This window comes from Streptomyces ortus (assembly GCF_026341275.1).
GTDB lineage: Bacteria > Actinomycetota > Actinomycetes > Streptomycetales > Streptomycetaceae > Streptomyces > Streptomyces ortus.
In genome coordinates this window covers 7,171,265-7,401,950 of the sequence record NZ_JAIFZO010000002.1, presented here as the reverse complement: position 1 = coordinate 7,401,950, position 230,686 = coordinate 7,171,265, and the positions used below count along the sequence as shown (strand labels likewise).

The following is a 230,686-nucleotide window of genomic DNA, read 5'->3' as shown; positions in this document are numbered from 1 at the left end:
TAGTCGTTGTACGACTGCCAGAACGGCGAGGTCAGCAGGGGCAGGATCACCCCGACCTTGCCGCTCCCGCCGCCCTTGCCGCCGCCGGAGTCGACGGTGTCCTTGGTGCTGCCGCATGCCGTGAGCGCGAGGGCGGCGCAGACGGCCGCGGCCGTCGCACCCATCGCTCGCGAGGCGTTTCGCCCGTTCCTGTACCGCACAGTTCTGCCGGCCATCTATCGGCTCCTCATTGAGCGTCATCAAGCGTGATCCAGCGTGATCGAGCAGGTGCCACGCATATTTATCAGACCACTTCGCTCCGACAACACCCCTGGGCCGCGATTTTCACTGTTTTCGCGCGTAGTGGTCCGACCACCTGAGTCGTTAGACTGCGGCGCACCCGGCGACAGGAGGACATGGCGTGGACGAGAGCCTGCCCGAGGCGGCGAGGGCGGCCCCGGCCGCGGCCCCCTCTCCGGCCCCCCAGAAGGGGACCGTGACGCAGCGCGCCATCGACCGGATCAAGGCGATGATCGGCGAGGGCCGGCTGGAGCCGGGCGCGCGGCTGCCGACCGAGCGCGAGCTGGCCGCGCAGCTCGGCATCTCGCGCAGCTCGATGCGCGAGGCGATCCGGGCGCTCACGGTGCTGGGCGTACTGGAGGCCCGGCACGGGTCCGGCATCTACGTCACGCAGTTGGAGGCCGGGGATCTGCTGGAGACCTTCGGCGTGGTCGCGGACCTGTCCCGCGGCCCCCGGCTGGTCGAACTCCTCGAAGTGCGGCGGGTCCTGGAGTCGACGGCGACGGCGCTGGCCGCCGCGCGGATCACCGCGGACCAGCTCGCCGAGGTGGAGAAGCACCTGACCGCCATGAACGCCACGGACGATCCGGAGGTGATCCTCTCCCACGACCTTGCGTTCCACCGGGTCATCGCGGGGGCCGCGGGCAACGAGACGATGGCGGCCATCCTGGACGGGCTGTCCTCGCGGACGTTCCGGGCGCGGGTGTGGCGGGGGTATCAGGAGGAGGGCGCGTTCGAGCGGACGCGGCGGGAGCACGCGGCGATCCACCGGGCGCTGGTCGCCCATGATCCGGAGGCGGCGCGGGCCGCGGCGGCGGCGCATGTGGGCGAGGTCGAGCAGTGGCTCCGGAGCCAGCTCCAGCCGTAGGCCGAGGTGGGGGCGGGCCGGCCGGGATGATGAAGCGCGCGCAGGTCGGTGGAGCCGTTCGCGCAGTTCCCCGCGCCCCCGAAAACGAAAGGCCGGCCCGCGCGGTTCCCCCGCGCCCCTGGGAACCGGGGCGCGGGGAACTGAGCAGGTGAGCACCGGCGTGTTCGTCGCCGAGGTGGAACCTCAGGCGCGCGTCAGGCGCAGCGTCACCAGCTCGAACGGCCGGAGCCGCAGCGTGAGGCGGTTGCCGTCGCGGTCGGGGGCCGTGGCGTCCGGGAGCGGACGCTCCAGGAGGTCCGTCACCGTGACCGACCCGACCTCGAAGCCCGCCGTGAGTGTCGCCCGACTGCGCCCGCCCCTCGACTCGTGGAAGCGGACGACGACGTCACCGCTGCCGTCGTCGGCCAGCTTCAGCGCCGTCACCACGACCGCGTCCTGCGCCACGGTCACCAGCGGCGCGACCTCCGAGGCCCCGCCGGCCACCTTCCGCTGGGGCAGGTTGATCCGCCAGCCCTCGCGCACCGCGTCCCCGATTCCGGCCCCCGGCACCAGCGCGTGCCGGAAGCGATGCACGCCCTGGTCGGTCTCCGGGTCGGGGAAGCGCGGGGCCCGCAGCAGCGACACCCGGACCGTGGTGGTCGTACCGCCGTCGCCCCGCACCGTACGCGTCACGTCATGGCCGTACGTCGAGTCGTTGACGACGGCGACTCCCCAGCCGGGCTCCTCCAGGTGGACGAACCGGTGGTTGCAGGCCTCGAACTTGGCGGCCTCCCACGACGTGTTGGTGTGCGTCGGCCGGAAGAAGTGCCCGAACTGCGTCTCGGACGCGTACCGCTCGGCGTGCACGTCGAGCGGGAAGGCCAGCTTCAGGAACTTCTCCGTCTCGTGCCAGTCGACCTCGGTGTCGAGGTCGAGCCGCCACTCCCCCGGCGCGAGCGACAGCACCTGGGTGACCTTCGAGTCCCCGAAGCTCCGTACGATCCGGACCGAGACCCCGTCGTCCCCGGGGACCACCTCGTCGGCGTCGACCAGGTCGGTGACCGTGTTCCGGTAGAACTCGTCGACGTCCCAGGCGTCCCACATGTTCGGGAAGTCCGGGTGGATCTGCAGCAGGTTGGCCGCCTCGCCGGGTGCGAGGGTCTCGCGGTCCGCGGCGAGGTCGAACGCGGAGACCACGAGTCCGCGCTCGTCGATCTCGATCCGCAGACATCCGTTGTCGAGGACGAAGCCGCCGTCCGTGCGCGGCACGAGGGTGCACTCGCCGCCGACGGCCGGCGTCCGCGCGCCACCGGCGGGCACGCCGTCGCGGGTGTGCGGCGCCGAGTTGAAGGCGAGGGTGGTCGTCCCCTCCCCGGCCAGCGCGCGCTGCGCGGCGCCGATGATCCCGTTCAGTTCCTGGGCGACCGCCTCATAGGTCCTACGGGCCTCGCGGTGCACCCAGGCGATGGACGACCCGGGCAGGATGTCGTGGAACTGGTGCAGCAGGACCGTCTTCCAGAGCCGGTCGAGCTCCTCGTACGGGTAGGTGAACTTCGTCCGGACCGCCGCCGTCGCCGCCCACAGCTCGGCCTCGCGCAGCAGGTGCTCGCTGCGGCGGTTGCCCTGCTTGGTCTTCGCCTGGCTGGTGAGGGTGGCGCGGTGCAGCTCCAGGTACAGCTCGCCGACCCACACCGGGGCGTTCGGGTACTCGGCCTCCGCCTTCTCGAAGAACTTCTCCGGGGCCTCCCAGACCACGGTCGCCGAGCCTTCGAGGTCCCGCAGACGGGCCGCCTTGGCGACCATCTCCCGGGTCGTGCCGCCGCCCCCGTCACCCCAGCCGGTGGGCGCGAGGGAGTGCCGGGCGACACCTTTGTCCTTGAAGTTGTTCGCCGCGTGGGCGATCTCGCTGCCCTTCATCGAGCAGTTGTACGTGTCGACGGGCGGGAAGTGCGTGAAGATCCGCGTGCCGTCGATGCCCTCCCACTGGAAGGTGTGGTGCGGGAACTTGTTGGTCTGCGACCAGGAGATCTTCTGCGTGAGCAGCCACTTGGAGCCGGCGGCCTTGATGATCTGGGGCAGTCCGGCGGCGAAGCCGAAGGTGTCGGGCAGCCAGGCCTCGTCGTTGTCGACACCGAACTCGTCGATGAAGAACCGCTTGCCGTGGACGAACTGGCGGGCCATGGCCTCCGAGCCGGGCATGTTGGTGTCGGACTCGACCCACATGCCGCCGGCGGGCACGAACCGGCCGTCGGCGACCGCCTTCTTCACCCGGGTCCACACCTCGGGCCGGTGCTCCTTCACCCAGGCCCACTGCTGGGCCTGGGACATGGCGAAGACGAAGTCGGGCTCGTCCTCCAGGAGGGCGGTCATGTTCGACGTGGTCCTGGCGACCTTGCGGACGGTCTCGCGCAGCGGCCACAGCCACGCCGAGTCGATGTGCGCGTGGCCGACCGCGCTGATGCGGTGGGCGGAGGGGACCGCCGGAGCCGCCAGCACCTCCGCCAGCCGGGAGCGGGCCTCGGCGGCCGTGGCGCCCACGTTCTGCAGGTCGACGGCGTCGAGGGCCTTCTCCACGGCGCGCAGGATGTCCCAGCGGCGCGCGGACTCGACCGGCAGCTCGGCCATCAGTTCGCCGAGGACCTCCAGGTCGATGACGAGCTGCCACACCGTCTCGTCGAGGACGGCGAGGTCCATCCGCGCCAGTTTGTACTGCGGTTCGCCGCCGGCCGTCTCCTTGTCACCGAGCTGTGTCGGCAGGAAGGGGTGGTAGTCGAGGATGACGGGGTTCGAGGCGGCCTCGATGTGCAGGCGCACCTCCTCGCCGCCGGCGACGGGCGCCCCGATCCGTACCCACTGGTTGCGCGGGTTGAGGCCCTTCACGGGGGTTCCGTCGGGCCGGTAGACGAGGCCCTCGCACTGGAAGCCGGGCATGTTCTCGTCGAAGCCGAGGTCGAGGATCGCCTCGACGGTCTTCCCGGCCCACTCCTCGGGCACGGTGCCCGTGACGCGGAACCAGCTGGTGCCCCAGGGAGCACCCCACCTGTCGCCGACCGCCACCGGAGACGGCGTGGCCGCCAGCCCCTCCTCGACGGGCACCGGCTCGCCGGGCGCGTTCCACACCGCCACTTCCAGCGGCAGGGATTCGGCGTACACGGCGGGTCGTATGCGCTCGTCGAGCACGCGCTTGAGGCGGGCTTCGACCAGGCCGCGGTCGTCATGCATGTGGGGTGCTCCGTAACTCCGTTGTGCGGGTTGTCGCTGTTACCGGTGGTACCGGTGGTCGGCGGTCACCAGGTGTGGGTCAGGGTCGCGGGGGCCGACGCGGTGTAAAGCTCCCCAACGGCCCGCAATTCGAACCTCGCCGCCGTCTCGCCTCCTTCGGCTGTCAGTCCTCCAACGAAGAAGGCCTGCTGAGCGGTTCCGCCGAGGAAGCGCCGGGTGCCGTCGGGCAGGACCCGGTGCAGCGTGTAATGGCGTACGCCCCCGCCGGTGGCCGCGCGCCAGGCGAGGCGCAGATCGCCGCCCGACGCACCCGTGACACTCGCGTCGACGGGGGTGCCGGGCGCCTGGGCGTCACCATCGCGTACGGCGAGGCCCCCGAGCCGCCACTTCACCGCGCCACCGTCCCCGGCGGCGGTGAGCCGGACCCCGAGGGCGTGCACCGTGGCGTCCGCCGGCAGCCCGGTCAGCCGTACGGTCGACGTCTCCCAGCCCTCACCGACGGTGACCGGGACGTACGTGTACGCGTACGGCTGCCCGGGGCCCGGCGGTTCGGCGGTGGCGACGGCCAGTTCGACACCCACGTCCCCCGAGTCGGTCCGGTGGGTCAGTTCGACGACCGTGTCGGCGCCGAGCGGCAGGCGGGTCGCGTAGAGGTCGAGGGTGGTGGGCGCGACCAGGGTGCCCTCGACCGGGACGCTGCTGCCACCCCGCCAGGCGTCCGCGAAGTCGAAGGTGACGGCGGGACGCTGCCCCGTCGTACGGGTGACCCAGCGCCGGGACGGCAGCCGGTCCTGGAGACCGAGATGGTTCCACTGCGCTGTCGACGTCACCCGGCCGTCCTCGTACCAGCGCAGTCCGTGCCCGGTGTTGAACGTGCTCGCGAACGGCAGTGCGGTGACCGTCGAGCGGTCGGCGACAAAGACGGCGGGTGCCCGCCAGGTGTCGGCGGTGTCGGGGCGGGCCGGATCGAGCGAACGACCGCTCCAGAAGCGGTCGTCGGCGGCGTGGAAGTCGCCGGGGGTGCGGGTGGCGGGCAGGTGGTTGCGGGTCCACTCCGGCCGGTAGAAGCCCACCGATACGACATGCGCCGAACCGCCGGGGACCATGGCGTCCCAGCTCACGGACCGGTTCCAGCCGTTGGCCTCGACATCGACGCCCGCCCACAGCTCGTAGCGGTCGCGGCCCATCTGCTGGGCGTTCGTCCCGGAGGAGGCGAGGCTGCTCGCCGACCAGCGGAAGTCGAGGAACATGGTGTCGGCGGCCTGGTAGAAGACCCTGTTCTGGTTGTTGAGGGCGCCCTGCCAGCTCACCGAGCCGCTCACGGTCATGGAGTCGTACCAGGTGACGCGCAGCCCCTTCGCCGTGCTGAGCGACTTCAGCTCGGTGAGGAAGCCGAGCATGTCGGTGGCGAGCGCCGCGTTCCCGCCGCCCGTCTCGGCGTTGACGAACCAGCCGTCGAAGCCGTACGCCTCGGCGACCGCGACGAGCTGGGCGGCCAGGGGGTAGTGCCCCGCCGCGTCCTTCTGCACCAGGTCGCGGGTCCACCGCAGCTGGCCGCCGTACGCGGCGGGCGGCAGGAACACATTGCCGAGGACGGGGACACCGTGCCGGTGGGCGGCGTCCACGATCGGCGCGTTCGGCGCGAGGATCAGGCCCTCGCCGGAGGAGCCGCCCCAGAAGACCAGCTCGTCGACGTAGCTCCAGTGGGTGAGCGCGTAGTAGTCGGCGGTGGCCCCGCCCTGTGAGGGGTTGCTCGCGGTGGGGCCGAAGGAGACCAGCGACTGGATACGGGCCTGTCCCGCGCGGGCCGTCGTGTTCACCGGCGTCGGGGTGAACCGTTCGGCGAGCGGCACGGACGCCGTGTTGAAGGCGAGGTCGGCGTCGGTCTCGGCGCTCCACGCCTTCAGGCTGCGCCAGGTGATGCCCGCGCCCGGTGAACCGGAGGGGAAGGAGTCCGGGTACCAGTAGGAGGCGTACGGCTGGGAGGCCGGGGCGGCGGCCTCGGCGGCGGGACCGGCGGCGGCCGGGCCCGCCGGGAGCAGGGCGGCGGCCGTCCCGGTGCCGGCGACGAGCAGCACGGTGCGTCTGGTGGGGTTCACGGGCAAGTGCCTCCTGGTGGGAGTTCTTGTTTCCTGTGGGGGGTCACGGAGGGGGTCACGGAACCTGTGCGGGAGTGACGACCTCGGTGATGCCTCGTGCGGTGAGGTGCTCCGCGTCGTGCGCGCGGGAGGCGAGGACGGTGGCCGGTCGGGCGCCGTCGGCGGTGAGCCGGAAGAACGCCTCGAACACCGGGCCGCCCGGCGCGCAGACGGAACGGCCGGCGGGGTCGTCGGGGACGACGAGCGCGGTGGTACGGGCCTTGGGCGGGTCCGGGTTCTCGCGGGCCGAGCGGGCGGCGCGGGCCAGCGCCCGCGCACTGTCCTTGGGACTGCGGTCGTTGCGCAGCAACCCGAGCCCGTACTCCAGTTCGGGGAAGTCGGTGAGGTCGCGGGACACGTCGTGGGAGCACCACCAGGTGATGCCCCACAGGTCCGGGCAGTCCAGGGCGTTCGCGACGGTCGCCTCGGTGAAGGCGGCGGCGTGCTCGGCGGGCACCAGCGGAGCCGGTGCGCCGACCTCCTGGAGCCAGACCGGGCGGGCCGGATCGTCGGCCCATGCCTTGCTCAGTTCGATCAGATAGGCGGCGTGGTGTTCGGTCGCGACGCCGGTACGTCCGTGCCGCTGGGCCGTGCCGTTGAAGACCCACGAGTGCACGGCGGTGACCGCGCCGCGCCGGGCGGCCTGGGCCGGGGTGAACGGCATGTCGTCCTGGTACCAGGTGGCGTCGTACTCCGCGTGCAGGTGCAGCCCGCCCGGGGCGCCCTTCTCGCACGCCGTGAGCATCCGCTCCAGCCAGGCGTCGATCGCCTCGGGCCCCGCCCGGTCGGGGTCGGGGTGCGGGCCCGCCGAGAACTGGTTGACCTCGTTGCCGACGGTCATCCCGATGAAGTTGGGCCGGTCGGCGAGGGCGGCGGCGAGGGTCCGCAGGTACTCGGCCTGCCCTTCGACGACCTCCGGGTCGGTGAAGAGGTTGCGCCGGTGCCAGGTCTGCGTCCAGGCGGGCAGGAAGTCGAAACTCGACAGGTGACCCTGCAGTCCGTCCACGTTGACGTCCAGGCCCCGCTCGGCCGCCGCGTCCGCCAGCGCCACGAGCTGTTCCACCGCACGCGGCCGGATCAGCGAGCGGTTCGGCTGGAAGTAGGGCCAGATCGGGAAGACCCGTATGTGGTCGAGACCGAGTGCGGCGATCGAGTCGAGGTCGGCGCGTACGGAGTCGAGGTCGAAGTCCAGCCAGTGATGGAACCACCCTTCACTCGGTGTGTAGTTGACGCCGAAGCGCACGGCAGAAGACATCCGGGTGTCCTAGTCCTGTTTCTGTGGTGCGTACGTACGTGGGGGGGTACGAGCTGCTCGCCAAGGAGAGGGGCGGCCGGCCCCCGCCCCGCAGGGGCGCGGGGAACTGCGCGACCACGCCCGGGGTTCACCCCTTCACCGCCCCCTCCCCCACCCCGCGGAAGAAGTACCGCTGGAGGCAGGCGAAGAGGGCGATCAGCGGCGCCACGGCGATGATCGTGCCCGCCGCGACCAGCCGTTCGTCGTTGGCGAAGGTGCCGTGCAGATAGTTGAGCCCGATGGTCAGGGTGAACTTGTCCGGGTCGCTGAGGACGATGAGCGGCCACAGGAAGTCGTCCCAGGCGCCCATGAAGGCGAAGATCGCGACGACGGCGAGCGTGCCCTTCACCGAGGGCAGCGCGATCCGCAGGAACCGCTGCCAGGTGTTCGCGCCGTCGACGAAGGCCGCCTCCTCGATCTCGTACGGCAGGTTGAGGAAGGCGTTGCGCATCAGAAGGACGTTCATCGCGCCGATGCAGCCGGGCAGGACGACCCCGATGAGGGTGTTGTTCAGGCCCAGTTCACGCATGGTCGTGAACTGGGCGATGATGATGCCCTCCACGGGCACGAGCATCGCGAGGATGAACACGAGCGTGGCGACCCTGCGGCCCCGGTAGCGCAGCCGGGCCAGCGCGTAGCCCGCGAGCGCCGCGCCGACGCAGTTCGTGACGACGTTGGCGGCGGCGACCTTCAGCGAGTTGAGGGCGTAGTCCCACACGGGGATGGTCTGCGCGACCCGGTCGTAGTTGTGCAGGGTCGGTTCGCCGGGCAGGAACTTGGGCGGCGAGCTGAAGATGTCCTCGGTCGGTCCCTTCAGCGAGGTGGAGAGCTGCCACAGGAACGGCCCGACGGTCAGCGCCAGCACGGCGAGCAACAACGCGTACCGCAGGGCGAGTTCCCACACCCGTACGTGTTTGCCGTGCTCGTCGGTGACGCGCTTGCGGCGACGCCGGCGGTCGCGCGGGTCCGCGTCCACCGCGGCCGGCACCTCGCGGCCCTGGTCGGTCTCGGCGACACTCACGCGTCCTCCTTCCGGTCGGCGCGCAGCACGAGCAGCATCAGCGCGACGGTGACGACGAAGACGACGACGGAGATGGCGGAGGCGTAGCCGACCCGGCCGGTGAGGCCGGTGCCGGTGCGCTGGACGAGCATCACCAGCGTGGTGTCCTCGCCCGCGGGGCCGCCGTCGGGCCCCGCCATCAGGTACACCTCGGAGAACACCTTGAAGGCGGCGACCGAGGAGAGCGCGCCGACCAGCACCATCGTGGAGCGGACGGCGGGCACGGTGACGGTGAGGAAGCGGCGGATCGCGCCCGCGCCGTCCACGGCCGCTGCCTCGTGCAGCTCGCGCGGCACGTTGGCGAAGGCGGCCAGGTAAATGATCATGTAGTAGCCGAGGCCCTTCCAGACCGTGACGGTCATGGCGCTCAGCAGGAGCAGCCACTGGTCGCTCAGGAAGCCGATCCTGCCGACGCCGACCGCCTCCAGCAGCGAGTTCACCAGGCCGCGTTCGTCCAGCAGCCACACCCAGATGAGGCCGACCACGACGATGGAGGCGACGACCGGGGTGTAGAAGGCCGACCGGAAGAAGGCGATGCCGGGGATGTTCTTCTGGACCAGCAGCGCGAGCAGCAGGGGCAGCAGGACGAGCGCGGGGACGACCCCGAGGACGTACAGCGTGCTGTTGCGCAGGCCGATCCAGAACATCTCGTCGTGCAGCAGTTCCCGGAAGTTGGCCAGGCCCACGAACTCGCCGGGGATCAGGGTCCGGCGGTCGGTGAAGGCGTTGACCACGGTCGAGACGAACGGATAGAGGATGAAGATGCCCACGACCAGCAGTCCCGGGGCGGCGAACAGCCAGGGGCTGGTGGGCAGTTGCCGCCGCACCCGGGCGACGGCCGCGACGGAACGTGCGCCGCCGTCGTTGCCGTCGCCGTCGCCGGTGGGAAGGGTCACGACCGACGCCCTGCCGGCGGAGACCTTGCCGGGGGAAGCCGTACCGGAGGAACTCGGCATGTCGGTCAGCCCTGCTGCTGGAGCAGGCGGTCACACGCCTTGACAGCGTTGTCGAGGGCTTCCTCGGGGCTCACCTTGCCCTGCAGCGCCTTGGCGACGTTGTTGCGCAGCTCGGTCTTCATCTGCTCGCTGAACAGCACCGGCGTGTAGTTGACGGCGTTCTTCAGGGACTTGGCGGCGGCGATCCGCACCCGCGTCTCGTCGGTGCCGTCCTCCTCGGTGAAGTACGGGTCGTCGAGCGAACCGGCGGTGCTCGGGAAGATCGCGACCTTCTTGGCGAACGACATCTGGTTCTGCGCGTCGGTGACGAAGTGCGCGAAGGCGACGGCGGCGGGCTTCTGCTTCGTCCGCGCGTTCACCATCACCCCCATCACGTACATGTTGACCTTGCCGGTGCTGGTGATCTGGTCGGTGATGCCGATGTTCTTGTAGAGGTTCGGCGCCTGCTTCTTGAAGTTGCCGAGGTCCAGCGCGCTGCCCGGGTTCATGGCGACGGCCCCGGTGAGGAACTTCTTCCCGGACGACTCGGGGGTGGCGGTCAGCGCCTGCGAGTCCAGTGCCTTGGCGTCGTACAACTCCTTGTACTTGGTGAGCAGTTCCACGCCCTTGGTGTCATTGAAGGCGAAGGCCGTGCCCTCCTTGTTCATCAGCTCGACGCCGTAGCGGCCGAAGTCCTCGATGGTGGGCACGTTCGCCAGGGTCGCGACCTTGCCGTCACTCTTGTCCGCCAGCTCCAGCGCGTCGTCGAAGAGTTCGCCGTACGTCTTCGGAGGCTTCGAGGCGTCCAGGCCGGCCTCCTTGAACAGCGACTTGTTGTAGAAGAGCGGGCCGGTGTTCAGGTACCACGGGAAGGCGTACGTGCCCTCCATGCCCGGTATCTCGTGGCTGGCCCACGCACCCGGCAGGTACTCCTTCTTGTACTTCGCGGCGGCCTTGTCGAGGTCGAGCGCGAGGCCCGCCTTGGCGAGCGGGGCGACGAGGTCCGGCGAGACGTTCACGACGTCGGGCAGGGTGCCGCCGGCCGCGTCGGCGCTGATCTTGTCGGCGTAGCCCTCGGCGGGCTGGTCGACCCACTTCACGTTCGTGCCGGGGTATTTCTTCTCGAAGTCGGCGACCAGGCCCTCGAAGTACGGCTTGAAGTTGGCGCGCAGGTTCCAGGTCTGGAAGGTGATGTCGCCCTCGACCTTGCCGGAGGCGTCCGTGGAACCGCTGTCGTCACCCCCGGAGCCGCAGGCGCTGAGCGGCAGGACCAGGGCGACGACAGCGGCGGCGAGTGCTCTGCGAGGCATGCGCACGGTGACCGGGCTCCTTTGCGACGGTGGAGGTCTGGGGTGACGGGCAGACCTTGCATCCATCCCGGTGGGGAAGTCAATGGATTCCGCCGCGCTAAATTCATTAGTTCGACATATGTGCAGGTCAGCGGTGCGCAGCCCACCTCTTGCCACCGATCACTAATGCGCTTTAGAGTGCTCGGACTCAAGCGCTTTAGTACTGGGCACCGTTGAGCACGTTTTCAGTGAAATGGGGAGCAGTTGCCAGCCAAGCGGTCTCCCGCGCGCCGGCCGACGATGAAGGACATCGCGCAGCGTGCCGGGGTCTCCGAGAGCGCGGTCTCCTTCGCGCTCAACGACCGGCCCGGGGTCTCCGAGATCACCCGGGACCGGGTGCGCCGGGTCGCCGAACAACTGGGCTGGCGGCCCAGTACGGCGGCGCGTCAGCTGTCCGGCGAGGGCACGGCGACGGTCGGCCTCGTCCTGGCGAGGCCCGCGGACACGCTCGGCGTGGACTCGTTCTTCCTGCAGCTCATCTCGGGCATCCAGGAGGTGCTGGCCGAGCGGCACCTCGGGCTGCTCTTCCAGGTGGTCGAGGACGTCGACGACGAGTGCGCGGTGTACCGGCGCTGGTGGGCCGAGCACCGCGTGGACGGGGTGCTGGTCGTCGACCCGCGGACCGACGACGCGCGACCCGGCCTGCTCGACGAGCTGGGTCTGCCCGCGGTGGTCATCGGCGGGGCGCCGGACGCGCGGCACCCCGGTCAGTCCACGGTCTGGGCGGACGACGCCGGGGCCATGGCGGCCGTCGTGGGGCGGCTGTACGAGCTGGGGCACCGGCGGATCGTGCACATCGCGGGGCTGCCGGGTCTCGCGCACACGGAGCGGCGGATCCGTACGCTGCGCGCCGAGGCGGACCGGCGCGGGCTCACCGAGGTGCGCTCGGTGACCACGGACTACTCCGACGCGGAGGGTGCGGCTGTCACGCGGCGCGTCCTGGAGGGCGGCGTACTGAAGGGCGGGTCGCCGCCGACGGCGCTGGTCTACGACAACGACGTGATGGCCGTCGCGGGGGTCGCCGCCGCGACGGAGCTGGGCTTCTCGGTGCCGGGTGACGTGTCGGTCGTGGCCTGGGAGGACTCGGCGCTGTGCCGCATGGTCAAGCCGTGGCTGTCGGCGCTGTCCCGGGACACGGTGTCCTTCGGGCGGACGGCGGCGGTGGAGTTGACGGCGCTGTTGGACGGGGGGCCTGCGCGGGCGGTGGGGGTGCCGGTGCCGGGGTTGATCGAACGGGACAGTACGGGGCCCTGCGGGCCCTGCGGGGCTTGAGTGGGGAGGGGGCGGGGGGTGGGTGTGTTTGTTGGGTGCGGGTCTGCCGTGGCTGAGCGCGCCGTTCCCCGCGCCCCTTTGGGGGTTGGGGTGCGGGGCGGTTCATTCGTGCGGGTCTGCCGTAGCTGAGCGCGCCGTGCCCCGCGCCCCTTGGGAGGGGGTGGCGGGCCCGTACCGAGGTCGGCAGCGCCGGTGGTGCGCGCGCCGAAGGGCAGATCACTCGGACAGAGGCAGTGAGCCGGCGCGGTTCCGCGTCATTCGGCGGTCAATCGCCATACGGCGGGCCGTCGCTGATCCGGCGGGTACTGGACGAGCCGCCCGTCACCGCTCACCGCCACGGCCATCTGCGTGATCGCGTTGGTGAGCCGGTAGCCGCCGCCCACCCGCTCCAACTGCCAGCGCTGCAGAGTGTTGCCGGCGTCGCAGGTCTGCTCGGACACCTCGATGCCCGGCTGGAGTGGCACGTTGAGTGTGAGCTCGCCGCCCCGCACCTCCAGACAGCCGTTCGCGGCGCGCAAGGTCACGTAACCGTCCGGGGTACGTCCGACCTCGGCGGTGAGACTCTTCGCCCCCGAGCGGAAGGTGTACGTGCCGTTCGCGACTCGCTCCACCCCACCACCGGCGACAAGACGTGTACCGCGCCGCGAGCAACAGGAGCGCCGCCACGAGACCGATCGGCCGGGACCACCATGGACGTGCGTTCCTGCCAGGACACGCACTCTCGACGTCCGTACGCACGGGCACCTCCCATTCATCGGAGGTGTGATGATTGGGCCGCCTGCAGAGCATGTCAATGGGGTGCCGGCGGGGCCCAGTCAGGCCAGTCGTCGGATGACCTGCCAGTCCATGCGTACGGCCGGGGCCACGCGGCGCCAAAAGTCCAAGAAGACCGCGGCGATTGTCCAAGCGCTTCCGGACCCGGCGGCCCTCGACGGGAGGACCCGTGCCGGGGCACAGTGCTTCCGTACCTGCGCCAGTGGGACCATGCCCTTGCCCCGAGGAGCCACCGTGACCAGCTGGGCCGGCCGGACCGCCACCGAGATCGCCGCCGCCGTCCGCGAGAAGCGGGTCACGCCGCGCGAGGTGGTGGCCGAGCACCTCGCGCGGATCGAGCTGCTCGACGCGCGCGTGGGCGCCTTCCGCCACGTACGCGCGGCGTCCGCGCTCACCGAGGCGGACGAGGTGGCGTCCCGGGCGGAGCTGGCCGGCCTGCCCCTGGCGGGCGTACCGGTGGCGGTCAAGGACAACCTGGCCGTACGCGGCGAGTCCACCCGCAACGGCAGCGCGGCGAGTCCGGACACCCCCGCGGCGGAGGACCACCCCACGGTGGCCAGGCTGCGAGCGGCGGGAGCCGTCGTGGTGGGTCTGACGAACGTCCCCGAGCTCTGTGTCTTCGGCACCACGGAGGGCGTGTACGGCACGGCCCGCAACCCGTGGGACACCACCCGCACCGCGGGCGGCTCCTCCGGCGGCAGCGCGGCGGCGGTCGCCGCCGGCCTGGTGCCCCTGGCGCTCGGCAACGACGGCATGGGCTCGTTGCGGATCCCCGCCGCCAACTGCGGCCTGATCGGCCTGAAGCCGGGCCCTGGCGTGATTCCGGCGGGCATCGGTCACGGCGACTGGTTCGGCATGTCCGAGAACGGACCACTGGCGACGACGGTCGAGGACACCCGGCTGATGTTCTCGGTCCTGGCCGCCACGGACGCCGTACACACCGAGGAGCCCACCGCCCTCTCGGTCGCCGTCTCCGTCCGCAGCCCCCTCGCGGGCGTCGCCGTCACCCGGCCCCACTCGGCCGCGGCCCGCGAGGCGGCCCGTTTGCTCGCCGGGGCTGGGCACCGGGTGCGTCGTGCGGACCCGCCGTATCCGGTGTGGCTGAGTACGACCTCGCTGGCGCACTGGACGGCCGGCACCGCGGTGGACGCGGAGGGGCTGGATCCGCGCCGCCTGGCACCCCGGACGCGAGCGCACGCGGCACTGGGGCGCCGGTTCGTGGACTCGGTACGAACCGGGGTGCGCCGACAGCAGCTGCGCGAACGGCTCGCCCCCTTCTTCGAGGAGCACGATGTCCTGCTCACGCCCGCGCTGGCCCGGCGGGGCCCCGCGGCGGCCGACTGGCACAAGCGGGGGTGGTTGCGAAACCTCCTGGTCAACACGTACTGCTCACCGCTGACACCACCGTGGAACCTCACGGGATGGCCGGCGATGGTGGTCCCGTTCGGGATGCTCCCGTCGGGCGTACCGGGGGCGGTCCAACTGGTGGGACGACCGGGAACCGAGGGGGTCCTCCTACACATCGCCGAGGAGCTGGAGGGATTGCGCCCCTGGACGCGGACAGCTCCGCTGGGGGCGAGGGTTACGGGGTGAGGGTTGTTGATAGGGCGCGGGCCGACCAGGGCTGGCCGCGCAGTTCCCCGCGCCCCCAAAAAACAGGACAACTGGACGCCCGCTCAAACGCACCCCGTACGCACCCTCCCGGCGCCCTCCATACTCAACGCACTCTCAAAGAAATCGGTGCATGACGTGGAGGGCGACTCTGCCGTGGGCCGGATGGGTGAAGGCGGCCGGAATCGTGCCCACGATCTCGAAGCCCAGAGAGACCCACAACTTGACGGCAGGGTTGGTCTCCACCACCGCGTTGAAGACCATCGCCCGATAACCGTCGGCCTCGGCCATCTGCAGGACGTGCTCGGCCAACGCCCTGCCGACGCCCCGACCTGTCCGGTCCGGGTCGACCATGAAACCCGCGTTGGCGACATCGGCGGCGGGACCGCCGTAATTGGGGGTGACGTAGGCGGAGCCCAGCACACCACCCGAGACCTCGTCCTCGGCGACGAACACGCGCTTGCCCGGCGCCATCCACAGGGCGCGGGCGTCCTCCTCGGAGGTCTCCGGGTCCCAGGCGTAGGTCTCCCCGGCGGCAACGATGCGGTGCCAGAAAGGCCAGATCCGCGGCCAGTCGTCCGCCACGGCGTCTCTGATCAGCATGAACCCGAGTGTGACACGCCCCCCGAACCCGACCGCGCCCCCTCCACCCCACCGGCCCGCACCCGCGAACACCGCGGGAGCGGGCCGTGCCGGTACGTCGAAGCCCGTCGCATAGGGCTCCTGCAATCGACCGAACTCTTCGATTCTTGGGGCAGTACACCCGGAAGGCGACGGGCTCGACGTACCGGCACGGCCCCGACCCACCCACTGCCCGCGGGCGGATCGGACCCGGCGACGATCAGTCCACGCTGGGCAGGATGTGCGGCTCGGCCAGGTCGTCCTCGTAGCCCGCCAGCCGGATGGGCGCGGACCTGGCCCACACGTCCAGGCTGCCGAGCTTCTCCGCCCGGTCCGTGACCTCTGTCCACTCCTTGAGACCTGGGTCGGGATTCGTCGTCTTCGGTGTCACCGCGCACTCCTTATGTGTCGGGTCACCCTCGGGACGCACAGGACCACTCCGCTGTCGGCCACCTGCGTCCACTCGGGTCTGAGCTAAGCACTTCGGACGCGGTGGCGCCGGTCAACTCACCTGAGAGCAGGCCGTGGTGACTGGCTTGTCCCGGGACGGACCGTGGGTGTGGGTGGGACCCGAACAGGCTGTCCGTCCCGCACAGAGTAACCAAATGAGCGGCCCTCCGCTCGATGGGGCTGAAAACAAGGTGTAACCATCTGGAGTCATCCGTGGTCATCTGGTTATCCACAGGCGCCGACGCACTCACCCACCCCTGTGCCAACATGATCAGCGCCCCACTGTCCATGTGAAGGAGCCCGACATGGCCGCCCAGCAGGTACGCGGTGTCATCGCCCCCGGCAAGAACGAGCCGGTGCAGATCCGGACGATCCTCATCCCCGACCCGGGTCCCGGCGAGGCCGTGGTGAAGATCCAGGCCTGCGGGGTCTGCCACACCGACCTGCACTACAAGCAGGGCGGCATCAGCGACGACTACCCCTTCCTCCTCGGCCACGAAGCGGCGGGCATCGTCGAGTCCGTCGGCGACGGCGTCACCGACGTCGCCCCCGGCGACTTCGTCGTCCTCAACTGGCGAGCGGTGTGCGGCCAGTGCCGCGCCTGCCTCCGCGGTCGCCCCTGGTACTGCTTCGACACGCACAACGCCAAGCAGAAGATGACCCTGGAGGACGGCACCGAGCTCTCCCCCGCCCTGGGCATCGGCGCCTTCGCCGAGAAGACCCTCGTCGCGGCCGGCCAGTGCACCAAGGTCGACCCGTCCGTGTCCCCGGCGGTCGCCGGCCTGCTCGGCTGCGGCGTGATGGCCGGCATCGGAGCGGCCATCAACACGGGCAACGTCGGCCGCGGCGACTCCGTCGCCGTCATCGGCTGCGGCGGCGTGGGCGACGCGGCGATCGCCGGGGCGAACCTCGCGGGCGCCGCGAAGATCATCGCCGTCGACATCGACGACCGGAAGCTGGAGAAGGCCCGCACGATGGGCGCCACCCACACCGTCAACTCGAAGGAGACGGACCCCGTCGAGGCGATCCGCGAGCTGACCGGCGGCTTCGGAGCGGACGTCGTCATCGAGGCGGTCGGCCGCCCGGAGACGTACAAGCAGGCGTTCTACGCCCGCGACCTCGCGGGCACGGTGGTCCTGGTAGGCGTCCCCACACCGGAGATGAAGCTCGAACTGCCCCTGCTGGACGTCTTCGGCCGCGGCGGCAGCCTGAAGTCCTCCTGGTACGGCGACTGCCTGCCCTCCCGGGACTTCCCGATGCTGATCGACCTCCACCAGCAGGGCCGCCTGGACCTCGCGGCCTTCGTCACGGAGACCATCACGCTCGACGACGTCGAGCAGGCCTTCGACCGCATGCACGGCGGCGACGTCCTGCGATCGGTGGTGGAGCTGTGACCACCGCACGCATCGAGCACCTGGTCACCTCCGGCACGTTCAGCCTGGACGGCGGCACCTGGGACGTCGACAACAACGTATGGATCGTGGGCGACGACACCGAGGCGGTCGTCATCGACGCGGCGCACGACGCGGACGCCATCGCGGACGCACTCGGCACCCGCACCCTGCGCGCGATCATCTGCACCCACGCGCACAACGACCACATCGACGCCGCACCGGCCCTGGCGGCCCGCACCGGCGCACCGATCCTGCTCCACCCCGACGACCTCCCGCTCTGGAAGCAGACGCACCCGGACCGCCTCCCGGACGGTGAGCTGTCCGACGGCGAGCGGCTGGCCGTGGCGGGCGTGGAGCTGACCGTCCTGCACACGCCGGGCCACGCCCCGGGGGCCGTGTGCCTGTACGCCCCGGAGCTGGGCACCGTCTTCACCGGCGACACGCTCTTCCAGGGCGGCCCCGGCGCGACGGGCCGGTCCTTCTCCCACTTCCCGACGATCGTGGAGTCGATCAGGACCCGCCTGCTCGACCTGCCCGCCGAGACGGTGGTCCGCACCGGCCACGGCGACACGACGACGGTCGGCGCCGAGGCCCCGAACCTCCAGGAGTGGATCGACAGGGGCCACTGATTGAGGCGGCGGGCTTCCGGACAGGCGTGCAGTTCAGTTCCCGTTGGCCCGGTTGAAATCTGGCCATGATCTGCTGGCGCGAGACGACGACCTTTCTCGCCTCGCCCGCAGGGAGGATTGGCGGATGGAGTTGCGCGGAGTCGAAGAGCTGATGGATCTGCTGCACGCCTGCCGAGGAGCCCGGGGCGCCGCCTGCCTCGGCGGTAGGGCGCTGCCGGTCGATCTGCACGATCACGCCCTGCAGACCGCCGCGCTGCTGCGCCGGAGCCGCCCGGCCGACAAGGAACTGCAGGTGGCCGGGCTGGTACATGTCGTCGGCCACCTGCTGCGGCCGGGCAGCCCCGCGGGCCGGGCCGACCTCGCGGCCGACACGGTCGGACCGCTGCTGGGCGAGCGGGTCTCCAGCCTCGTACGCCGCCACCTCCACCGGGAGGACCGGCCGTACGGGCCGCCCCCGTACGGGCCGCCTCCGGTCGGTCCGGTGCAGGACGCCGGGATCACGGAGGACGCGCTGCTCCTGCGCCAGGCCGACGAGTCGGCCCGTACCGTCGGCCTGGACGCCGGTGTGCTGGAGGACTGGCGCACGCTACTGGACCTCGTATCGGCCAATCACGCCCGCCTGGGCGCAACCGACTGACCCCTGCCCGACAGGCGGTGTTGGCCGCCGCCCCCTATTGGCTGACGACCCGTCATGAGACCGTACGCGGATGACATCGCCACCGCCGCCGCCATCGCCACGGCCGTCACCCTCACCGTCGCCATCCTCATGCGGATTCGAGGGCACGGCAGCCATCGTCACCGGCGCCTCGCGCGGCATCGGGCTGGCCGTCGCCGAGGCGTTCGTGGCGGCGGGCGCCCGGGTGTGTGTCACGGCACGGGACGCCGACGGGCTGACCCGGGCCACCGCGCGCCTGGGCGACGCCGTGGGCCTGGCCGGCAACGTCGCCGACCCGGCCCACCTGCGCCGGCTGACCGAGCTGGCGATGGACGAGTACGGCCGTATCGACGTGGTGGTGAACAACGCCGCGACCAATCAGCCGTACGGCCCGCTCATGGACGCCGACCCGGACCGGTGGCGCGAAGCGTTCACAGTCAACGTCGAGGCCCCGCTGCGGCTGACGCAGCACGCGTGGCGGGCCTGGATGCGCGCACACGGCGGTTCGGTGGTCAACATCTGCACCGAGGGGGCGACCCACGTCGGCCCCGGCCTCGGCGCCTACGCCACCAGCAAGGCGGCCCTGCTCCGCCTGACCCAGCAACTGGCGGGCGAACTCGCCCCGGCCGTCCGGGTCAACTCGGTCTCCCCCGGCCTCGTACGCACGGAGATGGCCCGCTTCGTCTGGGACAGCCCGGACCAGGAACCGGCCGCCGGACTCCCCCTCGGCCGCATCGGCGAACCGGAGGACATAGCCGCGGCCGTGCTGTGGCTGACCTCGGACGCGGCGGAGTGGATCACCGGCACGGACCTACTGGTGGACGGCGGCACGAGGGTCCGCCGCGCGTACTCCCCGCAGCAGGGGGCACCCCTCCAGGGGCACGGGGAACGGCGCGGCGGACTCGCGGACTACCACTTGCCCGGCGCGTAATCCTTCAGGAAGACCCCGAACAGGTCCTCCCCCTGCTCCCCGCGCACGATCGGGTCGTACACCCGCGCCGCCCCGTCGATGAGATCGAGCGGCGCGTGGAACCCCGCGTCGGCCAGCCGCATCTTGTCCGGATGCGGCCGCTCGTCCGTGATCCATCCCGTGTCGACGGCGGTCATCAGGATGCCGTCCTTCTCGAACATCTCCTGTGCGCTGGTGCGGGTGAGCATGTTGAGCGCGGCCTTGGCCATGTTGGTGTGCGGATGCCCGGCGCCCTTGTAACCGCGGTTGAAGACACCCTCCATCGCGGACACGTTCACGATGTACGTCCGTCCGGCCTCGGCCGCCGCCATCGCCCCCCGCAACCGGCTGATGAGGATGAACGGCGCGGTGGAGTTGCAGAGCTGGACCTCCAGCAGCTCGATCGGGGTGACCTCCTCGACCGCCTGGATCCAGCTGTTGGTGTCGTGCAGGTCGGGCACGAGCCCGCCCGCGTCGATGGCCGTACCGGCGGCGATCCGCTCCAGTGAGGCGGAGCCGGAGATCAGCGCGAGGTCGGTCACGTCCTGCGCGGTCAGCGCACCGCCCCCGGCCACGGGAAGCGCGGACACGGCCCCGGAGCCGAACGTCCCGATGACCTCGGCGGGCGGCAGTTCCCCGGCGGGCAGCGGTCCCGCTTCGGCGGCGAGCAGTTCGCTGTAGGCGCCCGGCGAGCGGCGTACCGTCTGGGCGGCGTTGTTGATCAGGATGTCGAGCGGCCCCGCGGCGGCGACCGAGTCGGCGAGCGCCACGACCTGGGCGGGGTCGCGCAGGTCGATGCCGACGATCTTGAGCCGGCCGATCCACTCGTCGCTGTCGGGCATGGCCTTGAACCGGCGGATCGCGTCGTTCGGGAAGCGCGTGGTGATCGTGGTGTGCGCGCCGTCGCGCAGCAGCCGCAGCGCGATGTACATGCCGATCTTGGCGCGTCCGCCGGTGAGCAGCGCGCGCTTGCCGGTCAGGTCGGTGCGGGCGTCGCGACGGGCACGGTTCTCGGCGGCGCACTTCTGGCAGAGCTGGTGGTAGAAGTAGTCGACCTCGGTGTAGCGGACCTTGCAGGTGTAGCAGGAGCGCGGGCGCTGGAGTATCCCCGCGATGGCGCCGGCCTCGGTGACGGACGACGGCAGGACGCCCTCGGTCTCGTCGTCGATGCGCTGGGCGGAGCCGGTGGCGGTGGCCTCGGTGACCGCCTTGTCGTGGGCGGTCTTGGCGGCCCTGCGGTCCTGGCGGCGGCGCTGCTTGACCGTGCGGTAGATCCCCGCGGTGGCGCGGCGCACGGCGATCGCGTCGGGGTGGTCGACGTCGATCTTGTCCAGCTCGTCGAGCACGGCGAGGCAGACGGCCAGCCGCTCCGGGTCGATACCCGGACCGTGCTCGCTCTCTGCACCCTGGTCGGTTCCGGGACCGTACGAACCGTCCGGGGCCTGTGCCGTGTCCACGGCGGGGGCCGCCTGGCTGTCGTCTGTCACCGTCATCGCCGTTGCCGTTCCTCGGGTTCTCGCGCGGCGCTCCGACCGCGCTCGCTCACGAAGGCGGAATTTTACAAAGCACAGGGCAAAGGCACCAAACCCGCGATGATCACCGCTCTCCCGCGGCGCTCTCCCGCAAGCCCGCCGGACATGTCTCAGGACACACAGGCGGCGTTCAGTTCCGCCACCTCCACCGTCAGCGACTTGGCCAGCAGGTCGAGGTCGGGGACGGCCTCCGCGTCGGCGACGAGTCCGTAGTGGACGCGTCCGCGGAACGTCGACACCGCGACCGCGAGGGCCTGGCCGCGGGCCAGCGGGGCGAGCGGGTACACCTCGGTCAGCGGGCAGCCGCCGAGCGTCATGCCCAGGCTGGGCAGCGGCACGCTGGTGACCAGGATGTCGAAGAGGAGCCGGGCCGCCCGGCCGACGACGGGCATGCCGAGCCGGTGGCCGATGGGCGGGACATGGTCGGCGAGCAGGGCGACGGCGCCCGCGCCCCGGTTCGGGCCCGCGTCCTTGTTGTGGTTCATGGCCGTCCGCACGGTGGCGAGCCGTGCGAGCGGGTCGGGGTCGTCGACGGGGAGCCGCATCAGATACCCGGAGAGCCGGTTGCCCTGCGGGTGCGCGGTGCGCGGGCGGCGTCGGGAGACGGGGATCAGGGCCCGGGGCGACACCCCGTCGCTGCCGTCGCCGCGCTCGTCGAGCCAGCGGCGCAGGGCGCCCGCGACGACGGCGATGAGGACGTCGTTGACGGTGCCGCCCACGCTCTTGCGGATCGTGTGGATCTCGTCGAGTTCCACGGCGACGCCCGCGATCCGGCGGGTGCCGGTGGGCTGGGAGACGAGGGCGGCGGAGGACCGTACGTCCAGGGTGGCGCGCGCGACGGAGGCGCCGATGTCGAGGGCTCGGCCCACGTCGGAGAGCGCGCCGCGGACCAGTCCCGGCAGCTTCGTCACCGCGGGGACGAGGCCGGAGAGGAGGCCGCGCGCGGGCTCCTCGGGGCGGGGGCGGGGCGCCGGCATGTCCATGGGGTCGAGGACGGCCGCCGCGAGCGCCAGGGCCCGCAGCCCGTCGGCCAGCGCGTGGTGGAACTTGAACAGCACCGCGAAGGAGGTGCCGTCCACGCCGGGCAGCACGTGGGCCTCCCACGGTGGCCTGTCGCGCTCCAGGGGCCGCTGCATGAGCGCGCCGGCGGCGGCGTGGAAGTCGGCGACGGGAGCGTGCAGCCGGACGTGGTCGAGCGGTTCGAAGTCGGGGGCGGCCTCCCGTGCGGCGCCGCCGAAGGCGAGCGGCCGGCGCGGTTCGAACCCCGACGCCTTCCGGAGGTCGAGCCCTTTCCGGAGGTCGAGCCCCTGCCGCAGGTCGAGCGGCTGCCAGAGGTCGCGGATCCGCATGCGCAGGCCGGGTACGCCGGCCGCGCGGGCCGCGAGCAGTTCGGCCGCGTGCCGGCCCGCGGCGGGCGAGTTGGCCGCGAAGATGCCCAGCGCGCCGAGGTGCATGGGGTGGGCGCGCGATTCGATGTTCCAGAAGGCCAGGTCGAGGGGTGCGAGGAGGTCGGAGTCCGCGGGCCTTGGATTCAATGGCTTGACTCTCGCGTGGACGACGGGTGAGTCAGCAGTCAATCCCGGCCGGACGATTACGGTCAAGTACGATCAAGCTACGCTCAGTTAACAGCAGATTAAGTCCCGCTCCCGCCGTCACCAGCGAACAGGAGCGGGACTGATGTGACGTAGGGGGCGTCCCGGGGTGGGCGACGTCACCCCGCCGCGCGCTACGGCACCTGCTGGCCCTTGCCGAGGGCTATCACGCCGTCCTTGGAGACCGTGTAGAGCTCCCGGTCCCGTTCCGGATTGACGCCTATGGTCGCGCCCGGCGGTACCTGCACGTTCTTGTCGAGGACCGCGCCGCGCACGACCGCGCCGCGCCCGATGTGCACGTTGTCGTGGAGGATCGACCCCTGGACGACGGCTCCCGGGTCGACCAGGACCCCCGGGGAGAGCACCGAGCGTGTGACCTGCCCCCGGATGAGACAGCCCGCGCTGATGATCGACTCGCTCGCGATGCCGCCCGCGTTGAACCGGGCCGGCGACATGTGCCCCGAGCTGGTGTAGATGGGCCAGCTGCGGTTGAAGAGGTTGAAGGCGGGCCGCTCGGCGATCAGGTCCATATGGGCGTCGTAGTACGCGTCCAGGGTGCCCACGTCACGCCAGTAGCCCTGGTCACGGGTGGTCTCGCCGGGCACGTGGTTGTCGCTGAAGTCGTAGAGCCCGGCCTCGCCGCGGTCGGTGAGCTGAGGGAGGATCGAACCGCCCATGTCGTGCACGGAATTCGCGTCCTCGGCGTCCCGTTGCAGCGCCTCTATCAGGGCCTTGGTGGTGAAGATGTAGTTGCCCATCGAGGCGAAGACGCACTCGGGGTCGTCCTGCAGGCCGGGCGGGTCCGCGGGCTTCTCCAGGAAGCGCTCCACCGTCTGCCCGTCCGTGCCCGGCGTGATCACCCCGAAGGACGACGACTCGGCCCGCGGGACGCGGATACCGGCCACGGTCACCCCCGCCCCGCTGTCGATGTGCTGGGCGAGCATCTGGCGCGGGTCCATGCGGTAGACGTGGTCGGCGCCGAACACCGCCACGTACTCGGGCTGCTCGTCGTACACGAGATTCAGGGACTGCAGGATCGCGTCGGCGCTGCCCAGGTACCAGCGCGGGCCGAGGCGCTGCTGCGCCGGGACGGGCGTCACGTAGTTGCCCAGCAGGCTCGACATCCGCCAGGTCGTGGTGACGTGCCGGTCAAGCGAGTGCGACTTGTACTGCGTCAGGACGCAGATGCGCAGAATGTCGGCGTTGACGAGGTTCGACAGCACGAAGTCGACAAGACGGTACGTGCCGCCGAACGTGACCGCTGGTTTGGCGCGGTCCGCGGTGAGGGGCATCAGGCGTTTGCCTTCCCCGCCCGCCAGCACGATCCCGAGCACCGAAGGTCCACCACGACGCATGGCCGCTCCCCTAACCCTCATTGATCCGTGCCTGCCGTCGGGCAGGCCGGACTACGCCTTTTTGAGGATCTCCTCGTAGAGCCGGACCGTCCGCCGGGCGACGGCGTCCCAGCCGAACTCCCCCACCGCGCGGTGCCGTCCGGCCTCGCCCATCCGCCGGGCGGCCCCGGCATCCCCGAGGACCGAGTCCAGCGCCTGCGCGAGTCCTGTCTCGAAGTCCTCGTCCACGGACACCAGTACCCCGGTTTCGCCGTCCTCAACGACCTCCGGGATGCCGCCGACCCGGGAGGCGACCACCGGGGTTCCGCAGGCCATCGCCTCCAGGTTGACGATGCCGAGCGGCTCGTAGACCGAGGGACAGACGAACACCGCGGCGTGCGTGAGGAGTTGGATGACCTCGGGGCGGGGCAGCATCTGCGGGATCCAGTGCACTCCCGCCCGCACCCGGCTCAGTTCCTCGAAGAGGACACGGAACTCCTGGTCGATCTCGGGGGTGTCCGGCGCGCCCGCGCAGAGCACGACCTGCGCGGCCGGGTCGATGTCGCGCACCGCGCGCAGCAGATGGGGCACGCCCTTCTGGCGGGTGATGCGGCCCACGAACAGCACGTACGGCCGGGAGGTGTCGAGGCCGAGCCGCTCCAGGACGTCCGTGCCGTGGTCCGGCCGGTAGAGGGTGGTGTCGATGCCGTTGTGCACGATGTGCACCTTGGCCGCGTCCAGGGACGGATAGCAGCCGAGGATGTCCTCGCGCATGGCCGCGGAGACGGCGATCACCCCGTCGGCGGACTCGATGGCGGTGCGCTCGGCCCAGCTGGAGAGGGCGTAACCGCCGCCCAGTTGCTCGGCCTTCCAGGGGCGCAGCGGCTCCAGCGAGTGGGCGGTCATGACGTGCGGGATGCCGTGCTGCAGCTTCGCGAGATGGCCGGCGAGGTTGGCGTACCAGGTGTGCGAGTGGACGAGGTCGCGATCCTCCAGCGCGGCGGCCATGGAGAGGTCCACGGAGAACGTGCGCAGCGCGTCGTTGGCGCCGTCGAGCACGGACCAGGGCCGGTGCCGGACCACCCCGCCGCCGGCGCCCTCGCCCCAGCAGTGCACCCCCAGGTCGGTGAGGGGCCTCAGCTCCCGGGCGAGGAACTCGACATGGACTCCCGCTCCGCCGTACACGTCCGGCGGATACTCCCGGGTCAGCAGTCCCACTCGCACCCGGAACCCCCTGTCTCTGCGGCTTGTTCCCACATGGTCACCCAGATGGGTCGGTTGGGGAAGAGCGCGGCGCCTTCGTGAAGCAGCAGTCGCCGCACACCCCGCCACCTGGTACCCGGTAATAGAGGCAGCAACTGCGCCGCCGGAAAACAGTTCCGGTCCAGTCGCCGGTGTCCCGCAGGTCGGGGTGGCCGAGGAGGTCGGCGGTCAGCGCGCGCACCCGAGCGCGTACGTCCGTACGGCCGTGGGCGGCGGCCCAGCCGTCCAGCAGGCGTGCGGTGCTCGCGAGGGCGGAGGCCGCGTTGCCCCGCAGCAGCCCCGCGGCCACCGGGTGGCGGGCTCGCAGCGCCACCGAGAGGGGTTCCAGGTGGCCGTCGTGCACGAGCCGCCGGATCGTCGCCGCGTCGCCGGGCAGCGCGCGCACCTCCGCCAGCCACAGGTCGTCGGGCGCGCTGCCGTCGGCGTCCCAGCGCAGCAGCGCGGGGTCCAGGTCGGGCACCCGGCCGTAGAGCACGGCCGCGCCCAGGGCCACGGACCACAGCCGGGCGGCGAGCCCCTGCTGCGCCACGGACACTCCGACGCGCGCCTCCGGCGCGGCCAGCAGCCGGACGACCTTGCGGACCCGGAAACCGAGTGGATCGGGCTCGTCGCCGCTGGGAAGCTCATCGGTGACATCGCGCGGCGCGGTCGCGTAGACCTCGGCGAGCGTCGGCAGCGGCGGTCGTCCGGCGCGTACCCGCGGTAGTCCCGTGCGCAGGGCGAAGAAGCCTTCGAGAGCGGCGAGCCGATCGAGGTCCGGATCGAGATTCACGAAGAACAAGTAGACCAAGGGGGCATAACGGCGCCGGAGGGCGGGTTGTACTTCGTGTCACCCGACCTGGGGAGGACTCGGCCCGAGTTGTACTCCATCGGCAGTAGGACCCAATGACTGCTCAGGGACGACGACACGGGACCTCTCACAAGGGATCGTCATCAGTATGGAAGCCGACCGTTCGCCGCACCGGACTCTTCACCCGCCGGAGCGCGTCCGCCACACGCAGAGGAGAGAGGCATGAGCGCACTGGTGCTTTCCGTCGTTCTCTCCCTCGTCTCCGCCGTCGCCTACGCGGGCGGGGCCATCGTGCAGGAACGCGTCGCGGCGACCACGCCCGACCGTACGTACGCCCCCATGCGCCAGCTCGCCTGGTGGGCCGCGGTCGGCCTGAACGCGCTCGGCGGACTGCTGCACGTGGTGGCGCTGGCCTACGGTCCGCTCAGCCTGGTCCAGCCGCTGGGCGCGCTGACCATCGTGTTCGCGCTGCCCATGGCCGCCGTGTTCGTCCGCCGCAGGGCCGGAGCCGCCGCCTGGCGGGGCGCGATCATGGCGACGGTCGGTCTGGCCGGCATCCTGGCCCTGGTCGGCACCGCCGACTCCCAGTCCCTGAACAGCGCCCAGCGCGTCGTGGTGGCCCTGGTCACCGGCGGTGCGGTGGTGGCGCTGATGACGGCGGCCCGCGCCGCGCACCGGCACCCGGCCGTACGCAGCGTGCTGCTCGCGATCGCGGCGGGTGTCGCCTTCGGTATGTCCTCGGTGTTCACGAAGACCGTCGCGGTGGACTGGACGGGCGGCGTCGCGCTCGCCGACCTGCCGAGCCTCGCCGTGATCGGTGTGCTGGCGACCGCCGGAATGCTGCTGTCCCAGGCCTCCTACCGGGGCGCCGGCCTCGCGGCCCCGCTGGCCACGCTGACCGTCGTGAACCCGATCGTGGCCGCCGCGGTGGGGCTGACGATGTTCGGCGAGACGTTCCGCTACGGCGAGACGGGCACCATGCTTGCCCTCGGCTGCGGGGTCGTCGCCGCGGGCGGCCTGATCCTGCTCACCACGGAGCGGATCAGCGGCTCGGAGCGTACGCGGCCGGTCGCGCCGGTTCCCTCGGGTGCCGCGCTTTTTCCTCCCGAGCAGCCCGCCACCGCCACCGTCTCCGCCGAGCGGCTGGTCTCCTCGGGAGCGCGGGACACGGCGTATACGTCGGTGGGTGCACGAGAGGGATCGTTCACGGTGCCTGCGGTGCGCACCGAGTCGCTCACACCGGCGGCACGCACGGATCACGGCGTACGTGAGCAGGCGCGCCCGCCCGGCCGGGAGGGGACGCCGGTGGCGGCCGGGGGGATGCTCGCCGCCGGACGCGAGAGGGCCCTGGCCGCCCCGCCCGGGTCCAACGGGCCCCCGCCGCCCGACGACGACCTGCTGCCGGACGGCCCGGACGGGTTGGTGTGGCCCGAAGGCCTCTCCTACGGCCTTCCGTGCCTGCCCCTGCTGCCCGCCCCGATGATGCTGCGCGCCTGCGTCAAATCCTGACGCCGCCGGCGCGCAGGTACGCGACCGGATCGATGTCGCTGCCGAAACCGGGCCCCGTCCGCACCTCGAAGTGCAGATGCGGGCCCGAACTGTTGCCCGTGGAGCCGGACCGGCCGATGCGCTGGCCGGCACCCACACTCTGCCCGGCCTTCACGGAGATCGCGGACAGATGGGCGTACTGGGTGTAGCGGCCGTCGCCGTGCCTGACCACCACCTGGTAGCCGAAAGAGCCGCCCCATCCCGCCGTCACCACGCTGCCGGCCCCGACCGACTTCACGGACGTGCCGGTCGGCACCGGGAAGTCGACGCCCGTGTGGTAGCCCTTGGACCAGGAGGAACCCGCGGCGTGGTACGGAGTCCCGGTGCCGGCGCTCACCGGGGCGGTGAGGGTGTGGGTGGCGGAGTGGGTCTTCTTCTCCGCCTTCTCCCCGGCCCTCTCTGCCTTCTCCGCCTTTTCCGCCTTTTCCGCCTTCTCCTTCTTGGCCTTGTCGTCCTTCTTCTGCTTCTGGTCCTTCGTCCGTGTCTTGCCGGACGTCGACGGGCTGCCGTTCGAACCGGGCGCCTTGCCGTGCAGGCTCAGCCGCTGGCCGGGCACGATCAGGTCCGGGTCGCCGCCGACGGTCTTGCGGTTGGCTTCGTACAACTGCCGCCAGCCGCCGGGTATCTTCCGGGTGCCCGCGATCTCGGAGAGCGTGTCGCCGTGCACGACCGTGTACATCTCGGCGGTCCCCGCCCGGGACTGGGGCGTGGTCTGCGGCTGTACGTCGGCCTTGCGCTTGGTGGTCTGCGTGGAGGCGCCCGAGGGACTGATGTCGGGGTCGCCGCCACCGCGGGTGAGGCCCGCCCGCTGCGAGCAGGTGGGCCAGGCGCCCGGCCCCTGGCTGTCCAGGACCTTCTCGGCGACGGCGATCTGCTGGTCCTTGGTGGCGAGGTCGGCGCGGGCCGCGTAGGCCCGGCCGCCGTAGGCCTCCCAGGTGGACCGGCTGAACTGGAGCCCGCCGTAGTAGCCGTTGCCCGTGTTGATGTGCCAGTTGCTGGTGGACTCGCAGGCGGCGACCTTGTTCCAGGTGTCCACGTCGGCCGCGTTCGCGACGCCGGTCCCGATGAGCGGTATCGCCATTCCGGCACCGCCCACCGTGACAGTGAGTGACGCGCGGTTGATCCTGTTGGGCTGATACCGGCGGTGCCGGCCGCGTACGGCCATGAAGGTGCCCCCTCAACAAGCGTCAGGAGCGGCAAAAGTAAACGCTGCTAACAGGCCATGACAAGAGGGCAATCAGCCTCCCTGTCCCGCCAAGTGACCAGGAATGCGCCTTCGTTCGCGACGGTCGGCACCCATGCCGGTGGCACGTACGCGGGTGAAGTTCGCCGGGAGGGTGAGGCGAGGGCGCCTCATCTGCGTACACATCGTCGGCAAGGCAGGATGTGCGGTCGGAGAACCGGCAAGTCAGGATGGTCGGTGGGTCAATACTGGCGGGCAGGACCGGCACCACTGATTCAGGATCTTAGGAGCCAAACCGTATGAGCAACTCAGCGCAGATCGGCGTCACGGGACTCGCGGTGATGGGGCGCAATCTCGCCCGCAACTTCGCGCGGAACGGATACGCCGTCGCCCTGCACAACCGCACGGCGGCGCGCACGCACGCGCTGGTGGAGGAGTTCGGCAGTGAGGGCGACTTCATCGCGACGGAGACGGCCAAGGAGTTCGTGGCCGCGCTGGAGCGGCCCCGCCGCCTGGTGATCATGGTGAAGGCCGGTGAGCCGACCGACGCGGTGATCCAGGAGTTCGCCCCGCTCCTGGAGCCCGGCGACATGATCATCGATGGCGGCAACGCCCACTTCGCGGACACCCGGCGCCGGGAGCGCGAGCTGCGCGAGCAGGGCATCCACTTCGTCGGTGCGGGCATCTCCGGCGGCGAGGAGGGCGCGCTCAACGGCCCCAGCATCATGCCGGGCGGTCCGGTCGAGTCGTACGAGTCGCTGGGCCCGATGCTGGAGAAGATCTCCGCGAAGGCCGAGGACGGCTCGCCGTGTGTCACCCACGTCGGTCCCGACGGCGCCGGTCACTTCGTGAAGATGGTGCACAACGGCATCGAGTACGCCGACATGCAGCTGATCGGCGAGGCGTACCAGCTGCTGCGTGACGTGGCGGGCTACTCCCCCGCGCAGATCGCCGACATCTTCCGCACCTGGAACACCGGCCGGCTCGACTCGTACCTGATCGAGATCACCGCCGAGGTGCTGTCGCACGTGGACGCGGCGACGGGCAAGCCGTTCGTGGACGTGGTCCAGGACCAGGCCGAGCAGAAGGGCACGGGCCGCTGGACCGTGCAGATCGCCCTCGACCTGGGCGTTCCGGTGTCGGGTATCGCCGAGGCGGTCTTCGCCCGGTCGCTGTCGGGCCACAGCGCGCTGCGCGAGGCCTCCCGCGGCCTCGCCGGGCCTTCGGCCACCGCGCTGAGCGAGTCCGAAGCGGCGGCCTTCGCCGACCAGGTGGAGCAGGCGCTGTACGCGTCGAAGATCGTTTCCTACACGCAGGGCTTCCACGAGGTCTCGGCCGGCAGTGCCGAGTACGACTGGAACATCGACCTGGGCGCGGTCGCCTCGATCTGGCGCGGGGGCTGCATCATCCGGGCGGCGTTCCTGGACCGGATCCGGGCCGCGTACGACGCCCGCGCGGATCTGCCGAGCCTGCTCTCCGACGACACGTTCGCGCAGGAGATCGCGGCGGCGCAGGACGACTGGCGCGCGGTGCTCGTCTCCGCGGTGCGGCAGGGGGTGCCGACGCCGGGGTTCGCTGCGGCGCTCGCCTACTACGACGCGCTGCGTGCGGAGCGGCTGCCCGCGGCGCTCACCCAGGGGCAGCGGGACTTCTTCGGGGCGCACACCTACCGGCGGACCGACCGGGAGGGCTCGTTCCACACGCTGTGGGGCGGGGACCGGTCCGAGGTCTCCGGCTGAGGGGCTGAGAGGCCGAAAAGCGGCGGGCGGGTCGGTGTGGAGATGTCCACACGACCCGCCCGCCGCTTGTTCGAGGCGTCGTCCGCCTCAGCCCAACGGGTCCGGCCGGGGTTCCGGCGTCGGGGTCGGGTCCGGCCCGGGAGCCGGGCGCGGGGGCGGTGCCGGCACCGGGCGGGGCGTCGGGGTCGGCACCGGGCCCGGTGCGGGCTCCGGTTCCGGGAAGGGCTGCGGCCGGTCCGGGCCGGGGGCTGGGCCCGGACCGGGCGTGGGATCCGGATGTACGGGATCGGGGAACGGTTGCGTCATCATGTCCTCCAGCCAGAGGGAACGTCGGCTCTGGACTTGTCCCCCGCCTACCCGGCTCCCGCGCACCCACTCACCCGGTCGCGGTCCGAACGGGGCCATGTGGCCCCTTCCCTGCCGGGGGGGGGCGGGGAACTACGGGCCCAGCCCCCACGCACCCGCGCCATGAGTACCGCCTCCCCGGCGACGGGTCGCTCAGAACCGGCCGGGGTGGGCCTCAAGCCACTCCTTCGCCGCGCTCAGCAGCGCGGGGTCGGCGGTCGGCGCCTCGTCCGGGTGCCGCTCGGCCCACTTCACGACGTACGGGCACAGGGGCGCGACCGGCACGCCCTCGCGCGCGGAGATCGCGTACAGCTCCCGGGCGAGGGAGCCCGCGATGCCCTTGCCCTCGTGGGCGGGCTCCACGGTGGTGTGCACCGGGACCAGCGCGCGGCCGGGGCTTTCGAGGACGAAGTACGCGATGCGCCCCGCCACTTCGTCCCCGGAGTACGCCTCCAGGAGGCCGCGGCCCCGGTCGTCGCGGATGGTGATCTCACTCATGGACTCTCCTCGTGGGTACGGTGAGGCTGCGGAGGCGGTACGGGTGAGGGTCAGGCCGGGACGGACCGCGGGCTCCGCTCCTGGTCCGAGCCCGGTACCGGCTCGGACGGGTCCGTACCGAGTGCCACGATCCGATTGTCGCCGTCCACGTGCACGACGCGCGGCCTCAGCGCACGCGCCTCGGCGTCGGAGACCTGCGCGTAACTGATGAGGATCACCAGATCGCCGGGGTGCACGAGGTGGGCCGCGGCGCCGTTGATGCCGATGACCCCCGACCCGCGCTCCCCCTCGATGACGTACGTCTCCAGCCGGGCGCCGTTCGTGATGTCGACGATGTGCACCAGCTCGCCGGGCAGCAGGTCGGCGGCGTCGAGGAGATCGGCGTCGACGGTGACGGAGCCGACGTAGTGCAGGTCGGCCTGGGTGACGGTGGCACGGTGGATCTTGGACTTGAACATGGTACGAAGCATGAGGAAACTCCCGATTCGGCTGCTCCCTGCCTGGCCTGCAGGTCAAGGGCGTCGTCCGGAGGGTACATCGATCGACGTACGGGAACAGCCGTCGCGGTCGCTGGACCAACTGGAGCTACGACCGGGTCGCCCTCATGTCGGTGCGCCTTGCCGAGGTGAGCGGCCGGCGATCCGCCGCGACACGGTCCGGGTGCTGCGGGGCATCTCCGCGCACCGCACGGCCCTGGTCGAGGCCGCCGAACGGCTGCCGTCCTTCGACCGGCCCGCCCTGGTCGTCCCGGCCGAGAAGGACCGCGTGATGCCCGCCGACCACGGGCACCGCTTGCCCGCGGCCCTGCCCCAGGGCCGGCTGGTGGAGGTCCCGGACAGCTACTCCCTGCTGCCGCTGGACCAGCCCGCCGCCCTGACGCGGGCCATCCGGGCGTTCACCCGGGCCTGACCGGCTCAGCCGGTGTGCGGGCAGTTGCCCCGGTACTCCTCGATGGTGGCGCTCGCCGCGGGCAGCGGGCACAGGAACTGTTCGTAGCGGGTGTCGTTGTCGATGAACCGCTTCAGCCAGGAGAGGCTGTACTTCGCGACCGTGGTGTTCGACGAGGTCGGGGCGGAGTGCGTGGCGCCGTTCAGCTCCAGGTACGCGCGGTTCAGGGCGGACGGCAGGCTGGTGTAGAAGGGTTCGGCGTGCGAGGAGACCGGCGCGACCGTGTCACCGTCCGCTCCGACGATCAGGGTGGGCGTCTGGACCTCAGGCCAGGTCTTGTCCGTGTTCCACGGTGTGAGCGGGACCGCGGCCTGCAACGACGGCCGGTCCTTGGCCGCTTCGAGCGAGCCGCCACCGCCCATGGAGTGCCCCATGACGCCGAGCCGGGTGCTGTCGATCCGGGTACGGACGCTGCTGCTCTGCGTCAAGTAGTCGAGTGCAGCGAGCAGTTGGTCGCCGCGGGCGGCCGGCTGGTCGAGGGTGCTGAGGGTGTCGATGGTGATCACGACGAAGCCCTGGGAGGCCAGTCTGGGTCCCAGCCACGACACCGCCGACTGCGAAGCGGTGAACCCGGGCGCGATGGCCACCGCTCCGAACGTGCCGTCGCTGGTACTGGTCGGGTAGTACACGGTCCCGCCGCCGAAACCGCTGGTCCGGGCCACGGTCGTCTGCGAGACGGCGTACGAGCCTCGCGCGGCCTCGATGCTGGCGGTGGTCGGCGCCGGGCCGCGCTCGTAGGGGTTGGCCGCGGCGGCGTCCGCGACACCGGTGAAGGAGGTGGTGAGACCGGCGAGTACGGCGGCCGTGGCCAGCAGCGCACCGAGCCGACCACGCGGTCGGCGGGGGCGCGCCGCGCTCTCCGGAGCCGGCGCGGATGCGGACATGGATGTGGGGGATGCTTGCACGATCGGTCCTTTCACCAGGTTCCGTGGGTGACACGGGAGCGGTGACTCCGGTGGTGCGGCCTGCTCAGGGCTGGTCGAGCCCCGGCCTGCCCGTCCGTAGGGTCACCTCACGGAAGCAACGAGGTCGTCTCGGATGGCGCGTGGGAACGGTGCACGGTCCTGCGTGCGCAAGGGACCGGAAGGGACGCTTCGCGACCGGGCCGTGGGGACCCGCGCCGCGCGTGGAGCAGCATCACCATAGGACCGCTCCGGCTCCACGCCATCGGTGATATCGCCGGTGTCGTCGACACCTCAGACGCCGTACGCCCGCGCGGAGGGCGGAAGGCGACGAGACCTCGGGACCGGGTGGATCAGCAGGTCAGTTCGCCGGACTCGCCCGGCTCGTTGGCGTCCGTGGACAGGGCGATCTGTTTTACCTTGCCCGTGTAGTCCCCCACCGCTCCGTCCTCGGTCGCTCCGTCGGAGTAGTAGAGCGCGGATGCCCAGGGTTCCGCGTCCTTGCCCAAGCGCTCGGTCAGGTTTTTCATCGTCGCCGTGCGGAAGTTGTTGTTCAGGCAGCCCCCGCCCAGGTACGACCAGTCGGGGTTGGTGCCCTCCGTCGGTTCCGTCGGCGACGCGTCGGACGGGAGCAGGGCGAGGGCCGCCTTGCGTGCCCTGTCCTCGTCGACCGGGGACGCGAAGACGACGTCCACGCTGATGAGGTGGTTCTTCAGGGACGCGGCGGACGGCACCGTGGCGCAGACCACCTCGTCCTTCGCCAGGCGGTAGGCCACGGGATCACCGCTCGGCATTCCCGTCTGTGCCGCGCACTCCTTGGACCACGAGACGCGCGGATGGCGTGCGTCCCACCAGGTCAGCGGCGAGGCGATGCCCCGGCCGCCCAGGTCGTCCTCCGGCGCCGCGTCGAGGGTCTGCTCGGGAAGCGGGGCCTCCTTCAGGGGTTTGACGTGCGGGCAGAACTCCGTCCGCAGGAAGTCGGCCATCGCGGCGGCCTGCTCCTCGGTGGCGCCGTTCGCCTCGTCCGCGTACCGGATGCCCCGCCAGGTCCGGTAGCCGACGTCCACGTTGCGGCATGCGTCGACCTGGAGGACCGCCAGTCCCTGGCGGTCCTCCAGGTCGGTCTCCACACCCACCCCGAGGCCGTAGTTGTTGGCGTCGCCGACCTCGCCGAGCCGGTTGACCAGGGCGTCGTCGACACCCGCGGCGGTCAGCGTGTCCTCCAGCGACGCGCCGTCCCCCGCCACCGCGTCCGAGTCGTCGGCCGAATCGTCCGTCGCGTCGTCGGTCGGCGTACTCGGTTCCGTTTCCTTCTCGTCCGCCGGGACGGGCGACGTGCGCGTGGCCGTGGGTCCGGTGTCTCCCCCGCAGCCTCCGACCGCCAGCACGGCGACGACGAGCAGGGCGGTGCCGAGGGCGTGGCGGTAACGGGACATGTGCAACTCCGTGCAAGCGACAGTTGATCAACGTCAGTATGTGATCGCCGCAATCAGTTCACAAGAGGTGAATATCCCTTTCGCGCACCGGTGTCAGGCCCGTGCGCACCTCCGCCCACACCGTCTTCGTGTACGCGTCGTGGACCGTGTGGCCCCAACGGTCCGCGTAGGCCTGGACCAGGAGCAGGCCGCGGCCCGAGGTCCCGTCCCCCGGCTCTGACGTCGCGGGTGCCGGGAGGTGTTCGGGGCGGGTGTCCGTCACCTCGATGTGGAGGTGGCCGTCCGGCAGGAGGCGCAGGGCCAGGCGGACGTCCCGCCCGGGGAGGCTGCCGTGGCGTACCGCGTTCGACGCCAGCTCGGCAGCGACCAGCGCGACGGCCCGCGCCGGGTCGGAGTCGTACGGCAGGCCCGTCCACTCCGTGAACTGCTGGACGGTGAGGTGCCGGGCCAGGCGGGCGCCGCGTTTCGTACCGCTGAGGCACAGGGCCAGTCGGCGGGCGGACGTGTGCGGCGGGGGCGGCGTCGCGTCGGTGAGCTGATCTTGGGTCACCGTCCCAGCGTGGAGCGGCGAACGGTTCGCCGACCAGGGACGACGGCCGTACGTCGCCTTGCCCGTACGGCGTACGCCGTGCTTGTACGGGAGTTGTACGGGTTCGCCGCGTGTCCCGGTCTCCGCGAACCGCGTTGAACATCGACCGGTGCGGAGCGGGACGGAAGGGCGTGGGCTGTGAGGACGGTACGTGCGGCGAAGCCGAAGGAGGAGGGGGCCGAACTGCCCGGGGCCTGGTCGGCGTACGGGGTGCTGTTGCGGCACCTGCGCAAGCGGGCGGGGTGGAACCAGCAGCAGCTCGGCGAGGCGATCGGCTACTCGCTGGAGCAGGTGGCGTCCGTCGAGCAGGGGCGGCGCCCGGCGAAGGTCGCGTTCACCACGGCGGCGGACCGGGCGCTCGACGCGGGTGGCGTCCTGCAGGTGTTGCAGGAGGAGGTCGACCGGGCGAAGCTGCCGAGGTTCTTCCGGAACTTCGCGTTGATCGAGGCGGGCGCGGTGAGCAGGTTCGAGTACGAGCCGTTGCTGATTCCGGGCTTGTTGCAGACGGAGGAGTACGTGCGCGCCGTGTACGCGGGCCACCGGCCGAAGCTGGAGTTGGAGGTCGTCGACAACCACACGGAGGCACGCCTCAACCGGCAGAAGATCCTCACGAGGGCCCCCGCCGTGGACCTGTCGTTCGTCATCGCCGAGACGGCGCTGACCAACTCGGTCGGCGGCGCCGAGGTGATGCGCCGACAACTGCGTCACCTGCTGGCAGTGGGCGAGCTGGAGAACGTACAGCTTCAGGTCATGCCCCCGGCACGGGACTTTCACCTGGGCCTCAACGGGTCCTTCGTCGTGCTGGAGACGGCGGAGAACCAGCGTTTCGGATACGTGGAGTCACAGGGCGTCGGCGTCGTGGTGGCCGAGGCCGGAGCGGCCAGCCACCTCGGTCTGCGCTATGGGATGCTGCGGTCGCAGGCCCTCAACACCGAGCAGTCTGCATGCCTCATCGAACGTCTGGCAGGAGAGACAGCGACATGAGCAGCAGCGAGCGTCTGGCCTGGATCACGAGCAGCTACAGCGGATCGGACGGCGGCAACTGCGTCGAGGTGGCCGTCAGTTCCGACGCCGTGTACGTGCGGGACTCGAAAGTCGTCTCCGGTGGGCCGGAGGTGCACGTCCGCCGGGGCCCGTGGGCCGCGTTCATAGGCGGTTTGGCGCGACCCCTCGTTGACTAGGGTGGCAAGGGTGGCCTTAGACACCGATACCCGTCCCGCCCCCTCCGCCGTACTGCCCCCGGCACTGCGCGCCCCGCTCGGGCTCATCGCGGTTCTCGCCGCCGTCGTCGTCGCCGCGCTCGGCGTCATGTACGCCGGGCACACCGAACCCGGCGCCGTGGACCGGTGGTTCGTCGAGCCGACCGACGACAGCGTGCGGGCGCCGTGGCGGGGCCTCGCGCTCGCCGTCGACTTCCTCGGTGAGCCCGTCGGAGCGGCGGCGCTGATCCTGGCCGCGGTGGCGGGCTGTCTGCTGCGGCGGCGAAATCGCGCTGCCGTGTTCGTCGTTGTCGGCGTCGGCGTCACCGTGGTGGTGGCCACGCTGCTCAAGTCCCTGGTGGAACGCACCATCCACGGTCCCGGCAACCTCTCCTACCCGAGCGGGCACACCGCCTTCCTCACCGCGCTCGCGCTCGTCGTGGCGCTGCTCGCGGTCGGCCGGTTCGGCCTGGGCCGGGCGGGCGGCACCCTGCTCGTGCTCGCCGCGGGGCTCGTGGCCGGCGCCGCCATGGGCTGGGCGCAGGTCGCGCTGGGCGCGCACTATCCGACCGACGTCCTCGGCGGCTGGTGCACGGCGTGGGCGGTGGTGCCGGCGGCGGCGTGGTCGGTCGACCGGGTGGCCGACCGCCGTCGTCCGCACGGTCGGCCGAAGCCCCGTTGACGCCCCGTTGGCGCCCCGTCACGCCAGGCGGCGGAACACCGGCTTCACCGGGCGTCCGGTCAGCCACGGCGTGGCGTCTCCCGCGTCCAGCGCCTTCCGGTACACCGCGCACGCCTGGGCCACCACGTCCACGGTGTGCTCGATGTCGGCGTCGCTGAGCGCGCTGCTCACCACGAACGACGGGGCGAGCACCCCGCCCGCCAGCAGCCGGTGCAGGAACAGCGTGCGGTACTCCTGCGAGGGCTGCCCGTTGTGGTCGAGGGTCGCGAAGACCAGGTTGCTGGCCCGGCCCCGGACGACGACGTGGTCGCCGACGCCCATGCCGGCGGCGGCTTCGCGGACCCCGGCGGCCAGCCGCTCGCCGAGGGCGTGCAGACGCGCGGTGATGCCCTCCTCGATGTAGGTGGCCTGCACGGCCATCGCCGCCGCCAGGGAGTGCGTCTCCGCTCCGTGCGTCGTGGACAGCAGGAACACCCGCTCGCCGGAGTGGCGCAGTCCGCCCCGCTCCATCAGCTCGCGGCGCCCGGCCAGCGCGGAGACGGCGAACCCGTTGCCCAGCGCCTTGCCGAACGTGGATAGGTCGGGGACGACTCCGTACAGGCCCTGCGCGCCCGCCTCGGACCAGCGGAGGCCGGTGATCATCTCGTCGAAGACCAGGACGCAGCCGTGCCGGTCGGCCAGTGCGCGCAGGCCCGCGAGGTAGCCGGGCGGCGGCTCGGTGTGCGTGGCGGGTTCGAGGATCAGGCAGGCGATCTCGTCCCCGAGCCCGCTGAGCAACTCCTCCGTGGCCGCCAGGTCCCCGTACGGGAACGTCACCGTGAGGTCGGTGGTCTCCTGGGGGATGCCCGCCGACATGGGTGTGGTGCCGATGAACCAGTCGTCCGTGGAGAAGAACGGGTGGTCGCCGCAGATGGCCACCCGCCGGCGCCCGGTGACCGCGCGGGCCAGGCGTATCGCCGCGGTGGTGGCGTCCGAGCCGTTCTTCGCGAACTTCACCATCTCGGCGGTCGGCACGGTGGCCAGGAAGCGTTCCGCGGCCTCGGCCTCCACGATGGACGGCCGTACGAAGTTGCTGCCGCGGTCCAGTTCGCGGCGTACCGCCTCGGTCACGCGCGGGTGGGCGTGACCGAGGCTGACCGACCGCAGGCCGGAGCCGTACTCGATGTAGCGGTTGCCGTCCACGTCCCAGACGTGGGCGCCGCGGCCGTGGTCGATGACCGGCGCCAGGTGCTCGGGGTACTGGTCGTCGCCCTTGGCGTACGTGTGCGCGCCCCCGGGGATCACGGCGTGCAGCCGCTCGTTGGCCAGCCGCGACCGGGGCAGGCTGAACTCTTCACTGGTCACGATGACGTCAGCTCTCTCTGCTTCAGAACCTCGGCGAGACTCGGCGCCTCCCGGTCCCGCTGGGACATCGAGGTGGCGGGCAGCGGCCAGGGCACGGCCAGCTCCGGGTCGTCGAAGGCGATCGTCACGTCCTCGGCCGGGTCGTGCGGGCGGTCGATCCGGTAGGAGGTGTCGGCCGTCCCGGTCAGCGCCTGGAAGCCGTGCGCACAGCCCGCCGGGATGTAGAGCGTCTTCTGCGTCTCGCCCGACAGCTCGAAGCAGGCCACGTTGCGGTACGTCGGCGAGTCCGGCCGCAGATCCACGACGACGTCGAAGATCTCCCCGTACGAGCACCGCACGAGCTTGGCCTCGCCCGCTCCGGAGCGCAGGTGCAGGCCGCGCAGGACGCCCCGGACCGAGCGCGACACGCTGTCCTGGAGGAAGGCGTTCGGGTCCAGGCCCACCGAGCGGACCACGTCGGCGTCGAAGGTGCGGCAGAAGAAGCCTCGTTCGTCGGCGTACGGCGTCGGCTCGAAGAGGTACGCGCCGGCGATCGCCGGGACTTCGGTCGCTTTCATGAGGCCTCTCGCAGAGCATGGGCAGGGTGGGCGGCCGGGAAGAGGGCCGCGGTCAACGCGGTGAACTGGTCGTCGAGTTGGCGGGTGGCGAGCAGGTTCCGCTCGGTGAGCGTCCGCCGGACCTCCGGCGCCCTCTCCTCCAACTCGCCGAACTGGCGCAGCAGTTCGTCGGCGTCGACCTCGCGGGCCGGGTGACAGTACGCGTCGAGGCCCATCCGGGCCATCAGTGCCTCGCTCTTCGCCGCGTAGCTGAGCGCGAGGGTCGGTGTGCCGACCTTCAGCGCGCAGATCAGGTTGTGGTAACGGGTCGCCACGACGGTGTCGGCCGCCGCCATCTCCGTCATCAGGTCGGCGAGCGAGGCCGCCTCGGAGGCGGTGACCAGCGGTGAGTCCACCGCTTCGAGGATCGCGGCGACCACCGACGCGTCGCACTCGTCGCCGGTGAGCAGCCTGACCGGTCTGCCGTCCTCGGCCAGCGCGCGGACGAACCGGGTGGTCCCGTCGAGGTAGCGCCGGTGGATGTCCTCGGCCTCGGCCCGGTCGTCGTTGCCGCCGTGGAAGTCCATCACGCCGACGCACACCGTGCCGGACGAACCCTGGGGTGCGCTTGCCCGCGGCGTCGCCAGGGCGAACGCCAGGTCCGGGTAGACCTCGTCGTGTGCCGTGTCCACGCCCATGTCCCGCAGCGCGTCCCGGGAGAGGGCGTCCCGGTACGACCGGTACGCGGCCAGCCGCGCCGAGCGGCGGACCAGGGCCCGGGTCGCCCGGTCCCTGATCGGGGCGGCGCCGACGCCGACCAGCGCGACCCGCGTACCGAAGAGCCGGCCGCTCGCGCAGAGCAGGAACAGCGCGTACGGGAAGCCCCACGGCCGCAGGGGCAGCGTGGCCTCCAGGACGCCCATGCCGGGCACGATCACCACGTCGTGGCGGCGCACCCAGGCCGCGGTGCGGAAGACGTCGACCAGCTTGCCGAGACCCTTGCCCGCGATCGCGCCCAGGCGTGAGGCGGTCCGGTACTCCCCCCGGTACCAGTGCAGGCGGGTCGCGCGGATCCCGTACCGGGCCGCGACGGCCTCGGGCCCCCCGCACAGCGCGTCCACGGCCGCGTCCGGGTGCCGGGTGCGGAGGTAGCCGAGTACGGCCTCCAACGAGCCGTCGTTGCCGAGGTTGCCGGAGCCGAGCAGGCCGAACACCCCGACCCGTACGGCAGTTCCGCCTCCGCTCGTCATGCCCGCTTCCCCTCACGGCCGGCGACGACGGCGTCCACGGAGACGGTGAGCAGGGCCGGGTCGACCGGGGCGCGGTCCTCGACCCGTTCGCCGGTGCCGGGCCGGGCCCGGCTGGTCATCCAGGAGGCGAGGTGGCGGTAGCAGGCGCGCCGGTCGGCCGGGGACAGCGGCGCCCGCCGGATCGCCGAGGCGAAGCCCCACACGTACTCGGCGAGCAGCCGGGGCGTCGGGTGCAGGATTCCTGCCCGGCGCGGGTCGAGGTTGACGCAGCGGGAGCGCTTGGAGGGGTTGGCGCGCTCGGCGCGGGTGGGGTGGTCGCGGCGGAAGTACAGCAGCTCGGGCACCTGGTGGAAGGGGCCGTGCAGGGTGATCTCGGCGACGAAGGTGCGGTCCGCGTGATGGTAGCTGTCGTGCGGCTTGACCCGGCGCAGCATGTCGGCCCGCATCACGCCGTAGAAGTCGTCGCCGCCGGGTTCGAAGAGCAGGCTGCGGAAGCGTTCCGGCGCGTGCGGCGAGTCGGTGGCCAGCCCGTACTCGTAGGGGACCTTGACCTTTCCTTCGCCGTCGATGACCGCCTGGCCGCTGTGCGCGAGGACCACGTCCGGCCGCTCGTCCAGGGCCTGGACGCAGGCCCGCAGCAGGTCACGGGCGTACAGGTCGTCGTGCGAGGCCCACTTGAACAGTTCGCCGCGGCACTCGGTGAACACGTAGTTGTGGTTCGGGGCGGCGCCGATGTTCCGGGGCAGCCGGATGTAACGGATGCGGGAGTCCTTGGCGGCGTACCGGCGGCAGATGTCCTCGGTCCCGTCGGCGGAGGCGTTGTCGGAGATGACCAGCTCGAAGTCCTCGTACGTCTGGCCGAGCAGGGCGTCGAGCGACTCGGCGAGGTACTCCTCGCCGTTGTAGACGGGCAGGCCGATGCTCAGCCTGGGTTGGGCGGTCATGAGGTCCTCACTTCGGGAATGGGGTTGTGATGGCGCTCGCGCAGGGCTGAGCGCAGTTGCAGCCACCAGACGGCCGAGGCGCAGAGCGTCGCGGCGGCGACGCCCCAGGCCGAACCGACCGTGCCGGCCAGGGCGGCCCCGCCGAGGCCGCCGCCGACATAGCAGGCGGAGGCGAAGAGCTGGCAGCGCAGGCTGCGCCGGGCGGCGGCGAGCGCGCGCAGCCCGGCCGCCGCGCCGCTGCCGAGTCCGGCGCCCGCGACGCCCAGCGTGGCGGGCACGATGAGCTGCGAGGCGGAGTCCCAGACGCCGCCGAGCACGAACACGCCCGCGCGGTCCGGCATCAGCAGCAGGGCCGCGCCCCAGAGCAGCGCGGCGGCGGCCTGTCCGCCGCCGAGGAGGAGGCAGAACCGGGCCAGCCGGTGCGGGGCCCGCCGCAGGACGCGGGCCGCCTCCGCGACGGTGACCAGCGAGAGGCCCATGAGGAGGGCGAGGAACGGGCCGAGGAGCAGTTCCGCCCCACGGACCGCGCCCACCGCGCCGACGCCGACGATCACCCCGAGCCCGTACGCCCGCAGTTGGCTGGCGCCGCTGAGGCTGACGTTCTCGACCAGGTAGCGGTAGCCGAGGTCGCGCTGTTCGTGGAGCCAGCCGCGCGCCCGGGTCAGCCGGGGCCGGATGCCGGACTGGAAGCAGCCGTACACGGCGGCGACCGCGGCGGACGCGCCCCAGGCGAGCACGAAGGCGGCCACGGTGTCCGCGCGGGCGGCGATCACCATGGCCGGGACGAGCGCGACGCCCCACACGAGGTCGTTGAGGAACGCCTTGCGTCCGGCGCCCGCGGCGAAGAACGCGAACCGCCAGGCGTCCTGGAGGAGCAGCGCGGGCAGGACGACGCCGAGGGAGACGAACGCCGGTCCCACCCGTCCGCCCAGGCCGAGGCCGACCAGCAGGCACACCGCGCCGAGGGCCGCGCCCACGCCGAGCGCGGCACCCGAGGAGCGGGTCGCCGCCGCGCGCCAGGTGTCCTCCGGTACGCCGCTGAAGCGCACGACGAGAGGGTCGGTGGCGAGGCCTCGGGCCACGTTGAGCACAACGCCGTAGGTCAGCCAGGCCAGGCTGAACACGCCGAACGCGGTCAGTCCCAGCGAGCGTGCGACGTAGATGCCCACCGCGAAGTTGGTCATGCTGGAGGCCGCCTGGTCGGCCAGTCCCCAGGACAGCCGGCCGACGACGCCCCGCCTGGCGGACCGGTGTTCCGCGTCCCGGCCCGTCGGTGCCGGCGTCCTGTCCCCCTCGGTGGCCATCGGCGTCATGCCTTGATCAGCCCGGCGCCGTGCAGGGCGTCGGCCGCGGCGGCGACGGTGTCGAAGGGCAGAGCGGCCCGTTCGGCGACGTCCAGCAGACTGTGGTCGCCGTCGGAGAGGCTGAGCACCCAGAGCATGGCCATCTGCGCCTGTTTGGCGTCGCTGCGGCCACCGAGCGAGTCGTACAGCCCTCGCCTGCCCAGTTGTGGTTCGCCGTAGGGGCTGAGGTTGACGTAGCTGCGGTTGCGGTCGAGCACGGCGAGCGCCTCGCGGCAGACGGCGAGGGTGTCCTCCATCGCCGCCGGGGTGACGAAGTCCGGGTTGTCCCCCGAGGTGTGGTACTCGGGGTAGCCCGCGTACGGGGTCCGGCTGAGCGAGCCCACGCCGAGGTTGAACCCGGGTGAGCAGTACTGCCGCTCGTCGTAGCCGTACGGGCTGAACTCGTTGATCCGGTGCGGACGTTCGGAGGTGGTCAGTACGTGTTGGAGCACACGGTCGATCTCGGCGTCGCCCTGCCTGCTCCGCTTGTAGTTCAACTGGCCCGAGTCGCCCGCGCAGGCCAGCACGAGGCCGTGCTTGACCTGCTCGATCCGCTCGGCGTTGCGGGCCAGCCAGGTGATCGCCCCGACGGTGCCGGGCGCGAAGATGAACCGGTAGGTGTAGTACGGCGTCGTCTCCGCCAGCGCCCGGGCCAGGTGGACCGCCACCGCGACGCCGGCCAGGTTGTCGTTGGCCAGCGACGGGTGGCAGACGTGGCAGGAGACGATCACCTCGTCGGGGACCTGCCCGGGGACGACGTGCTCGGCGTAGGTGAGGTGTCCGTCGGCGAGGGTCGAGTCGATACGGACCTCGTAGTCGCCGTCCGGCAGCCCGTCCAGGGTCTCCTGGGACAGGCAGAAGCCCCACTTCGGTTCGTAGTAACTCGTGCGGTACGGGACCAGGGTCGGCTGGTCCGGCAGGGTGTACAGGTGCTCGCGCAGCTCGGACAGCGGCATGGTCCGCTCCACCGGCACGCTGTAGCCGAGTACGTGCAGGCTGGACGCGGCGAAGTCCACGACGCGGTTGCCCGCGCCGTCGGCTATGTAGGCGTCCCGGATGTTCCACTCCTGCGGGACCGTCCAGTCGAGCACCTGCGTCCCGGTCGGCACCTCGTGCACCCGCAGCGGCACGTACTCGTCGACGATCTCCAGGGTGGCGCGCACCCCGTCCCCCGTGATGCTCCGGCAGAGCGGGTACAGCCGCTCCACCAGCGCGTGCATCTCCTCGCCCGGCGTGCTCATCGGCGCCACCGCAGGGTGTCGTCGACGGAACCGGCCTCGGAGGCCGCGCGCAGCACGGCGAGACGGGTGAAGCGGCGCTCGAAGTCCTCCTTGGTCAGCCCGTGTTTGCGGTAGGCGTCGGCGAGTTCGTGCGCGCCCTGCCGTACCGTCCACTCGCAGTCGAAGCCGGGGATCGCGGTACGGAAGCGGGCGAAGTCCACCCGGTACGAGCGCGGGTCGGCACCGTTCTCGCCGGTGATCCGCACCTTCGAGCCGGCGACCGCCTCGGCGACCTGTTCGGCGATCTCGGCGACGGTGACGTTGTTGACCTCGCTGCCGATGTTGAACGCGCGGTCGTGCACGGCCTCCCGGGGTGCGGTCAGCGCGGCCGTGAAGGCGCGGGCGATGTCGGCGGCGTGCACCAGCGGGCGCCAGGGCGTGCCGTCGGAGAGGACCAGCACCTCGCCGGACAGCAGGGCGTGGCCCACCAGGTTGTTCAGCACGATGTCGGCGCGCAGCCGGGGCGAGTAGCCGAAGGCGGTCGCGTTGCGCATGAACACGGGGCTGAAGTCGTCGTCGGCGAGCGCGTGCAGGTCGTCCTCGACCCGCACCTTGGACTCCGCGTACGGCGTCACGGGGCGCAACGGGGCGTCCTCGGCCACGAGTTCACCGCCGCCGGCCGCGCCGTAGACCGAGCAGGTGGACGCGTACAGGAAGCGCCGCACCCCCGCTTCGCGGGCCAGCCGGGCCAGTCGTACGGAGGCGTGGTGGTTGATGTCGTAGGTGAGGTCGGGCGCCAGCGCTCCCAGCGGGTCGTTGGAGAGCGCGGCCAGGTGGATCACCGCGTCCACCCCGGCGACGTGCTCGGCGGTGACGTCGCGCAGGTCCACCCGGTGCCCCCGCGGGTCGTCGGGCTGCGGGCCGAGGACGCAGTCGGCGAACAGGCCGGCGTCGAGGCCGACGACCTCGTGCCCGGCGGAGCTGAGGACCGGAGCCATCACGGTGCCCAAGTAGCCCTGGTGTCCGGTCAGCAGTACGCGCAAGGTTCATTCCCCCAGTGGTGAAGTGCCCGGGTCACGAGGGCCCAGGTCGAGCGTGAGTTTGTGGACGGCGAACGCCTCGGCGTAGCGGGCGTGGCATTCGATGCCGCGGATGCGTGCGAGGCCGAGGAAGGCCTCCCGGTCGTACCAGGGCCGGTGCCGCTGCGAGGGGTAGTGCTCCTGCAGCAGCCGCACCTTCTGTTCGGCGGTGTCGGGCGTCAGCGGCTGGTACGCCGCCATCCGGCCGAGGTCGCCGTCCCATTTGACGATCTCGTAGCCGAGTACGAGGTGGTCGCGGAACGCGGTGGGCAGCAGTTGCGCGAGGCCCCGGTGGTCCTGGTGGGCGTCGTCGGTGCGCGGGGCGAGGACCAGGTCAGGGTCGGTGCGCGCCCGCAGTTCCTCGACGGCGGCCTTGGCCTCCTCCCACTGCGCGGGCAGCCGGCCGTCGGTCAGTTTGAGCACGGTCAGCCGCAGGTCGGCGCCCGGGCAGAAGGCGGCGAGCGCGGCCTGCTCCTCCTGCTCGCGCTCGCTGCCGCCGCCGGTGAGCACCAGGGCGTCGACGCGCAGGCCCGGCCGGGCGAGGCACATCGTCAGGAGGGTGCCGCCCGCGCCGAGGGCGATGTCGTCGCAGTGCGCGCCCACCGCGACGATCCGGTCGAGGCGTCCGGCCCCGAGCCCGATCACGTGCTGCCCACTGTGGTGCCCACCCGTGCGCCGTCGCGTTCCCAGACGGCCCACGGGCGGTCGCCCCGGGCGTAGGCCTCGTCGAGTGCGGCCTTCTCCTTCACGGTGTCGGTCGGCTTCCAGAAGCCGCGGTGCTGGTGCGCCACCAGCCGTCCCTGCTTGGCCAGTTGGGCGCAGCCGTCGGCGACGAGGTCGCCGCCCTCCGGGATGTGGTCGAAGATCTCCTGGCGGAGCACGAAGTAGCCGCCGTTCTCCCACAGCGGCATGTCACTGACCGCGGTGATGCCTCCCACCAGACCGTCCTCGCCGAGGTCGACGCAGTGGAACGAGGACTGCGGCGGGACCACCATCATCGACGCGCCGGCGTCGCGGCGGGCGAACTGGTCGATCATCCGGGGCAGTGGGGCGTCGGTGAGCACGTCGGCGTAGTTGGCGAGGAACATCTCGTCGCCGCCGAGGTGGTGCCGTACCCGGCGCAGCCGCTCCCCGATGGGTGACTCGATGCCGGTCTGCGCGAACGTGATCGTCCAGTCGGCTATGTCGGTGGACAGCAGCTCGGTCTGTCCCTGGCGCAGGATGAAGTCGTTGGACGTCGTCTCCTCGTAGTTGAGGAAGAAGTTCTTGATGTGGTGCGCGCCGTAGCCGAGGCACAGGATGAACTCCGTGTGCCCGAAGTACGCGTAGTAGCGCATGACGTGCCAGATCAGCGGCCGGGGGCCGACCATCGCCATCGGCTTGGGCGTGTCGTCGGAGGCTCCGTCGCGCATGCGCAGCCCGTAACCGCCGCAGAAAAGAACGACCTTCATGCTGCAATCTCCTTCACGACGCGTCCTCGACGATGCTGAGTTCCGGGATGGGGAAGACCAGCCGGCCGCCCCACTCGTGCACGAAGGACAGCTGCTCGACCAGCTCGGTGCGCAGGTTCCACGGCAGGACGAGCACGTAGTCCGGCTTGTCGGCGGCGATCCGCTCGGGCGCCAGGATCGGGATGCGGGTGCCCGGGGTGAACCTGCCGTGCTTGTACGGGTTGCGGTCGACCGTGTAGGCGAGCAGGTCGGGCCGGATGCCGCAGTGGTTGAGCAGGGTGTTGCCCTTGCCGGGGGCGCCGTAGCCGACGACCGTCTCGCCGCGCTCGGCCGCCCCGATGAGGAACCTGAGGAGGTCCCGGCGCACCTTGGCGACCCGGGCGGAGAACTCGGTGTAGCCGGACAGCTCCTGGAGCCCGGCGGCCTTCTCCCTGGCCAGTACGTCGGCAACCCGCTGCGACGGCTCGCCCGCCACCTCGGCCGGCCGGGCCAGGAGCCGGATGGAGCCGCCGTGCGTGGGCAGCAGCTCGACGTCCACGAGGGCGAGTCCGCCACTGGCCAGGGCCCGGATCGCGGACGCGACCGTGTAGTACTGGAAGTGCTCGTGGTAGATCGTGTCGTACTGGTTGTCCTCGATGAGGGTCAGCAGGTGCTGCACCTCGATGGAGACATGACCGTCGTCGGCGACCAGGGCGCGCAGGCCCTGGGTGAAGCCGACCACGTCGGGGATGTGCGCGTACACGTTGTTGGCGACGACCAGGTCCGCCGGGCCGTGCTCGGCCCGGACGGCGGCGCCCGTCTCCGGGGACAGGAACTCGGTGAGCGTGGGCACGCCCGCGTCCCGGGCGGCGGCGCCGACGTTCACCGACGGTTCGATGCCCAGGCAGCGGATCCCCCGGTCCACCACGTGCTTCAGCAGATAGCCGTCGTTGCTCGCGACCTCGACCACGAAGGCGTCGGGGCCGAGCCCCACCCGCTCCACGGCGTCGTCGACGAACGTCCGCGCATGCTCCACCCAGGAGGTCGAGAAGGAGGAGAAGTACGCGTACTCCTTGAACGTGTCCTCCGGGGTGATCAGCGGAGGGATCTGCGCGAGCCAGCAGTCGGTGCAGACCCGCAGGTGCAGCGGGTACGCGGGCTCCGGTTCGTCCAGTTGTCCCGCGGCGAGGAAGCTCTCGCACGGCGGGGTCGCTCCCAGGTCGACGACGCTTTCGAGCGCCGCCGAGCCGCAGAGTCGGCATCGTGTCATCTACTGCCCCCATCCCGCTCGCGCTGGTCCCCCCGGCGCGAGCCAGTGTTTTCCTCATGTACCGGCGGCGGGTCGTCCCCGCCGCCGGACCGCCCCGCGATCGCGGTGCGGTACCCCTCCACCAGGCGTTCGAGGCCGACGGCCGGGCTGAAGCCCTGCTCGTACCGGCGCCGGGCCGCCCGGCCCATCTCCTGGTTGCGCTCCCGCCCGGCCGTGATGCGGCGCAGGCAGGCGGCGAGCGAGGCGGAGTCGCCGGGCCGGTGCAGCAGCCCGCTCACCCCGTCCTCGACGAGTTCGACGAAGGCGCCGTGACCTGCGGCCACGGTCGGGACCCCGGCCGCCATGGCCTCCACGACGACCAGGCCGAACGCCTCCAGCCAGGTCGAGGGGGCCACCACGGCCACCGAGCGCGCGATGGCCTGCCGGCACTGCGCGGGGTCGTACAGGCCGACGTAACGCACGTCGTCCCGGTCCGCCGCCCAGGCCCTCACCTCGGCCTCCAGCGGCCCCGTGCCGGCGATCATGAGCGGTACGCCGACCCCGCCGCTCGCGGCGATCTCGTCCCACGCGGCCATCAGCAGCCGTACGCCCTTGGCCTCGGCGAGGCGGCCGAGATAGAGCAGGTGCTCGCCGGGACCCGTGCGGCGGGCGTCCGGTTCGGGGACGAAGTTGTGCTTCACCGCGAGGCGTTCGGCGGGCATCCCGGACCGCACCAGGACGTCCCGCTGCGCGGCGGAGATGCAGAAGAACCGCTCCACCCCGGACCACCACCGCCGCCGGTTGACCGACAGGCTGACCGCGAGCGGCACCGTCGCCAGCCGGGAGCCGCGGTAGCAGCCGTGCCGGACGGCGGGCAGCGGCGAGGAGCCGACGCACTCGGTGCACGGTCGGCCGTCCCGCTGGAGGGTGCCGGGCGGACAGACCTGCGTGTAGTTGTGCAGTGTGGCCACGGCGGGCACGCCCGCGTCGGCGCAGGCGGCGAGTACGGCGGGCGACAGGAGCGGGAAGACGTTGTGGATGTGCACCACGTCCGGCCGCTCGGTACGGAGCCGGCCGGCCAGCTCCTTGCGGACCGCCGGGTTCCACGGCACCAGGAGCGGCAGCGCGGCCTTGCCCAGCAGGGACCGGCCGGCGATGTCGTCGCTGCGCCGCTCGAACAGGTCGACCCGGTGACCGGCCGCGCGCAGCAGCTCCGCCTCCTGGTCCACGACGTTGTTCTCCCCGCTCGGCTGTGCCGACTTGTAGCGGTTGTGCACCACGAGGACGCGCATGGTCGAGGTCACCTCCCCTCCTTGGCCCAGCGCGGGACATGCCGTCTGGGAATCACGGGCTGCGACGGCGGCGCGGGCGGTACGGGTACCACCAGCAGCGAGGCGGCCAGCGTCAGATGGAGCAGATACGGCGAGGCGTCGCCGAGTCCCGCCTCGGTGTACGACGCGATCGCGCAGTAGCTGATCAGGAAGATCGCGCAGGCCCTCGGCAGCGAGGGCGGTCGCAGCAGCGCGACCCCGCCCAGCACGGCGAAGACCGCCGCGACGAGGGTGACGCCGATCCAGCCCTGCTCGTGGTAGACGGCCAGCCAGCTGTTGTCGATCGGCAGTCCGCCGAACGACTTGTCGCCCAGGCCCATCCCGAACAGCTTCTCCCCGGTGGTGCGGGGCGCGTCCAGCAGAGCGTCCCAGACCTTGGCCCGGCCGGTGAGGCTGGTGAGGTTCTCCTGGCTCTGGCCGCGCAGGAACCAGGTCCGCAGCGCGGAGGCGAATCCCACGGCGGCCACCACGGTGATGATCACGGCCCAGGTGAAGAAGCGGCGGGCGGCGGCGCTGGTCAGTACGAGCGAGCCGATCGCCAGCACAAGGCCGATGAGCATGCCGATGGTGGCCGTGCGGGTGTGGGTCAGGGCGAGCAGGACCAGCGAGGGCACGATGACGAACGTCGCGCTGGTCCGGTCGGCCCGGCGGCCCAGGACGAGCAGCACGGTGAGTCCGATGATCACCGCGGCGTACTGGCCGATCTGCGGCGGGGTGAGCGGCCACAGGGCGCCGACCAGCCGTCCGCCGTACAGCTCGGGCATGGCCGCGCCGGGTGAGACGAGCAGTCCGGCGGCGACCGACGCGAGCACCGCGAAGTACATCCGGATGTGGTGCCGTACGAAGGTCAGGTCGCCGTCCCACCAGCGGCTGAGGAGCCACAGCGTGCCGACGAAGAGTGCCAGCCGGGCGCAGCGGAACAACGCGCCGAGCCCGGACTCCAGTTGCAGGCTGGAGATCAGGCTCGGCACCAGCAGCAGGGAGAGCAGGAGCAGGAAGGCGCTGGCCCGGATGCGCAGCCGGAGGTTGAGCGCGAGCGCCAGCGTGAACGCGGCGACCAGCGCGCCCATGGTGACCAGTTGGATGAGCGAGCGCGGCAGCGGGACGATGGTCTTCGCCCCGGCGGAGCCGAGCGTGTTCAGGATCAGCAGTCCCCAGACGGCGCCGACGAGCTTCGGTGTGCCGCTTTGCGGGTCCTCGGTCATCTCAGCCACCGGCCTGCGGGTCGAGGGTGCTGCCGGTGTCCTGCCGGTAGGGCGTGTCCTGCCACTGGCCGAAGTCGAGCACCCGGCTGGGGTCGTGGACGACGAACTGCCACGGTCCGACGTACACGTTGTCGTGCCAGCGGTTGTGCTGACTGCGGGTGATCGCCTCGGCCACCTTCTCGCCCTTGTACGGCGACCACTTGGGGTAGGTGCCGTAGTTGGACAGCACCGCCATGCGGTCGCACTTGGCCGTGCACTTGACGACGGACTTGTCCAGCGTGAAGCGGTTGTCGTGGATGTCCACGCGCTGCGTCTTCCACCGGCAGTCGCTGTAGAGCGGGGCCTTGGCGATCGCCGGCCGCACACAGCTGTCGGTGTCCCGCGTCAGCAGGGTGCAGTCGCCGGAGGAGGTGTTGGCGGGGCTGTTGCAGAACCGGTCGGCGTTCTCCCACAGGGTGATGCCGGACCAGTTGTCCTCCAGCACGTTCCCGTAGATCTCGATCTTGTCCGTGCGGGCGTGGACCCGCGGCTCGCCGCCGGACTCGGACAGATAGACGGTCGCGAAGGGGAAGCTGTCGCCGCCCTCGGCATACCGGCGGCCCTCGACCCAGTTGTTGCGCCGGACGGTGTTCTTGCGGATGACCGCGTTGTAGCTGGTCTCGTACATCAGCGCGGCGCCGTCGTTGTCCTCCAGGACGTTGTTCTCGATCCGGAAGTCGTTGTTGTTGGTGTCCGCCCACAGCCCGGCACCACGGTTGTCGTGCACCCAGTTGCCGCGGATGTCGGCGCCGTCGACGGCCCAGAACTTGACGCCTCCGGTGCAGCCGCAGCCCTCCCGCCGCCGCTCCCAGTCCCCGGTGTTGTTGCCGGTGATCTCGTTGCCCTCGATGACCAGGTCCTTGAGGGGGGCGCCCGCCTTGTACGCGTTCATGCCGTACTGGCCGTTGGCGCGCAGACAGCTGGCGCGCACCTGCTGACGGGCTCCGGCCATCAGTCCGGCGCCGGAGTTGCGCTGGATCGTGGCGTGCTCGATCACCCAGCCGTCGGCCGAGTCGTGGTTGACCACGCCCTCGTCGTGCGGCGCGACGAAGTTCTGCACGGTCAGATGGCTGACGGTGACGTCACGGGCGGTGCCGCCGAACGCGTACTGGTTGGTCTTGCGGCCGTCGAGGACCGCGCCCGGCGCGCCGAGGTAGCGGTCGCCCTTCTTGGGGATGACCTGGGCGTAGCGGTTCGCTTCGAGCCTGTGCGTGCCCGGCTTGAGCCAGAACGTGGTCCCCGGCGGGCTGCTCCTGGTCTTGGCGGCCAGGTCACCGCCCTTCGCGGGGTCGACCGTCACCGCGCCCGCGGGTGCCTTCGCCGGTCCGGGCGCGGGTTTGGCGCACACCCCGGCCACGGGCCGGGCGCCGGACGTGGAGGGCGCGGCGGTCGGCTCCGGCGGGGGGTCCGGCGTGCTCGCGCAGCCGGTCGCCAGGAGGGCCAGCGCCACCGCCGGCAACGCCCGCCTGCGCCACTTGAATCGCACGCTTCCTCCCCTCCCTAGTCGCGGAACGCGAGTACGGTCGTGAACCGCCCCGCGCTGTCGGTGAAGCCGGTGCCAACGAGCGTGGTGGCGGGCTCCTTGCGCCCGAAGCCCGCGGAGTACCAGCCGAGCGGCGGGTCGCTCTCGCCGCGGTGCGCCCGCCAGTTCAGCTCGCCGGGCAGATCGAGGACGGCGGTGCGGTTCTCGCCGTCGCACGTCCAGGTGAGTACGGCCCGGTCTCCGGTCAGGTCCGCGGTGATCGCCGGCCCGAGGTGGAAGGCCAGCCGTGCGGCCCTTCGCGGGCCGCGCACCTCGTCGACCACGCGCAACTCCGTGGTGTCGGCGACGAGTTCGACCCGGCGGCGGTGCACCGAGCCCTGGTAGCCGTCATGTTCGGCGCACCAGTGGGACACGCCTCCGTCCGAGGTCCGCGCGCCGGAGGTGTCCGGGTCGAGGACGCGGGTGCGGGCGTGCCGGGTCCACAGGAACGGACCGCCGGAGACGGACTGGTCGGCGCCGTCCAGCTCCAGGGTGTTGTGGCCGAGGGTGGAGCGGAAGTACTGCCGCCACTCGGGCTGCCCGTGGTAGCAGTACGTCCCCGGGTCGGCGAGGACGTCCACCCCGTCGTGCCGGACCTCCACGGACAGCGCGTCCGCGTGGGCGTGTGCGGCGATGGACAGGAAGCCGTGCGGACCGCCGTCGCACCGGGCCCAGATCTTGGCTGGGCCGCGCAGGACGGTGAGCCCGGCGTCGGCGAAGTGGGCCGGGCGGGCGGCCGGGCGGGCCACGGCCGGTGCGGTCCCGTTGTGCGTGGACGGCTCGTCCTCATGGTTCGGCCGCGCCTTGGCGTACGGGCGGATGAGCGCGGCCAGCAGCGGGGTGCGTACGTCGGTGCCGGTCACCGTCGGCCACCAGTCGAGCCGGCCGAACACGGCGTCCCCGGTGGCCAGCAGCGAGGCCCAGCGGTCGGTGCCCGCGCCGTCCACGACCAGACCGTGTCCGTCGTCCGCGTCCCCCTGGCGCGGTGGCCGCAGCCGGTCGTCCACGACGGCGGCCAGCGCGTCGGTCATCCGCAGCAGCACCAGGCGGACCGTCGCGGGGACGGGCACGTCGGCGGCGTCCGCCTCGGCCAGCGCGGCCAGACCGAGTTCCAGGACGAGTCCGTGGTACTCGCTGGCCAGTTCGCGGTTGAGGCCGGAGAGGAAGGTGTTGGCGCGCAGGTGCCGGTCGAGGGACCGCAGCGCGTCGGTCCGCCACCGGGCGGAGGAGGGGAACCAGCCGAACGCGCAGGCCGCGGCGAACTGTCCGGCGGCCTCAGCGACGATGTGGTTGTTCGCCGACGAGCCCCGGCTGGGGAAGGCGGCCAGCCAGCGCTGGTGGTGCCAGATCTGGTTCCGCGCCACCGGGTTGTCCTCGAAGAGAGGGGCCGCGCCCGGCCAGCCGTCGAGGAGCCGGCGGATCCACACCCAGGACAGCAGCCTGATCCCCAGCTCGATCCCGCTGATCCAGTGCACGCCGTGCAGTGGCGGGTTGGCCGCCCACCACGACCGCAGGTGCCCGGCCACGCGCTCGGCGTACCGCTCGTTCCCGGTGATCGCGTAGGCGGCGGCGAGCACGGTGAGGTACTGGTGCCGGGACGGCTCCCAGATCTGCTTGATGTCCCCGGCCGTGTCCTCGCTGCGGTACGGCACGTCGAAGGCGTAGCCCCCCGGGGCGCGGCGCCCGGTCTTCGGGTCGTACCACCAGTCCGGGTCGGCCAGGTCGTCGCGGGCCACCCCGAAGAACTCGGCGTGGCCGTCCATCAGCCGGTCCGCCTCCGCGACGAGGCGTTTGGCGGCATCCGGCGGGATCGCGGCGACGGTCCCGGCGGGCAGTGCCGCGGTGAACCGGGCGCCGGTCACGCTCGGCGCGGCGGGCGGCTCCGCCCGCCACCGCCGTCTGCGTAGCGTGTCGCCCGCCCGGCCCGCCACCTCCAGCGGTCCCATCCGGGACAGTCGCCGCAGGTACCAGCCCGCGGTGGTGCTCACGGTCATCGTGCCCCCGCCAACGTCACGGGGGCGCCGCCTGCCAGGCCGGTCCGCACGGCGAGGGTGGCCGCCGTGGTGGCGACGAGCGACTCCAGCGGCACGGGCATGGGCCCGCCGGTCCGCACGGCCCTGATGAACGCGGCCAGTTCGGCGTTCTGGCCCTTGTCCCGGGCCTTGGGCAGCCGCGAACTGACCCAGCGCTTACGGCCGTACACGGAGGCGCGGACGAAGTCGTCGAGCCGCAGCACCTTGCCGTCCGCGACGAGGTCCAGGGTCTCCTTGGGGAAACCGGCCGCGCCCGTGGTGACGTAACTGATGGTGGCGGTGGACCCGTCGGGGTAGCGCAGCACCACGTTCAGGTCCTCGTTGCCGGGCGCGGCGGTGGCGTACACCGAGACCGGGTCCGCGTCGAGGAGCCAGCTCGCCGTGTCGATGAAGTGGCCGCCCTCACCGGCGAACCTGGAGCCCTCGCTGCCCTGTTGGAGGTACCAGCTGCCGTGCTGCAGGCGGCCCGCGTTGACCAGGTAGCGCAGGCTCGCCGGGCCGGTGCGGGCACCGAACCGCTGCTTGGCCTCCTGGAGCAGCGGGGCGAAGCGGCGGTTGAAGCCCACCTGAAGCCGGTCGTTGCCGGACTCCTCGACCGCCGCGAGCACGTCGGCCAGCTCGTCCTCGGTGAGGGCGAGGGGCTTCTCCACGAACACCGCCTTGCCCGCGAGCAGCGCCCGGCGGGTCAGTTCGGCGTGCGAGCTGTGCCGGGTGACGACGAACACAGCGTCGACGGACTTGTCGTCGAGCACGGCGTCGAGGTCGGTGCTCGCCTCCTTGAAGCCGAACTTCCGCTTCGCGTTGGCGGCGGACAGGGCCGTCGTGGTGACCACCGTGGACAGCTCGACGCCGTCGCGCCCGGCCAGGTGCGGCAGCAGCATCGACGTCGCGTAGTTCCCGGCGCCGGCGAACGCGACCCGCACGGGCGCGTCGGCCGGCCGGGGCGGCGCGGACGGTTTCGCGCCTCGTCGCACCTCGGGCACGGTCACCGAGGGCGCCGGGGCCTGCGCGGCGGCTTCGGCCGGTCCCTCGGCGGGGCCGGGGTAGCGGAAGAGCACGGCGACGGCCTTCAACTCGCCGTCCTTGAGGCGCTGGTACGTCTCGACGGCGTCGTCGAAGTCGGCGAGGTGCGAGATCAGGGGCTCCACGTCGACGCGGTCACGGGCGAGGAGGTCGAGGAAGCACGCCAGGTTGCGGCGCTCGGTCCAGCGCACATAGCCGATCGGGTAGTCGCGTCCCTCCAGCTCGTACGCCGGGTCGTAGCGCCCGGGGCCGTAGCTGCGGGAGAAGCGGACGTCGAGCTCCTTCTCGTAGTACGCGTTCCAGGGCAGGTCGAGGCGGCACTTGCCGATGTCGACGACCCGGCCGCGGTCCCGGCAGAGCCGGGCGGCCAGTTCGACGGGCTGGTTGCTGCCGCCGCCCGCGGCCAGGTACACCTGGTCCACGCCGTGGCCGTCGGTGAGTTCGGCGACGGCCGCCTCCACGGCGGCGGACGCGGGATCGCCGCAGGCCGCGGCGCCCAGGCGTTCGGCGAGTTCGCAGCGCGCCGGGTCGGGGTCGGCCCCGACGACGCGGACGCCCGAGGCGGTGAGGAGCTGGGCCACCAGCTGCCCGATCAGGCCGAGGCCGATGACCAGCGCCACCTCGCCGAGCTGCGGCTCGCCCTGCCGGACGCCCTGCATCGCGATCGACCCGACGGTGCCGAAGGCCGCGTGCCGTGGCGCGAGGCCGTCCGGTACCGGGGTGTAGAGGTTCTTCGGCACCCAGTTCAGCTCGGCGTGCAGCGCGTGCTCGTTGCCGGCGCAGGCCACGAGGTCGCCGACCTTCACGTCGTCGATGCCGGGGCCGACCTGCTCGACGACCCCGCACAGCGAGTAGCCGAGCGGGGTGTACGAGTCGAGCTTGCCCATCACCTTGCGGTAGGTGGCGGGCACCCCGTTGGTGGCCACGCTCTGCATGACCTTGGCCACCTGGTCCGGCCGGGAGCGGGCCTTGCCCACCATCGACATACCGGCCTCGGACACCTTCATGAGCTCGGTGCCGGTGGAGATCAGCGAGAAGGCGCTGCGGACCAGCACCCCGCCGGGCTTGCAGCCCGGCACGGGCACGTCGAGCAGCGCCAGTTCGCCGCTCTTGTAGTTCTGCACAACCTGTTTCACCCGAGCTCCTCTAGATCTCTACGCCGTCAAGCCGTCGTGCCTTGGTGCGGTCATGCCGTCGTGCCGTGGTGCGGTCATGCCGTCGTGCCGTGGTGCGGTCATGCCGTGGTGCGGTGGCCGGTCATGCCGCCTGGCTCCTGCCGGACCCGGAGGTGGCGTCGCGGTACCAGTACTCCAGGGTCAGCACGTGCCACAGGTGCTTGGAGAAGTCCCGCTGTCCCGCGGCGTCCTCGGCGACCATGCGGGCCAGCGCGTCGCGGCGCAGGATCCCGGACTCGACGAGTACGCCGTCGTTCACCACCTCGCGCACCAGCGGTGCCAGGTCCCGGCTCATCCAGGCCCGCAGCGGGGCGCTGAACAGGCCCTTGGGCCGGTAGACGATCTCCCGGGGCAGGATCGAGGTGGCCGCCTCCTTGAGGACGGCCTTGCCCTGCCGTCCGACGATCTTGCGGTCGCCGGGGACCGCGAACGCCGCCCTGACCACCTCGACGTCGACGTACGGCACCCGCACCTCGGTGGAGGCGGCCATGCTGGAGCGGTCGGTGTAGGCGAGGTTCAGGCCCGGCAGGAACATCCGGGCGTCGGTCAGGCACATGCGGTTGACGAAGTCGTCGAGGTCGTTGTCCTCGTAGACGTCCGCGTGCTCGGTCAGCACGTCGTCGACCGTCCCGGCCAGGTCCGGATTGACCAGGGCGAGCAGTTCTTCCTGGTCGTACATGGTGTAGCTGCGCCGGAACGCGGTCTCCTCCGGCAGGTCGGCGAAGGAGAGGAACCGCTTCGCGAAGCGCACGGACCGGTAGCCGCGACGCGAGGTGGCGACCGGCAGGCGGTCCACCGTCGCCGACAGGCCGCGCCGCAGGGGCCGCGGGACGCGCTGGTAGCGCAGCGCGAGCACGTTGGCGAGGTGTTTGCGGTAGCCGGCGAAGAGTTCGTCCGCGCCCATGCCCGAGAGCATCACCTTGACCCCGGCCTCCCGGGCGGCCGAGCAGATCAGGAAGGTGTTGATCGCGGCGGGGTCGCCGATCGGCTCGTCCAGGTGGTGCGTCATCCGCGGCAGCAGGTCGAGCACGTCCGGGGCGATCTCGATCTCGTGCAGGTCGACGCCGAACTGCTCCGCCACCTGCCGGGCGTAGCGCAGGTCGTCCGGCATCGCCTCGAACTTGGCGTCCTCGGCGCGGAATCCGATCGTGTACGCGGAGATGCCGGGCCGGTCGCGGGCCGCGAGTGCGGTCAGATAGCTGGAGTCGAGACCGCCGGAGAGGAAGGTCGCCACGGGGACGTCGGAGAGCAGGTGCTGCCGGGTCGACTCCTCGACGACGGCGGCCAGGTCCGGCAGTTCACCGCTGCGGGCCCGCTCCCGGCCCTCCGAGGCGACGTCCTTGAGGTTCCAGTAGGCGCCGCGTTCGATCCGGCCGTCGGGCCGGCAGCGCAGCCAGCTCCCCGGCGGCAGTTTCTCCGCCTCGCTGAACGCGCAGCGCGAGTCCGGCACCCAGTAGTAGAGGAGCGAGGCCACCAGCGCCGCGTGGTCCACCTCCAGTGATCCGCCGGTCACGGCGGCGAGCGCCTTGAGTTCGGAGGCGAACATCAGGCCCTTGCCGCGCCTGAGCAGGAACAGCGGCTTGATGCCGAGCTGGTCGCGGGCGAGCACCAGTTCCCCGGTCCGTTCGTCGAAGACGGCGAACGCGAACATGCCGCGCAGCCGGGGCAGGCAGTCGGTGCCCCAGCGCCGCCAGGCCTCGAGGAGCACCTCGGTGTCGGAGGTGCCGCGGAAGCGCACCCCGGCGGACTCCAACTCGGTGCGCAGCTGGGGCGCGTTGTACAGCTCGCCGTTGTACGTGAGGGAGAGGCCGTCACGGACCATCGGCTGGGCGCCGGTCTCGGACAGGTCGATGATGGCCAGCCGGCGGTGTCCGAGCTGTACTTCGACGTCACCGACGGTGTGGCCGTAGCGGCCCGCCCCGTCCGGGCCCCGGTGGGCGAGGACGTCGGTGAGCCGGTCGGTCACGGCCTTTCCGTCGGGCCATCGGTACGTGCCTGCGATGCCACACATGTGTTACCTGGCCTCCTGGTCGCTGTACGGGACGCGGGCGGCCGTCATGGAGGGCCGTTCGGTGCGCGGCTGGCCGGTCCCGTGCCGGCGGGCCGGCCGCTCGTGGGCGCCGCGCAGCGCGGTCTGCAGCCCGTCCCACAGCGTGCCGTCGGTACGGTCGCGCGGATCGGGGTCGATGAGCACCACGCCGATCACCGGGATGCGCTGGTCCGCGAGCTGCCGTGCCACGGTGTGCAGCCAGGCGGCGCTGCCGTGTCCGGCCCGCACGACGAGCACGGTCTGGCCGCCGAGGTACTGCAGATCGGTCCACGCCGTGCCGGGCGCGACCGAGCCGACGCCCAGCGTGCGTGCCTGTTTCGGCACGGCCGCGGCGTCCTCGCCCCTGACCACGGTCGGGCCGCCGGGCTCCTGGCGGCTGTTGGCGAGTTCCCGTCCCGGCAGTCCGTCGATGACGACGACCGGTCCCTCCGTCGCCAGTGCTCCGGCGACGTCGAGGGCGATCACGCCGGTGCTGCGCGCACAGCCCAGTTCCAGCAGTGAGACGGGTTCCGCGGAGCCGCGTACGGCGCGGGCCAGGGTCGCGGTGAGCCGTTCGCGGGCGGCCCGGGTGCGCCGGGGCCGCCACAGGCCGGGCGACCAGCGGGGTACGGGGCGCAGTTCCGCGATGACCGAGGCGCCCAGGTTCCCGGCGATCTCCTTGCGGAGTACGGGGCGGTCCGCCACCACCGTGCCGACGGCGGCGATCCCCAGGCCGAGGACGAGCCCGAGGACGAGCCCGATCACGGCGCTGGTGGCGATCGATCGGGGCAGGGACTGCTCGACCGCCCGGGGGGCGTCCACGATCTGGGTGCCGGCGATGACCTTGGGTGTGCCGGTGCGCGCGTCCGCGGCGCGCTGGTCGAAGTCGGCGATCCGTGAGTTGAGCAGGGCCCGGCGGGAGAAGAGGGACTCAAGGCTCGCCGACGCCTGTGGGTCGCTCTCCGGCGAACGGTCGCCGATCGCGTTGTTGACCTCGGTGAGCTCGTCGCGCATCCGGTCACGCTGGTCGAGCAGGGCCTTGGCCTCGGCCTGCGCGGCTTCCCGCATCCTGCGTACATGGTCCGCGACGAAGGCTTCGGCGAGTGCCTTGGCGCGGGCCACCGCCTCCGCGTCGCTCTTGCCGGTCACATCGATCTGGAGCAGGTTGTTGGTCAGGCCGGTCCCCCGGTAGTCCCGCATGAAGTCCTCGGGTTGCTCCGAGGACTTGAGGGCCTGCAGGGCCTTGCCCGCGATCCGGGTGGTGCCCAGCAGGGCGACGTCGGTACGGATCAGCGTTCCGGTGTCGTTCGGCTGGTCGTCCTGGTGCACGACGAGCACCTTGGCCGTCGCGCTCGGCGCCGGCGGCAGCAGGACGGCGACGGCCGCGCCGAGCAGCAGGCCCAGCAGTGCCACGGAGCCCCAGAGGCGGCGGCGCCTGCGCACCGCCACGACCAGCGCGTGCAGGTCGAGCAGCGGAGTGGCGGCCGGCGACTGCCCTGTCGTACTCGTCGTCATGCCGGACCTCCCGTCGTGTTGCCGGGAACCGCGAACGCCAGCGGGGTGCTGTCCGCGGGCCGGTCGGCGGACCCCTTGGAGCGGGCCAGGGACGTACCGGCGACGACGATGCCGACGATCTCGTGCCGGGCGTCCGCGCAGGCCTCGGCGACGGCGGCGAGCTCTCCGGCGGTCCAGCTGCCCGCGCTGAGCACGACGAGGACGCCGGACTCCTTGTCGCGGTCGGGGACCAGCGGCCGGGCCACCGCGACGTCCACCACCCGCAGCAGCGGATCGCCCTTGGCCTCGGCGACGAGCTGGTCGGCGGCCCGGCGGGCGGTCGCGTCGCCGTCCGGGACGACGACGAGCAGCCGCCGGGGGGCGGGCAGTTGGTTGCGCAGGCGTACGCAGACCCGCCGGTAGCGGATGCGCCGGCCGGCCTCGTCGCCGTAGCTCTGCGGGTCCGGGACGTCCCACCGGGTGTCGGTGCCGAGCAGCCGGCGGATCCTGGCCGGCCGGCCGGTGGCCCGCCTGCCGTGCGCGGGCCGTTCCTCGGGTACGTCGACGGTGCCGAGGAGCGTCGAGCCGAGTGCCGCGGCGATCTCGGGTTCGGTGCGCAGCCTGCGGTTCATCCGGGCGGCAGCGAGATGGGCGACGACGGTGATCAGGAACGCCAGCAGCGCCCCGCCGCCGACGAGTTGCACCCGGGTCGGCGGTGCCTCGCCGGTCGGCCGGGCCGCCGGTCCCATGACCACCATGCCGGCCTTGTTGGTCGCCGGGTCGGCGTCGTCCAGTTTCTGCATGGCCTCTTCCAGCGCTGTGCGCAGGTTCGCGAGCGCGGTGCGGGCCTGCACGCTCTCCACGGTCTGGCCCGGATCGGCGGCCTTGGACAGCTCGGTGATCCGGCGGTTGGTCTCCTCGACCTGCTCGCGCAGTGCCTGGGGACCCGTGGCCGCGTCGGAGTCGGTGCTGTCGCCCGCGACGCGCGCGGCGAAGGCGACGAACTGCTGGGCCGACCGGTCGGCGAGCCGCTGGGCGCGCTCCGGCGTGCCGGCCGTGCCCGAGATCCTGATGATGTTCCCGTTCGCGGCGGCGGCGCTCACGTCTTTCCGCAGGTCGCTGCCGCTGACGCCCGGCCAGTGGAGCGAGGCGGCCACGCGGTCGATCACGACCGAGCTGGTCGCGATCTCCGCCTGGGTCAGCAGTTCCCGTTCCTCCCACTGCCCGGGCAGCAGGACCGCCGCCGACGCCGTGTACTTCGGCGGGAACAGCACGGAGGTGCCGTAGCCGACGAGCGCGCCCGCCAGGACGAGGAGGACGAGAAGCCGCCGGCGCCGGCGGAGAATCCGCCCGACCGTGGCCAGGCGTATCGTGTCGTCGCTCAACGGAGCGGCCTCCTCCCTGTGCGGGTGGGACCGCCCGCCGACACCGGGGTGTGGTCGCGGCAGGCAGCGGTGTAGGCGGCGAGCAGTGCCGCTTGCGAGTTCCGCCAGGAGAGCTGTCCGCTGATGCGCTCCTGGCCGATCTTGCCCATCTCGGCGCGCTTCGCCGGGTCGTCCAGCAGCAGCGCGACGAGTTTCGCGAATTCGGCCTCGTCGTTGGCGGGCGCGTAGACGGCGGCGTCACCGGCGGACACGCGCGCCTCACGGAGGTCGAACGAGACGATCGGCCGGCCCATGGCCATGTACTCCAGGACCTTGTTCATGGTCGACACGTCGTTGAGCGGATTGCGCGGGTCGGGTGAGAGGCACACGTCCGCGGTGGACAGACAGCGCACCAGGTCGGCGTCCGGGATGCGCCCGGTGAACTGCACCTGCTCGGTGAGGCCGAGCTGTTTCGACAGCTCCACCATGGCGTCGAAGGCGTCGCCGGAGCCGACGAACACCGCGTGCCAGTCGGTCCGGCCGAGGTCGTCGCGGAGTTTCGCGAGGGCCCGCAGCGCGTAGTCGACGCCGTCCTGGGGGCCCATGACGCCGAGGTAGCACAGCAGATGGGGCTTGCCGCGCTTGAGTTCCGGCTCGGGCGGTACCGGCTGGAACCGGTCGGTCTGCGGTGCGCTGCGCACCACGAAGACGTCTTCCGGCCGCTGACCGCCCCGGCTGACCGCGACGTCCCGGTAGCTCTCGTTCGTGGCGAGCACGATGTCCGCGGCCCGGTAGGTCATCCGTTCCAGCGCGCACACGCCGCGGTAGAGCAGGTCCTTCCCGCGGTCGAACCGGGAGAGGTACAGCTCGGGCACCAGGTCGTGCTGGTCGAAGACGAACCGTGCGCCGCGCCGCTTCATCCACAGCGCGGGCAGGAACAGCAGGTCGGGCGGGTTGCAGGCGTGGACGACGTCGACCGGGCCGACCTTGCGGGCCAGCCGCAGCGTGTGCCAGAGCGCCGTTCCGTACTCCCGCAGATAGCCGGCCGGTCCGCCGGTGGCGGCGCGCAGCGGGTAGCGGTGGATGCGTACCCCGTCGATCACCACCTCAGGCTCGGTGTCCCGTCTGCTGCCCCGTGGGCAGATGACGTGGACCTCCCAGCCCGCGTCGCGCAGCGTCGTGCACTCCTGCCAGACCCGCCGGTCGAAGGGCACCGACAGGTTCTCCACGAGGATCAGCGCGCGCCGGCCTGGCCGGTCGGTGCCGGTCGTGTCGTCGGACGATGTGTTACCAGGCAAGGCCCATGTACCCCGGTTCGGTCCGGCGCGCCTCGGCGTCGGGAAGGTGGATGAGATCGATGAGCACGGGGCCCTCGCCATGGGGCAGTGCCGACAGGACGGCCGGATCCCTGGTGCCGATCAGGCACACATCGGCGTGGTCGAGCACTTCGTCGACGGAGTCCGCGAGGAGGTGCGCGAGGTGCGGCAGCCGGTTCTCGATGTACTCGCGGTTCGCGCCGAGCAGCCGGGACATGCTGACGTTGGCGTCGTAGATCTTCAGGTCGTACCCCTTGCCGAAGAGACGTTCCGCCAGTTCGACGAGCGGGCTCTCGCGGAGGTCGTCGGTGCCGGGTTTGAAGGACAGCCCGAACAGTCCGGCCCGGCGTTTTCCGGTGCGCTCGACCATCTCCACCGCGCGTTGCAGATGGGCGGAGTTGGAGGGCAGCACGTGGGACAGGATGGGCACCGAGACATCGGCCCGCTGGGCCGCGTGGACCAGGCTGCGCAGGTCCTTGGGCAGGCAGGAGCCGCCGAAGGCGAAGCCGGGCCGCAGATAGGCGGAGCTGATGTTCAGCTTGCGGTCGGCCAGGAAGACGTCGATCACCTGGTGCGAGTCCACCCCGAGCGCCTGGCAGACGGCGCCCAGTTCGTTCGCGAAGCCGATCTTGAGACCGTGGAAGGCGTTGTCGGCGTACTTGATCGCCTCGGCGGTCGGGACCGGCACCCGGAACACCTCGCCGGGCAGGCCGTCGTACAGCGCCCGGACCGCGTCGCCGCTCGCCCGGTCGAGTTCGCCGATGACGGTCTTGGGCGGGTCGAAGAAGTCCTTGACGCTGGTGCCCTCGCGCAGGAACTCCGGGTTGACCGCGACCCCGACGTCCACCCCGGCCGTGCCGCCGACGTATTTCTCCAGGATCGGCAGGAGCAGGTTGAGGCAGGTGCCCGGGAGCATGGTGGAGCGGAACACGACGGTGTGCCGTCCGCCCCGCTCGGCGAGCGCGGCGCCGATCTCCTCGGTGACCCGCTCCAGGTAGGTGGTGCACAGGCTGCCGTTGGCCTCCGAGGGCGTGCCCACGCAGACCAGCGAGATCTCGCTGCCCATGATCGCCTCACGGACGTCGTCCGTCGCCCTCAGCGCGCCGGTCCGTACGACGTCGGCGATGAGCTCGCCGATACGTTCCTCCACCACCGGGGCCTTGCCGTCGTTGACCAGGTCGACCTTGACCTGGTTGACGTCCACCCCGATGACCTCGTGCCCCATGCTGGCCAGGCACGCGGCTGATACGCAGCCCACGTAGCCGAGCCCGAAAACGCTGACCTTCATGATCCGTTTCTCCCCCCAGGCAGGCCGTCCCGGCCCGCGTTCCGTGCGCCTGACGGCTTCCTGAGCCGTGGTCCCCCGCGCATCAGTACGCCCCGTGTCCGTAGAGCACCGCGCGTAGCGTCTTCCACAAGATCACCGTGTCCAGGGCGAGCGACCAGTCCTCCACGTACCGCAGGTCGAGGCGGACCGCCTCCTCCCACGGCAGGTCGCTGCGCCCGCTGATCTGCCACAGGCCGGTGAGGCCGGGTTTGACCAGCAGCCGCCGCCGGATGTCCGGGCCGTACGCGGCGGACTCCTCCGGCAGCGGGGGCCGCGGACCGACGAGCGACATCGATCCGGTGAGTACGTTGAACAACTGCGGCAGTTCGTCGATCGAGTACCGGCGCAGCACCGCTCCCACCCGGGTCACCCGGGGGTCCCGGCGGAGCTTGAACAGCAGGCCTGCGCCCTCGTTGCGGTGGACCAGCGCGGTACGGGCCCGGTCGGCGTCGGCGACCATGGTGCGGAACTTGTAGATGGTGAACTCCTGGCCGTCCTTGCCGACTCTGCGCTGGCGGTAGACCACCCCGCCGCGGCTGTCGAGCAGTACGAGCACGGCGGCGAGCACCATGAGCGGCGCGAACACCATCAGCAGGACGGCCGCGCCCAGCCGGTCGACGACTCCTTTGACCGCCCGGCGGCCTCCGGTGAAGGCCGGCATGCTGACCCGCAGCAGCGGGATCCCGAGCACGGCGTCGACGTGCAGCCGGGGGCCGGCCACCTCCATCAGCACGGGGGCCACTACCATCTCGGCGTCGCTGCCTTCGAGGTTCCAGGCCAGGCGCTGCAGGCGGTCCGGTGACCAGTGCGGGTCAGGCGTGACCGCGACGACGCGGTAACCGTCGCGCCGGACGTGGTTGGCGACGTCCGCCAGCCTGCCGACGACGGGCACTCCGTCCAGGTGGTCACCGTCGGGCCCGAAGCCGTCCGTCAGGCACACCCCGTCCACCCGCCAGCCGAGGTGCGGGAGTTTGCGGGCGCGGCTGATCAGGTCGCGCACGGTGTCTGGGCTGCCGGCGGCCAGGACCGGTCGCAGGCAGTGTCCTTCCTTGCGCTGTCTGTGCAGTCTGAGGCGCAGCAGGTAGCGCGCGATCATGGTGACGATGGCGATCGCGGGTATCGCGACGAAGATCCAGAGTTTGATGTTGCGCGAGGTCAGGGCGATTCCGCCGAGGGCCAGTACGACGGCCGCCGTGAACAGCGAGCGTCCGAGTCGGCGGAATTCCTCGGCGCCCTGGCCGAGCACGGCCGGAGCCCACGACCGGCTCACCGCGAGTGCTCCCAGCACCAGGAGTTCGGTGCCGAAGGCGAGGATCACCCATTTCTCGTGCCAGTTGGCCGCGTCCCGGGCCCCGAAGAAATTGCCGATCGACGCCACCACGACGGCGGTGGCCACCGTATCGCTGATGATCACGGTACGGCGGTAGCGCTGTTCCCAGTCGATCGCGGGCCGGCTGATGGTCTCGTTCGCCAGCCGCCCGCGTGCCGACGGAAAAGGGTTGACTAGATCCCCCCGCTGCACAGAACCCCCCAAGGTCCCCAGTAATTCGACGTGTTCGCCTGACACCGCCCCTCCCCCCGGGAGGCCCCCGCCTCCCGCACCGGTCCTCCCCCCGGGAGGCACCGCCCCCCGTGTCGCGCTGTTCCATCCCCTCGGGAGGCCCCCGCCTCCCGCACATGACGAATTCCGCTGTACGAGCGCTATGTGGTCGACGCACCCGGCGGCGGTGGACTCGTAAGTCGCGCCGAGCTCTCACGGTGCGCGGAAGCCCGTCGGAACTTCGGGTGCTCCCCGCACTCGAAGGCTCTTCCCGGGCTCCGGGAATGGATCACTGTCGCGTCGGGCGTCTGGGACGCGACCAATAACTGTCTTGTGGCGCCAAACCTATTGATCATTATTTGTCGCCATGTGTCCGAACTGCTGAAGCACGGTCAATCTAGACCATGAGAACCGGTATGTAGAGGGTATGTGTGCAACTTGCGCTCATCTTTTGAGTCTTGAGAATGTCTTGACGAAAAAGCGTGCCGTGTGACCTGGGGAACGCTTCAAGGTCGGGGCGAGCTATGCGCGTCGACTGGAGCGGTCGACTGGGGCGCACGGTGGGCGTGAGGGCCGCTCACGCGCTCGTGGGACGGTGTGGATCCGGTCGAACTACGAAAGTGCTGGTAGTCGAACCGGGCGGTCCGCTTCGCGGTACCGGGAACGGCGCCCAGGAAGGCGTACACAAGCCGACAGCGCGGATCGGCTCCCGTTCACGGGAGCCGATCCGCGCTGCACGAGCGCCTGCCGCGGGACGTCGCCGACGACACCGATCCGGTCGCCGGCACCGTCCCCGAGGAGCCTTTTCACTTCACACGAAAGGCCTGTAATGGCTCTTACCTACGCCACCGCCTCCCCCGCGAGGGCGGTCCTGCCGTGCCGGGTCGGCTTGTCGAACTGGGTGCGGTACAGCTGCGCGTACCGGCCGCCCGCGGCCAACAGCTCGTCGTGCGTGCCGCGTTCGACGATGTGGCCCGCCTCGACCACCAGGATCAGGTCGGCGGCCCGTACCGTCGACAGCCGGTGGGCGATGACGACGGCGGTGCGCCCCTCCAAAGCTTCGGCGAGGGCCGCCTGGACGGCGGCCTCCGAGGTGTTGTCCAGGTGGGCGGTGGCCTCGTCGAGGACGACCACGCGCTGGCGGGCGAGGAGCAGCCGGGCGATGGTCATGCGCTGGCGTTCACCGCCGGAGAGCCGGTAGCCGCGCTCGCCGACCACCGTGTCCAGGCCGTCGGGCAGGGAGCGGACGAGGTCTTCGAGGCGGGCCCGGCGCAGTACGTCCCACAGTTCGTTCTCGGCGGCGCCGGGCCGGGCGAGGAGGAGGTTGGCGCGGACGGACTCGTGGAAGAGGTGGCCGTCCTGGGTGACCATGCCGAGGGTCGCCCGCATCGACTCGGCGCTCAGGTCGCGGACGTCGACGCCGCCGATGCGTACGGAGCCCTCGTCGGCGTCGTACAGCCGGGGCAGCAGGGCGGCGACGGTGGACTTGCCCGCACCGGACGAGCCGACGAGGGCGACGGTCTGGCCGGGTTCGGCGCGGAAGGAGATGCCGTGCAGGACTTCGGCGCCGCCGCGGGTGTCGAGCGCGGCGACCTCCTCCAGGGAGGCGAGGGACACCTTGTCCGCGGACGGGTAGGCGAAGCGGACGTCGGTGAACTCGACGGAGACCGGCCCCTCGGGCACCTCGCGGGCGTCCGGCTTCTCCTCGATCAGCGGCTTCAGGTCGAGCACCTCGAAGACGCGCTCGAAGCTGACCAGCGCGCTCATGACCTCGACGCGCGCCCCGGCCAGTGAGGTGAGCGGCGCGTACAGGCGGGTCAGCAGCAGGGCCAGCGAGACGACGGCGCCCGGTTCCAGGCTGCCGCGCAGGGCGTACCAGCCGCCGAGGCCGTAGACCAGCGCGAGGGCCAGGGCGGAGACGAGGGTGAGGGCCGTGATGAACACGGTCTGCGCCATGGCCGTGCGCACCCCGATGTCCCGTACGCGGCGGGCCCGTTCGGCGAACTCCTCGGACTCCTGGCCCGGCCGGCCGAAGAGTTTGATCAGGGTGGCGCCGGGTGCGGAGAACCGTTCGGTCATCCGTGTGCCCATCGCCGCGTTGAGGTCGGCCGCCTCGCGCTGGAGTTTCGCCATGCGCCTGCCGACCCGGCGGGCCGGGATCACGAACACCGGGAGCAGTACGAGCGCCAGCAGCGTGATCTGCCAGGACAGGGTGAGCATCACGACGAGTGTGAGGAGCAGGGTCACGACGTTGCCGACCACTCCGGACAGGGTGTTGCTGAAGGCACGCTGGGCGCCGATCACGTCGTTGTTGAGTCGACTGACGAGCGCGCCCGTACGAGTACGTGTGAAGAACGCGACCGGCATGCGCTGCACATGATCGAACACGGCTGTCCGCAGATCGACGATGAGCCCCTCGCCCAGCGTCGCGGAGAACCAGCGGCTCACCAGGCCGAGCGCCGCCTCGGCGAGCGCGATCACCGCGATGAGGAGGGCGAGTCGTACGACTTTGCTCTCGTCGCCGCCGGCCACGATCGCGTCCACCACTCGTCCGGCGAGGACCGGCGTCGCCACGGCGAGCAGCGCCGTCGCCACGCTCAGCACCACGAACCGGCCGATCCGGCGGCGGTGCGGGCGGGCGAATCCGGCGATGCGCCGAAGGGTGGCGCGGGCGAAGGGCCGTCGCTCCCGCTGGGCGTTCATGACGCTGTGCAACTGCGTCCAGGCTGTCGTCTCCATACTCATGGGAACGACCGTAGAACCTCGATCAACCTTGAGGTCAAGGAAATACCGATGACACTCACCGAACCGCAAGCCCCCGTTGTTGTGGCACGGACAGCCCCTTGCGAGGTGACGGTCGAACGGCGCCCCCACAGCCTCCCTCTCCCCAGACGCCTTCCGGTCCGGCAGATCCTCTGTCTGCTCCCGCTCGCCCTCGTGGCCGTGGTCGGGGTCCGGCACCGGTCCGTGCTCGCGGAGGGCTTCGGGTATCTGGCCTCGGCGCGGTGGCCCTGGCTGCTGGCCGCTGCCGCCGCGACCTGTCTGACGTGGGTGGCCGCCGCCGTCACCCGGCAGGGCGCGCTGGTCCAGCGGCTGCCGAGGCGGCGGCTGTTGGCGGCGCAGTTCGCGGCGGGCGCGGCCAACCACCTCCTGCCGACGGGCCTCGGCGCGAGCGCCGTCAATCTGCGCTTCATGACGGTGTGCGGGGTTCCGCCGGCCCGTTCGGCGTCCGCGCTCGCGCTGTATCTGCTGGCGGAGTCCGTCGCGCGGGTCGGTCTGCTGCTGGCCCTGCTGATCGCCTTCCCGGACGCGCTGCGGCTCGGCGGGCTCCTCCCGGACGGCGCGCTGGGCCCGCTGCTGTTCACCGCCGGCGCGCTGGTGCTCGTCGCGGTGACGGTACTGCTGCTCGTACGGCGGGTGCGTACCGCCGTGTCCTCCTTCCTGCGGACCGCGCTGGGCGAGGCCCGGTCGGTGCACACGCGGCCCGTTCGCGCGCTGGCGCTGTGGGGCGGTTCGTTCTCGTTCCCCCTCTGCCAGGCGGCGGGGCTGGCCGCGGTCGGCCGGGCGCTGGGGCTGCCGGTGCCGCCGCTGCACATCGCGGTCGCCTATCTGGCGGCCACGGTCGCGGTCGCGCTGGTGCCCACGCCGGGCGGGATCGGCTCGGTGGAGGCCGCGCTGATCGTGGCGCTGGTCGCGGCGGGCGGACCGGCCGCGACGGCGACGGCGGTGGTGCTCGCCTACCGCATCATCACGGTCTGGCTGCCCCTGCTGCCGGGCGCGCTCACGCTGGGCGCGCTCGTGCGGCTGAAGATGATCTGAGCCGCCCGCCCCGGCGGGCCGCGCGGTACGGTTCGCGGCGGCAGCCGGGCGGCACGGATCGTCCGGTGACTCCTGAGGCGCGTGTGTCGATGTATCCCGGCCAACTTGGCACCCGGCCCGGCAGGGCCCCGCCGTCGGCCGGCCGGGACGGACTGCGGGGCGGGCGCGGCTCCCGCACCGGCCGGACAGGGGTTCAACAGATGGCCGGATGTACCGAGTTGGCTGGGTTGTCCGTGGGAGATGGCCTGACCTGTGCGGCTGCGCCGTGAAGCACCCTCGCGCGTGTAGCAAGATGAGCCAGTCCCGTCGGCCGACGCCGTGTCATGACCGACGGGCCGGCACATCCCGGAATCGAGCAGCAGGTGGCTACCAGGTGACGACACACATGACGGGCGTACGCCCTCTCCCCCGTACGACGGGAGGCAGTTGGTGAACCGAGACCTCACTGCCCACGACTGGATCCTGGCGGGCGTCTGGCTGATCGCCGGGCTCGTGGCGACCGTCCTGCTCCGCCTGCTCCTGCGCTGGCTGGGCAAGCACGCGACCCGTACCCGGTGGACCGGCGACGACGTCCTCGTCGACGCGCTGCGCGCGCTGGTGCCGGTCGCGGCGATCACGGGCGGAGTGGCCGCCGCGGCGGCGGCGCTGCCGCTGACCGGCAAGGTCAACCACACCGTCAACCAGATCCTGACGGTCCTGGTCATGCTCGCCGCCACCATCACCGTCGCCCGTGTCCTCGCCGGTCTGGTGCGGGCCGTCACCCAGTCCCGGTCCGGTGTCGCCGGATCGGCCTCGATCTTCGTCAACATCACCCGGGTCGTCGTCCTGGCCATCGGCTGCCTGGTCGTCCTGCAGACCCTGGGGATATCGATAGCCCCGCTGCTCACGGCCCTCGGCGTGGGCGGTCTCGCGGTGGCGCTGGCCCTCCAGGACACCCTCGCCAACCTCTTCGCGGGGATCCACATCCTCGCCTCGAAGACGATCCAGCCCGGCGACTACATCCGCCTCACCAGCGGGGAGGAGGGGTACGTCGTCGACATCAACTGGCGCAACACCGTCGTACGCAACCTCTCCAACAACCTGGTCATCATCCCGAACGCCCAGCTGTCCAGCACCAACATGACCAACTACAGCCGGCCGGAACAGGAGATGACCCTGACGGTGCAGGTAGGCGTCGGTTACGACAGCGACCTGGAGCACGTGGAGCGTGTCACCTCCGAGATCGTGACCGAGGTCATGACGGAGATCGAGGGTGCGACGCCCGAGCACGAGCCCGCCGTCCGCTTCCACACGTTCGGGGACTCGCGGATCAGCTTCACGGTGATCCTGGGCGTGGGCGAGTTCAGCGACCAGTACCGGATCAAGCACGAGTTCATCAAGCGGCTGCACAAGCGGTACCGCCTCGAAGGCATCCGCATCCCCTCCCCCGCGCGCACGGTCGCCCTCCAGCAGAACGGCGTGGCAATACCCCCGCAACGCGACGGATCCCTGTCCCTCCCGTAGAAGACTCGCTGCGTCGCGCCCACTGACGCGGCGGATACCTCACTACCCCGGGGGGGCCGGACACCGGTGGTCCGGGCACCCCGGGGGCCGGGCACAGTCACAGGAACGGGCGGAGTGGCGACCGGTCAGGCGGAGACCGGTGGAGTGCCGTGCGTGTGGAAGGACTCGATGGTCCTCAGGCCCCACGCCTGACCCTTCTTGCGCTCGTTCTCGGTCCAGGTGATCAGCGGCCAGTCGGGGGCGAGCACCAGCCGGGTGAGCGGGTTGCACAGTTCGACGCGGTTGCCGCCGGGCTCGTACACGTACAGGAAGAAGGTCTGCTGGATGGCGTGCTTGTGCGGGCCCGTCTCGATGAACACCCCGGTGTCCAGGGCGAGATCGGCGGCCCGCAGGATGTCCTCCCGGGTGTCCGTGGCGAACGCGACGTGGTGCAGACGCCCGGTCGAGCCGGTCCAGTCCTCGGTGTGGACGACGTCGTACGACTTGCTGCTGAAGGTCAGCCACTGGGCGGCGATCCGGCCGTCGTCGAGCCGGATCTGCTCGGTGGGGCGGGCGCCGAGCACCTGGTGGACGAAGTCGCCGTTGGCACCGACGTCGGCGGCGAGGAAGTTGACGTGGTCCAGGCGGCGTACGCCCACTCCGTGCCCGGGCTTGGCCTGCGGCTGGTTCTTCAGGCCCGGCTTGAGCCCGTCCGGCGCCTGGTACCACTCGCTCTCCCAGTAGAGGGCGAGTTCGTGGCCGTCGGGGTCGGTGGTGACGTACAGCGGGCCGAGGCCCGGCTCGTCCTCGACCCAGTGGCCGGTGCGGCCGGCGCTCTCGGCCGCCTCGACCCGCCGCCGCAGGGCCTCCTGGCTGGAGGCGCGCAGGGCGGTGCGGCGGATGCCGGACGTGGCGTGTGCGGTCAGGACCAGGCTGTGGTGTTCGTAGTCGTCCCAGGTCCGCAGGTAGACAGAAGTCCCGTCCGCCGAGCGGCCGTTCTCGGTCAGGCCGAGGTACTCGGTGAAGAACCGGACGCTGGCGTCCAGGTCGGGCGTGAGCAGTTCGACGTGCCCGAGGTGGGCGATGTCGCCGAGCGGCGGGGCCATGGGGCCTCCTCAGGTGTGGGGTGCGGCACGGGGGTGGGGTGACGGCTCAGAGGTGTAGTGACGGCTCAGGTGGGCCGGGGGAAGACCGTGCCGTCGAAGATCTTGCGTGCGGTACGGACGACGGCGGTGCGCCGGACGACCGGAAGGGCAGCGGGGAGGGCGCCGGGGAGTGCTTCCGCGAGGGCCGTCTCGATGTCGAGGAAGCCGGTGGGGTGTTCGATACGCGTCCGGTCCCCGTGCTCCGGCACACGTGCCACGCCCTCGCCGACGCCGCCCTCGATACGCAGTCCGGCGGCGACGCTCGCCGCGCCCAGCACCCCGATCGAGGTGTGGCAGCGGACCGGTATGAAGGTGCGCGTCGTGACCGCGCCGCCGTCCGACGGCGGTGCCAGCAGGCTGAGTTTGGGCACGGTGGTGTGCTGGACGTCGCCCAGCCCCATCAGCTTTCCGGCCTCCAGCCTGATCTCCCGGAGCCGTTCGGCCAGTTGCCGGTCCGCCTCCAGGTCGGCGGGTTCCTCGTAGCCGGTGACACCGAGCGAGGAGGCCGCGATCAGTACGGTCGGCATGCCGTTGTTCACGCAGGTCACCGGGGTACCGGCGACGAGGTCACGAGCGCGGCCGGTCGGCAGCAGCGGACCGGTCCCGGGCGGGAACTCGATGACCACCGGTGCGGCCGACCCGGGCACGCCCGAGATCTCCGCGGAGACCTCCGCCGAACCGGAGTAGTCGACCCTGCCGCCCGGAGTGGGGAACCGCGCGACGGCGAGGTCCCCGGTGTTCAGCATGCGGATCCGTACGGAGGTGCGGTCGCCGCCGGGGGCCACCAGGCCCCGCTCGACGGCGAAGGGGCCCACGCCCGCGAGGAGGTTGCCGCAGTTCTGACGGGCACTCACCTCGGCCTTGTCGACGCCGACTTGGAGGAAGAGATAGTCGACGTCCGCCGCCGGATCGTCCGACACGGAGACCACCGCGACCTTGCTGGTCAGGGGATGCGCGCCGCCGAGGCCGTCAATCTGCCGCGGGTCGGGGCTGCCCATGATCCGTAGCAACAGGGCGTCGCGCGGGGCGGGTTCGGCGGGCAGGTCCGCGGCGAGGAAGTAGGCGCCCTTGGAGGTGCCGCCGCGCATGAGCATGCAGCGCACCTCTTCGGTACGGCCCTCCGCGAGGGCTCGCGTACGGGGGCCGGCGGTGCCGGTCACGACCCGGCTCCGTCCCGCTCGGCCGCGCTCTCACGCTCCCGCTCCCGCTCCCGCTCGTACTCGTCGTACGACTGATAGGAGACACCGAGGCGTACGAGGGTCTCGCGCAGGCCGTAGCGGTCGAGGCCGAGTTGGCCCTCCTGGAAGGCGGCGCGGGCCCCGGCCTCCTTGGCCTCGCGGGCCTCGGAGGCCTCGGCGGTTCGGCGGGCCCGCTCGCGCGGTACACACACCACGCCGTCGTCGTCGGCGACGATCACGTCACCGGGACGGATGACCTGGCCGCCGACGACCACCGGTACGTTGACGCTGCCGCCGGTCGCCTTGACCGTGCCCTGCGGGCTGACGGCGGCCGACCAGGCGGGGAAGCCCATCTCGCGCAGCTCCACGGTGTCCCGGATGCCGGCGTCGATGACCAGGCCGCGTACACCGCGTCGCTGGAGCGCGGTGGCGAACAGCTCGCCGAACATGCCGTCGGTGGAGGGCGAGGTGGTCGTGACGACCAGGATGTCGCCCTCGCCGCACTGCTCGACGGCCGCGTGGATCATGAGGTTGTCGCCGGGCCAGGAGAGCACCGTGACCGCGGTGCCCGCGACCCGGGTGTCCTGCTGGATGGGGCGCAGACGCGTGCCCAGCAGGCCGGTGCGGCCCATCACCTCGTGCACGGTGGCGACCCCGTGGGCGGCGAGCGCCTCGACGTCCTTCGCTGCCGCCCTGGGCGGGTCGGTGACGATCACGTTGCTCATGCCAGTTCTCCCGTCACCTGCGGATAGGGCCGCATGTACGCCTCGGCCATGGTCTTGTGGGCCAGGCCCAGATTGGGTCCGGCGTTGCGCTTCAGCTGGACACCGCGACGGACGGCGAGGTCCGTGTAGTAGTCCCACAGGTGCTGCTGGGCGGCGAGGCACTCCATCGCCTTGCGCTTGGTCTCCCAGACCTCGGAGATGTCGAGGAGCACCTGCGGCTTGAAGCCGCACATCTCGGGCTGGTGGGGCTCGAAGAAGAACACCGGCGGGGCGCCGATGATCTCTCCCTCGGCCGGGTAGCCGATGGCCTGCGCGAGGACGCGCGCGTCCAGGGCCATGCGTGCGGCGGCCGGGTGGTCGCCGTTGTAGGGGTCGTCGAGGGGGTGGGTGAGTACGACGTCGGGCTGGGCGGCGCGGTAGACGCCCACCAGGCGGTCGGTCAGTTCCGGGGTGACGGTCAGGGGGTAGTCGCCGGCGTCGAAGAAGACGACCTCGGCGCCGAGCGTGGCGGCTGCGGCCTCGGCCTCACCGCGGCGCATCCCCTTGATCTCCTCCAGCGACCTGCCCGCGCGCCATGCCTTCGCGGACTCGCCGCGCTCGCCGTAGGTCAGGCAGGCGATGGTGACCTTCTCGCCGCGGGCGGCGGCGAGGGCGATGGCGCCTCCCGCCCGCCATACGAAGTCCCCGGCGTGGGCGGTGACGACGAGCGTCGACCGTGGTGGGGTGTCGGGCGCGTTGCCGTGGGTCATTCCCGCGATCTCCTTGCTGGACAGGCCGGTTGACCCACCTCACGGTGTCACGCACGCGTTACGTCATTCACGCAGCGCGTCGATCACACCCGCGAGGTGGGAGCGGACGGCCTCTTCGGCCGCCCGCGGGTCCCGGGCCCTGATCGCGTCGATCATGGCCAGGTGCTCACTCAGGGACTTCTGGGGGCGCCCCGGCCGCAGCGCGAGCTGGAAACGATGGCGCACCAACTGTGCGTTGAGCCGTTCCAGCAGTCCCACGGCCACCTGCTGGCCGCTGAACTGCCTGATGTGGGCGTGCAGTTCGTGGTTGAGGTCGGAGTAGGTCACCGGTTCGCCGTCGGCGACGGCCTTGGACATGGCCTCGCCCAGGGCGGTCAGCTGAGCGAGCTGCTCGTCGCTGGCCTCGACGGCCGCCTTGCCCGCGCACAGTCCTTCCAGGACCATGCGGCACTCGGTGATGGCGACCGCTTCCTCCACGGTCACCACCCGGACACGTGAGCCGCGGTTGCGGATGCGTTCGACCAGGCCTTCCGACTCCAGCTCGATCAGGGCTGCCCGGACGCTGGCCCGTGTCACGTCGAACTGCTCGGCGAGTTCGTTCTCCACGAGGCGTTGGGCCGGGGCCATCTCGCCTTGCAGGATGGCCTGCCGGAGGTGCGTGAGCGCGTGCTGTCTGGCTTGCTCTCCGGTGCTCGGACGGGCTTCCTGCGGCATGTGCGCCCTCCCTGGGTGAGTGCTTGTCGAACGTAAATCCAGTCGACCAACATTGTCAACAATTTTGTTGATGATGTGCCCGCCAATCGCCGGCCCCCAACGGAGAAAGGCCCCGCTGAGGGGCCCTTCCACCACGAAATGCGCTCGCTCGGCCCGTCGGCCGTAGGGGCGCCTGTCGGTGGGTCATCCATCATCCGCGCCCCAGTAGGGGCTGACCGCGCAGTTCCCCGCGCCCCTCAAAAAACGCCCCGCCGCCCTCCACGCCCCCCAGGGGCGCGGGGAACGGCGCAGTCTTTCGCTTTGGGCGCGGCCCGGCGGCCGGCCGTCACGTGGTGAGGGGGAACCCCTCGCTACGCCGCACCCCCCTCCCCGCATCCACCGCGAACACCTCGCACCCCGCACGCCCCGCGGCCCACTCCACGCCCTCCGCCCCCATCGCGAACCCCGCGGTGGCCACCGCGTCCGCCTCCGTCAGCGTCGGCGCCGTCACGGTCAGGCTGAGCAGCCCGGTCGCCGCCAGCCCCGTACGGCCGTCGAGGATGTGATCGCCCCGCTCGTACCGCCCGGACGTGGCGACCGCCCCGTCGGCGATCTCCACCACCGCGCAGACGCGATCGGCCCGCTCGGGATGCCGAATCCCGATCCGCCAGGGCCGCCCCGCCACGACCACGTCACCGCCCGCGTTGAGACAGAACGCCGTCACACCCGACGCCCGCAGCAGCTCCGCGCCCCGCTGGACCGCCCAGCCCTTCACCATGGCGCAGGGGTCCAGCCCCCGCCCGGGCAGCCGCACCTGGAACGCGCCCCCGCTCTCGACCCGGTACCGCTCGCACAGGCCGAGGACCTCGACCAGCTCCGGGCTCAGCCCGTCGTCCGCCACCTCACCCCGGTCCAGCCGGGACACCTCGCTGTCGGGCAGGAAGGGACTGAACCGCGCGTCGACCTCCCGCAGCCAGACGAAGACCCGGTCCGCGGCTCCGGCGGCCTCCCCGCCGGAGCCGCCCCCTTCGATCCGCAGGGAGACCGGCAGCCCCATGATCTGCTCGACCCGGTGCACCACCCCGACCGCGCCCGCACCCGCGCCGGAGCCGGAGTCGGCGCCGCCACGGGCCGTGGACACCGTGGACATCGCGGACGCCACCGCCATCAGCCCTTCGCGTCGAGCGCCGCCTGCAGCGACTCGACGTACCCCTCGCTCGTGATCGTCGCCCCGGACACCGCGTCGATGTCGGCGCTCTGCGCCTGGAGCGTCGACGCGACGAGCTTCGGCACGGCCGCCTCGGTCTGCGGATGGTTCGGCTGCTGGAGCAGCTTCACGGCCGTGATCTTGTCGCCGTCGAGAGTCACCTCGACCTGTACGGGGCCCTTCTCGGTGTTCACCGTCGTGCCCTTGACCACCTGGGCCGAGCCGTCCCCCGAGGAGGACGCGGAAGGTGTCGAGGCGGGCGCCGAGGCCTCGGTGGTCGTCGTCGTGCCGTCCGAGGGGGCGTAGCGCCACACCGGGACCAGGCCCGCGACACTCAGGACCAGGACAGGTATTGCTCGCTTCACGATGTCTCTCTCATCCCGCTGACGATGTCTGTCAGCCCGCCAGGCTGAAGCGCTCGAAGTGGATCTGCGGCTTGGGCACGCCCAGCTCGCGCAGGCTGCCGAGGACCGCGTTCATCATCGGCGGCGGCCCGCACAGGAACACGTCCCGCTCCCCGATGTCCGGCACCAGCCGCGCGAGTTCGCGCGGTGCCAGCTTGTCGGGGCTGACCGGCCCGGACACCAGGTGCAGTTCGGCACCCTTGGCGTGGGCGAGTTCGCGCAGTTCCTCGTAGAGCACCGCGTCACGGTCCGAGCCCACCCGGTAGATGACCACGGCGTGCCCGTGCAGTTCCTCCAGCAGGGCCCGGATCGGGGTGACTCCGACGCCGCCCGCGATGAGTACGGCCTCGGAGCGGGTGCGGTGCATCGCGGTGAAGGCGCCGTAGGGGCCTTCGGCGAAGACCCGCGTGCCCACCTTGAGGTGCCGGAGGGCGGCGGTGCCGTCACCGGCCACCTTGGCGGTGAGCCGCAGGGACCGGCCGTCGGGGGCCGCCGACAGCGAGAACGGGTTGGCCTGCCACCACCGGTCCCTGGTGAGGAACCGCCACAGGAAGAACTGGCCGGCGCGGGCCGGCAGCCGGTCCAGGTCGCGTCCCGTGATGTGGACGGAGACCACGTTGTCCGACTCGGGCACCACGGCCGAGACCCGCAACCGGTGGCGCGTGTTCCGCCACAGCGGCAGGACGACCCGGCCCAGCAGCACCGCGCCGAGCGCCCCGCCCCACAGCACGTACCAGTACACGGTGGCGGCGGACGACGCGGTGAACGTCGTACCGGCCGCGACCTGGTGCGTGAACGCCAGCACCACCGCCACGTACGTGTACAGGTGGATGAAGTGCCATGTCTCGTAGGCGAGCCTGCGGCGGGCGAAGCGGGCCGAGACGCCGCCGATCACGAGGATCAGGCCGAGCGCGACGATCGCGCGGAAGACGCCCTCGACGGTCTGCCCGAGGTCCACCAGCTGGTTCACCGGGTCCATCGAGGACGACCGGGCGTAGCCGAAGGTGATGAACACGGCGTGCCCGAGCAGGGTGACGAGCAGACCGAAGCCGACCCAGCGGTGCCAGGAGGTCAGCCGGTCCATGCCGATCCGGCGGTCGAACCACGGCAGCCGGGCGACCAGCAGCAGCTGGAAGGCCATCAGGAGAGCGCCGTACAGCCCGGCGAGTCTGCCCAGCACGATGAGGGCGTTCGAGGCGAACCCCGCCTGGACGAAGAACACGGTCACCACGACCACGTTCAGGGCCAGCACGCCGTACAGGCCGGCGCGGGCCACCACCTTGGGACGCATCGCCGCGGTCGGCGGCGGAACGGTCGTCTGGACAGTCGTCACGGACGGCAACTCCTAGATCGGGTCCTGGGACTCCGAGCCTGCCTCGGCAACCCTGTCGTTTTACTGTCGATGAACTTTCAAGTGCTTATCGATCCGGTTCCGGGGGCCCTCCCGGCTATGGCGTATTCGGCCACGTGAAGCACTATGGGCGAGTGGAAAAAGTACGACTTCTCGTCGTGGACGACGACCCGCCCATCGCCGACCTGGTCGCGACGGTCGCCCGCTACGAGGGCTGGGAGGCGGTCACCGCGAACTCCGGCGAGGACGCGCTGCGGCGCGCCGCGGAGTTCCACCCGGACATCGTGGTGCTCGACCTGATGCTGCCGGGGCTCGACGGCTTCGCCGTCCTGGACCGCCTGCGCCTGTCCGGGACGATGGTCCCGGTCGTCTTCCTGACCGCCCGGGACGGCGTGGCGGACCGGGTCGCGGGCCTCACCAGGGGCGGCGACGACTACCTCGTCAAACCGTTCGCCGTGGAGGAACTCATGGCCCGGCTGCGCACCGTGCTGCGCCGCAGCGCGGGACCCGCCTTCCAGCGGTCGGTCATGACGGTGGCGGACCTGACGATGGACGAGGACACCCGCGAGGTACGCCGGGGCGAGCGGCTGCTGACACTCACCCCGACCGAGTACGAGGTGCTCCGCTATCTGATGCGCAGATCGCCGACGGTACTGACCAAGGCCCAGATCCTCGACCACGTCTGGGAGTACGGCTTCGGTGGCCGCTCGAACGTGGTGGAGCTGGTCATCAGCCGCCTGCGCCGCAAACTCGACGGCGACACCGACGCGAGCGGCGACGACAAGGGCGAAGAGCCGCAGCTGATCCACACGGTGCGGGGCGTCGGGTACGTCGTCCGGCTGGTCACCGAGTGATCGGCCGGTTTCGCGGCACCTACCGCAGGCTCCGTCTCGGCACCCGGCTCGCGCTCGGGATGGGGGTGCTCTCACTGGTCGTCTTCGGCGTGGTCGGCACCGCCCTGTCCACGTACATGCGGGACTACCTGGAGCGTCAGCTCAACGACCAGATGAAGCTCGTCCAGACCACCCAGGCCAAGGACGCCCAGGCGCACGGCACGGTGGAGCGGCAGCCCTACTACGGCTGGTACACCGCGGTGTACGACGTCTCGGGCGACTCGGCCGTCCTGCGCAGACCGAGTGACGTACCGAAGGACACCGTCCAGCTCACCTCCTTCGCCGAGTCGCTGGCCAGGGCGGGGGCGACGGAGATGTCCCACACCACGCGCATCGAGGACGAGGGCGCGTACCGGCTGCGGGCCTGCAAGATCGGCCAGGACGTCGTCCTGGTCACCGCCGCGCCGCTGGAGGACATCGAGAACACCATGGACCAGCTGGTCACGGTCCAGGTCGTCGCGTTCGCCCTCGCTCTCCTCGGGCTCGTGGTGTTCGGGCGGGCGGTGCTGCGCCGGGGCCTGCAGCCGCTGAGCGACATGGCGCACACGGCCCGCGGCATCACCTCGCACGACTTCACCGACTCGGCCCGGCTGCCGGTCCGCGCCGACCGCGGCAACGGCGGCCCGGAGGTCGAGGAGCTGCGCACCGCCTTCAACACCATGCTGGAACACATCGACGACTCCCTCGCAGTCCGCACGGAGGCGGAACAGCGGCTGCGCCGCTTCGTCGCCGACGCCTCCCACGAGCTGCGTACCCCCCTGATGTCGGTACGCGGTTACGCGGACCTCTTCCAGTACGCGGCGGCCAACGAGCCCGGCGAGCGGGACAGGCACCTGGCCCGGCTGCGCGCCGAGGCCGCCCGGATGGGAGTGCTCCTCGACGATCTGCTGCTGCTCGCCCGGCTCGACGCCGCCGAGGTGGAGGCGCCGCTGCGCCTGGAGGACGCCGATCTCACGGAACTGGTGCGGCAGGCCGCGGACGCCTTCCGGGCCACCCACGCCGACCGTCCGCTGACCGTGGCGGCCGGTTCCGGCCCGGTGCGGCTGCCGCTCGACGTCCTGCGTATCCGGCAGGTCCTCGACAACCTCCTCACCAACGCGGCCGTGCACACCCCGGCCGGTACCGAGGTCCGGGTCGAGGCGTCCGTCGCGGCCGACGCCGCCGTCGTGCGGGTCACCGACTCCGGGCCCGGCATCCCGGCCGCCGACCAGGAGCGCGTCTTCGACCGCTTCTTCCGTATCGACAAGGCCCGCAGCCGGGACCGCGGCGGCAGCGGCCTGGGCCTCGCGGTGGCCCGCTCCCTGGTCCGGGCCCACGGCGGCGCCATCGAGGTGCGGAGCGCACCGGGGGCGACGACGTTCACCATCACCATCCCGTTGCGCCGAAGGACCTGAGCGGCCCCTCGGCCCCGGCGCGCGACAGCCGAACTCATTTCTCCCGGTAGAGCCCCGTAAGAAGCTCGATCACCGCGGCGGCGGCCGGGTGCGGGTCGTCCCGCCACCAGGCGAGCCGGACCGCGATCGGCTCGGCGTCCCGCACCGGCCGGTACACGACCCCCGGCCGCGGGTACTGGTGCGCGGTCGACTCCGCGGTCATCCCCACGCACCGCCCCGTGGAGATCGTCGTCAGCCAGTCGTCGATGTCGTGGGACTCCCGGGTCCGCGGGCGGGCGTCCGGCGGCCACAGTTCCGTCGTGGTGGTCCCGGTCCGCCGGTCGACCAGCAGGGTGCGTCCGGCGAGGTCGGCCGGCCGGACCGAGCGGCGGCGGGCCAGCGGGTCGTCGGCGGCCATGGCACACAGCCGCCGTTCCAGCCCGACGATGGCGGAGTCGAAGCGCCGTTCGGGCAACGGCCGCCGTACGACGCTCAGTTCGCACACCCCCTCGGCCAGTCCGGCGGTCGCGGAGTTGGCGCGGACCAGCTCAAGATCCGTCGCCGGATGTGCGGCGGCCCAGGCGCGCTGGAAAGCCAGGGTGTGGCGGCCCAGCGCGGACCAGGCGTAGCCGATCCGCAGGGAGGACTGTCCCGAGGCGGCCTCCCGGACCAGTCCCTCCACCTCGCCGAGCACCCGCCGGGCGTGCGCCACCACGCGCAGGCCCGTCGCCGTCGGGGTCACCTCCCGGGAGGTGCGCCTCAACAGCCTTACCCCCAGGGCGCGTTCGAGTGAGGCCAGGGTGCGGGACACCGCAGCCTGGGAGACACCGAGGGCGATGGCCGCGTCGGTGAAGCCGCCCTCGTCGACGATCGCGACGAGACAGCGCAACTGCCGCAGTTCCACGTCCATGACTCAAGCGTATAGATGGATCGGCGGATGCATTTTGCGTATGTGCGCGACCGGCCCACCATCGGGCTCATGCACGCATCCTCCGCGCCCTCACCGATGTCCGCGCAGCCCGTGCCCGCCGCCCCTGGGCCGCCGGCACCGGGGCCCGAGGACGGGCGTGCGACCGCGCTGCTCATCCTGCTGGGCAGCGCCCTGTCCAATCAGACCGGGGCGGCGATCGGTTCACTGGCCTTCCCCGTCCTCGGTCCCCTCGGGGTCGTGGCGGTGCGCCAGTACGTGGCCGCGATCGCCCTGTTCGCGGTCGCCAGGCCCCCGCTGCGCTCGTTCACCAGGCACCAGTGGTGGCCGGTCCTGTTGCTGGCCGTGGTGTTCGGGACGATGAACCTGTCCCTCTACACCGCCATCGACCGCATCGGGCTGGGGCTGGCGGTGACCCTGGAGTTCCTCGGCCCGCTCGCCGTCGCGCTGTCCGCCGCCCGCCGGCGGATCGACGCCTGCTGCGCGCTGGTCGCCGCGGCGGGCGTCGTCACCCTGATGCGCCCGCAGCCGTCGGCGGACTATCCCGGCATGGGCCTCGGTCTGCTCGCCGCGCTCTGCTGGGCCTCCTACATCCTGCTCAACCGCACGGTCGGCCGCCGCGTCCCCGGAGCGCAGGGCTCCGCCGCCGCGGCGGCCGTCTCCGCCCTGATGTTCCTGCCGGTCGGGGTCGTCCTCGCGCTGCGGAACCCGCCGACCCCCACCGCCGTGGGGTACGCCGTCGCGGCGGGCGTGCTCGCCTCCGCGGTGCCGTACCTGGCGGACATGGTCACCCTGCGCCGCGTCCCCGCCGCGGCCTTCGGCCTCTTCATGAGCGTCAACCCGGTACTGGCCGGACTGGCCGGCTGGGTCGTCCTGGGCCAGCACCTGGGCGCCGTGGAGTGGGCGGCCGTCGGCGCGGTCGTCGCCGCCAACGCGCTCAGCATCCTCACGGCCCGCCGCTGAACCGGGCGGGCCGCCCCCGCGGCGGCCCGCCCGCGGCGCCCGCCCGTGGCTACTCGACGTGGAACGTGGCGTCCGCCCTGGCCGTCGCCGTGTCGGCCGGCTGCGTGACGAGCAGGTACTCGTAGTGCCGGAGGTAGCTGCCCGCCACGTTGTACGACTCGAAGGAGACGCCCGCCGCGTCGGCCAGACCGGCCCGCCGGTGGAAGCTCGCGTCGCCCTTGAAGGCCGTACTCCCGTCGCTCCTGTCCACCCACACCTCGCCGTTGTCGCGGTGGCGCAGGTAGTAACCGGGGAAGTTCGCCGATTCGAGGGAGACGGTCCCGGTGCCGGCGAGACCCGTCACCACCCGGAACTGCGAGTCGGCGAGGTTGGTGACATTCGGCTCGATCTTCGCCCGGTACTCCCAGTGCCGGATGTACCGGTCGGGGAAGTTGTACGAGGAGAAGCGGACCGGGGTGACTCCGTCGGCCACCGGGATGCCGAAGTTGGGTGTGCCGTCGGCGTTCCAGTACAGCTTCTGGAAACGGGTGCGCCGGTTCGGGTCGTTGAGCGGATCACCGCTGATGTCCTTGTAGTTGCGGTCGTGGTAGACGAGGACGTCGGACGTGCCGTCCTCGGACGTGGTGAAGGTGTTGTGGCCCGGCCCGTACTGGCCGGTGGCCGCGTTGCTGGTGAAGACCGGGGTGGGCGTCTTGGCCCAGGAGGCCGCGTTCATCAGGTCGGCGGAGGCGGAGGCGGTCAGCAGACCGAGGCAGTAGTTGCTGTCGGTGGCGCTCGCCGAGAAGGTCATGAAGACCTTGCCGCCGCGCTGGATGACCGCCGGACCCTCGTTGACGGTGTGGCCGACCTTCTCCCAGGCGTTGGTGGGCCGGGAGATCATGACCGGACTGCCGCTGATGGTCCAGGGGTTGGCCATCCTGGCCAGGTAGATGTTGGTGCCGTCGCCGACCGCCGGGTCGTTCTGCGCCCAGCTCAGATAGCGGGTGCCGCCGACGGTGAAGGTCGTCGCGTCCAGCGAGAAGGTGTCGAGCGGGAGGGCGATACGGCCCTTCTCGGTCCAGGTGCCGGTCAGCGGGTTGGCCGCGGCGGTCTCCAGGACGTACGGCCGGATCTTCCAGATGTCGGTGGTGGCCCCGGCGGCGAAGTAGACGTACCACTTGCCGCCGATGTAATGGATCTCGGGGGCCCAGATGTGCGCGCCCATCTCACCGCCGGCGTGCCTGGTCCAGATAGTCGTCTCGGCGGCCGTGGACAGCCCTTGGAGGGTGGTGGCCCGCCGCATCACGATCCTGTCGTACGCGGGTACGGTCGCGGTGAAGTAGTAGTAGCCGTCGGTGTGTTTGTAGATGTGCGGGTCGGCGCGCTGTTCCGCGACGGGGTTGGTGTAGGTGACTGCGGGCGAGGGGGGTGCGGCGGCCTCCGCGGTGCCGGAGGCCAGTGCGGCCAGGATGACGACCAGGGCCGTCACCACCTCTGCGATCGTGCGTCTCACGGTGTCCCTCCCGAAATGGATTCGCCCCCGCCGCCCCTGCCCGTTCCCGACCACGCATGGGGGCTGCGCCCCCTCCCCCCCCTTTGCGCAGTTCCCCGCGCCCCCAGGGGGGCCTTCTCAGGGGCGCGGGGAACTGTGCAGCGGGGGCGAGGGGCGCAGCCCCATGCAGTGACGGGAAGGGTAGGGGCGGCGGGGGCGAGAAGGCCTACGTCCTGCGACGGGACGTCATCGTGCGTTGGATCAGGATGAACGCGCACAACAGCACACCCGTCGCGATCTTCGTCCACCACGAACTGAGCGTGCCCTCGAACTGGATCAGACTCTTGATCAGGCCCAGCACCAGCACCCCGAACAGCGTGCCCACCACATAGCCGGACCCGCCCGTCAACAACGTCCCGCCGATGACGACCGCGGCGATCGCGTCGAGCTCAAGGCCCGTCGCGTGCAGCGGATCCCCCGACTGGATGTACAGCGTGAACAGAAGCCCCGCCAGCGCGGAGCAGAACCCGCTCATCGTGTACACCGCGATCTTCGTACCGCCCTGCGGAAGCCCCATCAGCAGCGCCGACTGCTCGTTGCCGCCGATGGCGTACACCCGCCGGCCGAAGCGCGTGTAGTGCAGGACGTAGAAGGCCGCGGCCAGTACCACCAGCGAGACGATCGCCCCGACGGACAGGAACCCGCCCCCCACGGACACCTGCGCCTGGGCCATGCTGCTCACCGAGGAGTCGGTGATGGAGATCGACTCCTTGCTGATGACCAGGCACAGGCCACGGAAGAGGAACAGGCCCGCGAGGGTCACGATGAACGGCTGGATCTCGAAGTTCTGGATCACATAGCCCATGAGGTAGCCGCCGAAGGCACCGACGGCCAGCGCCATGGGGATGACGAGCACCAGCGGCAGGCCCTGCTTCTCCACCAGCCAGGCCGTGAACATGGTGGTGAAGCCGATGACCGAGCCGACGGACAGGTCGATGCCGCCGGAGAGGATGACGAAGGTGGCCCCGACGGCCGCGACCAGGAGGTAGCTGTTGTCGATGAACAGGTTCAGGAACACCTGCGTCTCGGCGAACCCGTAGTTCTGGTACCGGCTGAGGCCGATGGCGTACATGATGAGGAAGAGACCGGCCGTCACCAGGACGGGCAGGCGGCGGTCGGCGAGGACGCGTGCGGTCCTGCTCGGCGCACGGCTGTCCGGCGCCGCCGGCTTGTGGGTGGTCGTGGTCATCACGACACCTCCATGGTGCGTACGGTCTCGGGCGTCGTGGCGGCGTCCGCCGGGGCCGCGCCCCGCTCGGCGCTCCGCCTCCCGCCGAAGCGACCGCCGCCGAACACCTTGGCGCGGAACTTCGGGGACTGCATCAGGCAGACGATGATGACGACGGCGGCCTTGAAGACCAGGTTGGTCTGGGTGGGCACGCCGATGGTGTAGATCGTGGTGGTGAGCGTCTGGATGACGAGCGCGCCGACGACCGTGCCGCCGATGGAGAACCGGCCGCCCAGCAGCGACGTACCGCCGATGACCACGGCGAGGATCGCGTCCAGCTCGATCCACAGACCGGCGTTGTTGCCGTCCGCGGCCGAGGTGTTGGAGCTGATCATCAGTCCCGCGATACCGGCGCACAGCGCGCAGAACACGTACACCATGATCTTGATGCGGCGGGAGCGGATGCCGACCAGCCGGCTGGCCTCGGCGTTGCCGCCGACCGACTCGACGAGCAGGCCCAGCGCCGTGCGGCGGGTCAGTGCCACGGTGACGGCGACCACGGCGGCCACCACGAAGATGGAGAAGGGCAGCGTCAGCCAGTAGCCGCCGCCGATCAGCTTGTACGGCTCGCTGTTGACGGTGATGATCTGCCCGTCGGTGATGAGCTGGGCGACCCCGCGGCCGGCGACCATGATGATCAGCGTGGCGATGATCGGCTGGATGCCCATCCGGGCGACCAGGAAGCCGTTCCAGAGGCCGCAGAGGACCGCGGCGGCCAGGCCGATGGCCATCGCGAGCAGCACCCCGGACAGGGCGTCCTGGTCGGCCTGGTCACTGATGTACGAACAGGTCAGCGCGCCGGTGATGGCGACCACCGCGCCGACGGACAGGTCGATGCCGCCGGTCGCGATGACCAGGGTCATGCCGACGGCGACCAGGATGAGGGGCGAGCCGAACAGCACGATCGAGACGAGGCTGCCGTAGAGGTGGCCGTCCGTCATCTTGACCGAGAAGAAGTCCGGTGTGAAGGGCACGTTGACGAGCAGCAGGATGACCAGCACGGCGACCGGCCAGAACAGGTGATGACGGGTCAGTGCCCGCCATCGGGGCGTGGTGGTCACTGGTGCTCTCCGCTCGCGATGGTCTCCAGGATCCGGGTGGGGGTGATCTCGGGCCCGTTGGCCAGCTGGGCCACGAGCTTGCGGTCGCGCAGCACGCCGATGGTGTGGCTGAGCCGCAGGACCTCCTCCAGTTCGGCCGCGATGTACAGCACGGCCATGCCTTCCTCAGAGAGGGAGACCACCAGTTTCTGGATCTCCGCCTTCGCGCCGATGTCGATGCCGCGCGTCGGCTCGTCCAGGATCAGCAGCTTCGGCCGGGTGATCAGCCAGCGGGCCAGCAGCACCTTCTGCTGGTTGCCGCCGCTGAGCTGGCCCACCCTCGCCTCGGGGTTGGCGGGCCGGATGTCCAGGGCCTTGATGTATTTGGCGACGAGTTCGTCGCGCTGGGCGACCGGGATGGGCCGGGTCCAGCCACGGGTGGCCTGCAGTGCGAGGATGATGTTCTCGCGCACGGTCAGGTCGGGTACGAGGCCTTCGGTCTTGCGGTTCTCCGAGCAGAAGGCGACGCCCGCGGCGATCGCGTCGTTCGGGGCGCTCATCGAGACCTGCTTGCCGCCGATGGTCACCTTGCCGGTGTCCGGCTGGTCGGCGCCGAAGAGCAGCCGGGCCAGCTCGGTGCGGCCCGAGCCGAGCAGTCCGGCGAGTCCGATGACCTCGCCCTTCTTGATCTCCAGGTCGAAGGGCGCGATACCGCCGGCCCGGCCGACGCCGTCCGCCGTGAGCAGCGACTCCCCCACGTCGGCGTGGAGTTGGTGGTCGTGCAGCTCCTCCAGCTGGCCGAGCGCCTTGCCGATCATCAGTTGGACGAGGCCGACCTGGTCGAGGTCGCGGACCATGTGCTCGCCGACGAGGGCGCCGTTGCGCAGGACCGTCATCCGGTCGCAGACCTCGTAGATCTGGTCGAGGAAGTGCGAGACGAACAGGATCGCCACGCCCTCGCCCCTCAACCGCCGCATCAGGGCGAAGAGTTCGAGCACCTCGTCGCGGTCGAGGCTGGAGGTCGGCTCGTCGAGGATGAGCACCTTGGTGCCCGACCCCGAGCCGTCGCTGTCACCGGTCCCCACCGACCGTACGATCGCGACCAGTTGCTGCACTGCCAGGGGGTACGAGGACAGCGGGGCCTCGACGTCGATGTCGAGGCCGAGCCGGTCGACCAGTTCGGCGGCCTCGCGGCGCAGCCGCTTCCACTGGATGCGGCCGAAGCGGGTGGGTTCGCGGCCGATGAAGATGTTCTCCGCCACCGACAGGTTGGGGCAGAGGTTGACCTCCTGGTAGACCGTGCTGATCCCGGCCTGCTGGGCCTGCGAGGGGCTGTGGAAGCGTACGGACGTGCCGTTGAGGGTGACGGTGCCGCCGTCCAGGGAGTAGACCCCGGTCAGCACCTTGATGAGGGTGGACTTGCCGGCGCCGTTCTCGCCGAGCAGGGCGTGGATCTCGCCGGGGAAGAGCCGGAAGTCGACACCCGACAGAGCCCGTACCCCCGGAAACTCTTTGACTATGCCCGTCATCTCCAGGACGGGCAGCGGCTCTGCCATGGCAGCGCTCCTCATGGATATTCGTTCAGGCCCGCAGGGAGCCCCCTGGGACGGGGGCTCCCTGGCACCAGGTGCGGGCGGTCGGTGAGTACCTGTCGGTACGCGGGGTGCGGGTCAGTACGTGACGTACGGGTCAGTACGTGACGTACGGGTCAGTACGTGACGTACGGGTCAGTACGTGATGTACGGGTCAGTACTTGCGGGTCGGGAGGGCTTCCTTCGCCTGCTCCTGGAGGAAGTCGCCCTCCTTGGTCTTGATCCGGCGCTCCACCGTCTCGCCGTCGTCGACCTTCTTGACGAGGTCCATCAGCTGGGGGCCGAGCAGCGGGTTGCACTCGACGATGCCGTTGATCTTGCCCTCGGACATCGCGACGAAGCCGTCCTTCACGCCGTCGACCGAGACGATCAGGATGTCCTTGCCGGGCTTCTTGCCGGCCGCCTCGATGGACTGGATGGCGCCCAGGGCCATGTCGTCGTTGTGCGCGTAGAGCACGTTGATGTCCGGGTTGGACTGCAGGAAGGCCGCCATGACCTGCTTGCCGCCGGCCCTGGTGAAGTCGCCGGTCTGGCTGACGACGACCTTCCAGTCGTCCTTGTGCTCGGCGTCCATGATCTCTTTGAAGCCCTTGGCGCGCTCGATCGCGGGCGCGGCGCCGGTGGTGCCCTCCAGCTGCGCGATCTTCACCGGCCCCTTGTGGCCGGCCTTCTCCAGGACCTTCTCCAGCATCTTGGCCGCGCGGCGGCCCTCGTCGATGAAGTCGGAGCCGATGAAGGAGACATACAGGGAGTCGTCGGAGGTCTCGATGGAGCGGTCGGTGAGGATGACCGGGATCTTCGCGGTCTTGGCCTCCTTGAGCACCGCGTCCCAGCCCGTGACGACCACCGGCGAGAAGGCTATGACGTTCACCTTCTGGGCGATGTAGCTGCGGATCGCCGAGATCTGGTTCTCCTGCTTCTGCTGGGCGTCGGAGAACTTCAGGGTGTAACCGGCGTCCTTGGCCGCTTCCTTGACGGACTTGGTGTTGGCGGTGCGCCAGCCGCTCTCGGAGCCGACCTGGGCGAAGCCCAAGGTGATCTTCTTGCCACCGCCGCCACCGCTGGAGTCGGAGGAGCCGGAGGAGCTGTCGTCCTCCTTGGCACAGGCCGCCAGGCCGCCCGCGACCGCCACGCCGACCGCCGCGGTGAGGAAGTTCCTTCTGTTGAGCATGTCTTCTCCTTTGAAGAGCCGGCCCTCAAGGGCCTGCCGGTACTCGTGCTGCTCGCCGGGACACGTCCCACCATGTCCAGCCTGTCGATCATTGTTCGAAATATCGGCCATACAGGGGCGCGTCGGACAGGTGGGGCTTCGGGCGGGTGGAGCTCTGGACGGGTAGGGCTTCAGTCGGGTGGGGCGCCCTGGTCGGAGGTGTACGGAAAGGTGCTGGCGCGGACGACGAGCTGGGGTTCGATGGCGATCCGGAGCGCCCCGGACGGCTCCCTGCCCTCGATCAGGTCCAGGAGCAGGGCGATGCTCCGTTTTCCGACCGCCGCGAAGTCCTGCCGGACGGTGGTGAGCGGCGGCGCGAAGAACTCCGACTCCGGGATGTCGTCGAAGCCCGCCACCGCCACGTCCTGGGGCGTGCGCACCCCCGCTTCCCGCAGGGCCCGCAACACCCCCAGTGCCATCTGGTCGTTGGCGACGAAGACGGCGGTCAGCCCCCGGCCCAGCCAGCCGGCCAGTTCCTGGCCCGCCCGGTAGCCCGACAGCGGACTCCAGTCCCCGCGCAGGATCAACGGCGGTTCCACGTCCGCCAGTTCGAGGGTGGACCGCCAGCCCGCGGCCCGGTCGGCGGCCTCCTGCCAGTCCTCGGGCCCGGCGAGGTGCCAGACCGTACGGTGGCCGGCGGCCAGCAGGTGACGGGTGGCGAGCCGGGCGCCCAGGTGCTGGTCCACGTTCACACTGGGGATGCCCACGCCGGGCCCGCTGCCCACGGTCACCACCGGGAACGGATGGCGGAGTTCCGCGAGGGCCTCGACCGCCGACCGCTGCGGGGCGATGGCGACGACTCCCTCCACCCCGCCCTCGCTGAGATGGTCCAGCGCCTCGGCCAGCTTCTCGACGGTCAGCTTGCGCAGACTGACCGTGGAGACGAGGTAGCCCTCGGCGCGTGCCGCCTCCTCCAGCGCGAAAAGGGTGCTGGCCGGACCGTAGAGCGTGGTGTCCGAGGCGACCACACCCAAGGTCCGGGTGCGGCGGGTGACCAGGGCCCGTGCGGAGGAGTTGCGGCGGTAGCCCATCTCCTCGATCGCGTGCAGCACCTTGGCCCGGGTCTCGTCGCGCACATGGGGGTGGTCCCCCAGCACACGGGAAACGGTCTGATGGGACACGCCCGCCAGCCGCGCGACATCGGCCATGGTGGGCGGCCGAAGCTGGGATTGTGCCATGCCGCACCTCCTTGGCGGTCGTATACCGAGAATTTCCTGTGCCGGACCTGTACCGGACCTGTGCCGGCCCCGGATGTCGGCTCCGGATGTCGGCCGGTGATTGCGGAGGTCATTGTGAGCGCTAACAATTCATGCCGGTCAAGGGGGCGGACAGCAGGAGGCACGTCACGTTTGAGTAACGCGCCGGAAGCGCACGGTTGCGGAGCGGCGTCGCCCGGGCAGATGCGGCGAAGGCATTGACGGGCCACGGTCGCGGCCCTAGATTGCGGCACCGACCCACGAATCGAAACTTCGAACTACGAACGAGATACCGGACGTTGGCGTACGAGTGGGACGTACGTGTTGGGCGTACGTGGCGTACGTGGCGTACGTGGCGTACGTGGCGTACGTGGCGTACGTGGCGTACGTGAGGGGCCGCTCACCCTCCGGATAGGCTCGGAAGGTGAGTCGCAGCAGCGGGCAGCCGGACGACACCCTCGCCGCGGAAGCGCGGGGTCAGCTGTCGCCCCGCGCGGCCCGGACGCTGTGGTGGACGTCGGCCGGCCTGGTGCTCACGGTCCTCGGCACCTCGGTCTCCGTGGCCGGCGCCGACCACGTCGGCCGGCTCCCGGTGGCCGCAGCCCTGGTGGTCGTCCAGGCCGCCGCGCTGCGATGGCAGGCGCGCGCCCCGGTGACCGTACTGGCCGTGAACGCGTCGGCGGGACTCGCGGTGTGGGTGCTCCTGCCCGCGGTGACGTTGACGGGCGCGCTGCTCGCGGCGCAGATCACGTTGTGCGTGCTGTCGGCCACCAGGCCGCGGCGGGTGTCGGTCCTGGCGCTCGCGGCGATGTGCCTGCCGGCGCCGCTGGCCTTCGGGGCGGGCGGCGCTACCGGCCTGGCGGTCTGGCTGCTGACCGTGGTCCTGGCGTGGACCGCGGGACAGTGGCGCAGAGCGCAGCGGGAGCGGACGAGGGCGGAGATGCGCCGGGCCGTGGTGGAGGAACGGGCGCGGATCGCGCGCGAGGTGCACGACGTCGTGGCCCACACCCTGTCGGTGATGGTCATCCAGGCGGGCGCGGCGGACGACGTGTTCGCCGAACGGCCCGAGCAGGCCCGCCAGGCGCTGCGGGTCATCGAGACCGGCGCCCGGTCGGCCCTGGGCGAACTGCGCCTGCTGCTGCGGGCTTTCCGGCCGGACGAGGACGGTTACGCGGACGAGGACGGCTACGCGGACGGCGAGTACGCGGATGACGGTCGAGCGAGTGACGGTCATGCGGATGACGGCTCCGCGGACGGGACTGCGACTGCGACTGCAACCGAGACTGGGAATGGGACTGGGACTGGGACTGGGACTGGGACTGGGAAGCAATGTGGTCCGGGGCCCTGGCTCGCCCGTCTGGAAGAGCTGGTGCAGACCGTGCGGGCCACCGGGATGACGGTGGGTCTGCACCGCGAGGGGGCCACCGCCGGACTGCCCGCGACGGTCGACCAGGCGGCGTACCGGATCGTCCAGGAGTCCCTCACCAACACACTGCGGCACGCGGTGGGCGCGGACGAGGTGAGCGTGCGGGTGACGGCGGAGAGGGACTGTGTGCGGGTGACGGTGATCGACAACGGACGGGCGGCGCCGGGCCTCGCACCCGGGTACGCGGCTGGGGCGGGGCGCGGTCTGGTGGGCATGAAGGAGCGCGTACGGCTCGTGGGCGGCAGCCTGCGGACCGGTCCGCGGCCCGGGGGCGGGTACGAGGTGTCGGCGCGGCTGCCCGTGGACCGTGCGTCATGACGCTGCGCGTGGTGGTGGCCGACGACCAGGCCCTGGTACGTACCGGATTCCGCATGATCATCGACGCGCGGGACGACCTGGAGGTGGCCGGTGAGGCGGCCGACGGCCGGGAGGCGGTACGGCTGACGCGGGAGCTGGCACCCGACGTGGTGCTGATGGACGTACGTATGCCCGTGGTGGACGGAATCGAGGCGACGCGGCAGATCGTGCGGTCCGGCAGTCCGGCCCGCGTCCTCGTGCTGACCACCTGGGACGTCGACGCGCACGTCGTCGACGCCCTGCGGGCGGGAGCGAGCGGCTTCCTGCTGAAGGACATCCGCCCCGGCGAACTCGTCGACGCCATCCGCGTCACCGCGCGCGGGGACGCGCTGCTGGCACCGACCGTGCTGGGCCGGATCCTGGACCGGTTCCTGCGCACCACGCCCGACCCGGCGCCACCGCCTTCCCTGCGTGAGCTCTCCGGCCGCGAGCGGGAGGTTCTCACCCTGATCGGCCAGGCCCTGTCGAACGCGGAGATCGCGGGGCATCTGCGCCTGTCGGAGGCCACCGTCAAGAACCATGTCAGCGCGGTGCTGCGCAAGCTGGGGGTGCGCGACCGCGTGCAGGCCGTGGTCGCGGCCTACGACCACGGCCTAGTACAGCCGCGCCGCCCCTGACCGCCCGTTCTCCTCCTCAGGGATGAGGCCGGGCCGCCATCCCCCCGTGGTCCCAGTGCCCGCCCCTTCCCGCGGCCGATCCGTGAACGGGGCGCCCGGCCCTACCGTCGAGGGGTGATCGAAGATCTGGCCTGCGCCATGTACCTGCTCGCCCACGACGACGTGGCCGAGCGCCCCTACCACCGTGCCCGGACGGAACTGCTGGTCCGCACCGCCGCCCTGATCGACCTCGCCCTGCGGGGCCGGCTGGTGGAGGAGGCCGGGGTGGTCGTCCTGTCCGGAGCCGGCGCGGAACCGACCGGCGCTCCCGTCCTCGACGGTGTGCTGCGCGATGTCGGCACCGGGCACGGCTGGAAGCGTCTCGCGCGCCGCCACCGCAAGCGGACCCTGACGGAGGTGGAGGACCGGCTCCTGGAGACGGGGCTGCTCGCCGTGCGGACTTCCCGCACCCTTCTCGGCAAACGGCGGCTGACCGTGACGCGGCCCGCCGTGACCGAGGAGGTCCGCACCCGTGTGTCCGAGGCGTTGCGCGGGGACACGCCGGTGCGGGAGATCCCCGCCGCGGACGCCGCGCTGCTGGCGCTGGCCTCGGCGGGCGACGTCCGCCCGGTTCTCTCGCGGCAGGACCGCAGGACCCACCGCGACCGTATCGACGCCTGCACGCGGTCTCTCGCCGCCCTGGCTCCCGGTCTGGCGGGAACCGTGCAGGATCTGCCGATGACCATGATCGCCGCACAGGGCGGCATGGGCGGCAGCTGACCCACCGCGCCCACGTCGTCGGACACGGAGCGACGTGGCGCCCACCACGCCACTCCCAGGGGGACAGCCGTGAACGAAACCACCGCCAGGCGGCTGACGGGCCTCACCGGCATCGTCACCGCCGCCGCCTTCATAGTCGAAGTCCCCCTGTACTTCCTCTACTCCGGGCCACCGCCGGACGCGAACGTCCTGGCCAGGCTATTGATCGGAGTTCTCGCACTGGCGTCGTTGATCGTGTTCACGACGCTCTTCCGCGAGCTGGTCAAGGCGGCGGCACCCGCTCACGAGTGGCTCGGCACGGTGGCCTTCGCCGCCGGACTGGTCTACGCGACGGTCACCCTGGTCTCCAGCGGGCTGGAGGCGGGCGCGGTCATCGCCGCCGACCGTCCGGTCGACCCGACCATCGCGGTCAGCGGCACGTACGTCCTCTACGGCACGATCGGCCGCGTCCTGCTCGCGCTCTTCCTCACCGCCGTGGGCCGCGTTCTCACGCTCGCGAGGCTGCTGCCGCGCTGGACCGGCCGCTCGGCCTACTTCCTGGCGGGCCTGAACCTGGTCTTCGTGCCGTCCCTCTTCTTCGGCAACACCCCCTCGCACTTCTACGCGGCGAACGGCTGGGGCACGACCGCCCTGATGGGCGCGCTCTTCAGCTACTGGCTGCTCGCCCTCGGCGTCTCGGCCCACCGCAGCGCCTCCCGACGCGTACCGGCCGCCGCGCCGGGCCCGTATCAGGACAAAAACCGGAAGGCCGCTTCAGATCTGCTCTGAAGCGGCCTTCCGGCTCCGGCCTGCGACTTCGTAAAGTCGGGACGACAGGATTTGAACCTGCGACCCCTTGACCCCCAGTCAAGTGCGCTACCAAGCTGCGCCACGTCCCGATGCGTCTCGCCGCGGCGGACCGCGCGAAGACGCAGGTGAACCTTACCGCACACCGATCGGCGGACGTCCGAGGTCCCGGTCAGGACAGGTCGGGTCGAGGACAGGTCGGGTCGAGGACGGTCAGGTCGAGGACGGTCAGGTCGAGGACGGTCAGGTCGAGGACGGTCAGGTCCGGGCTCGTCGGGTCAGTCGGCGAACAGGCCCCGTGCCTCGGCCCGGGCGTCGAACTCCTCCAGGTGGGCCTGGGCGTCGGGGAGGGCGTCGCACATCGCGTCCAGGAGGACCTGGCCCAGCAGCATGGGGGCGCTCACCGTGTCGAAGACCAGACCCGTGCCCACCGCGGCCGGCAGCAGCAGGTCGCTGTGGGCGGCCACCGGGGCGAACGTGCCGTCGGCGATCGTCACCACGCTCAGCCCGGCGTCCCGGGCGTGGTCGAGCGCGGCCAGGAGCTCCGCCGGGTGACGCGGCAGCGCGAAGCACAGCAGCGCGCTCGCGCCCGCGTGCCGGGCCGCGCCGATCCGGTCGGCGAGCAGCGACCCGCCCTCGTCGAGCAGGCGCACGTCGGGGTGCACCTTCGCGGCGAAGTAGGCGAAGCCGCGCGCCTGGGCCGCCGAGGCGCGCAGCCCGAGCACGGGCAGCGGCCGGGAGGCGGCGAGCAGCCGACCGGCGGCCAGGACCGGCCCCGGGTCGGCCAGCAGGGCCGCGAGCTGGAGCAGGTTGTCGGCCTCGGCCCGGATCGCCCGCTGGTAGGGGTTGGCCGGCCGTGCGTCCACGGCCGGCCCGGCGGGTACGACGTCGCGCAGATGTCTGCGCAGCGCCGGATAGCCGTCGAAGCCGAGGGCGACCGCGAACCGGGTCACCGACGGCTGGCTCACCCCGGCCAGCCGGGCCAGCTCCACGCTCGACAGGAACGGCGCGGCGGCCGTCCGGCGGACCAGGCAGTGGGCGATCCGCCGTTGGGTGGGCGTCAGCCGGCGTCCCTCGAAGAGCTGGTGCAGCCGCGTGGGCGCGAGGGCCCCGAGGGACGCGTCGTCACCGGTGCCCGCGCCCGCCGCCTCCGTGTCGCTCACTCCTGTCCCCGTGCGGTTCAGCCCGCGAGACCGGCCGACGTCAGCCACTCCTTCGCGACGTCGGAGGAGTCCTCCTTGTCGTTGCTGACCTTCTTCATCATGTCCAGCAGGTCCTCGGTGGTGAGCTTGGCCGAGATGGCGTTCAGCGCCGACCTGGCCTTGTCGTTCACCGCGGACTTGTAGACGAGGGGCGTGATGTTCTGCGAGGAGAAGAGGTTCTTCGGGTCCTCCAGGACGACCAGCTTGTCCTCGACGATGGCGGGGTCGGTCGTGTACAGGTTGGCGGCCTGCACCTTGTCGTCCTTGAGCAGCTTCACCAGGGTGCTCTGGGCGCCCGCGTCCAGCGGCTGGAACTTGCCGAACTCGACGCCGTAGACGTCCTTCAGGCCGACCCCGCCCTGCGTACGGGTCTTGAACTCCGAGCCGGCGCCGATGGTCAGGTCCTTCGCGACCGGCTTCAGGTCGGCGAGCGACTTGAGCTTGTACTTGTCGGCGGTCTTGGCGGTGACCGTGACCGAGTCCTTGTCCTCGGCCGCCGCGGAGTCGAGTATCTCGACCGACTTCGGGAGCTTCTCCTTCAGCTCGGCGTTGATCTCCTGCGTGTCGGTGGCGGTGCTCTTCTTGTCGACCGCGGTGGACAGCAGCGCGCCGTTGTACTCGGGGAAGACGGTGATGCCTCCCTTGACGACCTGGTCGTAGTAGACCTCGCGGGCGCCGATGTCGAACTTGCGGGTCACCTTGAGGCCCTTGTCCTCCAGGGCCTGGGCGTAGATCTCGGCGAGCAGCTGGTTCTCGGGGAAGTTGGCCGAGCCGACGACGATCGCCTTGCCGCTTCCCTTGTCGCCGCTGTCGCCCGTCAGCGGATTGTCGTCGCTGTCGTCCCCGCCTCCGCAGGCGGTGAGCGTCAGGGAGAGCGCGGCGACAAGACCGAAGGCGGCGGTACGGTACGTGGCTTTCATGGGTGTTCCCTTTCTCAGGTACGGCTCAGGTCTCGGGTGGTGCTCGGGTGCGGCCTGCCCGCGGTTCGGGTGCGCGCAGGGCCGGTGATTCCGGTGGGTCCGGTGGGTCCGGTGGGTCCGGTGGTTCACGACTTGGCCGCCGCGGGCCGCAGCCCGGGCGAGACGACGGCGCGCCGCAGCGCGGTGAAGAGGGCCTGGACGACGAGCGCCAGGGCCACGACGACGGCGGAGCCGCCGATGACCAGTTGGTAGTCGTTGCGGGAGAGCCCGTCGACGATGTAGCGGCCGAGGCCGCCGAGCCCGGGGTACGCGGCCACGGTCGCCGTGGCCACCACCTGGATGGCGGCGACGCGCAGGCCGAGCAGGATCAGCGGCAGCGCCATCGGCACCTCGACCTTCAGCAGGACCTCCCAGCCGGTCATGCCCATCCCCTTCGCGGCGTCCCGGGCGTCGGGGTCGACACCGCGGACCCCCTCGAAGGTGTTGATGAGGATCGGCGGGACGGCCAGCGCCACCAGGGCGACCAGCACGGGGGCGGTACTGAGTCCGGCGAGGGTCACCACGAGGACGACCAGGCCGAAGGTGGGGATCGCGCGCGCGAGGTTGGCGACGGTGGCGACGGCGAACGCGCCGCGGCCGGTGTGGCCGACCAGCAGGCCGAACGCCAGCCCGATCAGCGTGGCGAAGAGCAGGGACAGACCGCTGTAGGTCAGGTGCTCCGCGAGCCGGTGCGGGATGCCGTCGTCGCCGTGCCACTGCGCGGACGACGTGAGCCATTCGCCGACGAGCCGGATCTGGTTCAGGAGATCGTTCACGCCTTCGCCCCCTTGCCGCGGGCCCACGGGGTGAGCAGCCGCTGCGTCAGGACGAGCAGGGCGTCGGTGACGAGGGCCAGCAGCATGATCAGTACGGTCGCGGTGATGATCGGGGTCGGGAAGTCGAGCTGGAGGCCCCGGGTGATGTAGTAGCCGAGGCCGCCCTGGCCAATCAGCTGTCCCACGGCGACGAGGCTGATGGAGGAGACCGCGGCGACCCGTACACCGGCGACGACGACGGGCACGGCGATCGGCAGTTCCACCTGCACGACGCGGCGGACGCTGCTGAAGCCCATCGCGGTGGCCGCCTGCCGTACCGGATCGGGGACCGAGGCCAGGCCGTCCACGACGTTGGGGATGAGCACCGACAGGGTGTACAGGGTCAGCGGGATCATGACCGTGCGTTCGGTGAGCCCCGTGTAGCGGACGAAGATCATGAACAGGGCCAGCGACGGGATGGAGTACAGCACGTTGGCCGCGGTCAGGGTGGGCGGGTAGACCCACCGGTAGCGGTGGCAGAGCATGCCGAGCGGCACGGAGATGATCAGTCCGAACAGCACCGGCAGGAGGCCCAGCCGCAGATGGACCCCGGTGTAGTGGGCCAGCTCACCGACGTGGTCGCCGATCCACGCCCACCGCACGAGCGGCTCGCCGTCACTCATCGCTCGTCACCGCCCGCGCTGTCCTTCGCCACCGGCCCGTCCTCGCGGCCGGCCTCGGAGCCGGCCTCGGGAGCGCCCAGGGGTCCGTCCGCGTCGGCGTCGCTCTTGGTGAGCTTCGGCGCGGCGGCGGCGGTCGAGTCGGCTCGGCCGACCGATGCGACCGATGCGGCCGGCGTGACCGGTGCAGCCGGCGTGACCGCTTCGGTCGCCGCCGCGCCGTCGGCCGGGGCCGGGGTGCGTGCCCCGGCCGACACGTCGGCGCGGGCCGACGCCCCCGCTATCGCGGCGGACAACTCGTACGCGTCCGCGACCCCCGCGACCGCGCCCCGCGCGTCCACTCCGACCGCGAGGCGGGAGGGGGACAACAGGGCCGCGTCGAGGGCGGCCCGCGCCGAGTCGCCGTCCAGGGCGAACGTGTGGCCGAGCGGGGCGAGCGTCGCGTCCGCCAGCGTGCCGCCGGGGGGCAGGTCGGCGACCGCGGCCCAGCCCAGCGGACGCCGGGCGGCGTCGACGACGAGCGCCCACGGCTCGCCCAGGGACCGCGCGTCGGCGACGGGAGCGGTCACCGCCAGCACCGGTCCCGCACGCAGCGGCAGACCGGACGCCTGGACGAAGGAGAGCCGGCGAATGCCCCGGTCCTGCCCGACGAAGTCCGCCACGAAGTCGTCGGCGGGATGCGCGAGCAACCGCTCCGGGGTGTCGAACTGCGCGAGCCTGCCGCCCGTGCGGAACACCGCGATGTGGTCGCCCAGCTTGATGGCCTCGTCGATGTCATGGGTGACGAAGACGATCGTCTTGTGCAGTTCCTTCTGCAGCCGCAGGAACTCCGCCTGCAGCTCGCCGCGCACGATGGGGTCGACCGCGCTGAACGGCTCGTCCATCAGCAGGACGGGCGGATCCGCGCCCAGCGCCCTGGCCACCCCGACGCGCTGCTGCTGCCCGCCGGAGAGCTGGTACGGATAGCGCTTGGCCATCGTGGCCGGCAGCCCCACCAGTTCCAGCAGCTCGGCGGCGCGCGAGCGGGCCTTCTTCTTGCCCCAGCCGAGCAGCAGCGGCACGGTCGCGACGTTGTCCAGGATGGTCCGGTGCGGAAAGAGCCCGGCGTGCTGGATCACGTAACCGATGCCCCTGCGCAGCTCGGGCGCGGCCACCTCCCGGATGTCCTGGCCGCGCAGGCTGACCGTGCCCGCCGACGGCTCCACCATGCGGTTGACCATGCGGAGCGTCGTGGTCTTGCCGCAGCCCGAGGGGCCGACCAGGACCGTGAGGCCGCCCTCGGCCAGCTCCAGGGACAGTGCGTCCACTGCTGTGGTGCCGTTGGGATAGTTTTTGCTCACCGCGTCGAATCTGATCAAAGCTGCCCCTTACCCGACTGCATATCGTCATGCAGAGTTGTTCGTGACTGAATTACAGTCAATCCCCTTTTGTAAACGGGGCGTTACGTTCGTCCGAAGAAAGCGAGAGGACGCCCGAAATGACCGCTGTTGACCCTGTTCTGTTCACGTTCCTGAACGGTTCCGACATCGAGCGGCTGGAACTCGACGACACCGAGGTGCTTGACGCCGTCGAACAGGGACTCCTCGCCCAGGGTCGCGGCGAGACGGTCATCGAACCACGGGTGCACCTCACCCCCGACCCCGCCTTCAACGGCCACTTCAATGTGCTGCGCGGCTATGTGGCCCCGCTCGGCATGGCCGGAGTCAAGATCGTGGGCGACTACGTCGACAATTACAAATCCGGTCTGCCCTCCGAGATGGCCCTGCTGAACCTCTTCGACCCGCGTACGGGCATGCCGCTGGCCGTGCTGGACGCGACCGCGATCACCGAGATGCGGACCGGCGCCCTCACCGCGCTCGGCGCCCGGCACCTGGCGAAGAGCGACTCCAAGGTGCTCGGTCACATCGGCGCCCGCGCCACCTCGTACTGGAACGTCCGGCTGCTCGACCGCGTCTTCGACCTGGACGAGATCCGCGTCCACTCGCGCCGCCCGGAGAGCCGCGCGGCCTTCGCGAAGCGGCTGGCGGACGACCTCGGCAAGCCCGTGATCGTCACCGACGACTGGAAGTCGTGCGTCGAAGGCGCGGACATCGTCGTGGAGGCCTCCCGGCTGGAGCGGCCCGAACCCCTGCTGAGGACGGAGTGGATCGCGCCGGGCGCGCTCGTCGTCCCGTACGGAACGATGAGCGCGGTCGAGCTCTCGCTCACCGACATCATGGACAAGGTCGTCGTCGACGACTGGGGCCAGTGCCGGTCCGGCCCCTTCGGTGCTCTGCGCGCGCACGTCGAGTCGGGCCGGCTCAGCGAGGCGACCCTGCACGGGGAACTGTGCGAGATCGTGACCGGCGACAAGCCCGGCCGGGAGCGGTCCGACGAGACGATCCTGTTCTGGCACCGCGGTCTGTCCCTGTCCGACATCGCCCTGGGCGCGGCCGTGCTCGCGAAGGCCGGGGAGCGCGGGCTCGGGCAGAAGCTGCGGTTCTCATGACGGGCCCCTACCCCGCGGAATCCGAAGCAGTGATCGAACCGGTGACCGAATCTATGCCCGCAGCGACGACCGAAGCGGCGCTCCGGGCCGCGACCGGGACGATGCCCGAAGCGGTCACCGTCGACGGGCGCTCCCTGTCCTGCGCGGACGTGGCAGCCGTGGCCCTGCGCGGCGCCCGGGTCGTCCTCGCGGACGAGGTGCTCCCCCGGCTGGCACGCGAGCGCGCGGTGGTCGACGACGTGGTGGACCGCCAGGTGCCGACGTACGGACTGACGACGGGACTCGGCAGCCGCTCGTCGTACGCCCTGCCGCGCGACGAACTCGCGCGGTTCAGCGTGCGTACGGTACGCGGCCGGGCCAACGCGGTCGGGGACCCGCTGCCGGTCCCCGTCGTACGCGCCGCCCTGATCGCCCGCGTGAACGGCCTGGCGGCCGGCGGCAGCGGGATCAGCCCGCGGATCCTGCCCCTGCTCGTCGGCATGCTCAACTCCCGCGTCCACCCGCTGGTCCCCGAGGTGGGGTCGATCGGTGCCTCGGACCTGTGCCAGATGGCCCATGTCGGCCTCGTCGTCCTCGGGGAGGGCCGCGCCGAACTCTCCGGGGAGGTGCTGGACGGCGCGACGGCCCTGCGCCGGGCCGGGCTGGCCCCCGCGGAGCTCGGCCCCAAGGACGGCCACGTGCTGTGCAGCGCGAGCCCGCTGGCCGCCGGCCACGGCGCTCTCGTCCTGCGGGAGACGGCCACCGTCCTGGCCCTGGCCCAGGCGGTCACGGCGCTCACCTTCGAGGGCTTCCGGGCGAACACCAGCCCGCTCGACGCCCGGGTGCTGGGCCTGCGTCCCGCCCCCGGCCAGGCCCGGGCGGCGGAGCACCTGCTCGCGCTCCTTTCCGGCGGCGCCCTCACGGACCCCCGGCAGGCCCGCCGGGTCCAGGACCCGATCAGCCTGCGCTGCGCGGCCCAGGTGCACGGAGCGCTGTACGTCTCGCTCGACTTCGCCGGCGCGGCACTGGATCCCGAGCTCAACGGCTGCGGCGACAACCCGGTGGTCCTGGCCGCCACCGACGGCGTACCCGGCGAGATCCTCTCCTCCGGCAACTTCCACACCCCGGCCCTCGCCCTGGCCTTCGACACCGTGGCGCTGGCGCTGGCGCAGACCGCGGCGGTCTCCGCCGAGCGCATGCGGCGGCTGCTCAACCCCGCGCTCAGCGGGCTGCCCGCCAACCTCTCGCCGTACGGCCCGGAGCGCTCGGGCTTCGCGCCGCTGGCGAAGACGGCACAGGCACTGGTCGCCGAGATCCGGCTCCTGTCGGCGCCTGTGAGCACCGACCCCCGGCACGGCGCGGACGGTGTCGAGGACGACTCGACCAACGCCTCACTCGGGGCGCGGCGGCTGTCGACCATGCTCGTCCGGCTGCGGCAGCTGCTCGCCGTGGAGGCCGTGGCCGCCGCACAGGCGGTGGACCTGGCCGCGCCCCCCACCCTCGGCCGGGGCCCCGCCCTCCTGCACCGGGCGATCCGCGCACTGGTGCCGCCCCTGGACGACGACCGGCCCTGCGGCACGGACGTGGACCGGGTGCACGCCGGCGTCCTCGGGTCCGACGAGGTACGGAACGCCCTGCGTGCCCTGACGGAAGAAGCCTCGTGACCCACGTCGACGTACATCAGCATCTGTGGACCGGCTCGTTCGTCGCGGCTCTGCGGGCGCGTACCGAGCCGCCGTTCCTGGACGGCTGGACGCTGCACACCGCCGGTGAGCCGCCCTACGAGGTCTCCCCGGCCGACCACGACGTGGCGGGGCGGTCCGAGCGGGCGGTCGCCGACGGCCTCGGTCTGGCGCTGATCTCGCTGTCCTCCCCGCTGGGTGTGGAGTGGCTGCCCGCCGGCGAGGCCCGGCCCCTGCTCGACGCGTACCACCAGGACGCGGCGGAGCTGCCCCGCCCGTTCGGCGCGTGGGCCGCCGCCGGGGTGCGGGACATCGACGCGAAGGCGACCGCGGACTGTCTGGACCTGGGTTTCGCGGGCCTCCAGCTCCCGGCGAACGCCCTGGCCGACGCGGCGGGTCACGCGCGCTGCGCCCCGCTGCTCGACCTGCTGGCGGACCGGGACCTGCCCCTGTTCATCCACCCGGGCCCGGCCACCGGCCTCGGTCCGCGGCCCGGATGGTGGCCCGCGATGGTGCCGTACGTGCAGCAGATGCACGCGGCGTGGTTCGCGTTCCGGGCGTTCGGCCGGCCGCGTCATCCGCGCCTGCGGGTGTGCTTCGCGCTGCTGGCCGGTCTGGCGCCCCTGCACGGCGAGCGCTTCACGGCCCGCGCCGGGGCCGAGGCACATGGGGAGGCCGACCCGGACGTGTTCGTGGAGACCTCCTCGTACGGCCCGCGCGCGGTCGAATCGGCCGCCCGCGCCCTGGGCACCGCCGCGATCGTCCAGGGCTCGGACCACCCGTACGCCGACCTCCCGCGCACCCCGGGCTTCGGCCTGGGCGAAGCGGCGGCCCACGCCTTCCGCACCGCGAACCCCCGCCGCCTGCTCACGGGCGGGGCCTGAGGCTTCCGCCCAGGCCCCCTTCAGCCTCAGCGCTACCGCGGTGGCGTGGGCGTGTCGTGTGTGCGGTACATCGCCTGGACGTCCAGCTCCAGTTGCACCGTCGGGCCGACCACCGCGATACCCCGCGCGAGCATCGACCGCCAGTTGAGCGTGTAGTCCTCGCGATGCAGCTCCGCCTTCGCGAGCGCCGCGCACCGCAGTTCCTCGCCGTAGCCGCCGTTCACGGTGCCGAGGTACGTCGTGTCCAGCCCCACCGACCGGCTCACGCCGTGCATGGTCAGCGAACCGTGCACGGTCCACTTGCTGCCGCCGCGGTACGCGAACCGCGTGCTGTGGAAGTCGATGTGCGGGAACCGTTCCACGTCCAGGAAGTCCCCGGACCGCAGGTGGTCGTCGCGCGTGCGGTTGCCGGTGGTGATGCTCGACGCGTCGATACGGACGTGCAGCCGGGAGTCGGCCATGTCCTCGGCGATCTGGATGCCGCCGTCGAACCGCTCGAAGCGGCCGTGCACATGGGCCATGCCGACATGCTTGGCGATGAACCGGATCGCCGTGTGGGGCGGGTCGAAGAGCCAGGTGCCCGGCGCCGGCAGCTCCAGCCGCCTGGCGGGCTGCAGTTGGATCTGTTCGCCGGCAGCGGTGGGCCCGGCCACCACGTCGACCGTCTCACGGTGCGGGTGCAGCCCCTCGGCGGCGACCATCAGGCTGTACTGGCCGGGCGGCAGCGCGGCGAGGAAGTAGCCGTACGGGTCGGTGGTGCCCCGGGCCACGACCCGGTGGCTGTCCAGCGCGGTGACCGTCACGTCGGCCGCCCCCATCGGCTGGCCCAGGGGGTCGACGACCTCGCGGCCGAGAGCGCCCGCGCCGGGCGGGAGGGGAAGCGAGATGCCCGTCGCGCCGGTACCGGAGGCCCGCTCCCGCCGTCGGCGCCGGAGCAGTGCGAGGGCCATGGTGATCACCTTTCATCGACTTTCATCGGCTGCGTCGGAGCCCCGGTGGATGAGCCCCGGTGGAACAGCACGCAGCTCATCACCATCCTGGACCCGGACGCGCGAAGGCGGGTGTCTCACTTTGAGACACCCGCCCTGCCGGGGCGACGGCACCACCGCCCTGGTCAGCGCGTCCGGGCCGGGGCCCGGACCGTCACACGGTGACTCCGTCGATCTCGAAGGTCTGCACCGATCCGGCGGCGAACGGCACGCTCAGACTCCTGCCGTTCAGATAGGTGTCCGAGCGGGCGGTGTAGAGGTCGCCGCCGCCGGAGGTGAGCGTGTTCCAGCGCCGTACGAGTCCGCCGGCGCCGCCGGTGACGGCGGAGAAGCGGGACAGGTCGAAGGTGAGCGTCTGCGCGGCACCGGAGTTGACGGCCACGACGACCAGGCGTTTCTGTGCCGCGTCATGGGCGGCGACCGCGTAGCCGACCCCGGTGTCGATGATGGTCGTCCCCGGCCGGATGTGCCGGCTGAACTGGGCCATCACGTAGTACTTGGTCTGCACGGTCGTCGGCTGCAGCGTGCTCTGGTCGTACGCGATCATCGCCCAGCCGGTGGAGGGGTCCATCACCTGCCAGTACACCCAGGCGGTCGGGTGCAGCCAGCGGAAGTCCAGGCAGAGGTTGCTCGCCAGGGTGAGGCCGGTGCCGTCGCCGTCGCCGGTCTCGGAGTTCCAGAGTTTCTTGCCGGCCGTCGTGACGACATCGGTGTAAAGAAGGTCGCGCCGGCCGCCCGACCCCTGGTAGCCGTGCACGTTGACCTGGCCGACCAGCGCCTTCGTCGACGCCCCGAAGGAGTTCCAGGTCGTACGGGCCAGGTCGTAGCTCGTCTCGTCGGACGCGGAGAGCCTGACGCCGGACAGCCCGCGGATGTCCAGCTCGCTGCGCAGGTACGGCAGGACCGCCGCCTGGACGGTGGCGTCCATGTGGCAGCCCTCCTGCGTGCCGGTGGCGGTCCACCAGCTGGACGAGGGCTCGTTGAACGGGTCGACCGATCCGAAGTTCACGCCCCAGTTGTTCTTCGCGTACAGGGCGACGGCGGCCAGGTGGGAGGCGTGCTGGCGGTAGTTCCAGGACTGGAGGTTGTTGCCACCCCCGGACGCGCCGGAGGGGTTGTGGTTGAGGCACATCCACCACATCGGCGAATTGGCGAAGAGTTCGGAGACCGCGCCCCGCTGGGTCGCCTTGACCAGGGCGGCGCGCTGGTTGGCGTCGGCCGTCCAGTCCCAGGCGGAGGACGTGGGGTCCTCGTTGTTCCAGTCCTGCCAGAAGCCCTCGATCTGCTTGAACGCCGGGATGTTGGGCGAGGCGGCCATACTCTGGCCGCCCACGCTGTTCGGGCTGCACGCGCCCAGGTTGTAGCGGGCGATGTTCAGCCCGAGGCCGGGCAGGGTCCTGCCGCCGTACGCCACGGACTTGGTGGTGAAGAAGAGGTCGGCGAAGTCGTCACGTGCGCCGAAGACGTTGGCCCACCAGGCGAGGGAGGTGCCCCAGCCCTCCCACCGCCCGTAGGTGGTGGCGGGGTTGACCGCGATCGTCGCGTCGGCCCGGGCGGTGCCTGTCGCCGGCGCACTGCCCAGCAGCGTGCCGCCCGCCGCCGCGAGCAGTGATCTGCGCTTGATCATGCCCTTGGTCATGAAGTCTCCTGTCAGGCTCATGCCACAACCTGCTTGAAGAATGGGGCGGCCACAAACGGTTGTCGAGACGCATGACAGCGCTTTCTGTTTCGATAGCTTGCGGGAGGGTTGCGAAGGCCGGCGGCCGGCTGCGGACGTTTGCGGACGGCAACGGAAGCCTGCGGCAAGCGATCGTTGTGACGACGGGGGCCAAGCTCTCCGCGCCCGCGCCCACGGGGCACACGCCCATCCCCACCCCCCAGGGGCGCGGGGAACTGCGCGCGGCCAGCGCAGACCTACCCGCGCGGCTCCGCCCATCCCCCGCCGGACAGGGGCGCGAGGAACCGCGCACCCAGCCCCGACTCACCCGCAGAGGTCTGCCCACCTCGCGACCGGCAGGGGCGCGGGGAACTGCTCGGCCAGCCCGGACCCACCCGCACATGCACGGCCGGACACCACCCCTTGTTGCCCCTTAAACAACACCCGGTACCGTGGAGAACGCCGTGACCACCGCAAACGACCCCCACGCCCTCACCCCCCTCCGCCGGGCCCGCGAGCGATTCCTCACAGGACTCCCGCTCCCCGACGACGTACCTGCTGACGTCGCCGCCGCCTGGCGCCGCGCCCGCTTCTTCGGCGTACCGCACGACCTCACGGACCCCGCCGATCCCGCACCTCCGGCGGGTTCCGCCCTGCTGACCGCCGCCCGACCGGTGCTCGAACGGCTGGCGCCCCCGCTCTCCTCCGGGCAGTCGGCCGTGGTCCTCACCGACGAGCGCCTGCGGGTCCTGTGGTCCGGCGGGAACAGCCCGCACGACGAGAGGTACCCCGACCTGTCCGAACAGCAGGTCGGGCACAACAGCGCGGCACTCGCCCTGCGCAGCCGCAGCCGCGCCGAGGTGCACGGCCCCGAGCACTTCCTCGACCTGTGGCAGGACGTGTCCGCCGTCAGCGTTCCGGTGCTGGCGCCGGAGAACGGGCGGGTCCTCGGCACGGTGACCGTCACGTCCGGCCTCTGCGCCGAACGTTCGCCGCACCCCGGGGCCGCCCTCGCCGAAGCCACGGTGGCGGCCGTCGAGGCGGAACTCCTGACCCGGTCGCGCACGGCGGAACGCGTACTGCTCGACGCCTACCAGCGGGCTGCCGCCCGGCCGGGGGCGGCGGTCGTGGCGCTGGACGGGCGCAACCGCCTGCTGACCGAGGCGGCGGCGGGCCTGCTGCCACCGTCGGCGCTGGAAGCGCTGGAAGCGCTGGAAGCACAGGAACGAAGCACAACGGCGAACCGGCCGGACGCACAGACCGGCCAGGACAAGCCACACCCGCCACACGTCCCGCACAGCCCGCGCGGGCCACACAGGTCCCACCTGTCGGAACGGCCGGACCGGCCGGCCGAATGGCGTGAACCGGAGAGGGCGGCCGAGCGAGGCCGCGCCCCCTACCCCCTCGAACTGCCCGACGCAGCCGGCACCGCCTGGATCACGCAGGTGTGCCACGGCGGCGCCGTCATCGGTGTCGTCGCCGTCATCGAACCGCCCGTCGGGCTGCCCGCGCGGCCCGTCGGACCGCCCCGCGTCACGCTCGCCGGGCATTCGGTCCCCTGGCGGCACGCGACGAGCCGCGCGGCGGAACTGGCGAGCACCCGCGAGCCCCTGCTGCTGACCGGCGAGCGGGGCACCGGAAAGACGTTCCTGGCAAGGCAGTTGCTGGCCGCCCGCGGCGAACCGGCCCCGCTGGTCGTGGACGCGGCACAGCGGCCGGCCGCCGACGCGATCCACGGCTGGGCCGGCACGTCGGTCGACGGCCGGTCCGGGACCGCGGCACCGGCCCCGGACCGCCCGCTCCTGCTGCGCCACGCCGAGCAACTCGCACCGGTCGGGGTCGCCGCGCTCAACTCCCTCCTGGACGCCCACCGGCACTCACACCCGCACCCGCCCCTCCTGGTCACGTATACGCCAGGCACTCCCCCGGGCCCCTGCCTCCAGCGGCTGCTGGACAGCCTGGCCGCCCGCTCGGTCGCACTGCCCGCGCTGCGCGAACGCCCGGACGACATCAGGGAGTTGCTGGCGGAACTGACACCGAGGCCCGCGCCGGGCGTACCGCCCCTGACCTGGTCCCTGGACGCGCTGCACGCCCTGGAGCGGCACACGTGGCCCGGCAATGTCACCGAACTCGCCCAGCTCGTCCGGGCGTTGGCCGAACGACGGCGGACCACCGGCCCGGTGCGGCGGGCCGAACTGCCGGACCACGTCCGCGAAAGGCCTCCGGCACGGCCGCTGAGCCCGATGGAGCATGCCGAGCGCACCGCCATCCTGGAGGCGCTGCGCAGCCACGGCGGCAACAAGGCGCGTACGGCGGCGGCCCTGGGCATCGCCCGCGCCACCCTGTACCGAAAGCTGCGCGCCTACCGGAGCTGAACGCCCCGACCGGGACCCCCCACCCATTCTGGTGTCGAGGAGGTCGCGTGCCGTGCCGTCGGCGGGACGCCGGACTGCGGGCGGTCGCCGCCACCCACCCCGAGATGCCGCTCTCCTCCTGCGGGCCGGTGACGGAGACCATGCAGTAGTACGTGCGATCCACGCGGATGTCTCGGCCGGTACGGGACGCGAAGGGCACCGGATGCGGTCCGAGGGCCCATGAAACGTCTCAAAAGGCAAGAACGCAGCTCACGTGATACTTGTCACCCGAATTTTGCGGTAATTCGGGGCCGTCTCCGACCGCACGGGCGGGTGTACCTTTATGAGCGGAAAGCGGAATGACGAGAATGTGGGTTTTCCAAGGGCCCAGCGGTCCTGGTTCACGTTGGTTGACATTGCTTGAGTGTGCGCGGGGACCGAGGCCCGGGAGAGATGCTGAGCGCGATGGAGACAGACCACCAGGAACAGCGGGCCCTTCCGTCGGCCGCGGACGACGAATCCGACGCGCCCGAACCGGTACTCACGTCGGACGGCGCCTCCGTCGACCAGGTACGCGACTATCTGAAGTCGATCAGCCGGGTCCGGCTCCTCACCGCCGCGCAGGAGGTGGATCTCGCCAGACGGATAGAGGCCGGCCTGTTCGCCCAGCGCAAGCTGGACGAGGAGCGCGGTCTGGACCCCCTGTTCCGGCGGGAGCTGACCGCGGTCGCCGAGGACGGTCTGCGGGCGAAGTCCCACCTCACCGAGGCGAACCTCCGACTGGTCGTGTCCATAGCCAAGCGCTACACACGCCGCGGGCTCAACTTCCTGGACCTGATCCAGGAGGGCAACACGGGCCTGATCCGGGCCGTCGAGAAGTTCGACTACGTCAAGGGATTCAAGTTCTCGACCTACGCGACGTGGTGGATCAGACAGGCGATTTCCCGGGCCCTGGCCGATCAGAGCCGCACCATCCGCATTCCGGTCCACGCGGTGGAAGCGATCAACAAAGTGGCCAGACTGCGTCGGGAATTGTTCCAGGAACTGGGCGTCGAACCCACGGTTCAGCAGATCGCGGAGAAATTGGATCTACCCGTTTCGAAGATCATGGAACTCGACACCTACATCAAAGAACCGGTCTCCCTGCATATGCCACTGGGCGAGGAGGGCGGTACCGAACTCGGTGATGTGATCGAGGACAGCGAAAGCGTCTCCCCTTTCGACGCGGTCTCGTTCCGTCTCCTCAGGGACACCATCCAGACCGTCCTGTCCGCCATGACGCCGCGCGAGGCGGGCATCATCACCCTCCGCTACGGGCTGCTGGACGGCCAGGCGAAGACCCTGGAGGAGATCGGCCAGGTCTACGGGGTCACGCGTGAGCGCATCCGGCAGATCGAGTCCAAGACGATGTCGAAGCTCCGCCACCCCTCCCGCTCGCAGGCGCTCCAGGACTACGTGGGCCTGGGCTGAGCCCCGCCCGGCCGGCTCGCGGCGGAGCGGAAAGCCCGCCGCGAGCGAGCGCGCGGTCGGCGTGGTCACGGGTGGACTCGCCCGACGCCTGCCCGGACGGCGGGCCGGGCCAGCGCCAAGTGGTCGCGCAGGGTCGTGCCCTCGTACTCCGTGCGGAAGACGCCGCGCTCCCGCGGCAGCGGTCGAACCGTTCGCCAGACGGCCACGGCCGCCCGCACCCCCTGTTCAACGCCCCCTTCAGGCAGGGCGGATCACGCTGTGGATCGCCGCCTCGCCGGCCCAGTAGATCGACTCCTCGCGGATGGCGGCGCCCGGGCTCGGCGCGTGGATCATCATGCCGTCGCCCGTGGCGATGCCGACGTGTGCGACCTGTCCGCTGAAGAGCACCAGGTCACCGGGGCGGATGTCCGAGACAGGCACCATCGTGCCGGCGGTCGCCTGGTCCTGGACGGAACGCGGGAGCGCGACCCCGGCGACCTTCCAGGCGGCCTGCGTGAGACTGGAGCAGTCGTACGAGCCCGGCCCCATGGAACCCCATACGCACGGCTTGCCGATCTGGGCGCGGGCGAAGTCGACAGCCCTGGCTCCCTGCCCGCCGTACCCCGGGTCGGGCGCGGCAAAAACGGGCGTGCCATAGGCGGGCGTCGTATAGGCGGGAGCGGGGGCGGGAGTTGGCACAGGTGCGGGCACGGGTGCGGGCACGCCGTATCCGGGGTTGGCCGCCTGCTGCATGTCGAGGGCGACCCCCGTGGCGATGGGCGTGCTCGCGTCGACGTACCTGCTCGTGTCGCTCTGCCGGTCACCGGCGTACGGGGCTCCGGTGTACGAGACGCCGGTGTACGGAGCACCGGCGTACTGGTCGACCCCGACCCCCACGTACACGCCGTTTCCGATGCTCTGGTCGGCGGTGACCCCGGCCCCCGTACCGGGTATGCCGGGGTACATGGCCGTACCGGCGTACATGTCCGTGCCCGCGCGCATGTCCGTGCCGATGGCCGACTGCTGCCACGCGTTCACGCCGGGCGCGGCCGGGCGGGGGTGCTGTTCCTGTGCGGCGGGGCCCCACGCACCCTCGATCGCCTGGAAGGGCCGCAGTTCGGCGACGGGTGCGCCGCGCCGGGCCACGTGTCCGGCCAGCAGGTCGCGGGCCTGTCCGAGCTTGCGCTGGTTGCGCTGCTTCGACGTCCGCAGGGTCGCCTGCGACGGTCCGCCGGACGGCCCGGGCAGAGCCTTCTCGGCCGCCTGGCGCTGGGCCGGAACAGCGGGCAACCCGGCGACGGGTCCTGCGGGCAGCGCGGCGACAGGCCCCGCGGTCAGCGCGGCGACAGGTCCGGCGGTCAGCGCGGCGACAGGTCCGGCGGTCAGTTCCGCGACGGGTCCGGCGGCACCTCCCGAGCCGGGGCCCGCGCTCGGACCGGCGGTCAGCTCCAGGGCGGGCTTGTCGGAACCCTCACGCCCTTCGCGTTCCCCGCGCCCCTCACGGCCACCGCCGCCGCCCGGACGGCCGCTCGCGTCGGCGGGCCGGGACCCGGCCGCACCCCGGTCCGGCATCCTGTCGGGCGGCAGCACCGCGGGGAAGACGGGGCCCAGTTGCGAGCGGCCCACGTCGAACCACTTCTTCGCGACGTCCGGCAGCGGGGCGGCGGCATCGGCGGCTCCGCCCTGGCCGCCCCCGCCTCCGGACGCCGGCCTGGCGGTGTCGCGCGTCGCCGCGCTCATCGCCCGGGTCACGTTGTAGTTGCCTGTGGCGTTCTCGACCCGGTCGTAGAGGTTGCTGATCCGCTGCTGTACTTCCTCGCGGGTGGGTTCGTCACCCCGCTGGGTGGGAATGCCTGCGGAGGCGAACTGGTCCACGGGTGCGGGAGCCGCCTTCACGAGGGCGGAGCGGGACGTGCCGGGGAGGTCGGTGCCTCCGGGGCGCTGCGTTCGTTCCGGCGCGATGGGAGACGACTCCTTCCGTGCACCGCCAGCCGGGTCGACTGTCGGGTTCGGGCGGGAAGTTACGAAAAAGCGTGCCCTACGACCTCTGCCCACCGGGCAGTTGGGCCGATTCACCCTGAAAGTCGACTGGACCTCCGGCTCCGGCCGCCACGAAGGCCGGTCGGATTCGGCGGAGACCGCGCGACCCGGCGAGGTTCACCGGAGGGAGTCGTACGGCCCAGCCGTCAACTTAGCCAACTTGTGTGCCTCGCGTGAAGATTGAAGTGCGAAGTGTCCGATATGTAAATGTGACCTTCGTCGTACCCGACGGTGACCTCGGACCTTTCATCACCTCACCGTGACCGTTCCGTCGCTACACGTAAGGATTCAGGAACTCCCCCACGGACAGCGCCCGGTTCACGATGCGCGTGTCGCCCAGCCAGCCGTAGAAGCCCTGTCCGAAGCTCTCGTCGAACTGGGTGGCCCCGAGCACGAAGGGCTTGCCGAGGGTGGCGATGCCTGTGGACGGCTGCGAGGGATTGCGGGCGATCTTCGAGCCGTCCACGTACATCACCGTGCGGCGGCCGTCGTTGACGAGGGCGATGTGCATCCAGCGGCCCACGGGCACCGCGTGGCTCCACGACGTGGGGTCGGCGTCCTGGCGCTGCGGATACACCACGAACTGGAGGAACCGCTCGGGTGACAGGTTGAGGCTGCAGGTGGGTTCCAGCGGGGACCAGCCCGTGGTCTTGCCCGCGTCCCCGTTGCGCCCCTCCCAGCTGAGGATGCCCATCCAGGAGTGGTCGCCCTCGAAGGGCTCGGGCAGCCGGACGAAGGTCTCGATGGTGTAGCCGCGGAGGAACTTCTCGCTGTTCAGGGCGGCTCGGGCGGAGGTCGTCAGGATCGCGCCGCGGTCCGGGCTCTTGCCGCCGTCGAAGCGGAGGCTGGCGTGCGCGGGCTGGCCGGGGTGGTGGTCGGCCGACCAGGTGAGGACGTCGGGCCCGCTCGACGACAGCAGGCTGACGGCGAGGTCGTTCCCGTTGCCGGTGAGGTCGCGTACGACGGCGCCGTCCGCGACGGGCTTGCCCGCCGTGCCGCCCACCGAGGTCCCGGCGGCGTCGAAGCGCCAGTACGCGACCGTGCCGCGCGGCATCACCGCGGAGGCGGGACGCGGCTTCGGCACGGCGACGGGGGCGAAGCCCTTGAAGCGCTCGGCGAAGTCGATCTCCAGGCTGAACCGGTCGGTGTCGCCGGTCAGTTCGATGGTCTCGGCCTCCAGCGGTGACCGCTTCGCGGGGTCGCGGGCGAGGAGCCACGGCGAGAAGGTCTCGACGTCGACGACCCCGCGGGCCAGGTCGAAGCCGTACGTACGGATCATGCCGGCGCCGCCGTAATAGCGGTCCTGGTAGTTGGTGATGTGGATGTGGACATCGTTGTCGGAGTCGTTGCGCAGGACCGTGCGGCCCGGCGGCCAGTAGTGGCCGCCCAACGCCAGGAAGATCTGGTCGTTGCCGCGGATCAGGCCGTCCCACAGGCGCTTTCCGTTGTCCGACAGCTGCGCCTCGCCGTCGTCGTCGGCCCAGGCGATGTCGTGGGTGGTGAGGACGGCGGGCAGCGTGGGGTGCGCGTCGAGGACACCCCTCGCCCACGTCAGGCCCTTGTCCGAGATGCGCCAGTCGAGGGCGAGGACCAGCCAGGACCGGCCCGCGGCCCTGAGCACGTGGTACGTGTTGTAGCCGTCGGGCGAGGCGCCGCGGTAGGTCGGCATGGACTTGTAGCGGGCGGGCCCGAAGGCGGCGAGGTACGCGGAGTCGCCGCGCTGGTCGTCCCCGGAGCTGATGTCGTGGTTGCCGGCCAGGACGCTGTAGGGCACCTTGCCGTGGAGGGTCCGGAAGGTGTCGGCGGCCCGTCCGATCTCGTCCTCGGTGCCGTGCTCGGTAACATCGCCGAGGTGCGTCATGAACGCGATGTTCGCCTCGCCGCGCTCGGCGACCAGATGGCGGAACGCCTCCCGCAGCGGGGCCGGGTCGGTGCTGTCGGCGTCGAAGAGGTACTGGGTGTCGGGCAGGACGGCCAGCACGAAGCGCGGGCTCTCGGGGTCGAAACGACCGCCGTGCCCGGCGGAGGCAGAGACGGAGGCGGAGGCGTGGGCGTCGCCGGGAGCCGTGCCGGCGACGGCCCGCGCGGAGGTCTCGAAGGCGGCGACGCCCGCGCCGGCGACGGGCAGCACTGCCGCGGCTCGCAGCAGCGCGCGTCTGTGCAGGGGGTTCTGAGGCTCTGCCGCGGTCATGGACACTCCGTAGGACAGGACCGGACGGGCCCGGTCGACAGTCCGTACGCTCCTCACCCGCCACAACCGGGCGATGGCGGGAAGTTGAACGTCCGCCGCCCGCCGTCCGGACGTTTGGCGGAGCGACCGTCCGGACGGCACCCGGAATCAGGCTCCGTCAGAGCTCTCCGCTTCCTTGCCGCCGTCCTTGCCGCCGTCCTGGTCGGCTTCCTTGGCGGTATCGGCGGCGTCCTTCTCCGCCATGCCGAGGAAGTGCCGGATCGTCCCGACCGGCATGTCGAGCCCCTCGGACGCGGACTGCTCGTCGCCGAACACCTGCACCGCCTCGGCGACGGCCACGGCCAGCTCCGTCTCCGCCTTGCGGACCTTGATCTCGGCCTTGTCCACGGTGTCGACCACCGCCAACTGACGCCGCTGCTTCTCCTGCAGCCGCTGCTTACGGGACACCGTCTTGTCCATGTTCTGCACAGTCACGCACAAGATCATAAGGCGGGTGAGGACGGAGAGAACGCAGAGGCGGGAGACGACCGACGGAGACATACGAAAAGGGCCCCCGCGGACTTTCGTCCGCGAGGACCCTTCGCATCGTCGGGACGACAGGATTTGAACCTGCGACCCCTTGACCCCCAGGAGTGAGGGTCGGAGGTGTTTTCTGGATATAACAGACTTGATCTGGAAGCGATTTGCGCGTCCGAGGCTCCGCCGTGCGCCATCGCGCGTACCGTGTGGTCCCCAACTGGTCCCCACCCGCATGTCATAGCTCTGCCGCCAGGCCACTCCGTGGAGCGTCCTCGCGACAACGAAGCTGCGAACTGCCCGACCCGCTGCGGCAGTCTGCCCATACGATCCCGTTCCCAAGGCTGGGGCTTCGTTCACGGGCGTGCGTCCAGTCTCATGGCGCTCCATCGCAGAAGAGGAACGAACACCCTGTGAGCATCGCTCGCGCAGAGACGCGGGTCCAGCCTGCCCGCTCTGGTGACCCGAAGCACGTCGGCCCCTACCGGATCGTCGGCCGTCTCGGCGCGGGCGGCATGGGTACCGTTCACGCCGGTCTCGATCCGGCCGGCCTGCGTGTCGCGGTAAAGGTGATTCATCCCGCGCAGGCCGAGGGCCCTGAGTTCCGGGACCGCTTCCGCCGAGAGGTCCAGCTGTCAGCCCGAGTGCAGGGGCCGTGCCTCATACCTCTTCTCGCAGCAGACCCGGATGCCGAGAACCCCTGGCTGGCCACCGCCTACGCCCCAGGGCTCACCCTCGATCAGCATCTCGCCACCCACGGCGCGCTCACCGGCGGCACCCTCTACGCCTTCGCCACCGGCACCGCCCAGGCCCTCGCCGCCATCCACACTGCCGGCGTCGTCCACCGGCACGTGAAACCGCAGAACGCCATCCTCACCCCGGCCGGCCCCCGCGTCCTGGACTTCGGCATCGCTCATGCCGCTGACGGCACCTCGGTAACCCGGAACGGTGTCGTGTGAACCGCCCTGTGTTCGAGAGAGACTCGATTCCTTGATGAGGAAGGAGAGGATGAGACAGGATCAAGTTGGCTGTTGTCGTGCACCGTTCCAATTTTCACGGGAGTGACGCCGGGTGGTGGTACATGTCAGGTGAGCAGATTGCCTGTGAACAGTCGACAGCACCAGGTCGGCACCCGACCACCACACGCATTGAATTCGGCGTCGTCAAGCTGAATGAGCACTGCCCTTAGCTGGGCGTATCTCGGACACCCAACACCGGCACCTCGACTGCCGGACTGATACGGGAGATCCATCCCACGACAGCAGCCAAAGGCGCCACGTGGTTTTACTGATTTCCTTGTTCCGGCTCACCTTTCGTCGGCGGGCCACCCTCCGGTTTAGGACCACTTCGACGGTGCCCTACGGCCTTCTCCGTGCGAGAACAGGGGCGACAGGTACATCGCGCCGGAGCCGGAGAAACTGTTCAGAGGATCTCCGCGGGCGCGGGGTCGACACTATCTGAGCTGGGATTTTACCGGGCCGGGTAGCTGTTTTCATTCAGTTGATTTCTCTCGACCTGACGAAGTAACTCCCGACGACAGCCATGAACAGCAATGGGCACCCTGGGACTTCCTTCCGCATCAACAAGCACCCGCGTGGAACCACTACTGGTCGTTCGATGGCGAATAATGCGCACGTTAGTGCTCCTTTCAGATGGAGAAGCGAATATGTGGAGGGCAGAAAAGTAGGCTGAGAATTTGCTGGATTGTGCGCGCGGATTTTCGAAGTTCAGGTGCCTGGGAGCCCATGCGAATCGGCACCGGGTTCCGTTCGTTTCGGGGGCGGATCTGCCGGCCCGGGCGGACTGCGTCTCATCGCGCCGCATTGCCGCTTGCGGCCCGGGGCGGGTGGCGTCGCGGGTTTACGGGACGGCCGGGGCGCGGGGCGGAAAGTTGCTCGGACTGTCGTCCGGCGAGGGTGATGGCGCTGAGGGTGCGGATGATGGGGGCATCGCTGATGGGCAGGTTGGCTGAGCTGAGGCGGAGGTGCTGCGCGAGGCCGGGGGTGTGGGCGATGCGCTGAAGGAGGGTGTCGGGTTCGGCGTGGTGGCGGGTTGAGCTGTGGGCTGTCGGGCGGATCGGCGTGCTGTGTGTGGTGTCGGGGTGGTGGGGGCCGGCCGGGTGGCAGGGGGGTGGACGTCGACGTGCACGATCGGTGGGGGCGGCGAGGCGGGCGGAAGTTGGGGCGCGGAGGGGGACAGCCCGCATCCGGCGGCGGCGAGGGCGGCGACGAACAGCAGTTGCAGGAGCCTGAACGGGGTGTGCATGGCAGGACCCTCCTCTTGGCGGGCGGGTGCGGGTTGTTCAGGACGTTTCGAGGGTGTCGATGAGGATGTCCAGGGAGTTGAAGAAGCGTTTGGTGGCGTGCCAGATGGCCAGGACGGTGTCGGCTAGTTCGGTGGGGGCGGTGGCGACGATGTACAGGAGGATGATCAGTACGAGCCAGAACAGAAGGCTGCGGGGGCGGCTCAGCACGAACCTTTCTCACTTCTGTCGGCGGTGAGGGGAGTCGTCACGTGGTGCTGTGGCGACGTGGTCGGGCCGTTCGGGGCTTGCTTCCCGGCCCGTGGTCGGCCCGGATACAGCTGGGCCGGGGGCACTGGTGCGGCGGGGTGAGCACCCCGGGCGGGTGGTGTCCGGCAGGGCCGGTCGGCGGTGGAGGTCAGCCCGGCCGGTGGCGGCGCCCGAGTGCCAGAAGTGCGAGGGCGAAGGCTCCTTTGTTGAATCGGGTGTCGTGGAACCGGGTGTGGTTGTGCAGGGTGAGCTGGCGGTCGGCCAGGTCGTTGAGCAGGCGTGTTCCCTGGCCGGGCCCTTGAGTGAGGGCGTGCAGCGTGTGCAGGCCGTACTGCGCCAGTTGTTCGGGGGAGGCGAGGTCGCGGGCCATGTCGAGCAGGATGTCCTGAAGGGCGTCGCGGATGCTGTCGGAGAGTTTCAGGCCGGGGTGGATGTGCCGGACAGTGCCTTCCATGTTGGCGACGGCTTTGCCCACGATGGAGACGTTGGGTGTGGTCTGGATGCCGCGGTGGGTGGAGAAGGTGAGGACTGTGGTAAGGGCGACGCCGAAGTTCAGTTCGGCCAGTGAGGCGTTGGTGATGTGAGGTACGAAGCGTGCGATGTCGGCGGTGAACCCGCCGATGTCGCTCCAGGGGGTGGTGGAGCCCATCCGGATCCAGGACTGGGCGAGTGCCGGCCCGTCGTTGTAGGCCATGCCGATCATCGTGCCGAGCATCCCGGCGCTCATGCTGCGGTCGATGCGGCCGACCATGCCCCAGTCGATGACGTGGACTTTTCCGTCGGGGCTGATCAGCACGTTGCCCGGATGGGGGTCGGCGTGGAAGGTTCGATCGATGAAGAAGCCCTTGAACATGTAGGCGACGAATTCCTTGGCCATCTTCTTGCGCTGCTTGCGGCTCAGTTCGCCTTCTTTGAGCCGGTGGGCGGCCTGTCCATCGGCAAGGCTCTGGACAAGGACGCGCGGAGTGGCGACGAGAGCTTTCGGGACTTTGATTGTTTTGAACTCTTTCGCGGCTTTGCGGGCGTCCTTCATGTTGGCTGCTTCCCGGGTGAAGTCCAGCTCGTCACCCATGGCACGGAAGATGACGTCGAGCATCGCTCCGGTGTCGATGACCTCGTTGAACCGCGGCGCCGCCCGAGCGATTACGCGGCTGGCGCGCCGCAGGACGGTCATGTCGCCGAACACGATTCCGTGGGACCCAGGCCGCTGGATCTTCACGACGCACGGGGTGCCGTCCCTGCGGGTGGCGCGGTAGACCTGTGCGAGGGAGGCGGCGCCCAGCGGCCGGCCAGTCTCGAACGAACTGAACGAGTTGCGCCAGTCGGGGCCGAGTTCTGCTTCCAGCGCCGGCACGAAGGTCGCGAACGGCCGCACGGTGGCCTGATCGGTCAGCAGGGCGAGTTCCTCGCGTACGTAGTCCGGCACGAGGTCCGGTCTGGTCGAGAGGATCTGGCCGATCTTCACATACAGGGGTCCGAGCTGTTCCAGAGCCTGGCGGATCGCCTGGGCCCGCTGCTGTTGGGAGGTGACCTCCGCGGCGTCGCCTGCCTGGAAACGGCGGTGTCCGGTGGCCCGGGACACTTCCTGCATCCCGAGCCTGGCCAGTACTCGAGCCGTGTGTCGCGTGCGGCGCTCAGCCACCCGGACCCGCCTTTCCTCGCTACGGTGAGTCTGCGAGCCGAGGGGATGAACCGTCGTGTTGCGCACGCTCAGCCGACGTGGTGGCTCTTCTCCTTCGCGCGGTCCTGCTTGAGGTACTGGTCGAGTTGCACCACGAGCGCTTCGACCGCGCGGTTGTTGCGCTTGACCAGCTTGCGGGTGCTCTTCTTGCCCTTCTTCCTCTTCTTCCCGGTGAGCGCCCGCCGCGTCATGTCGCGTGAGTCGCGGCCGACGTCGCTCGCCCGGTCCAGGACGTCATCGACCAGGCTTTTCCGCCGTTTGGACATGATGAGGTTTCCCCTCTGTTCTGTGGATGCTGCGAATGGATCCGGCGCCGGCCGACGGGGATGTGCATCAGTCCCGTCACCCGACGGCAGTGCGTTGGCGTCGAACTCTCGGTCTGCGCGGCGGGGGAGCCGCAACCCGTCAACAGCCCTCTGATCCCTGGGATTTGCTCCCCGGCCCCTAGATCGCCTTTCAACCATTCGGCACCCGGCGTTGCGACGGCAACCCCTGCGGCAGGGGGGCGCGTAGCACGCAGGGGGAGCGTGCGTATCCTGCCGTATCACCGGCGCAAAGCCGTTGAGCCAATACAGCGTGGGAACGCCGGCGGCCTGGGGCGCCCCGCGTCGCCCGGCCGAGAGGTGGCCACGCGAAACCGCCCGCCAGGCGGGCACAGAAACAGCCCGACCTGCGCACATCCTATTGAGGACCGGCCCTGCGGACGCTGCTGGCGCACACAGCTCGTGCAACGTCACAGCCCGACTTCGTCGCGGCGTGATGCTGCTTCAGCAGGGGCCGCTGTTACCGCTGCGTCTGCCGAGCCGTCCGCCGGTACGACAAGCAGCGCACGCGCAGGGGTGTGACCAGGACCGATTACGCCGAGTGCCACCAGTACGCCCACAGTCACAGCGCTGACGCGTCCCTACCGGGGCACCCGAAGGAAGCGATCCCGCACAACGGCCCCACGCAGCCATACCGGCGCCTGCGTCCCCTGATGCGCTTGTCCGCAGCGGAAGGAACGTCCGCTCATGCCTCTACTGCACCGACCTCCCACGGCACCCACAGCGTGCCGTTTGCGTCCGCGACACTGCGCTGCACCCTCCGAGACCGAGACCGAGACCGAGACCGGACGCGCACGCATGCTGTGCCCGGCGATGCCCCGAACGGGGACAGGGGGGCACCATGACTGAACTCTCCGCGGCCCACGCCGCCGATCCGGCCACCACGCTCGAGGGGGCACACCTGACCACGCTGGGTGGCCCGCATACCGTGCGCGCCCTGCCGGCCGGACAACTCGCGGCTTTGGCACAGGACATCCGCACGTACTTGATCGAGAAGGTCTGCGCGGCCGGCGGGCACCTGGGACCGAACCTGGGAGTGGTGGAGCTGACCATCGCTTTGCACCGCGTCTTCGACTCGCCCCGTGACGCGATCCTTTTCGACACCGGCCACCAGGCCTACGTCCACAAGATCCTGACCGGCCGTGCCGCCGGTTTCGACCGACTGCGCCAGGCCGGGGGACTGTCCGGCTACCCCTCGCGCGCCGAGTCGGTGCACGACTGGTGCGAGAACTCCCACGCTTCCACATCACTCTCCTACGCCGATGGCCTGGCCAAGGCCAACGAGCTGAACGGGCGCCACAACCTGTCGGTGGTTGCCGTCATCGGCGACGGAGCCATGACCGGCGGCATGGCCTGGGAAGCACTGAACAACATCGGCGCCAGCCAGCGTCCGGTGATTGTCGTCCTCAACGACAATGGCCGCTCCTACGCCCCCACCACCGGAGCCCTCACCCGCCACCTGCACACTCTCAAATACCCCGGTGACCACTCCAACATTACGGACGCCTCGGAGGCGCCGGATCTGTTCACCCAGCTCGGCTTCACCTATCTGGGGCCCGTGGACGGCCATGACACCGGCGCCCTGCAACACGTGCTGGACCATGCGCGTGCCCTGCGCCGTCCGGTGCTCGTCCACGCGGTGACCGTCAAAGGCTGGGGCTTCGGACCGGCCGAGGGTGATGAGGCGGACTGCCTACACGCGGTCGGCACCGTGGACGCCGTCACCGGCAAACCCGCCCCCACCGCAGGACCGCCCGCCGCATCGTGGACCAGCGTCTTCAGCCAGGCCCTACTGGAGCTGGCCGGCGAACGCGAGGACCTGGTCGCCGTCACCGCCTCCATGCTGCGCCCCACCGGCCTGTATCCGATGGCGGTCAAGTACCCCGAGCGGGTCTTCGACGTCGGGATCGCCGAACAGCACGCCGTCACCTCCGCAGCCGGCCTGGCTCTCGGCGGCCTCCATCCCGTCGTCGCCCTCTACTCCACCTTCCTCACCCGCGCCGCGGACCAGGTCCTCATGGACGTGGCCCTGCACCGCCTGCCGGTCACCTTCGTCCTGGACCGGGCCGGCGTCACCGGCCCCGACGGCGCCTCCCATCACGGCATGTGGGATGCCTCCCTGCTCGGCATGGTGCCCGGCCTGCGCCTCGCCGTCCCCCGCGACAGCAGCCAACTGAAGTCGCTGCTGCGCGAAGCCACCGCCCACGAAGCGGGCCCCACCGCCGTCCGCTTCCCCAAAGGGACAGCCGGCCCAGACCTTGAGGCCGTACGCCGCGCGGGCAGCGTGGACATCCTGTCGGAGTCCGGGATCCGCGACGTGCTCCTCATCTCCTACGGGCCGCTCGCGCCGCTGTGCCTGCAGGCGGCCTCCCAGTTGACCGAGCAGGGCATCGGGGTCAGCGTCGCCGACCCGCGCTGGGCCACCCCCGTCGCACCGGAACTGCTCGAGCTGGCCGCCCGGCACCGGCTGGTGGTCACCGTGGAGGACAACTCCCGCACCGGAGGCCTCGGCAGCACCCTCGCCCAGCACCTGCAGGACAACGCCATCACCACCCCCATCCGCACGCTGGGACTGCCCCGCGCCTTCCTCACACACGGACCCCGCGAACAACTGCTGACCGACGCCGGCCTCTCATCCGCGCAAATCGCCTACACGGTGCTGCGCGCCCGCGCCGGAAAACCCCTCGAGCACACCATCACCGACGGGAGCCCACAATGACCGCCGTCGACCTCCCCCAGCCCGCCATGCCCTCCACCCCCACAACGCCGGTGCGCCGCCGCTGTCGGCAAATCCACGTCGCCGATGTCCCAGTAGGCGGCGGCGCACCGGTCTCCGTGCAGTCCATGACCACCACCCCCACCGCGCACGTCGACGCGACGCTGCAGCAGATCGCCGAACTGACCGCGGCCGGCTGCGAGATCGTCCGTGTCGCGGTGCCCTCCCAGGACGACGCCGACGCGCTGCCTGCGATCGCCGCGAAGTCGAAGATCCCCGTCATCGCCGACATCCACTTCCAGCCCCGCTACGTCTTCGCCGCCCTGGACGCCGGCTGCGCCGCGGTGCGCGTCAACCCCGGCAACATCAAGGCCTTCGACGACAAAGTCAAAGAGATCGCCAAAGCCGCCGCAGCGGCCAGGGTGCCGATCCGCATCGGCGTCAACGCCGGAAGCCTGGACCGGCGGCTGCTGGCCAAGTACGGCAAAGCCACCCCCGAGGCGCTGGCCGAGTCCGCCCTGTGGGAGTGCTCCCTGTTCGAGGAGCACGGCTTCACCGACCTGAAAATCTCCGTCAAACACCACGACCCCATGACCATGGTCGCCGCCTACCGCCACCTCGCCGCCGCCTGCGACTACCCCCTGCATCTGGGCGTCACCGAAGCCGGCCCTCCACCCCAGGGCACCATCAAATCCGCCACCGCCTTCGCCATCCTCCTGGCCGAAGGTATCGGCGACACCATCCGCGTCTCCCTGACCGCACCGCCCGTCGAAGAGGTCAAGACCGGCCTGCAGATCCTGCAGTCGCTGGGGCTGCGCGCCCGCCAGCTGGAGATCGTCTCCTGCCCCTCCTGCGGCCGCGCCCAGGTCGACGTCTATGCCCTCACCGAACGTGTCACCGCCGCCCTGGACGGCTTCCCCTACCCGCTGCGCGTCGCGGTCATGGGCTGCGTCGTCAACGGGCCCGGCGAAGCCCGCGAAGCCGACCTCGGAGTCGCCTCCGGCAACGGCAAAGGACAGATCTTCGTCAAGGGCGAGGTCGTCAAGACCGTCCCCGAGTCGAAAATCGTCGACGCCCTGGTCGAGGAAGCGATGCGCCTGGGCGAACAACTCGCCCCCGCCGACGCGGAAGGGGAGACACAAGCATGAGCGTCCAAGCACCGGCCACACTCTTCGACCAGGACGCGGTACGCCGCGCGGTGGACACCGTCCTCACCGACTTCCTGGCCACCCAGACCCACAGCGCACTTGACCGCAGCCTTCCGCAGCAGGCAGCCGAGGCGCTGAGCGGCTTCCTCGGCGCGGGCGGCAAACGCATCCGACCCGTGCTGTGCGTAGCCGGCTGGCAGGCCGCCGGAGGCACCGGCACCCTCGACCCGGCCATCAGGGCCGCCGCGTCACTGGAGATGTTCCACTCCTTCGCCCTCATCCACGACGACATCATCGACGCCTCCGACACCCGCCGCGGCCAACCCACCGTCCACGGTCAGACCAGCACCCACGCCGCCATCCTCATCGGCGACCTCGTCCTCGTATTCGCCGACCAGCTCCTCCACGGTGCCGGACTCACCCCCGCACAGCTTGATGCGGTCCTGCCCATCGCCAACGCCCTGCGTGCTGACACCATCTACGGGCAGTACCTCGACATCTCCCACGCGGGACAGCCCTCCGCCGACCCCGGCCCCGCCCTGACGATCGCGCAATACAACATTGCGAAATACACCATCGAAGGTCCCCTGCTGCTGGGAGCGGCACTCACCGGCGACGGCGACGCCATACGCGCCACGCTGACCGCCTGCGGCATGGCCGTGGGCGAGGCCTTCCAACTCCGCGACGATCTCCTGGGCATCTTCGGCAACCCCACCCACACCGGCAAGCCCTGCCTGGACGACCTACGGGAAGGCAAAACCACCGTCCTGATGGCCCTCGCCCTGCAAAACGCCGACGGACCCCAGCGCCGCGTCCTGCACCACCACGTCGACAACCCGCACCCCATCGATGCCGGCGCAGACCAGATCCGCACCGTCCTCACCGACACCGGCGCCCGAACAACGGTAGAGGAAATGATCACCGAGCGGCGCCAGAGCGCACTGACCGCCCTGGACACCGCCAACCTGCCCACCCACATCACGGCCGTACTGCGCTCTCTGGCCGTCAGCGCCACATCGAGGACCATATGACCATCACACCCCCACCGAAGCCGGCGTCGCAGCCCGGCCGGGTCCTGCTGGCCTCACCCCGCGGCTGGTGCGCCGGCGTGGACCGCGCCGTCCTCGCCGTCGAAAAAGCCCTAGAACAGTACGGGACCCCCATCTACGTCCGGCACGAGATCGTCCACAACAAATACGTCGTGCAAAGCCTGCAGAAGAAGGGCGCCATCTTCGTCGAACAGACCGACGAAGTACCCGAAGGCGCCATCGTCCTGTTCTCCGCTCACGGCGTGGCCCCCACCGTCCACGCCGAAGCCGCCGAACGCCGCCTCGCGACGATCGACGCAACCTGCCCACTGGTCACCAAGGTCCACCGGGAAGCCGTCCGCTACGCAGCGCAGGACTACCACATCCTCCTGATCGGCCACGAAGGACACGAAGAAGTCATCGGCACCAGCGGCGAAGCCCCCGACCACATCACCCTCGTCGACGGCCCCGACAACGTCGCCGACCTCTGCGTACGCGACGAATCAAAAGTCGTCTGGCTCTCCCAGACCACCCTCTCAGTCGACGAAACCATGGAAACCGTCAACGCCCTCAAAAACCGCTTCCCGAACCTGACCTCACCACCCAGCGACGACATCTGCTACGCCACCCAGAACCGCCAGACCGCGGTGAAAAAACTCGCCGAGAACACCGAACTCGTCATCGTCGTCGGCTCCAAGAACTCCTCCAACTCCGTGCGCATGGTCGAAGTGGCCCGCAACGCCGGCGCGCCCGCCGCCCACCTCGTCGACTTCGCCCACGAGATCGACGAGACCTGGCTGGAAGGCGTCACCACCGTCGGCCTGACCTCGGGCGCCTCCGCCCCCGACGTCCTGGTCGACGACGTCCTGGAATGGCTCGCCGAACGCGGCTACAGCGACGTCGAGACCGTGACGACCGCCGATGAATCCATCGCCTTCGCCCTCCCCCACGAACTCCGCCGCAACCTTCGGTAGGCGCCACCGGAGATCCCTCCGGAGCTGGAAGGTTCTCCGACCGGCTGTTCTCTATCCGCTCGGGTGGTCGGCTGGGCCTCGAACAGAGTGCTGGATCAGTTGAGTTGTCGAATGTTCGGGCATGAAGGACGGGCCTCCTGGTAGCTCGCAGATGTCGAGTCCAGTGAGAAGCAAGAGGCCCTGTTGTCGAAGTGTCGCGTGATCGCGGTCGCCCGGCCCAGTCCGTCCACTCCTGGGTGTGACTGTCTCGCCCACAGGTTCGGGAACGCTGCCGACCAACCGGGGCGCCGGCCTCGGTACGGCTCGAACATGAGCGATGCCGAGTGGGTTTTGGTGCGGGGTCTGCTGCCGGTGCCGGGATGGCTGGCCGGGCGGGGCGGCCGACCGGAGGGCTACTGCCACCGGCAGATGATCGACGCGATCCGCTACCTCGTCGGCAACGGCATCAAGTGGCGATCGAAGCCGTCGGACTTCCCGCCCTGGCCGCGCGTGTACGCCTTCTTCGCCCGCCGGCGGGACGCGGGACTCGTCGCCGAATGCACGAGAAAAGTCTGAGAGGCGGTAGTGCCGTCTACGGACCCGCCCCTCTCGCGGAGAGGAACAGGATGCCCGGCCATGCGCCGAACAACAAACTTGCCGCGCTACTCGCCGAAGCTGGGTGGAGTGCCGGCGATCTGGCTCGTTCGGTGCGAGCCCTGGGCGCGGCCCAAGGACTCGCGTTACGTTACGACCGTACTGCGGTGGCCCATTGGCTCACCGGCACTCGGCCTCGTCCTCCCGCCCCTCATCTGATCGCCGCGGCACTATCCGAGCGCATCGGGCGTCTGGTCACGGTCCAGGACGCGGGTTTCGCCCCGGCCCCGCAGGCACCGTCAGCGCCAAGCTCTACGCCGTCTGCGGAAGCTGATCCTGTGCATCATCTGTTGAATCTGTGCCGCACCGAAACCGACCCCGAGCGCCGTTCGTTCTTGGCCAAGACGGCCTACGCCGTGACCACAGCCGCCTCTGCTCTGCCCGACTTCGGCGCACTCCCCGTCGAGGGGCGGAAAGAACCTACCGGCATCCAGGTCGCCACCTGCGACGTCGAAGCTCTGAAGGAGATGACACAGACCTTCGCCACCCTGGCCGACCGCCACGGCGGCGCCCACGTCCGCGCCATGCTCGCCTCCTACCTCGCCGACCAGGTCGGCCGGCTCCTCCACGCCCCCGCCAACGGGGCGCTACACAACGACCTGCTCCGGGGCGCCGGACAGCTCACTCATCTCCTGGCTCTGACAAATGACGACTCCGGCCACCCTGGGTTGGCGCAGCGCTACTTCCGCACCGCCCTCGATCTGGCAACACGGGCCGGTGACGCCCGTCTATACGCGATCACGCTACGCGCACTGAGCGCCCAGGCTCTACGTCTTGGCCATCTACGCCACGCCCTTCAACTTGCCGAAGCCTCGATCTCCGCGTTACCTGCTCACGCAGACCCAGCCCCCCGAGCGTTCCTCTTGGCCCAGCGTGCCTACGCCGGTGCCGCCCACGGTGACCGCCGACGTGCGCCCGCGGATCTGGCCCTCGCCGAAGAACACCACGCCCAAGCCACCGCTGCCACAGGCCCGTTCAACACCTATCCCCGCGCCGGCCTGGACTATCAGCGCGCCCAGACACTGCACGCACTCGGCCTACCCGACCAAGCCCTCGCCGCCCTGCAGTCCTCCGCCCGTCACCGCTCCCCGGACGAACGCAAGCCCGCCGCCCTGACCCATGCCCGCCTGGCTGAGATGCAACTGGACATGGGTCACGTCGACGCCGCCGTCATCCACGGTCACCTCTTCCTGGATCTCTGCCCTTACCTGCATTCCACCCGAATCGACACCGCACTCCAACGCCTCCGTCAACACCTTGCGCGCTACCCCCGTCAACGGCAGGCGGTCACGCTCGCTGAGCGTCTCCGCGACGCCTGTCGTGTGCGCCGGGGATCCTTTCGTACATGACGACAGCTCCTCACCTCCTTGTGTCGCACGGCGACGGGCGACGCCGAGCTTCCGCTGTTCGCTTGCGGACCAGAACATCACAGGGCTGAAAGCAAATGGATCGTTCACATCGCATGAATATGCCATCCTGGCTACATCCATGCGGATGACACTCCGATGACAAAAAGGTCACCATAGGTTCGGCAAGGAAAAACGATAAAGCGTACCCCGCGCGCTCAGATGTCTCACTGCCACTCCCACCACGCCCTGCTCGACAAGAACCGGCCGTTTTCCCCTCGGCGAGGCGGGCCGTCCCATCGTTACAGGCCCGGCGGCCTTCGGGCCGTTCACTGCAGGATATTTCAACGTGTCCCCGCATCCCTTGCTCCGCAGGCTTTCGTTCCCAGCGTCGGAAGAGAGTCTGACTCTGTCGCTACTGCATGCAATGAGTGCCCGACCCTGAATCCGACGTGTTGGAACTGTTCCAGCGGCCGCAGTTCGGCGTGAACAGAGCCTATGGGTACATAAGCGGTGACATAGTCTCGCTCAACAATAATTCCGCTTCTGCCGAAAGGGCTCCTGCGCTGCCGAGTTGAGACGTCGAACACCTCCCTCAACGGCACGGGAGCCCTGCCCGTCGCGCACGCCAACCCCGCGCCGCCCTGTCACCCGATCAGCGGCCACACTGAACACGCCCAAGGGCTGATCACCGCTACGAACTTGCAATGATGACCCTGCGCAAATCGTCCCCATAAGAAGAATCATTTGCGGATTTTACTTTAGTTTCTTGATCCGCGAACCGGGCGACGGTCATGTGCCATTCACGATTTCCGTGAAAGACGGCGCGAAATGCATGTGCATACCGCATGACATCTTCGTACTGTCGGCCGGTGCAGCCGACAGATTGGAGCTGGGCGGGGACCCAGGACTCAGCCTCTACGTAAGCGTCTACGACATTGATGGCCAGGCTCTTGACTCGTTCAATGGCTTCGTCGAGGGTGCAGCGATCTCGTGTCCGAATCGTCGTAACAGCGTTGTGCACACCCCCAACACGTAGGTCTTTCTCCAGTGAAAGCAAATCATTACAGAGGCCGACATAGTCGGAGCAAAGATTCCCCAAGGACTGCACTGAGGGTAAGTTGCGGACATGTTCTTGCAGGTCCACTCGTTCGGCTACCTCCAAGAGATCGACATATACAAGCTCAGTAACGCCGACCCGGCGGCGTTCAAGATATTCTTGCAGAGGCGGTGTGCGACCGCTCAGGTCGTCGGCGACACATGCTAGGGCCTCCCATCCCGAGACCTCCCAGTGGCGGGCGAGCGTGTGCTGCCACATGGTGGAGCGTTGCGGTATGCGAGTCTCGTGCCACAAATTTTCGAGTGCCTGCATCAGCGGACTTGAATTTCCTTTCCCTTCACACATAAACACCTTGACGGCGGATATGCATTGTCGGGCAGATACGGGGTCGTTGCGGCATAGCACGTCATCCATGAGATCGTCATGGATGGCCCCAAGGAGCATCCAGCGGACCAATAGACTGAATGTTTCCAGATCGCAGTTAGGATAATAGTAGGCAGCAAGGAGCTCCATCTGTGAGTTCTCGTAACGCTGGCGGAGCATCCCAGGAAGAAGATCGAATGACTCCGCCCAGGAGTACATACGCCGCCGAGCTTCCGGCAGGTGCGGATTGATGTCACTGACCATCAGGTGAGCGGGCAGTGGGGGGAGGGAAGCGGACATGATGAGCTCCTTTGCATCGTGACTTCGGTCCCGGAGAAACGGGCGAGTAGGTTTCCGCCATGCGGGCCTCTGCCGTGACACCCGAAAGTCCGGGGCACAACAGAAGCTCCGGTTTTGGTGAGCATTACGCAACGGTGCGTGATGCTGCTTTCATTTCCTCGGTGTCGTAAGTACAGAAGAGAGGGAACCTCTAATTCAGAGGCGAGCTTGTTCTGGTCCTGCAGCCGCGTCACTGTCGTGATGGGCTCACAAAGTCTAAAGACCGAATCGACGATCCCTACGGGCATAATGGTCCAGTGCGCGAGTCAGGTGCTCTCGGGTGAAATCTGGCCATAGATCGGCGCAGAAGTACAGTTCAGACTGAGCTGTCTGCCATGTCAGGAAACCCGACAGACGTTTTTCTCCGGAGGTGCGCACCACCAGGTCTGGGTCCGGCTGGCCAGCCGTGAACAGATACTGCCCTATCGCCTCTTCAGAGATCACCGACGATGACCCTGGTTCGGGAGCGTTGGCCAGCCCATCGCACAGACAGCGCACGGCGCGAACAATCTCAGCGCGACCATCATAGGCAAGCGCAATGTTCGCCTGAAGGCCCTCGCTGTGCCGGGTCGACTCCTCAGCCCGGCGAAATGCCTCGGTAACGCTTTTCGGTAGTAGATCCAGGGCGCCCATCGCGCGGACGCGCCACGGGCCGTCCGCAAGGCGTTCAGCCACCTCCTCGTAAACACGGAACAAACCTGCCAGCTCGTCGTCGCTCCGCTTTAGATTCCTCATGGCGAGCAACCACATCGTGACAACCTCCACCCCGGCATCCTCGCACCACGCCAAGACATCGAAGACCTTCAAGATGCCGGCGCGGTGCCCTTCATCGACGCTGAGATAGTGGCCACGCGCCCATCGCCGGTTTCCGTCCAGAATGAAGGCGATGTGCTGCGGAACCGCACGTACCTGGGATGTGGTGTTGTCGACGCCAACGCCCTCGAGGTTCTCCTGTGTCATGAGAATTACCCCTGCCTTCCTTGATTCGGCATCAGTGGAACGGTCGGAACCGAGAATTTAAGTCAGTCTGCTTCTCAGACTCAAACCTGAAATGGTCATGGCGACGTTGTCTCTCGCGCGGCTAAGGGCTGTCCCGTAACTCCCGGTGGATCAGCGTGCGGCGTCAGATGCGGTGCATCGCAAGGCGCCGGGTCGCCCTCATACCGGGTGTATTCGGGCGATCCGGCAACGCCGCGAGGTGCCGTAGCTGTCGTCGTGCGCCCGCCGGGAGTTACGGGACAGCCCTTAGGCACCGCGGAGGTAGTGCGAAGACCGGATGCGATGTGACCAGGTCAGGAAGGAGCGACAGGCCAAGAAACTTTTTCACAGCTCCTAGGGCACCACTTGCACGTTCGCCCGGCAAGGTCTGCTCCGTCACCATGCGTGAATGCGTTGAAAGGCAATTGAGCGCTTTCAGCGTGGTCGCTGATCGGGCGACGGGGCGGCGCGGGGTTGGCGTGCGCAACGGGCAGGGCTCCCGTGCCGTTGAGGGAGGTGTTCGACGTCTCAACTCAGCGACGCAGGAGCCAATGCCGCGAAGTTAGCGGGAAAGCTGCCCACGTCAAGTGGGTTGACGGTATTGGTCGTTGAGCCGGCGGTGCAACGGGACCTCTGGTAGCCAGGAATGAGCTTCTTCGAGCTGGCCACCGATCAGGTGACGGTCCACGAAGCACAACGAGCGAGGCCCCCGAGCGGTTGATCAAGATGTCTGACGTCTCAACCACGCTGCTCGGGGGCCTCGTTGGTCACCTATCCTGCCGCACTCGACCTGCCCCATGCGCTCGTGGAGTGGGTCACGATGCTCATCGTCACCCGGGAGGGTGACCGGCGCTGCAAGCTCCGTCCGTCCCAGCGCGCGATGGTGGCACTGGTGTACCTGCGCGAACACACGACCCTGGCGAAGATCGCTGCCGGGTTCGGGATCAGCGAGTCCACCGCCCGCGCCTACACCGGCGCGGTCATCCACCTGCTCGCCGAACGTGCGCCGGTTCTGCTGAAGGTCCTGCGTGAGGCCGATGCGGACTTCGTCCTGCTGGACGGCACGCTCGCCGAGTGCGACCGGGTCGGAGACGGGCGGGCCGACTACTCGGCCAAGCATCGCCGGCACGGGGTGAACGTGCAGGTGGCACCGATCAGGAAGGTCGGCTGCTGTGGCTGTCACCCGCGTTGCCGGGCCGGCCCCATGACGTGGCTGCGGCCCCCACCCTCCGGATCATCCGCATCTGCGAGCGCCAGGGCGTCCCCATCCTGGCCGACCTCGCCTACCAGGGCGGAAGCCCCTGGATGAGCACCGGCATCAAACGGAGGCCCATGCAGGAACTCACTCCCACCGAGAAGACTCTCAACCGGGCGCTGGCCGCGGCACGCGCACCGGTCGAGCGCGGCGTCGCACGCCTGAAGACCTGGCAGATCTTCCGCAGATCCCGGTGCAGCCCAAACGGACGGGGCAGTTGAGACATCCGAATGACCGCCTACCGCCGTCCGACTCGGCAGCAAGACAGCTCGGAAACGCCGGTTAGCCAAACCGGCGTTTCCGGAGACGATTAATGCACCAACGTCCGCCCCCGAACACAACCACAGATCTAAGTAGTGGCAAAGGCATGTCGTCGCTGCCTGCCGGAAATTTAGCGTGCGTTCTCCGTTCGCGAACAGTGCTGTCCGTCTCTGGACTCTTCCGTAGATCCGTCTAGTGTTCCGTACTCCCCCAGGGATAGCCGCACTTGCCCAATGAACCAATAGCAACTATCGCCAAGGCCGAACCGCATCGCGATAAGGAGACCACAGCGAAACCTGCGACTCCTCACCATCGCGCCGTCTCGCCTGATAGCCAAGCGTTTCTCCTCACCAGCGCCTGGTACTCAACCAGTGACCTCGCCGCCTGCCTGCGAGTGGACGCGTCAACCCTGCGCCGCCGGCGCACAGCCCAGCCACCCCAGGGGCCGCCATTCGTCACGGTCTTGAAACGCCTCGTCACGTACAGCGCCCTCGACGTCGAGGAATGGCTGCGTCACCGACGTACCGTCCCGACCAAGGAATTCGATGGCCGAAAAGACCGACGTTCCAGTCGGTGTCCGACTCTCCACCGATATCGAACACCGCCCTGACCGCCCCACTCCGTATCGGGCCCGCGTCCGATGGACCGATCCGACCAGCAAGCGCCGCCAGTCACTGTCCGAGGGAAAGGACAACGAAGAAGAGGCCCAGGAATGGCTTCAGGCCATCATCGAGGCCGCAGAAGCCGGCCTGAGCCCCTCCCAGGCCACCATGAAGCTCGCCGAATACGGTGACGCGAACACGGACCTCGCCCTGCGCGGCCTCGAGTTGAAAACGCTGGACCCCTACCTGTCGGGATGGCGGATGCGCGTAGTCCCCGCCCTGGGCCACCTCGCAGTGCGGATGATCACCAACGGCGTCGTCGATCGCACCGTCCAGAACTGGATCGCCGACGAGCACAGCCGCTCCACGGTGAAGACCACCATCGCCGTCCTGGTCCGCGTCATGGAGCAGGCACTCCGCGACGGCATCATCAGGGTCAACCCCGCCCGGGTAACCGGCTGGCAGAAGCTCTGCAAACAGGCCGAGGACGAACTCCTGGACCCACGGGCGCTGGCCCTGCCCGGCCGGGAGACCTTAATTGTGCTGGCCGATGCGCTCGTTGCCGCTTCCCACGACCAGTACCGCGGCTGGAAGACGTGGTCATCTTCGCCGCGTGCACCGCCGCACGGATCGGCGAGGTCTCAGGCTGCGCGACGCCACACACTGGGACGACGTGGTCACCAAGCTCGGCTACGAACACCTGCGCCGGCACGACCTCCGGCACACCGGACTGACCTGGTTCGCCGACGCCGGAGTCCGGGTACACGTCCTCCGCAAGATCGACGGCCATGGCTCCCTGACCACCACCCAGCGATACCTGCACCCTGACGTACACAAGATCACGGCCGCCGGAGCGGCGCTCTCCGCACACCTCAGCGCGCTCCGCGCACCACGCTCACTGCCGAGCCCGATCGTCGTAACCCGCTGACGCCGGTCAAGGGCGCCGGTCCCCAACTGGTCCCCAAGAATGATCAAGGGCCGGTTTCGGATATCTCCGAAACCGGCCCTGACCTGCGACTGTCTCCAGTCGGGACGACAGGATTTGAACCTGCGACCCCTTGACCCCCAGTCAAGTGCGCTACCAAGCTGCGCCACGTCCCGATGCGCCTCGTCGCGGTGAACCGCGTGATCGCGCGAACAGAACCTTACCGCACACAGAGGGGTGCCTCGAAGACGGCGAGTGAGGAGGGACAATCGGTGCATGAGCAACACCTCTGGCGATTTCTCCGGCGACTCCTCCGGGGACACTTCCGGCGACCGGCGGGACCGGGACACCGAGGGCCGGGCGCGCAACGCCCGGCCCCGCGACGGACTCGGGCGGCCCCTGCCGTACGGGGCGGACGGCGTGGAGCGGCAGCCCGAGGGGGTGGTGCGCGCCCCCGAGGACACCGTCACCGAGGCCCAGGCGCTGCTGACGGCGGGGAAGCCGTTCCACGCGCACGAGGTCTTCGAGGACGCCTGGAAGTCGGGCCCCGAGGAGGAGCGCGCGTTGTGGCGAGGGCTCGCCCAGCTCGCCGTCGGGCTCACGCACGCGGCCCGGGGGAACGTGACGGGCGGGGCGCGGTTGCTGCGGCGGGGGGCGGGGGCTGTCGAGGAGTGGGGTGCGGGCTCCGGGAGCCCGCGTCCTCACGGGCTCGCCTTGGACGAACTCGCCACCTGGGCGCGTGAGTTGGCGGCTGTCGTGGAGCGGGACGAAGCCGCTGTGGACGCGTCGGCGTGGGCGCCGCGGTTGCGCGGCGGCGGTTCCTGAGCGTTGCATGGACCGTGCGAAAGATTCATGTCATCGGCATCGGTGCGGGCGACCCCGACCACCTGACCCTCCAGGCGGTCAAGGCGCTGCGCGGCACCGAGGTGTTCTTCCTCCTGGACAAGGGTGAGGCGACCTCGGACCTCGTGCGGCTGCGCCGTGACGTTCTCGGCGCGCACCTGCCCGAGGGGACGTACCGGACGGTCGAGGCGCTCGATCCCGAGCGCGACCGTCCGGCTCGGGGCGCGGATTACCGCCCCGCCGTCGGTGCCTGGCGCGGCGCCCGCGCCCGCGTCGTCGAGCGGCTGATCGCGGAGGAGCTGGGCGAGGACGGGACCGGCGCCTTCCTCGTCTGGGGCGACCCCGCCCTGTACGACAGCACGCTGGGTGTCCTGGAGGAGGTCCTGGAGCGGGGCGCCGTGGCCTTCGCGTACGACGTCGTGCCGGGCGTCAGCAGCGTCTCGTGCCTCGCCGCCCGGCACCGCACCGGTCTCAGCCGGGTGGCGCGGCCCGTGCAGATCACCACGGGCCGCCGGCTCGCGGAGGGCCTTCCCGAGGGTGTCGACGACGTGGTCGTGATGCTGGACGCCCACCAGACGTTCCAGCGGTACGCCGGCACCGGCGAGGAGATCGACATCTACTGGGGTGCCTATCTGGGCACCCCGGACGAGATCCTAGTCTCGGGTCCGCTGGCCGAGACGGCGCCCCGCATCGTGGAGGTTCGCGCACAAGCCCGGGAGCGCAAGGGCTGGATCATGGACACGTATCTGCTGCGCAGGCGGCCCCGGGACTCGGCCGAGCGGGACGCCCACGAGCGAGGCGCTCCCGGGCGAGGCGCGCCCGGGCCTGGCTGAACCAGGGCCCTCGCCCTCCCCCGTGGCAGCGGCCCGGCCCGCACCCCCATGCGGACGGGCCCCGCATGCACACCCCACCGGCCGGTGTGAAGCTGACCGGTGTGACGACCATCGACACCGCCGGACCCGCCGCCGGACCCCCCGCGGCCGAAGCGGCCGCCACGCAGCCGCCCGTGCTGGACAAGCGGCGCCGCAACGTCGTCTTCGTGACGATCATGCTCGGCATGCTGCTGGCCGCGCTGGACCAGACGATCGTGGGCACGGCCCTGCCCACGATCGTGTCGGACCTCGGCGGCGCGGAGCACATGTCGTGGGTGGTCACCAGCTATCTGCTCGCGGAGACCGTCGCCACGGTGCTCGTCGGCAAGTTCGGTGACCTGTTCGGCCGCAAGCTCGTTTTCCAGGCGTCGGCGATCATCTTCATCACCGGCTCGTTCCTGTGCGGCCTCTCCTCGAACATGCTCCTGCTGATCTCCTGGCGGGCCATGCAGGGCATCGGCGCGGGCGGTCTGATGGTCACCGCGATGGCCCTGATCGCGGACGTCATCCCGCTGCGGGAGCGCGGCAAGTACCAGGGGGCGATCGGCGCCGTGTTCGGTGTCGCCACCGTGATCGGGCCCCTGCTCGGCGGCCTCTTCACGGACCATCTGACCTGGCGCTGGGCGTTCTACGTCAACGTCCCCATCGCGATCCTCGTCGTGGTGGCCGCGGCCCGCACGATCCCGGTGGTGAAGTCGCCGTCCCGGCCGGTCATCGACTATCTGGGCATCGCCCTGGTGGCGATCGGGGCGAGCGCCCTGATCCTCGCGACCAGTTGGGGCGGTAACGAGTACGCCTGGGGCTCGCCCGTCGTCATCGGCCTCTTCGCGGGCGGTGTCCTCGCCCTGGCCGCCTTCTGCCTGGTGGAGACGCGCGCCGCCGAACCCATGCTGCCGATGCGCCTGTTCGGCAACCCCGTCTTCACGGTCTGCTCGATCCTCAGCTTCATCGTGGGCTTCGCGATGCTCGGCGCGATGACATTCCTGCCGACGTATCTCCAGTACGTGGACGGCGACTCGGCGACGGTCTCCGGTGTCCGTACGCTGCCCATGGTCGTCGGGCTGCTCATCGCGTCGGTCTTCAGCGGCAACGTGATCAGCAAGACCGGCCACTACCGGACCTTTCCCATCATCGGGTCGCTGGTGATGGGCGTCGGGCTCTACCTGCTCTCCCTGATGAACAGCGGCACCAGCACCTGGCTCTCCTCGCTCTACATGTTCGTGCTCGGCGCGGGGATCGGGCTGTGCATGCAGGTCCTCACCATCGCCGTGCAGAACACCGTCGAGTACACCGACCTGGGCACCGCGACGTCCGGCGTCACCTTCTTCCGTACGCTCGGCAGTTCCTTCGGTACCGCCGTCTTCGGCACGATCTACGCCAACACGCTGAAGCCGAACCTGGCGGACGGGGTCGCCGCGGCGGCCCGGGCCGGCGGGACCGATCCCGGGACGCTCACCAAGGCGGCGACCAGCCCGGAGAGACTGCACGAGCTGCCGTCGGCGACCGCCGCGCCTCTCGTCAGGGCGTACGCGGAGACGCTGCAGACCGTCTTCCTGTGGACCGTGCCCGTGGCGGCGCTCGGTTTCCTGGTCTCCCTCTTCCTCAAGCAGGTGCAGTTGCGCGACAGCGCGCGGATGGGGTCCACCGACCTGGGCGAGGGCTTCGCGACCCCGTCCGCGGCCGACAACCGGCAGCGGCTGGAAGCCACGGTCGGGAAGATCCTCGGCGACACCGGGCCCGAGACCCTGCGCCGGATCGTCGTCGGTTCGGACACCCGGCTGGACATCGCGGGGGCCTGGGCCGTGATGCAGGTCGAGCTGTTCACCCGGATGGTCGGTCACGCGGGCCTCTCCCTGATCGCCGCGCGCCGGCACCTGCCGCCCGAGGTCCTGGTGCCGGTCTTCCAGCGCATGGTCGACGAGGGGTACCTGACCCGGGAGGGCACGCTGTTCTCCCACACCGACGCCGGTTCCCGCGAGGCGCGTGTGATCGGCGAGGCGTGGGCCGGGTGGCTGGCCGACCGCGTCGAACAGGACCTCGGCCGGCCGTCGGGCGCGGAGCTCCGGGTCGCCGTCGACACGATCGCCAAGCGGCTGCTGGTCGAGGACCTGACCGACGGCGCGGCGCCGGATCCCCGACCGAAGGTGCCGGCCTCGGCGGAGAGCGACCGCTGAGCTTGTTCTTTATGGTCCGAGTCGGTTTCGTTCAGTGATGCTTGCTGATCGCTTCACGGTTTTGCCCACGTCGTAGTGGGCGGTGGGTCGCCGGTTCTTCGAGCCAGCTGGCCGTCCGGGACCGGGTGTTGAGGGTTTGGGCGCACGGGCCGGACAGAGCAGGTGCGGGCGGAGGTTCCTGAACCCCCGGCGAACTCGGGCCGGGGTGAGCCGGCCGGGCTCGGCCGGTTTCTCCCACGGCCGTCTCAGGTCGGTGGCCGCCTGGCGGAGGAGACGGAGCTGAGTGTGGGCCGCGATGACGATCCAGGTCCAGCGTTCGCCGGCCTCGGGGGTGCGGAGTTTCGGCCGGGTCCAGCCCAGGGTCTGCTTCATCAGTCGGAACGTGTGCTCCAGGTCGAAGCGCCTCAGGAACGTCTGCCAGCGGACATCGACGTCCTCGCCGCTCACGGCGGTGGCCGACGACCACAGCCAGAGGGGCAGCGGGTCCTGGCCCCCGGGCAGGCGGTCGACCTGGAGATGGATCAGCGTGCCTTCGATGACGGGGAGTTCGCCGGTGTGGTCGATCCACGCGGAGCGGGTGGTCAGGCGGGGGTGGATGTGGTCCCAGGCCATCGCGCGGGCAGTGCCGTACCGGTCGGTGACCTGCACGGTTGTCGCGTCGGGCTCGCCCCAGGTCTCCGGCTTGGCGAAGCGGAACTCCCCGCCGTGCTTGGGCGGGTGGCCGCCGCGGGGGTGGGCCAGGTAGTACTCCTCACGGGAGGGCGCCGGGCGGCGCATGACCCGGTCCGTGCGCATCCGCCCGAGGACCTCGACCGGGAGACCGCCGAGGAGGTGGGCCATGCGCGGGGCGTCGTAGCCCGCGTCGAAGACGATGAGGATGTCGCGGTCGCCGACGTGCCAGCGGCCCATCTCGATCAGGTCCGTGACCACCCGGCGGAGCTGGGCGGCGGTGACCTCGGCGACGTCGTCGGCGGGTCCGAGGCGGACGGCGTCCAGGAACTGGCACCAAGACGTCCGGCCCGATTCGAGGGCGGCGACGAAGGAGTACGGCCAGCCGGGGATGAATTGGTCCGAGGACCGGCCGCTGCGGCCGTAGACGTGGCAGAACAGACGATCCGCGCTGGTCGGGGCGTCGGGACGGAGCCAGTTGCTCACGTCGACGGCGAGGACAAGGCGCCCGTCGGCGGCCTGCGGCATGGGCAGGCCAGCCAGTACCTGCCGCAGCCGGGGCACGTCGATGGTCCCGTTGTTCAGCGCGTCGTACATCGCGCCGTGACCCCGCCGGTGCTCGGCCACCAGCGTCAGGTCCACCGGCGTTCTCACCGGTCCGTCCGCGCACAGCAACGCGTCGGTGAGGTCGAACAGTTCGTCCCCGCGTGCGGTCAGGCAGGCGAATAGATCGTCCCGGTAGCGTGACGCCACCAGGAACGGCTCTCCCTCTACATCTTGATGCAGCAAACCCACCCCGCGGCCTTCGCCTGTCCTGCGTCTCTGCGCCGGAGTTCAGCATCAAGCGACGGCCGCCGTGCTGTCGCGCAGTTCCGGTTTTGCGATCAAGTTCGAGGAAGCGTTCGAGCGGTCGAGTCCGCGACCTGGGTATAGAGGCGCTACTCGGCCCGCCACCAGCCCTGTCCGACGTGCCAGTCCCTCACCCAGTGCAGGAAATCGCCCCCCGGTTGATCGGACGGGCGGTCGGAATAGGGTGCGGCGCATCCGTCTCTGAGCCACCACACCCGGCCGCGTTGCGGCCCGGTCACCACCAGCGTCCAGTACTCACCGGGTCTGTCGCTGCCCAGCAGCACCGAGCCGTGCTGGTAGGTCTGGTGCAGCAGAGACGAGTGGCGGGTGTGGTCGTAGTAGTCGTACTCCCACTGCCACTCCTCCTCAAGAGGGAAGGGCTGGCCGGGCACGCGTACGGCGGCGCCATCGAACGGCTCCGGGCTCATCCAGCAGTCCGCTTCCCAGACGGCCCAGCTGTCCGGTTTCTCTCCCAGGGGCAGCAGACCACCTTCGTCAGGCGGACCATCGTCGGTACCGTTCGCGATCTCGGTCACGAAAGTGCGATACGGCTCCGGCAACACCACCCCGTGCCTTCGCTCCCACGCCCGAAGCTCGTCCCTGTCCAAAGGGCGGTGACGGACCTCTGCCGGAAAAGCTTCACGCAGGACGGCTATCGCACCCGAAATCGCATCTTCCACGCCCTACAGGTATCACCCGGCACTGACACTCTGGCCTCGGACCACTGCACGCAGCAGGTTAAAAGACAAGCTGAGAGCGTGTGTCAGATCCCCGGCCGGGCGCGGGTGCTCAGCCCAGGGCCCGGTCCAGGTTGAAGGCCGCGCTGATCAGGGCCAGGTGGGTGAAGGCCTGGGGGAAGTTGCCCTGTTGTTCGCCGGTGTGGCTGATCTCCTCGGCGTACAGGCCGAGGTGGTTGGCGTAGGTGAGCATCTTCTCGAAGGCGAGGCGGGCCTCGTCGAGCCGGCCGGCCCGGGTCAGCGCCTCCACGTACCAGAAGGAGCAGATCGAGAAGGTGCCCTCCTCGCCGCGCAGGCCGTCGGGGCTGACCTTCGGGTCGTAGCGGTAGACCAGCGAGTCGGAGACCAGGTCCTCGGTGAGCGCGTCGAGCGTGGAGAGCCATTTCGGGTCGGTCGGTGAGATGAACTTGGCCAGCGGCATCATCAGCACCGCGGCGTCCAGGACGTCGTCGTCCTCGTGCTGGACGAACGCCTTGCGCGTCGGTGACCAGCAGCGGTCCATGATCCGCCGGTAGATCGTGTCCCGGGCGCCGAGCCAGCGCGGCAGGTCGGCGGGCAGGCCCCGGCGGTTGGCCAGTCTGATCGCCCGCTCGATCGCGACCCAGCACATCAGCCGGGAGTAGAGGAAGTTCTTACGGCCGCCGCGGGTCTCCCAGACCCCCTCGTCGGGCTGGTCCCAGTGGTCGCAGACCCACTCGACCAACGCGCAGATGTCGTCCCACTGGTCGCTGGAGATCGGCTGGGCCCACTTGTCGTAGAGGTAGACCGAGTCGATGAGGGCGCCGTAGATGTCGAGCTGGAGCTGGTCGGCCGCCGCGTTGCCGATCCGGACGGGGGCGGAGCCCTGGTATCCCTCCAGGTGGCCGAGCTCCTGCTCGTGCAGGTCGGTGCGCCCGTCGATGCCGTACATGATCTGCAGCGGGCCCGCGGGGCGGCCGTCGCCGGGGCTGATGTGCCTGGCCGCGAACGCCATGAACGACTTGGCCTCGCTGGTGAACCCCAGCCGCAGGAGGGCGTACACGCAGAAGGCCGCGTCGCGCACCCACACGTACCGGTAGTCCCAGTTCCGTTCGCCGCCGATCTGCTCGGGCAGGCTGGTCGTCGCGGCGGCCACGATCGCGCCGGTCGGCGCGTAGGTGAGCAGTTTGAGGGTCAGCGCGGAGCGGTGCACCATCTCGCGCCACCGGCCGCGGTAGTGGGAGGCGGTCAGCCAGTTCCGCCAGAACGCCACGGTGGCGCCGAACAGGTCCTCCGCCTCGGCGCGCGGGCAGCAGCGGGGCTGTATGTCGCCGCTGACCTGGTCGAGGGCGAACACCGCCGACTCGCCCTCGTGGAGTTTGAAGTCCGCCGTCGCGTCGAGCCCGTCGCACTGGAGGGGTTCGGTGGAGGTCAGGGCGAGCGAGAGGTTCTTGGACTCGAAGACCACCATGCCGTCGTGGATGCGGGCGGTGTGCGGCTGCGCCGCGTAGTCGAAACGGGGTGCCACGCGCGCGTGGAAGGGGACCGAGCCGCGGACGCACAGCACGCGCCGGATCAGCCGGTGCCGGTCCGCCTCCGTCCCGTGCGCGTCGCCGTGCCCGTCACCACGGCCGTCGCCATGTCCCTCACCATGTCCGTCACCGTCGCCGTCGCCGTCGCCGACTACCGGCATGAAGTCCTGGATCTCGCCGACGCCGTCCTCCGTGAAGAAGCGGGTGAGCAGGACATTGGTGTCCGGGAAGTAGAACTGCTTGGTCCTGGCGGGGACGGCGGCGGCCAGTTCGAAGGAGCCGCCCCGGTCCGCGTCGAGGATCGAGGCGAAGACGCTGGGGGCGTCGAAGGAGGGGCAGCAGTACCAGTCGATGGTGCCGTTGATGCCCACCAGGGCGACGCTGCGCAGATCGCCGATGAGGCCGTGATCGGCGATCGGGAGGTAGTGGCCGGATGTCGGTGGGTCCTGCTGCGCGGATGCCTCGGACATTGCCTCAGGGTAGACGCTCCACCGGGGGGATTGTCGGTTTTCTACGGGTCCCCTGCGGCTGGTTCCTACGGGTCCGCCACGGCTGGTCGCGCCCGCGCCGGGCGCTGTTCAGCGCAGGAGCAGTTGCAGGCCGCCCAGGACCGTGGCCGCGATCACCAGGCGTTCGAACAGGCGCTGGTTGATGCGGTCCACCGCCCAGGTGCCGATCAGGGCGCCCGGGAGGACGAACGCCACCAGGGCCGCGTCCAGGAGCAGGGAGTGGCCGTCGATCAGGCCGAGGCCGACACTGAAGGGGACCTTGGAGACGTTGACGATCAGGAAGAAGAAGGCGGAGGTGCCCAGGAAGCCGAGCTTGCGGAAGCCGGCGGAGAGGAGATACATCGACATCACGGGGCCGCCCGCGTTGGCGACCATCGTGGTGAAGCCGCCCAGCACTCCGTAGGAGCGGGCCTTGATCCGGCCGGTCCGGGTGGCCACGGAGTCGGGCCGCTCGTCCGTGTCCGCGGCCCGCCCCTCCCCGGCCCCGGTTCCGGCCTCGGCCCTGCGGCGGCGCCACACGGTGACCCCGGCCATGAACAGCAGGATCGCGCCGATCGACGTACGCACCATCGCGTCGTCGGCCCGGACCAGGAACACCGTGCCGACGACCACGCCCGCCGCGACGGCCGGGAACAGCTTCCACAGGGTCGGCCAGTGCGCGTGCCGCCGGTAGGTGAGCACGGCGAGCACGTCCCCGACGATCAGGATGGGCAGCAGCACCCCCGTGGACGCCCTGGCCGGCAGGACCGCCGCGAAGATCGCGAGGCTGACGGTGTTGGCCCCGCTGACGGCGGTCTTGGAGAAGCCGACGAGCAGAGCCGCGGCGGCGAGGGCGGCGAACTCCCAGCCAGTGATGTGCCAGAGCGTCATCGTGTTCATGCGGGGACCGATGCTATGCCCATCTATCCGGCGCCGTCAGGGGCGTCTCGACAGGTGACCCCCGACAGGTGATCACTGCCACCGCCACCGGCCGCGCGCTCTGGACCGTCTCCCCGCCCCCTGGAAGGATCGCCTCCGATCGCTCTCGGTCGCCCACGTCACCCACGTCACCCACGATCGTCCGTGCCTGTCCCTGATCGCCCCCGCACCTTCGCCGACGCCGATGGAGGACCCATGGCCGACTCCCGCGAGCACGCCCTCACGGGCACCCGGAGCAGCATCACGGCACGCGAGTGGCCACGGCAACGGCCGAGGTACGTGGCGCTGCTGGTCCACGGATACGGCGAGCACATCGGCCGTTACGAGTACGTCGCCGACGTACTGCACGGACATGGCGCGGCGGTCTTCGGCCCCGACCACCTGGGGCACGGCACCTCCGGCGGCGAGCGGGTGCTGATCGAGGACTTCGAGGACGTGGTGAGCGACGTCCACGCCGTGGAGCTGCTGGCCCGGGAGGCGTATCCGGGCGTGCCGGTGGTGCTGATCGGCCACTCGATGGGCGGCCTCATCGCGGCGCGGTACGCCCAGCGGTACGGGGACGGGCTGGCCGCCCTCGTTCTGTCGGGGCCGGTGATCGGGAGCTGGGAGCCGCTCCAGCAACTGCTCGCGCTCGATCCGCTGCCCGAGGTCCCCATCGATCCGACGGCGCTCTCCCGCGATCCGGCGGTCGGACGGGCGTACGCGGCGGATCCCCTCGTCTGGCACGGGCCGTTCAAGCGGCCCACACTGGAGGCCTTCGTCCACGCGCTGGACACCATCTCCAAGAGCGGTGACGTGGGAACTCTCCCGCTGCTGTGGCTGCACGGGGACGACGACCGGATCGTGCCGCCGCGCGCCAGCCGGGCCGGTGTCGAGGAGCTGCGGGGCGCGGAGTGGGAGGAGCGCCTGTACCCGGGCGCTCAGCACGAGGTGTTCAACGAGACGGTCAAGGACGCGGTGCTGGCCGATGTGACACGTTTCGTGGACGGCGTCCTCGCGTGAAACCGCTCCTGCCGGGCAGGCAGGCAGCACACGAGAACTGCGAACGAAAGGGGCACCCGATGGCCGACGCCCTCGAACTGGACGCGCTGTGGGCCGAGTTCCACCGCGTGGTGAACATGACCTCGCAGGAGCTGGCCGCCTGGCTGCGGGTGAACGACGCGTCCGAGGAGGCCGTGGCGCCGCCCGAGCACGCGGGTGCCCCGACCGGCGAGGCCGTGCTGGCCATCCTCCAGAAACGGCGGATCGACCTCACCGAGGACGACCTCGACGTGATGTACGAGGTCGTGGACGCCGTCACCGCGGAGACCGGCTCCGAGCGCGGGGCGCAGTCGGCGTCCGAGGCCGAGGAGACCCGTCGCCGCCACCGGCTGATGACCCTCGGCCACGACCCGAGCAGGCCGCAGGGGTGAGCGTTGCGGCCGGCGCGTTCCCGCAACCCGCAGACCGGGCCGGCCCCTCAGCCCCTCAGCCCCTCAGCCCCTCAGCTCAGGGTCCATCCGCCGTCCACCGGGAGGTCGACGCCGTTGACCGCGGGGTTGCGGAGCAGGAAGTCCACCGCGTCCACGACGTCCCGCATGCGCGCGAGCCGTCCCGTGGGCGTCTGCGCACGGTAGTCCTCCAGCACGTCGGCGGGCCGGTCCGCCCAGAACGGGCTGTCGCCGACGATGCCCGGGTGGACGGCGTTGACCCGGATCGGGGCGAGTTCCCCGGCGAGGGCGCGTACGAGACCCGTGACGCCCGCGTTCACCGTCGCGACCGTCGTGGCGCCGGGGTAGGGCCGTTCCTTGGCCTGTCCGCCGAAGACCACCACGGCGCTCTCCTCGGTCATCCGCGGCAACAGCGTGTGGACGACCTCGGTGTAGCCGACGAGTTTGAGGGTCACCAGGTGCAGCGCGGCCTCGATGTCGTACTCGGTGACGGTGTTGCGGTCGCGTGAGATGGCGGCAAGCACCAGATGGCCGACGCGCTCGACACCGGCCAGCGCAGGCCCGATCTCGCGCGGCCTGGAGAGGTCCAGGGCGATCCCGTGCGCGCCGATCTCCTTGGCCACCGTGTCGGCCCGGTGGGCGTCGCGTCCGGTGAGGACGACCTCGTCACCGCGTTCCGCGCGGGCGCGGGCGATCGCGAGACCGATTCCGGCCGTCCCACCGACGACCACGACATCACTCACGGCTCCTCCTCCAATACGTTCCGGTCCATTACGTCCCAGTCGAGTACGTCCCGGTCCAGTACGTCCCGCAGGTGGTCCCAGTCGCGCGCGAACCGGTAGGAGTGGCGCGACGGCGGCTGCGGTGCCTGCGTCTCCAGCCACCGCACCGGCCCCGTACCGACGTTGCTGAAACCGTGGACGCAACCGGCGCCCGCCCAGGCCGCGTCGCCCACCCCCAGCCGGTACCGCTCGCCGTCGAAGGTGGCGTCGACCGCGCCCTCGACGATCAGGTACGTCTCCTCGAAGGGGTGGTCGTGCGCGCCCGCGACGCCGTCGGCCGCGTACTGGACCATGAACATCGTCGAGGCGACGGCGCCCAGGTCCGCGTCCACCATCGTCTTCACGGTGATCCCGCTGTAGACGAGCAGCGCGGTCCGCATGCTGGCCGATACGGCCAGGAGGTCCTGGGACTGCTTTCCCGGGTCCATCTGTGCGGGCTCGAAGTGGCCGAAGGAGCGGGTGCGCGGATCGCGTACGTCGATCCGTACCGGCTCACGGACGGCAAGGGCGGGCACCGCCTGGGTGTCGTGCCCGTAGCGGGCTCTGGGCACCGGCGCGAGCATGTCCGCCCAGCGCGCGACGGTGTCCCCGCCGCCGCGCCAGGCGTGCGGGACACCCGTGGGCAGCAGCCCGTAGTCACCTTCTTCGAGGAGGTACGAGCCCTCGGACGTATCGAGGATCACGGTCCCCGAGAGCAGGTGGAAGGACTCCTCGTACGAGTGGACGTGGGCCCCGATCGCGCCGTCCGGCGTCAGTTCGCACACTCCGAAGCCCGTGTGTACGGAGCCGTCCTCCTCGCCGACGATCGTGCGTCGGGTGGATCCCACTGCGGAGTACGGCAGTTGAGGCTGGGCAGCGAAGGTGGCGTCCGCCGCCCGCCGGATCACGTGGTGGGTCATGTCCGCTGCTTCCCCCGTGCACCGGCCGCGGCGACGAGGCGGTCGCGGGACTCCTCGACCAGGCGCCGCGCCCGTCCGGCGTCGGCGAGGAGCCTGCCGTCCCGCTTGTGGACGACGCCGTCGACGATGACGGTCTCCACGTTGGAGACGTCCGCGCTCAGTGTCACGGCGGCCACCGGGTCGATGAGCGGCGCGACGTTGAGTGCCGTCGCGTCGATCGCCACGACGTCGGCGCGCTTGCCCGGGGTCAGCGAGCCGGTCCGGTCCTCGATGCCGGCGACGTGCGCGCCGTTGACGGTCGCCATCTCCAGCATCTGACGTGCCGTCAGCATAGTGTTGGGGACGGGGCTGTCGGCCTCCCAGCACGCGGCGTTCACGCGGGCCCGCTCGGCGCCGAAGGCCGCGCGGATCTGGGTGAACATGTCGCCGGGCACGGTGGTGACGACGTCGATGGACAGGGAGGGCCGCAGACCGTACTCGATCGCCTTCGTCACGGGCGGCCAGCCGTGCCCCATCTGGGTCTCCACCTGCGGGGCGACGGAGATCGTGCCGCCGCTGTCGGCGACCATCCGCCACTCCTCCTCGCTGAAGTAGCAGCAGTGCACATAGGTGGTGTCGGGGCCGAGCAGACCGAGGCCGTGGAGTTGTTCGACCATGCCGAAGCGGCCGGCGAGCCGTCCCATGCCGGCGTGCACGGTGAGCGGGATGCCCAGTTCGCGGGCGAGGCGCCATTCGGCCTCGACGACGTCGTTGATGCAGAAGCCGGGGCCGCGGGTGGCGAGGCCCATCGTCAACAGGCCCTCGTCGGAGGGGAAATGCCGCTCGCGCACCCGGCGTACGTCGTCGGCCGGTATCGCGATCTTGCTCTCGTACCAGTAGTCGGCGAGCGAGGTGTTGGCGCTGCCGTACGCGTACTGGGCGCGGATGCCGGTCTCGGTGAGGGCCTGCACCGCCGCGTCGGGGTGTTCGGGGGTGTTGTTGATGTGGGACCAGTCGACGAGGGTCGTGATTCCGGCGTTCAGGCACTCCAGCGAGCCCGCCAGGTTGCCCGCGTACACGTCCTCGGGGCGGTAGACGGGCGCGTAGGTGTCCAGGACCTCGACGAAGTAGTCGTCGAGCGTGGCGTCGGGCGCGCAGCCGCGGATGGACGCTTCCCAGGTGTGCCGGTGGGTGTCGACGAAGCCGGGCAGGACGATGCGGCCCGTCATGTCGAGCACGTCCGCGTCCGCGCCGATGTCGTGTCCGACCGCGGCGATCTTCCCGTCCTCGATCAGGACGTCGGCGCCGGGCAGATCCCCGATGGCGGGGTCCATCGAGAGCACGTGGCCCGAGCGCAGCAGCATTCGGTTGGTCATGGCCCTACTCGCCTCTCTCCATGCCGGGTTCAGTACGCGGTGAGGTCGCGGACCTTCGCCACGACCTTGTCGACGCTCGGGATGACCTCCGCTTCGAGCACGTCGGCGAACGGCAGCGGCACGCACGCGGCGGCGACCCTGCGCACGGGTGCGTCGAGGAGGCCGAAGCCCTCGTCGGCGACGATCGACACGAGCGTGCCGCCCCAGCCGCCCTGGTAGGGGTTCTCCTCGACGGTCACGAGCCGGGAGGTCTTGGCGAGGGAGCCGAGGACGGTCATCGCGTCGAGCGGCACGAGGCAGCGCAGGTCGATGACTTCCGCGTCGATGCCCTCCTCGGCCAGTCGCTCCGCGGCGGTGAGCGCGAGCGGCACCATCGAGGCGAGGGCCACGAGCGTGACGTCGTCGCCCTCGCGCACGACGGCCGCGTGCCCCAGTTCGACCACGTGGTCCGGCGGCGCGGGCGGCCCCTTGGTGGCGAACAGTCCCTTGTGTTCGAAGAACACCACCGGGTCGTCGCTGCGAATGGCGGCGGCCATCATGCCGGTCACGTCGGCGGGCGTGGCCGGAGCCGCGATCTTCAGTCCGGGGACGGTCAGCGCCCAGTTCTCGGTGGCCTGGGAGTGCTGCGCGCCGAAGCCGAGGCCGCCGCCGTTGGCGGTACGCACCACCAGCGGCACGGTCACCTGACCGCCCGTCATGTAGCGGACCTTGGGGATCTCGTTGGCGAGGTAGTCCCAGCAGCAGGCCAGAAAGTCCGAGAACATGATCTCCGCGACGGGCCGCATCCCGGTCATCGCGGCCCCCATCGCCGCCCCGACGATGGCCTGTTCGGAGATCGGCGTGTCCCACACCCGCCCGGGGCCGAACTCCTCGTGCAGTCCGGCCGTCGTCCTGAACACCCCGCCCGCCGCGCCGATGTCCTCCCCCAGGCACACCACCGCCGGGTCGCGCCGCATCTCCCGCGCGATGCCCTCGGCGACGGCCTGCCGGTAGGTGATCACGTCCGCCATCGCGCACCTCCGTCGGCCCATACGTCGGTCAGCGCCTCCCGGGGGTCGGGCGCGGGCGCTTTCTTCGCGGCCTCGACCGCCGCCTGTACGACGGCTTCGGCGCGCGCGTCCGCCGCGGTGACCGTCTCGGCCGGTACCCCGAGTCCGGCGAGCCGGCCGCGTGCCACGTCGAGCGGGTCGTGCTTGAGCCAGCGCTCCACCTCTTCGGCCGGGCGGTAGGTCGCGGGGTCCGCGCGGCTGTGGCCGTAGTGCCGGTAGGTCCGCGCCTCCAGAAGGCCGGGCCCGTCCCCCGCCCGGGCCCGGCCCGCCAGCCGGGCGACCGCCTCCCGTACGGCGACCACGTCGTTGCCGTCGACGGTCTCGCCGGGGATGCCGTAGGCGGGCGCCCGGTCGGCCGCGGGGTTGGCCACGGCGGTGACGTCGGCGATCGGGGTGTATTCCATGTAGAGGTTGTTCTCGCAGACGAACAGCACGGGCAGCTTCCATACGGCGGCCAGGTTGAGCGCCTCGTGGAAGGCGCCGATGTTGGTGGCGCCGTCACCGAAGAAGGCCACGGCGATCTGCCGGGTCCCCCGCAGCCGGGCCGACCAGGCGGCGCCGACCGCCATGGGGAGATGGGCGCCGACGATCGCGTACGAGCCGAGCATGTTGCCCGAGGCCTTGGTGAGGTGCATCGAGCCGCCCTTGGCCCCGCACAGGCCGCTCGCACGGCTCATCAGTTCGGCGAGGCATTCCTCGGGGGTCGCGCCGCGGGCCAGGGCGTGGTGGTGGCCGCGGTAGGTGGCGAACACGTAGTCGTCGTCGCGCAGGGCGGCGCCCGCGCCGACCGCGACGGCCTCGTGCCCGGCGGCGAGGTGGGTGGTGCCCTTGACGAGGCCGGACAGGAACAGGTCGTGGGCGGCCTTCTCCGTGCGCCGGATGACGGCCATCTCCTCGTAGAGGGCGAGGAGTTCGGCGGTTTCCCGACCGTCCGGCGTCCGCGTGGCGCCCGTCATCGCCCGCCCCTGCCCTCGCGGGTGTTCAGATGGGACTGGGACTCGCGGCGGGTGTTCAGCTCGCCGCCGACGGTCCAGTACTTGCGGCCCGCGACGAGCAGTTCCTCGGCCGGGAACTTGGTGATCACCTCGCACCCGTCGGCGGTGACGACGACCTCTTCCTCGATACGGGCCGCCGACCAGCCGTCCGCCGCCGGCCAGTACGTCTCCAGCGCGAACACCATGCCCTCTTCGAGGAGTTCGGGGTGGTCGAGCGAGACCAGCCGGCTGAAGATGGGCTTCTCCCAGATCGACAGGCCCACCCCGTGCCCGTACTGCAGGGCGAACGCGGCGGTCTCGTCGGGGAAGCCGAACTCCTCGGCGCGCGGCCAGACCTCGACGATGTCGGCGGTGGTGGCGCCCGGCCGGACCAGTGCGATCGCCTCGTCCATGTAGGCGCGGCAGCGGACGTACGCGTCGCGCTGCGCGGGTGAGGCGCTGCCGACGGCGAACGTGCGGTAGTAGCAGGTGCGGTAGCCGAGGTGGCTGTGCAGGATGTCGAAGAAGGCGGGATCGCCGGGGCGGATCAGCCGGTCGCTGTAGACGTGCGGGTGCGGTGAACAGCGTTCCCCGGAAATCGCGTTGACGCCTTCGACGTACTCGCTGCCCAGGTCGTAGAGGACTTTGGACACGAGTCCCACGCATTCGTTCTCGCGCACGCCCGGCCGTAGATGGGCGTACAGCTCCTCGTACGCGGCGTCGACCATCGAGCAGGCCTGGGTGAGCAGGGAGATCTCGTCGGGTGTCTTGACCCTGCGGGCCTCCAGGAAGACCTGTTGGCCGTCCACGACGTCGATGCCCTGCTCCTTGAGCGCGTGCAGGACGGGCATCTCGGCGAGGTCCACACCCAACGGCTCGTCCGCCAGCCCGTGTTCGCGTAGTTCGGCGGCCACCTTCGCCGCGACGTCGGCGCCGATTCCGGCGTCCGGGTGGAAGGCGCCACGCAGGGTGGAGATGCCCGCGCGGGCGCCGCTGGGCGGATCGCCCTCCTTCCCGCCGCCGTGGTCGAGCCAGGGGTTGTACAGCTGGTGGTGGCGGGCGGCGGAGCCGAAGTCCCAGACGACGGGTTCGCCGCCGCGGACGAGGAGGGCGAAGCGGATCAGCTTGTCCATCGCCCAGGTACCGATGTGGGTGGCCGACATATAGCGGATGTTGGCGAAGTCGAAGCACAGCAGGGCGCCCAACTCGCTGCGGTTCAGTGCCGTGTGGAGCCGCCGCAGGCGTTCCGTGCGGAGCCGGTCGAGGTCGATGCGCTGTTCCCAGTCGACGGCGTTCGGTCCGTAGGTGCGGATTGCCATGACGACCACCACCCTCATCCGGAGTGAACGACCGTCCGGGGAAAGTGTCAAGGCATACTGAACACGAACCAGACACCCACGGCAGGTTCGTCGCCGTCGTTGCGATAGCGGTGCGGGGTCGTCGACTCGAAGCTGACCGCGTCGCCGGGCCGGATCACGTACTCGTCGAAGCCGAGGGTGAGGACCAGCTCGCCGGCGGTCAGGTAGCCGTACTCGGTCCCGGCATGGCGCATCGGAGCGCCCGTGCCGGAGGAGGCTCCGCCGGGGCGGTAGGTCACGAGCAGGAAGTCGACGTCCACGCCGGGAAGCCGGCCGAGGCGTTCCCACACGACGCCCGAGTCCAGCTCAAGGACTTCGCGTTCACCACCGCTGACCAGGGGTCCGATCCTGCGGCGGGGGTCGGCGGCGAAGGCGGCGAGCGCGTGCAGGGCGGTGCCTTCGCCGGTGGGCGCGCCCACCGGGGCGGGGGTGGGCGTCGGGGCCGGCTCGTCCTCGGCGTCGAAGAGCGACTCGACCGGGATGGCGAGCGCGGTGGTGATCGCGTACAGGGTGCTCACCGAGGGCTGGGTCTTGCCGGTCTCGATCTGCGAGACGAGGCTCGCCGACACCCCGATCTCCCGGGCCAGCGCCCGCAGGCTCATACCTCGCGCCGTACGCGCCCGACGGATGCGGGCGCCGACCGGCGGCACCACGACAGGGGACACGGGCGACTCCTCTCGCAGCGGCGACTCGCGCGGGGCCGTTCACCTCCATTGAACAGTACGGCGTCCGCCCACGCGGCCGGGTTCCCCGACGATGCCTGCCGCACGGCGGGGCGGCACGGAGCGGGTGACGGCTCACGCGCAAGGGCGTCCCGGGTACTCGTCGCCCTCCGGTACGCCCGCCTCGCGCATCCTGCGCAGGACCTCGCCCCGTGTCGGCCCGTCGTCGATGTCCACCGGGCAGTTGGTGTCCCGGTCGAAGACGAGGACGTCCCCAGCGGTGTCCCGGAGCACCCACCTGCGTGGGAAGGCGGACATCCGCCACAGTTGGGCGTACGTCTCCACGCCGTCGGCGCTCGTGCTCATGGTGCGCCTCCTTCGGTCTCCCGGCCGTCGACGTAGGTCGCGACCACGTCGATGTCACCGATGCGCGAGACGTCGACGCTCGTGGGGTCGTCGCCGAGGACGACCAGATCCGCGCTCCTGCCCGGCGTGAGGCTGCCCGCGCGGTCCTCCCAGTGGCAGGCGAAGGCGCCGGCCACGGTGTGGGCGCGCAGCGCCTCCTCGACGGTGATGCCCTCGTCCGGGCCGATGACCTGCCCCGACGCGGAGGCCCGCTCGACCATGAACTGGACCGCCCTGAGCGGCGATCCGTCCGCCACGGGCCGGTCCGAACTGCCGACCAGCGTGATGCCGTGGTCGAGAAAGCCCCGTCCCCGGTACAGCCAGGGTGCCCGCTCCCCGCCCATGACGGCCGCGTAGTCGTCGCCGAAGTACCGCAGGAAGTTCGGCTGCACCACGGCTGTCACACCCAGCCGCGCGAAACGGTCCAGCTGGTCGGGGCGGACGAGGCCCGCGTGCTCTATGCGGTGCCGGGCATCCGGCCGCGGACGCAGGCGCTGCGCCCGTTCCAGCGCGTCGAGGGCCACGTCGGCCGCCCGGTCGCCGATGGCGTGGACGGCCAGCTGCCAGCCCGCGAGATGTCCGTCGACGATCGTGTCCGCGAGCGACTCGGGGTCGTCCTGCAACTGGCCCGCGTGGTCGAGTCCTTCGTAGGGGCTGCTGAGGGCGGCGGTACGGGCCATCATGCCGCCGTCGGTGTAGACCTTCAGCGCGCCCACGGAGAGCCGGTCGCCGCCGAACCCGGTGCGCAGCCCGAGGTCGAGGGCGCGGGGAATGCCGTCGTCGCGGTGCGCGGTGACGGGCCGCAGCCGGTCTGCGGACACCATGAGCTGTACGCGCAGGGGCAGTTGGCCCTGCTCCGCCGCCAGTTGGTAGGCGCCCAGCTCGACGGGGCTGTGCCCGAACAGCGCGCCGCCGATGCCCGCCTCGGCGCAGCCGGTGATGCCCTCGGCCAGGCAGCCACGCGCCGCGTGACCGATGGCGTCGGCCAACTCCCGCTGCGAGTAGGGCAGTCGCAGGGCGCGCGCGGCTCCCATGGCCCCTTCGGCGAGAAAGCCGTCCCCGTCGGCGAGTTCGGCGGGCAGCAGGTCCAGGACGGCCGTGTTGACCATGCAGCCGTGTCCGGAGTCGTGCATCAGGAACACCTTGCGCCCCGCGCTGACCCCGTCCAGTTCGGCGGCGGTCAGATGGCGGCCGAGGCCCCGCTGGTCGTACCCGGCGAGGTCCGTCCAGCCCCCTTCCGGTGTGCGGGCCGCCGCCTCGGCCACCGCGGCCAGTACGTCCTCGACCGACCGGCACGGGGCGATGCTCGGCGTGCCCGCCTTGAGGCCGGCCCAGGCCAGATGGACATGGCTGTCGATGAAGCCGGGCAGCACGGTGGCGCCCTGGAGGTCGACCACCCGACGGGCGGGCAGGGCGGCCACCTCCTCGTCCAGGCCCACGATCCGGCCCCGCCAGATGCCCAGTTCACGGGCGACGGGGCGGTCCGGGTCCATGGTCAGGACGCGGGCGTTGGTGAGTCGCGTGGAGAGCATCGGCGGGCTCAGCCGGCCTGATCCGCCGCCGTCCGCTCCACGAGGCTCTTGGGACGCATGTCCGTCCAGTTGGCCTCGATGTGGTCCAGGCACTCCTGGCGGCCGGCGGGACCGTGCGCGACGGTCCAGCCGGCCGGCACGTCCACGAAGTCGGGCCACAGGCTGTACTGGCCCTCGTCGTTGACGAGCACGGAGTAGGTGCCTTCGGGGTTCTCGAACGGGTTGGTGCTCATGGGATTCCTCCGACTCGCTTGCTACTACTGGGGGTTGACGGGGAGAGACAGAAGGGCAACTAGTCGTCGGCCGCCCCGGTCGCACGGTTCGCCGCGCGGGTGACCAGCGCCCGGAGCGCCCGGAACCAGGTGTCCGCGAGGTCGCGGACCGCCTCCTCGTCCAGGACGGCCTCGGGCCAGGACCAGTGGGCGGCCAGGACGGGGCCGTCGGCGCGGTCCTCGGTGACCACGTTGATGCCGAGGGCGTGTCCTTCGCGCATACCTGGCTCGGGACCGATGTCCGAGACGTCCTCCTCGGGAGCGTACGACCAGTCCGTCGCTTCCGGGATGCCGAAGCGGCCGAGGTAGTTGAACTCGATCGGCGGCGCCTCGAAGCCGGCGAGCACCGGGGCCGTACGGGGGTTGAGGTGGCGGAGCATGCCGTAGCCGACGCCGTTCGCGGGCAGCGGGGCGAGGTGCCGGCGGGTCCGGTCGAGCGCTTCCTCGACGGCGGGGCCGCCCTCCAGTGCCGCGTCCAGGTCGACGGGGCCGGGGTCCAGGAGGACGGGGAAGACGCTGGTGAACCAGCCGACCGTACGGGACAGGTCGACGTCCGCCGCCACTTCCTCCTCGCGGCCGTGGCTCTCCAGGTCGACCAGGACCGGTCCCCCGGCGCCGCTGTCGTGCCGTCGCCGCCAGTCGGCGACGGCGAGTGCGAGGCCGGTGAGCAGGACGTCGTTGACGTTCGCACCGAAGGCGGAGGGCACCGCGGACAGCAGCGGGCCGGTGTGCTCGGCGGGCAGCCGCAGCTCCAGCCGCCGTACGGTGCCGGTCGTGTCGCGGACCGGGTCGAGCGGGCTCTTCAGCGGCAGAGGTGCCGCGCCCTCCAACACGCTTGCCCAGAAGGGCAGTTCGGCCTCCCGGTCCGGGTCCTGGGCCAGCTCGTCGAGCCGGCGCGCCCAGGTACGGAAGGAGGTGTCGACGGGCGGCAGCTCGGCGGGGCGCCCCGCCTCGACGGCCCGCCAGGCGGTCGCCATGTCCGGCAGCAGGATGCGCCAGGAGACACCGTCGGTCACGAGGTGGTGGGCCATCAGGAGCAGCCTGCCGGGTTCGTCGCGCGCGTCGAACCACACCGCCTTCACCATGGCACCCGCGTCGGGGTCGAGCGTCGCGCGGGCGGCGTGCGCGCCGTCCGCGACGGCTGCCCGCAATGCGTCGGGGTCCAGCCCGGTGACGTCGACCCGCTCGATCCAGGACGCGGGATCCACGGAACCGGCGGGCGGCACGGCGATGCTCCAGTCGGCGCCGTAACCGTCCTTACCGCCGTAACCGTCCTCGCCACCGTTGACGCCCTCGCCCCCGCCGGTGCGCACCAGCGTGCCGCGCAGCATCGCGTGCCGGTCGGCGAGTGCCCGGAGTACGGCCGTGAGCTTCGGGCGGTCGAGGGTGGCGGGGGTCCTGACCAGGGCGGACTGGTGGTAGCCCTGGAACGGGCCGCCGAGTTCGCGCAGCCAGTGCATCACCGGGGTGAGCGGCACGATGCCGGTGCCCTCGTCGGCGGGACGGGCGTCGGCCGTGCCGGTCGCGGTCGCCACGTCGGCTAGCCCGGCGGCCGTGCGGTGCCGGAGCACCAGGCGCGGGGTGATCCGCACGTCTGCCGCGCGAGCCCTGCTGACGAGTTGCATCGCCATGATGCTGTCACCGCCGAGGGTGAAGAAGTCGTCGTCGACGCCGACCTCGGCCAGGCCGAGCACGTCGGCGAACACCGCGCACAGGGTCTTCTCCAGCTCGGTCTCGGGTGCGCGCCCGGTGGACAGCGCGGAGAAGTCCGGGGCGGGCAGGGCGGCCCGGTCCAGCTTGCCGTTGGCGAGCTTCGGCAGCCGGTCCAGGAGGACCACGGCGGCCGGGACCATGTGGTCGGGCAGCTGTCCGCCGACGTGGGCGCGCAGCCGTCCGGGGTCGGGCAGCGCGCCGGGCACGGGGACCACGTACGCCACGAGCAGTTTCCGCGCGCCCTCCTGACGAACCGTCACCACGCTTTCCGCGACGTCCCGGTGGGCGGTGAGTACGGACTCGATCTCGCCGGGTTCGATGCGGAAGCCGCGGATCTTGACCTGGTCGTCGGCGCGGCCCAGGTAGTCGAGGTGTCCGTCGGCGGTCCAGCGGGCGAGGTCGCCGGTCCGGTAGAGCCGGGAACCGGGCCCGCCGCCGAACGGGTCGGCGACGAAGCGCTCGGCCGTCAGGGCGGGCCGGCCCAGGTAGCCGCGGGCGAGGCCGCCGCCCGCCAGGTACAGCTCGCCCGTGACACCGGGCGGGACGGGCTGCAGCCGGTCGTCGAGGACGTAGGCGCGGGTCCCCGCGACCGGTCGGCCGACGAGCGGGCGGTCGCTGTCGCGCACCCGGGCCACCAGCGCGTCGACGGTGGACTCGGTGGGCCCGTACAGGTTGAACGCCTCGGTGCCGGTCAGCCGTCCGAGCCGCTGCCACAGGGCGCCCGGCACGGCCTCACCGCCGACGCCGACGACCGCGAGGGGGCTGCTGCCGTCCTCGCGCACGAGTCCGGTCTCGGCCATCTGCGCGAAGAACGACGGGGTGACCTCCAGGAAGTCGAAGCCGTGCTCGACGACGGCGGCGGCGAGGAGGTCCGGGTCGCGGCGGGTCTCGTCGGAGACGACGTGCACGCAGTGCCCGTCCAGGAGCCACAGCTGCGGCTGCCAGGAGGCGTCGAAGGAGAACGCCCAGGCGTGCCCGGCGCGCAGCCGCCGTCGGCCGGTGATCGCCTTCGCGGGCTCGTACAGCGTCTCGCGGTGGCTGTGGAAGAGGTTGCCGACCGTCTCGTGGGTGACGACGACGCCCTTGGGGCGACCCGTGGAGCCGGAGGTGTAGATGACGTACGCCGGGTGGCGCGGGGTCAGGGCCTCGATGCGGTCGGTGTCGGTGAGGTCGGTCGCGGGCTGCGCGGCGAGCAGTTCGGCGGTTGCCTCCGTGTCGAGCTCCAGTACCGGCGGGCCGTCCGCGGGGAGCAGGGGCGCGAGCCGCCGTGTGGTGAGCGTCAGGATCGGGCGGGCGTCGGCGAGCGTGTCGCCCAGGTGGGCGGTCGGTGCGTCCGGGTCGAGCGGCAGGTAGGCGGCGCCCGCCTTGTGCACGGCGAGGACGGCCAGCAGGGTGCGGGCGGTGCGGGGCAGGGCCAGTGCGACGAGCCGTTCCGGTCCGGCGCCCCGGGCGACGAGCAGCCGGGCCAGGCGGTTGGTCTCCGCGTTGAGCTGGGCGAACGTCAGCTCCATTCCGTCGGACGCGACGGCCGGTGCGTCCGGGGAGAGCGCGGCCTGCCGTTCGAAGAGGGCCGGTACGGTGGTCGGTCCGGCGAGCAGGGGCCGGTCGTTCCACTCGGTGAGGATGCGTCGTCGCTCGGCGTCGCCGAGGATGTCGATCCGGCTGATCGGGGTGTCGGGGGCGGCGGCCACGGCCCGCAGCAGTCGCACGAGCCGGGTGGCGATCGCCTCGGCGGTCGCGTGGTCGAAGAGGTCGGTGCTGTACTCCAGCACGCCGTCGACACCGCCGCCGTCACCACCCTCCCCGTCCCGGGCGGCGGCGCGTTCCACGAAGTCGAAGGAGAGGTCGAACTTGGCGCCGGTCGCGCCGGCTTCCTCCCGGCGGGCGTCGAGACCGGTGAGGAAGTCCCTCTCTCCGCCGGCCGCGAGGTACACGACCATGACCTGGAACAGCGGGTGCCGGGACAGCGAGCGGGCGGGGTTGAGCACGTCCACCACCCGCTCGAACGGGACGTCCTGGTGATCGAAGGCGGCCAGGTCGGTCTCCCGGACGCGCGCGAGCAGTTCGCGGAAGACCGGGTCGCCCGAGGTGTCGGTACGCAGGACCAGGGTGTTGAGGAAGAAGCCGACCAGGTCCTCCAGCGCCTCCTCGGAGCGTCCGGCGATCGGGCTGCCGAGCGGGATGTCCGTACCGGCGCCCAGCCTCGTCAGCAGGGCCGCCACGGCAGCTTGGACGATCATGAACATGCTGACGTTGCCGGACCGGGCCAGCTCGCGCAGTCCCGCCGCCAGCGCCGGGTCCAGGGACAGGTCGACCACGCCGCCGCGATAGCTGGCCTCCAGCGGGCGGGGCCGGTCGACGGGCAGTGCCAGCTCCTCGGGCAGCCCCGCCAACGCCTGCTTCCAGTAGGCGAGTTGGCGGGCTGCCAGGCTCTGCGGGTCCTTCTCGTCGCCGAGTACCGCGCGCTGCCACTGGCTGTAGTCGGCGTACTGGACGGGCAGCGGCGCCCACTCGGGCGTACGACCCGCCGCGCGTGCCGCGTAGGCGGCGGCCAGGTCGCGGGTGAGGGGCCGGTCCGACCACTCGTCGCCCGCGATGTGGTGGAGCAGGAGCAGGAGGACGTGCTCGTCCTCGGCGGTGCGGAAGAGGTGCACGCGCAGGGGTGCTTCCCGGTCCAGCTCGAAGCCGTACCCGACGGCTTCGGCGAGCCGTTCCGCCAGCTCCTCCTCGCCGGTCACGGAGGCGGTCCGCACGGCGACCCCGGCCCGCGCCGGGTCCAGGATCAGCTGGTGAGCGCGTCCGTCCTCCTCGGGGAAGACGGTGCGCAGCGGTTCGTGGCGGGCCACCAGATCGTCGACCGCGAGCCGCAGCGCGTCGGCGTCGAGCGCCCCGGAGAGCCGCCAGACCAACGGGATGTTGTACGTGGGACTGGCGCCCTCCACCCGGTACAGGACCCACAGCCGCTGCTGGGCGAAGGAGAGCGGCAGCCGCCGCGGGCGGTCCGCGGGGGCGAGGACGGGCAGCTCGGTGCCGGCCCCGTCGCGGAGCGCCTCGGCCAGTCGGGCGACTGTCGGGGCCTCGAAGACCGTGCGCAGGGAGGCCTCGGCGCCGAGCACGGCCCGGACGCGGGCGGCGAGCCGCATGGCCACGAGGGAGTGACCGCCGAGGGCGAAGAAGTCGTCGTGGACGCCGACCCGTTCCAGCCCGAGGACGTCGGCGAACAGCCCGCAGAGGATCTCCTCGCGCGGGGTACGCGGCAGGGCCCCGACGGCCCCGGCGCCGAAGTCGGGCGCGGGCAGTGCCCTGCGGTCGAGCTTGCCGTTGGGGGTCAACGGCAGGGTGTCCACAACCACGAAGGCCGCGGGGACCATGTGCTCGGGCAGCACGGCGGCGACGTGGCGGCGGAGGACGCCGGGGTCCGGGACCCGGGCTGCGGCGGGGGTCGCGGATCCGGGCGCGTCTGCCGCCGAGAGCTGGGCCGGGGTCGGGACGACGTACGCCACCAAGCGGTCGTCGTGCGGGACGACCACGGCCTGGGTGACGGTGTCGTGGCTGGCGAGGGCGGTCTCGATCTCGCCGAGTTCGATGCGGAAGCCGCGGATCTTGACCTGGTCGTCGGTGCGGCCCAGGTACTCGACCGTGCCGTCGGGCGTCCAGCGGGCGAGGTCGCCCGTGCGGTACATGCGCTCGCCGGGCCCCCCGTACGGGTCGGCGACGAACCGCTCGGCGGTCAGACCGGCCCGGCCGAGGTAGCCGCGGGCCAGCTGGGCACCGGCGAGGTACAGCTCCCCCGCCACCCCCGGCGGCACCGGTCGCAGCGCGGCGTCCAGGACGTACACGCGGGTGTTCCACACCGGCCGTCCGATGGGCACCGAGGTGGCGCCCGGACGCACCTGGACCGCGGTCACGTCGACGGACGCCTCGGTCGGCCCGTACAGGTTGTGCAGTTCGGTGGCGGCGAGCGTCCGGTGGAAGCGGTGCGCGAGCGGGACGGGCAGGGCCTCGCCGCTGCACATCACCCGGCGCAGGCCCGCGCATCCCGCGGCGGCCGGTTCCTCCAGGAACAGCTGGAGCATCGAGGGCACGAAGTGCGCGACGGTGACGTCCTGCCGCCGGATCAGGTCGGCGAGATAGCGGGGGTCCTTGTGCCCGTAGGGCCGGGCGACCACCAGGGCCGCCCCGGTGATCAGCGGCCAGAAGAACTCCCACACGGACACGTCGAAACTGGACGGCGTCTTCTGCAGCACCCGGTCCGCACCGGTCAGCCCGTACGCGTCCTGCATCCACAGCAGCCGGTTGACGATGCCCGACTGCGGTACGACCACACCCTTCGGACGTCCCGTGGAACCGGAGGTGTAGATGACATAGGCGGGACTCGACGGGTCGTACGCGGCGGGAAGCGCGCCGTAGGGGCCCTCGGGCAGGCTGTCGCGGATCACGCACACCGGGCGGGCGTCCGCCAGCATGAACGCGAGGCGCTCCTGGGGGTAGTCGGGGTCCAGGGGCAGATAGGCGCCGCCCGCGCGGTGCACCGCGAGGAGGGCGATCACGAGGTCCGCCGAGCGCGGCAGGGCGACGGCCACTGTGCGCTCCGGGCCGACGCCCTGGCCGGCCAGCACCCGTGCGGTGTGCTCGACGCGTGCGTCCAACTCGGCGTACGTCAGCCGCTGTTCACCAAAGACCAGCGCGAGTGCGTCGGGCGTGCGGGCCGCCTGGGCGCGGAACAGCTCGGGAAGGGTGGTGGGCGCCGTGTCCCGGGCGGTGTCGTTCCAGTCCGCGAGGACGAGCGATCGCTCGTCCGGTGTCAGTACTTCCACCTGGCGCACCGGGCGGTCCGGCGCTTCGGTGACCTGTGCCAGCAGCCGGACCAGGCGTTCGGCGAGGCGTTCCGCCGTCGCCGTGTCGCACAGGTCGGCCGCGTGGTCGAGCAGCAGGACCAGCCGGTCCGCCTCGTCCACGAAGGTGAAGTGCAGGTCGAACTTGGCCCGGCCGGTGTCCATGTCGGACCACTCGGTGGACAGGCCCAGCAGGTCGGGGTCGCCGTCCGGGCGGTGGTGGTAGCCCAGCATCACCTGGAACAGCGGATTGCGGCCCGCCACCCGCGGCGGGTTGACGGCCTCCACGACCCGGTCGAAGGGCAGGTCCTGGTGCTCGAAGGCGGCGAGCGCCGACTCGCGCACTCGGCCCACCAGTTGACGGAACGTCAGGTCGTCGCCGGACAGGTCGGTGCGCAGGACCAGTGTGTTGACGAAGAACCCGACCAGCTCGTCCAGGCCGCTGTCCGTGCGGCCCGCGATGGGCACGCCGAGCGGGATGTCGTCGCCTGCCCCGAGCCGGTGCAGCAGGGTCGCCGTGGCCGCCTGGAGGAGCATGAACATGCTGGTGCCGGTCTCGCCGGACAGCGCGCGCAGGGTCCGGCCGACTCCGGCGGGCACCTCGTGGCGGACCTTGCCGCCGAGTCCGGTGGGTGCGGCGGGCCGCGGCCGGTCCAGGGGCAGCGTCAGCTCCTCGGGAAGGTCACGCAACGCGGCTGTCCAGTAGGCGAGTTGGCCGTCGCCGAGCTGGGCGAGCAGTTGTTCCTGCCACAGGGTGTAGTCGGCGTACTGCACCGGCAGCGGCGCCCAGCCGGGCTCCCCGCCCGCGACCCGCGCCGCGTACGCGGCGTTCAGGTCGGCCAGGAACGGCCGGTCGGACCATTCGTCGGTGGTGATGTGGTGCAGCACTACGGCGACCACGTGATCGGCCGGGCCGACCCTGAACACCTCGCAGCGCAGGGGGAGTTCGCGTCCCAGGTCGAACGGACGCCGCTGCGCCGACTCGATCAGTTCGTCGAGCGCCCGCTCCTCGCAGTCCGTCACGGTGAAGGCGGGCGCGGCCTCGGCGGCCGGGACGATGACCTGGTACGGCTCTCCGTCGTGCTCGTGGAACACCGTGCGCAGCGCCTCGTGCCGCCCCGCCACATCGCTGAGCGCGGTGCGCAGCGCGTCGAGGTCGAGTTCCCCGCGCAGCCGGAAGACCAGCGGGAAGTTGTACGCGACCCCGCTGCCGGTGATCCGTTCGATCAGCCACAGCCGGCGCTGGGCCGGCGAGAGCGGGATGCGGTCGGGGCGTACGGCGGGGGCGACGGCCGGGCGGGCGGGGCGCCCGGTGTCGGCCCGTGCCGCGAGCAGTTCGGGTGTCGGCGCCTCGAAGAGGTCACGGATCGCGAGCTCGGCGCCCAGTTCCGTGCGGGCCCGGCTGATCAGTCGGGTGGCGAGCAGCGAGTGTCCGCCCAGGTCGAAGAAGGCGTCCTCCGCGCCGACTTCGGGCAGTCCCAGCACTTCGGCGAAGAGGCGGCAGAGCACCTCCTCCTGCGGGGTGCGCGGTCCGCGGCCGGTGCCGAGAGCGACCGCGGGCTCGGCGTCGGGCAGGGCGCGTACGTCCAGCTTGCCGTTGTCGTTCATGGGCAGTCGGTCGAGGGTCACGAACGCGGCCGGGACCATGTACTCGGGCAACCGCTGCTTGAGGTCGTCGCGCAGCCGCCGTACCAGGCTGTTCGCGCCGCGGGCGGCGGTGGGCTCGTTGGCGTAGGGCGCTTCGCCGCCGCCGGGGAGGTACAGGCCGGCGGTGCGGCCGGGGGTCTCGCCGGAGCCGGTCGCGGCGGTGAACACGGCGTCGTACGTGCCCGGTTCGCGGGACCAGGTCGTCAGGACGTGGCAGCCGAGCCGCGCGCCGAGGTCGTGCAGCGTCTCGGGGTCCACTCCCCCGGCGGCCCCCACGCGGGCGTCGGGAACGCCGGTGAAGCGCAGCGGGGTGACCGCGCGGACGAGGTCGGCCAGGTCCAGGTCCTCGGTGTAGCCGACCGACGGCACCCGTTCCAGGGCGAGGTCGGCCTCACCGGCGTACAGGACGGCGTCGTACCGGTGGCGGGTCAGCTCGTTGTGGTGGCGGGCGCGCTTGGTGCGCAGGTCGACGCGGTGGCCGAGGGTGGTGAAGTAGTCCGGGTCGACGAGGAGTTCCTTCTCCAGGCGCAGTCCGCGCTCGACGGCCCGCTCAAGTCCCTCCCCCGTGGCGCCCCTGGCCTGCTGGATCTCCGTCTGGAAGGTCCGGGCGAGGCGCAGGTTGCGGACGTCTCCGACGAACAGCGCGCCGCCCGGTGCCAGGAGCCGCATCGCGCCCTCGATCACCGAGGTCAGGTAGTCGATGCTGGGGAAGTACTGGATGACGGAGTTGATGACGATCGTGTCGAAGTACCCGTCGGCGGGCAGGCCGGTCAGGTCGTCGGCGGGCTGGGCGCGCAGGGTGACGCGGGCGGCCAGCTCGGGGTCCTGGGCCAGCTCCTCGCCGATCTTGCGGATGACGGGGGCGGCGAAGTCGGTCGCCCAGTAGGCCTCGGCCTCGGGCGCGAGCTTCGACAGCAGCAGTCCGGAGCCGACACCGATCTCCAGCACGCGGCGCGGGCGCAGCGAGCGGATCCGGGCGACGGTGGCCTCGCGCCACTCCCGCATCTCCTCGAAGGGAATGGGCTGCCCGTCGTACGAGGAGTCCCAGCCGGCGTAGTCCTCGGTGAAGACGGCGGTGCTGATCTCCTCGTACTCGTCGGAGTAGATCTCCTGCCACTCGCCGACCTGTTCGCGTTCGGCGCCGTCGCGGTCGTCGCCGGTGAGCGGGGCCGGGACGACATAGCCGACGAGGCGTTCGTCGCGGACGACCACGGCGGCGTGCGCCACCTGGGGGTGCCGGGAGAGCGCGGTCTCGATCTCGCCCAGCTCCACGCGGTAGCCGCGGATCTTGACCTGGTCGTCGGTGCGGCCGAGGAAGTCGAGGTTGCCGTCGGGGCCACGGCGTACGAGGTCGCCGGTGCGGTACATGCGCTCGCCGGGCTCTCCGAAGGGGTCCGCGACGAACCGTTCGGCGGTCAGTCCCGGCCGCTCCAGATAGCCGCGGGCCAGACCGATGCCCGCGATGTACAGCTCGCCGGGCACGCCCTCGGGCACCGGGCGGAGCCAGGCGTCCAGGATGTGGGCGCGGGTTCCGCGGATCGGACGTCCGACGGTCGGGGTGGCGCTGTCGAGGGTGCCGCCGCCGAGGGTGTTGATGGTGTACTCGGTCGGCCCGTAGAGGTTGTAGCCGTATGTGCCCTCGGTGTCGCGGAGCCGGTTCCACACGGTCTCGGATACGGCCTCGCCGCCGAGCAGCACGAGCGGCGGCCGGTGTCCCGCCAGCAGGCCCTGCTCGATGAGGAGATGGGCGTAGGTGGGCGTCACGTTGACGACGTCGACACGATGGGTCTCGCAGTACGCGACCAAGGCCTCGGCGTCGCGCCGCAGCTCCTCGTCGCAGATGTGCACCTCATGCCCCTCGACGAGCCACAGCAGCTCCTCCCAGGACATGTCGAAGGCGAACGACACGGTGTGCGCGATGCGCAGTCGCCGCCCGCCCGCCGAGGCGATGGCCGGTGCGAAGATCTCCCGCTGGTGGTTGAGCTGCATGTTGGTCAGCCCGCGGTAGGGCGTGACGACACCCTTGGGCCGGCCGGTGGACCCGGAGGTGTAGATGACGTACGCCGGGTGCTCCAGGCTGAAGCGCCGCCGCTCCAAGTCGGCCGGGTGTGCGGCCAGTTCGGCGGTCACCGCCGGGTCGTCGAGGAGGGCGCGCGGGGTGTCGGCCGCCGCCAGCCGTTCCGAAACGGCGGCGTTGGAGAGGAGCAGCGTGGGCCGGGCGTCCTGGAGCATGGCCACGAGCCGGTCGTCCGGGTGGTCCAGCTCCAGGGGCAGGTACGCGGCGCCCGTGCGCAGCACGGCGAAGAGCGCGACGACCATGTCGAGGGAGCGGGGCAGTCCGAGCGCGACGACCCGCTCGGGCGCGGCGCCCCGGTCGAGCAGCAGCCGGGCCATGCGGTTGATACGGGCGTCGAGCTGGGCGTACGTGAGGGTCCGGTCGCCGAAGACGAGGGCGGTGGTGTCGGGGGTGGCCAGTGCCTGGGCCGCCAGCAGGTCGGCGATGGTGTCCTCGGGGTCGGGCACCCGTCCCTCGGCCCGCTCGCGCTCCAACCGCTGCCGCTCGGCCGGCAGTTGCGCGTCGAGTCGTCCGACGGGGGCGTCGAGGTCGTCGGTGAGCCGTGCCAGGAGCAGGGTGAACCGGTCGAGCAGGTCCTGTGCCTGGGGGCGGGCGACGACGTCGGCCCGGTGGGTCAGGGTGACCTGGATGCTGCGGCCCGGGGTGACGACGAGGTTGACGGGATAGTGGGTGGCGTCGACGTTGGCGACGGCGGTGGCTCCGTGGCGCTCGCTCAGTGCGGCGAGCCGCTCCTCGGTGTCGCTGTTGCGCAGCACGAAGAGGGTGTCGAACAGCCTCCGATGTCCGGTCTCGGCCTGCAGCACACCGAGGCCCAGGTACTCGTACGGCATGACGGCCAGCCGCTCGTCCTGGACGCGGCGCAGCAGGGCGAGTACGGGTTCGGCCGGGTCGTAGGCGATACGGGCGGGGACGGTGTTGAGGAACATGCCGATGACGTTCTCGATCTCCGGCACCTCGCTCGGCCTGCCCGCGACGGTGGTGCCGAAGACGACGTCGGTGCGGCCGGTCGTGCTCGCCAGGGTCAGGCCCCAGGCGGCGTTGAGCACGGTGTTGAGGGTCAGTCCGTGGCGGCGGCCGATGTCGCGCAGCCGTGTCCCGATCTCGTCCGGGACGAAGGCGTCGAGGCTCTCCGGGATGTCCGGCTCCAGGCCCTGGTCGGCCGCGGCGAGCAGGGTGGGCTCGTCGAGTCCGGCCAGCGCGGTGCGCCAGGCGGCGGTGGCAACGTCCGCGTCCTGGACCTCCAGCCAGGTCAGGTAGTCGCGGTACGAGCCGGGGGCGGCGAGTCCGGCCGGGTCGCCCCCTGACTCGTACAGGGCGAAGAGCTGGTCGAGGAAGAGCCAGGCGGACCAGCCGTCCCACAGGAGGAGGTGGCGGCCGACGACCAGGCGGTCACCGCGCTCCTCGCCGAGCCGGACGACGAGGATACGGAAGAGCAGGGGGCGGGTCAGGTCGAAGCGGCGGGAGCGTTCGGCGTCCGTCAACTCCCGCAGGCGGGCGTCCTGTTCGGCGGTGGGCAGGCCGGAGAGGTCGACCTCTTCGAGGGGGATCTCGGGGTCGCGGACGATGAACTGGACCGGCTGGCGCAGTCCTTCGCTGGTGAACCCGGCGCGCAGGCTCGGGGTGCGGTCCAGCAGGACCCGTACGGCGGTACGGAGGCGGTCCGTGTCGAGCGGGACGGCGATGTCGAACGACTCGTGGACGGTGTACACGTCCAGCGTGCCGGAGTCGTACGTGGAGTGGAAGAACAGGCCTTCCTGGAGCGGGGCGAGTGGCCAGATGCCGTCCACCGGGCCGGGGCTGAGCCGGTGGACTCGCTCGGTCTCCTCGGCGGTGAGGGCGAAGTCGGAGCGCGGGGCGCGCGTTTCGGCGACCGGGGTGGCCGCCGCGGCCAGGGCGAGCGGGGTGCGGTGCTCGAAGACGTCCCGGGGGTTCAGGTCGAGGCCGGCCCGGCGGGCGCGGCTGGAGACGCCGATCGAGGTGATGCTGTCGCCGCCGAGCATGAAGAAGTCGTCGTCGATGCCGACCTCGTCGAGCTTCAGTACCGCGGCGAAGATGCCGGTGAGCGCGGCCTCCCGCTCGTCGCGGGGTGCGCGCACCTCGGCCCGTACCGCCTGCGGGGCAGGCAGCGCGGCGCGGTCGAGCTTGCCGCTGGGGGTGAGCGGGAGTGCGTCCAGGACGACGTAGGCGCCGGGGACCATGGGGGCGGGCAGGGACGCGGACAGCGCTTCGGCCAGCCGCGCGGGTTCCGGGCGGGCGTCGCGGGCGGGGACCACGTAGGCGACGAGCGCGCTGCCGCCGCTGCCCGTGGAGGTGACGGCGACGGCGGCCTGGGCGACGGACGTCTGCCGGGCCAACGCGGCCTCGATCTCGCCGAGTTCGACGCGGTTGCCGCGGATCTTGACCTGGCGGTCGGTGCGGCCGAGGTACTCCACGACTCCGTCGGCGCGACGACGTACGAGGTCACCGGTGCGGTACATCCGCTCGCCGGGCCCGCCGTACGGGTCGGCGACGAACCGCTCGGCGGTCAGGCCGGGCCTCGCGTGGTAGCCGCGGGCGAGCTGGACGCCCGTCAGGTAGAGCTCTCCCGGTACACCCTCGGGCACCGGGCGCAGGCAGGTGTCCAGGACGCGCAGACCGGTGTTCCACACCGGCCGGCCGATGGGCACGGTGGTGCCGGGCGTGCCGTCGTACGGGTGGTACGTGACGTCGACGGCGGCCTCGGTGGGGCCGTACAGGTTGTGCAGCGGCACCCCGGTGAGGGCGAGCCAGCGGGCCGACGCGGCGCCGGGCAGCGCCTCACCACTGCTGAAGACGCGTCGCAGGGAGGCGGCCCACGCGGGATCGGCGGTGATCTCCTCGGACCGCAGGAACGCTTCGAGCATCGACGGCACGAAGTGCAGGGTGGTGACGCCCTGTGCGCGGATCAGCCCGGCGAGGTAGGCGGGGTCGCGGTGGCCCTCCGGGCGGGCGAGCACGACCGCGGCGCCCTCGCACAGCGCCCAGAAGAACTCCCACACGCTGACGTCGAAACTGGCGGGGGTCTTCTGCAGGACGCGGTCGTCGGCGGTCAGCCCGTACGCGCCCTGCATCCAGGCCAGCCGGTTGACGATCGCGCGATGGGTGACGACGACACCCTTGGGCAGGCCGGTGGAGCCGGAGGTGTAGATCAGGTACGCCGGGTCGTCCGGGCCCGCTTCGACGGCGGCTTCGAGGGGGGTTTCGAGGGCGGTGGCGGCTTCCGGCTGCTCGTCGGCCGGGGCGTCCACCAGGAGGTGGGCGAGGCCCGGCACCTCGGGCAGCCGCTGGGCGGTGCCGGAGGTGGTGACGACCGTCGTCGCGCCGGAGTCGGTGAGCATGTGGGCCACCCGGTCGGCGGGGTAGTCCACGTCGACCGGAAGGTAGGCGGCCCCGGACTTGAGCACGCCGAGCAGGGCGACCATGAGGTCGGCGGAGCGGGGCACGGCCACCGCGACGACGGCACCGGGCCGGGCGCCTCCCATCCGGAGCCGGTACGCCAACTCCGCCGCACGGGAGTCGAGTTCGGCGTACGTGAGGGTGTGGTCCTCGTACACGACCGCCGTGGCACGCGGGGTGCGGGCGGCCTGTGCCTCGAAGGCGGCGGCGAGGGTGGTGTCGGGGACTGCGTGGCGTTCGCCGGCCGGGTGGGCCTGGGACAATTCCGCCGCCGACAGCAGTTCGAGTGCGGCGGCCGGCTGTCCGGGGTCCGCCGCCAGGGCGTGCAGGATGCGGGTGAGGCGGTCGGCGATACGGCGTACGGCCTCGGCGTCGAGCCGCCGGGCGTGGTGCTTCAGCCGCAGGTCGAGACGGCGGCCCGGCTTCACGATCAGGGCGAGCGGGTAGTGGACGGCGTCGTGGAACTCGTGGCCCGTGAGCCGGATCCGGCCGGAGGGGTCGGCGAGGCCGGTGGCGGCCGGGTAGTTCTCGAAGACGACGAGGGTGTCGAACAGCTCGCCGCCGCCCGCGAGTCCGGCGACGCGCTGGATCTCGGCGAGACCGAGGTGCTGGTGGTCGAGGAGCGCGGCCTGCTCGTCCTGGAGCCTTCCGAGGAGGCCGGCGAGGGTGTCCGCGGGCTCCCAGCAAAAGCGGGTGGGGAGGGTGTTGATGAACAGCCCGACCATGGACTCGATGCCCTCGACCTCGGCGTCCCGGCCGGAGACGGTGGTGCCGAACACCACGTCCTGGCGGCCGGTCAGCCGTCCGAGCAGCAGACCCCAGGCGCCCTGGACGACCGTTCCCAGGGTGACGCCCAGCTCACGGGCTCGGGCCGACAACCGGGCGGTGAGCTGCTCGGACAGTTCGACGCGGACCTGCGCGGGCGTGATCGGCGTACCGTCGGCGGGCGTCTCGACGAGCCGGGTGGGCTCCTCGATCCCGGCGAGCGCGCCGCGCCACGTCTCGCGCGCGGCGTCGCGGTCGGCGGCGGCGAGCGTGCGCAGGTAGGTGCGGTACGGGGTGACCTCGGGCAGCGGGTCGGCGTCCTCGCCGTAGCCGGCCAGCAGCTCGCGGTGCAGGACGGGCAGCGACCAGCCGTCGGCGACACTGTGGTGGAACGTGAGCAGGAGCCGGCCACGCTCCCCGTCGAGCCGGACGAACGCGCAGCGCAGCAGGGGCGGGCGGGCCAGGTCGAAGCGGTGGGCGCGCTCCTCGGCGGCGACCGCGTCGACGGTCAGGTGCTCGTCCCGGGACAGGTCCACCTCGCGCCACGGCAGTACCAGCCCGTCAGCGACGATCTGCACGGGGCGCCCGTCGGACAGCGGCCGGAAGCAGGCCCGCAGCGGGGCGTGCCGGTCGAGGACGCGCTGGGCGGCCCGGCGCAGCACCTCGGGGTCGACGGGGCCGGACAGTTCCAGGACCTGCTGGACCACATAGGCGTCGTGGTCGGCGCCGTCGACGAGCGAGTGGAAGTAGAAGCCCTCCTGGAGGGGGCTCAGGGGCAGCAACTCCTGCACCGTGACCGGGTACTCGGCCTGCAGCTCGGCGAGTTCGGCGTCGGTGAGGCGAACGAGGGGGCCCTGCGCGTCGGCGGCCCCCGTATCCGGACCCACACCCGCACCCGTGCCGGTCACGGCCTCGGCGAGCGCCGCGACCGTCCGGTGCCGGAAGACGTCGCGGGAGCTGAGGCGCAGGCCGGCCCGGCGGGCGTGGATGAGCAGTTGGATGGCCGTGATGCTGTCGCCGCCGAGGGCGAAGAAGTCGTCGTCGATGGTCGCCGACCGCAGGCCGAGCACCTCGGCGTAGGCCGCGCACAGCACTTCCTCGCGGGCGTCGCGCGGCGGGCGGCCGGAACTGAGGGCCCCGTAGTCCGGCACCGGGAGCGCGGCGCCGTCGAGCTTGCCGCTGGGGGTGACCGGGAGACGGTCCAGCGGGACGACGGCGGACGGGACCATGTACTCCGGCAGCTGCTCGGACGCGTACGAACGCAGCGCCTTCATCAGGGAGTTCACGTCACGGAAAGGCGCCGGGTGGTTCGCGTGCGGCACGGTCCCGGACGGGCGGTACAACCCGCCGGGCACCTCGGTCGGGCCGTCGCCTGGCACGAAGACCACGTCGAGGCTGCCGTCGTCGGCGACCCCGTTCCAGGTGACGACCGCCCGCCCGCCGTACCGGGTGGCGAGGGCGTGGAGGGCCTCCGGGTCCGGTGCCTCGGCGGGTGACACGGCGCGGCTGCTGTCGTCGAGGGCGGACAACGCGGCCAGGTCCTCGGCGAGGCGTGCGTTGGGCAGACCGGTGACGCGGAGCGGGGTCGTACGCACGGAGAGGAGGGCGTCGAGGGCGCCGCCGTCACCGCCGGCCACGTCTGCCACGTCTGCCCAGGCGATCTCGTCGACCGCGGCCCGGGTGGACGGGGCGGGGCCGTCACCCACGACCAGGTCGGTTGAAAGGGCACCGTCGCTTTCAGCTCGGTCGCGCAGTTCCCCGCGCCCCTCCAGGGCGGGGCGCTTCTGCAGCACCACGTCGTAGCGGTAGCGGGTCAGTTCGTTGTGGTGGTGGCCGTGCTTGATCCGGATGTCGGCGTCGAAGCCGTCGAGAGCCGCGAAGTAGTCGGGGTCGAGGAGGAGTTCGCCCTCCCAGGCGAGCGACCGTTCCACGGCGGCCCGCAGGGCCTGCTTGTCCCCAGGATCGGCCGCGCGGCGTGTCTCCACCGCGGCGCGCAGGACACGTAGCAGCCGGGCGTTGCGCACGTCCCCGATGAACAGCCGTCCCCCCGGGGCCAGCAGCTCGGCGGCGGCGCCGATGACGTCGGTCAGGTAGTCGGCGCCGGGGAAGTACTGGGCGACGGAGTTGAGGACGACCGTGTCGAAGTGGGCGCGGGGAAGCCCGGAGGTGTCGTGGGCGGGCCGGGCGCTCAGACGCACCCGGCCGGCCAGCTCCGGTACCGCGTCGACCTGGGCGCGCAGGGCCCGTACCGCCTCCTCGGAGAGGTCGGTACCCCAGTACTCCTCGCAGTCGGGGGCGAGCCGGGAGAGCAGCAGGCCGCTGCCGACGCCGATCTCCAGCACGCGGCGCGGCGCCAGACCGGCGATGCGGGCGAGGGTCGCCTCGCGCCACTCGCGCATCTCCGCGACGGGGATGGGCAGCCCGTCGTACATGCTGTTCCAGCCGGCGAAGTTCTCCCGGAAGCCCGCCGCCGCGCTGACGGCCGGCCCCGCCGAGCCGTCCCGAGCACCCTCGGATCCCGCCGCCGAGTACAGCAGTTCGTGCAGGTCCTTCCACTCCTGGACCTGTTCGCCGAAGTCGCGGTCGGCGTCCAGCGAGGGGACGACGTAGGCGGCCAGCCTGCGGTCGCCGGGACGGTCCTCGCGGACCAGGACCGCGGCCTGCTCCACGGCCGGGTGGGCGCGCAGCACGGACTCGATCTCGCCGGGCTCGATGCGGAAGCCGCGGATCTTCACCTGCGCGTCGGCGCGGCCGAGGAACTCCAGTCGGCCGTCGGCCTTCCAGCGCACCAGGTCGCCGGTGCGGTACAGACGTTCGCCGGGCGGGCCGAACGGGTCGGCGACGAACCGCTCGGCCGTCAGGTCGGGCCGGCCGAGGTAGCCGCGGGCGAGCCCGGCGCCGCCGAGGTACAGCTCGCCCGGCACACCGGCCGGTACGGGCCGCAGCCGCGCGTCGAGTACGTAGGCACGGGTGCCGGGGTCGGGGACGCCGATGGGCACGATCGTGCCGGCCGGGGTGTCGGGGTCGCACAGGCCGAGGGTGGAGTTGGTGGTCGCCTCGGTGGGGCCGTACGCGTTGAACATCATCCGGCCGCGCGCGTACCGGCCGACCAGTTCGGGCGAGACCCGTTCGGTGCCCGCGAGCAGGGTGGCGGGCGGAAGCTCGACGTCCTCGGGCATCGCGGCGAGCAGGGCCGGCGGGAGGATCATGAAGGTGATGCCGTTGGCGTGGGCGTAGTCGGCGAGCGGTGTGCCGGGCACCCTCAACTCGGCCGGTACGACGACGAGTCGGCCGCCGGAGAGCAGCCCGAGGCACAGGTCCCAGAACGCCACGTCGAAGCTCGGTGAGGCGAACTGGAGGACCCGGCTGTGCGGCCCGATGCCGAACCGTTCGCTCTGCGTGGCGACCAGCTTGGCGACGCCCGCGTGGGACAGCACCACGCCCTTGGGGCGGCCGGTGGAGCCGGAGGTGTAGATGACGTAGGCGGCGTTCCCGACGGAGAGCGTAGGGGCCGGTTCGCTCGGCTGATGGCCCGTCAACTCCCGTACGGTGTCGGGCTCGTCCAGCACCAGGACGTCCATGCCCTCGCACGGGGGGATGTCCGCCGCGACCTCGGCGGTGGTGAGCAGGCAGGCGGGCCGGGCGTCGGCCAGCATGTACGAGATGCGGTCGGCGGGATAGTCGGTGTCCACCGGGAGGTAGGCGGCGCCGGACTTCAGTACGGCGACCTCGGCGACGATCAGCTCGGCCGAGCGGGGCACCGCGAGGGCCACCACGCGTTCGGGTCCGGCGCCTCGCGCGACAAGGGCGTGGGCCAGCCGGTTGGCCCGCTCGTCCAGCTCCGCGTAGGTGAGGCGGATGCCCTCGAAGACCAGCGCGATCTCGTCGGGCCGCCGCCGTACCTGGTCGGCGAACATCTCCGGCCAGGTCCGCGAGGGGATGTCGTGGTCGGTGTCGTTCCACTCCACCAGGACCCGGTGCCGTTCCCCGGCGTCCATCAGGTCCAGTTCGCCGACCGGGGTGTGCGGCCGGGCGATCGCGTCGGCGAGCAGGGTGGCGTAGTGGCCCGCGGTGCGCAGCGCGGTCCCGTCGCGGAACAGGTCCGGCCGGTAGGTGACGCGGAGGTCACCGGCACGGACTTCGAGCGCGAGGTCGAGCGGGCCCTGGGAGCCGGTTGCACCTTGCGTCCCGAACGCCGTGTTGTACAGCAGCCCACCGCCGCGGGTCGGCTCCGGCCTCAACCGGTCGACCAGCGCGCCCGGTTCGACACGGTGCGCCTCGGCCTCCTCGCAGGCCGCACGGAGGCGCCGCACCAGTTCGGCGAACGCGGTCCCGCCGTCGAGAGCCACCCGGACCGGCAGTCCCCCGTACCCGACGGTGATGTCGCGCGCGCCGCCGTAGCGGTGCAGCAGCGCCACGAAGGCGGCCAGGTGGGTGATCTCGTCGGCCGTCGCGTCCAGCGTGCGGCTGATCGTGCGCGGCTCGCCGCCGGGCGTGAGCGGATACGGGAAGTCGACGGGGAGGACCGCCTCCTGCGGGAGGGGGTCGAGCCTGCGGCGCCAGTACGCCGCCACATCACCGTCGTCGACGCCGGACGCACGCGTTTCGAAACCGGACACAGCTGACCGTGCCTCCAGAGGGTGCGGAACCGGCTCAGCCGGAGGACCGCAGGTCATACTAAGGTAAGGATTACCTAACCAAAAGGCCCAGTCTCGGCGGACTCCGTGATCCCCACTACGATTAAGGCCTGCCTAACCTAAGGGAGCTGGCCGTTGGAGACCGCACGGTGACGGGCAAGAGAGTGCGCCCTGTCCTTCTCGTGACACTGCTGGGTACCGTCCTGGCGGTCCTCTGCCTGCTCTCGCTGGCACTCGGCGCGGCCAACATCCCGCCGGACCAGGTGATCCGCGCCCTGTTCGGCGACGCCCCGAGCCGCTTCGTGGACAACGTCGTCTGGTCCGCGCGGATGCCCCGCACCGCGCTCGGGCTCACCGCGGGCGCGGCCCTCGGGCTGGCCGGGGCGCTCATGCAGGCCCTGACCCGCAATCCGCTCGCCGACCCCGGAGTACTGGGGGTCAGCGCGGGAGCGGCCTTCGCCATCGTGCTGGCCGTCGGCGTACTGGGCGTCAACTCGCTGTACGGGTACGTGTGGTTCGCGTTCGCCGGGGCGCTGATCGCCACCGTGGCCGTCTATCTGCTCGGCGGCCTCGGGCGGTCCGGGATGACCCCGGTGAAGCTGGCACTCGCGGGGATCGCCGTCACCTCGATGCTGTGGTCGTTCACGCAGGCCATCGTGCTCACGGACGTGGACGCGCTCAACAAGTACCGTTTCTGGTCGGCGGGTTCGCTCGCGGAGGCGGACAACGGCATGGTGTGGCGGGTCCTGCCCTTCCTCGTCATCGGCGCGGCACTGGCGCTGGCCTGCGCCCCGGCCCTCAACAGCCTGGCCCTCGGCGACGACGTGGCGGCCTCACTCGGCCGGCGCCTCGGCCTGGTCCGGCTGGCGGGCGTCGCGGCCATCACCCTGCTGACGGGGGCCGCGGTCGCGGTCATCGGCCCGGTCGTCTTCCTCGGCCTGGTGGTCCCCCATGTGGCCCGTGTGCTCGCCCAGTCGGCGGGCATCGGCCCCGACCAGCGCTGGCTGCTGCCCCTGTCGGCGGTGCTCGCCCCCATCCTGCTGCTCAGCGCGGACATCCTCGGACGCCTGGTGGCGCGCCCCACCGAGATACAGGCGGGTGTCCTGGTCGCCTTCCTCGGCGGTCCGTTCTTCATCGCCATGGTCCGTCGGCGCAATCTGGCGGAGGTGTGAACGTGCCGCGTACGAAGTCCGTCCCCGCATCCCGTTCCGCCCTCGAGTCCGGTGCCACCGGGGCCCGCTCGGCCGGGGGTGCCCGCCATCACACGTACCGGCTGGCGCTCCCGCCCGTCTCGGGTGTCTTCCGCCCCCGGCTCGTGGCCCTGTGCGTGGTGCTCGCCGCGGGCACCTTCGTCCTGTTCTGCTGGGGCCTGACGACCGGCGACTACCCGATCGGCTTCTCCGACGTCGTACGGGCCCTGGTGGGCTCCGGCGACCCCGGCACCGTCCTCGTGGTGGAGGAACTGCGGCTGCCCCGCGCCCTGGTGGGCCTGCTCGCCGGGATCGCCTTCGGGGTCTCGGGCGCGCTGTTCCAGACCATGACACGCAATCCGCTGGCCAGCCCCGACATGATCGGCCTCACCCAGGGCGCCGGCACCGCCGTCGTCGCGGGCATCGTGCTCGGCTGGGACGGCGGGCTGGGCACCCAGGCACTGGGACTGCTCGGTGCCCTGGTCACCGCCCTGACCGTCTACGCGCTGGCCTGGCGGCGCGGCACCACCGGCTACCGCATCATCCTGGTCGGCATCGGCGTCGCCTGGATCTGCACCAGCGCCACCGACTACCTCGTGGCCAGGGGCGGACGTTTCCAGGCGCAGGCCGCGCTCGGCTGGCTGGTCGGCAACCTCAACGGCCGCACCTGGGGCCAGGTCGGCCCGCTGGCCGTGGCGCTGGCCGTACTGCTGCCGACGGCCCTGCTGCTCGGCCGGCTGCTGCGCACGCTCCAGCTCGGCGACGACGTGGCCACCGGCCTCGGTACGCGCGTCCAGCCCGTACGCCTCGCCGTCCTGCTCACCGGGGTCGGCCTGATCGCCTTCGCCACCGCCTCCGCGGGGCCCGTGGCGTTCGTGGCACTGGCCGCCCCGCAGATCGCCCAACGGCTGGCCGGTACGGCCTGGCCGCCCACCGTCGCCTCGGGACTGACCGGGGCGCTGGTGGTCCTGGGCGGCGACCTGATCGCCCGTACGCTCGTCCCCGGCACGGAACTGCCGGTCGGCATCGTCACCGGTGTGCTCGGCGCGCCGGTCCTGCTCTGGCTGCTCGTCCGCGCCAACCGCGCGGGCTCAGGAGGTTGATCCCATGTCGGCTGAACCCTTGTCGACCCCCGGCCCCGGACCCGTCACCGCCCCGGACCCCGATCTGCGGGCGGAGGGTCTGCGGCTGGCGTACGACCACCGGCTGGTCGTCGACGACCTCGACCTGGCGGTGCCGCCCGGCCGGATCACGGCCATCGTCGGCGCCAACGCCTGCGGGAAGTCCACCCTGTTGCGGGCCCTCGCCCGGCTGCTGGCGCCCAAGGAGGGGGCCGTCCACCTCGACGGCCGGGCGCTGCAGTCCATCCCGAGCAGGGAACTGGCCCAGCGCCTCGGCATCCTGCCGCAGAGCCCGGTCGCGCCCGAGGGGCTGACCGTCGTCGACCTGGTCAACCGCGGGCGCTCGCCGCACCAGACCTGGTGGCGGCAGTGGTCGAAGGCGGACGAGCAGGCCGTGCACCGGGCGCTGGCCGCGACCAATATGACGGACCTCGCCGACCGGCCCGTCGACGAGCTCTCCGGCGGCCAGCGGCAGCGCGCCTGGATCGCCATGGCCGTCGCCCAGGGCACACCCGTCCTGCTGCTCGACGAGCCGACCACGTACCTCGACCTGGCGCACCAGATCGACGTCCTGGACCTGATCACCGACCTCAACCGCCGGGAGAACCGCACGGTCGTGATGGTGCTGCACGACCTCAACCAGGCCTGCCGGTACGCGGACCACGTCGTCGCCATGAAGGCCGGGAAGATCGTCGCCGAGGGCAGCCCGGCCGAGGTCATCACCGCCGAGACCGTCGAGGATGTCTTCGACCTGAGCTGCCGGATCACCCTGGACCCGGTCAGCCACACCCCCCTGGTCATCCCGATGGGCCGCCACCACGGGCCGGCGTCGACATCGGCTCCGGTATCTGCACCGGCACCGGCACCGGCACCGGCGGCTGCACCGGCATCAGCGGCGGTACGGACGGCCGGTCTCGTTCCTGTCAGCCAGGAGCATTCGGGACCAGACTCTTGAGGTAGCCCTCCGTCACCTCTGTTCCCGCAGCCTCCATGTCGGGCGGCTGATCACCCTTCAGTACCGCCATCACCTCTATTCTTCCCTGCTTTTTCCTGGCCACGACGGTCCGAACATTCTGATTGGGTCCGACCGGCAGGGCCAGTTTCCCGTCGTCGGCCAGGAGCGTGGCCAGGTCCGCCAGAAGGTGGGGCTGCCGGTCCAGGGTGGCGGCGGAATCGACCGGCGAATATCCCTCGAAAATGATCTGTTCGAAGACGCCGGGCAGGAAGAGCGGTGCGAGGTTCGTGTACCCGAAGGCACCGAGCACCGTGGGGGACATGCTCACGCTTTTGTCGACCGTGTAGGCGTCCTTGTGCGCGTGCTTGCTGTCCTCCCCCATCGCCTTGTACTCGTAGGGGTGGTTCCCGCACCCGATGACGAGCTTCGTGATGAACGGATCGCCGGTGCTCCGCAGCCGTACACCACCGGCTTTCTCCATCTGCTCGTACATGTCGCCGACGTCGTACTCGATCCCCAGGGACGACCAGAATTCCTCGTCGTCCCCGTCCAGGTAGGACAGCGAGGTCTCATCGGGCTTCATCCCGGCCTTGTCGTACATCGTGCGCGCCAGCCTTGAGACGGCGGCCCGCACCTTCCGACTCAGGGGCTCCCTCTCCCGCTCCCTCCCCTCCTCCTCCCGCTCCTCGTCCTTCGGGGAATGACGCAGGGCTTTCCCCTCCAGCACATTCGCCCTCTTCGCCAGGGGTTCGGCCGTCAACGCGCTCGCGCCGAGGGACCTTTTGCCCAGGACGGTCTCCTCGTGTTCTGTCGGCTTTCTCTCGTCGTCCGATCCCGAATCCCCGTTCACACTGCTCGGCATCTCGCCTCCCGCCGGTGTGTGCCGACCGTGCCGGGCCTGGTCAGTTCTTCTCGCCGACGTTGTTCGTCCGGGGGCCCGAATTGACGGCGGCATGGTCGATCTGGTTGACGATCTGGGTGGGCATGAACAGCGTCCGGAAGGCCTCGGCGCGTCTCGTGTCGCCGTCGCGGGCGATCTCCAGGGCGATCTGCAGGCGTTCGGCCTCGCGCTCCTTGAGCAGGTTGTCGGCCGCCTGGGAGCGCAGGGCCTGTTCCTGCAGCCCGGTCGAGTAGGCGTCCAGGCCCTGCCCTTCGCCGAGGAAGGCGTCGACGGTGATGCCGTCGGTGCGCATGACGTGGTGCTCGGCCGCGGTGATGATGCCGGGCAGGGTGATGGTGCGGCCGTCGGGCGCCGTGTAGTCGCTGGTGTAGGTGGGGTTGACGGCGGGGGCGAGGTCCGTCCCGTCGGGTGTTCCGGTCCGTACGAAGCCGGGATGCGTGTCGCCGGCCAGGTCGCGGGTGGCGGCGATCAGACCGAGGATCTTCTGGCGCACCGGAGTGATCTGGTCCTCGGCGAGGAGACGGGGCAGGAGGGAGTCCATCTCGGCGAGGGGCACCTCCTCGCGGGATTCCCTGTGCCCGCTGAAGAAGGCGACCCGGACGTCGACCAGGTGCAGGACGGCCGCGTACTCCTGGTTCATCTGCCGGAACAGGAAGTTGAGGGTGCGGCTGGTGTTGATGTTCTCGATCGTCCGCTCCACGGCGGACTCCTCGCCCTCCTCCAGCTTCAGGTCCATGCTCGTGTCGACGGACACCTCCCGCCGCGCGGAAGCCCTGGAGGCGTTCTTGCCGACCGCGCTGGTGAGGTTCTTCGCGAACTCCTGGCGCGCCGAGGTGTTGCTGCCCGCCACTCCCCCGCTGACCGAGGCGCTCGCACTGCCCCATCCCCAGGAGCCCTTCGCCGAGGCCGACGCCTGCGCGTTGTACTCGAAGCTCTTGGCCGACTGGCTCTGGTCGGACTGCTCCGCGGTGACGGACTGCTCGAACTCCCGCTCGCTCTCGTCGCTGGTGGAGTCCAGCACCGAGGACGTCGACTGGATGCTCTGCGAGGAGCGCTTGTAGGTGCTCACCCGCATCGTCGTGCGTTCCCCCGGCAGCAGCGTGAACGTCTTGATCACCCGACCGGGACCGTAACGCAGCGGTACGGAGGTCATCCGGTACGTCTCCACAAGCAGCAGACGCGGCCCGGTGTACCGGGCGTCGGGTACGAAGCGGAACGTGAAGGCGCCGCTGCCCGTACGGGTGGCGGTGAGCTGACGGCCCTGGTGCATCTCGGAGATGACGCCGTCCATGTCGATACCGCCCAGCGCCTCACGGAACGCGCCCACCGAGGCGGCGTCCGTCGGCACCTCCAGCAGCGGGAACACCCCGGGTGTCCGGACGCCGAGGTCCCGCAGGTCCAGGAAGGCCTGCCGGATCCGCGCGGACGACAGGAGCGGCGGCATGGTCCGGCAGGACGGGGTGATCCGGTGGGTCACCGGATCCTCGTGGCCCACCACGAAGAGCCGCCGGTTGATGCCACGCGGCCATTGCTCGTTCTCCGCGCTGGCCGGAATCGGCATCGTCCCGCAGAAGAACGCCAGCTGCCACCCGCTCAACGCGTTCTCCAGCGCGGCTCCCATGTCCAGGTGGAAGGACACGGCGTCGACTCCGGCGATGCTCACGCTCACGTGCAGGATCCGTCCGCCGAACCGGGTCAGCTGCTCGACGTCGGTGGTCACCACCGTGCCGGTATTCCAGGACAGCTGTGCGATCGACCGCCGGTCCTCCGTCGACACCTGGCACGACAAGGACATGGCCATCCCGCCCTGCAGGGCGAGCCGGAACTGCCCGGCCGCCACCTCCGCACGGCGTTCCAGCCGGTAGGTCACACCGAAGTCCCGCAGCCACGCCCCGTCCGGCACGGGCAGCTCCAGCACGTGGCTGCCCTCGAAACTGGTCGTCTCCGCGACGGCCCCGGACACGCCCTCCAGCAACCCGGCAAACAGATCCGCCACAGCCAGTCCCCCGCCCCGCCCGCGCGCCGTCCCTGCCGGATCGACACCGTCCCAGGAATATGCTCCTGACACACCGGCACCGGCAAGGATCAGTAACCGCCAACTCGCTGACGCTGCGAGGGCGTTGCGAAAAACATCCGCCGGACCGTTTCACGCGTCCCACCGGCCGCCGCACCCCTGCTGAACACGGACGGGCCCCGCACTCCGCCCGCCTCCGTTCGCCTGCGCCCACGTCACACCCGTGATCCCCGCCCGGACCGCCCTGTCCGGAACCGATCATCGGAGCCGGTCGCAGCGGCGCTTGGGCCGGTCAAGGGTCGAGGCACCCGACCCGCGGGTTTCCCTCTGCGAGAGGATTCCCGATCCATAGAAGCTGCAGAGCCAAAAGAGGCTGCAGAGCCAAACGGAAAGGCTGAGCATGAAGTTGAGGCCATCCATCGGTGATCCCGAGCTGGACGCGGCTCTGGTGGTACGGACCGACTACGGAAACGAGCCCATATGGCGGGCCATCGTGGCAGAGCTGCGGCAGCCGTGGGGCGAGGACGACGAGCGTGAGGCACTCGTGCACATCGTCGACGATCCGGTCTGGTCCGACGCGACAGTGGAAGAGGTACGGGCGGTGGCGCGAACCAGCGACAGAACGGTCTTCCTGGCCGACTCCACAGCCATGAACCACTCACACTTCGCCCTGTTGGCGATCGACCTCGACGTGACCGAGGGGACGGCACCGGGAGAAGACACCTTCCGCCTGGAACCCGCCGCAGTACAGGAAGTCCACATGCAACGCTTCATCGCCAACGTCGGCTTCACCGACTACGTCGAGCAAGCCGCACGGGACTCGGACAACGTCGTGTGGTCCCCGTACTGACGCGTACTTACGCGCGCATCGCCGCGGGTCTTTCCGCGTGAGGGGAGCTGCGGCTCCGCGGCGTGATCACCCAGGCTGACCTCGTGGTCCACGTCGGCGTCTGGTGCTTCCAAGGAGCCCCACGGCGACCGGAGTTCTTGGTGCCGGGCATGATGTCGCGGCTCAACAGAGCTTTGTAGCAAGCGAGTTGTGGTCCGGCTACGGGCCACGACGGAGGAGGCAGCACATGAACGCGAAGGCGGAGGCAGATGGGCCCATGACGCGGGATTCCTGGGCCGTGGTCACCGGATCGACGAGCGGGGACGGCGACCCTCTGGACGTGCTGATCAACAATGCCGGCGGAGGGGTGTTCGCGCCAAGGTGGACGGGGGTCGCTTCCTCCGGCCCGGACGTGCGGGGTGGCGGCGGAGGCGCGATGACGTCGGACGACGTGGTCGGCCTCCGCCGTTCTCACCACGCCTTGCGCTCAGCGGCCTCCTGGGCGACCTTCGAGTCGATGCCGCGGGCTTCCTTGGCGCCCAGCATGGACAGGCCCTGGTGTGCGATGTGGAAGCCGAGATCCTCGCTGATGAGCTTCTGCCACGGCCGGGCAAGGATGGCGTGGGTCATACGCCGTGCGAAGCGCGGTCGCTCCATCATGGCCTCGGCCAGTTCCCACGCCCGCTCAAGGAGCGCGTCACGGGCCAACACCTCATTGACAAGGCCGAGTTCAAGCGCCTTGGGTGCCGGGATCGACTGTCCCGTGTAGACGTAGTAGGCGGCGCGCTTCGTTCCCATGAGCGCCTGCAGGACCAGTCCGAGGCCGTCACCGGGCGCGGTGCCCGCGAGGAAGTGAGGGTCCATCAGGTCCGCGTCCTCGGCAGCCAGCGTGACATCGCACAGCAGGGCGAACTCCGTGTGGACGCCAGGGCCGTTGATCGCCGCGATGGTGGGGATCTCCAGGGAGCTGACAAAGTTCTCGACCAGCTTCGAGGCGTCGTAGAGCTGCTGGTAGATGTACTCCGACCCCTCCTCGTGGAGAGGCTTCTTCCACACTTTGCTGGGACTTCCGGAGAACCACCGGTCACCGGTGCCGGTCAGGATCAGAACCTCGTTCTCCTGATCGTTCCCGATGTCCTGCCAGACCCGGTTCCAGGCGTTGTGAGCCGCCCAGTTGTGGACGTACGTGCCACCGTCCGTGTGCATCCTCACTTCGAGGATGCCATCACGACGTTCCATGGTGAAGAAGTCGCTGTACCTCTTCGAGTACTCCTCCAACGGAATCGGCGGCACATGCCCCGCCCACCTGTCGTTCAGACTCTCCCGCGACATGCGCTTTCCCTTCGGGACGTTCAAGGCATACGAGACGTTCAGAACAGTCGAGGGGGCCCACCTCTTAAAGCAACACTAGCATTACTTTAAGGAGGGCGGGCTGTCGCCGTCGCAGCCGTCCGACGGTTACGGGCAGGTATCCTCGTCGTACACATCCGCACCCGGACACGGAGATCAGACCCACCCATGTCGGAGCAGTCAGAGCCCGCGCCCACAGCGCGGACACGTCCTGGGGGGCGCACCGCGGCGGTCCGGCAACGGATTCTTCGGGCGACGATCGAGCTCGCGGCGCAGCACGGTGTGGAACGCCTGAACTACGAGGAGATCGCCCGCACCGCCGGGGTCAACAGAGTCACGGTCCACCGGAACTGGCCGGACCGGAACCAGCTCCTGCAAGAGGCCCTCGCCGAGTACGCGGCAGACTCCGTCCCCCTTCAGGACACCGGTGACATCTACACGGACCTCACCGACTACCTGTGCTCGATGGCAAGCACAGGAGAGTCCCCGGTCGGACGGGCATTACTGCAGACGGCCATGTACTCGGGCGACGAACCGGTGATCCGTGAGCTGGGACTGCGCCTGCTGGAGCAGCGGCTCTCCTCCTTCCAGTCGCTGCTCGACCGCGCCGTGGAACGGGGGGACCTCCCGCCGGTCGACGCCGCGTTCCTCAACCAGATGCTCTCCGGCCCGGTACACCTGCACCTGACCCGAGCCCGGACACCGTTCACACGCGAAGACGCACAGCGGATAGTCAGGTTCGTCCTCGCGGGAGCACGCGCCACGGCCGACGTTCCCGTACCCGATCACTCGGGCACGGAGCCCACTGCATAGCGGCTGCAACGGCCGCAGCGGGTACCGAGCAGCACACCGGCGTACGTCGGGCGTGCGTGAGCCACTGAGGCGCTGTCACCAGCACGGTGAGAACACGCATCGGTGTACGGCGCGCTCCACCGGCGGTCGCTCCACCGGCGGGCCGGGCGCCGGGGCTCCGAGCCCCTCGCCGAAGTCGATCAGGAGGGCAGCGGGATCGCCGGTCCGGCCGGCCGCACCATCTCGCGGACTCCCACTGGCACGTGCCGCCGGTCATAGAGGAGCGACGTGCGGAGCGGTTCCTGACAGTTCAACGGGACGAAGGTCACGTCGGGGGCGCGTACTGGGAGAGGCTGCGTGGCTGCACACCGGTACCGAGTCCGGTAGCGATCAGGCCAGTGCCGGACGCCGGGCCAGTGGATGATCGCGGTGCATCGCGGCGGCCAGGGTTTCCTCCGCGCGTTGTGTGGCCTCGATCCGCGGGGGCCGCGACGGCAGGACGAATCCACTGGTCAACGCGAGTTGGATCGTCCCCTGCAGTAGTTGCGCGAGAGCGTCTTCGAGTCGGGTCTCCCGGATCTGGAGTCGGACGCGAGGCCGGTCGGTGGCGAATCGTCCCAGCAGGGCGACGAGGTGTGCAGGCGGAACCGCATGAACTCACCGTGCTCATACTCTTTTCAGGTCGAGGGGTCGCAGGGGAATGCGATACGGACACCAAGAGGCCGAGGAGCGACGATATGAGTTTGAGCGGAAAGGTGGCGCTGGTCACGGCTTCCTCACGGGAATCGGTCGTGCCATCGCGGTACGCCTGGGCCTGGACGGTGCGAACGTAGTGGTCAGCTATCACTCGAACAAGGCTGTCGCGCGGGAGGTCGTCAGCGATGTAGAGCGGTTGGGCGGCAGGGCGTTGGCTGTACGGGCCGACCTCGCCACGCCGCAGGACATCACCCGCCTTTTCGAAGAGTCGGTGAGCGAGTTCGGCGGTCTCGATATCGTGGTGAACAGTGCGGGCATGCGGGCATGCGGGCCTTCGGGCCTTCGGGCCTTCGGTGATATCGCCGATTTCCCTTCCGCTGAACTCGATCGACTGCCGGCCGTCAATATCTCAATATCAAGGGCAGCTTCCTTGCCTTGCAGCAGGCGGCGAACCTTGTTCGCGACGGAGGCCGTGTCGTCAATATGTCCACAGGCCACACCAAGCGCCCGGGCCCCCGTGTCGCCGCATACGCCGGCACCAGAGCGGCGGTCGAGTACTTCGGACACGTACCGGCCAAGGAGCGGGGGAGCCGGCAGATCACCGTCAATGCCGTACTTCCGGGCCCGACCGACACCGATGGTCTGTCGCCGGAGTTCCGAGCGAACGCCGAGGAGTTCGTCGCACAGACACCTCCGGGTCGGCTCGGGCGCCCCGGCGACATCACCGATGCCGTCGCCCTTCTCGTGAGTGACGACGCGCGCCGGGTCACGGGCCAGACGATCGCAGCCACGGGCGGCCTAGTTCTGAGGAATCCCCCGAATGCTCGCTCAGAGGGCCAGAGAGACGGGGGCTCGATGCCGAGCAGAAGACGGTCGTGATCCTCCTCGGCGACACAGGGGTTGAGCCCGGCATAGCGCATCCCCGCGGACACGTGAAAGGTCCCGTGACTCCGGTCACGTGGTCGCAATCCGGGCCACTTGGCCGGTGGCGATCCACGCCCGCGTCCGTCCCGCCCGCGTCGGCGTGACGGGGTTCCTGGCTCAGGTCCGTCAGGCCACGGTGGGCTGCGTCTCGGTGGACCGCCGGCGGAGTCGACCGACGGTGCCGGGAGACGGCCCCGCGTGCCACGTCGAAGCCCTGAGAGCCGTCGACGACTGGCTTCCGGCCTTGATCTTGATCAGGCGGGACGTCTCGCGAGGCCGTCGGGTCAGATGGTCGGGGTGTCGTCGACAACCGGCTTGTGGAGCTCGACGACCGGCTTCCACCCCGCGGAGAACTCGATGAAGTCCGCACGCGTGGGGTAGGTGTCGATCGCGCGACGGTCACGCTTCGGACTGTCGCCCCCCTTGCGCCCTCGCGGAATCTGCTCCTCGAAGATATCGACCTTCACGTCGGGAACCTCTTTGAGTGCCTGGCGCCAGATCTGCACGACGTCGGCGCCGAACGCCTGCCGGACCGCGGCGTAAAGAGCCGTGAGGGCTCCCTTGTCGCCACCCGGGACGAAAAGCGCCAGGTCCAGCACGACCCCGGCGGACTGGAGTACCTCGATGGTCCCCGAGCCCTTTTCGTCAGCCAGGTAGATTCCGGCTTCGTCCGCGTCGTCAGGAAGGCAGGAAACCTCTTCCTGGAATACGGTCCTCACCGTGACCGAGCCGCCCTCGAAATCCTCACCGGACCTGGTCAGAAAGGCGGGCACATAGCAACCGGGAATTTTGAGTTCCGCCGTGTCGGCGGAAACGAAGAGCCTGTCTTTCACGCCGAGCTTCGTCACCTCTTCCAGCGAGAGGCGGCGAGCGGCGATCTTCTCCGTGTTCACGATTTCCCTTTCAGGTTGCACTGTCCCTCCGAACGAGGACGTTACCACGAAACACTGAGGTCAACTGCCCAATGTTTGCTGGGTAAATGGCCGGACCGGTCGTCGCAATTCGGCCCGTTGGGCAACACCGAGGAAGCACGGGAGAGCTTATGGTAGATATCGCCCATATCTCCTTGGGGAGGGGCGGTGGGGTGGTCGGGGTAAGGCAGACCATTCGCCGCGCATTGCGTGCGGACGGGGCTCACGCCGGGGCTTGTGTGCGTCGTATGGTCGAACGGTGACCGTACGAGGCAGATGGGGCTGGAGGGACGGCAGGTCCGTACCTATGTCTTGACACTGCTCTCGTTCACTTCTTAGAACGAGAGCAGAAGCATTCCCCCCACCTCAGTGGGCGCGCCCCCGCACAGGGACGCCCTACGGAAGGGAGAGTCGTGGCTCCACCACGTCTGCTCCGCAAATGCCTTCTCGCCGCGCTGCCCGCCGCCCTCGTCGCGGCCGCGTCCGTCGCCCCCACCGCCCACGCGGACCCCACGCCGCGGGCGGCCCAGGCCGTGACGTTCTCCGACACCTTCGACGGCGCCGCGGGATCGGGCGTCGACACGGGCAAGTGGCAGGTCGAGACCGGCGACAACGTCAACAACCACGAGCGGCAGTACTACACGGCCGGGAACAACAACGCGAAGCTCGACGGCCAGGGCCACCTGGTCATCGAGGCCCGCCGCGAGAACCCGGGCAACTACCAGTGCTGGTACGGCACATGCGAGTACACCTCGGCCCGCCTCAACACCTCGGGCAAGTTCACCGCGACGTACGGGCACGTCGAGGCGCGGATGAAGATCCCGCGCGGGCAGGGCATCTGGCCGGCGTTCTGGATGCTCGGCCAGGACATCGGGCAGGTCGGCTGGCCCAACTCCGGTGAGATCGACGTCATGGAGAACGTCGGCTTCGAGCCCGGAACCGTCCACGGCACGCTGCACGGCCCCGGTTACTCCGGCTCCGGCGGCATCGGCGCGGGCTACACACTGCCGGGCGGCCAGGCCTTCGCGGACGCCTTCCACACCTTCGCGGTGGACTGGGCACCGAACAAGATCACCTGGTCCGTGGACGGCACCGTCTACCAGACCCGCACCCCGGCCGACCTGAACGGCAACACCTGGGTGTTCGACAAGCCGTTCTTCCTGATCCTCAACCTCGCGGTGGGCGGCTACTGGCCGGGCGATCCCGACGGTTCGACCAGCTTCCCGCAGCAACTGGTGGTCGACGAGGTGAAGGTGACCACCAGCGACGGCTGACGCAGCCGTCGGAGCCACCCTCTGAAGGGTGGCTGCCCAGGAGCGTTCAAGACCCGAACACGTGCTGCCCGACCGGGAGGTCTTCCCGGCCGGGCACCCGTGCGTGTCAGCTCCCCGGGGCCGGCGCGGGCGCCACCCGCGCGACCCCCTCCACCTCTGCCCCCCGCGCCGTCGGGTCCGTCTGGTCCGTCGGGTCCGGGACGATCGTCGTGCCGGAGCCGGCACCGCCGACCAGGCCGTCGAGCAGGGAGTGCGGGGCGCGCCCGTCCAGTACCCGGGCCACCCCCACCCCGCCCCGGACGGCCCGCAGACAGGCCTCCATCTTGGGTCCCATCCCGCCGTCCAGCCCCGGCAGTACCCGCTCCAGCTCCGCCGCCCCGATCCGGTCGACGACCCGCTCGTCGCGCGGGAAGTCGGCGTACAGGCCCGGCACATCGGTGAGGACGACCAGGACCCGGGTCCCCAGCGCGGCGGCCAGCGCCCCGGCCGCCGTGTCCGCGTTGACGTTGTAGACCTGCCCGTCCTCGCCCCGGCCCACGGAGGAGACCACCGGGATGTGGCCACCCTCCAGCAGGAGGCGTACGACAGCGGTGTTGACGCGCGCCACATCCCCGACCAGGCCGATGTCCACGCGCTCCCCGCCGACCTGGGCGTACCGCTTGACCGCGGTGAGGGTGCGCCCGTCCTCGCCGCTGAGGCCGACCGCGTGCGGCCCGTGCTCGTTCAGCAGTCCGACCAGGTCCTTCTGGACCTTGCCGGACAGCACCATCCGTACGACCTCCATGGTCTCGGGGGTGGTGACCCGCAACCCGCCCAGGAAGTCGGACCGCAGACCCAGCCGGTCCAGGTGGGCGGCGATCTGCGGCCCACCGCCGTGCACCACGACCGGCCGGACGCCCGCCCGGTACAGGGTGAGGACGTCCTGGGCGAAGGCCCGCCGGAGCGTGTCGTCGGTCATCGCGTGACCGCCGTACTTGACGACGACCGTGTGCCCGCGCAGGGGTTCAAGGGCCACGAGCCGCTCGGCGAGGCCGACGGGCGCGGCGATCCGGGTCACCCCGTCGGCCACCGCCGCCCGGGCCACCGCGGCGTCGGCCAGCCCGGCGGCGCTCACGGGCGACCCGTGAGATAGCCGCCCATCGTGCGGAAGTAGTCCGTCGCCGCGTGCTCCGCCCCGTCCTCGGTGCGGACCCGCTTGACGACCAGCCCGCGCAGCCGCCCGTTCCTCGCCTCCGCACCGGCGACGATGACGACCCCGTCGCCCTCGCGGATGAAGATGCGTCCCGGCGTGCCGCCGTAACAGCCCTCCGAGACCGCGGACTCGACGATCCGCAGCCGCTTCCCGCGGTGGTGGGTGAAGGCGTTCGGGTACGGGTCGCACTGGGCCCGTACCAGCCGCTCGATGTCCTCGGCCGGCCAGGTCCAGTCGATCCGGCTGTCCTCCAGGGACCGCTTGTGGAAGAAGCTGGCCCGGCTGCGGTCCTGCGGTATCCACCGGGCGCGGCCCGAAGCGATCAGATCGAGGGACTCGTGCACGACCGGGCCGATCAGGTCGACCGTGCGGTGGAACAGGTCGGCGACGGTGTCGGTCGCGCCGACCGGCACGGCCCGCTGCAACAGGACGTCACCGGCGTCGAGTTCGGCGTTCATCCGGTGCGCGGTGACCCCGACCTCCCGCTCCCCGTTGATCAGCGCCCAGATCAGCGGCGAGAAGCCCGCGTAGGCCGGGAGCAGCGAGTCGTGGATGTTGAGCGTGCCGTGGGGCGGCAGGTCGAAGACCTCCGGTGGCAGTACGGTGCGCCAGTTGTTGGCGACGATCAGGTCCGGCTCCGCCTCCTTGAGTGCGGCGAGGAGCTCGGGGTCGTCGGGCCGGTTGCGCAGCAGCACCGGCACGTCGTGCTTCTCGGCGAGGTCGGCCACCGAGTCGTCCCAGATCTTCTCGTACACGTGGTCGCTCTTGGGGTGGGTCACGGCCATGACCACCTCGTGGTCGGAGTCCAACAGAGCCTGGAGGGTGCGATGCCCCCAGGTCTGGTAGCCGAACATGACGACCCGCATAGTCGATCCTCCCTTAGGACACACCATTGCAAGGTAAGGCTAACCTTATTTAAGATCTGTGGCGCCTAGGGGAAGGAAAAGTTGCGGTGAACGCACTGCACGACGAACCGGACGCCGTCCTTGACGTGCTCGGTATAGGGTTTGGGCCGTCAAATCTCGCACTGGCCATCGCGGTTGAGGAACACAACGCCCAAGCCGCTCCGGAGGACCGGATCCGCGCGGGATTCCTGGAGCGTCAGCCGTCGTTCGGCTGGCACCGGGGCATGCTCATCGAAGACGCCACGATGCAGGTGTCCTTTCTCAAGGACCTGGTCACCATGCGCAACCCGACCAGCGACTTCAGCTTCCTGTGCTTCCTGCGGGAGCGGGGCAGGATGGTGGACTTCCTCAACGCCAAGACGCTGTTCCCGTTGCGGATCGAGTTCCACGAGTACTTCGAGTGGGCGGCGGCGCGGGTGGCGCACCTCGTCCAGTACTCGGACGAGGTCGTGTCCGTCGATCCGGTGACCGGCCCCGACGGCGAGATCCGCTATCTGGACGTCGTCAGCCGCGTACCCGGCGAACCGGGCAGGACCGTCACCCGGCGGGCCAGGAACATCTCGGTGGCCGTCGGCCTGGAGCCGCATCTGCCCCCGGAGACGGCCCTGTCGGACCGCATCTGGCACAACAGCGAGCTCGTGCCGCGCGTCCGTGAGCTGAACGCCTCCGGTGACGGCCGCGCGGTGGGCCGTGTCCTGGTGCTCGGCGCGGGCCAGAGCGGCGCCGAGGCACTCGACTACCTGCACCGCTCCTTCCCCGAGGCCGAGATCTGCGCGATCTTCGCCAAGTACGGGTACACACCCGCCGACGACAGCCCGTTCGCCAACCGGATCTTCGACCCGGAGGCCGTGGACGTCTACTTCCGGTCCACGCCGGAGGTGAAACAGTCCCTGGTCGACTACCACCGCAGCACCAACTACTCGGTGGTCGACATGGACCTCATCGAGTCGCTGTACGCGACGATGTACCGCGAGAAGGTCCAGGGCCGCGAGCGGCTGCAGCTGCGCAACGTGTCCCGCATCCGGGACGTCCGCGGCTTCGACGACCACCTCGAGGTCACCGTCGAGTACCTCCCCACCGGGGAACGGGAGGTGATCTCCGCGGACCTGCTGGTCCACGCGACCGGTTACCGTCCAAGGGACCTCGACAGCCTGCTGGGCAGAACCGCGAAACTCTGCCTGCGGGACGACAAGGACGCCGTGCGCGTCGGGCGCGACCACCGCGTCGAGCTCACCCCCGATGTCTCGGCGGGCATCTATCTGCAGGGCGCGACCGAGCACACGCACGGTCTCACCTCGACCCTGCTGTCCACCACGGCGGTACGGTCCGGCGAGATCCTGGAGTCCCTGATCGCCCACCGCGCGGGCGACCTGGCGGTGACGGCGGCCGGCTGAGAGCCCCACCCGTACGCGGGCGCGGCAGCACGGCCTCGTCCTGCCACGCCCGCCCTGGGCAACGCCTTGGTCAGGAACTTAGAGTAGCCTCACCTAAGTTTCCTTCGTCCGATCCCGGAGGGTCACAGGTGAGTCCTACATATCCGTCAGGACGTGACGTCCTGCGGGAGTCGGTCAGGGAGCAACGCCGGGACGTCGGTCTCGGCGCACTGCTCGCTTCCGGACACCAAGTCGGCGAAGCCCTGGTTCCGGTGCTGATCGGCGTGGTGATCGACCGGGCCGTCACCGGCTCCGACACCGGCGCCCTCCTCCTGTGGCTCGGCGTGCTCGCCGTGGTCTACGTCGGGCTGGCCCTGTCCTTCCGCTTCGGCGCCTGGGCCGGCGACCGGTCCGCGGTCCGGTCCGAACACTCCCTGCGCCTCGCCCTCGTACGACGCGTACTGCACCCCGGCGGTGGCGCGGAGGAGGGCAGGCTGCCCGGAGCGCTCGCCAACATCGCGACCGAGGACGCCAAGCGGGTCGGCGGCGTCAACACGGCCGTGATGTACGGGATCGCGTCCCTGGCCGGCATCCTCACCTGCGCCTTCGTCCTGCTGCGTACGTCGGTGCTGCTCGGTCTGGTCGTCCTGCTCGGCACCCCCGTGCTGCTCTGGCTCGGGCATCTGCTGAGCAAGCCCCTGGAGACCCGCAGCGAGGCCGAGCAGGAGCGGGCGGCACACGCCTCCGCCGTCGCCGCCGACCTGGTGGCCGGCCTGAGGATCCTCAAGGGCATCGGCGGCGAGTCGGCGGCCATCGCCCGCTACCGCACCACCAGCCGCGACTCCCTTGCGGCCACCCTCAAGGCGGCCCGCGCGCAGGCCTTCCAGAGCGGCATGGTGCTCTCCCTGACGGGCTGCCTGATCGCCCTCGTCGCCCTGGTCGGCGGACGGCTGGCCGCCGAAGGCAGCATCAGCCTCGGTCAGTTGGTGTCGGCGGTCGGCCTCGCGCTCTTCCTGGTCGGCCCACTCGAAGTGCTCGCCTGGGTCAACGCCGAACTCGCCCAGGGCCGCGCCTCGGCCGGCCGGGTCGCGGAGGTCCTGGCCACCCCGCGCGGCGTCACCGCCGGCGAGCTGAGCCTGCCCGCACAGGTGCGCGGCGCCCTGCGGCTGACCGGCGTCAGCCACGGCGGACTGCGCGAGGTGGACCTGGACATCGCGCCCGGCGAACTGCTCGGAGTGGTCGCCACGGACCCCGCCCACGCGAGCGATCTGCTGCGCTGCCTGGCCCGGCGGGCCGACCCCGACGCGGGCACGGTGGAACTGGACGGCGTGTCCCTGCGGGACCTGGATCCCGCCGAGATGCGGACGGCCCTGCTGGTCGCCGAGCACGACGCGGACCTCTTCGAAGGCACCGTCCGCGACAACGTGACGGCCGCCGCCCCCGCGTCCGGCGACCCCGGACCCGCCATGACGGCGGCCGGGGTCGTCCAGGTCGCGCAGACCCTGTCCGAGGGCGAGGACACCGCGGTCAGTGAGCGCGGTCGCTCGCTCTCCGGCGGACAGCGCCAACGGGTCGCGCTGGCCCGCGCGTTGGCCGCCGACCGTGCCGTGCTCGTGGTCCACGATCCGACCACGGCGGTCGACGCGGTGACCGAGGCGGGTATCGCGGCCGGTCTGCGCGAGGTCCGCAGGGGCCGCACCACGGTGGTCGTCACCACGAGCCCCGCACTGCTCGCCGTGACCGACCGCGTGGTGCTGCTCGACGGCGGCCGGGTCACCGACACGGCCCCGCACGCCGACCTGATCGCCCGTCATGAGACCTACCGAGCGGCGGTTCTGGCATGACTGACACCGCCACCGGCCTGCGCGAGGACAGCACCGCGGACCGCGAGCCCCAGTGGCAAGGCACGCCACCCCCCGCACGCCGCCAGTTGCTGCCCACCGCGCCCCAGGCCCGTACCCGTGCCGCCGTCCGCGAACTGGTGCGCCCGCACCGGCGCCTGGCCCTCGGCGGGTTCGCTATGATGGTCGCGGCCACCGCCGTCGGCCTGCTGGTCCAGCCGCTGCTCGGCCGCATCGTGGACCTGGTCGCCGAACACCGCCCGCCGGGAAGCATCACCCTCCCGGTCGTCCTCTTGGTGCTGGTCGCCCTCGCACAGGGCGCAACGACCGTGCTGGGACTGGCACTTGTGTCCCGGCTCGGCGAGACCGTCCTCGCGCACCTGCGGGAGCGGTTCGTCGAGAAGGCGCTGCGGCTGCCGCTGGAGCAGGTGGAGAGGGCGGGGGCGGGCGACCTCACCGCGCGCGTCACTCGGGACGTCTCGGTGGTGGGCGAGGCGGTGCGCTCGGCCCTGCCCGAACTGGCCCGCTCCCTGCTGGCCATCGTGCTGACCCTGGCCGCGATGGCAGCGCTGGACTGGCGGTTCTTCCTCGCGGCGCTCATCGCGGTGCCCGTCCAGGCCTCCACGGCCCGCTGGTACGTCCGCAACGCCGTGCCGCTCTACGCCGAGCAGCGGATCGCCACCGGCTCCCAGCAGCAGCAGTTGCTGGACACCATCGCGGGCGCCGGCACCGTACGGGCGTTCCGTCTTGAGGACGAGCACACCGCGCGGGTGGACCGGCGTTCGTCGGCGGCGGTCGAGCTGACCCTGCGCGGCGTACGGCTGGTGCTGAACTTCTACAACCGGCTGCACGTGGCGGAGTACGCCGGACTCGCGGCGGTCCTCGTCACCGGGTTCCTGCTGGTGCGCGCCGGGTCGGTGTCCATCGGTACGGCCACAGCCGCCGCGCTCTACTTCCACAGTCTGTTCTCGCCGGTCAACCAGGCTCTCGTCCTCCTCGACGACGCGCAGTCGGCGACCGCCGCGCTCGCCCGCCTCGTCGGAGTCGCCGACCAGCCCTCCCCCGAGCCGTCGCCGCACGGGCCGTCCCCGTCCGGACCCTCCTCCGAGGCCGAGGCCGAGGCCGCGTCCGCGGACACGGACGCGCACGGCACGGTCACCGTGACGGGCATCCACCACGCCTACGAGCCGGGCCGCCCCGTCCTGCACGGTGTGGACCTCACCCTCCACGCGGGTGAGCGGGTGGCGCTGGTCGGCGTGAGCGGCGCCGGCAAGACCACGCTGGCCAAACTCATCGCGGGCGTCCACCGTCCGACGAGCGGGTCCGTGCACGTGACGGCCGACGACGGCGCTCCCCGGGACGGCCTGCCGGTCGCGCTGGTCACCCAGGAGACGCATGTATTCGCCGGGCCCCTCGCGGACGACCTGCGGCTCGCGCGGGCCGGCGCCACCGACGACGAACTGCGTACGGCACTGGCCGCGGTGGACGCCCTCGACTGGGCCGGGGCCCTGCCCGACGGTCTGGACACGGTCGTCGGCGACGGCGGACACCGGCTCACCTCGGCCCAGGTCCAGCAACTCGCCCTGGCCCGCCTGGTGCTGGCCGATCCCCCGGTGGCCGTACTGGACGAGGCCACCGCCGAGGCGGGCAGCACCGGCGCGCGGCTCCTGGAGCAGGTGGCCGACCGGGCGGTCGAGGGCCGCACGGCGCTGATCGTCGCGCACCGCCTCACCCAGGCCGCCACCGCGGACCGCATCGTCGTCATGGACGGCGGCCGGATCGTGGAGAACGGCACCCACGACGAGCTGTGCGCCGCGGCCGGACCCTACGCCTCCTTGTGGGCGGCGTGGTCCGGCACCCGCGGCACGGCCGAGCGGACCCCCACGCACCACCCCGGCCCGCACAGCGCCACCCGTCACGGCACCACCGGCCAAGACGGCACCACCAGCCCAGACCGCACCACCAGCCCTGACACCACCACCGTGAAGGACCACTGATGCCCGGCTCTTCCAGAGGCGCACGCCTTGTCGCGACGCTCGCCTGCGCGCTCCTCCTGTTCAGCACCGCGGCGGCCTGCGGCTCCGACGACGACTCCGGGTCCGACGCGGCGGGCGCGGACAAGTCCGCCGCCGCGAACAGCGCCTTCCCGGTGACCCTGGCCCACAAGTACGGCGACACCACCGTCAAGTCCGAGCCGAAGCGGATCGTGACGGTCGGGCTGACCGACCAGGACGCCGTCCTCGCCCTCGGCAAGGTGCCCGTCGGCACCACCGAGTGGCTCGGCGGCTACAAGGGCGCCATCGGGCCCTGGGCCACCGGCAAACTGGGCAGCGGGAAGACCCCGACCGTACTGAAGGACACCGGCACCGGCCCGCAGACGGAGAAGATCGCCGCCCTCAAGCCCGATCTGATCCTCGCGGTCTACGGCGGCCTCACGAAGGACCAGTACACGACCCTCTCGAAGTTCGCCCCGGTCGTGGCCCAGCCCAAGCAGTACAACGACTTCGGTGTGCCGTGGCAGCAGCAGACCGAGATCATCGGCAAGGCGCTCGGCCGGGAGTCCGAGGCGAAGGACCTTGTGAAGGGCGTCGAGTCCGAGTTCGCGAGTGCCGCCAAGGACAATCCGAAGTTCGCCGAGTCCACCGGCGTGATGGCGACCCCGTACGAGGGCATCTTCGTCTTCGGCAGCCAGGACTCGCGCTCGCGGGTCCTGACCGACCTCGGTTTCAAACTGCCGACCGACCTCGACAAGGTCATTGGTGACAAGTTCGGCGCCAACATCAGCAAGGAGCGCACCGACCTGCTGAACACCGACGCCGCCGTCTGGATCGTCGGGGACAGGGCGAAGGACGAGGCCAAGCTCCACAAGAACGCCCTCTACGGCGACCTGGACGTGGTGAAGCAGGGCCGTGAGGTCTACGTCGAGGAGACCAGCGACTACGGCAACTCCGTCTCCTTCGTGTCGGTGCTGAGTCTGCCCTACATGCTGGAGCGCCTGGTGCCGCAGCTGGCCGCCGCCGTCGACGGCGACACCGCCACGAAGGTGACCGAACCGACCTCTTGAGAGTGACCTCGCGATTGCCGCGGGGCCCAGCGGACAGAAGGTCCGGGGCCACGGATGATCCGTGGCCCCGGACCACGCTGTGTCGGGCGACACGCTCGCGACACCAGAGGCTGAAAGTATGATCAACCAATGTCTGACATGACCGAAACCACGCCCGGCTGGCTGCCCCACGACGAGCTGGAGCAGGCACGCGCCCGTATGCCGATCCTGTACGTCGAGGCCGTGCCGGTACGCGTCGACGACAGCGGCGAAGTGACCAGCATCGGACTGCTGCTCCGCATGGGATCGGGCGGAGCGGTCAGCCGCGCGCTCGTCTCCGGCCGGGTGCTGCACCACGAACGGGTCAGGGACGCCCTGCTGCGCCACCTTGAGAAGGACCTCGGCCCGGTCGCGCTGCCCCGCATCCCGGCCTCGCTGCAGCCCTTCACCGTCGCCGAGTACTTCCCGACGCTGGGGGACACGCCGTTCCACGACCCCCGCCAGCACGCGGTGTCGCTCGCCTACATCGTGCCGGTGACCGGCGACTGCCGTCCCCGCCAGGACGCGCTCGACCTGGTCTGGTTCAGCCCCCAGGAGGCCTCGTCCCCCATGGTCCTCAACGAGATGCCGGGCGGCCACGGCGCTCTGCTCAAGCAGGCCCTCGCACACATGGGCGCCCTGTCCTGAGGACGGCGCAGGAATCGCTGTTCGGCGGCCCGGCGTCCCCTCAGCCCGTGGGAGCGGACGTCGGCGTGGCAACAGGCGCCGGAGCAGGCGTCGGTGTGGGCGCCGGAGCAGGCGTGGGCGCCGGCGGAGCGATCCCGAACCGCGCGGCGTTCTCCGTCAGCTCACGCCACACCTCGGGCGCCACGGGAATCCCCCGTACGCCCCGCACGGGCGTCCCGGTTCCGGGCGGCCGACGGCAGCGCGAGTTCCCGCGGATGCCCGGGCAGACCGCGGTCGAAGCGGGCGAACGCGCGGCTCGTACACGGATCGAGAATCCGTGCGACGGCAGCCGACGGTACAGCCGGGCCGGAGAAGCTCACCCCTCCTGGAACGCAAGGGGGAACTGCCCGCCGGAGGGCACCCATGCGCGGGTCCACTCCTCGGGTCACGTCACCCGGACGTCCACCGGGAAGGGAAGGACGGTGGAACACCTGTCGGCCGATGACCGGACGGGCAAGGGCTGACCCCAGCCGATCCGCTCCGGGCAGGGAGCCGCACCTATCCGGCGTGCAGTCGCTGGTACTCGCCCACCAGCCGGCTCAACTCCCGCACCATGAAGGCGTAGTAGGCATGCATGTCCCGCAGCCGCGCCTGCTGCGCCTCCGGCATGTCCGCCCCCCGCTCCTGCACGATCCGCGCGAGTTCGAACAGCTGCTGGGTCTGGTCGAGTTGATGCTGCAGGCAGCCGCTCCACGCGTCGTCGCGCCATACGTAACCGGCCTGGCGCACGCCGGGCACCTTGACCCGTTCGACCGTGCCGTTCGTGATGAGCAGGCGGGTCATCTCCGACACCGAGCCCTTGCTGGCCCCCAGGGCCTCCTGCAGCTCGGACATCGTCATGGGGTCCGGGCTGAGCATCAGGACGCCCCCCAGCCGTCCGGCCATCGGCGGCCACCCCATCGCCCGCCCGATCCGCTGCCCGAAGTCCTCGACCAGCAGTTCATCCACCCCCGCCGAGCCCTCGCCCTCCATGGCCGAACCCCCCGCGCGCATGGCCGAAACGTCGTCGGCGGCTGGCGACACCGATCCTCCCGTACGGAAAAAAATGAAAATTCATTCTTGACTGAACTTTCCTGATAGGTCAGATTACCAGCATCCACGCAGGAGTCACCGGCGCGGGACGCTCCCGTATCGGCGCGGGACGCTCCCGTATCAAGGAGTCCAGATGGCAGAACATGATCGCGATCTGATCGTCGTCGGCGCGGGTTCCGCCGGCGCGGTGCTCGCCGCCCGCGCCGCCGCCCGCGGCCGGCGGGTCCTCCTGCTGGAGGCGGGCCCCGACCACCGCTCGGCGCAGCTGCCGGAACCATGGCGCTCGCCCAATCCCGTGGTGGCCCTGATGGACCCCGCGGCCTCGGAACATCTCGTGTGGACGGGTCTGAACTCCTCGCGCACCGAGAAGCAGCAACAGGCCCCGTACTGGCGCGGCCGTGGAACGGGCGGCAGTTCGTCCGTGAACGGTCAGATCGCCATCCGGCCGCCGATGGAGGACTTCGAGGAATGGGTCCGGCTCGGCTGTACCGGCTGGACGCCCGAGGACGTGCTGCCGTACTTCTCGATGCTGGAGGACGACGAGGAGTTCGGGGACCGGCCCTACCACGGCCGCGGCGGACCGACCCCGATCCACAGGATGCCGAAGAGCGCCTGGGGAGGCGTCGACCGGGCCCTGGCCGACTCGGCCCTGGCGGCGGGCCACGGCTGGGCTCCCGACGTCAACGCCCCCGGCGCCACCGGCGTCTCGCCCTACCCGATCAACTCCCGTGACGCGCGCCGCGTCACCGTCAACGACGGCTACCTCGAACCCGCGCGCGAACTGCCCGGCCTCACCGTCCGCGGCGACGCACTCGTGGACTCCGTCGTCTTCGAGAACGACCGCGCGATCGGTGTCCGGGTGGTGATCGACGGGGCGATCGTCACGGAGTACGCGGACGAGGTGATCCTCAGCGCGGGGGTGATCCACTCCCCGGCGATCCTGCTGCGCTCGGGCATCGGCCCCGCCGCCCGGCTGCGGGAGCTGGGCATCGAGGTCCGGCAGGACCTGCCGGTCGGTCTCGGGATGCAGGACCACGCGATGACGGTGCTCTCCCTGCCGTTGCGGGCCGAGGCCGCCATCAAGTCGCCGCACGACCGGCACACCAACGTCTGCGTGCGCTGGTCCAGCGCCTCGGGTACGCACTCCGACGACCTCATGTTCGTCTCGCTCAACCAGAACGTGCTGGCCATGGCCACGGCGAACGCCGAGTCGCACTCCGGCGGTTTCGGTGTCTGGCTGAACCGCACCCACTCGCGCGGCGAACTGACCCTGGTCTCCACCGATCCTTCGGCACACCCGTACGTCGCCCAGCGGATGCTCTCCGACGAGCGTGACCTCGCCCCGATGCGGGAGGGCGTGCGCGCCCTCGTCGAACTGAGCGGCCGTGCCGAGACGGCCGCCGTCCTCGGCGGTTCGGTCGAAGAGGCCAACCGTCCGCTGTTCGAGGCCCTCGCGAACGACGGCGACCTCGACGACCATCTCCTGTCCACCGTCATCGACGCCCAGCACGGCACGAGCACCTGCCGGATGGGGGCTCCCGGAGCCCCCGACACGGTCGTCGACCCGGCGTGCCGGGTGCAGGGTGTCCGGGGTCTGCGGGTCGTGGACGCCTCGATCTTCCCCGCCGTGCCGCGGGCCAACACCAATCTCGCCGCCATCATGACCGGCGAACTCATGGCCGCCCGGCTCGACGCGTGAATCGCACCCTCACCGAGACATCTCGACCCGCCCCGTACCGAAGAAAGACGGCCACCGTCATGGAAACCCTCCAGAACTACATCGGCGGCCGGTGGGAAGAGCCGGCCGGCGAGGACCTCGTCGCCGTGGTCAACCCCGCCACCGAGGAGACGTTCGCGCGGTTCCGCGCGGGCAGCGCCGAGGACGTCGACCGCGCCGTGACCGGGGCGGTCGCGGCCCCAGCGGGTGGGCCACGCGCTCACCGTGGCCCGGCGTGGAACTGATCCACGCCTGGGCCGACACGATCGCCGCGCACGCCGCGGAACTGGCCGAACTGGAATGCCGGGAGATGGGCAAGCCTGTCGGCATCGGGCAGTCCTTCATCGCGGGGGCCGTGGCCGGACTGAAGGCCGCCGCGGACCAGGCACTCACCTACCCGTTCACCGAAACGGTGACCGGTACGAGTCCGGACCCGGATGCAGGGCCTGGTCCGGATGCGGGTGCGGATGCGGATGCAGGTACGGGTGCGGCAGGCGGGCGGACCGACATCGTCCGCCACCCGCTCGGCGTCACCGCCGTGATCACCCCGTGGAACTTCCCCGTCGTCATGGTCCTCGGCGCACTCGGCCCGCTGCTCGCCGCCGGGAACACCGTCGTGGTCAAGCCCTCCGAACGCTCCCCGGTCTCCACGGTCCGGCTGTTCGAACTGGCCGCCACCACCGGGCTGCCCCCGGGCGTACTGAACCTGGTCCTCGGCGACGCCCGCACCGGCGCGGCGCTCACGGAACACGAAGACGTACGGCTCGTCCACTTCACCGGCTCGGTCGGGGCGGGCCGCGCCGTGGGAACGGCGACCGGACGGCGCCTGAGCCGCAGTGTGCTCGAACTCGGCGGCAAGGACCCCGTCGTGATCGACGCCGGAGTCGATCCGGTGGCCACCGCGCAGGCCGTCGCGTTCGGCGCGTTCATCAACACCGGCCAGATCTGCACCTCCATGGAACGGATCTACGTCCATGAGCGGATCGCCGACGAGTTCGTCGAGGCACTCGTCGCCGCCGCGGGGACCTTCGCCGTCGGCGACGGCCTCGACCCCGCCACGATGCTCGGCCCGCTGGTGGACGAACGACAGCGCGACACCGTACGGCTCCACGTCGAGGACGCCGTCCACAAGGGCGCCACCGTCCGCGCGGGCGGGACCGTGCCGGAAGGCACCGGCTACTTCTACCCGGCGACCGTGCTCACCGGGGTCGACGACACCATGCTCGTGATGACCGAGGAGACGTTCGGCCCGGTCGCGCCCGTCACCGTCGTGCCGAGCTTCGAGGAGGGCCTGGCCCGCGCCGCCGCCTCCCGCTACGGCCTCGCCGCCACCGTCTACACCGACGATCCCGGCCACATCGCGGCGGCCTCGCATCTGCCCGTGGGGGTCGTCTGGGTCAACCAGTGGCAGGGCGGCGGCCCCGAGAGGCTGTACGAGCCCGCCCGCGACAGCGGTATGGGAGCCACCGGGGCCCGTGCCGCCTACGACGCGGCGACCCGGCCCGCCGCCGTGCACATCGCCGCCACCGCTCCGGCGGCCGGCCGGTGACCACCGCCAAGGAGGCCGCGGCACGGCACGTCCGTGCCGCGGCGGACGACCTGATCGCCCTCTCCCACCGGATCCACGCCCACCCCGAGCTGGCCTTCGAGGAGTACCTCGCCAGCCGCTGGGTCGCCGACGCCCTCGGCGACGCGGGGTTCGAGGTCGAGCACGGCTACTGCGGGCTGCCGACCGCCGTGCAGGCGACGGTCGGCAGCGGGCCGACGCACATCGCGATCTGCGCGGAGTACGACGCGCTGCCCGACATCGGCCACGCCTGCGGCCACAACGTCATCGCCGCCGCGGCTGTCGGCGCCGGTATCGCACTCGCCCCCTTGGCGGACGAACTCGGCCTGACCGTACGGGTGCTCGGCACCCCCGCCGAGGAAGGCGGCGGCGGCAAGGTGCTGATGCTGGAACAGGGCGCCTTCGACGGCGTGCACGCCGCCATGATGGTCCATCCGGCGGCGGTCGAGATGGCGGCGATGCCCGGCCTGGCCGTCACCCAGTTCGATGTGGCCTACGAAGGCAAGGCGGCCCACGCCGGCGCCTATCCCGAGCTGGGCGTCAACGCGGCGGACGCCATGACCGTCGCCCAGGTGGCCGTCGGGCTGCTGCGCCAGCACACCGGCGCCTCCGACCGCGTCCACGGCATCGTCACCCACGCCGGCTCCGCCGCCAACATCGTCCCCGACGCCAGCCGGGGGCGCTGGATCGTACGCAGCGACGACCTGGACGCGCTGCGGCCGTTGTCCGAGCGGGTGCGCCGCTGCTTCGAGGCGGGCGCGCTGGCCACCGGCTGCGAGCTGTCCACCACACCGGTCGGCCCCGACTACGCCGACCTGCGGCCGGACCGGGACCTGCTGGACCTGTGGGTCGCCAACGCGACGGCACTGGGCCGCTGCTTCCCCGAACTGCCGGCCGGCGTCACCGGCGCCGCCACCGACATGGGGAACGTCTCCCACGTCGTGCCCACCATCCACCCCATGCTCGGCCTCGACTGCGCGCCCGCGGTCAACCACCAGCCGGAGTTCACCGCCGCCTCCCGCACCCAGGCGGCGGACCGGGCCGCACTCGACGGAGCAACGGGCATGGCCTGGACAGCCATCGACGTGGCACGCGCGGCTCAGCGCCCCCGGTAACCCCAGTCGCCCCGCCGAACACCAAGTAGGGGCCGAACGCGCGTCTCCGCGCGTGCTGTTCAGGTGCGCGATCGCCCTGTGGTCCCCCACTGGCCCCCACAGGCCCCCACAGCAACTGCGCCGTGCTGGCGGATCCGCCCGGACGGATTCCCCCTTGATTCGCCGAAAAGATTATGGCGTAGCCCTTTTCCGGCAGTTTCCGTCGCACGCACAATAATCCGCATCTATTCATGTAGATGCAACGAGCAACTGCAGCAGCGGGCTTCAGTCGTAGTTCTCCGCGTGAGTTCGGGGGTATCAGTCTCCTATTGATTGCGCGCGACATGACCGCGCACCATCATGAAGAATCCGGTTGTCCTGCCGACAGGACACCATGGCGACGCCATCGGCTATTCGCCGGATCACGTCATGAAAGGTGGGTGCTGTATGTTCGTCCCCAGTCATTACCGGGAACCACATGTTTCATGGATGGTCGACTTGATGCGTGAGAATCCTCTGGCGCTGATGGCCAGTAACGGAAATCCCGCTGACGGACCCTACGCCACCCACCTTCCCGTCATCATCGACCCCGAATGGGACGACTCGCCCGCTCCGGACCTGGCCGGCCTGCCACTGCTGGGCCACATGAACCGAGCCAATCCGCATTGGGCGGCACTGGAGACCGGCTCGGTGAACCTCTTCACGTTCACCGGTCCGCACGCTTATGTCTCGCCCACTGTCTACGACATCGCACCGGCCGCCCCCACCTGGAACTTCACCTCCGTGCACGTGCATGGAGTGGTGGAGAAATTCGAGACGATCGACGAGACGCTCGGCGTCGTGCAGGCGACGGTGCAGGCCTTCGAGAAGGCATTCGGTGACAACTGGGACATGACCGAATCCCTCACCTACTTTCGCAAGATCGTGCCCGCGGTGGGCGCCTTCCGCATCAGGGTGACCAAGGCGGAGGGCATGTTCAAACTCAGCCAGGAACAACGCCCCGAGATCCGTGAGCGGGTGGAGCAGTCGTTCGCCGGACGCGGTTGCACCCGGCACGCCCGGACGGCCGACCTCATGGGCCGCCTGCCATAACACCGTCTCGCGTGAGACGGGGTCCGCACCCCGTCGTGCCGGGTGTGCGGACCCCGCGAATTCTCCCGCGCCCTGCCTCCCTCGGTCTTCCCTGCCTTCCCTGCTCTCCTCGGCCGTCCCGGGCTTTCCGTCCGATCGGTCAGAAGATCAGGCGAGCGGCACTTGCGGATCCGCTTCCTTTTCCTTCAGCACCTGCTCGGCGGCGGCATCGAGGGTGGCGGTCACCCACTCCCCCAACTCGGTTCCGGCGAGCGCCGCCGCCTTGTGCCACCACTGGAGCCGATGGTCGGGCAGGGCGAGCCGGTGCGTGGTTGCGACAGCGTTCGTCTGCTGCGCGGCGCCCTCGCGTTCGGCCCGGATCGCGTTGCGCAGTTGCTTGGTGTTCCACTTCGTCCGCTCCGCGCGATCGAGCCAGGTCTCCTGGTCGTCGACGGGCAGCGACGCCAGCTCGGCGTGGTGCTGGAAGCTGAGCGCGGGCCGGCGCCGGTGCAGTTCGAACCGTCGGGCGACCCAGGCGTAGTTGCGCAGTGTCTGATACTGCAGCCCGGCCGCGCGGATGCCGCGCTCATAGCGGTCGGCGTACTGGTCCTTGCCGAAGATGAGCCAGTCCCCGAGCCACCAGGACGACGAGTTGACCAACCCGGACAGCTGACGGCCGGCGCGTTCCCACTCCTCGAAGGTGAGGCCCGTGGGTATGTGCAGCCCCACATTCGTGGTGAGCACCTGCTCACGCCGTAATGCCGGACCTCCGCCTCTACGCTGCCTCGGAATCTCCTCTGCGGTCTTGCCGAATGTGTGTGGTGTGGATTCCCTGCACTTCTCGACCTGCTTCGCCATCACGCCTCCGTGTCAACGCGCGGAAAATGCTGATGGGTTCGCGGTGGTTCCCCTTCAAACACTGAGACCGTTCACCCCCGTTGCAGCACCTACATGCCATGCATGGTGACCACCGCTCGAAACACGGGCGACCTGAATGAACCAGTCATTGCACGGTTCCCCGTTGCGGCCGAGACAGCCCACCGTTGCACCCCGAGTAGACCCCGACATCAATACGAGTTCAAGAATCTTGGCGCCATCGGGCACTACTTTGCGGAGTTCTCACGTCCCTTTGGTCCAGTGGTCTAGCCCGCAGTTGGCGTGAACCGAGCAGGTGTGCGAGGCGCCCGGCGGCCCGTTCCACCACCGCCTCCCGACACGGAGGCCCTCGAATCACCTGCATCGACGCTCCCGGACCACGCTTCCCCAGCGACCGGATGCTCCATATCCCAGCAGCTCAGGACGGGTTGGAGGGCCAGCCCCCGACAGCCGCCACCAGGGTGTGCGGGGACGCTCACGCTCTTCACGACATATGCCATATTCAACCGCGCTCCCGCCACCACACCCTCAACAACGCGTGCCACGCAAGGCGCCAAAACAAGCCATGCGCCGGACAGTGGCGCCACCTTGGTGCGCCACCTACACTCTCTCTCCACAACGCTCAGTAGTCACGGGGGAGTTATTGCGCCATGGATGTGGCCCCATCGGAAGCCTGGTCAACCTCACGGAATACGACGTACGGCGGCAATTCGGGCTTAACTCTGGATCGTTTCAGCGGAACAATATTCAAGAGCTTGCGTCGGATCGACCAACGCAAGATGGCGCACGCCTATCTGGAAGGGCTGCTCGTCACGTCGGGTAAGAAGTCGCTGCGCCGACTGGCCACCGCAATCTCACCGGACCCGTCCGCGGTGCAGTCACTGCGGCAGTTCGTCAGCCTCAGCCCCTGGAACTTCGACGAGGTCATGGAAGAACTCACCCGCTGGGTGACCGACCACGATCCCGAACCGATCTGGCCCATAGGCCGGGCCGTCATGCCCAAACGGGGTGACAGATCGGTGGGCGTCCACCGCTATTTCGACCCGTCCTCGGGCCGTACGCTCAACTGCCAGCTGGGACTGGGCTCCTTCCTCCGCGTCGGCACCACCCAGGTGCCCGTCGACTGGTGCCTGCACCTGCCGATGAGTTGGACACAGGACTCGGGACGACGCAGGGACGCCCGCATACCCGACGCCGAGCGGTACCGGCCCATGTGGAGGCACACCCTGCGGCTCGTGGACCGGCTGTCGGCCCGCACGGGATCCACATCCTCCGTGACCCTCGTCGACATGAGCGACGAACCCGACGTGGAGCACCTGCTGTCCGGACTCGCCAAACGTCACCGCGACTTCGTCGTCGCGGTGGCACCGCACCTGCCGGTGCAGCCGGCCGGCGAAACCGCCGGAGGACCGGTGACGGCGAGGGCTCTGGCCTTCGCGCAGACCCCGGAGACCGCGGTCGTCCCCCTGGACAGCGGACGGCAGCGCGTCGCGCACCTCCAGACCACGCTCGTCCACCTGCCCCGCAATTCCCAGGGGCGCTCCCCCGGCCCTCCGTACCGGCTCTTCACCGAAGGAGGACCGGCCCACACATCGGGACGGCTGTGGCTCACCAGCCTCACCCACCACACCCTCTCGGAGGTCTGCCGGGTCGCCGCGCTGCACGCCGGCACGACCGACGTGATCGCGTCGATGGAACGGGACTTCGGCCTGCTGGACTTCGAGGGGCGCTCCTTCCCCGGGTGGTACCACCACACAGCTCTCGTGTCCGCCGCGTACACCTATCAGCGTCTGCATGGGCGCGCCGTCGAGCCGTCGCGCGAGATGGCGGAGAGAGTGCTCTGAGGGACACGGCGCCGCCTACGGCCGCCCACGGCCCGGACGGAAGTGGCCGTCAGGATGACGATACAACGATGCCACCACATGGCACCATAAAGATGCGCCAGTACGCGCCATGTTGGCGCATGCTGGCGCCCCATTGACGGGCCGGACATCGCGTGCCCTTCCTGTGACACCCGTGACCTGCGGGTATCACCGCCAGAACAGGCATCCCCGGCAACCGCACGGCCCCCTTTGACCGGAAGACGACGCCGTGCGGCTGCCGGGGGATGTCCGGCGGACTCGTGCGCATCGAGCGGACTGCCCGTGCTGGCCCCTTTGCCCAGGCGGCGAGTGCCGTTCAAACCTCGTCGGCGCGCCCCGACACCGCCTTGACCGATTCCGCTCGCCGTCGACGCGACACCCCCGTGTCCTCCGTGCTTGACATGACGTTATGGCGCTAACGTGACGCCATGCCATCAGCAGAGAGTCGCGCCGCGCACGCTCAGGCGCCCGTGCCCGGCTCCCGGTCGGCCCCGCGGGAACCCGCGCAGAGGGCACTGACGGTGAGAGCGCACCGGGATGCGCCGGGTCCTCCGGCGCATCCCGCTCACGCTCCGGCATGTCGCACCCTCGGGCCCGTGGGCCATTGCCGTGACCAAGCGTCAATCCGCGTCGTCCGCGCTGCCCTCTTCACCGGATCGGCGGCCACAGACATTCCGAAGGCGGCTCGCCATTCCGACGTTCGACACACCAGCACCTGTCCGCGTGGTGCTCAGCCTGACGCTCGGCCAGGTCCACATAGCCGCGAGTGACCGCACCGACACCACGGTGAGGGTGTATCCGCGCGACAGCGGCGACCAGGACGACGTGCAGGCGGCCGAGGAGCTGTACGTGGAATACGCGGACGGTCGGCTGCTCGTGGAGGTCCCCGAGCCCGGCCGAACCGGAGGCGCTGTCACCGTGGTGATGGCCGTGCCGACGGGATCGAGCCTGCACGGCCGCGGCATGGCGGCGGACTTCCTGGCCGTGGGAGAACTCGGCAACTGCCGGCTCAGCACAGGGATGGGCCGCATCGGGCTCGACCGCACCGGCGGTCTGCACCTCACCTCCTCCCTCGGAGACATCACGGTCGACTGCGCGGCCGGCAGCGTCAAGGCCACGGCCGCCGGGGGTGACGTCCACATGCGGCAGGTCGAAGGCAGCGCCACGATCAGGACAATGGGTGACGGCGCCGCCAGAGTGGGGACGGTGTGCGGTGTCGCCCGCATGCGCACCGAGAAGGGGGAGATCCGGATCAGCCGGGCTCACACCGACGTGGAGGCCCGCACGTTGCAGGGCGGTATCGACATCGGGGAGGTGATCTGCGGATCCGTCGTGGCCGTCACCTCGTTCGGCAACATCCGCATCGGTGTGGCCGAGACGAGCGAGGCCCGCCTGTCCCTCGACTCCGCCGCGGGCACCGCCTACACCTCTCTGCTGCTCCTGGCGGGGGCGCAACAGGCCGACGACATCGTCCATGTCCGTGCGCGGGCCGCGATCGGCGACATCGTGGTGGAACGTTCCCGCTTGGACTGACCCCGAGCGCGGACCGCTCCGGGCTCGTGTCCCTTCCACGTGGCGCCTTGTCCGCGACACTCACCGGCGTCACGCCAACCGTCGGCCCGCAGCCCCGAGAACCGCGTCGCCCCGTCTCCGCGCCAAGCGTCCGACCTGCGCATATACACCCTGGACGAATAAGCCAAGCAGGCGCCATGCGGCGCAACCCGTGTGCCATGATTGGTCCATGGAACTACGGGAGTATGTCGAGGCGCTGCGCGACGAACTGGTCGCAGCGTCCGCGGCAGGGGACTCCGAGACCCGTGCGATCGCCGAGCGACTCGTCGCCCCGCTGGAGCCGGCCGTCCGGCTCACGTTGCTCAAGGTTCTGTCGGCCGCCGCCGACGAGATCAGCCGGGACCTGGCACCCGGCTCGGTGGATCTCCGCCTGCGCGGAATGGAACCCAGTTTCGTGGTGACTCCGCCTTCGAGCGACGAGGGCCTCGTCGAGGCCGGCCCGGACGAGACCGGTGACGCGGCGGGTGACTGGCCGGCCGAAGCGCTCGGTGGCGCCGTGAACGGAACGGCCCGGATCAACTTCCGGCCGCCGCAGGCGATGAAGGACCAGATCGAGGAGGCGGCGTCCCGGCAGGGGATGTCCATCAACGCCTGGATGGTCCGCGCCTCCGCCTCTGCGCTGGCCAACAGCAAGCGAGCGTCCCGCGCCAGGCAGCAGTTCAACGGCTGGGTGCGATAGCCGCCCCGACAGACGCGGACGGCGGTCCGTCGTCGGACGAGCTCGTCGGACGTCACGTCTTCGAACGCGCCATGTCGGGTGGGCCACCAGGCCGCTCACGCAGGAGGTGGGGTCCGGCTCAGTACGGCTCTCATGTCGGCCAGCAGCGCGGCCTCCTCCGCCCTGAGGTAGAAGTGGCCTCCGGGCAGCACCCGGAGCCGGAAGACGCCCTGCGTCATATCGGCCCAGCCGCGCATCTGCTCCGGGGTGACCTCGGGATCGTCGTCGCCGGTGTAGCCGTAGACCGGGCAGTCGAGCGGCGGCCGGTCGCCACCGCGATAGTCGTCGACCAGCCGGTAGTCCGCGCGGATCGCCGGCAGCAGGATCTCCCTCAGATCGGGGTCCTCGAAGACCGGAGCCCGGCTCTCGTCAAACCTGAGGACATCCGCGATGACCTCCTCGTCCGTGCCGACGAACCGGCGCTGGCCCTCCAGCGCGTGCGGCGGACGTCGGCCTGACACGCACAGGGCGGTCGGCGGACAGCCACGCTTCTGGAGGCGCAGCGCCACCTCGTGCGCCACCGACGCACCCATGCTGTGGCCGAACAACACCAGCCGGTGCCGCGCCAGTTCGACCAGGGCGTCGGCTATGTCGTCGGCGAGGGTGTCCAGCCCGGCCGGGAACGGATCACCGAGTCGGTCCTCCCGGCCGGGGTACCGGACGGCGAGCACACCGATGTTCGAGGGCAGGCCCAGCGTCCAGGTGCGGTACGCGTTCGTCCAACCGCCGGCGTGGGGGAAGCAGACGAGCTTCGTCAGGCAGCCGTCGCCGTCCCGGAAGCGGCGTATCCACCGCTCTTCCACCGGACTCCTCATCCCGAAGCCTCCTTTCGGTATACCGAGACACGGAGAGAGTGGAGCGACTCCGTGATCGGAGCCTACGCGCGCACACCTCGGCCAAGGGCGGAATGCGGGCACGCGGGCTCCGGTACGGGGCCGGCCGGTATGACGTCCGGTCCGTTCGCCTCCGCGGTCCGGTCCGGCTAACGGACGTCTCCGCCGATCTCGGCGAAGACGTCCCGCTCGGCGTCCCGCCCCGCACGCCCGGCCACGATCGAGTCGGCGATCTCACCGCTGCGGACAGCGATGTTCGACAGGAGCGAGGAGGTCAGGCCGTGAGTGTGCTCGGTGCCGCCCTGAAGGTAGATGCCGCAGCGCAACTCGGGACCGGTCACGATGCGGTAGTCCCGCTCCACCCGGTAGCGGCCCGCGTCGTCGCGCATGCAGTGGCGGTCCAGATCACCGAGCAGCCGGGTGGGCTCCATCGTGCTGTATCCGGTCGCGCAGACGAGTGCGTCGAAGTCGAGTTCGCGCACCTCCTCGTCGGGGCCCACCTGGAGCGAGACACGGGTCTCGGCGCTGAGGCTCTTCACACCGCTGACCCTCGTCAGATTGAGGAACTCAAGGCGCCGGATACCCCGCACCTCGTCGTCGTAGGACCGGCGGTACAGGTCCCGGATCACCTCGTCGTCGACGACCGAGTAGTTGGTGTTGCGGTGGTACCGCCAGAACGCCTCCCGCGTCTGGTCGGTGCCGAAGTAGTAGTCGTCGACGGCCGCGGGGTCGAAGATCTGGTTGGCGAAGGGGGTGTCGTCCGCGACGGAGTAGCCGTAGGACGGGATGACCGCGTACACCTGGGCGTGCGGGAGCTCGTCGTAGAGGAACCTGGTGATCTCGGCCGCGCTCTGTCCCGCTCCGACCACCGCGACCCGACGCAGTTCGGCGGGGTTCGCCCGGCGGAATTTCTCCAGGAACTCCGAGCTGTGCCACACCCGGTCGTCGCGCTCGGTACCGACGGGCATGCTCGGGACCAGTCCGGTCGAGATCACCACGTTCCGCGCCTCGACGACACGGCCGATCCTGCCGGTGGCGTCCGCCACCTCCAGGCGCAGACGGTCCGCGCGCTCCGGGTCGACGTCCGCCGGCAGCCCGATCGACACCACCTCGGAGCCGTACGCGATGCGATCGGCCACGCGTGCCTGGGCCCACTCAAGGTACTGATGGAACTCCTGGCGCGTCGGGAAGAAGTCCTGGTTGTTGACGAACTGCGTCAGGCGCCCCGATGCGTGCAGATAGGCGATGAAGCTGAAATTCGACGTCGGATTGCGGAACGTGACCAGATCTTTGAGGAAGGATATCTGCATGGTCGCTGACGGCAGCAGCATGTTGCGGTGCCAACCGAATGCGGACTGCCGCTCCAAAAAGAGGGCGCTGACCTCATTTCCCGGATTGTTCGCCCGATATTCCTCCAGGGCTATGGCGAGTGACAGATTCGAAGGGCCGAAACCGATGCCGACAACATCGTAGGTCTCGTGTTCACGATCACTCATAGAAGATTCTCTCCCGCTGGCATGACTGAGCGATGTGTGGGTCGCATCTTCGATCGGCAAATTTCCACTCCTAGAGGAATGCGCGTCCGGGCGGGATTGAATTTCCAGCGGTCGCGCCGCCAACGTAGACCGGCACGGCGAACGGTTTCAAGTACGCCGACCTCAACGCATTCCTGTCCCGTCGGCGGGACACGAATATACGCACTCAAGGGCACCACCGTACTCGGGCAAATGGGCCACGTGAATCCCCCGAGAAAGCGGTACGGGTGAGAGACCCGCGCGAGGGACCGGCCACCGAGTCGGAGGAGAGGTCCGGCGCGATGAGGTACGCGACCCGGTCCGGAGGCCTTCCCGGGCGAACAGCGGCGCGACTCTGCGCGCGGCCGACGGCGATCCGCCACGGACCGGAGCGGTGGCGCTCCTTCAATTCTTCACCGGAACGGCATCCGATTCGGACAGATTTCTGGCGGCCTGCCAGGAAAACGAGAAGATTCCTTGCCCTGCCGCATCACTGGGGCATTGACTTTACTGTCGCCGCGTTATTCCTTTCTCACCGGGAACCGATCGGGAATCGTTCCCGAAATCCTGGAAAGTTTCCAGCGGAGGGAATCAAGTTGCCGCACACATATTCGGAACGGACGGCATCCGGCGAGCGAAAGGTGTCAGCCCGGCGTTACCTCATGTGCCGCCCTTCATATTTCGACGTCACCTACTCGATCAATCCGTGGATGGCCCCGGATCGTCCCACCTCGGCAGAGACGGGACTGGCCCAGTGGAAAGGGCTGTTCGATACGTTCGTGGAACTCGGGCACGACGTGGAACTGATCGAACCGGTACCGGGACTTCCCGACATGGTCTTCGCCGCCAACGGCGCCATCGTCGTGGACGGAAAGGTGCTCGTCGCGCGATTCCGGCATCCCCAGCGCGGGGACGAGTCGGCGGCCTATCTCGAATGGTTCGGACGCGGCGGCTGGTCCGAGGTCCGGCAGGCGAGATACGTCAACGAGGGTGAGGGCGACTTCCTCTGGGCCGGCGGGGAAATGCTGGCCGGCACCGGATTCCGCTCCGAATCCCGGGCCCACGCCGAGGTGCGCGAGTTCTTCGGCTGCCCCGTGACCGGCCTGACCCTCGTCGACCCACGGTTCTACCACCTCGACACGGCACTGGCGGTGCTCGGGGACCGGAAAATCATGTACTACCCGGCGGCCTTCTCCCCGGAGAGCCGGGCGGTACTGGCGGAACGATTCCCCGACGCGATCCTCGCCGAGGAGTCAGATGCCGCCGTGTTCGGCCTCAACGCGCTGTCGGACGGACACAACGTCGTCCTGCCCCGGGCCGCCACCGGCCTCGCCGCGCAGCTGCGCGAGCACGGATACCGTCCCCTCGGCGCCGACCTGACCGAGCTACTGAAAGCCGGCGGCAGCGTCAAGTGCTGCACGCTCGAACTGCGTACGTGAGGCGCGAAGCGGTGTGAACGCGACCGTCGAGTGCGGCTGTCCCGTCAGCGGGACAGCCGCACTCCGGGCGTTGAGCACCTAGAACCGGCGGCCCACCGGCCCCGGTTCACACCCCGGGGCCCGCAGGCCGTGGTGACCGCACCGTGCACCGTGGTCATGCGCTGCAGGACGCCGGCAGACACCGGTCACACCCGCCCACCCTCGACGAGAAACCCGTGGCGCCATGCGGCATCACTCTGTAGCCATCACGCCGCCATCAGCACGACCCCCATCGATGTGGCGCCATCGCGGCGCGAACAATCTTCCGACGTTTCCGCAGTTAGATGCGGTGACCGAAGGGATATCGAGCGGAGGGTGCCATTCCCGCTTGCATGTGGCACCACAATGCTGCCACTATGACGTCATGGACCTCACGCCGCATATCGACGCTCTCCGGCGCGAACTACTGGTGGCCGCGGAAGCCGGCGGGGGAGACGCCCGTGAACTGGCCGAGCGGCTCATCGCTCCCCTGGAGGCGGCGACCCACCTGGCCATGCTCAACGTGCTCTCCGCGGCGATGGACGACATCACGCGTGACCTCGCGCCAGGGTCGGTCGATCTGCGGCTGCGTGGGCTCGACCCCGATTTCGTGGTGACGCGGCCACCGGGTGAGGGCAGCGCCCTCGCGGACATCCCCGAGCACATCGACTCGCCCGTGCCGCCCGCCGACGGCGAGGAAGGCGGCACCGCCCGGGTCAACCTGCGTCTGCCGGCCCACCTCAAGGCCCGGGCCGAAGAAGTGGCCAAGCGCGAGGGACTGTCGGTCAACGCGTGGCTGGTGCGCACCGTCTCGGCCGCGATCTACGGCGGCACCCGGCCGCGTGCGACGGAGAGGACCCACACCGTCGGACAGAGCATGACGGGCTGGGTGCGCTAGCCGCGCCGCCGCCCACTTCGCCCACACCACGTCCCACCAGCGGGGACGCCCCACGAACCCAAGAGGACGGGACGACCATGCCTTCTTTCGACACCCCCGAGCCGATCTCCGCCGTCGCGCATCTGGAGGCCGGCACCATCCAGTTCACCGCGGCCGACCGGACCGACACGGTCGTCGAGGTACGGCCACGCGAGCCCGAGAAGGACCAGGACCTGCGGACCGCCAAGCAGACGGAGGTGACGTACGCGGGCGGGGTGCTGACCGTCAAGACGCCCAAGGCGAACCTGTTCGGCCGCACGGGCACCGTCGACGTGACGGTCGAGCTGCCCACGGACTCGCAGATCGACATCACCGGTGGCGGGGTACAGGCGGTCTGCGAGGGCCTGTTCGGCGAGGTCCGGGTGAACATCTCGGCCGGCGAGGTGCGCCTGGGCACCACCGGACCACTGCGGGCGACCGCGCCGAACGGTTCGATCAGCGTGGACCGGGTCGAGGGCAAGGCCGAGATCACCACCAACACCGGCAACCTGCGCGTCGGCCTCGTCGACGGCCCCGCCGTCCTGAAGAACTCACACGGCACCACGGCCCTCGGCGCGGTGACCGGCGATCTGAAGGCCACCAGCGCCCACGGTGACATCGAGATCCGGCGCGCCGAGGCCTCGGTCACCGCCACCACCGCCAACGGCGCCGTCCGCCTCGGTGAAGTGGCCCGCGGCAGCGTTCAGCTGGAGACCTCCTACGGCGCCATCGAGATCGGCATCCGCGAGGGCACCGCCGCCTGGCTCGACGTCAGCTCGGGTTCCGGTCATGTGCGCAACGCGCTCGACACCACCGACGCCCCACAGGAGACCGACGACACCGTCGAGGTCCTCGCCCGCACCCAGCACGGCAACATCACGGTCCTGCGCGCCACCGCCTGACCACCGTCCCTCGGACCACCCCGTCCCATTCCCTCACCTCACCCTTCGAACGGAGGACACCATGCCAACTCCTGTCATGCCCACGTCCAGGCAAGCCGACGGCCCCGTCTCCTCGGCCGCCGTCTCCGCCATCGGGCTGCGCAAGTCGTACGGCGACAAGGTCGTGCTCGACGGCATCGACCTGCACATCCCGGCCGGCTCGGTCTTCGCCCTGCTCGGCCCGAACGGCGCCGGCAAGACCACCACCGTGCAGATCCTGTCCACCCTCATCACCGCCGACGGCGGCCAGGCCCAGGTCTCGGGTCACGACATCGCCGCCGAACCGCAGGACGTACGGGCCTCGATCGGAGTCACCGGGCAGTTCTCCGCCGTCGACGGCCTGATCACCGGCGAGGAGAACATGCTGCTCATGGCCGACCTGCACCACCTGCCCCGGAGCGAGGGACGCCGCGTCACCGCCGAACTGCTGGAGCGCTTCGACCTCACCGACGCGGCGAAGAAGCCCGCCATCACCTACTCCGGCGGCATGAAGCGCCGCCTGGACATCGCCATGACTCTGGTCGGCAGCCCGCGGATCATCTTCCTCGACGAGCCCACCACCGGCCTCGACCCCCGCTCCCGCCACACCATGTGGCAGATCATCCGCGAACTGGTCACGGGCGGCGTCACCGTCTTCCTCACCACCCAGTACCTGGAGGAGGCCGACCAGCTCGCCGACCGCATCGCCGTCCTCAACAACGGCACGATCGCCGCCCAGGGAACCGCCGAGGAACTCAAGCGCCTCATCCCCGGCGGACACGTCCGCCTCCGCTTCACCGACCCCGGCGCCTACCAGAGCGCCGTGAGCGAACTGCGCGAGGCGACCCGGGACGACGAGGCGCTCGCGCTGCAGATCCCCAGCGACGGCAGCCAGCGCGAGCTGCGCTCCATCCTCGACTGGCTGGACTCCACCGGCATCGAGGCCGACGAACTCACCGTGCACACCCCCGACCTCGACGACGTCTTCTTCGCCCTCACCGGCGGCACCGACAAGGCCCAGGAGGCTGTCCGATGAGCGCTCCCCTCGCCCCCGCCCGCCCGAGCCGCGTCTCCCTCGCTGTGCGCGACTCGTCGACGATGCTGCGCCGCAACCTGCTGCACGCCCGGCGCTACCCCTCCCTCACCCTGAACCTGCTGCTCACCCCGATCCTGCTGCTGCTGCTCTTCGTCTACATCTTCGGGGACGTGATGAGCGCGGGCATCGGCGGTGGGAGTCCCGACCGCTCCGAGTACATCGCGTACATCGTGCCGGGTCTGTTGCTGATGACCGTCGGCAACACCCTGGTCGGCACCGCGGTGTCCGTCTCCAACGACATGACCCAGGGCATCATCGCCCGCTTCCGGACCATGGCGATCCACCGCGGCTCGGTACTCATCGGTCACGTCGTCGGCAGCGTCCTCAAGGCGATCACGACCGTGCTCTTCGTCGGTGTCATCGCGGTGGCCATCGGCTTCCGGTCCAAGGACGCCTCGGCCCTGGAATGGCTCGCGGCATTCGGGCTGCTGGTGCTCTTCGCCCTGGCACTCACCTGGATCGCGGTCGGCATGGGCCTGATCAGCCCGAGCATCGAGGCGGCCAGCAACAACGCCCTGCCGCTGGCCTTCCTCCCGCTCATCTCCAGCACCTTCGTACCGGTCGACGCGATGCCGGGCTGGTTCCGGCCGATCGCCGAGTACCAGCCGTTCACCCCGACCATCGAGACCCTGCGCGGCCTGCTGCTCGGCACCGAGATCGGCCACAACGGCTGGATCGCGATCGCCTGGTGCCTGGCCCTCACCGCCCTCGGCTACTTCTGGTCGAAGTCGGTCTTCAACCGCGCCGCGAAGTAGCCGGGACGACCACCGCGACACGTACCCCGGTTCGTCCGCAGGAGGGCGGCGTACCCCGACACCACGTCGGGGTACGCCGCCCTTCGCGCACCCGCCCACGACGTCCCTCGTCCCCACAGGCTTGCGCTTCCCCGGGACACGCCGCCAACGTAGACCGACACGACGAAGCGAACACCGTGATGGTCGCCGGGCAACCGCCGCCGCTGAGCCACGACGGAGTACACGAAGCCCGGCGGCGCCTGACCGACCGCGTGGTGGACACGCCCGTGGTGCGCAGCGAGGAACTCGAACAGCTGGCCGGAGCCCGGCTGTGGCTGAAGGCGGAGAACCTCCAGCGGGGCGGCTCCTTCAAGATGCGTGGCGTGCTCCTCGCCGTGGAACGGCTGGTGGCGGCCGGCAGCCCCGGTGTGGTGACGCAGTCCACCGGCAACCACGCGCCGGCCGTGGCGCCGGCGGCCGCCCAGTACGGACTCCCGGCCGTCGTGGTACTGCCCACCGACGCCGCGCCGGCCAAGGTGGCACGGATCCGGGCCGCCGGCGCCGAGGTGCTCCAGGCGGGAACCACCCTGGCCGAGCGCGTCACGGTGGTCGACGAACTGACGCGCACCCGCGGTCTCGACGAGATCGACCCCTATCAGAACCCGGACGTGGTGGTCGGCCAGGGCACCACCACCGCCGACCTGCTGCATCAGGTGGACATCGTCGGCGGTCATCTGGACGCGGTGGTCCTGCCGGTGGGGGCGGCAGCGCGCTGGCCGGTGCCTGCCTGGCCACCACAGGCCGGAGCATCGACGTCTACGGCGCCGAGCCCAGCGCCGTCCCCGCTCTGACAGCGGCCCCGCGAGCCGGGAAGCCGGTCACCGTGGACGCCGGGCCCACCCTCGCCGACGGGCTGCGTCCCGACCGCATCGGCCGGCTCCCCTACGATCTGGCCCACGAGGTCGTCGCCGGGGTCTTCACGACCGAGGAAAGCGCATCGCCGAAGCGCTGCGCCTGGTCCTCGTCCACGCCCGCCTGCTCATCGAGCCCGGCGCCGCCACCGCGGTGGCGGGTGCGCTCCGCCTGGCCGCCGAGGGCCGCGCCCAGGACATCGGAGTCCTGGTGTCCGGCGGCAACGTCGACACCGGGCCCGTGGCATCCCTCCTGGACCACCGGCGCGCCTGAACGGGCCGCCGGCCACCTGGCTTCGACGCCTCCCGCACGTCGCGCCCGGGACGAGGCCGACACCACCAACCTCACCAGGAGGGTTCGGGAATGACACCGTCAGGGACGTTCGGCGGGGAGTGGCTCCACCGCTTCCACCCCAACGACGACAGTGAGTACCGCCTCGTCTGCTTCCCTCACGCCGGGGCGGGGCGGGGCGGGGCGCGGCGAGTTACTTCCACGCGCTGTCGGAGGCTCTCTCACCACACCTGGACGTGCTCTGCGTCCAGTACCCGGGACGTCGGGACCGGCGTGCCGATGACGGCCGGGCCTTCGTCTTCTTCGGCCACGGCACGGGTTCCGTCCTGCCTTCGAGGTGGCCCGCCGCTACCAGGACGACACCGGCACCCCGCCGGCCCGGCTGCTCGCCTCCGGTTGTCCCCCGCCCTCCCTGCTGCGCGGCGGGACGGTGCACCGCCGTGACGACGACGGCATCATCGAGGAGTTGCGCGCCGTCGGCGGGACCGATCCCGTCTACCGACGAGCACGGCCAGGAGGTCAACGACCTCATCTCCGGCACCGTCCGGGGCCTCTCCGCCGCCCGGGAAGCCGTGCCCTGCGCGGGCTGAGCCGTCCACCGTCGTACCACGGCAGGGCGGACGCCCCCGGTCGACGGCAGCGACCGGGGGCGTCCGTCGTCCTCATGCGGGGCCCTTCCTACGGCAGGAGCTCGCCTTCCTTCGTCCTTCTGCGCAGTGTCGGCCTGCTGGATCGGGTGAGGTCCTTCCAGGTGTCGCTCAGGCCGGCGACGGTGCGCACCGCGAACAGCGTGCGGATGGGCACCTCCTGATGCAGCTCCGCCCTGATCAGACCGGTCAGCCTGATGGCCCGCAGCGAGTTGCCGCCGTGGTCGAAGAAGTCGTCGTCGATGCCCACCCGGTCCAGGTCGAGAGCGTCGGCGAACGCGTCGGCCAGCACCCGTTCGACGTGATTGCGCGGGGCCCGGTACGTCTCGTCGTCGAACGTGGGGTCCGGCAGTGCCGCCCTGTCCACCCGTCCGTCGGCGCCCAGCGGCAGCCGGTCCAGCGTCACGAACCCCGACGGGACCATGAACTCCGGCAGCCGCCCCGCCGTGAACCGGCGCAGTTCGCCACTGTCGACGGTCCACCCGCCGGCCGGGACCACGTAGGCCGTGAGGCGCCGCTCCCCGGACGGGTCGCTGCCTGCGGCCACCACGGACTGCGCGAGACCGGCGTGTTCGGCCAGCGCGTCCTCGACCTCGGCCGGCTCGACCCGGGCACCGCGGACGTCGACCTGGGTACCGGCCCGTCCCACGTACTCCAGGCGGCCGTCGGTACGCCACCGCGCCCGGTCCCCTGTGCGGTACATGAGCCCGCCGGCCACACCGAACGGGCAGGGCACGAAACGCTCCGCGGTCCGGGCGGGTTGCCCGGGACGCCCACGCGCAACGCCGGGCCCGGCCACGTACAGCTCTCCGGTCACGCCCGCGGGGACCGGCGCCAGCCCCGGTCCCAGTACGTAGAGGGCCGTGTTGTCCGTCGGTCGGCCGAGCGCGCCCGCCGGGTGCGTCGGCTCGTTCCCGGCCAGGCGGTGGGACACGGCGGACCCGGACGACTCCGCCGGGCCGTACCCGATGACGATCGCCGGTCGGGGGCAGGCCTCGCGGAGACGTCTCACGGTGGCCGCGGACACCCGGTCACCCCCCGTCCACACCTCGCACAACTCGGCGAGACACTCGGGGTGTTCCGCCGCGAGGGCCGAGAACAGGCCGACGGGCAGCCGTACCGTGGAGATCCCGTGTGCCGCCCGTGCCTCGGTCAGCGCGTCGGCGTCCAGCTCCCCCGCAGGCGCGACGACCACCCGGCCGCCGTTCAGCAACGGCACCCACAGGTCCAGGGCAAGCGCATGCGAGGTGGGCGGCGCGTGCCACAGCACGGTGCCGCTGCCGCCTGCCCGACGGTTGCGGTCCAGGACGAGCCGCTCCATGTTCCGGTGCGTCACGGCGACCGTCGTGATCGCGCCGGCCGTTTCGGATCCGTACATCACGGCCAGCAGACCGTCCTGACGGACGGGAACCGGAACCTGCGTCGGCGCGCCACCCTCCCGGGCGGCCTCCGACCAGCGGTCGTCGAGGGAGACCGCCGGAAGGCCCAGATCGCGGGAGAGCCGGCCGGCCGTCGCCGTCCCGGCGAGCAGGACGCGCACCGCGGCGTCGGCGACGACCGGCCGGATCCGCTGCGCCGGGAGCGCCGGGTCGACCGGCAGGTAGGCCCCGCCCGCCTTCACCACGGCAAGGAGCGCGACGGCCAGGTCGACCGAGCGGGGCAGCGCCACCGCCACGACCGTCTCGGGTCCGACCTGTCGCCGGCGCAGCGCGTCGGCCAGGCGGCCGGAGCGCTCGTCGAGCTCCCGGTACGAGATCACCGAGTCCCCGGACACCAGTGCCACCTCGTCGGGGGCCCGCTCCACCTGGCGGGCGAACAGCTCCGGGATCGTCAGTCCCGGCAACGGCACCGCCGTGTCGTTCGGTGCCGTGAGCACCAGGTCCCGCGCGTCGCCGCCGACCACGTCGAGCGCGCCGACCGGCAGACGCCCTTCGGAGGCGACCAGGGCGTGGACGTACGCGATCAGCTCCTCGCCGATGAAGCGCAGTTCCGCGCGGGAGTACAGGGCCGCGGGGGCGTCGAGCCGGATGAACAGGTCGCTGTCGGCCCTCCCGTCGGTGTAGACGCCGATCGCCAGTTCCTCGAACGTCCCGGTCGTCCCGCCGAGGAAGTGGGCCGGGCAGTCGGCGAAGCTGAGGTGTTCGGTGAACTCGACGACGTTGACGACGGCACCGAAACTGCCGCGGTCGTTCAGGACGGTGCCGCTCGCGCGCTGGATCTCCGAGTAGTGGCAGGCGGCGTGGTCGAAGATGTCGTACGTCTCGTCGCCGATGGTCTCGGCGATCTCGGTGAAGGTCGCGCCGAGGGGCACCCTCACCCGCACCGGCACGACGTTCACCGCCAGGCCGGGTGTCCGGCCGGCCGCACCGAGCCGGTTGGCGACGGCCAGCGAGAGCAGGAACTCCGGGCGGTCGCAGCGGTGCCTGAGGTAGACAGCCGTGGCCGCGGTGAGCATCGACGACATCCACACGCCCAGGGACTTCGCGGCCTCGGTCCACGCGCCCGCGGCGGCGCGCGGGACGGTCAGTGTCCGGCTCACCATGCCGATGGGTTCGGTCAGTTCCCCCCACCGGTCGGCACTGCAGGCCGGTTCGTCGAGCGCGGAGCGTGTCGTGTCGGAGAGGGGGATCCGTGGCAGCTGCGCGGGCGCGGGAGGGTCGGCCAGGTAGTCGCGCCAGAACGCCATGTCCTCGGCGAACCGGTCGGAGGCCTGGTACTCCGCCGCGTCGGCCGCGAAGGACTCGGCGTCCCACGGGTGCGGCGGTTCGGGTACGTCCTCGCCCCGTGACAGCGCGGTGTACACCTCTGCCAGGCGCCGCGACAGCAGGCCGGCCGCTCCGTAGCCGTCCGACACCAGGTGGTGGTAGATGATCACCACTACCGAGCGAGCCGCCGCGAGCTTCACCACACCCAGCCGGAACAGCAGGTCCCGCTCCAGGTCGAACGGCCGGCGCACCATGTCGGCGAGCGCTCGGCGCGCCGCCGTCTCGGGGTCGCCGTCGGCGCTGACGTCCAGATGGAAAGGCCGCCAGTCCCCCAACTCGCGGGGCACCAGGCGCAGTCCGCCGCCGTCATCGACGAAGGTGACGCGCAGCACCTCCGCCTCGCCCATCACGTGCAGGAACGCGGACTCCATGACCGACACGTCCAGGTCGCCGGCCACGTTCCACATGGTCAGTGCATGGTTGAGGGTGTCGGGAAACATTTCCTGCGCCCGCCACAACCCTTTGTGCGCAGACGACGCACCGAACGAACGCACAGAGATCATCCTTTCAGCAGAGCGGCCGGGAACCGGAGGCGTCCCGTGCATGCCGTGGGGTTCACCGCCGGTCACGACCGGTCATCGACGTCATGAGATGCCCGGCGACCCGTCTGGGGGTCGGGTGTCGCAGGACCAGGCCCGCTCTCAGCTTGAGCCCGGTCGACGCGGCCAGGCCCTTGCTCAGCTGTACCGAGAGCAGTGAGTCGAAGCCGATGTCCTTGAACTCCTGGTCGGGGTCGACGGCTTCGCCGGAGGCGTGCCCGAGCACGACCGCGACCCGGGTGAGGACGTGATCCAGGACGAGTGCCGTCGCCTCGTCGTCGGAAAGCGCGGCCAGCCGGTCCCGCAGGGCGACGGGCTCGTCGTCCACCGCGGGCGTGTGCAGCACGGGCACCTGCGCCCTCACCCCGGCGGGCGAGGAGTTCAGCCAGTGGCGCTGCCGCTGGAAGGCGTACGTCGGCAGGTCCACCCTCTTGCGGGTCCCGAGCAGGGCGTCCCAATCCACCGTCCCGCCCTCGGCGTGGAACCGGGCCAGTGAGCCGAGCACGGCCTCCGCCTCGCCGCGGTCGCGTCGTGCCGAGGACAGGACCACCGCGTCGTCCAGATCTTCGACGATCTCCTGCACGGGGCCGGTGAGCACGGGGTGCGGGCTCATCTCGACGAACACCCGGAAACCGTCGCCCGCCAGCCGCCGGACGGAGGGCTCGAAGAGCACCTTCTCGCGCAGGTTGGTGTACCAGTAGTCACCGTTCAGCGCCGCGGTGTCGGTGATCTCGCCGTACAGGGTCGAGCAGAAGGGCAGGGCCGAGGTGGCCGGGCTCACGTCGGACAGCGCGTCGATCACGCGGTCGCGGACCCGGGTCACATGGGGGGAATGGGAGGCGTAGTCGACCTTGATCCGCTTGGCCTGCACGCCTTCGGCGGTCATCTTCTCGACGAACTCGTCGAGCGCGTCCGGTTCCCCGGACACCACCACGGAGCGGGGGCCGTTGACGACGGCGATTCCGACCCGGTCCCGCCACGGCGCGAGGAGGTCCTCCACCCGGTCCGCCGACTGGGCGACCGACGCCATCCCGCCATGACCGATCAGGTCCACCAGGGCCTTGCTGCGCAGCGCCACGACTCGGGTGGCGTCGCGCAGGGACAGGGCGCCGCACACGTGGGCGGCGGCTATCTCGCCCTGGCTGTGCCCCACCACCGCGGCCGGTTCCACGCCCCAGGAACGCCACAGGGCGGCCGTGGACACCATCACGGAGAACAGGGCCGGCTGAACCACGTCCACCCGGTCCAGCGTCGGTGCCCCGGGGGCGCCGCGCACCACGTCGAGCAGCGACCAGTCGACCCACTCGGCCAGAGCGGCCGCGCACGCGTCGAGGCTGCGCGCGAAGACAGGGAAGGTGTCGTACAGCTGACGCCCCATGCCGGCCCACTGCGACCCCTGTCCGGGGAACACGAAGACCGTCCCACCGCGTTCCGCGGCCGTGCCGCGCACGACCACGGCGGACTCCTGTCCGTCGGCGAGCGACGTCACGCCGCTCAGCAGCTCCTCCCGGTTCCGGCCCAGGACCACCGCGCGGTGCTCGAAGCGGGTCCGGCCGGTCACCAACGACCAAGCGGCGTCGGTGACATCGAGGTCCTCGTCGGCGGCGGCGAAGTCGCGCAGCTTGCGTGCCTGCCGCTCCACGGCCCCCGCGGTCCTGCCGGACAGCACCCACGGCACGAGGCCGCCGACGACACCCTCTTGCCTCTGTTCCTGTTCCTGTTCCTGTTCCGGGGCCTCTTCCAGGACGACGTGCGCGTTGGTGCCGCTGACCCCGAACGACGACACACCGGCCCGCCGCGGACCGTCCGCGCGGGTCCACTCCCGCCCCTCCGCCAGCAGTTCGACCGCGCCGGAGGACCAGTCAACGTGCTGTGAGGGCGTCTGCACGTGCAGTGTCTTCGGGAGCTGCCGATGCCGCACGGCCAGCACGGCCTTGATGATCCCGCCCACCCCGGCGGCGGCCATGGAGTGACCGATGTTCGACTTCAGGGACCCCAGCCACAGCGGCCTGCCCTCGGCACGCCCCTGCCCGTAGGTCGCCAGCAGGGCGCCCGCCTCTATGGGGTCGCCCAGCGTGGTCCCGGTGCCATGGGCCTCGATCAGGTCCACCTCGGAGGCCCGCAGTCCCGCGTTGGCCAGCGCCTTGCGGATCACCTTCTCCTGGGCGAGGCCGTTGGGAGCGGTCAGCCCGTTGCTGGCCCCGTCCTGGTTGACGGCGGAGCCGCGCAGGACGGCCAGTACCGGATGGCCGTTGCGGCGGGCGTCGGAGAGCCGCTCCAGCAGCAGCACCCCCACCCCTTCGGACCAGCCGGTCCCGTCCGCCTGGTCCGCGAAGGACCGGCACCGGCCGTCGGGCGACAGGCCGCGCTGCCGGGAGAACTCCACGAAGAGCGCGGGCGTCGCCATCACCGCCGCCCCGCCCGCCAGGGCGAGCGAGCACTCACCCGAGCGCAGCGACTGCATCGCCAGATGAACGGCCACCAGCGACGACGAGCACGCCGTGTCCACGGTCATCGCCGGGCCCGTCAGGCCGAGCTCGTAGGCCACGCGGCCGGAGGCCACGCTCAGGGCGCTGCCTTGCAGCAGGTAGCCCTCCAGTTCGTTGGCGCCGGCCTCCAGGAAGCGCATGCCGTACTCGGGGGCGCTCACTCCGGAGAAGACACCGATCTCGGCGCCGCGTACGTCGGCGGGGACGATGCCCGCCCGTTCGAAGGCCTCCCACGACGTCTCAAGGAGCAGGCGCTGCTGGGGGTCGATCGCCAGTGCCTCCTTGGGGCTGATGCCGAAGAACCCCGCGTCGAAGGCGGCGGCGTCCGTCAGGAATCCTCCGTGCCGCACGTACGAGCTGCCGAGCGTGTCGGGGTCCGGGTCGTACAGGTCCGGCCATCCCCGGTCCTGCGGGAACTCGTCCACCACGTCCCTGCCGTCGCGAACGACGTCCCACAGCGCCTCGGGCGTGGCCACGCCTCCCGGGTAGCGGCACGCCATGGCGACCACGGCGATCGGCTCGCCGCGGCCGGCCTTGAGGGCCTCGTTCTCCCGTCGCAGGCGGTCGCGTTCCTCCAGCAGCGCGCGGAGGGCCCGTTGGACCCGGTCCCCGCCCTCCGCCGCGCGCTCCGCGGAGTCGTCCATGTCAGTTACCCCTCTCGTCCAGGGCCAGGTCCACGAGTGCGTCCAGGTCCAGGGCGGCCAGTACGTCGGTGCCGGTGTCCGCCGTGCCGGTGTCCTGCTCTTGGCCGGCGGTGGTCGGCGCGGGCGGGTCGGCGAGCGCCAGGACCAGGTCCAGGACGCCGGCGCTGCGGAGTTTCTCGATCGGGACGGTCCGCAGCACCTGTCGGATCTGCGCGTCCTCGGCCGGGCCGTCGTCCCCCGCCGTGCGCAGCAGGCCGAGCAGGTGCCGTCCCAGTTCTCGGGGGGTCGGGTAGCTGAAGACGAGCGTGGGGGCCAGCCGCAGCCCGGTCGACGACGCCAGTCGGTTGCGCAGTTCGACCGCGGTCAGCGAGTCGAAGCCGATGTCCTTGAACGCCTTGTCGAGGTGGACGGTGTCGGGCGTGCTGTGGCCCAGGACCAGCGCGATGTCGGTGCGGACGAGGGTGGCGAGGGTGTCCTCGGCCTCCTCGGGCGACAGGCGGGCCAGGCGATCGCGGAGTGGGGTGGCACCGGTCGCGGTGGCCGCGGCAGCTCTGCGGACGCCGGTGCGCACCAGGCCCCGGAGGACGGCGGGCAGAGTGCCGGTCTCCAGGTGGGGCCGGAGCAGGGCGGGGACGATCCTGGCCGGGACCAGACAGGCGGCGTCCGTGGCCCGGGCCGTCTCGAACAGCGCCATCCCTTCCGCCGCCGTGAGGGGTTTGATGCCGAGGCGGGCCATCCGGCTCAGGTCGACGTCGTCCAGGTGGCCTGTCATGCCGCTGCTGTCCGACCACAGTCCCCAGGCCAGGGAGGTGGCGGGCAGCCCGGCGGCCCGGCGGTGTTCGGCCAGTGCGTCCAGGAAGACGTTGGCCGCGGCGTAGTTGCCCTGGCCCGGCGTGCCCAGGACGCCCGCCGCGGAGGAGAAGAGAACGAATTCGGCGAGGTCCGTGCCGCGGGTCAGCTCGTGCAGGTGCCAGGCGGTGTCGGCCTTGGGGCGGAACACGCGCTCGATCCGCTCCGCCGTCAGGGAGGTGACGGTGCCGTCGTCGAGGAGCCCGGCGGTGTGTACGACGGCGGTCAGCGGGTGTTCCCCGGGGATGGCCGCCAGGAGCGCGGCCAGGGCGTCGCGGTCGGCGGTGTCGCAGGCGGCGATGGTGACCTTCACCCCCATCCCGGTGAGTTCCGCGGCGAGTTCGGGCGCGCCCGGTGCGTCCGGACCGCGCCGGCCGGCCAGCAGCAGATGTCCGGCCCGCCCGGCCGAGGCATACCGGCGGGCGAACAGCGCGCCGAGGGTGCCCGTGCCACCGGTGATGAGGACCGTGCCGCCCGCGGCGGGCTCCGGCATGGTGTCCGCCTCCGTGGCCGGCGGGGTCTCCCGCACGAGCCGGGGGACGTACACCTGCGGGTCGTCGGCGCACAGGGCCACCTGCGGCTCGCCGCTCGCCAGCGCCGCGCGGAAGGACTCGGCGGGGACGGCGTGCTCGTCGGCCAGGTCGATCACGGTGAAGCAGCCGGGGTTCTCGGTCTCGGCGGTGCGGATCAGTCCCCAGACGGCGGCGTCCGCCGGCTCGGGCGAGTCGGTGCCGGGTCGGACGGCGACGGCTCGCCTGGTGACGAACACGAGCCGGCTGTCGGCCAGGCGCTCCTCGGCCAGCCACGCCTGGATCAGGTCGACGGCGTACTGGACGGCCTCTCGGGCGGAGCGGGGGACGTCACCGTCCGCACCGGAGCGCCCCAGGAGGCCGGTGGCGATGACCACGTCTGGAAGGGGATCGGTACCGTCCGCCGCCAGTGACGCCGGCCCCTCATGGCAGTCGGCCGCGGCCCCACCGGGCAGCGAGGCGGCCAGGGCCTCGGGAAGGGCGGCGCCCAGGAACGCCACGCGGTCGGTGGTCCGTGTCTCCTGGACGGCCGCGGGAGTCCACGCCAGGCGGAACAGGTGGCTCTCCCCTCCCGCCGTGACGGCCTTGGCCAACTGCCCGGTGCTGATGGGTCGCATGGCCAGCGACGCCGCTTCGGCGACCGGCTGCCCGGCGGGGTCGGCCAGGCTGATCCGCAGCGTCCCCGCGTCGGCGGGGGCGATCCGCACGCGCAGCGCGCGGGCGCCCACGGCGTGCAGGCGGACGTGCGACCAGGCGAACGGCAGCAGGACCTGCTCCGGGTCCTGCTCGGGGCCGGTGCCGATGATCGGGTGGAGCGCGGCGTCGAAGAGCGCGGGGTGGATGCCGTAGTGGCCGGCACCGGGGGTGTCGTCCGCGGGGAGGGCGACCTCGGCGTACAGGGTGTCGTCGCGGCGCCAGAGGGCCGTCAGGCCCTGGAAGGCGGTGCCGTACTGGTAGCCGCGGTCGGTGAGACGGTCGTAGAAGGTGTCGGTCGGTACGGGAGTGGCGCCGGCCGGCGGCCAGGCCGCCAGGTCCGCCCATGCGGCCGGGTCGGGCGCGGCGGGCGGCTGCGGGGCGAGGGTGCCGGTGGCGTGGCGGGTCCAGGACCGGTCGGGTGTGGCGTCGTCGGGCCGGGAGTGGATGGTGAGGGCTCGGCGACCGTGGTCGTCGGCCGCCTCCACGTGCACCTGCAACTGGAGGCCGCCGGTGGCCGGGAGGGTGAGGGGCGCTTCGAGGGTGAAATCCTCCAGGTCCGCGGTGTCGGTGGCCTGCCCGGCGTGCAGGGCCAGTTCGACGAAGGCGGTGCCGGGCAGCAGGGGCGTGCCGTGGACGGCGTGGTCGGCCAGCCAGGGGTGGCCCCGCAGCGACAGGTGCCCGGTGAAGACGTGGCGGTCGCCGTCCGCGAGGGCGACGGCGGCTCCGAGCAGCCCGTGGTCGGCGGCGTGCAGGCCCAGGGCGCGGGGATCGGCGCTGCCCGTGGTCTGCCGGCTCCAGTAGTGCTGCCGTTGGAAGGGGTAGGTCGGCAGGTCGAGGTGGGTGGGCAGAGTGGCCGGGTAGAAGCGCGACCAGTCGGACGTGGCGTGGGTGTGGACGGTGGCCAGCGAGGTCAGCACGCGCCGCCAGGTGTCGTCGTCGCGGCGCAGGGTGCCGGTGACGGCGACCTCCGCCTTCGTGTGGTTCTCGACGGTCTCCTGGAGGGGGTGGGTGAGCACCGGGTGGGGGCTGACCTCGACGAACAGGGTGTGCCCGTCGTCCAGCAGGGCCCGCGTGGTCGCCTCGAAGGCCACCGGGGTCCGCAGGTTCTCGTACCAGTACGCCGCGCCCATCGCCGTCGTGTCGCTCATCGCGCCCCCGGCGTGGTCGCCCACCGTCGAGTGGAACGCCACCTCGGCCCGGCGCGGGCGCACCGGGGCCAGCAGGTCCAGGAGCCGGTCGTGGAGCGCCTCGACGTGCGGGGTGTGGGAGGCGTAGTCCACCGGGATCCTCCGGGCCCGGATGCCCGCGTCCTCGCAGTGTGCGACGACCTCCGCCAGCGCGTCGGCGTCCCCGGCGACCACGGTGGCCGACGGCCCGTTGACCGCGGCGACGACCACCCGTCCCGCCCATCGGCCGATGGTTTCCTCGGCGTCCGCCACGGCCAAGGGCAGGGAGACCATGCCGCCGTGGCCCGCGATGTCGGTGATGGCCCGGGAGCGCAGGGCCACGATGCGCGCGGAGTCCTGCAGCGACAGCACGCCGGCGATGTGCGCGGCGGCGATCTCCCCCTGGGAATGGCCCACCACGGCGTCGGGAGTGACGCCCAGGTGTTCCCACAGCCGGGCGAGGGAGATCATCATCGCCCACAGCGCCGGCTGCACGACGTCGACCCGGTCCAGGGCGGGGGCGCCCGGTGCCTGGTCGAGCACGTCGAGAAGGTTCCAGCCGGTGTACGGCTCCAGGGCCGCAGCGCACGCGGTGAGGTGCGCGGCGAACACCGGCGAGGTGCGCGTCAGTTCCACGCCCATGCCGGCCCACTGCGAGCCCTGGCCCGGGAACACGAAGACCGTCCGGCCCGGCTGGGCGGCCGCCGTGCCCGTGACCACCAGCCGTGACGGCTCGCCGGCGGCCAGCGCGGCCAGCGCGGCGCGGTAGTCGGCCGGTTCACGGCCGATCACCACCGCCCGGTGCTCGAACAGGGAGCGGTTCGTCGCCAGCGCGTGGCCGATCTCGGCCGGTGTCGCCCCGGGAGTGCGGTCGAGATGCTCCAGCAACCGCCGGGCCTGCTCCGCCAGCGCAGCCGGTGACTTCGCCGACACGGGCCATGGCAGCGCCCCGTCCGTCACCACCGCCGGCTCCGGCGTGCCGTCGACCGGGACGCCCCCGTCCGCACCATCGCCGGCGTCGTCCTGCGGGGCCTGTTCCACGATGAGGTGGGCGTTGGTACCGCTGATGCCGAACGAGGAGACCCCCGCGCGCCGCGGACGTCCGGTGTCGGGCCAGGGGCGTTCCTCGGTGAGCAGTTCCACCGCTCCCGCGCTCCAGTCGACGTGCGGGGTCGGCTCGTCCACGTTCAGTGTGCGGGGGAGCACCCCGTGCCGCAGGGCCATCACCATCTTGATCACACCGGAGACGCCGGCGGCCGCCATGCTGTGGCCGATGTTCGACTTCAGCGAGCCCAGCCACAGCGGCCGGTCCTCGGGCCGGCTCCGGCCGTAGGTGGCGATCAGGGCCTGCGCCTCGATCGGGTCGCCCAGTCTGGTGCCCGTGCCGTGCGCCTCGACCACGTCGACCTCCTGCGGGGTCAGCCGGCCGTTGGCGAGGGCCTGGCGGATGACGCGCTCCTGGGACGGCCCGTTGGGTGCGGTCAGGCCGTTGCTCGCGCCGTCCTGGTTGACCGCCGAGCCGCGTACCACCGCCAGCACCCGATGGCCGTTGCGCCGCGCGTCGGAGAGCCGCTCCAGCAGCAGGATTCCGACGCCCTCGCTCCAGCCCGTGCCGTCCGCGGCAGCCGCGAAGGACTTGATGTGCCCGTCGGGCGCCAGCCCGCGCTGACGGCTGAACTCGGTGAGCACGCCCGGGGTGGACATCACCGCCACACCGCCGGCCACCGCGAGGGTGCACTCCCCCTGACGCAGCGCGTGCGCCGCCTGGTGCAGCGCCACCAGCGAGGACGAGCACGCCGTGTCGATGGTGAGCGCCGGGCCCTCCAGGCCGAGGAAGTAGGCGAGCCGGCCGGAGAGCACGCTGGTCGTCTTGCCGGTCAGCATGAGGCCGTCGAGGCCGTCCGTGGCCTCGTGCAGCAGCGAGCCGTACTCCTGGGGCATGGCACCGACGAAGACACCCGTCCGGCTGCCGTGCACCGATTCCGGGCGTATGCCCGCCCGCTCGAACGCCTCCCAGGCGACCTCCAGCAGCAGCCGCTGCTGCGGGTCCATGGCGAGCGCCTCGCGGGGCGCGATGCCGAAGAAGTCGGCGTCGAACTCGCCCGCGTCGTAGAGGAAGCCGCCCTCGCGGACGTAGCTCTTGCCCCGCTGGTCGGGGTCGGGGTCGTAGAGCCCCTCAAGGTCCCAGCCGCGGTCTGTCGGCAGGCCCGAGATCCCGTGACCGCCGGACATCACCAGCTCCCACAGGTCCGCGGGGGACGCCACGCCGCCGGGAAGGCGGCAGCTCATACCCACGATGGCGACGGGCTCGTCCAGCGCGGCGGACGCGGCCACGGGGCGGGCGGCCGGCGGGGTCTCCCCGAGCAGTTCACCGCGCAGGTGCCGCACCATCGCGGCCGGCGTCGGATGGTCGAAGACCGCTGTCGCCGAAAGGCGCACACCGAAGGCCTTGCTCAAGCGGTTGCGCAACTCCACCGAGGCCAGCGAGTCGAAGCCGATGTCCTTGAACCTGCTGTCCGCCCGCACCGCCTCCGGTGTCGCGTGCCCGAGCACGGTCGCGGTGTGGGCGCGTACCGCCTCCATGAGTTCGCGCTCGGCGTCGGCGCCCCCGGTGAACCGCGGCCCGCCGACGGCGCCGAACGAACCGGCCGCGGCGGCGCGGCGTGCGCGACGGGGACGCACCAGTGAGCCGAGGACCGCGGGCAGCGCACCGGTGTCGGCGCGGGCGAGCCGCTCGGTGTCGAGGCGTGCCGGGACGAGCGTCGGTTCGTCCCGGACACTCGCCGTGTCGAACAGGGCGAGTCCCTCGTCGGACCGCAGGGGCAGCAGCCCCATGCGGGCCATGCGGGCCAGGTCCGCCCGGCTGAGATCCGCCGTCAGCTCGCCGCGCTCGTCCCAGAGACCCCAGGCCAGCGACGTGGCCGCGAGTCCCTGTGCCCGGCGGTGGACGGCCAGGGCGTCGAGGTAGACGTTCGCGGCCGCGTAGTTGCCCTGTCCGGCGCCGCCGAGCGCGCCCATCACCGAGGAGAACAGCACGAACGCCGCCAGGTTCTGCCCCTGGGTGAGCCGGTGCAGGTGCCATGCCGCGTCCGCCTTGGGCCGCAGCACCGCCTCCAACTGCTCGGGCGTCAGCGTGGAGACCAGGCCGTCGTCCAGGACACCCGCCGTGTGCACGACCGCGGTCAGCGGGTGCTCGTCCGATATGCCCTCCAGCAGACCGGACAGCGCCTGCGGGTCGGAGACATCGCACGCCACCGCCACGGCCGTCGCCCCCAGCCCGGTCAGCCGCTCGACCAGTTCCGCGGCGCCCGCGGCGGCGGGCCCGCGACGGCTGACCAGCAGCAGCCGCCGGGCCCCGTACGCGGTCACCAGGTGCCGCGCGAAGAGCCCGCCCAGGGTGCCGGTGCCGCCGGTGATCAGCACCGTGCCCTCCGGATCCCAGCCGGCCGGCACACTCACGTCCGGGCGTCCCGCCGGCCGCTCGCCGGGGGAGGCCGACGTGCCACCGGTCCGCACCAGGCGGGGTACGACGACCTCTCCCCCGCGCAGCGCGAACTGCGTCTCCCCGTCCGCGAGCGCGGCGGGCAGGGCGCGCAGCGAACGCTCGTCCTCGTCGACGTCGACGAGGACGAACCGGCCAGGGTTCTCCGTCTGCGCGGTGCGCAGCAGGCCCCACACCGGTGCGGAGGCGAGATCCGGCCGCTCCGCGTCGGCGACCGCCACCGCGCCACGGGTGACCACCACGAGCCTGGTGTCGGCGAACCGCTCCTCGGCGAGCCATGACTGCACCAGGGACAGCGCCTTGAGCAGTTCGGCCCGTACGGCGGCAGGGTCGCCAGCGGCGGCGTCCTCGCCGGGCGGCCGGCAGGACAGCACGGACGCGGGCCTCGGGTCGGACGTCGGGTCCGTGGCCGAGGTGGTGCCGACGGTCCCCGGATCCGCCTCCAACGCGTCGGCGAGCGCGGGCAGGTCGGCGTACCGCCGCACGGATGCGGCGTCCCCGACGGTGGCGAGCCCGAACGGGTCGTCGCCCACCAGTGCCCACGGGCCGGCCGGTGTGGCGGCTGCGGTCGGCACCTCCCGCTTCACCCACTCCATGCGGAACAGCGCGTCGTGGTGTCCGCCCGGTGCTCCGCCGAGCTTCCCGGGGTCGGCGGGGCGCATCACCAGGGAGCCGATCGACGCGACGGGCGCGCCCTCGGTGTCGGCGAGCTCCACCACGAGGGCGTCCGGACCGTTCGGGGCGAGCCGCACCCGCACGTTCCTGGCATCGGCCACGTACAGACGTACGTCGGACCAGACGAACGGCAGCCTCGGCCGCTCCGGTTCCCGCCCGGCCCCGGCCTGCGGGCTGAGCCCGGCGTGCAGGGCCGCGTCGAGCAGCGCGGGGTGGATGCCGAAGGCCGCCGCCTCGGGGTGCCGCTCCTCGGGCAGCGCCACCTCGGCGTACACCTCGTCACCCCGCTTCCACAGGTTCCGCACTCCCCTGAACGCGGGGCCGTACTGGTAGCCGAGGGCGGCCAGCGCCGGGTAGAGGTCGTCGGGATCCACTGGAAGCGCGCCGTCCGGCGGCCACGCCCGGGCGTCCCACGGCGTTGACGCCGGCCCGCCCGTGACTAGGACACCCGTGGCATGGCAGGTCCAGAGCGCACCCGTCCCCTCGGCGTCGGGCCGGGAGTAGACGCTCACGGAGCGCCGACCGGAGTCGTCGCGCTCGGCCGCTTCGACGCGCAGCTGAACGCCGCCGGTGGCCGGCAGGACGAGCGGTGCCTTCAGGGTGAGTTCCTCAAGTCGGTCGCAGTCCACCTCGTCCCCCGCGCGGAGCGCCATCTCGACGAAGGCCGTACCCGGCAGCAGAACGGTGTCGGAGATCGCGTGGTCGGCCAGCCAGCCGTGTGTCTGCAGCGACACCCGGCCGGTCAGCACGGTGACGTCCGTCCCCGCCAGTTCCACGGCCGCGCCGAGCAGCGGGTGCGCGAGCACCGCCTGCCCCACCGCGGCCGCGTCCGCCGCACTGCCGGGCAGGTCGATCCAGTAGTGCTGTCGTTGGAAGGGATAGGTGGGCAGGTCGAGGCGGGTGGACCCGGTGGCGGGGAAGAAGGCCGACCAGTCGACAGCGGCATGCGTGTGGACGGTGGCCAACGACGTCAGCACGCGCTGCCACGTGTCGTCGTCGCGGCGCAGAGTGCCCGTGACCACCACCTCACCCGCACCCGCACGCGCCCCGGCCGTCTCCTGAAGAGAGTGCGTGAGCACCGGATGCGGACTGACCTCAACAAACAGCGAATGCCCATCGTCCAGCAGCGCGTCCGTGGCACTCTGGAAATGGACAGCGGTGGCCAGGTTGTCGTACCAGTACTCCGCACCCATCACCGTGGTGTCGGCCACCGGCCCGCCAAGATGACCCTCCACCGTGGAATAGAACGCGACAGTCGCCGACCGCGCCTCCACCGGAGCCAGCAATTCAAGCAACCGCTCACGCAACGGGTGCACATGAGACGTGTGCGAGGCGTAATCGATGGGAACGCGGCGAGCACGCACACCCTCGACCACGCAGTGCGCCAACAACTCCTCGACAGCGCCGATGTCACCGGCCACCACCGTCGCCGACGGCCCGTTGACCGTCGCCACCACCAGCCGCCCCCGCCACCCCGCGATCAGCTCCGAAGCCTCAGCCACAGGAAGCGGCAAAGAAACCATGCCACTGCGGCCCGCGATCCCGATCAGGGCCTGAGAACGCAACGCCACCACGCGCGCCGCATCCTCCAACGACAACACCCCCGCAATATGCGCCGCGGCGATCTCACCCTGAGAATGACCCACCACCGCATCCGGAATGACCCCCAGGTCCTCCCACAGCCGGGCCAGCGACACCATCACCGCCCACAACGCAGGCTGGACAACACCATCGCCCTCCAGAACAGGAGCACCCCCGGCCCGACGAAGGACATCAACCAGGTTCCAGCCGGTGAACGGCTCCAACGCCGCCGCACACGCCGCAAGATGCCCGGCAAAAACCGGACTCACAGCCATCAACTCCACACCCATACCGACCCACTGCGAACCCTGACCGGGAAACACGAACACCGTCCCACCCGGCCGGACCGCAGCAGCACCGGTAACCACCCGGGCAGAAGGCTCACCCGCCGACAGCGCACCCAACGCCGCCCGGAAGTCACCCGGCTCACGACCGATCAACACCGCCCGGTGATCAAACAGGGAGCGGTTCGTCGCCAGCGCGCGGCCGACCTCGGCCGGTGTCACCCCGGGAGCACGGTCGAGATACTCCAACAAACGCCGCGCCTGCTCCGCCAACGCCACCGAGGACTTCGCCGACACCGGCCACGGCAACGCCCCCTCCCCCACCACCACCGGTCCCGGAACACCCACATCCGGGACACCCACATCCCGGGGAGCCTGTTCCACGATGAGGTGGGCGTTGGTGCCACTGATGCCGAACGACGAGATGGCGGCGCGTCGCGGGTGGCCGCTCTCCGGCCACGGCCGGCTTTCGGTGAGGAGTTCCACCGCCCCCTCGGACCAGTCCACGTGCGAGGACGGCCGGTCCACGTGGAGGGTCCGGGGCAGGGTGCCGTGCCGCATGGCCATGACCATCTTGATGACGCCACCCACGCCCGCCGCGGCCTGGGAGTGGCCGATGTTCGACTTCAGCGAGCCCAGCCACAACGGCCGGTCCCCGGGCCGGTCCTTGCCGTACGTGGCCAGTAGCGCCTGTGCCTCGATGGGGTCACCGAGAGCGGTCCCGGTCCCATGCGCCTCGACGGCGTCGATCTCCTGCGCCGACAGGCCGGCGCCGGCCAGGGCGTGGCGGATGACACGCTCCTGGGAGAGCCCGTTGGGGGCCGTGAGGCCGTTGCTCGCGCCGTCCTGGTTGATCGCCGAGCCGCGCACCACCGCCAGCACCCGGTGGCCGTTGCGCCGCGCCTCGGAGAGCCGCTCCAGCAGCAGCAGGCCCACGCCCTCCGCCCAGGCCGTGCCGTCCGCCGCCTCGGCGAACGCCTTGCACCGCCCGTCCGCCGCGAGCCCGCGCTGCCGGCTGAACTCGACGAACATGCCCGGGGTAGCCATCACGGCGACGCCGCCGGCCAGCGCGAGATCGCAGTCGCCGTTGCGCAGCGCCTGGGCCGCCATGTGCATCGATACCAGTGAGGAGGAGCACGCGGTGTCCACCGTCACTGCCGGACCCTGCAGACCGAGGGCGTACGCGATGCGGCCCGAGGCGACGCTCGCGGTGTTGCCGGTCAGCAGGTACCCGTCGAAGCCGGCGACACCGTCGTGCAGGTGAGGGCCGTACTCCTGGGTGGTCGCGCCGACGAAGACGCCGGTCTGGCTGCCGCGCAGCGTGGTCGGGTCGATGCCCGCCCGCTCGATCGCCTCCCAGGAGGTCTCCAGGAGCAGCCTCTGCTGGGGGTCCATCGCGGTGGCCTCGCGCGGGCCGATCCCGAAGAACGCGGGGTCGAACGCCGCCGCGTCGGACAGGAATCCGCCCTTGGTGACGTAGGAGGTGCCGAGCCGGTCCGGGTCGGGATCGAGAAGCTTGTCGGTGTCCCAGTTGCGGTCGGCGGGGAAGTCGGTGATGGCGTCGACGCCATCACTGACCAGGCGCCACAGGTCCTCGGGGGTGCGCACGTCTCCCGGGTAGCGGCAGGCCATGCCCACAATGGCGAGGGGTTCGTCCGCGTCGGCCGGGGTCCGGGCACCGGGAGCGGTGTCTCCCGTCTCCGCGGAACCCACCAGCTCGGTCCGCAGATGGCGGGCGACGTCTGCGGGCGTCGGGTGGT

General features: G+C 71.0%; 169 protein-coding genes, 2 tRNA genes, 6 pseudogenes and 1 riboswitch (2 of these 178 cut by a window edge). Of the genes and pseudogenes, 70 read left to right on the top strand and 107 right to left on the bottom strand.

The genetic code is table 11. The annotated features are described in order from the left end of the window. Positions 1-215 carry the 5' portion of a sugar ABC transporter substrate-binding protein gene (locus tag K3769_RS35345; protein ID WP_267030297.1) on the bottom strand. Its footprint begins 868 nt before the window's first position, so only the first 215 of its 1,083 coding nucleotides appear in the window; its start codon is at positions 213-215; its stop codon lies off the left edge, out of view. Between the two features lie 185 nt (positions 216-400). On the opposite strand from K3769_RS35345, the gene K3769_RS35340 reads away from it, so the two are divergent. Then, complete coding sequence (locus K3769_RS35340) at positions 401-1,147, top strand: FadR/GntR family transcriptional regulator (protein WP_267030296.1); 747 nt, start codon at positions 401-403, stop codon at positions 1,145-1,147. Between the two features lie 183 nt (positions 1,148-1,330). Here the strand turns inward: K3769_RS35340 and K3769_RS35335 are convergent, their stop codons facing one another. The 6 genes from K3769_RS35335 to K3769_RS35310 all read right to left on the bottom strand — a co-directional run bounded on the left by K3769_RS35335 (position 1,331) and on the right by K3769_RS35310 (position 11,085). After that, on the bottom strand, positions 1,331-4,348 hold the full coding sequence (locus K3769_RS35335; RefSeq protein WP_267030295.1) for an alpha-mannosidase: 3,018 nt from the start codon (positions 4,346-4,348) through the stop codon (positions 1,331-1,333). A 65-nt stretch (positions 4,349-4,413) separates the two neighbouring features. Further along, the gene (locus K3769_RS35330) at positions 4,414-6,447 is read right to left on the bottom strand and encodes an endo-beta-N-acetylglucosaminidase (protein ID WP_267030294.1); all 2,034 of its coding nucleotides are present in this window, start codon (positions 6,445-6,447) and stop codon (positions 4,414-4,416) included. 55 nt (positions 6,448-6,502) lie between these two features. Beyond that, a complete protein-coding gene (locus tag K3769_RS35325) occupies positions 6,503-7,741 on the bottom strand; it encodes a glycoside hydrolase 5 family protein (RefSeq protein ID WP_267030293.1) in 1,239 nt (412 codons plus the stop codon). Positions 7,742-7,868: 127 nt separating this feature from the next. Next, entirely contained in the window at positions 7,869-8,768 is a 900-nt protein-coding gene (locus K3769_RS35320; RefSeq protein WP_267031680.1) for a carbohydrate ABC transporter permease, read from the bottom strand. Between the two features lie 29 nt (positions 8,769-8,797). Beyond that, complete coding sequence (locus K3769_RS35315; protein ID WP_267030292.1) at positions 8,798-9,796, bottom strand: carbohydrate ABC transporter permease; 999 nt, start codon at positions 9,794-9,796, stop codon at positions 8,798-8,800. Positions 9,797-9,801: 5 nt separating this feature from the next. After that, a complete protein-coding gene (locus K3769_RS35310; RefSeq protein WP_267031679.1) occupies positions 9,802-11,085 on the bottom strand; it encodes an ABC transporter substrate-binding protein in 1,284 nt (427 codons plus the stop codon). Positions 11,086-11,328: 243 nt separating this feature from the next. Between K3769_RS35310 and K3769_RS35305 the strand changes: the two genes are divergently transcribed. After that, the gene (locus tag K3769_RS35305; RefSeq protein ID WP_267030291.1) at positions 11,329-12,396 is read left to right on the top strand and encodes a LacI family DNA-binding transcriptional regulator; all 1,068 of its coding nucleotides are present in this window, start codon (positions 11,329-11,331) and stop codon (positions 12,394-12,396) included. Between the two features lie 254 nt (positions 12,397-12,650). Here K3769_RS35305 and K3769_RS35300 read toward each other — a convergent pair whose 3' ends face one another. Further along, a complete protein-coding gene (locus tag K3769_RS35300; protein ID WP_308216426.1) occupies positions 12,651-13,007 on the bottom strand; it encodes an RICIN domain-containing protein in 357 nt (118 codons plus the stop codon). A 397-nt stretch (positions 13,008-13,404) separates the two neighbouring features. Here K3769_RS35300 and K3769_RS35295 point away from each other — a divergent pair, with 397 nt between their 5' ends. After that, on the top strand, positions 13,405-14,763 hold the full coding sequence (locus K3769_RS35295; protein WP_267030290.1) for an amidase: 1,359 nt from the start codon (positions 13,405-13,407) through the stop codon (positions 14,761-14,763). 135 nt (positions 14,764-14,898) lie between these two features. On the opposite strand, the gene K3769_RS35290 is transcribed toward K3769_RS35295, so the two are convergent. Next, complete coding sequence (locus tag K3769_RS35290) at positions 14,899-15,384, bottom strand: GNAT family N-acetyltransferase (protein WP_267030289.1); 486 nt, start codon at positions 15,382-15,384, stop codon at positions 14,899-14,901. 238 nt (positions 15,385-15,622) lie between these two features. After that, on the bottom strand, positions 15,623-15,793 hold the full coding sequence (locus K3769_RS35285) for a hypothetical protein (RefSeq protein ID WP_267030288.1): 171 nt from the start codon (positions 15,791-15,793) through the stop codon (positions 15,623-15,625). A gap of 364 nt (positions 15,794-16,157) precedes the next feature. Between K3769_RS35285 and K3769_RS35280 the strand changes: the two genes are divergently transcribed. From K3769_RS35280 to K3769_RS35265, 4 genes are all read left to right on the top strand, one after another. After that, positions 16,158-17,246: an S-(hydroxymethyl)mycothiol dehydrogenase gene (locus K3769_RS35280; RefSeq protein ID WP_267030287.1), complete on the top strand. Its 1,089-nt coding sequence runs from the start codon at positions 16,158-16,160 to the stop codon at positions 17,244-17,246. Then, positions 17,243-17,875: an MBL fold metallo-hydrolase gene (locus K3769_RS35275; protein WP_267030286.1), complete on the top strand. Its 633-nt coding sequence runs from the start codon at positions 17,243-17,245 to the stop codon at positions 17,873-17,875. The genes K3769_RS35280 and K3769_RS35275 overlap by 4 nt, the downstream gene beginning before the upstream one ends. A 124-nt stretch (positions 17,876-17,999) precedes the next feature. Beyond that, positions 18,000-18,512, top strand: coding sequence for a hypothetical protein (locus K3769_RS35270; RefSeq protein WP_267030285.1), 513 nt, complete (start codon positions 18,000-18,002; stop codon positions 18,510-18,512). Positions 18,513-18,582: 70 nt separating this feature from the next. Beyond that, positions 18,583-19,461, top strand: a complete 879-nt coding sequence (locus tag K3769_RS35265) for an SDR family oxidoreductase (protein WP_267030284.1) — start codon at positions 18,583-18,585, stop codon at positions 19,459-19,461. Here the strand turns inward: K3769_RS35265 and K3769_RS35260 are convergent. From K3769_RS35260 to K3769_RS35240, 5 genes are all read right to left on the bottom strand, one after another. After that, positions 19,440-20,972: an SDR family oxidoreductase gene (locus K3769_RS35260; protein ID WP_267030283.1), complete on the bottom strand. Its 1,533-nt coding sequence runs from the start codon at positions 20,970-20,972 to the stop codon at positions 19,440-19,442. The genes K3769_RS35265 and K3769_RS35260 overlap by 22 nt on opposite strands. 149 nt (positions 20,973-21,121) lie before the next feature. Further along, entirely contained in the window at positions 21,122-22,546 is a 1,425-nt protein-coding gene (locus K3769_RS35255) for a wax ester/triacylglycerol synthase family O-acyltransferase (protein ID WP_267030282.1), read from the bottom strand. Between the two features lie 191 nt (positions 22,547-22,737). Further along, on the bottom strand, positions 22,738-23,958 hold the full coding sequence (glgC, locus tag K3769_RS35250) for a glucose-1-phosphate adenylyltransferase (protein ID WP_267030281.1): 1,221 nt from the start codon (positions 23,956-23,958) through the stop codon (positions 22,738-22,740). A gap of 51 nt (positions 23,959-24,009) precedes the next feature. Next, positions 24,010-25,161, bottom strand: a complete 1,152-nt coding sequence (gene glgA / locus K3769_RS35245) for a glycogen synthase (RefSeq protein ID WP_372515103.1) — start codon at positions 25,159-25,161, stop codon at positions 24,010-24,012. 37 nt (positions 25,162-25,198) lie between these two features. Beyond that, a complete protein-coding gene (locus tag K3769_RS35240; RefSeq protein ID WP_267030279.1) occupies positions 25,199-25,972 on the bottom strand; it encodes a (2Fe-2S)-binding protein in 774 nt (257 codons plus the stop codon). A 240-nt stretch (positions 25,973-26,212) separates the two neighbouring features. Between K3769_RS35240 and K3769_RS35235 the strand changes: the two genes are divergently transcribed. Then, positions 26,213-27,499 carry a DMT family transporter gene (locus K3769_RS35235; RefSeq protein ID WP_267030278.1) on the top strand — a complete coding sequence of 429 codons (1,287 nt, stop codon included), beginning with the start codon at positions 26,213-26,215 and terminating at the stop codon, positions 27,497-27,499. On the opposite strand, the gene K3769_RS35230 is transcribed toward K3769_RS35235, so the two are convergent. After that, positions 27,489-28,703: a transglycosylase family protein gene (locus tag K3769_RS35230; protein WP_267030277.1), complete on the bottom strand. Its 1,215-nt coding sequence runs from the start codon at positions 28,701-28,703 to the stop codon at positions 27,489-27,491. The two genes, K3769_RS35235 and K3769_RS35230, sit on opposite strands and share 11 nt — an antisense overlap. Before the next feature lie 317 nt (positions 28,704-29,020). On the opposite strand from K3769_RS35230, the gene gnd reads away from it, so the two are divergent. Beyond that, positions 29,021-30,460 carry an NADP-dependent phosphogluconate dehydrogenase gene (gene gnd, locus K3769_RS35225; RefSeq protein ID WP_267030276.1) on the top strand — a complete coding sequence of 480 codons (1,440 nt, stop codon included), beginning with the start codon at positions 29,021-29,023 and terminating at the stop codon, positions 30,458-30,460. 498 nt (positions 30,461-30,958) lie between these two features. Here gnd and K3769_RS35220 read toward each other — a convergent pair whose 3' ends face one another. Beyond that, on the bottom strand, positions 30,959-31,303 hold the full coding sequence (locus K3769_RS35220) for a GNAT family N-acetyltransferase (RefSeq protein WP_267030275.1): 345 nt from the start codon (positions 31,301-31,303) through the stop codon (positions 30,959-30,961). A gap of 50 nt (positions 31,304-31,353) precedes the next feature. Further along, on the bottom strand, positions 31,354-31,773 hold the full coding sequence (gene panD, locus K3769_RS35215) for an aspartate 1-decarboxylase (RefSeq protein WP_267030274.1): 420 nt from the start codon (positions 31,771-31,773) through the stop codon (positions 31,354-31,356). Between the two features lie 190 nt (positions 31,774-31,963). On the opposite strand from panD, the gene K3769_RS35210 reads away from it, so the two are divergent. Continuing rightward, positions 31,964-32,212 carry an alpha/beta fold hydrolase gene (locus tag K3769_RS35210; protein WP_308216425.1) on the top strand — a complete coding sequence of 83 codons (249 nt, stop codon included), beginning with the start codon at positions 31,964-31,966 and terminating at the stop codon, positions 32,210-32,212. Between the two features lie 5 nt (positions 32,213-32,217). On the opposite strand, the gene bdeA is transcribed toward K3769_RS35210, so the two are convergent. The 3 genes from bdeA to K3769_RS35195 form a co-directional block, all read right to left on the bottom strand. Beyond that, positions 32,218-33,135 (bottom strand): bis(hydroxyethyl) terephthalate hydrolase, encoded by a 918-nt coding sequence (gene bdeA / locus K3769_RS35205; protein ID WP_267030273.1) that lies wholly within the window; start codon positions 33,133-33,135, stop codon positions 32,218-32,220. Positions 33,136-33,506: 371 nt separating this feature from the next. Continuing rightward, on the bottom strand, positions 33,507-34,589 hold the full coding sequence (locus K3769_RS35200) for a hypothetical protein (RefSeq protein ID WP_267030272.1): 1,083 nt from the start codon (positions 34,587-34,589) through the stop codon (positions 33,507-33,509). A gap of 58 nt (positions 34,590-34,647) precedes the next feature. Then, positions 34,648-35,139: an ATP-binding protein gene (locus K3769_RS35195; protein ID WP_267030271.1), complete on the bottom strand. Its 492-nt coding sequence runs from the start codon at positions 35,137-35,139 to the stop codon at positions 34,648-34,650. A 177-nt stretch (positions 35,140-35,316) separates the two neighbouring features. Between K3769_RS35195 and K3769_RS35190 the strand changes: the two genes are divergently transcribed. Genes K3769_RS35190 through K3769_RS35180 form a run of 3 tightly spaced genes read left to right on the top strand, consistent with a single transcriptional unit; the run spans position 35,317 to position 37,059 of the window. Beyond that, the gene (locus tag K3769_RS35190) at positions 35,317-36,162 is read left to right on the top strand and encodes a helix-turn-helix domain-containing protein (protein WP_267030270.1); all 846 of its coding nucleotides are present in this window, start codon (positions 35,317-35,319) and stop codon (positions 36,160-36,162) included. Further along, complete coding sequence (locus tag K3769_RS35185) at positions 36,159-36,359, top strand: DUF397 domain-containing protein (RefSeq protein ID WP_267030269.1); 201 nt, start codon at positions 36,159-36,161, stop codon at positions 36,357-36,359. The genes K3769_RS35190 and K3769_RS35185 overlap by 4 nt, the downstream gene beginning before the upstream one ends. Positions 36,360-36,369: 10 nt before the next feature. Further along, a complete protein-coding gene (locus tag K3769_RS35180; RefSeq protein WP_267030268.1) occupies positions 36,370-37,059 on the top strand; it encodes a phosphatase PAP2 family protein in 690 nt (229 codons plus the stop codon). A gap of 18 nt (positions 37,060-37,077) precedes the next feature. Here K3769_RS35180 and K3769_RS35175 read toward each other — a convergent pair whose 3' ends face one another. The 22 genes from K3769_RS35175 to K3769_RS35070 all read right to left on the bottom strand — a co-directional run bounded on the left by K3769_RS35175 (position 37,078) and on the right by K3769_RS35070 (position 67,597). Continuing rightward, the gene (locus tag K3769_RS35175) at positions 37,078-38,403 is read right to left on the bottom strand and encodes a glutamate-1-semialdehyde 2,1-aminomutase (RefSeq protein ID WP_267030267.1); all 1,326 of its coding nucleotides are present in this window, start codon (positions 38,401-38,403) and stop codon (positions 37,078-37,080) included. Further along, entirely contained in the window at positions 38,400-38,960 is a 561-nt protein-coding gene (gene rfbC, locus K3769_RS35170) for a dTDP-4-dehydrorhamnose 3,5-epimerase (RefSeq protein ID WP_267030266.1), read from the bottom strand. The genes K3769_RS35175 and rfbC overlap by 4 nt, the downstream gene beginning before the upstream one ends. Continuing rightward, positions 38,957-40,189 carry a polysaccharide pyruvyl transferase family protein gene (locus K3769_RS35165; protein WP_267030265.1) on the bottom strand — a complete coding sequence of 411 codons (1,233 nt, stop codon included), beginning with the start codon at positions 40,187-40,189 and terminating at the stop codon, positions 38,957-38,959. Before K3769_RS35165 ends, rfbC begins: the two co-directional genes overlap by 4 nt. Then, positions 40,186-41,133: a glycosyltransferase family 2 protein gene (locus tag K3769_RS35160; protein ID WP_267030264.1), complete on the bottom strand. Its 948-nt coding sequence runs from the start codon at positions 41,131-41,133 to the stop codon at positions 40,186-40,188. The genes K3769_RS35165 and K3769_RS35160 overlap by 4 nt, the downstream gene beginning before the upstream one ends. Beyond that, positions 41,130-42,437: an MATE family efflux transporter gene (locus tag K3769_RS35155; protein WP_267030263.1), complete on the bottom strand. Its 1,308-nt coding sequence runs from the start codon at positions 42,435-42,437 to the stop codon at positions 41,130-41,132. The genes K3769_RS35160 and K3769_RS35155 overlap by 4 nt, the downstream gene beginning before the upstream one ends. 5 nt (positions 42,438-42,442) lie before the next feature. Continuing rightward, complete coding sequence (locus tag K3769_RS35150) at positions 42,443-43,717, bottom strand: DUF4910 domain-containing protein (protein WP_282566309.1); 1,275 nt, start codon at positions 43,715-43,717, stop codon at positions 42,443-42,445. Then, complete coding sequence (locus K3769_RS35145; RefSeq protein WP_267030261.1) at positions 43,714-44,739, bottom strand: NAD-dependent epimerase/dehydratase family protein; 1,026 nt, start codon at positions 44,737-44,739, stop codon at positions 43,714-43,716. Before K3769_RS35145 ends, K3769_RS35150 begins: the two co-directional genes overlap by 4 nt. A gap of 3 nt (positions 44,740-44,742) precedes the next feature. Then, positions 44,743-45,420, bottom strand: coding sequence for a PIG-L deacetylase family protein (locus tag K3769_RS35140; RefSeq protein ID WP_267030260.1), 678 nt, complete (start codon positions 45,418-45,420; stop codon positions 44,743-44,745). Beyond that, positions 45,417-46,226 (bottom strand): glycosyltransferase family protein, encoded by an 810-nt coding sequence (locus K3769_RS35135; protein ID WP_267030259.1) that lies wholly within the window; start codon positions 46,224-46,226, stop codon positions 45,417-45,419. The genes K3769_RS35140 and K3769_RS35135 overlap by 4 nt, the downstream gene beginning before the upstream one ends. Before the next feature lie 13 nt (positions 46,227-46,239). Further along, the gene (locus K3769_RS35130; RefSeq protein ID WP_267030258.1) at positions 46,240-47,475 is read right to left on the bottom strand and encodes a class I SAM-dependent methyltransferase; all 1,236 of its coding nucleotides are present in this window, start codon (positions 47,473-47,475) and stop codon (positions 46,240-46,242) included. Beyond that, the gene (locus K3769_RS35125; protein WP_267031678.1) at positions 47,472-48,746 is read right to left on the bottom strand and encodes a glycosyltransferase; all 1,275 of its coding nucleotides are present in this window, start codon (positions 48,744-48,746) and stop codon (positions 47,472-47,474) included. Before K3769_RS35125 ends, K3769_RS35130 begins: the two co-directional genes overlap by 4 nt. A gap of 8 nt (positions 48,747-48,754) precedes the next feature. Then, a complete protein-coding gene (locus K3769_RS35120) occupies positions 48,755-49,990 on the bottom strand; it encodes an O-antigen ligase family protein (protein ID WP_267031677.1) in 1,236 nt (411 codons plus the stop codon). Position 49,991: 1 nt separating this feature from the next. Further along, positions 49,992-51,515, bottom strand: coding sequence for a right-handed parallel beta-helix repeat-containing protein (locus K3769_RS35115; protein ID WP_267030257.1), 1,524 nt, complete (start codon positions 51,513-51,515; stop codon positions 49,992-49,994). 14 nt (positions 51,516-51,529) lie between these two features. Further along, a complete protein-coding gene (locus K3769_RS35110; RefSeq protein ID WP_267030256.1) occupies positions 51,530-53,545 on the bottom strand; it encodes an alginate lyase family protein in 2,016 nt (671 codons plus the stop codon). Further along, positions 53,542-55,743, bottom strand: coding sequence for a bi-domain-containing oxidoreductase (locus K3769_RS35105; protein ID WP_267030255.1), 2,202 nt, complete (start codon positions 55,741-55,743; stop codon positions 53,542-53,544). The genes K3769_RS35110 and K3769_RS35105 overlap by 4 nt, the downstream gene beginning before the upstream one ends. A gap of 121 nt (positions 55,744-55,864) precedes the next feature. Continuing rightward, positions 55,865-57,793 carry an asparagine synthase (glutamine-hydrolyzing) gene (asnB, locus tag K3769_RS35100; RefSeq protein WP_267030254.1) on the bottom strand — a complete coding sequence of 643 codons (1,929 nt, stop codon included), beginning with the start codon at positions 57,791-57,793 and terminating at the stop codon, positions 55,865-55,867. Between the two features lie 3 nt (positions 57,794-57,796). Beyond that, positions 57,797-59,326, bottom strand: a complete 1,530-nt coding sequence (locus K3769_RS35095) for a Wzz/FepE/Etk N-terminal domain-containing protein (protein WP_267030253.1) — start codon at positions 59,324-59,326, stop codon at positions 57,797-57,799. Next, the gene (locus K3769_RS35090; RefSeq protein ID WP_267030252.1) at positions 59,323-60,690 is read right to left on the bottom strand and encodes a Wzz/FepE/Etk N-terminal domain-containing protein; all 1,368 of its coding nucleotides are present in this window, start codon (positions 60,688-60,690) and stop codon (positions 59,323-59,325) included. The genes K3769_RS35095 and K3769_RS35090 overlap by 4 nt, the downstream gene beginning before the upstream one ends. Further along, complete coding sequence (locus K3769_RS35085; RefSeq protein ID WP_267030251.1) at positions 60,687-61,967, bottom strand: glycosyltransferase family 4 protein; 1,281 nt, start codon at positions 61,965-61,967, stop codon at positions 60,687-60,689. The genes K3769_RS35090 and K3769_RS35085 overlap by 4 nt, the downstream gene beginning before the upstream one ends. After that, complete coding sequence (locus K3769_RS35080) at positions 61,957-63,273, bottom strand: nucleotide sugar dehydrogenase (protein WP_267030250.1); 1,317 nt, start codon at positions 63,271-63,273, stop codon at positions 61,957-61,959. The genes K3769_RS35085 and K3769_RS35080 overlap by 11 nt, the downstream gene beginning before the upstream one ends. Before the next feature lie 82 nt (positions 63,274-63,355). Then, positions 63,356-64,834, bottom strand: coding sequence for a sugar transferase (locus K3769_RS35075; protein ID WP_267031676.1), 1,479 nt, complete (start codon positions 64,832-64,834; stop codon positions 63,356-63,358). An 858-nt stretch (positions 64,835-65,692) separates the two neighbouring features. Then, positions 65,693-67,597 carry an ABC transporter ATP-binding protein gene (locus tag K3769_RS35070; RefSeq protein ID WP_267030249.1) on the bottom strand — a complete coding sequence of 635 codons (1,905 nt, stop codon included), beginning with the start codon at positions 67,595-67,597 and terminating at the stop codon, positions 65,693-65,695. Positions 67,598-67,645: 48 nt separating this feature from the next. Between K3769_RS35070 and K3769_RS35065 the strand changes: the two genes are divergently transcribed. Both K3769_RS35065 and K3769_RS35060 read left to right on the top strand, forming a co-directional pair. After that, positions 67,646-68,671: a lysylphosphatidylglycerol synthase transmembrane domain-containing protein gene (locus K3769_RS35065; protein ID WP_282566307.1), complete on the top strand. Its 1,026-nt coding sequence runs from the start codon at positions 67,646-67,648 to the stop codon at positions 68,669-68,671. Positions 68,672-69,100: 429 nt separating this feature from the next. Beyond that, positions 69,101-70,174: a mechanosensitive ion channel family protein gene (locus K3769_RS35060; protein WP_267030247.1), complete on the top strand. Its 1,074-nt coding sequence runs from the start codon at positions 69,101-69,103 to the stop codon at positions 70,172-70,174. Positions 70,175-70,299: 125 nt separating this feature from the next. Here the strand turns inward: K3769_RS35060 and K3769_RS35055 are convergent, their stop codons facing one another. The 8 genes from K3769_RS35055 to K3769_RS35020 all read right to left on the bottom strand — a co-directional run bounded on the left by K3769_RS35055 (position 70,300) and on the right by K3769_RS35020 (position 77,587). Then, positions 70,300-71,259, bottom strand: coding sequence for a catechol 2,3-dioxygenase (locus K3769_RS35055; RefSeq protein WP_267030246.1), 960 nt, complete (start codon positions 71,257-71,259; stop codon positions 70,300-70,302). A gap of 65 nt (positions 71,260-71,324) precedes the next feature. Continuing rightward, entirely contained in the window at positions 71,325-72,392 is a 1,068-nt protein-coding gene (locus tag K3769_RS35050; protein ID WP_267031675.1) for a 4-oxalomesaconate tautomerase, read from the bottom strand. Between the two features lie 62 nt (positions 72,393-72,454). Continuing rightward, the gene (locus tag K3769_RS35045; protein ID WP_267030245.1) at positions 72,455-73,201 is read right to left on the bottom strand and encodes a 4-carboxy-4-hydroxy-2-oxoadipate aldolase/oxaloacetate decarboxylase; all 747 of its coding nucleotides are present in this window, start codon (positions 73,199-73,201) and stop codon (positions 72,455-72,457) included. Beyond that, complete coding sequence (locus K3769_RS35040; protein ID WP_267030244.1) at positions 73,198-73,950, bottom strand: PIG-L deacetylase family protein; 753 nt, start codon at positions 73,948-73,950, stop codon at positions 73,198-73,200. Before K3769_RS35040 ends, K3769_RS35045 begins: the two co-directional genes overlap by 4 nt. 63 nt (positions 73,951-74,013) lie before the next feature. Continuing rightward, complete coding sequence (locus K3769_RS35035) at positions 74,014-74,664, bottom strand: GntR family transcriptional regulator (protein ID WP_267030243.1); 651 nt, start codon at positions 74,662-74,664, stop codon at positions 74,014-74,016. 325 nt (positions 74,665-74,989) lie between these two features. Next, complete coding sequence (locus K3769_RS35030) at positions 74,990-75,721, bottom strand: FAD:protein FMN transferase (RefSeq protein ID WP_267031674.1); 732 nt, start codon at positions 75,719-75,721, stop codon at positions 74,990-74,992. 89 nt (positions 75,722-75,810) lie between these two features. Then, positions 75,811-76,215, bottom strand: a complete 405-nt coding sequence (locus K3769_RS35025) for an FMN-binding protein (protein ID WP_267030242.1) — start codon at positions 76,213-76,215, stop codon at positions 75,811-75,813. 31 nt (positions 76,216-76,246) lie between these two features. Continuing rightward, entirely contained in the window at positions 76,247-77,587 is a 1,341-nt protein-coding gene (locus K3769_RS35020; RefSeq protein WP_267030241.1) for a ferredoxin reductase family protein, read from the bottom strand. 152 nt (positions 77,588-77,739) lie between these two features. Here K3769_RS35020 and K3769_RS35015 point away from each other — a divergent pair, with 152 nt between their 5' ends. Together K3769_RS35015 and K3769_RS35010 are read left to right on the top strand one after the other, a co-directional pair. Beyond that, positions 77,740-78,459 (top strand): response regulator transcription factor, encoded by a 720-nt coding sequence (locus tag K3769_RS35015; RefSeq protein WP_267030240.1) that lies wholly within the window; start codon positions 77,740-77,742, stop codon positions 78,457-78,459. Next, the gene (locus K3769_RS35010) at positions 78,456-79,892 is read left to right on the top strand and encodes a sensor histidine kinase (RefSeq protein ID WP_267030239.1); all 1,437 of its coding nucleotides are present in this window, start codon (positions 78,456-78,458) and stop codon (positions 79,890-79,892) included. Before K3769_RS35015 ends, K3769_RS35010 begins: the two co-directional genes overlap by 4 nt. Before the next feature lie 34 nt (positions 79,893-79,926). On the opposite strand, the gene K3769_RS35005 is transcribed toward K3769_RS35010, so the two are convergent. Next, positions 79,927-80,781 carry a LysR family transcriptional regulator gene (locus tag K3769_RS35005; protein WP_267030238.1) on the bottom strand — a complete coding sequence of 285 codons (855 nt, stop codon included), beginning with the start codon at positions 80,779-80,781 and terminating at the stop codon, positions 79,927-79,929. Between the two features lie 69 nt (positions 80,782-80,850). On the opposite strand from K3769_RS35005, the gene K3769_RS35000 reads away from it, so the two are divergent. Next, the gene (locus K3769_RS35000; protein WP_267030237.1) at positions 80,851-81,762 is read left to right on the top strand and encodes an EamA family transporter; all 912 of its coding nucleotides are present in this window, start codon (positions 80,851-80,853) and stop codon (positions 81,760-81,762) included. A 49-nt stretch (positions 81,763-81,811) separates the two neighbouring features. Here the strand turns inward: K3769_RS35000 and K3769_RS34995 are convergent, their stop codons facing one another. The 6 genes from K3769_RS34995 to K3769_RS34970 all read right to left on the bottom strand — a co-directional run bounded on the left by K3769_RS34995 (position 81,812) and on the right by K3769_RS34970 (position 89,541). Beyond that, complete coding sequence (locus tag K3769_RS34995; protein WP_267031673.1) at positions 81,812-83,233, bottom strand: family 43 glycosylhydrolase; 1,422 nt, start codon at positions 83,231-83,233, stop codon at positions 81,812-81,814. 226 nt (positions 83,234-83,459) lie between these two features. After that, positions 83,460-84,482, bottom strand: coding sequence for a galactofuranose ABC transporter, permease protein YjfF (gene yjfF / locus K3769_RS34990; protein WP_267030236.1), 1,023 nt, complete (start codon positions 84,480-84,482; stop codon positions 83,460-83,462). Further along, positions 84,482-85,582: an ABC transporter permease gene (locus tag K3769_RS34985; protein ID WP_267030235.1), complete on the bottom strand. Its 1,101-nt coding sequence runs from the start codon at positions 85,580-85,582 to the stop codon at positions 84,482-84,484. The genes yjfF and K3769_RS34985 overlap by 1 nt, the downstream gene beginning before the upstream one ends. Further along, positions 85,579-87,117, bottom strand: a complete 1,539-nt coding sequence (locus K3769_RS34980) for a sugar ABC transporter ATP-binding protein (RefSeq protein WP_267030234.1) — start codon at positions 87,115-87,117, stop codon at positions 85,579-85,581. Before K3769_RS34980 ends, K3769_RS34985 begins: the two co-directional genes overlap by 4 nt. A gap of 190 nt (positions 87,118-87,307) precedes the next feature. Beyond that, positions 87,308-88,324 (bottom strand): ABC transporter substrate-binding protein, encoded by a 1,017-nt coding sequence (locus tag K3769_RS34975; protein WP_267030233.1) that lies wholly within the window; start codon positions 88,322-88,324, stop codon positions 87,308-87,310. A 170-nt stretch (positions 88,325-88,494) separates the two neighbouring features. Next, complete coding sequence (locus tag K3769_RS34970) at positions 88,495-89,541, bottom strand: LacI family DNA-binding transcriptional regulator (RefSeq protein ID WP_267030232.1); 1,047 nt, start codon at positions 89,539-89,541, stop codon at positions 88,495-88,497. Between the two features lie 442 nt (positions 89,542-89,983). Here K3769_RS34970 and K3769_RS34965 point away from each other — a divergent pair, with 442 nt between their 5' ends. The 4 genes from K3769_RS34965 (at position 89,984) to K3769_RS34950 (ending at position 93,486) form a co-directional block, all read left to right on the top strand. Further along, on the top strand, positions 89,984-91,303 hold the full coding sequence (locus K3769_RS34965; protein WP_267030231.1) for a sensor histidine kinase: 1,320 nt from the start codon (positions 89,984-89,986) through the stop codon (positions 91,301-91,303). Further along, positions 91,300-91,959, top strand: coding sequence for a response regulator (locus K3769_RS34960; RefSeq protein WP_267030230.1), 660 nt, complete (start codon positions 91,300-91,302; stop codon positions 91,957-91,959). Before K3769_RS34965 ends, K3769_RS34960 begins: the two co-directional genes overlap by 4 nt. 114 nt (positions 91,960-92,073) lie before the next feature. Then, a complete protein-coding gene (locus K3769_RS34955) occupies positions 92,074-92,718 on the top strand; it encodes a GOLPH3/VPS74 family protein (RefSeq protein WP_267030229.1) in 645 nt (214 codons plus the stop codon). Positions 92,719-92,787: 69 nt separating this feature from the next. Next, positions 92,788-93,486, top strand: coding sequence for a hypothetical protein (locus K3769_RS34950; RefSeq protein ID WP_267030228.1), 699 nt, complete (start codon positions 92,788-92,790; stop codon positions 93,484-93,486). Positions 93,487-93,522: 36 nt separating this feature from the next. On the opposite strand, the gene K3769_RS34945 is transcribed toward K3769_RS34950, so the two are convergent. The 6 genes and pseudogenes from K3769_RS34945 to K3769_RS34920 form a co-directional block, all read right to left on the bottom strand. Further along, a tRNA-Pro gene (locus tag K3769_RS34945) sits at positions 93,523-93,596 on the bottom strand. Between the two features lie 186 nt (positions 93,597-93,782). Then, on the bottom strand, positions 93,783-94,595 hold the full coding sequence (locus K3769_RS34940) for a MurR/RpiR family transcriptional regulator (RefSeq protein ID WP_267031672.1): 813 nt from the start codon (positions 94,593-94,595) through the stop codon (positions 93,783-93,785). A gap of 89 nt (positions 94,596-94,684) precedes the next feature. Beyond that, the gene (locus tag K3769_RS34935; protein WP_267030227.1) at positions 94,685-95,626 is read right to left on the bottom strand and encodes an ABC transporter substrate-binding protein; all 942 of its coding nucleotides are present in this window, start codon (positions 95,624-95,626) and stop codon (positions 94,685-94,687) included. Positions 95,627-95,751: 125 nt separating this feature from the next. Beyond that, positions 95,752-96,441, bottom strand: coding sequence for an ABC transporter permease (locus tag K3769_RS34930; RefSeq protein WP_267030226.1), 690 nt, complete (start codon positions 96,439-96,441; stop codon positions 95,752-95,754). Continuing rightward, entirely contained in the window at positions 96,438-97,103 is a 666-nt protein-coding gene (locus K3769_RS34925) for an ABC transporter permease (protein WP_267030225.1), read from the bottom strand. The genes K3769_RS34930 and K3769_RS34925 overlap by 4 nt, the downstream gene beginning before the upstream one ends. 200 nt (positions 97,104-97,303) lie before the next feature. Further along, a pseudogene (locus tag K3769_RS34920) lies at positions 97,304-98,458 on the bottom strand (ABC transporter ATP-binding protein); the annotation flags it as partial. Between the two features lie 119 nt (positions 98,459-98,577). On the opposite strand from K3769_RS34920, the gene K3769_RS34915 reads away from it, so the two are divergent. From K3769_RS34915 to K3769_RS34905, 3 genes are read left to right on the top strand one after another with little or no spacing between them, the layout of a single operon-like run. Continuing rightward, a complete protein-coding gene (locus K3769_RS34915; RefSeq protein ID WP_267030223.1) occupies positions 98,578-99,588 on the top strand; it encodes an ornithine cyclodeaminase family protein in 1,011 nt (336 codons plus the stop codon). 53 nt (positions 99,589-99,641) lie between these two features. Next, positions 99,642-101,231, top strand: coding sequence for an HAL/PAL/TAL family ammonia-lyase (locus K3769_RS34910; protein ID WP_267030222.1), 1,590 nt, complete (start codon positions 99,642-99,644; stop codon positions 101,229-101,231). After that, a complete protein-coding gene (locus K3769_RS34905; protein ID WP_267030221.1) occupies positions 101,228-102,133 on the top strand; it encodes an amidohydrolase family protein in 906 nt (301 codons plus the stop codon). Before K3769_RS34910 ends, K3769_RS34905 begins: the two co-directional genes overlap by 4 nt. A 32-nt stretch (positions 102,134-102,165) precedes the next feature. Here K3769_RS34905 and K3769_RS34900 read toward each other — a convergent pair whose 3' ends face one another. Both K3769_RS34900 and K3769_RS34895 read right to left on the bottom strand, forming a co-directional pair. Next, entirely contained in the window at positions 102,166-103,083 is a 918-nt protein-coding gene (locus tag K3769_RS34900; protein ID WP_267030220.1) for a YceI family protein, read from the bottom strand. Positions 103,084-103,276: 193 nt separating this feature from the next. Then, complete coding sequence (locus tag K3769_RS34895; RefSeq protein WP_267031671.1) at positions 103,277-104,749, bottom strand: glycoside hydrolase; 1,473 nt, start codon at positions 104,747-104,749, stop codon at positions 103,277-103,279. A 494-nt stretch (positions 104,750-105,243) separates the two neighbouring features. Between K3769_RS34895 and K3769_RS34890 the strand changes: the two genes are divergently transcribed. Then, the gene (locus K3769_RS34890) at positions 105,244-107,154 is read left to right on the top strand and encodes a helix-turn-helix domain-containing protein (protein ID WP_267030219.1); all 1,911 of its coding nucleotides are present in this window, start codon (positions 105,244-105,246) and stop codon (positions 107,152-107,154) included. A gap of 444 nt (positions 107,155-107,598) precedes the next feature. Then, on the top strand, positions 107,599-108,603 hold the full coding sequence (locus K3769_RS34885; RefSeq protein WP_372515102.1) for an RNA polymerase sigma factor: 1,005 nt from the start codon (positions 107,599-107,601) through the stop codon (positions 108,601-108,603). 65 nt (positions 108,604-108,668) lie between these two features. Here the strand turns inward: K3769_RS34885 and K3769_RS34880 are convergent, their stop codons facing one another. The 4 genes from K3769_RS34880 to K3769_RS34865 form a co-directional block, all read right to left on the bottom strand. Continuing rightward, a complete protein-coding gene (locus K3769_RS34880; RefSeq protein ID WP_267031768.1) occupies positions 108,669-108,809 on the bottom strand; it encodes a hypothetical protein in 141 nt (46 codons plus the stop codon). A 31-nt stretch (positions 108,810-108,840) separates the two neighbouring features. Then, positions 108,841-110,457, bottom strand: coding sequence for a C40 family peptidase (locus K3769_RS34875; protein WP_267030218.1), 1,617 nt, complete (start codon positions 110,455-110,457; stop codon positions 108,841-108,843). Between the two features lie 95 nt (positions 110,458-110,552). Then, positions 110,553-110,726: riboswitch (cyclic di-AMP (ydaO/yuaA leader) on the bottom strand. A 170-nt stretch (positions 110,727-110,896) separates the two neighbouring features. After that, a complete protein-coding gene (locus K3769_RS34870) occupies positions 110,897-112,813 on the bottom strand; it encodes a LamG-like jellyroll fold domain-containing protein (protein WP_267030217.1) in 1,917 nt (638 codons plus the stop codon). 147 nt (positions 112,814-112,960) lie between these two features. Then, positions 112,961-113,287, bottom strand: coding sequence for a hypothetical protein (locus tag K3769_RS34865; protein ID WP_267030216.1), 327 nt, complete (start codon positions 113,285-113,287; stop codon positions 112,961-112,963). A 455-nt stretch (positions 113,288-113,742) separates the two neighbouring features. Here K3769_RS34865 and K3769_RS34860 point away from each other — a divergent pair. Beyond that, positions 113,743-114,285: pseudogene (locus K3769_RS34860) on the top strand (serine/threonine-protein kinase); the annotation flags it as partial. 1,346 nt (positions 114,286-115,631) lie between these two features. Here K3769_RS34860 and K3769_RS34855 read toward each other — a convergent pair. The 3 genes from K3769_RS34855 to K3769_RS34845 all read right to left on the bottom strand — a co-directional run bounded on the left by K3769_RS34855 (position 115,632) and on the right by K3769_RS34845 (position 117,788). Continuing rightward, positions 115,632-115,802 (bottom strand): hypothetical protein, encoded by a 171-nt coding sequence (locus K3769_RS34855; RefSeq protein ID WP_265647711.1) that lies wholly within the window; start codon positions 115,800-115,802, stop codon positions 115,632-115,634. Between the two features lie 187 nt (positions 115,803-115,989). Continuing rightward, positions 115,990-117,432 carry an ABC1 kinase family protein gene (locus K3769_RS34850; protein ID WP_267030215.1) on the bottom strand — a complete coding sequence of 481 codons (1,443 nt, stop codon included), beginning with the start codon at positions 117,430-117,432 and terminating at the stop codon, positions 115,990-115,992. Positions 117,433-117,551: 119 nt separating this feature from the next. After that, positions 117,552-117,788 (bottom strand): hypothetical protein, encoded by a 237-nt coding sequence (locus K3769_RS34845; protein ID WP_265647709.1) that lies wholly within the window; start codon positions 117,786-117,788, stop codon positions 117,552-117,554. An 898-nt stretch (positions 117,789-118,686) separates the two neighbouring features. Here K3769_RS34845 and K3769_RS34840 point away from each other — a divergent pair. The 6 genes from K3769_RS34840 (at position 118,687) to K3769_RS34815 (ending at position 125,693) form a co-directional block, all read left to right on the top strand. Continuing rightward, positions 118,687-120,564: a 1-deoxy-D-xylulose-5-phosphate synthase gene (locus tag K3769_RS34840; RefSeq protein ID WP_267030214.1), complete on the top strand. Its 1,878-nt coding sequence runs from the start codon at positions 118,687-118,689 to the stop codon at positions 120,562-120,564. Then, positions 120,561-121,709 carry a flavodoxin-dependent (E)-4-hydroxy-3-methylbut-2-enyl-diphosphate synthase gene (ispG, locus tag K3769_RS34835; protein WP_265647707.1) on the top strand — a complete coding sequence of 383 codons (1,149 nt, stop codon included), beginning with the start codon at positions 120,561-120,563 and terminating at the stop codon, positions 121,707-121,709. Before K3769_RS34840 ends, ispG begins: the two co-directional genes overlap by 4 nt. Continuing rightward, on the top strand, positions 121,706-122,740 hold the full coding sequence (locus tag K3769_RS34830) for a polyprenyl synthetase family protein (protein ID WP_267030213.1): 1,035 nt from the start codon (positions 121,706-121,708) through the stop codon (positions 122,738-122,740). Before ispG ends, K3769_RS34830 begins: the two co-directional genes overlap by 4 nt. Next, positions 122,737-123,711, top strand: a complete 975-nt coding sequence (locus K3769_RS34825) for a 4-hydroxy-3-methylbut-2-enyl diphosphate reductase (RefSeq protein ID WP_267030212.1) — start codon at positions 122,737-122,739, stop codon at positions 123,709-123,711. The genes K3769_RS34830 and K3769_RS34825 overlap by 4 nt, the downstream gene beginning before the upstream one ends. A gap of 309 nt (positions 123,712-124,020) precedes the next feature. Next, positions 124,021-124,266: a transposase gene (locus K3769_RS34820; RefSeq protein ID WP_267030211.1), complete on the top strand. Its 246-nt coding sequence runs from the start codon at positions 124,021-124,023 to the stop codon at positions 124,264-124,266. Beyond that, entirely contained in the window at positions 124,248-125,693 is a 1,446-nt protein-coding gene (locus K3769_RS34815; protein WP_493660838.1) for an NsdA family TPR-like regulatory protein, read from the top strand. Before K3769_RS34820 ends, K3769_RS34815 begins: the two co-directional genes overlap by 19 nt. A 691-nt stretch (positions 125,694-126,384) precedes the next feature. Here K3769_RS34815 and K3769_RS34810 read toward each other — a convergent pair. Both K3769_RS34810 and uppS read right to left on the bottom strand, forming a co-directional pair. Further along, complete coding sequence (locus K3769_RS34810) at positions 126,385-127,413, bottom strand: terpene synthase family protein (RefSeq protein WP_267030209.1); 1,029 nt, start codon at positions 127,411-127,413, stop codon at positions 126,385-126,387. A 255-nt stretch (positions 127,414-127,668) separates the two neighbouring features. After that, the gene (gene uppS, locus K3769_RS34805; RefSeq protein WP_265647701.1) at positions 127,669-128,412 is read right to left on the bottom strand and encodes a polyprenyl diphosphate synthase; all 744 of its coding nucleotides are present in this window, start codon (positions 128,410-128,412) and stop codon (positions 127,669-127,671) included. 781 nt (positions 128,413-129,193) lie between these two features. Here uppS and K3769_RS34800 point away from each other — a divergent pair. Continuing rightward, positions 129,194-129,906, top strand: a pseudogene (locus K3769_RS34800) (transposase). Positions 129,907-130,617: 711 nt separating this feature from the next. On the opposite strand, the gene K3769_RS34795 reads toward K3769_RS34800, so the two are convergent. Then, positions 130,618-130,905: a hypothetical protein gene (locus K3769_RS34795; RefSeq protein ID WP_267030208.1), complete on the bottom strand. Its 288-nt coding sequence runs from the start codon at positions 130,903-130,905 to the stop codon at positions 130,618-130,620. Between the two features lie 193 nt (positions 130,906-131,098). On the opposite strand from K3769_RS34795, the gene K3769_RS34790 reads away from it, so the two are divergent. Next, positions 131,099-131,476, top strand: coding sequence for a tyrosine-type recombinase/integrase (locus tag K3769_RS34790; protein ID WP_267030207.1), 378 nt, complete (start codon positions 131,099-131,101; stop codon positions 131,474-131,476). Between the two features lie 99 nt (positions 131,477-131,575). On the opposite strand, the gene K3769_RS34785 is transcribed toward K3769_RS34790, so the two are convergent. Further along, positions 131,576-131,649 (bottom strand) — tRNA-Pro (locus K3769_RS34785). A 100-nt stretch (positions 131,650-131,749) separates the two neighbouring features. Between K3769_RS34785 and K3769_RS34780 the strand changes: the two genes are divergently transcribed. The 3 genes from K3769_RS34780 (at position 131,750) to K3769_RS34770 (ending at position 135,362) form a co-directional block, all read left to right on the top strand. Further along, positions 131,750-132,298 (top strand): DUF309 domain-containing protein, encoded by a 549-nt coding sequence (locus K3769_RS34780; protein WP_267030206.1) that lies wholly within the window; start codon positions 131,750-131,752, stop codon positions 132,296-132,298. Between the two features lie 14 nt (positions 132,299-132,312). Further along, positions 132,313-133,149: a precorrin-6A synthase (deacetylating) gene (gene cobF, locus K3769_RS34775; RefSeq protein WP_267030205.1), complete on the top strand. Its 837-nt coding sequence runs from the start codon at positions 132,313-132,315 to the stop codon at positions 133,147-133,149. A 65-nt stretch (positions 133,150-133,214) separates the two neighbouring features. Next, positions 133,215-135,362 carry an MDR family MFS transporter gene (locus K3769_RS34770; protein WP_267030204.1) on the top strand — a complete coding sequence of 716 codons (2,148 nt, stop codon included), beginning with the start codon at positions 133,215-133,217 and terminating at the stop codon, positions 135,360-135,362. 9 nt (positions 135,363-135,371) lie between these two features. On the opposite strand, the gene K3769_RS34765 is transcribed toward K3769_RS34770, so the two are convergent. From K3769_RS34765 to K3769_RS34750, 4 genes are all read right to left on the bottom strand, one after another. Then, the gene (locus K3769_RS34765) at positions 135,372-136,820 is read right to left on the bottom strand and encodes an NF041680 family putative transposase (RefSeq protein ID WP_282566186.1); all 1,449 of its coding nucleotides are present in this window, start codon (positions 136,818-136,820) and stop codon (positions 135,372-135,374) included. Positions 136,821-136,969: 149 nt separating this feature from the next. Next, positions 136,970-137,560: an SMI1/KNR4 family protein gene (locus K3769_RS34760; RefSeq protein WP_267027046.1), complete on the bottom strand. Its 591-nt coding sequence runs from the start codon at positions 137,558-137,560 to the stop codon at positions 136,970-136,972. 109 nt (positions 137,561-137,669) lie between these two features. Continuing rightward, on the bottom strand, positions 137,670-139,577 hold the full coding sequence (locus K3769_RS34755; RefSeq protein WP_267030203.1) for a glycoside hydrolase family 15 protein: 1,908 nt from the start codon (positions 139,575-139,577) through the stop codon (positions 137,670-137,672). A 108-nt stretch (positions 139,578-139,685) separates the two neighbouring features. Further along, the gene (locus K3769_RS34750) at positions 139,686-140,495 is read right to left on the bottom strand and encodes a sulfite exporter TauE/SafE family protein (RefSeq protein ID WP_267030202.1); all 810 of its coding nucleotides are present in this window, start codon (positions 140,493-140,495) and stop codon (positions 139,686-139,688) included. Between the two features lie 234 nt (positions 140,496-140,729). Between K3769_RS34750 and K3769_RS34745 the strand changes: the two genes are divergently transcribed. Both K3769_RS34745 and K3769_RS34740 read left to right on the top strand, forming a co-directional pair. Beyond that, positions 140,730-141,536 (top strand): alpha/beta hydrolase, encoded by an 807-nt coding sequence (locus K3769_RS34745; RefSeq protein ID WP_267030201.1) that lies wholly within the window; start codon positions 140,730-140,732, stop codon positions 141,534-141,536. A 59-nt stretch (positions 141,537-141,595) separates the two neighbouring features. After that, complete coding sequence (locus tag K3769_RS34740) at positions 141,596-141,946, top strand: DUF3140 domain-containing protein (protein ID WP_267030200.1); 351 nt, start codon at positions 141,596-141,598, stop codon at positions 141,944-141,946. A gap of 71 nt (positions 141,947-142,017) precedes the next feature. On the opposite strand, the gene K3769_RS34735 is transcribed toward K3769_RS34740, so the two are convergent. The 11 genes from K3769_RS34735 to K3769_RS34685 form a co-directional block, all read right to left on the bottom strand. Continuing rightward, on the bottom strand, positions 142,018-142,707 hold the full coding sequence (locus tag K3769_RS34735; RefSeq protein WP_267030199.1) for an SDR family NAD(P)-dependent oxidoreductase: 690 nt from the start codon (positions 142,705-142,707) through the stop codon (positions 142,018-142,020). Next, entirely contained in the window at positions 142,704-143,645 is a 942-nt protein-coding gene (locus tag K3769_RS34730; RefSeq protein ID WP_267030198.1) for a cupin domain-containing protein, read from the bottom strand. Before K3769_RS34730 ends, K3769_RS34735 begins: the two co-directional genes overlap by 4 nt. Beyond that, positions 143,642-145,000, bottom strand: a complete 1,359-nt coding sequence (locus tag K3769_RS34725) for an amidohydrolase family protein (protein WP_267030197.1) — start codon at positions 144,998-145,000, stop codon at positions 143,642-143,644. The genes K3769_RS34730 and K3769_RS34725 overlap by 4 nt, the downstream gene beginning before the upstream one ends. A gap of 29 nt (positions 145,001-145,029) precedes the next feature. Continuing rightward, complete coding sequence (locus tag K3769_RS34720; RefSeq protein ID WP_267030196.1) at positions 145,030-146,010, bottom strand: alpha-ketoacid dehydrogenase subunit beta; 981 nt, start codon at positions 146,008-146,010, stop codon at positions 145,030-145,032. After that, a complete protein-coding gene (locus tag K3769_RS34715) occupies positions 145,998-147,005 on the bottom strand; it encodes a thiamine pyrophosphate-dependent dehydrogenase E1 component subunit alpha (RefSeq protein ID WP_267030195.1) in 1,008 nt (335 codons plus the stop codon). Before K3769_RS34715 ends, K3769_RS34720 begins: the two co-directional genes overlap by 13 nt. After that, on the bottom strand, positions 147,002-148,342 hold the full coding sequence (locus K3769_RS34710) for a M24 family metallopeptidase (RefSeq protein WP_267030194.1): 1,341 nt from the start codon (positions 148,340-148,342) through the stop codon (positions 147,002-147,004). Before K3769_RS34710 ends, K3769_RS34715 begins: the two co-directional genes overlap by 4 nt. Before the next feature lie 47 nt (positions 148,343-148,389). Further along, positions 148,390-149,046 (bottom strand): helix-turn-helix domain-containing protein, encoded by a 657-nt coding sequence (locus K3769_RS34705; protein ID WP_267030193.1) that lies wholly within the window; start codon positions 149,044-149,046, stop codon positions 148,390-148,392. Between the two features lie 132 nt (positions 149,047-149,178). After that, a complete protein-coding gene (locus tag K3769_RS34700; RefSeq protein ID WP_267030192.1) occupies positions 149,179-149,409 on the bottom strand; it encodes a hypothetical protein in 231 nt (76 codons plus the stop codon). After that, positions 149,406-150,980, bottom strand: coding sequence for an amidohydrolase (locus K3769_RS34695; protein ID WP_267030191.1), 1,575 nt, complete (start codon positions 150,978-150,980; stop codon positions 149,406-149,408). Before K3769_RS34695 ends, K3769_RS34700 begins: the two co-directional genes overlap by 4 nt. An 8-nt stretch (positions 150,981-150,988) precedes the next feature. Then, positions 150,989-151,213, bottom strand: coding sequence for an MbtH family protein (locus tag K3769_RS34690; protein ID WP_267030190.1), 225 nt, complete (start codon positions 151,211-151,213; stop codon positions 150,989-150,991). A gap of 59 nt (positions 151,214-151,272) precedes the next feature. After that, positions 151,273-170,322 carry a non-ribosomal peptide synthetase gene (locus K3769_RS34685; protein WP_267030189.1) on the bottom strand — a complete coding sequence of 6,350 codons (19,050 nt, stop codon included), beginning with the start codon at positions 170,320-170,322 and terminating at the stop codon, positions 151,273-151,275. Between the two features lie 167 nt (positions 170,323-170,489). Here K3769_RS34685 and K3769_RS34680 point away from each other — a divergent pair, with 167 nt between their 5' ends. The 3 genes from K3769_RS34680 to K3769_RS34670 all read left to right on the top strand — a co-directional run bounded on the left by K3769_RS34680 (position 170,490) and on the right by K3769_RS34670 (position 173,606). Next, a complete protein-coding gene (locus tag K3769_RS34680) occupies positions 170,490-171,512 on the top strand; it encodes a FecCD family ABC transporter permease (RefSeq protein WP_372515101.1) in 1,023 nt (340 codons plus the stop codon). Positions 171,513-171,613: 101 nt separating this feature from the next. After that, positions 171,614-172,633: a FecCD family ABC transporter permease gene (locus K3769_RS34675; protein ID WP_267031670.1), complete on the top strand. Its 1,020-nt coding sequence runs from the start codon at positions 171,614-171,616 to the stop codon at positions 172,631-172,633. A gap of 4 nt (positions 172,634-172,637) precedes the next feature. After that, positions 172,638-173,606, top strand: a complete 969-nt coding sequence (locus K3769_RS34670) for an ABC transporter ATP-binding protein (RefSeq protein ID WP_267030187.1) — start codon at positions 172,638-172,640, stop codon at positions 173,604-173,606. Here K3769_RS34670 and K3769_RS34665 read toward each other — a convergent pair. Together K3769_RS34665 and K3769_RS34660 are read right to left on the bottom strand one after the other, a co-directional pair. Next, positions 173,575-174,468, bottom strand: a complete 894-nt coding sequence (locus K3769_RS34665; RefSeq protein ID WP_267030186.1) for a hypothetical protein — start codon at positions 174,466-174,468, stop codon at positions 173,575-173,577. The genes K3769_RS34670 and K3769_RS34665 overlap by 32 nt on opposite strands. 40 nt (positions 174,469-174,508) lie before the next feature. Beyond that, positions 174,509-176,503: a hypothetical protein gene (locus K3769_RS34660; protein ID WP_267030185.1), complete on the bottom strand. Its 1,995-nt coding sequence runs from the start codon at positions 176,501-176,503 to the stop codon at positions 174,509-174,511. Positions 176,504-176,921: 418 nt separating this feature from the next. On the opposite strand from K3769_RS34660, the gene K3769_RS34655 reads away from it, so the two are divergent. Then, positions 176,922-177,371, top strand: a complete 450-nt coding sequence (locus K3769_RS34655) for a DUF6924 domain-containing protein (protein WP_267030184.1) — start codon at positions 176,922-176,924, stop codon at positions 177,369-177,371. 450 nt (positions 177,372-177,821) lie between these two features. Here the strand turns inward: K3769_RS34655 and K3769_RS34650 are convergent, their stop codons facing one another. Continuing rightward, entirely contained in the window at positions 177,822-178,682 is an 861-nt protein-coding gene (locus K3769_RS34650) for an enoyl-CoA hydratase/isomerase family protein (RefSeq protein WP_267030183.1), read from the bottom strand. A 186-nt stretch (positions 178,683-178,868) separates the two neighbouring features. On the opposite strand from K3769_RS34650, the gene K3769_RS34645 reads away from it, so the two are divergent. Continuing rightward, positions 178,869-179,513, top strand: a complete 645-nt coding sequence (locus tag K3769_RS34645) for a TetR/AcrR family transcriptional regulator (RefSeq protein WP_267030182.1) — start codon at positions 178,869-178,871, stop codon at positions 179,511-179,513. Positions 179,514-179,882: 369 nt separating this feature from the next. Here K3769_RS34645 and K3769_RS41235 read toward each other — a convergent pair. Then, positions 179,883-180,131 (bottom strand): annotated as a pseudogene (locus K3769_RS41235) (LysR family transcriptional regulator substrate-binding protein); the annotation flags it as partial. Between the two features lie 61 nt (positions 180,132-180,192). Between K3769_RS41235 and K3769_RS41230 the strand changes: the two are divergent. After that, positions 180,193-180,585 (top strand): annotated as a pseudogene (locus K3769_RS41230) (SDR family NAD(P)-dependent oxidoreductase); the annotation flags it as partial. Between the two features lie 17 nt (positions 180,586-180,602). Continuing rightward, positions 180,603-181,067, top strand: coding sequence for an SDR family oxidoreductase (locus K3769_RS34640; RefSeq protein WP_267031669.1), 465 nt, complete (start codon positions 180,603-180,605; stop codon positions 181,065-181,067). Between the two features lie 329 nt (positions 181,068-181,396). Here K3769_RS34640 and K3769_RS34635 read toward each other — a convergent pair whose 3' ends face one another. Then, the gene (locus K3769_RS34635) at positions 181,397-182,005 is read right to left on the bottom strand and encodes a hypothetical protein (RefSeq protein ID WP_267030181.1); all 609 of its coding nucleotides are present in this window, start codon (positions 182,003-182,005) and stop codon (positions 181,397-181,399) included. A gap of 431 nt (positions 182,006-182,436) precedes the next feature. Between K3769_RS34635 and K3769_RS34630 the strand changes: the two genes are divergently transcribed. Beyond that, entirely contained in the window at positions 182,437-183,297 is an 861-nt protein-coding gene (locus tag K3769_RS34630) for a glycoside hydrolase family 16 protein (RefSeq protein ID WP_267030180.1), read from the top strand. A gap of 106 nt (positions 183,298-183,403) precedes the next feature. On the opposite strand, the gene argB is transcribed toward K3769_RS34630, so the two are convergent. Both argB and K3769_RS34620 read right to left on the bottom strand, forming a co-directional pair. Continuing rightward, a complete protein-coding gene (gene argB / locus K3769_RS34625) occupies positions 183,404-184,345 on the bottom strand; it encodes an acetylglutamate kinase (protein ID WP_372515184.1) in 942 nt (313 codons plus the stop codon). A 62-nt stretch (positions 184,346-184,407) separates the two neighbouring features. Beyond that, positions 184,408-185,355 carry a methionyl-tRNA formyltransferase gene (locus K3769_RS34620; RefSeq protein WP_267030179.1) on the bottom strand — a complete coding sequence of 316 codons (948 nt, stop codon included), beginning with the start codon at positions 185,353-185,355 and terminating at the stop codon, positions 184,408-184,410. 86 nt (positions 185,356-185,441) lie between these two features. Here K3769_RS34620 and K3769_RS34615 point away from each other — a divergent pair, with 86 nt between their 5' ends. The 5 genes from K3769_RS34615 to K3769_RS34595 all read left to right on the top strand — a co-directional run bounded on the left by K3769_RS34615 (position 185,442) and on the right by K3769_RS34595 (position 192,338). After that, positions 185,442-186,788 (top strand): lysine N(6)-hydroxylase/L-ornithine N(5)-oxygenase family protein, encoded by a 1,347-nt coding sequence (locus tag K3769_RS34615; protein WP_267030178.1) that lies wholly within the window; start codon positions 185,442-185,444, stop codon positions 186,786-186,788. A 128-nt stretch (positions 186,789-186,916) separates the two neighbouring features. After that, positions 186,917-188,611, top strand: a complete 1,695-nt coding sequence (locus K3769_RS34610) for an ABC transporter ATP-binding protein (protein WP_267030177.1) — start codon at positions 186,917-186,919, stop codon at positions 188,609-188,611. Beyond that, positions 188,608-190,605, top strand: coding sequence for an ABC transporter ATP-binding protein (locus tag K3769_RS34605; protein WP_267030176.1), 1,998 nt, complete (start codon positions 188,608-188,610; stop codon positions 190,603-190,605). The genes K3769_RS34610 and K3769_RS34605 overlap by 4 nt, the downstream gene beginning before the upstream one ends. After that, a complete protein-coding gene (locus K3769_RS34600; protein WP_267030175.1) occupies positions 190,605-191,672 on the top strand; it encodes an iron-siderophore ABC transporter substrate-binding protein in 1,068 nt (355 codons plus the stop codon). The genes K3769_RS34605 and K3769_RS34600 overlap by 1 nt, the downstream gene beginning before the upstream one ends. Positions 191,673-191,810: 138 nt before the next feature. Then, entirely contained in the window at positions 191,811-192,338 is a 528-nt protein-coding gene (locus K3769_RS34595; protein ID WP_107020103.1) for an NUDIX hydrolase family protein, read from the top strand. 537 nt (positions 192,339-192,875) lie between these two features. On the opposite strand, the gene K3769_RS34590 is transcribed toward K3769_RS34595, so the two are convergent. Then, on the bottom strand, positions 192,876-193,370 hold the full coding sequence (locus K3769_RS34590) for a GbsR/MarR family transcriptional regulator (RefSeq protein ID WP_267030174.1): 495 nt from the start codon (positions 193,368-193,370) through the stop codon (positions 192,876-192,878). Between the two features lie 172 nt (positions 193,371-193,542). Here K3769_RS34590 and K3769_RS34585 point away from each other — a divergent pair, with 172 nt between their 5' ends. The 5 genes from K3769_RS34585 (at position 193,543) to K3769_RS34565 (ending at position 198,879) form a co-directional block, all read left to right on the top strand. Then, positions 193,543-195,108 (top strand): GMC family oxidoreductase, encoded by a 1,566-nt coding sequence (locus tag K3769_RS34585; RefSeq protein ID WP_267030173.1) that lies wholly within the window; start codon positions 193,543-193,545, stop codon positions 195,106-195,108. A 59-nt stretch (positions 195,109-195,167) separates the two neighbouring features. After that, positions 195,168-195,371 carry a hypothetical protein gene (locus K3769_RS34580; protein WP_267030172.1) on the top strand — a complete coding sequence of 68 codons (204 nt, stop codon included), beginning with the start codon at positions 195,168-195,170 and terminating at the stop codon, positions 195,369-195,371. After that, complete coding sequence (locus K3769_RS34575; protein WP_267030171.1) at positions 195,362-196,675, top strand: aldehyde dehydrogenase family protein; 1,314 nt, start codon at positions 195,362-195,364, stop codon at positions 196,673-196,675. Before K3769_RS34580 ends, K3769_RS34575 begins: the two co-directional genes overlap by 10 nt. After that, positions 196,672-197,808 carry a M20 family metallopeptidase gene (locus tag K3769_RS34570; protein WP_267030170.1) on the top strand — a complete coding sequence of 379 codons (1,137 nt, stop codon included), beginning with the start codon at positions 196,672-196,674 and terminating at the stop codon, positions 197,806-197,808. The genes K3769_RS34575 and K3769_RS34570 overlap by 4 nt, the downstream gene beginning before the upstream one ends. 339 nt (positions 197,809-198,147) lie before the next feature. Next, the gene (locus K3769_RS34565) at positions 198,148-198,879 is read left to right on the top strand and encodes an FMN-binding negative transcriptional regulator (RefSeq protein ID WP_267030169.1); all 732 of its coding nucleotides are present in this window, start codon (positions 198,148-198,150) and stop codon (positions 198,877-198,879) included. A gap of 147 nt (positions 198,880-199,026) precedes the next feature. On the opposite strand, the gene K3769_RS34560 is transcribed toward K3769_RS34565, so the two are convergent. Then, entirely contained in the window at positions 199,027-199,602 is a 576-nt protein-coding gene (locus K3769_RS34560) for an LmbU family transcriptional regulator (RefSeq protein ID WP_267030168.1), read from the bottom strand. Between the two features lie 782 nt (positions 199,603-200,384). Here K3769_RS34560 and K3769_RS34555 point away from each other — a divergent pair. The 3 genes from K3769_RS34555 (at position 200,385) to K3769_RS34545 (ending at position 203,847) form a co-directional block, all read left to right on the top strand. Beyond that, positions 200,385-201,578, top strand: coding sequence for an IS701 family transposase (locus K3769_RS34555; RefSeq protein ID WP_435369367.1), 1,194 nt, complete (start codon positions 200,385-200,387; stop codon positions 201,576-201,578). Between the two features lie 741 nt (positions 201,579-202,319). Next, positions 202,320-203,129: a DUF4097 family beta strand repeat-containing protein gene (locus tag K3769_RS34550; RefSeq protein ID WP_267030166.1), complete on the top strand. Its 810-nt coding sequence runs from the start codon at positions 202,320-202,322 to the stop codon at positions 203,127-203,129. A 208-nt stretch (positions 203,130-203,337) separates the two neighbouring features. Next, positions 203,338-203,847 (top strand): hypothetical protein, encoded by a 510-nt coding sequence (locus K3769_RS34545; RefSeq protein WP_267030165.1) that lies wholly within the window; start codon positions 203,338-203,340, stop codon positions 203,845-203,847. 95 nt (positions 203,848-203,942) lie between these two features. Here the strand turns inward: K3769_RS34545 and K3769_RS34540 are convergent, their stop codons facing one another. Both K3769_RS34540 and K3769_RS34535 read right to left on the bottom strand, forming a co-directional pair. Then, positions 203,943-204,701, bottom strand: coding sequence for a thioesterase II family protein (locus K3769_RS34540; protein ID WP_267030164.1), 759 nt, complete (start codon positions 204,699-204,701; stop codon positions 203,943-203,945). A 167-nt stretch (positions 204,702-204,868) separates the two neighbouring features. Next, entirely contained in the window at positions 204,869-206,215 is a 1,347-nt protein-coding gene (locus tag K3769_RS34535) for a lysine N(6)-hydroxylase/L-ornithine N(5)-oxygenase family protein (protein ID WP_267030163.1), read from the bottom strand. A 614-nt stretch (positions 206,216-206,829) separates the two neighbouring features. On the opposite strand from K3769_RS34535, the gene ddaH reads away from it, so the two are divergent. The 6 genes from ddaH (at position 206,830) to K3769_RS34505 (ending at position 212,207) form a co-directional block, all read left to right on the top strand. Further along, complete coding sequence (gene ddaH / locus K3769_RS34530) at positions 206,830-207,672, top strand: dimethylargininase (protein WP_372515099.1); 843 nt, start codon at positions 206,830-206,832, stop codon at positions 207,670-207,672. Positions 207,673-208,075: 403 nt separating this feature from the next. Beyond that, positions 208,076-208,588, top strand: a complete 513-nt coding sequence (locus K3769_RS34525) for a hypothetical protein (RefSeq protein ID WP_267030162.1) — start codon at positions 208,076-208,078, stop codon at positions 208,586-208,588. A gap of 77 nt (positions 208,589-208,665) precedes the next feature. Then, positions 208,666-209,508, top strand: coding sequence for a DUF4097 family beta strand repeat-containing protein (locus K3769_RS34520; protein ID WP_267030161.1), 843 nt, complete (start codon positions 208,666-208,668; stop codon positions 209,506-209,508). Positions 209,509-209,569: 61 nt separating this feature from the next. After that, complete coding sequence (locus tag K3769_RS34515) at positions 209,570-210,562, top strand: ATP-binding cassette domain-containing protein (protein ID WP_267030160.1); 993 nt, start codon at positions 209,570-209,572, stop codon at positions 210,560-210,562. Beyond that, a complete protein-coding gene (locus K3769_RS34510; protein WP_267030159.1) occupies positions 210,559-211,377 on the top strand; it encodes an ABC transporter permease in 819 nt (272 codons plus the stop codon). The genes K3769_RS34515 and K3769_RS34510 overlap by 4 nt, the downstream gene beginning before the upstream one ends. A gap of 179 nt (positions 211,378-211,556) precedes the next feature. Further along, on the top strand, positions 211,557-212,207 hold the full coding sequence (locus K3769_RS34505; protein ID WP_267030158.1) for a pyridoxal-phosphate dependent enzyme: 651 nt from the start codon (positions 211,557-211,559) through the stop codon (positions 212,205-212,207). 91 nt (positions 212,208-212,298) lie between these two features. Here K3769_RS34505 and K3769_RS34500 read toward each other — a convergent pair whose 3' ends face one another. Beyond that, entirely contained in the window at positions 212,299-212,529 is a 231-nt protein-coding gene (locus tag K3769_RS34500) for a hypothetical protein (protein ID WP_267030157.1), read from the bottom strand. Positions 212,530-212,896: 367 nt separating this feature from the next. On the opposite strand from K3769_RS34500, the pseudogene K3769_RS40990 reads away from it, so the two are divergent. After that, positions 212,897-212,992 (top strand): annotated as a pseudogene (locus K3769_RS40990) (hypothetical protein); the annotation flags it as partial. Between the two features lie 7 nt (positions 212,993-212,999). Then, positions 213,000-213,149 carry a hypothetical protein gene (locus tag K3769_RS34490; protein WP_267031767.1) on the top strand — a complete coding sequence of 50 codons (150 nt, stop codon included), beginning with the start codon at positions 213,000-213,002 and terminating at the stop codon, positions 213,147-213,149. 88 nt (positions 213,150-213,237) lie between these two features. Here K3769_RS34490 and K3769_RS34485 read toward each other — a convergent pair whose 3' ends face one another. The 3 genes in view from K3769_RS34485 to K3769_RS34475 are tightly spaced (at most 52 nt apart) and all read right to left on the bottom strand, a layout consistent with a single transcriptional unit that may run on beyond the window. Then, on the bottom strand, positions 213,238-216,474 hold the full coding sequence (locus K3769_RS34485; protein ID WP_267030156.1) for a non-ribosomal peptide synthetase: 3,237 nt from the start codon (positions 216,472-216,474) through the stop codon (positions 213,238-213,240). A 52-nt stretch (positions 216,475-216,526) separates the two neighbouring features. Further along, on the bottom strand, positions 216,527-219,643 hold the full coding sequence (locus K3769_RS34480; protein WP_267030155.1) for a type I polyketide synthase: 3,117 nt from the start codon (positions 219,641-219,643) through the stop codon (positions 216,527-216,529). 1 nt (position 219,644) lies between these two features. Then, on the bottom strand, positions 219,645-230,686 hold the 3' portion of the coding sequence (locus tag K3769_RS34475) for a type I polyketide synthase (protein ID WP_267030154.1). The gene runs 3,094 nt beyond the window's last position; the window shows 11,042 of its 14,136 coding nt (coding positions 3,095-14,136); its start codon lies off the right edge, out of view — the gene reads right to left on this strand; its stop codon occupies positions 219,645-219,647.

What these genes read in the sequence shown, in the direction of transcription:
- K3769_RS35265 (WP_267030284.1), top strand. Translation starts at nt 18,583, where the DNA reads ATGACATCGCCACCGCCGCCGCCATCGCCACGGCCGTCACCCTCACCG.
- K3769_RS34665 (WP_267030186.1), bottom strand. Translation starts at nt 174,468, where the DNA reads ATGCCGAGCAGTGTGAACGGGGATTCGGGATCGGACGACGAGAGAAAG.
- K3769_RS35065 (WP_282566307.1), top strand. Translation starts at nt 67,646, where the DNA reads ATGACACTCACCGAACCGCAAGCCCCCGTTGTTGTGGCACGGACAGCC.
- K3769_RS34980 (WP_267030234.1), bottom strand. Translation starts at nt 87,117, where the DNA reads ATGGCAGAGCCGCTGCCCGTCCTGGAGATGACGGGCATAGTCAAAGAG.
- K3769_RS35040 (WP_267030244.1), bottom strand. Translation starts at nt 73,950, where the DNA reads ATGACCCACGGCAACGCGCCCGACACCCCACCACGGTCGACGCTCGTC.
- K3769_RS34580 (WP_267030172.1), top strand. Translation starts at nt 195,168, where the DNA reads ATGGAAACCCTCCAGAACTACATCGGCGGCCGGTGGGAAGAGCCGGCC.
- K3769_RS35220 (WP_267030275.1), bottom strand. Translation starts at nt 31,303, where the DNA reads ATGAGTGAGATCACCATCCGCGACGACCGGGGCCGCGGCCTCCTGGAG.
- K3769_RS34690 (WP_267030190.1), bottom strand. Translation starts at nt 151,213, where the DNA reads ATGAGCACCAACCCGTTCGAGAACCCCGAAGGCACCTACTCCGTGCTC.
- K3769_RS34770 (WP_267030204.1), top strand. Translation starts at nt 133,215, where the DNA reads ATGCACACCCCACCGGCCGGTGTGAAGCTGACCGGTGTGACGACCATC.
- panD (WP_267030274.1), bottom strand. Translation starts at nt 31,773, where the DNA reads ATGCTTCGTACCATGTTCAAGTCCAAGATCCACCGTGCCACCGTCACC.
- K3769_RS34720 (WP_267030196.1), bottom strand. Translation starts at nt 146,010, where the DNA reads ATGGCGGACGTGATCACCTACCGGCAGGCCGTCGCCGAGGGCATCGCG.
- K3769_RS34710 (WP_267030194.1), bottom strand. Translation starts at nt 148,342, where the DNA reads ATGGCAATCCGCACCTACGGACCGAACGCCGTCGACTGGGAACAGCGC.
- asnB (WP_267030254.1), bottom strand. Translation starts at nt 57,793, where the DNA reads ATGTGTGGCATCGCAGGCACGTACCGATGGCCCGACGGAAAGGCCGTG.
- K3769_RS35130 (WP_267030258.1), bottom strand. Translation starts at nt 47,475, where the DNA reads ATGACACGATGCCGACTCTGCGGCTCGGCGGCGCTCGAAAGCGTCGTC.
- K3769_RS35095 (WP_267030253.1), bottom strand. Translation starts at nt 59,326, where the DNA reads ATGACGACGAGTACGACAGGGCAGTCGCCGGCCGCCACTCCGCTGCTC.
- K3769_RS34810 (WP_267030209.1), bottom strand. Translation starts at nt 127,413, where the DNA reads ATGTCCGCTTCCCTCCCCCCACTGCCCGCTCACCTGATGGTCAGTGAC.
- K3769_RS34590 (WP_267030174.1), bottom strand. Translation starts at nt 193,370, where the DNA reads ATGCGCGCGGGGGGTTCGGCCATGGAGGGCGAGGGCTCGGCGGGGGTG.
- K3769_RS34740 (WP_267030200.1), top strand. Translation starts at nt 141,596, where the DNA reads ATGGCCGACGCCCTCGAACTGGACGCGCTGTGGGCCGAGTTCCACCGC.
- K3769_RS35080 (WP_267030250.1), bottom strand. Translation starts at nt 63,273, where the DNA reads ATGAAGGTCAGCGTTTTCGGGCTCGGCTACGTGGGCTGCGTATCAGCC.
- K3769_RS35315 (WP_267030292.1), bottom strand. Translation starts at nt 9,796, where the DNA reads ATGCCGAGTTCCTCCGGTACGGCTTCCCCCGGCAAGGTCTCCGCCGGC.
- K3769_RS35155 (WP_267030263.1), bottom strand. Translation starts at nt 42,437, where the DNA reads ATGGCCACCGAGGGGGACAGGACGCCGGCACCGACGGGCCGGGACGCG.
- K3769_RS35290 (WP_267030289.1), bottom strand. Translation starts at nt 15,384, where the DNA reads ATGCTGATCAGAGACGCCGTGGCGGACGACTGGCCGCGGATCTGGCCT.
- K3769_RS34830 (WP_267030213.1), top strand. Translation starts at nt 121,706, where the DNA reads ATGAGCGTCCAAGCACCGGCCACACTCTTCGACCAGGACGCGGTACGC.
- K3769_RS35160 (WP_267030264.1), bottom strand. Translation starts at nt 41,133, where the DNA reads ATGACCGCCCAACCCAGGCTGAGCATCGGCCTGCCCGTCTACAACGGC.
- K3769_RS35310 (WP_267031679.1), bottom strand. Translation starts at nt 11,085, where the DNA reads ATGCCTCGCAGAGCACTCGCCGCCGCTGTCGTCGCCCTGGTCCTGCCG.
- K3769_RS34895 (WP_267031671.1), bottom strand. Translation starts at nt 104,749, where the DNA reads ATGATCAAGCGCAGATCACTGCTCGCGGCGGCGGGCGGCACGCTGCTG.
- K3769_RS34535 (WP_267030163.1), bottom strand. Translation starts at nt 206,215, where the DNA reads ATGAGTGATCGTGAACACGAGACCTACGATGTTGTCGGCATCGGTTTC.
- K3769_RS34525 (WP_267030162.1), top strand. Translation starts at nt 208,076, where the DNA reads ATGGACCTCACGCCGCATATCGACGCTCTCCGGCGCGAACTACTGGTG.
- K3769_RS35270 (WP_267030285.1), top strand. Translation starts at nt 18,000, where the DNA reads ATGGAGTTGCGCGGAGTCGAAGAGCTGATGGATCTGCTGCACGCCTGC.
- K3769_RS34975 (WP_267030233.1), bottom strand. Translation starts at nt 88,324, where the DNA reads ATGCTCAACAGAAGGAACTTCCTCACCGCGGCGGTCGGCGTGGCGGTC.
- K3769_RS34545 (WP_267030165.1), top strand. Translation starts at nt 203,338, where the DNA reads ATGGAACTACGGGAGTATGTCGAGGCGCTGCGCGACGAACTGGTCGCA.
- K3769_RS34715 (WP_267030195.1), bottom strand. Translation starts at nt 147,005, where the DNA reads ATGACGGGCGCCACGCGGACGCCGGACGGTCGGGAAACCGCCGAACTC.
- K3769_RS35185 (WP_267030269.1), top strand. Translation starts at nt 36,159, where the DNA reads ATGAGCAGCAGCGAGCGTCTGGCCTGGATCACGAGCAGCTACAGCGGA.
- K3769_RS34910 (WP_267030222.1), top strand. Translation starts at nt 99,642, where the DNA reads ATGCCCGCAGCGACGACCGAAGCGGCGCTCCGGGCCGCGACCGGGACG.
- K3769_RS35260 (WP_267030283.1), bottom strand. Translation starts at nt 20,972, where the DNA reads ATGACGGTGACAGACGACAGCCAGGCGGCCCCCGCCGTGGACACGGCA.
- K3769_RS35200 (WP_267030272.1), bottom strand. Translation starts at nt 34,589, where the DNA reads ATGTCCCGTTACCGCCACGCCCTCGGCACCGCCCTGCTCGTCGTCGCC.
- K3769_RS34820 (WP_267030211.1), top strand. Translation starts at nt 124,021, where the DNA reads ATGAGCGATGCCGAGTGGGTTTTGGTGCGGGGTCTGCTGCCGGTGCCG.
- K3769_RS35050 (WP_267031675.1), bottom strand. Translation starts at nt 72,392, where the DNA reads ATGCTCATGCGCGGCGGCACCTCCAAGGGCGCCTACTTCCTCGCCGCG.
- K3769_RS35110 (WP_267030256.1), bottom strand. Translation starts at nt 53,545, where the DNA reads ATGACCGTGAGCACCACCGCGGGCTGGTACCTGCGGCGACTGTCCCGG.
- K3769_RS35135 (WP_267030259.1), bottom strand. Translation starts at nt 46,226, where the DNA reads ATGAAGGTCGTTCTTTTCTGCGGCGGTTACGGGCTGCGCATGCGCGAC.
- glgC (WP_267030281.1), bottom strand. Translation starts at nt 23,958, where the DNA reads ATGCGTCGTGGTGGACCTTCGGTGCTCGGGATCGTGCTGGCGGGCGGG.
- K3769_RS35165 (WP_267030265.1), bottom strand. Translation starts at nt 40,189, where the DNA reads ATGACGAGCGGAGGCGGAACTGCCGTACGGGTCGGGGTGTTCGGCCTG.
- K3769_RS34900 (WP_267030220.1), bottom strand. Translation starts at nt 103,083, where the DNA reads ATGGCCCTCGCACTGCTCCGGCGCCGACGGCGGGAGCGGGCCTCCGGT.
- K3769_RS34485 (WP_267030156.1), bottom strand. Translation starts at nt 216,474, where the DNA reads ATGATCTCTGTGCGTTCGTTCGGTGCGTCGTCTGCGCACAAAGGGTTG.
- K3769_RS34480 (WP_267030155.1), bottom strand. Translation starts at nt 219,643, where the DNA reads ATGGACGACTCCGCGGAGCGCGCGGCGGAGGGCGGGGACCGGGTCCAA.
- K3769_RS35035 (WP_267030243.1), bottom strand. Translation starts at nt 74,664, where the DNA reads ATGCCGCAGGAAGCCCGTCCGAGCACCGGAGAGCAAGCCAGACAGCAC.
- bdeA (WP_267030273.1), bottom strand. Translation starts at nt 33,135, where the DNA reads ATGTCCGCATCCGCGCCGGCTCCGGAGAGCGCGGCGCGCCCCCGCCGA.
- K3769_RS34970 (WP_267030232.1), bottom strand. Translation starts at nt 89,541, where the DNA reads ATGGCACAATCCCAGCTTCGGCCGCCCACCATGGCCGATGTCGCGCGG.
- gnd (WP_267030276.1), top strand. Translation starts at nt 29,021, where the DNA reads ATGAGCAACTCAGCGCAGATCGGCGTCACGGGACTCGCGGTGATGGGG.
- K3769_RS34960 (WP_267030230.1), top strand. Translation starts at nt 91,300, where the DNA reads ATGACGCTGCGCGTGGTGGTGGCCGACGACCAGGCCCTGGTACGTACC.
- K3769_RS35000 (WP_267030237.1), top strand. Translation starts at nt 80,851, where the DNA reads ATGCACGCATCCTCCGCGCCCTCACCGATGTCCGCGCAGCCCGTGCCC.
- uppS (WP_265647701.1), bottom strand. Translation starts at nt 128,412, where the DNA reads ATGACACAGGAGAACCTCGAGGGCGTTGGCGTCGACAACACCACATCC.
- K3769_RS34565 (WP_267030169.1), top strand. Translation starts at nt 198,148, where the DNA reads ATGAAGAATCCGGTTGTCCTGCCGACAGGACACCATGGCGACGCCATC.
- K3769_RS35230 (WP_267030277.1), bottom strand. Translation starts at nt 28,703, where the DNA reads ATGGCCGTACGCGGCCGGCACCGCCGGTATCAGCCCAACAGGATCAAC.
- K3769_RS34605 (WP_267030176.1), top strand. Translation starts at nt 188,608, where the DNA reads ATGACTGACACCGCCACCGGCCTGCGCGAGGACAGCACCGCGGACCGC.
- K3769_RS34520 (WP_267030161.1), top strand. Translation starts at nt 208,666, where the DNA reads ATGCCTTCTTTCGACACCCCCGAGCCGATCTCCGCCGTCGCGCATCTG.
- K3769_RS34585 (WP_267030173.1), top strand. Translation starts at nt 193,543, where the DNA reads ATGGCAGAACATGATCGCGATCTGATCGTCGTCGGCGCGGGTTCCGCC.
- K3769_RS34745 (WP_267030201.1), top strand. Translation starts at nt 140,730, where the DNA reads ATGGCCGACTCCCGCGAGCACGCCCTCACGGGCACCCGGAGCAGCATC.
- K3769_RS34670 (WP_267030187.1), top strand. Translation starts at nt 172,638, where the DNA reads ATGTCGGCTGAACCCTTGTCGACCCCCGGCCCCGGACCCGTCACCGCC.
- K3769_RS35045 (WP_267030245.1), bottom strand. Translation starts at nt 73,201, where the DNA reads ATGAGCAACGTGATCGTCACCGACCCGCCCAGGGCGGCAGCGAAGGAC.
- yjfF (WP_267030236.1), bottom strand. Translation starts at nt 84,482, where the DNA reads ATGACCACGACCACCCACAAGCCGGCGGCGCCGGACAGCCGTGCGCCG.
- rfbC (WP_267030266.1), bottom strand. Translation starts at nt 38,960, where the DNA reads ATGAAAGCGACCGAAGTCCCGGCGATCGCCGGCGCGTACCTCTTCGAG.
- K3769_RS34885 (WP_372515102.1), top strand. Translation starts at nt 107,599, where the DNA reads ATGGAGACAGACCACCAGGAACAGCGGGCCCTTCCGTCGGCCGCGGAC.
- K3769_RS35055 (WP_267030246.1), bottom strand. Translation starts at nt 71,259, where the DNA reads ATGGCCCCGCCGCTCGGCGACATCGCCCACCTCGGGCACGTCGAACTG.
- K3769_RS35125 (WP_267031678.1), bottom strand. Translation starts at nt 48,746, where the DNA reads ATGCGCGTCCTCGTGGTGCACAACCGCTACAAGTCGGCACAGCCGAGC.
- K3769_RS34555 (WP_435369367.1), top strand. Translation starts at nt 200,385, where the DNA reads ATGGATGTGGCCCCATCGGAAGCCTGGTCAACCTCACGGAATACGACG.
- K3769_RS34755 (WP_267030203.1), bottom strand. Translation starts at nt 139,577, where the DNA reads ATGTCCGAGGCATCCGCGCAGCAGGACCCACCGACATCCGGCCACTAC.
- K3769_RS35150 (WP_282566309.1), bottom strand. Translation starts at nt 43,717, where the DNA reads ATGAGCACGCCGGGCGAGGAGATGCACGCGCTGGTGGAGCGGCTGTAC.
- K3769_RS34655 (WP_267030184.1), top strand. Translation starts at nt 176,922, where the DNA reads ATGAAGTTGAGGCCATCCATCGGTGATCCCGAGCTGGACGCGGCTCTG.
- K3769_RS34695 (WP_267030191.1), bottom strand. Translation starts at nt 150,980, where the DNA reads ATGCTCTCCACGCGACTCACCAACGCCCGCGTCCTGACCATGGACCCG.
- K3769_RS34510 (WP_267030159.1), top strand. Translation starts at nt 210,559, where the DNA reads ATGAGCGCTCCCCTCGCCCCCGCCCGCCCGAGCCGCGTCTCCCTCGCT.
- K3769_RS35235 (WP_267030278.1), top strand. Translation starts at nt 26,213, where the DNA reads ATGAGCGCACTGGTGCTTTCCGTCGTTCTCTCCCTCGTCTCCGCCGTC.
- K3769_RS34595 (WP_107020103.1), top strand. Translation starts at nt 191,811, where the DNA reads ATGACCGAAACCACGCCCGGCTGGCTGCCCCACGACGAGCTGGAGCAG.
- K3769_RS34825 (WP_267030212.1), top strand. Translation starts at nt 122,737, where the DNA reads ATGACCATCACACCCCCACCGAAGCCGGCGTCGCAGCCCGGCCGGGTC.
- K3769_RS34845 (WP_265647709.1), bottom strand. Translation starts at nt 117,788, where the DNA reads ATGTCCAAACGGCGGAAAAGCCTGGTCGATGACGTCCTGGACCGGGCG.
- K3769_RS34650 (WP_267030183.1), bottom strand. Translation starts at nt 178,682, where the DNA reads ATGTCGCGGGAGAGTCTGAACGACAGGTGGGCGGGGCATGTGCCGCCG.
- K3769_RS35335 (WP_267030295.1), bottom strand. Translation starts at nt 4,348, where the DNA reads ATGCATGACGACCGCGGCCTGGTCGAAGCCCGCCTCAAGCGCGTGCTC.
- K3769_RS34540 (WP_267030164.1), bottom strand. Translation starts at nt 204,701, where the DNA reads ATGAGGAGTCCGGTGGAAGAGCGGTGGATACGCCGCTTCCGGGACGGC.
- K3769_RS34725 (WP_267030197.1), bottom strand. Translation starts at nt 145,000, where the DNA reads ATGACCAACCGAATGCTGCTGCGCTCGGGCCACGTGCTCTCGATGGAC.
- K3769_RS34815 (WP_493660838.1), top strand. Translation starts at nt 124,248, where the DNA reads ATGCACGAGAAAAGTCTGAGAGGCGGTAGTGCCGTCTACGGACCCGCC.
- K3769_RS34850 (WP_267030215.1), bottom strand. Translation starts at nt 117,432, where the DNA reads ATGCAGGAAGTGTCCCGGGCCACCGGACACCGCCGTTTCCAGGCAGGC.
- K3769_RS34750 (WP_267030202.1), bottom strand. Translation starts at nt 140,495, where the DNA reads ATGAACACGATGACGCTCTGGCACATCACTGGCTGGGAGTTCGCCGCC.
- K3769_RS35070 (WP_267030249.1), bottom strand. Translation starts at nt 67,597, where the DNA reads ATGAGTATGGAGACGACAGCCTGGACGCAGTTGCACAGCGTCATGAAC.
- K3769_RS34645 (WP_267030182.1), top strand. Translation starts at nt 178,869, where the DNA reads ATGTCGGAGCAGTCAGAGCCCGCGCCCACAGCGCGGACACGTCCTGGG.
- K3769_RS34730 (WP_267030198.1), bottom strand. Translation starts at nt 143,645, where the DNA reads ATGACCCACCACGTGATCCGGCGGGCGGCGGACGCCACCTTCGCTGCC.
- K3769_RS34505 (WP_267030158.1), top strand. Translation starts at nt 211,557, where the DNA reads ATGGTCGCCGGGCAACCGCCGCCGCTGAGCCACGACGGAGTACACGAA.
- K3769_RS35005 (WP_267030238.1), bottom strand. Translation starts at nt 80,781, where the DNA reads ATGGACGTGGAACTGCGGCAGTTGCGCTGTCTCGTCGCGATCGTCGAC.
- K3769_RS34620 (WP_267030179.1), bottom strand. Translation starts at nt 185,355, where the DNA reads ATGCGGGTCGTCATGTTCGGCTACCAGACCTGGGGGCATCGCACCCTC.
- ispG (WP_265647707.1), top strand. Translation starts at nt 120,561, where the DNA reads ATGACCGCCGTCGACCTCCCCCAGCCCGCCATGCCCTCCACCCCCACA.
- K3769_RS34870 (WP_267030217.1), bottom strand. Translation starts at nt 112,813, where the DNA reads ATGACCGCGGCAGAGCCTCAGAACCCCCTGCACAGACGCGCGCTGCTG.
- K3769_RS34915 (WP_267030223.1), top strand. Translation starts at nt 98,578, where the DNA reads ATGACCGCTGTTGACCCTGTTCTGTTCACGTTCCTGAACGGTTCCGAC.
- K3769_RS34515 (WP_267030160.1), top strand. Translation starts at nt 209,570, where the DNA reads ATGCCAACTCCTGTCATGCCCACGTCCAGGCAAGCCGACGGCCCCGTC.
- K3769_RS35325 (WP_267030293.1), bottom strand. Translation starts at nt 7,741, where the DNA reads ATGTCTTCTGCCGTGCGCTTCGGCGTCAACTACACACCGAGTGAAGGG.
- K3769_RS34935 (WP_267030227.1), bottom strand. Translation starts at nt 95,626, where the DNA reads ATGAAAGCCACGTACCGTACCGCCGCCTTCGGTCTTGTCGCCGCGCTC.
- K3769_RS34600 (WP_267030175.1), top strand. Translation starts at nt 190,605, where the DNA reads ATGCCCGGCTCTTCCAGAGGCGCACGCCTTGTCGCGACGCTCGCCTGC.
- K3769_RS34840 (WP_267030214.1), top strand. Translation starts at nt 118,687, where the DNA reads ATGACTGAACTCTCCGCGGCCCACGCCGCCGATCCGGCCACCACGCTC.
- K3769_RS34780 (WP_267030206.1), top strand. Translation starts at nt 131,750, where the DNA reads ATGAGCAACACCTCTGGCGATTTCTCCGGCGACTCCTCCGGGGACACT.
- K3769_RS34790 (WP_267030207.1), top strand. Translation starts at nt 131,099, where the DNA reads ATGCGCTCGTTGCCGCTTCCCACGACCAGTACCGCGGCTGGAAGACGT.
- K3769_RS35280 (WP_267030287.1), top strand. Translation starts at nt 16,158, where the DNA reads ATGGCCGCCCAGCAGGTACGCGGTGTCATCGCCCCCGGCAAGAACGAG.
- K3769_RS34700 (WP_267030192.1), bottom strand. Translation starts at nt 149,409, where the DNA reads ATGAGCACGAGCGCCGACGGCGTGGAGACGTACGCCCAACTGTGGCGG.
- K3769_RS34925 (WP_267030225.1), bottom strand. Translation starts at nt 97,103, where the DNA reads ATGAGTGACGGCGAGCCGCTCGTGCGGTGGGCGTGGATCGGCGACCAC.
- K3769_RS35120 (WP_267031677.1), bottom strand. Translation starts at nt 49,990, where the DNA reads ATGACCGAGGACCCGCAAAGCGGCACACCGAAGCTCGTCGGCGCCGTC.